Here is a 230,686-nt window from a genome sequence, read left to right on the forward strand (position 1 = left end):
ATTGTCGCGGCGTCCGGTCTCCAATGATTGGAACTCCGGCCAAACTTGGCTAGTGATCAAATTTCTCGGATTGCCTGTGGCTTTCTGTTCGCAGATGACGACGGACAGTACAGTGCCGTTGCTGGTGTCGAGCCTCAGCTGTACGCCATCAAAACCTTTGTGGGCATGAATCATATGCGGCGCGGCTTTCAGTGTATCGGGGCTGTGCAAATGGGCAGCAATCCACGCTAGAACCTGAAAGAGCCAGCCGTCTCGATGCCATGGCTTCTTCGGATCAGCAGCCGTCAATAGGCGAATCGCGCCATCTACCGCTGACGGCGATGGTGCATAATCAATACAGTCAGTTTCCTGAAGTATCTTTACTACGTGACGCGCTTGTCCGAGCGCCACTTTCGCCACCAGCTTGGCAAGCTGTTCTTCATCAGTGATCGTCCAATCATCACCTGCCCAATGTTTATTATTTGAAATCGGCTTAAACGTTATCATTGGAAGACGGGTGCTCCGATATTTGAAACAAGATTGGTACCCTACTTGGGGCCTAAGGTTTTTGGCTACCAGATTTTTTGGTTTAATACGCTTTCAAGACCGTGAAGCTATGTCGCTTTTTTGGGGAGATGTCCCTAATGGGTGGTCCGAGCCAGGTGTTATTGCATAACCACTTGCCAATACCCGCCAGTCCGCTCCCGGCCCCAATCCGGTCATTCAAAACTAAGTGCGGATAGGATGCACGCCCGGCAATTTTTGAGCAGTGTCGTCGGAACACGAGATTCAGGCGTATAGCTTACGACTGCAGACTCCTATTCGGCAACTATACGCGCCGAATACCTGTAAGCAGTGGCTCCGAAATCTAGGTTAAGTGTAGTCCAGGTGTCTTTTTAGCTGACTCCTGTGGCTTGGTGGCGTCAACCAAACGATATCTGGAACAGTGGTTTAGCAGAAATTCGATCCAAGCTGCTTGACAGTATGATAGCTGTGGATAGATTAGTGGTAAGACCACGGTTTGGACACGCGATGACAGAAAAGAAATCAATCCGACGCGAAACGCAGGAAGCTGGTGCACATAACCGTGTCTCTGCATTCCTTCGCGACCAGTTGCTGTCTGGGGAATTGAAGGCTGGCGATTGCCTTTTGCCTGAGCGAGAACTCGCAGCCATGCTTAACGTCAGCCGGCCTGTGCTCAGGGAAGCCCTTCGCGCGCTTTCCATGATCGGCGCCGTTGAGATCAGGCATGGCGTCGGCACGATTGTTAAAAGGCCGGACGCATCGGCACTGGGCGATGTATTTAGCTTCATGCTCGCACATGGCTCGGATATCACGAGTGACATCATGGAGGCCAGAAAGGCCATCGAGCACCACGCCGTCCGTCTGGCGTGTCAGCGAGCGACAGAACAGGATTTTGCGAATATCGCAATTGCGTTGCGGCAAATCATCGAGACGATAGAGAATCCGGATGCGGGCGGCACTGCAGACTTCAAATTCCACGAGGCAATCGTCACTGCGTCACACTCGCCGACGCTGGTCACGATCTATGCCTCGATATCGCAGCTCATGATGCGCTCGCACCTGGAACGCCGCGAGAAGATAATTCAAGTCGAAGGAATCGAGGAGTTCCTGATTGATCATCATCGATTGATCCTCGAGGCCCTTGCCGCCCGCGATCGCGTTCAGGCCGATGATCTGCTGCATCAGCACTTCGAAATCGGAGCCGATTTTCGGCGCCGGGCGAGTCTGTACGAACTGGCAAAGGGAACCAGTGTTTCAGACTAGTTCATTCATTCATCAGGGAGGATATTCATGAATATTGTCGTTGGAAGCGACCATGCGGGCTTTCCGTTGAAAGCTGACGTGATTGAGGTTCTCAAAGAGCTCGGTCATCAGGTGGAAGACATTGGTAGCTTCACGCCGGATCCTGTCGATTTCCCTGACATAGCAGGCCTGCTCTGCAAGAAGGTGCGGGATGGTTCTGCCGAACGTGGCGTTCTTGTTTGCGGGACTGGCGTTGGCGCCGCCATCGCGGCAAACAAGATCAACGGCATCCGCGCAGCCGTCTGCCACGACGTCCATTCCGCGCACCAGAGCGTGGAGCATGATGACGTGAATGTCATGTGCATCGGCGCAAAAATCGTCGGGTCATGGCTCGCTCGCGACTTGGTCGTGTCCTATCTGAACGCTCGGTTCGACCGCAACGAAGATTTCGTCCGCCGTGTCGAAAAACTTTCCGCGTTGGAAAATGCGCATTCAGTCGCGTGACCGAAAGACTGGAGAGCAGACATGGGGACTAGCAACTTTCCAAAGATCGCGTTCATCGGGCTCGGCGTGATGGGTCGGGAGATGGTCCGTCATCTCATCACGGCTGGTTATCCGGTGAAAATCTATGACATTTCGTCAGATGCTGTCTCAGCACTTGCAAAGCAGGGGGGCATTGCTTCGGATAGTGTCGCCACCGCGGTATGCGATGCACAGATCGTAATCTCGATGCTTCCCAACACGCCTCAGGTTGAAGAAGTCGTATATCGGGACGGCATAATCGATCACATGCCTGGTGGGGGAATTTACATCGACATGAGTACGATTTCACCGGAGGCTACACGGGCCATGGCTTCGGCTTTGGCTGCCAAATCCATCTTCATGCTCGACGGCCCGGTTTCGGGGGGGCCGATTGGTGCAAAGAACGCTGCATTATCGATCATGGTCGGAGGCGAGCGGGCTGCTTTCGAACGCGCCGAAAAGGTGTTCAAAGTCATGGGTGCGACCGTGACGCATGTCGGGGCCCCGGGCGCTGGCCAGACCGTGAAGCTTTGCAACCAGCTCGTCTGCGCGGTCAACATCCAGGCAGTCTGCGAGGCTCTTGCTCTCGGTCGTGCCAGCGGCGTCGATCTTGATCAGATGCGAGATGTCCTGCTCGGCGGGTCAGCTTCCTCCTGGATGCTCGACAAGCTCGGTCCGGCGATGATCGCTGGAGATGCCAGCGCTGGGTTCCGCATCGACCTGATGCTCAAAGACCTCCGACTTGTCCTGGAAATGGCGGGACAGAAGGATGTTCCGCTTCCTGCTACGTCGCTTGTCACCTCGCAATATGTCGAGGCGAGGGCGCATGGCGAAGGATCGAACGGCAACCAAGCGCTTTTCAGGGTCTATGACCGGATGACGGGACAGAACCTGCCGCGACACATGGCAGTCAGACCATGACCTTCGATTTCTCAGTCGTCCTCCTCCGCTGGCAAATGCTGGTCGATGGCATGGCGCTGACGGCGCAATTGGCCCTGATCACGACAGTGACCGGCTTCATTATTGGGACAGCATGTGCGATAGCGCGCCGATCCGGCGGACCGGTGTTGCGCAGGTTTGCCACCACATATGTCGAAAGCATTCGTAATACGCCGTTCCTCGTCCAGATATTTGTGATCTATTTCGGCCTGTCCAGCCTTGGGTATTCGTTCGGCGCAATTTTCGTGGCCGTCGTAGCTCTGACAGTCAATGTCGGAGCCTATACCGCCGAGATCATGCGCGCAGGGTTTGATTCTATCCAGAAGGGGCAATGGGAAGCGGGGGAGTGTCTGGGCCTGTCTTCAACGCAGCTTTACTGGCATGTGGGGCTTCGTCCTGCGATGGAGCGGGTTTATCCAGCCCTCACAAGTCAGTTCATCCTGCTGATGCTTGCTTCCTCGGTGACCTCCCAGATTTCTGCCGAAGAACTCACCGCTGCCGGCAACTTCATCCAGTCGGAAACCTACCGACCGTTTGAAACCTATCTCGTCATCGCAGTCATCTACCTCTTCCTTTCCCTCGGGATGCGAGCGCTTTTCTGGGGGCTGGGCATGGCATTGTTCCCGCGCCGCCGCAGGCTCGGGACGCCGTTGTAAGGGAGGCGAGCAGTGACCACCGCATTCAACCACAACCATCTGATGTTCCTTCTCGAAGGCGCTCTTTGGACCGTCATCCTTACCGGAATGGCATTTATCGGAGGAGGAATTGTTGGCTTCATCGTTGCGCTCGGTCGTATCACGCCATCGCGTGCACTCCGCCTCATTGCGGCGACCTATGTCCAGCTCATCCAGGGCACGCCGCTCTTGGTCATCATGTTCATCATCTACTTCGGACTGCCGACACTTGGGTTGTCGATCACGCCATTGTTTGCAGCCGGCATCTCACTGACAATCTATGTCAGCGCCTACCTTGGAGAGATTTGGCGGGGTTGCTTGGAATCAGTACCAAAGGCGCAGTGGGAGGGGGCTGAGTGCCTTGCGCTTTCTCGAACACAGCGCATGTTCAAAGTGATCCTTCCACAGGCGGTTCGGATCGCAACCCCACCAACCGTTGGCTTCAGTGTTCAGATCGTCAAGAACACGTCGCTCGCATCGGTCGTCGGTTTCGTTGAACTGACGAGAGCGGGGCAGCTTATCAACAACTCGATTTTTGAGCCCTTTCTCATCTATCTTATCGTTGCCGCCCTCTATTTCTGCCTTTGCTTCCCTCTGTCAGCATTCAGCCAACGGCTTGAGAACATGGGGCCGAGACGGCGCATTCGAAAAGAGCCGGAAGCACAGGGTACAGCAATCCAGGGAGGGTGATCATGGTCATGATCGCACTAAATCAAGTCAAGAAGAGCTTCGGCGCGGTTCCCGTCCTTCAGGGAGTAAGTTTTTCCGTAGAGAAGGGGCAGGTCGCGGCACTGATCGGTGCAAGCGGCTCCGGAAAGAGTACCGCGCTGCGATGCGTCGATCGTCTCGAAGTGATCGATAGCGGTGAGATCATCGTGGCCAACCACAAGGTTCATGACCCAAAGCTTGATCTCCACAAACTCCGCCTTGACGTCGGCATCGTGTTTCAAAGCTACAACCTTTTCCCACATCTCACGATCGAAGAGAACGTCATGCTTGCGCCGCGCTCGGTGAAGAAAATCCCGAAGGATGAGGCGCGCGAAATGGCGCGGGCTGCGCTCGAACGCGTCGGGCTCGATGAGAAGGCTAACCACTATCCCGAGCAATTATCGGGCGGACAGCAGCAGCGAGGCGCTATCGCGCGATCGCTCGCGATGGAACCGAAAGTGATGCTATTCGATGAGGTCACTTCCGCCCTCGACCCAAAACTGACCGGAGAGGTGCTACGAGTGATCGAAAAACTCGCAGAAAGCGGGATGACGATGATCATGGTTACCCACGAAATGAACTTCGCACGCAAGGTCGCCGATCGTGTGATCTTCATGCACCGCGGGCTCGTTCACGAGGAGGGGGACGCATCGATCTTGAATGCACCCATGACATTGGAGCTCGAGGACTTCTTGAGCCACGATCTATGAGATAAAACAAAATGGAGGAGAATGTAATGTTGAAGAGGTTTCTCGTATTAGGCATCGTAGGGGCGATGCTGACTGCTCAAGGCGTTCCGGCCATGGCCGATACATACGCCGACATCATCGCAGCAAAGAAAATTCGGGTGTCGACGGACTTGGCAATTCCTCCGTCCGGCATGCTTGATGCCAATCTCAAACCCGTGGGTTCCGATGTTGAAACCGCGCAGCTTCTCGCAAAGGACTGGGGTGTTGAGCTGGAGTTCATTCAGACAACGGGCGCCACGCGTATTCCGAACCTCCAAACGAACAAGGCTGACATCGTCATCTCAACGCTGTCGGTAACCCCGGAGCGAGCACAGGTCATAGATTTTTCGAAGCCATATGCGGGACTGGTCTCGGTAATTGCCGCCCCGGCAGCATCTCCGATCAAGGATTGGGCAGATCTGAAGGGACAATCAGTAACCGTAACACGTGGTACGACACAGGATAGTGAACTGACGAAGCTCGCAGGCGAGCATGGTTTTACTGTCACCCGCTACGACGATGACGCGACGATGGTTACGGCAGCTGTGTCAGGTCAGGCCAAGGCGATTGCGACATCAGCCACGCTCGTGAAACAGATTCACGACAAGAATCCAACATTGGCTTTCGAGCCGAAGATAACGATCCGCGTTTTGAACCTTGCAATTGGTGTGAATAAGAATGAACCTGAATTGCTCGCCAAACTTGACGAATGGATTGTGGCAAACCTCCAAAATGGCAAGTTAAACGAGATCTACCAAAAGTATCATGGTACACCGCTTCCAAAAGAAATCGTGGACGCGAAATAAGGCACGTTTGGTGGCCGCGCCGGGTACTCTTATCCGGCGCTTCACATACATATGATGCTTAATGATGCCTTCGCATCCGTAGGCCGCGCAGTTGCATTATCAGCGGTTGGCCATTTGGCGGATTCTGACTGGCAATCAAAGCCGCGATTGCCTGCTTAGCACCTTCATGCCGGTCGCTCGGGTGCTGTGGGTGAAAATCCGAAAAGGGGCGTCCAGTAGGGTCGTGTCACTATACAAGTTGGAAGAGATATCGGATTTAGACCGTTCGTTTACTTGACTGAATTAACGGTTAGAGCGGAATTTATTTCGATGGAGTACAGGTTGCTACCGAAGTGGGATATGCTGCACGACAATCCCCTGTTGTTATTCAGGGGGTTGTCGGATTTTGCAGATGTTTGGTATTGATTACTTGTAAGCGGAAACCACAATCTCTATCAGCGTATCACCACCCAGATCGGCAACGCCAACAGTTGCACGGGTTGGCAGCAGCGAAGGATCAATCCATTCCTTCCAGACCTTATCCATTTCAGGCTTCTTGTTGAGATCCGTTACGAAGATGGTTGCTGCCAGAAGCTTGGTCTTGTCCGTGCCTGCCTGCGCCAGATAGCTGTCGAGCTTGGCGAGGATTTCGCTGGTCTGACCGGCCATATCCAGGCTTTCGTCATCACAGGTGGTTCCACCGACATAGACAATGCCATTGTGTTCGACGACGCGATGCATAATCGGCGTCTGAATGAAACGCTCAGCCATAGTTCAATCCTTTCAGATGGTTGGGGAGTTATCCGGTTGTTCGCCGGTGACGGCGAAAACAGCATCGGGGGTTTGAGGCAGTGCTGCGATTTCGCAGAGCGGCACCGGTTTCACCGGAGCGCGCAGACGATAGAAACCGACCGTTTGAGGTGCACGGTTTTGCACCTCGGCCAATATTTCCGTGACGGTGGAACTGCACATGCGACCCTGACAGGGACCCATACCGCAGCGCAACATGGTTTTAAGCTGGTTGGGACCAGCAATACCGCAGGCGGCTGCATCGCGGATTGCGCCTGTAGTCACTTCTTCGCAACGACAGACAATCGTGTCCCGATTCAAAGGTGCGCGAAATGCTTGTGCAGGCAGATAAAGCGCGTCGATAAAGGATCGCCCGCGTTCGACGCGTCGCGCTTGCGCCTGCAGCTTTACGATTTTTGACGCCAACGCTGTTGCCAGCGCTGGAAAGATATCCTGACAAGCCGCGAGCGCAGCGATACGCCCGCTCTGCTCGGCAACCAATGCACCGCCAATGCCGCTGCCGTCACCAGCAATATAGATGGCCGGTATGGACGAACGCCCGTTGCCGTCGTGTTGCGGCTGAAAGCATTTCTGGCCATCGTTCCAAATCAGAGCGCAGCCCGAAGCATTGGCGAGATTGTTGTTGGGGATCACACCCTGATGCAGGAAGACGCTTTCGACAGCAAGCTTGTGCGTTTTGCCTTTGGCCGAAAAGCAGATCGCTTCAGCTTCGTCTTTTCCCTCAATGGCGATATCGGTGACACCGGAATAAACCGGTACCGACTTGCGCACCTTCAAAAGCAGGGAAAGCCCCTTCAAGGCATAGGTGGAGAAAAGGAATGAGAGCAGGTTCGGCACAGCTTTCGCGTAATTTGCGCCGGGCGTCGTATCGAGCAGTGCGGTAACCTTGCCGCCCGCCTGCAACAGCTGCGCGGCGAACATGTAGAGCAGCGGGCCGGTTCCCGCCAGAACCACATTTCCGTTGGGCAGGAGGCCGGAAGCCTTCAACGCAATCTGTGCTGCGCCGATGGTCATAACACCCGGCAATGTCCAGCCCCTGACAGGCATCGGGCGCTCCATCGCACCGGTCGCGAAGATCACGCGGCGCGCTGAAACAATCCCGCTCTTGCCGCTTACCGATACGCGCAGATCAACGCCGTTGTTGTCGCCATCCTGTGGTTCCACACTCCAGACGAGGGCCTGCGGCACATAGGTGGCATTGCTGGCGATAAACGCTTTCAGGACTTCTTTGCCCCGCCAGTAGTCGGTGCCGAGAAACGGCCTGCGGGCAGTCGTATTGTGTTCGATGCCACGGTAAATCTGGCCGCCGGCGGCAGGGTTCTCATCGAACAGAACCACATTAGCGCCAGCGGCGCTTGCCTCTGCGGCTGCCGACATGCCTGCTGGTCCCGCGCCGATAATGGCGAGGTCATAAAACGCATTGAGCGCATGAATACTGGAAACTCTCTTGAGCATTGTCGTCATGGTTCCACCCGACGCGCACCGGTCTGGGAAGAAATGATCATTCCATTGGCCACAAGCGTCATGCAAGCCTGGCGGTTCTGAACGCTATCAATGGTGACCAGACATTCAAAGCAGATGCCCATCAGGCAATAGGGCGCTCGCGGTTGATCACCAACGACGCTGTTTCTGAGCCGGTTGATACCCTCTCCAAGCAGCGCTGCGGCGACAGTTACATTGGCAGGTACCGTCAAGGTACGCGCATCGAATGTGATCGTCACGGTTTCCTCTGGTGTCTCAGTTTTAAGGAACATTTTAGGAGACATGAAACCTCCGGCCTGAGAACGCCTCACCAGCAAGTTGTTTGGCATCGGCTGCTATTTCCTGCGCCACGATCAGGGCATGGTTGGCTGCAAGCGTGACGCCGGAATGGCACATGACGGCGTAAGCGCCCGGGTGGCTTTCGGATTGTTCGTAGATCGGCAGGCCGTCCGGTGTCTTGACCCGAAACCCGGCCCAACTGCGAATGACATTGACCTCGGCCAGATGTGGGAATGTCCGCACTGCTCTGTTGGCCAGAACCGCGCTGATGTCCTGATTGGTGGCGATCCGGTCCGTGTGGGTTTCCTGACTGTCGCCGATCATGACGCCGCCTTCATCCGCTTGCCGCAGCGTGGCCGCTGTATAGGGGAAGAAGGGCGCGCATTTCTCCGTTACAAGAATTTGGCCTTTGCTGCGCACAACCGGCGTATCAAGACCGACACTCTTGGCAAGCTCTGCATTGCCGTTGCCCGCAGCAAGAATGACGCGCTCGGTGAAGACCTCACCCCATGCGCCACTTAGGAGAAAGCCGCCGTTTTGCGGGGTGATGGACGAGACTTCGCAATGCGGTTCGTAGGCAGCGCCGAGTTTGATCATGCCCGTATGCAATGCGCGAAACAGGCGTAGCGAATTCACGTCGCCGTCCATCGGCGAATAGATCGAGCCGATCACATCCCGACCGATGGAGGGAACCATTTTGGCCGTTTCCTGATGGTCGAGCACGACATGTTCGGGGGCGTCATCGCCAAGTTCCCGCGCCACTGTCGCGACGTCTTCGGCAAACATTTGAAGCTCGCGCTCGTCGAGGCAGAAGGTAAAGGCACCCGTCTGCTTCAACGCCACATCAAGTCCGGTGATATCCCGCAATTCATCTGCAAAAGCGGGCCACAGGCGTGCAGATTGCATTGTCCAACGGGCATAGTGCGGTGCGCCTACGCCTTTGCCCTGTACCCAGATGAGCGCGAAGTTGGCACGGGATGCGCGCAGGGATAGGTCTTCTCCATCGAGAAGCATTGGACGCAGACCGGATCGGGCGAGACCCCAGGCGATGGCAGAGCCAACCAGTCCCGCTCCGATAATGACTATGTTCTGATCCGGCAATCTGCGCATTCGTAAGTTCAATCTGTTGTCACAGCGTTGTCAGGGGTGGGCCAGATGAGGGTCTGGCCCGATTGTGTTGGCTCAGTTTTGCGGGCTAACGTCCACCTTGAACCACTTCTGGGAAAGCTTCTTCACCGTGCCGTCGGCAATCGCGGCCTGAATGGCTGTATCGAAGCGACCCTTCAGGGTGGTATCTTCCTTGCGCAGACCGACGCCGATCATGCCGAAGACCTTGCCCGAAAACAGTGGGCCAGCCAGCTTCGCGCCCTTCATGTCGTCCTTTTCCAGCGCAGCAGCGAGAACCGTGGCATTGGCGACGACCGCATCCACACGACCGCTGGTCAGGTCGAAATTGTGTTCCTCCGCGGTTTTATACTCGCGTACGTCCGCGCCATCCTTGAAGTACTGTTCCATGAAGGCGGAAGCGGTTGTGGAACCCTGAACGCCGACGGTCTTGCCGTTGATTTTCGCGGCGATTTCCTCGAGCACCGGCTTGGCCGCATCGGAATCGACATTCAGCGGCTTGCCGCTTTCCGGCAAATCGGCGAGGTCGCTGTCATCCATGACTGCGAAGGAGTTGATGGCTGCCGCATAAGGCGACGAAAACGCGATCACTTCCTCACGCTTCGGCGTGATGCTCATGCCCGCCATGATGGCATCATACTTGCCAGCGGTCAGCGATGGAATGATGCCGTCCCAGTTCTGAGCGGTGATTTCGCATTTCGCTTTCAGGCGCTCGCAAAGGTCTTTGGCGAGATCGATCTCGAAGCCTTCCAGCACACCGTTCGGGCCGGAGAAATTCCACGGCGCATAAGCACCTTCGGTCGCGATGCGCACAACATCTTCGGCCTGCGCGGTCGGTGCGACGGCGAGAACGCCGAGGACGGAAAGGACGATTTTCAGTTTCATATGTTCACCTCTATTAGAAAACCGATTGATCGGTTCATGCGTTTTGTTTGGAAATGAATTGCCGGAACCGTTCGCTTTTGGGGTTGCCAAAAACCTCGTCGGGCGTGCCTTCTTCTTCAATCACGCCCTGACGCAGAAACACGACGCGGCTGGAAACATCGCGGGCGAAGCCCATCTCATGGGTCACGACCAGCATGGTACGCCCCTCTGCCGCCAGATCGCGCATGACCTTCAGCACCTCGGCTACCAGTTCGGGGTCGAGCGCGGAGGTCGGTTCGTCGAACAGCATGATCTTCGGACGCATCGCTAGCGCGCGGGCAATCGCCGCGCGTTGCTGCTGGCCGCCGGAAAGATGCGCTGGATAGAAATTGCGCTTATCGGCTATGCCAACCCGCTCCAGCAGTGCTTCGGCTTCGGCAATGCACTCTGACCGGTTTCGCTTCTGTACATACACAGGCGCTTCGATCAGATTTTCCAGGATAGTCAGATGGGACCAAAGGTTGAACGACTGAAACACCATCGTCGCCTGGCCGCGCAGCCGCTGAACCTGTTTCGCATCGGCTGGACGAGGCGCGCGTCCGGACTGTTGGTCGAGCTTGTATGCCTCGCCGTGAATAGCCACGCTGCCTGCATCCGGCACTTCCAGCATATTGATGCAGCGCAGCAGAGTGGATTTGCCTGAACCTGACGCGCCCAGAATGGAGATGACTTCACCGTGGTGGGCCTGCAAGGAAACTGAATGCAGAACCTTGTGCGCGCCGTAACATTTCTCGAGGTTCTTGATCTCGACCGCAGGCGTTTCGAAACGTTGCATTATGAGTTTCCTCCGGCGGCATGCACGATGACAGGCTGACGCTGGGCCGCCGACAGGCGGTATTCCAGCAGTTTGAAGATTCTGGTGACCACGAAGTTCAAGATGAGATAAATCGCGCCTGCACAGATGAAGATTTCGACAGGGCGATAGGTGGCGGAAATCAGCTTGGCCGCCAGCCCCGTTACCTCCATCATGGTGATGGTTGATGCCAGCGCCGTGGACTTCACCATCAAGATGACTTCGTTCGAATAGGCGGGCAGCATCTGTCGCAACGCTTGCGGGGCCAGAATGCGACGGACGAGGGTGAAGCCGCTCATGCCATAAGCGCGCGCCGCTTCGATCTGCCCGGTCGCAACCGACAGAACGCCGCCACGAATGATTTCGGCGCTATAGGCAGCCGTATTGAGTGCAAGAGCCAGCACCGCGCACCAATAGGGCTCTCGCAGAAACGGCCAGAGAAAGCTCCTGCGCAGTTCTGGAAACTGGCTGAGGCCGTAATAGATAATGTAGAGTTGCACGAGCAGCGGGGTGCCGCGCAGCACGAAGATATAACCTCGTGCAATGAGGCCCAGTATCAGATTGCCCGACAGACGCATCGTAGCCAGTATGGTGGCCAGCACGGCTCCGCTGATAACTGATAGCGCCATCAGTTGCAGCGTCAGAGGAATACCGCGACAAAGCTGAAAGAAACTGTCGAACATGAACGGCAGGTCGAGAAAGTTCATACCGCCCTCCGGATGCCGCGCATGGCGCGCTTTTCGGCGTTCTTGAACAGCAAGCCCGATATGAATGTGATGAGGAGATAAAGTAGCCCCGCGGTCAGAAAGAAGGTGAACGGCTTGCGGGTCGATCCAGCGCCGATTTGCGCCTGACGCATCAGTTCAACCAGTCCAACGACTGAAATCAGTGCGGATTCTTTCAAAACGAGCTGCCAGACATTACCGATGCCCGGAATGGCGAAGCGTGCCGCCTGCGGAACCATGATGCGGCGAAACAGCAGACGTGGTGGCATGCCATAGGCTTTGGCAGCTTCGATTTCGCCTTTGGGGAGCGCAAGCACTGCACCGCGATAGACTTCGGCCTGATAAGCGCCCGAAACCACACCGATGGCCAGTGCACCGGTGATGAAGATTGGCGCGCTGACGAAACCTTGCGCGCCGAACAAGGCGCCAATCTGGCCCAACACCGCACTGCTGCCGAAATAGAACAGGTAGATGACCAGAAGATCGGGGATGCCGCGAAGCACTGTCGAATAGCCGTCAGCCGCAATTCTGAGAATGCGCTGTGACGAAAATGACGCGGCAGCGGCAATCATGCCGAACACTGCGCCCGCCGCAAAACCGCAAAAGGCTACCGCGAGTGTTATGCCGGTGGCCCGGAGCATATCATAGCCCCAGCCGTCTTCGGCAAAACCCATTAAGTCCAGATATGCGCTGACCCCACCCAACTGCCTAGTTCCCTTTTTTATATCCGGTGCTTTCGTCGCGCCGATACGTTTATGGGTGTGGTTTGACAGCGGGGCTCAATACAGTCAAATTAGAAATGAAGCCTAGAGCATAACCAAATATTATGGTGAAGCATGAACCTGCGTCAGGTCGAAGCGTTCCGAACTGTCATGCTGACCGGAAAAATGACGGCTGCAGCGGAACTAATGTCGATCACTCAGCCAGCGGTGAGCCGCCTGATCCGCGATTTTGAGATCGACACGAAACTCAAGCTCTTCAACCGGCGGGGAAACCAGCTGATCCCTACACAGGCGGCGATGACACTGTTGCAGGAAGTCGAGCGGGCCTATGTCGGGCTCAATCGCATCCGGAGTTTCGCCGACGAGATCAGCCGTCAGAATGCGGGCATGTTGCGGATCGCTGCCATGCCTGCGCTTGCAAACGGGATCATGCCGCGCTTTCTCGCTCGTTTTCTCAAGGAACGGCCCAATATCCATGCCTCTCTCAATGGCATTCCCTCTGCATTGGTGGTGGAAGCCGTCGCATCTGGTCAGGTCGATCTCGGTTTTGCTGATGGTCCGCTCGACAGACCCGGTTTCGATATCGAAACGAGAGCGATACCGGCCGTCGTTGCGGTTCCATTGGGACACCGTCTTGCAGATTATTCGGAAGTTTCCCCGGAGGATCTCGCCAATGAACGCATGATCACGCTGGAGCCGGGTTCGCTGTTTGCCATGCGTGTAGAGGTTGCGCTTGCACGCATTCCGCGGTCGGCCACCATTGAGACCCGCCTTTCGCACACAGCGCTGACACTCGTCGCTGAAGGTGTCGGCATAACAATCATTGATCCGTCCTCAGCAACGGATTTTCGCGGACGTGGAGTGGCGATCCGACCTTTTACGACCTTTGTCGATGCTGGCTTTCTGGTCATCCGCCGGAGCAACGGCCCTGACAACAGCCTGGCTGAACGTTTTATAGATGAGTTCTGGGCCTATCATGAGACGTTGCTGGCCGATGAATGAGGGGCACGCGTGGCCGCTGTATCAGCGCAGGGGAGGCTTGTATCCTTGCAACAGCGTGCATGCGTTGAATTTGGCAGAACAAACTGAGATTGCGCGGGTGCACCAGCCGCACGAGGCGGCGGGCAAGATCAGGGCGATCAATCGTGGTATTGAAGAAGAATCTCAGCGCCGATACTACACTGTTCATCGTCGGCACCGGGACGTCCTCGCTTTGCTGCCATATCTGGAACCGGCGCAAATCATCCACGGACGCGGTATCGGGAGGCCTCGCGAGAAAGCTGGCAAGTCGTCCGATGTCGCGCAGATAGTTGCGTTGAGTCTCGTGCCCGAAGTGGCGCAGGTTCATGTCGTCGATCAGGCGTTGACGAAGCGGGCTGATCGCGGGCGAATTCGGTTGGTTGTGCATGGTCAGGCTCCTTGTTGAAAAAACCCGTCATTCTCTGCTCGCTCCGAGCGGCACTCAATGCAGAGCGCGATGGTCGCTCTGTGCCTTCTACCTTAGTCGCACGCGCCTTCCCGCGAAGCGGGTTCGTTCCGACCTCGTTCAGGTCATTCAAAAGTTAGGTGAGGATGGACGGGGCGTCCAGCTAGGTTCGAGGGTGCCGCTGGGCACGCGCGTTTCAGTCGCACTGCCCATGACAATACTGAGAGGCTAATACTTGAACATCGTGTATCTATGGGGGCTTCGATGCGTAAGGCCATCGTATTGGGCGGATACGGGCTCATCGGCAGAGCGTGCATGGGAGCTTTGGAGAATGCAGGATTTGAAGTTGTCGGCGTAGGACGGTCGCGTCATGCGGCGCTTGCCGCTGATGCAAACGCGACATGGTTGATCCGTGACATACCAACCATCTCGGTCCACGAATGGCGATTGCTGCTGGGCAATGTCGATGTCGTAGTAAACGCTGCCGGAGCACTGCAAGACGGCGCGCGTGACGGTCTTGAAACCATCCACGTCGCGACGGTAGCTCGTCTGGTTGAGGCAACGAAGGACATTCCCTTACGGATTGTCCAGATTTCGGCGGCTGGCGTTGGAGCTGAAGCATCAACGGAGTTCTTTCGGTCAAAAGCGCGCGGCGACGAAATACTGGTGAGGAGCGGACGAGATTGCGTGATCCTGCGTCCAACGCTTGTTTTGTCGCCAGATGCCTACGGTGGCACAGCGCTTTTACGTGGCGTTGCTGGTTTACCGTTAGTTTTGCCGCGTGTTTTGCCTCATGCTCAGGTGCAAACTGTTCATATCGATGATGTAACAGAGGCAGTAGTGGCAGCGGCGAGGAGAAAACTGCCATCCGGGCTTATTGCCGATCTCACCGAACCCGAAGTTCAAAGTTTTTCCGAACTCGTTGACCGCTTCAGGCAATGGCAGGGATTTTCGTCTCCGTGGTTGCGCCCGAAAGTGCCCGCACCGGTGCTGAAATCAGTGGGGAAGTGCGCTGATCTGCTCGGCTGGCTGGGGTGGCGATCACCGATGCGCAGCACTGCGTTACAGGCGCTTGCCGATGGGATACGAGGCGATCCGAGCGCGTGGCTTGAGGCGGGCGGTTACCCCTGTCGTTCGCTAGTTTCGACACTGAGAAGTCTGCCGTCCACGCGACAGGAACGGCTTTTCGCCCGGATGTATTTCATGCTGCCACTGGCCATCGCCACGCTTGCGCTGTTTTGGTGCGTGTCGGGCCTATTCGCTTTATTATCTCCGATGCGTGCTGTGGCAGTTCTCGAAGGACATGACGTCCCGGCATGGGTGGCAAGCATCACAGTGTATGGCGGCGCATTTGCAGATATCGGATTGGGCCTGGGAATCCTTTGGCGTTCGGCAACGCGCATTGCGGCAGTCGGAATGATAGTGCTTTCGGCCTGCTATCTCTTCGGTGGTCTGGTGGTTGCGCCAGATCTGTGGCTTGATCCACTTGGACCGATGGTCAAAGTGGTTCCAGCTATTGTTTTGGCAGCTATCGTTGCGATGATGCTGGAGGCGCGATGACCTATGATATTCTCCGTTTTCTGCATGTGATCGGTGCAACGGTCCTGCTTGGCACCGGCGCGGGTATCGCGTTTTTCATGGTCATCTCCAATCGCTCAGGAGACCCGCGGTCGATTGCCCATGTCGGTGGCATCGTCGTGTTGGCTGATACGGTTTTCACTGCAACTGCTGCCATTTTCCAGCCAGTCACCGGCTATTTGCTTGCACGTGAAGCAGGATGGCCTGTCCTGTCCGGTTGGGTTGGGCTTTCGTTGGCGCTCTACATCTTTGTTGGTGCATTCTGGCTGCCAGTTGTCTGGATGCAGATCCGGCTACGGAACATAGCGCGTCAGGCTGTTGTTGAAGGAAAACCGCTGCCGTCGGCCTATCACCGTCTCTATCGCTGGTGGATTGCTTTTGGTTTTCCGGCATTTGCAGCAGTATTGGCCATTATATGGCTGATGCTGACCAAGCCTTCAATTTAAAGACCGGCATCCCGATAGAGATGCAACGGGCTCTGCCATCTCGCCAGTCATCAAGGTCTGCGCCAATCCGGAAACCTGTCGCAAGCTAGCGGGAGACATGGATGTCGACGCTGGCAGAATCCTGGAGGGTCGAGCCACCCTAGACGAGGTCGGTAACGAAAGACTAGATCTCATAAAGAACGTGGCGCGCGGTGTAACAACCAAGTCGGAGCATCTGGGCCACCACGAGTTTATCCTGACCTACAAGATCTTTGAGCCGGTAGGCCCTGCTTGCCTGCCTACGATGCGGCAAGGATGTAAGAGTGGCGGCTGAACCTCTCAAAAAGCGCCTAATTGTGGATTGAATCTCATGAGACTTGGCACAAGCCATAGAAACATCACACTCAATTTGCATGGTTTGCTACAAAAGCCTGCGGGCGGGACCGACCTGCTGCGCTCTTAGATGCCATCGTGTTCCTGATCGTGGGGCTGTGTTATGAAGACATTCGACGCCATATTCATCGGCGCAGGCCAAGCGGGGCCTTTTCTTGCTGCTCGCATGGCAGCTCAGGGTCGCAAGGTCGCACTTATCGAACGAAAATACCTCGGTGGCACCTGCGTCAATGCCGGATGCATGCCGACCAAGACGCTGGTCGCGAGCGCTAGAGCCGCGCATGTCGCCAGCCGAGCAGCGGAATTCGGTGTGACAATCGTCGGACCCGTCGGCATTGATATGAAAACCGTTCAGGCAAGAGCCGAGAAAGTCATATTGAACGCGCGCAACAATCTCAAAACGTGGTTCGACGGACTCGATACGTTGACTGTCATACAAGGACAGGCACGGTTCGAAAACGCAACTACGGTATGCGTCAATGGCGAGAGGATGACAGCGCCCGAGATATTCCTCAATGTCGGAGCGCGCCCCGTCATCCCCGATTATCCGGGCATTGATAAAGTGCCCTATCTGACTAGCACGTCGATCATCGAGCTTGATAGGCTACCATATCATCTCGTGGTCATTGGCGGTAGTTATATAGGGCTTGAATTTGCGCAGATGTATCGCCGATTTGGCGCCCAAGTCACCATTATCGAGCGCGGTCCCCGCCTTGCCCCGCGCGAGGATGATGACGTGTCAGAAGCTATCGCAAATGTTCTCCAAAACGAGGGCATCACTGTGTACACGAATACCAACATCGTTTCATTTGCCAACAAAGGGTCGGAAATTGAAGTGACCACGGATCATGACGTGGTTCTTAGCAGTGACGTCCTGATCGCGACTGGAAGAAAGCCCAATACCGATGATCTTGGCCTGGACACCACAGGCGTGGAGATGGACAAACGCGGCTTCATCGTTACAGACGATACGCTGTCGACCAACGTCGATGGTATCTGGGCACTGGGCGACTGCAACGGACGGGGCGCGTTCACACACACTTCCTATAATGATTTCGAAATCGTGGCGGCAAACCTGTTGGATGGAGCGGAAAGAAAGGTGAGCGACCGCATTCCCGCCTATGCGCTCTATATTGACCCACCGCTCGGCCGGGTCGGCATGACCGAGCGAGATGCACGCGCATCCGGCAAAGACATTCTGGTTTCCGTACGGCCAATGAGCCGGGTCGGTCGGGCAATCGAACGTGCTGAAACGCAAGGTTTCATGAAACTTGTTGCAGATGCCGCGACAGGCCAGATACTTGGTGCTTCAATTCTAGGTATCGAGGGTGACGAAGCTATTCATGGTATCATCGACGCCATGAACGCACGCGTTTCCTATAGAGACTTAAAATGGGCCGTGCCCATACATCCAACTGTTTCGGAACTGATCCCGACATTAATCGACGGTCTCAAGTAGGATGGAACACGAAGCCGTTCCCGCATTTACTTGAGGTCATTAGGGTGCCAGACAGTGGCACTTCCGACGACGCAAACCCTTTCTGTTTACGGTAGATATCCGGCGCAGGCGCTGCGATTTCATGGCAGCTCTTTTGAGCTCTATCTCGACCGGCTCTTCAAAATAACCGACTTACGATGTGTTGTGGCAGGAAATTTTCCAGTTCCAATCAATACCGCCCAAGTTCGATTGATTGACATGACGAGCTGCTTTCGCAAGTATTATAAGGGGTAATTTCTAATTGAAAATAAAAATTCGTCCGGGTGTTTCAGTAGTAATTTTCTTGATTCCCGCCAGTGAATATTTTCCAAGGTAATCTCTAAACATACATAGTATGACAGGATCGTTCTAATGCCGTATAGATCGACTATCGTCTGAGCCGAAATGAAAATTGAAATACCATTTTTTTCCTGTTTGAAGATGATTTCTCCGTCGGCAATGAGAAAAAACGTAGACCCACGTCTAACAGAAACCGAGTGACAGAAAGGTTTAATTTTGTCTTCTATTCGCTTGGAGACCGCAATTGGTTCCGCCGAACGGATAAAAGTCTCTGCATTCAGTTCGTACATTGCCAATCCTTTTCCTTAACTGGATCGCGGCCCAAATACGCTTATAATCCCAGCTCCACTGCCTTGATTTGCGCCTTTTTTCCGAGCGAGCAAACAGCGTTGAAGGTGCCGACATCAACGATTCTCTGCACTGAGGCCAGCAGCCCTAAAAAACTCCGGAAACCCACCTCATCTTCGAGAGGGACGATTATTCCCATCGTGAAACGAAATTGTCTGAGAAACTCCAAAAGACACTGACTTCGTCCATCTCTGTAGCGATCGTAGGTGCTGTCCCAGACAAATGGACGATCGCAGCCGATCAATTGAGCGAGAAGCACATCGTTCTCGATGAGATTCATGCGCTTATACTCACGCATGACGTTTAAAGGTATCGAACAGTAGGTCGGATCTAGCAACAGCGCCTCCCTGGTCGATTTATGGCAAGAGAGGATAAGAGCGTCGAAACCAAGAACAGTACACGTCTGATCGAGTGCTGTGAAAAATTCCCCCACATCCCCTGCGGCGTCGAGCAAAACATCAATATTCGGAAGACGAGCAGATTGATCGGGCGACATCCGCAAACCATCACTCGCGGCCAAATTGCATGTTATATCGAAAGCAACCGGTTCATCATGAATGAAATGGGATATCGGGCGCCTTCCCTTGAAGAGCGGAATTTGCGATTGGCGAATGGCTTCGACAATTGCATGCGTCTTGTTCGTTGCCCGCAGCTTGATGCGGGAATTTTTCAAGTGGGTGATTACGGTCGTTTCGCTGATGCCCAGTATAGCTCCCACCTCCCAATGGGTCTTTCCTTCCGCCGTCCAGTAAAGAACATTTTTCTCTTGGGCAGTTAACAGTATTCGATTGCTATGTCCGTATGTTCCATCTATCTGCAACTGCTGAACCTCCGGTTGGGGCTTAACAGAACCGTCTGGCTGCAGTGAGTTGGTTTCCTCTCTCTGATTGCCGCATGAGCGCAACCGGCTCGTTCGATTCCGGCAGGGAAGTTTGTTAATTCAGCTACTAGCACTATCGCGCCAGGCAATGCCAGTTCAAGAGCATGAAGCGCTTTTGATTACTATAGTAGGTGGCCAAATACGCTGTAATCAGGATTGTTATAGATTATGAGACTTACTGCCATTTTTGCGAGAAATCTGCGGCTTTGTCGCCAGGAAGCCAACCTTACCCAGGAACGTCTGGCCGAGTTTGCCGGACTTGATCGTAATTTCATTGGCAAACTCGAACGGGAGGAAAACTCGCCTACCCTCGAGACAGTCGAAGCGCTAGCTGTAGCGCTGCAAATTCCCCCTGAGCGACTTATTGATCGCGATCCGCTAACGCGAAAAGAATAAACGGCTCAGGCAGAACTTATCTTTGTCTATCAATCTTTTGATTTCTGCGTAGCAGTTCGTCGAGCTCGACGTCGAGCGCCTCTGACAAAGCCATCAACGTTAGAATTGTCGGATTTCTTTTCCCTGCTTCCAGCCCACTTATATAGGCGCGTGTCTTTGATGCACGGAAACCCAGTTCTTCCTGCGATATGCGGCGTTCGCGCCGGATTTTCTGTACGTTAAGACCAATTACCGAACGTATATCCATATAACAACGGTTGCAGGGACGTACATTATATGACGACACACTTTAGTGAACATTTGACTTGACATCGAAGTTACGAAAGGACTTTAATGTGCATTATATGGAACAGCGTTCTGATAATAGGAACAATAAATGAGCAGCAATCTCTCACTGGAAAAAGGTCTTCTGATCCTCAATCTGCTCAAAGAAGCACGAGAGGCGCTCGGGGTGCGAGAAATTGGTCGGCGGCTTGACCTGACACCTTCGGTTGCTCAGAGGCTGCTGAATAGCCTTGCGTCTCAGGGGTACGTCGAACAGGAAAGCAATCGTCGCTATCAGATTGGCTACGCTGTGCTTGGACTCGCCCAGCATGTATTTCAACGCGGCAGACTGCTGGCACTTGCCGAAGAAGAGCTCAAGAAACTGGCGGCCGGCGGGTGTTTTAATGGTTTCCTTGGCATTCGACGGGGATCAGTCGGTGTATATGTCCTTGCTGTTCAATCAGATAGCCCGGTCGTCATCCGGGCTCAGCCGGGTGAAACGATGGCACTTCACTCCACGGCCTTGGGCAAGGCACTGCTATTGGATATGGGCGATACAGGTGTCAGGACGCTATTAGGAGACAAGCCGCTCCAGCGCCTGACAGAAAGGACGGTCATTGAGCTGGACAGGCTGGCCGATCAGCTGCATCTGGGGCGCTCACTCGGCTATACGACTGCAATTTCTGAAAACTTGGAAGGTGTTATTTCGGTCGGCGCACCGATTTACGACGCCTCAGGTTCGATCACAGCGGCAATTAGCGTCGCATTCCCGCGTGCCGTTTACCCAAAAGTCAAGATCGGGGACGTCGCACAGGGCATCCTCGCCGCCGCCTGTCGAATCTCCAGGGGACTGGGCTTTGAACGACAACGAATTTCTGAGGAGGACGAAACCGTTGATGTTGCTACATGAAGAGCGTCTTCGCGCTGCGATGAGAAAACATGACCTGGCTGCGACAGTGGCCACGTCACCGGAAAATGTTCTTTACACAAGTGGTTTCTGGTGTCTGCCGCAATGGATCAGGCGTGGGCCGCAGGCATTTGTGTTGTTGACAGAAGAGCTTGCAACTGCGACTTCCGTGGTAATAACAGGAACGTCGACGCTTGATCTGCTTGCCGACCAGGGCGTCAAGGCTAATGTTCGCCGCTTTGGTTCGTTCACTGTCGATAATCCGGGGTTGATTGACCTTGATGCGGTAAGTTCCAGGCAGGAAAAACTCTTCAATCTCCCGGACGATGGCAACGCTGTTGATGCCCTCATCGCAGAAGTCAAATTGCAGAAGTTGACAAAAGCTCGCATTGGCATTGACGAAGCGGGTCTGTTGCCCGGCGATATGGAAAAGTTGCGAAGTGAATTGCCTGACGTTACATGGATTACCGCTGCATCGCTGTTTCGATGGGTCAGGGCAGTCAAAACCGCCGAAGAAGTCGAAAGACTTGCTTCGGTCGGTACGATCACTGAAAATTCCATTGCAGCTGCGCTGGATGCGGCAGCAGCTGGTGCATCAGAACGTGATCTTGCACGAGCATTTCATGGCAAGACGGTTGAGGAAGATGGCTTTCCGGTTTTGGGATGCATCGGATTTGGAGAACGCAGTGCACTAATGAATGTCCAACCATCGAACCGGGCTTTAAAAGCGGGGGACATGATCCGGTTTGATGTGGGTGGGCACTTCAAGCATTATCGTGCGGACATTGCCCGGAATGTGAGCTTTGGAGAGCCACCGCGGGAAACCCGAATAAAATACAATGCGCTTAATCGTGGCGTTCAGCGCGGTATCGAGAAAATACGCCCGGGCATTCCTGCTGCAGAAATCTTCCAGGTTGTTGTCGATACTGTCCGTAAGGAAGGCATTCCTCATTACAGTCGCAGCCATGTCGGCCATGGTATCGGACTGGACGGTTATGATCTCCCACTTCTTGCTGCGAGCAGTTCAGACGTGCTGGAGGAGGGAATGGTAGTCTGTATCGAGACCCCCTATTACGAACTGGGACGTATTGGTTTACAGGTCGAAGACATGTTGGTTGTGCGCTCAAGCGGCGCGGAAATGCTGACTAATAACGGCGACAGCCTCGTGGTGCTGCAATGATGCGCCGGATCGCAGCATATTCCTGTTATCGATGTGGACGTGAGTTTCCGACGAGCCTGACGATTGACTCACGCGGATGTCCTTCCTGTCAGGAAACCGCCCCATCGAATCTGCGACTTGTTTATTGCACGAACGGGTTACCAGGAGCCAGCGCAGAAAATGCACCCGAACTGCCCTCGCTCTGGCGTTACGCCAGAAGGCTTCCTTTCGAGGCGCGTAATGCGATCTCGATGGGAGAGGGATTGACCCCGCTCCTTCGTTCAGAACGGGTCGGCAATGAAATAGGAGTTCCAGATCTTTTCATCAAGAATGAGAGTTATAATCCAACCTGGTCACACAAGGACCGTTTCTCGACCGTCGCGGTAACTGCCGCGGTCGATGCCGACGCGCAGGTGGTTGCAACAAGTTCAAGTGGAAACGCTGGGGCATCGCTTGCAGCATATGCAGCGCGCGCAGGTCTGCAATGTGTGGTGGCAACCATAGCCGGTTCAGCAGGACCGATGCTCTCACAAATCCAAAAATATGGCGCGAGAGTGGTTGCCTTTGAAAACAAGCATGATCGTTGGCCGTTTCTCGCCAATGGCGTCGAACGTTACGGCTGGTTTGCGACGTCGCCATATAGGCAGCCGGTGGTTGGAAGCCATCCAATCGGTATCGAGGGGTATAAAACCCTTGCCTTTGAGATCATTGAACAGTCCAACGGGACCGTGCCGGACTGGTGTGCTTTTCCTGTTTGTTATGGAGATGCCCTGGTGGGCACATGGCTCGGCTTTTGCGAGTTGATGGCAGACGGTTCGATTAGCCGTATGCCCCGTCTCCTTGCCGCTGAAGCGCATGGTTCGCTGGCGCTGGCTCTTGAAACCGGAAGCGATCAAATATCAGACATGACAGCTTCATTTAGCGCATTGGCAGTTTCAGTTGGTGCGACAAGGAGTACTTATCAAGCGCTAAAAGCGCTTCGTGCTTCCAGCGGAGCCGCCGTTACGGTCGCGAATGATGGTCTAATTTCCCTTCAGGACCAGATTGCGGCGAAAGAAGGCACGTTCTTGGAGCTTTCTTCCGTGATGGCGCTTGCTGGAATAGCGAAAGCAAGGTGTCAAAACATAATCCAGCGAGATGAAAGCGTCGTTGCGGTGGTCACGGCGTCAGGACTGAAGGATGTCGACAAATCCATTTCGGGCCACAGGCTCCCGTGCTTCGACAATATCGAGGAGGCTCTTGAACATTGCGCCAGCTAGCCAGGAAGTATCGATACGAATGCCATTTCCATAGTCAATAGAAGGGGAAGCAAAATGAAACGACGGGAATTTCTGGCTGCCACGGCCTTTTTGATTGGGTCTGGTCATCGTTTGGCATGGTCGGCCCCCCAACCATATCCAGCAGGCAACCCTACGCTGCTTGTCGGCTTCGCCGCTGGCGGAGCGGGCGACATTGCCTCGCGCGTGGTCACGAACTATGTCAGGCAGGAACGTGGTCTGGTTGCGATGCCGGATTTCCGGCCCGGCGCAGGCGGCACTATTGCAGCTGATCAGGTACGTAGAGCGCCATCGGATGGCTCGATCCTGTCTTTATATTCGGTCAGTCCAATACTGGTTGCACCTCATTTACAGAATGTACCATATGATGTCTCCAGAGACTTCACGTATATTGCAAGTTATGCTGGAATTTCCGTTCCGTGTTTCGTCCGTAAAAACAGCCCCTTTGAGACCTGGGATCAACTTCTGGACCATTGCCGCAAGAACCCCTCGAAGCTGAAATGGGCGACTGCGGCGCCACGGGGACTTGCTCATATAGCTACTGAAGCTGCGTTTCGTAAAGAGAAAGCCAAGGCTACATTCATACCTTTTCGCGGCGGCGCCGATGCTGTGACTGCACTTCTTGGCGAGCATATCGATATGGTCGTCTCATCAGATTTCGGCCCCCATCTCGCCGCCGGATCCGTGCGTCTTCTGGCCGAGACCAGCCCGAACCCGCGAGCCAGTCGATCGGGTGTCGTGAGTTTTGCGGAACGCGGATACCCGATAGCAATTCCCGCTTCATATGGCCTTTTCGGCCCGGCGGGAATGCCATCCGAAATCATTTCCTGGTGGGAAAGTGCCATAACCGAAATGGCGGCGAGTCCCATGTATACAGACTTCCTGAAACTCATTAACGGTTATCCGCTGTTCCATAAAAGTGAAGAATTCACGCATATAGTCAAACAAGGGTACGCGAGTATCGGACGTCAGATTCAAACGATGGGGGTGCATCTGTGAACCCTGCTCAATTTGTCCCTTACGCATTGTCCGCAATTGGACTTGGAGCTTCGGCAAGCGGCCTTCAAATGCGCCTCTGGGAGCATGGTGAGCCTGCAGCTGGTCTGTTTCCTTTTATTGCCGCCTTGTTGCTGATTTTCACAAGCTTGCTTTGTACGGTGCGGTCTGTTCCTATCGACGAGCCGGTTGAACTCCCTCGTATCCTCGCTTATTGCGCTGCACTCGCGTTTTTCTGCGCAATGCTGGAAATGCTGGGGTTTGCCGTCGCAACGTTCCTGTTTCTTGTTGGTGTTCTCAGGTTTGTCGAGAAATTGAGATGGCTTGCCGCAGGATTGTTGGCGACTGGCGTTGCAGTATCGACGTGGATTTTGTTTGAAGTCCTTCTCTCCGTTCCGCTGCCACATGGCGTTTGGAGGCTCTAGTGCTGGATTCTCTTTCCCAACTTATTATGGGGCTCGGCATTGCCCTCGAACCGACCAATATTGCAGTTGCTCTTCTCGGGGCGATACTCGGCACTGCTGTCGGAGTTCTTCCTGGTCTGGGACCATCGGCGACGGTCAGCCTCTTGTTGCCAATTACAATGGTTCTCGATCAGACAAGTGCCATCATTCTGCTTGCAGGCATCTACTATGGATCCCAATATGGCGGGTCCATAACTTCTGTACTCATGCGGGTTCCAGGCGAGGCATCCAGCGTGATGACTTGTTTCGATGGCTATCCAATGGCCAAACAGGGCAGAGCCGGTGCTGCGCTCGGAATCAGCGCATTTGGAAGCTTTATCGCGGGTATTTCGGCAACGCTGGCGATTGCTGTTGTAGGGCCCGCTTTTACCAAAGTGGCTCTTGCATTCGGGCCAGTCGAGAAATCGGCAATCGTCTTGTTGGGGCTCGCACTTGCCGCCAGCGTAGGTGAAGGACCGCGTATCCGGGCTTGGACAATGGTCGCACTGGGCTTGCTTCTTTCAACGGTTGGTGTTGACCTGATATCCGGACAGGAACGGTTTACGTTTGAAATCAGCTTCCTGCGAGACGGGTTCGATATAGCCGTTCTCGCGATGGGGCTGTTCGGCATGAGTGAGGTACTGATGCTTATTCAACGGAAAGAAACGAACGAGGCAACTATTATGCCGTCGTATCGGTTGCGCGAACTACTCCCGAGCCGATCAGAATGGAAAGCGTCAGGGGGGCCGATTGCCCGCGGAACGGTTCTAGGCTTTTTCCTCGGACTCCTTCCAGGAGGGGGAGCACTTGTAGCCGGCTTCGCAAGCTATCTCATGGAAAAGAAGCTTTCTCATTCGCCTGAACGCTTCGGCAAAGGGGCAATTGAAGGAGTTGCAGGTCCGGAGAGTGCCAATAATGCGGCCGCTCAGGCGAGTTTCATTCCGATGTTATGCCTTGGTATCCCCGCCAATGCCGTGATCGGTATCATTATGGGGGCGCTCCTGATGCAAAACGTCGTTCCTGGGCCGCAGATCATCTCGGAACATCCGCAGCTCTTTTGGGGGATTGTCGCAAGCATGCTAATCGGCAATGCAATGCTCGTTGTACTCAATGTGCCCCTCATACGAATTTTTGTCCTTCTACTGAAGGTTCCGCAATCCATCCTGGCACCGCTGATCGTCCTGTTTTGTGTCATCGGTGCATTCAGCCTCAGTAACAGCATGTTTGATGTCGGTGTGGTGATCGGGTGCGGTTTGTTCGCCTATGGATTGCGCAAGGCTGGCTTCGATATGGCGCCGCTTCTACTCGCTTTTCTGTTAGGCTCCTTGCTGGAGGAAAACCTGAGACAAAGTCTTATACTCGGTGAGGGACATCCCACGGTTTTCCTGGAGAGCCCAATCAGTGTTTGCCTAATTCTGTTTACACTGGCTATCCTGATTGTGCCCTTGGTAAAATCCATCGGAAAGCGGCTCGCCCGTGGAGCGGCATAGCAAATCAGATACGAAAGCAAATGAGCTGTCGTATTCGAACCGATCTTTTTAAATTCGACCTTGGCATGCTGATGAGACGTCAACGCTGATAGCCCATCATCTGCGATAGAAACGTGAGAGACGGACATGCAGAACGAACACCTTAAAACGATTGAACAAAGGCTCTTGTGGCTTTCACATTGGATGATCCACCATGCCAACCACGTGCGACCTAAAGAAGACGGGATTAAAGTCGGTGGTCATCAGGCTTCATCCGCCTCTCTCGTGTCAATCATGACTGCCCTTTATTTCTCAGCATTGCGTCCCCAGGATCGCATCGCAGTCAAACCACACGCCTCACCAGTCTTTCACGCAATCCAGTATCTCGCGGGCAATCAAACGCGGGAAAAGATGAAGAATTTTCGAGGCTTCCATGGGGTGCAGAGTTATCCCAGCCGGACGAAGGACGTGGACGACGTCGACTTCTCGACCGGTTCAGTTGGCCTTGGTGTTGCGATCACCTCTTTTGCCTCGTTGGTCCAGGACTATATCACTTCGAAGAACTGGGGCACGGACGAGGTTCTCGGCCGAATGATCGCGCTGGCCGGCGACGCCGAACTTGATGAGGGTAATATTTACGAGTGTCTGCAGGAAGGCTGGAAACATGGCTTGCGCAACACATGGTGGATTATCGATTATAATCGACAATCGCTGGATGGGATCGTCCACGAAGGGCTGTTTCGCCGGATTGAGGACATTTTCAATGCATTCGGCTGGGATGTAATAAGGATCAAATATGGTGCGTCGCAGCGTGCAGCATTTGAAGAGCCAGGTGGTGAGCGTCTTCGGGATTGGATCGACAACTGTCCGAACCAGCTATACTCCGCGCTGACGTTCATGGGTGGCGCTGTTTGGCGCAAGCGACTAATGGATGACCTCGGCGATCAGGGAGACGTCACCGCTTTGATCGAAAGCCGCAACGATGTTGAACTTGCAGAGCTGATGGAGAATCTTGGCGGCAACTGTGTAATCACCATGGCCGAGACGTTCGCCGCAATTGACCATGACAGACCGGTCTGCTTCCTCGCTTACACCATTAAGGGTTGGGGTACACCGATTGCCGGGCATAAAGACAACCATGGCGGTCTCATGACCAAGGCGCAGATGTCGGCATGGCAAACACACATGGGCGTTCCAGAAGGAGAGGAATGGGAGAAATGGGCAACGGTGGCCGATCCAAAAGAGCTTCAGTCTTTTCTCGATACCGTACCATTCTTCGCAACTGGTAAACGCCGCTATCATGATACCCATATTCCGGTGCCTTCGATAGTGGCAGGCGAGGAACGGGAAGTTTCGACCCAGATGGCGTTTGGCAAGATTCTCGACGAGTTGTCGAAGTCCGATACGGAACTTGCAGCACGCATTCTGACCACCTCGCCCGACGTTACGGGAACCACCAATCTTGGGCCCTGGGTCAACAGGCGAAAACTGTTTGCTCGTGACAAACGGTCTGACACATTTATCGATCAGAAAATCCCTTCAACCGCGAAATGGGAATTTACACCGGATGGCCAGCACATCGAACTAGGTATCGCAGAAATGAACCTCTTTCTGTTGTTGGGAGCAGCCGGACTTTCGCATTCACTCTTTGGAAAGCGCCTGATACCGATCGGGACAGTCTACGACCCATTTGTGGCACGTGGTCTTGATGCATTGAATTACGCTTGCTATCAGGATGCACGTTTTATGATCATAGGAACCCCATCGGGTGTAACATTGGCTCCTGAAGGTGGTGCCCACCAATCGATCGGTTCTCCCTTGATCGGGATCTCACAGGATGGACTCGCGGCTTTTGAACCGGCTTTTGCCGATGAACTGGCCGTAATCATGGAGTGGGCATTTGACTATATACAGCGGGATGGAAGCGGTGATCCGGATGAGCGAACCTGGCTAAGGGATGAAACTGGCGGTTCTATCTATTTACGGCTTTCAACGAACCCCATCGAACAACCGGTGAAGAGGTTAGACGATGGCTTTCGACTGGGTACCATTGATGGCGCTTACTGGCTGCGTGAACCCGGACCAAACTGTGAAGTGATCATAGCCTATCAAGGAGTGATCGCTCCGGAGGCCATTAAGGCTGCTGGTATGATTGGCGAGGGGCGGCGCGATATAGGCGTACTAGCGATAACATCTGCCGACCGTCTGCATGCAGGATGGACGGCGGCTCAGCGCGCTCGTGCCCGAGGTTTTGCGCAGGCAGAGTGCCATGTTGAGAAGCTTTTAAAGAACGTTCCTTCGCACTGTCGGCTTGTGACCGTTATTGATGGACATCCAGCGACCTTGTCTTGGCTCGGCTCGGTCACCGGCCACCGAACCGTTCCGCTCGGTGTTGAACATTTTGGGCAGACCGGCACAATCGGCGATCTTTACCGACATTTTGGCATAGACGCTCGAGGGATAGTTGAAAAGGTGAATGGACTGACCGTTGGTAAACCGGTCCTGGACTTCGTTTCCTGACGGAAGCCGTTACAATCCTAGTTTTCAGTTTTGGGGCGTATTGCTAGCTGATGCGCTCCAATTCTATTTTCCCAACACTACACGCCTTGTTTTATGCTCACTTCACGGTAGAGCCATCATTGGCTGAGCTGAAGTTGCGGTTCAGAAACAACCTCTACGATATTGCATGAGCGAATAAAGCCCCCAAAGTCGTTTCCATGCATCCCGTTGAAAAGTTCCACGAGCGCTCTTCGAGATACGGGTTTGGTACAAAGCTGCACGATTTTCATGTCTCGCAATGGTTGTTCTCTATTTCCATCCCTGATCAAAGAGTTGCGGAAGGAGACGAGGTCCTCGCGTGCCTCCTCCAGCGATTCATAAAACTGCCGCGCAGACTGTGCCGGATCATCGCCATACGTGTAGGTGTAAAAAGTGAAGCCATGCTCGGCTTCCTGTTCGGTTATAGCCATTTTTCACGGTTCCGATTGCAGCATTCGCGGTACGCCCCCGCTCCAATGCTCATTGACCCCTTGGTGATCGGGGAGTTGCAAACCGTGTTAGACGGCCCTGTGGCCTTTAACCGGAGGCCTGTTGCATACGCCACAGGCTCCCCGACCATAAGGTCAAGGAGTGCGGTGTTGTAACGGCCAACACCAACCGCTAACAGGGGTTTGCACGCCCCAAGGCAGCGCGTCACTGCCTTATGTTCACTCTAGTGTACTGAAGTCGCATTGTCGTTCTCTTTCTGCGAACATTTGCACGCGTCAACAGAAATCGATCCAACATTTGATCAGAGAATGAGATGCGTAGACTCCAGATGCATGTTTCAATCGATGGATGAAGTGAGTAGAATTTTCAAGAGATCATCGCCTTCACGGTTCTCTTCCAGTATCTCAAAGGCTGCTCCATTCGAAATAAGCTCGACCTTTGAATCAGCGGAACCTAGAAACTGTACGTATGCGTGCTGATGGTCCGAGATTAATCTCTCGAGGACCTTATCAGTTACATCACGGTTTGAAGGCAGTTTGCGTTCACTGGACATTCTAACTTATGTTTTCAATATTATACTTTCTAGAAAGGTAAGTTTTGATTACAGCAGCACAATGTCGCGCAGCAAGAGGCCTACTAGATTGGACGCAAGCTGAATTAGCGCGGCGTCTGTCTATGAGCGTCGTCACGGTTCGTGCCTTCGAAAAAGGTGGTGAAATGCGTGCATCGAATTTGAAACTTCTTAAGCTAATCTTCGAGGAGGCTGGGGTGATTTTCATCCATGCTAATGAGGCTGGCGATGGCGTACGGTGGGCTAAACCGCAGCCATCTGAATAAAGCGCTGCGTCGGTTCAAGGGGTTAGTCGTCGCCGGGCCCAGTTCAGGCAGGTCCAGTCGTTTTCACCCGCTGCCGAAATATCTCGCAGCCGTGTCGGTTCGTGCTTTTCAATCGCTGGCCATTCAGACGAAATACTGCTTAGCCAATTATCACAATAAACAGTTGATTGATAACGATATCCTTCGTCGGCCATTATGGCGACGACAATTTTGTTTGGAGCTTTTCGTGCATGCCAGCTTCCTACAAGGGCAGCGGCTCCGCTAGTAGGGCCAACAAATATAGCACTGTCTCGAAACAAATTACGCGTTTTAGAGAAGGCTCGCAGAGCTCCGATCCAATGTACTTCATCAATCAGGCAATGATTGAGATTTTTCGGTAGAATGCTGTTCCCAAGCCCGCGTAAAAGTCGTGGACCCGCTTGTTGTCCAAACAATACGCTATTGTTTGTGTCCACCGCGATTGCACACATTTCGGGATAGATTTCCCTTAAGTAACGTGTTGTTCCACAGAGTGAACCGCCTGACCCAACGCATCCGACTAAACAATCGATCCGACCCAGTTCATCAACAATCGTTTCCGCGAGCCGCGAATAAGCCGCCGGGTTGTCAGGGTTGTCATACTGTCTCGGCCAGAATGCATCTGGTTCTTCATTGAGCACGCGATGTAATTCGGCAAGACGGCCGTCCTGATTTCCCGTTCGGCAAGGGTCTTCCACAAGCTTCGTGGTGCAACCCAGCTGCTCGAGTTGGCTCTTGAACGAGTGATCGATAAGGCTCGTAGCGCTGACAATCGTAAGTCGGTAACCTCGGGTAGCTGACAACATGGCTAGTGCGAGTGCAAATGTTCCGGAACTCGTTTCAACTATATGACCGCCGGGCCGCAACAAGCCGTTCTGTTCTGCCCTGTCGAGCATGTAACGGGCCGGAAGAAGTTTCATCAGCCGAAACTGTGCAGCAAAAAAGTTTGGAGCCAGCTCGATAATTCTGGGTGTCTCGTAACTGTGGAGGAAGGACTTGGTTTTCACAATTGCCCCTTCAAACCACGGACATCGACGTTAACAGCGAATTGGTGGATATTAATGAAACCTTGCGTGGCAGCCGCTTTCGCGGCTACATCACTCTGGTTCGAGGCATCGGGATGGCGAGCGTCGATCAAGAGACCCATTCGATTTCCACTGTGGGCAATTTGTACACCAAGCGCCCCGCAGTTGTCGGCAAGTGCTAAAAGTTCGGCGAGGTTTTCTTTGGGAAGGTAGCGTTGGTTTATCCGGGCACTCGCTGTTGCAACACGACCCAGCAAACCTGCATCCTGTTCTAGTATCGCTTTCCGAGCAAGGCCGCGCAGGACCCGAAAGCTCTCGATCTCGGAGCGATCATATCGAGCGGGCCTAAATGTGAGCGTATCGACGGATGCATCGTTGGTCGATACGAAGCCGACGATCAGCAAAGGCGGATATTCGCCGGGGAGGTATTCTATGACGTGCCCTTCCCGTTGCGCGAATAGAACCGCCTGTGGACCAAATACTATTGAGTCACTGGCAGTTTCTGCGGCTACGGCCAGGCGGCAAATTGTAGCTCGGCTTAATTCGACGCGCATAGCAGCAGATATCGCGCGTATTGCTGCAACAACATCTGCGGTCGAGGAACCGTAACCAAGACTCATCGGTATGTTTGATTCAATGGTAAGACTGCCTCCTGCATCAGGTTGCCCTAACATCTCCAATGTCAACTGAGCTGCACGAGCAGCCTTCAGCATACCTACCGGTCGGGTACGGATATTGTTTCTATCGTCAGGCCAGAATGTGGCAACGGCTTCGAAAGCAGGGCAGGGTAAAGTAATCAGTCCTCTGTGTAACCGTTCGCCTTTATCACAGAACACACCTTGGAGAATCTCTCCGTGATGAGCCATCGCTCTACCAGTTCCCACGATCAGTCGTTCCGGTTGTTGGCGGATCCCGAAAAAACTTAAGTCATCTGCAAGTGAACGGGAAAAATCCATCAACTTTCCTCCCACAATTCATTGACTGAGCAGTATGAGAAGAAAATATACTTGCGTCTCTCCTCATTTTTGAGGAGAAAAATTAACTTGACTGGCTCGTTACTGGATAAAATTTATCTCGCTGAGGACGAAATTCAATTTGCATCTCGAGAGCCTTGCAAGCAAATTTCGAAGGGCAAAGGTTGGCCTAAAAATGAAGAAACGTGGTGTTGTGGGAATGCTTAGACGATGGTTCTTTTATGAGCCGTCCTAAAGATTTTCGAGCGATCATGACAGAGGCGGGCATCTGGCAAGTGTTGTATGACGGAGCACTCGTTCCACGATTAAGTGCACCAAAAGGACGCCGACCGATCAAACTGGCTGGTCGCGGATTCCTATATGAACTTAAAATTATCATAAGTTAAATCACTCTGCGCCCGTGGAGCGGATCTGCTCAAACACGTTGCGTGCGAATTCAAACTGCCGCGCCGTTCCCCGACCCATCGAATTGCGTCCAAGAGTTTCGGTGAGGATGCCACGTTGCACCAACTGTTCAACTGTTTCGATGACGCCGCCACGAGTTAAACCAGTAATTTTCATGATAGATGAAAGAGTTAGAGGCTCATGAGCCTGATGCATCATGTACAGTACATTCAGCATCCCGATCTGTTTGATACGTGATTGCGGCGATTCATCGTCAATCGGTTTTTCCAGAATTTCCCGAAGGCCAAAAAGAGCCAGCGCCTGGTTTTGCCATCGTTCGCTTAAATTGCTTGCCATTTTTTTAACTATATATTATTTGCATAGTAATGGAGTTGAGGCGCAACGAGTTCTGACAACGTGCCCAGCAACAAATCGGAGGATAGGAGGCATGAGCAACTTTCTCTTTCGTGGCGCCATCGCGGCTTTCGGGTTCGGTGCATTGTATCCCGGTTCCAGCCAAAATGCTCGCGCTGATGACTGGGGTTGTAAGGTTATCCTGTGCTTATCCAATCCCGGTGGACCTACGCAATATGCACAATGCCGTCCACCGGTGCAAAAGCTATGGCGGTGGCTTGCCAGAGGCAAGTCGTTTCCGACCTGCAGCAGCGCAGGGTTTCAGAGCTCACGTCCTCGCTACGAACCGTATTATTGTAATGACGGTTATCGCCTTACCGTTTCTTACGCTGATCGCAGACGCGTAGTATCTTGCGTCTCCACTTCGGCGCAGGCTGTAAACAGCATCCTATGCAAACATCGCAGCGAGCAGCTTCGCAATGACGATGGCCTGTTCGTTGATGCCAAATGGCACTACGAAAAAGGCTACCGTCAGTGCATGGGCCATAAAACTGCTCGACCTCTTGTTCGCGAAAAACCTAACTACATTGATGTAACGATCGACGGTGTCGGCAAGCAGAGGGTGTGGTTCTAGTCATGCCCGTATCGTTTGTCGATCTTGCCCACAACTGCGCGCCGTCCGTTGCTACCGAAACGCTTGCCGGTATTGTCAGCCTCGAAAGCCGTTTCGAACCATTTAACATCCGCATCAATAGCGGCCCTCCTTTAAAGCCACAGCCGGCCTCAAAAGCCGAGGCGATAGAAGTCGCTGTTGCGTTGGCCACCGGGCATCAGGACATTCAGCTTGGTCTCGCGGGATTAGGTCTTGATGACCTCAGTAGGCTCAACCTCACGATCACCGAAGCTTTCGATCCGTGTCTCAATCTGAAAGCGACTGCGACGCTGCTTGACAGCACCTATCGTCGCGCGATCCGGGCCGGTGCCGATGAAACCGAGGCTGGGGAGATCATGCTTCAGTCATTCTACGGGGGCGGAGATATCTCTGCTGGTTCATCTGCCGAGTATGACAATCAGATTCAACGCGAGATCGAACGGTTGAAATCGACGAACGCGACTTTGACTGTCCACGGTCACCAAGATGGACAGCGTGCAAAAGGGTCCGCTGCCACTTCCGATGCCATCGTAGATGTTGTTGCCAAGAATTCCGGCCGGAAGGCCACCTCCGACGCCACCGCGCCTTCCTGGGATGTCTTCAAGTCCAGGCGTCAGTCGTCGGTCCTCGTTTTCCAGAACCAGCGTGGAGGAGAATAAAATGACCTATGGTTACCGAATGCGCTCGATTTCAACGTCCGCCATTATGACGACCGCAATTTTCGCAGCTCTGGTCGAACCGGCCTTCGCCCAGGCCGCAGGCATCGAGTCCATCCTTCAGAACATCGTCGATCTCCTCACAGGCAATATCTTCAAGTTGATCGCGACCATTGCGGTCATACTGATCGCAGTCGCCTGGATGTTCGGTTACATGGACCTCCGTCGGGCTGGCTACTGGATCATCGGAATCGGCGTGATTGCCGGTTCTTCCGAGCTTGTCAGCACGATTGTCGGGAGTTGAGGCAATGTCGATCTCAGGGCCAGCGCTTGAGGAAGACACCCTGTTCATTGCCTGCACCCGACCGGCCATGTTCGCAGGTGTCACCATGGAAGCCATGGGCATGAATGTCATCGCAACCACGATTTTCTATCTCGCAGCCGGTTCCGTCGCCTATGCGCTCGTAGGTGTGGTTTTTCATTGCATCTTCCGCGCGCTCGTCAGGCACGATTACAACATGTTTCGTATCGCCGTAGCCTGGGTCGAGACGCGTGGCCGGTCGCGAAACACCTCCCTGTGGGGTGGCAGCTCGATCACTCCGCTCAGTCTCTACCGCCGGTTTGACGAAAGGGATCTTGGTCTTGCCTGATATCGCAATCTTCAAATCCCGGGAGCCTGGTCCTGAAACCTTCATTCCTTACGTGCGTCACGTCGATGAAACGACAATCGCCTTGAACTCGCGTTCGCTCATGGCGATGATTGCACTTGAAGGCGTTTCGTTCGAAACCGCAGATGTTCTGGATATCAATGCTCTGCACCGCGATATCAACACGCTGTACAGGAACATTTCCGACGAGCGACTCGCACTATGGACCCATCTGATCCGTCGGCGTGACAAGACCTATCCCGACGGAAGGTTTAAAGCGAAATTCTCCGCTCAACTCAACGAAAATTATCGCCAGCGCATGGTGAGCGAAGATCTTTTTCGAAACGATCTATATCTGACGATCGTCTGGTCACCGCTGCGCGATCCTGCCGAAAAAGCAGCAAACCTGCTTTCGCGTCTCGTCCGTGCGCGCAACGGCGATATCGAATTCGACCACGAGGCACTGAAACAACTCCGCGACAAGGTGGTCGACATAACAGCAGGATTGAAACGCTTCGAGCCACGAGTGTTATCGCTGTACGATGCCGACGGCCTGCTTTTTTCCGAACCGTGCGAGGTCTTGCATCAACTCGTCGGCGGACGAAGTGAGCCGGTCCCGCTCACAGAGGGACGCATTGCCTCGGCGATCTATTCTGATCGTGTTATTTTCGGTCGGGAGACAATCGAAATCCGGCACGAGGCTGAAAGCCGCTTTACCGGGATGCTGAGCGTCAAGGAATATCCCGCTACCACGAAGCCGGGCATGTTGGATGCTGTCCTGATTAGCCCCTTCGAACTGGTTTTGTCGCAATCCTTTTCCTTCGTCTCCAAGGCCGACGCCCGTACAATTATGGGGCGCAAGCAAAACCAGATGCTCAGCAGCGGCGACAAGGCTGCTTCACAGATCGAAGAGCTCGACGACGCCATGGACGATCTGGAATCCAACCGTTTTGTTCTCGGCGAGCATCATCTGACTCTGGCAGCGTTTGCCTCTTCAGTAAAAGAACTGAGCGACCACCTCGCAAAAGCGCGCGCGAGCCTCACCAATGGCGGTGCTGTTGTTGCGCGCGAAGACCTTGGTCTTGAAGCTGCGTGGTGGGCTCAACTCCCCGGCAATTTCAGATATCGCGCGCGCTCCGGTGCAATCAGCTCGCGGAATTTCGCAGCATTGTCGCCGTTCCATTCCTATCCAGGCGGCCAAAAGGACGACAACGAATGGGGCGCTGCCGTCGCGCTCCTCAAAACTGCATCCGGTTCGCCATACTATTTCAATTTCCATTACGGTGATCTTGGCAACGCTTTCATTTGCGGGCCATCGGGCGCGGGCAAGACCGTGTTGCTCAATTTCATGCTGTCCCAGCTTGAAAAGCACGATCCGCACGTGATCTTTTTCGACAAGGACCGCGGCGCCGATCTCTACATCCGAGCTGCTGGTGGCACCTATCATCCGCTTAAAAACGGCAAGCCTACCGGTTGTGCGCCACTTAAGGCACTCGACCTGACGCCAGAAAACAAGATCTTCCTCGCAGACTGGATTGGAAAGCTGGTGGGGTCGTTGTCGGGGCAGTTGTCTGTCACCGAACTGCGCGACATTGCCACCGCCATCGATGGGCTTGCGGATCTTCCGGTGGAACAACGCACGATCGGTGCGCTCCGGACTTTCCTCGACAATACGAACCCCGAAGGCATCGCCGCCCGGTTGCGCCGATGGGAGAGCGGAGGGCCGCTTGGCTGGGTCTTCGACAATGCCAATGAGGAAATCGGTTTCGGAAAATTCGGCTCAGGTGGAAAGTTGGTCGGGTACGATATGACCGACTTCCTCGATAATGAGGAAATCCGCTCGCCCTTGATGGCTTATCTTTTCTACCGCGTGGAGCAACTCATCGACGGTAGGCGCATTGTCATCGTCATTGACGAGTTCTGGAAGGCTTTACAGGATGACGCATTCCTCGACCTTGCACAGAACAAGCTCAAGACGATCCGCAAGCAAAATGGTCTCATGCTGTTTGCGACGCAAAGTCCTCGGGACGCGATCAACTCATTGATCGCCCACACCATCATAGAGCAGTGCCCAACGCAAATTTTTCTTCCGAACGCACGCGGAAGCCATTCCGACTATGTCGACGGTTTCAAACTGACAGAACGTGAATACGAGCTGATCGCACGCGAACTCAGCGTCGAAAGCCGCCGCTTCGTTCTCAAGCAAGGTCATAACAGCGTCGTCGCCGAATTGAACCTCAACGGCTTTGACGATGAACTCGCCATTCTTTCCGGTCGGACTGCCAATGTCGAACTTGCAGATGCAATTCGAAGTGAAGTCGGCGACGGGCTTGAAAACTGGATACCCCTTTTCCAGGAACGAAGGAGTGCAAGCTGATGAATGCGGATAAAATTCGGTGTGTGGCCATTGTTGCGGCACTGATCTTCTCAGCCGGGACTGCGAGTGGTGAAGGAATTCCTGTCATCGACAGGACATCAATCCTCAAGCACATGGAGAGCATCGCCCAGTTGAAATCGCAGCTCGATGCGCTCCATCAGCAGATCGAGCAGGCGCAGCAACTTTATGGTTCGCTCAACAAACTGACCGACATGGCCGATGTTGCCAGCGTTCTGAACGATCCGGCCATTCGCAAGGCGCTGCCTCCGGATTTCGCGGCCATTGAAAGCTTGTTCAAGGGCGATGGATCAGGCTCGATCGGACAATCTGCTTCAAAATTTCTCGAAGGCAATTCCCGCTATCGGACCGACGCCGACGATTACTACGCAAAGGAGTTATCGCGTGCCCAGAATAATAATGCCGGACAGATGAGCATCGGCCAGCAGATCTACGATGTAGCTACCAAACGCATCGACGGGATCGATGAGTTGCGAGAGAAAATATCTTCCGCCAGCGATGCCAAGGAGATCGCTGACCTCCAGGCCAGACTACTGGCAGAACAGGCATTCCTCCAGACAGATGTCTTGCGAATGGAGGGCTTGCAAATGCTTCAGCGCACACAAACCCGGGTCGACGAACAACGCAAGGCCGAAGACTGGCGCAAACGCATGGATTCGATGAAAGCGGTATTGCAATGAAACGGCTTGTTTCGATTGCTGTCCTTGTCTGTGTGACTGGCTGCTCTGAAGAAAAGAACCCAACCCTTCCCGTTGAGGTGCTGATGGCGGACGAGACGCTGCTCAACCGCATCCTTGCCGAATGCCGTAATGATCCGGGCCATCTGCGCGGTACGCCAGGGTGTGTGAACGCTGAAGCGGCGGACGGAAAACGAAGGTTGCGCAAGATGCGCGAAACGTTGGGGAATTGATGCGATGTATCAGGTGTTCGACTTCATCGATGGGCAGTTCAAACAACCACTGGAAACGTTTGTTTCGGATGGAACGTTGAACATCGCACAATGGATAACAGGCCCGTTGACCGCTGCCGTCACCCTATACATCGTGCTTTATGGTTATCTGGTACTGCGCGGCTCGGTTAGCGAGCCAATCCTCGAATTCGTGTTCCGGGCGATCAAGCTCGCGATTATCGTAACGCTGGTCAAGAACGCCGGCGATTACCAGACCTACGTCACGAACGTTTTCTTCAATGTGCTCCCGCATGAAATTGCCGGGGCACTCAACTCTGGTCCGGCTCCAGGTGCCAGCACTTTTGACAGTCTTCTGGACAAGGGACAGGCGTCCGCTACCGACATCTGGTCGCGCGCTTCCTGGCCCATCGATATTGTTACAGGCGTTGCGGGAATTCTGGTGATCGCGGTGAGCTTTCTGGTTGCCGGCATTGGCTATGTCGTCTCGCTTTATGCGCGTCTGGCATTGGCAATCATACTGGCGGTCGGGCCCATCTTCGTTGCACTGGCTCTGTTTCAGTCCACAAGGCGTTTCACCGAGGCCTGGATCGGACAACTCGTCAATTTCGTCATTCTGCAAGTCCTCGTCGTTGCGGTGGGATCGTTGCTGATCTCGTGTATCGATTCCACCTTTACTGCCATCGATGCCTATTCCGACGTCCTCATGCGTCCGATTGCCCTTTGCGCAATCGGGATCGCCGCACTCTACGTTTTTTATCAACTCCCACATATTGCTTCGGCGCTCGCTGCCGGAGGCGCATCGCTTGCCTATGGTTACAGCACAGCGCGTGATGCTCATGAGGGTATGCTTGCGCGAAGCACCAGAAGCACCGGGCGCGCCCTTAAACGCACTGTTCGTCTCGTGGGGCGAACGGTTGGCCCCAGAGGCGCGAACACATGACGTTATCGAAAAGAAGAGGTTTTTCCCGATGAACAGATTTTTCTGGTCCGTTGCGCTGGCCACATTGCTTGGCGGCTGCGCATCGTTGAACAATCCCTTGCCGAAGTGCGATGGCCAGGCCCGTCGTCCGCTCAATCGCGCGATGTGGCAATGGGACGAGAACCGAAATCTGAAATCCCACCGACCCGATACAAGATCACCGATGTCAGCATTGCCTTACGTTGAGCAGAGCAACGAACCCGCGGCGTTTTCCCATCTGAACTTGGTTTTGTCGCATCGTTCTTGCGCGGGGTGAGGAGATGGTTACGACTGAAAGCCTCAAATCCTACTTCGAAAAAGCGCGCCGTTTTGACCAGGAGCGGATGATCCAGATAGAGCGATCGAACCGATTGGCGTGGTCTATCGCGTTGGCAGCAAGTCTGGTTGCGGTCGTCTCGATCCTGGCAGTTGCTGCGTTGACACCATTGAAGACGGTGGAGCCCTTTGTTGTTCGTGTCGACAATTCGACCGGTATCGTCGATGTGGTTTCGGCGCTGACGTCAACCGCCGGGACTTACGATGAAGCGGTGACAAAATATTTTGCAGCGAGATATGTTCGTGCCCGCGAAGGTTATGTCTGGAGTGAGGCACAGACAAATTTCAGGACGGTCGCGCTCCTCTCTACGCAAGCGGAGCAGGATCGCTTTGCGAGCCACTATCGCGGTAGCAATCCAGGTTCGCCGCAAGTCATCTATGGGCGTGCGGCGACGACCAAAATCAGGATCGCTTCAATCTCGCTTATAAATCAGAACGTAGCGTCCGTGCGTTATATGCGCACCGTCACTCGAGGTGATGAAGTCCGGACGACACACTGGATCGCAAGCCTGACCTATGCCTACGCCAATGCACCCATGTCCTCCACGGATCGTCTTGTGAACCCGCTTGGCTTTGCGGTTAGCGAATATCGTTCGGATCCGGAGGCGATCAATTGATAAGACAGACACTCCTTTTATCTGCACTGTGTTCAGGTGCCGCCTTTCCGGGGCATGCCCTCGAAATTCCGCACAGTGCCTCGCAGGATAGCCGCGTCCGCTTCGTCAATTATCAGCCCTTCAACATCACCAGGATCGTTGGTTCGTTAAGATCTTCTGTCCAGGTTGAGTTTGCTGCAGACGAAGAGATCGCCCATGTCGCGCTTGGCAACAGCGTTGCCTGGGAAGTTGCACCAGCCGGCAATATTCTGTTTCTAAAGCCGCGCGAAAAACAGCCGGTCACCAATATTTCCGTAGTAACGACCAGACGTGACGGTTCCACGCGCAGCTACCAGATGGAATTGACTGCGCGAGACGGAACCGTTGAGGTAGGCCAGAGTACCTTCTTCTATGTGAAATTCCGGTATCCTGCAGATGAAGCAGACGCGCGACGACAGCAAGCTGCGGCACGTGCACGCGCTGCCAAGGCCAGGGAAGCTGACGATGTGCTGGCCCTCCATGAAGCCTATGGGCCTCGCAACTGGCGCTATTCGGCGCAGGGGCCCCAGTCGCTCGAACCGCAAACCGTCTACGATAACGGCAAGATCACGACTTTCGCTTTCGTGGGCAATCAGGAAATGCCGGCAATCTATATCGAAAACCCGGATGGCTCAGAAAGCCTGGTGTCGAAATCTGTCGACGGCAACCTAGTCTTGGTTCACGCGATCAGCAGTAAGTTCATCCTGCGCCGCGGCAAGGACGTTTTGTGTGTTTTCAACGAAGCCTACAGCCGCGTCGGCATCAATCCGGATACCAACACCACGTCACCCTCCGTAGAACGTGTCACGAGATCCGATCCCGCGGAACAATAAAGGGGGAAAACATGGCAGACGAAGAAGAAGCCCGTATCCCCGGTGAGCGCACCGAGACGATCACCGATCAGCGCATCGACAGCAATCCGGTTGTCAAACGCGGCGCGATTGCACTCGCAGTAGTGGCGTTTATCGGCTTTGCCATCTGGTCTACTTCCGGAAAGGACAACAAGGATCAACGTACCGACCCTGAGCGTGTGATCATTCGCCAAACCAACGCTTTTGAGCCAGCAAAGGAGAAGGTGGAGCCAGTTGCGCCTGTGCCTGCGCCAAAGACGGTGCTTCCAACACCCACATTGGAGCCAGTTCCGGAAATAGAAGACAAGCTGCTCGATTCCGCACGTCGGGCACCCGTTCTGGCCTATAGCCGGGAACAGGGTAAGTCACCGGTACGGCAAGCCGGTGACAATCCGGCACAATCGATAGATGGCAACTTCTTGCCGCTCGATAGCAACGCGATGAGCCAGGGCCAGGTGAGCAACGATGAGCAACGGTTCGATAGTCTATTGCGACCGACACGTCTTGAAGGCGCACGCGCAGGAACGCTTGGCAATCGTAATTTCATCGTCGCGATGGGAAACTCCATTCCTTGCGTGCTCGAGACCGCACTCGCTTCCGATCAACCAGGTTTCACGAGTTGCGTCATTGATAGAGACGTACTTTCCGACAATGGCAGGGTGGTATTGATGAAGAAAGGGACGCAGGTCGTTGGAGAGTACCGCGGAGGGCTTCAGCGTGGCCAGAAACGATTGCTCGTTTTGTGGAATAGAGCGAAGACGCCCGAAGGAGTGATCATCACGCTGGCATCTCCCGCGACCGACGCGCTTGGACGCTCTGGCTTCGATGGCCACATCGATAGGCATTGGTGGGAACGCTTTGGAAGCGCGTTGCTTTTGTCGATTGTGGGCGACGCAACCAGCTATGCCAACAGTCGTCTGCAGAATAGCGGTGTCGAAGCGCAAGACACCATGAGTGCCGGTCAGCAAGCAGCGGCAATCGCAGTCGAGAAGTCGATCGATATTCCCCCAACGCTAAACAAGCACCAGGGCGAGATCGTCGCCATCTTCGTGGCTCGTGATCTCGATTTTTCGGATGTTTATCGCCTTCGCGTTACCGAACCTAAGAAGCGCATCTTCGATCGGGCTGTGTTGGGTGATTTCAAGCCGGAAGCGAAAGTGGTGACGAAGTAAAGGTAGTAAAGGATGGATAGCACGAATGCGGCAGTCGTTCGCGAACTGTTGTCACCAATTGCAATCTTTCTCCAGGACAGGTCGCTTTATGAAGTGATTATCAATAAGCCTGGGCAGGTACTGACAGAAGGACCCGATGGATGGTGCTCCCATGATGCACCGGGTCTGACCTTCGAAAGGCTCATGCGTCTTGCAAGGGCCGTTGCTACATTCTCGAACCAGTCTATCGATGAAAAGCGGCCAATTCTTTCGGCGACGCTTCCAGACGATGAACGCATTCAAATCGTCATACCGCCTGCTACCACGAATGCCACGGTCAGCATCACGATCCGCAAGCCATCATCGGTGGACCTCGCGCTTGAGGACCTGGAAGCTAATGGCTTCTTTTCCGAAGCGAGAAGCACAGGCGCAGCCTGTTCAAGATCGGAAACCAAACTGGCGGAGTTATACCGCAACGGCGAATATAAGTTGTTTCTGCAGCACGCCGTCATTGCCCGCAAGAATGTCGTAATTTCTGGCGCTACGGGTTCTGCCAAAACAACCCTTGCAAAGGCTCTGATCAAACACATCCCCCAGCACGAACGAGTGATTTCGATCGAGGACACACCAGAGCTGGTTATTCCTCAGCCCAATCATGTGCGTCTGTTCTATTCGAAGGGCGGGCAGGGGCTATCCGGGGTCGGTCCCCGCGAACTTCTGGAATCCTGTCTTCGCATGCGACCGGACCGTATTCTTCTGCAGGAATTGAGGGATGGCACTGCATTTTATTATATCCGAAACGTGAACTCGGGACATCCCGGCTCGATCACCACCGTTCATGCCGGATCGACACAACTCGCATTCGAGCAACTCGCCACCCTCGTCAAAGAATCGGAGGCGGGACGTGCTCTTGAGCGCGTTGAAGTGCTTTCGTCACTTAAGATTGCCATTGATATCGTGGTTCAGTGCAGGCGAATTGACGGTTCTTTCAGGGCTACGGAGATTTACTTTCGCGACGAGTTGGAAAGCTAAGCCGGAAATTAATGGGTGTCGTCCTTCTTGCTCCAGCCACGATCAGCGCTCAATCACCGATTGACCAAGGAAGTCCAGAAATGCGGCAATGCTTCGCGGAAGGTTTCGTCCCTGCATGGTTACGATTTGCAGCACACTGGCCTTCATGGTCTCGTCAACTACAGGAATGGCAACAATGTTTTCCGGAAGGGTATTGTCCTTACTACCGGCTGAGCTGGAAAACATAATCGTTTCCGCGGCGAAGGCGAATACCTTCAGGGTTGCCATCGAGTTGGTGGAGAAAACGGGATCCATTGCCAGTCCCTTGGTGGCCAGAGCGGCGTCGATGAGCTGACGCTGGGTTCGGCCCTTGTCGGGCATGGCCATCGGTTCTTTTGACAAATCGGCAAGTGTAACCTGTTTCCGACCGGACAGCGGATGGGAACGTGGAATCAGGGCGTACATCGGCCTTCTGACAATACGCTCGATCTTCACCCCGGCAGGTGCGGAATAACTGTAGGTAATGCCGATATCAGCATTGCCTTCATTGACGCGTTCGCAAATTTCTGACGAGTTTCCCACCCACACATGAAAAAGAACGCCCGGAAACTGCGCACGAAAATCAGCAATGATACGCGCCAGGCGATCGACCGCGAAGCCCTCGTAAGTTGCGACACGCACTAGCCCGCGCTGCGGACCGCGCATTTCCCGCACGTCAGCCAAAGCGCGTTCGGTATCCAGTGCGATACGCCTGACATGCTTGACCAGCAGTTCGCCTGCTGGGCTTAAAACCATACCGCGCGGTCTGCGTTCGAACAGTTCCACAGCGAGTTCGGTTTCCAGTCGTGATATCTGGCGGCTGATCGCTGAGCCCGAGACGTTCAACTGTGCGGAGGCCTCGGTTATCGAGCCTGTTCGGGCTACTTCCAGAAAATAGCGCAAGGCAATGTGCTGCATAACGGCCTTTCTGCTTTGCCAAAAACGCAACGATATGAACTAATTTATGAAATTGTGGCATGTCTATCCGCTTGATATCAAGCCTGAACTGAGGATCGAGGGGCCTTAACGTCCCGATATTTCGCTTTTAGGGAGGTTTTAATGTCTGTTTTCACCAGTGAGGCGATTGCCGATGCAACGGCTATTCGCCAACAATTGCACAGCAATCCCGAGCTCAAGTATGAGGAACATGCAACGAGCCATCTGGTCGCTGAATTCCTCAAACAGCGCGGCTATGAGGTCAAAACCGGGCTCGCCCAGACGGGGGTACTTGCCATCCTTGATACAGGGCGCCCCGGCTCCTCAATCGGCTTTCGTGCCGATATGGACGCATTGCCTATCCAGGAAGAAACAGGTTTGACTTACGCTTCGAAGACACCCGGCAAAATGCATGCATGCGGCCACGACGGACATACCGCTTCGCTGTTGTTGGCGGCGGACAGATTTGCGCGGCATCATGAGCATCTTTCTGGGCGGATTACGCTGTTGTTTCAGCCAGCAGAAGAAGGCGGCCTCGGGGCCGCACGCATGATCGAAGAAGGTGCACTGGACCGGGTCGAGACCATTTATGGATATCATAACCGGCCCGGTTACCCCTTAGGGCGGGTCTTTGCCAAGGCTGGACCTGCTATGGGTGGAAGTTCCCTTTATGAGGTCACCATAACGGGTAAGGGTGGTCATGCTTCCCGTCCGGACCTGGCCATCGATCCGGTATTTATCGGAGCAGGAGTTATTCAATCGTTGCAAAGTGTCATTGCTCGACGCGTGTCACCGTTGGAATCAGGTGTCGTTACCGTCACCCAGTTCCATGGCGGCAACAGCCACAACGTCATTCCAGGCCAGGCAACAATGATGATCAACACGCGCGATGGCTCGCCTGAAGCCGCAGCGACAATCGATAGGGAACTTCGCCGGGTCGTTACGCAGACTTGCGAGGCCTATGGTGCAAGCGTCAGACTGGAACAGACAATGCGGATTCCGCCCGTCGTCAATGACAGCGATGAGACGGACTTTACAATAAGGGTTGCCGTCGAGACCGTCGGCGCTGAAAACGCCGGTTTCATGTATCAATTGCCCACGATGGGTGCGGAAGATTTTGCATTCTATCTGGAAAAGATTCCCGGTTGCTTCTTCTTTGTCGGTAACGGTGAAGATAGCGCCTACCTCCACCATCCGCATTACAACTATCGCGACGAGATATTGCCGGTGGCAGCGGGCATGTTCGTCGCAATCGCTGAACAGCGCCTCAAAACAAATCCTTGAAAAGCCGGCTTCAGGTCGCGGTTTAACCCCTCTGCTTGAAGCTATTCATCATGATGCCGACCCTGCGCCGTCGGGAGGAACCGCATTACAAGGTGGGGATCGGACAGTACAGGGCCTGGAAGGGAAGAATTAATATGCAACGTTTTTTCAATGCGATCGAACGGGCGGGCAATAAACTGCCGCATCCCGTCATCCTTTTCGCATCTCTTTGTGTTGTCGTCGCGCTTTTATCATGGGTTCTGGCAATCTACGGCGTATCAGGAGTAAATCCGAAAACCGGCGCAAGCGTCACCGTCAAAAGCCTCGTGTCTGGCGAAGGACTGGTATTTGCTCTGACCACCGTGGCCAAGAATTTTGTGATGTTTCCACCACTCGGTGTGGTGCTCGTTATTATGCTTGCCATCGGAGTTGCGGACAAGACAGGTCTTATTGCTGCACTGATGCAGGTCAGCGTGATGAAAGCCCCCCGCTATCTGACTACATTCGTCATTTTTCTGGTTGGCATGTGCAGCCACGTTGCGTCTGATGCGGCCTATATTATCCTCATCCCGCTTTCAGCGATGATTTTCCAGGCAATGGGCCGGAATCCTCTGGTGGGTGCAGTGACAGGATATGTAGCTGTCGGAGCTGGCTATGATGCGAGCCTGCTGATCACGCCAGCAGACGTTATACTTTCAGGCATTACAACAAGTGCTGCACACACTGTCGATGCAAACGCATACGTATCGCCTATCGACAACTACTATTTCATTGCGTCCTCAGCGATCATACTTTCAATTGTTGGCGCATTCATCATCGAGCGAATTGTTGAACCTATGGCTGGTACCTATCGTGGTAGTGTGGTGCTCGATGTTCATCCTGTCAGTGAACTGGAGCTGAAAGGGTTGAAGCGCGTTGGTTGGGCAACCCTGGCACTCATAGCCATTATAGTCGCAGCCGTAGTGCCAGCCGGATCTCCGCTTCGCAATGAAAATGGTGGACTGGTACCTTCACCATTCCTGGAAAGCGCAGTGGCTATTTTTGCCATATTCTTCCTCTTCCTCGGCTGGATCTATGGCCGGACTGTCGGTAAAATCAAAACTTCACAAGACGGCATAAACTTCATGGCAGAAGCAGTGAAGGAGCTTGCACCGACATTGGTTCTGTTCTTTGCCATTTCGCAGTTCCTTGCCTGGTTCAAGTGGACAAACCTGGGGGAGTGGATCGCCGTAGGTGGCTCTCACATGCTCGATGCCAGCGGATTTGGCGGCATTCCGCTTCTGGTATCGTTTGTCGTACTGGCTACCGTCATGAACCTGTTTATCACGTCGGGGTCTGCACAATGGTCCTTGATGGCACCGATTTTCGTGCCGATGATGATGCTGGTTGGTTTCGAACCGGCACTGATCCAGGCAGCTTTCCGCATTGCTGACTCCTCCACCAATATCGTGACGCCGATGAGCCCCTATTTCGCGGTCTGCCTCGCATTCTTGCAGAGGTATCAAAAGGATGCGGGTATCGGAACGCTTGCGTCGATGACAATCCCCGTCGCACTTGGTTTTCTTGTCTCGTGGTTGTTGTTCCTTATCCTCTGGATGGAACTCGGTCTGCCGATCGCACCGGGCGTGGGGTTGTTTATCCAGTAGCAAGTTGCCGGGCGTTCATCTGTAATGCCACTAAATTGTCTGAATCAGAGCTCCCTGGCAACCGTCAGGGAGCCGTTGGGCATATACGCGGAATTTCAGGCCCGTATGACTCTAGTAATCAGCTCTGGAGGAGCTGTTTACAATTTCTATCAGGTCGCGCCACGCCGCTATCGTCGGAAGCATAATGTTTTTTTCCGTCACAAAACGGGTGAAGCAGGAGTACGCGACCGACACCAATAATTATGCTGCTTTATCCTCTACAAGACGGTCTCTTCCCCGCTGCTTGGCTTTATAAAGATTCGTATCTGCACGCGTGATTGCAGAGTTGAACGGTTCGCCTTGTTCCACCGTTGTTAAGCCAAAACTTGCGGTCAGATGGAGATGCGCAGATATATGAGGCCATTTTCGTGAAGCGAACTCCAGCCGCAATGCCTCAATTAGCGTGACTCCAATGTGCATGGAGGTTCCAGGTAACAAAATTGCAAATTCTTCACCACCCAAACGGGCCACGCAGCTTCCACGCCCTGCCCATTTTTGTAACAGTTGAGCGAAATCAACTATAATCATATCGCCGGCGTGATGGCCAAATCGATCGTTCACCATCTTGAAGTGATCAATGTCTGCCAGGACAATTGTCATTGGTTCGCGCGCTCCTTGGTCAAGGTGAACCGAACTTATAAATGCCTGCATACCTCTTCGGTTACGCACCTGGGTTAGTGGGTCGGTGTGAGCCAATTCACGATAATGATGAATTGCATCCACGCCAGCTGCGATGACAATCGCAAAGGTCGTCAAGACGCCGCCAAAAAGACCTGTATACTGAACCATGACCCCTGGGAATGAGTTGCTCCACGAGCCAATCGGGCCCTCAATGTCGTTCGATGATAAGTAGAATATACATTGGAATATAATTGAAGAAGCAATGATAATGAATGCTGCTATAAATATCTTGTCAGAAGCCGTCTTCTTCAGCGACTTTACACGCCAAAGAGAAATTAATATCAGCGATGCTGTGCCTACAAGTATCGATAAAGTCTCTAGCCGTACGCTTTGGTAAAGTATTAGTGATAGGGCGGCTGTGCAGAGGAATAAGCCTGCAACGAGCCAATCCAGAGCTTGAACGTTACCAGGTTTGAAGCGTTCTGTAAGTGCTCGACAGCAAATGAGGACGCCAGTCAGGATCAGCGCGTCTTCCCACAGCGGTTTAATCGCCGAGAATGTTTCGGTACGGATAAGCATGAAGCCATAGCCGGTTCCAAGCAGGCAAAGTCCGACACCCCAACGGGTGGTCTGAACTCCAAACCGGCCTGCAACAATCAGACCAGTACCGCAAAAAAGGATCAATAATGGAACGGACCATTCCAACGAGGAATTGATCATTTAATGTGGCCTTCTTAGGATGCAGTCAGATAGTATTGGCAGCGAAAAAAGAACGTATGGTCAAGAACTATGCATTGTTACGCTTCATCAGTTGATCTGCCGGCTCCGCTTTCCCAAAACACCGGCGAGCGGAAGAGCTCTCGCAGACGGATTGAAAGGCCATTTCTACTGGCAGTAAGGTGGCTTCTTGTCACCGACCATGCTGCAACCACGCTTGATTTCATCCCTGATCATGTCGCACGAATTGCTTGCATTACACGGCGGGTGCGTTGCAGGTGAGATCTCCTTGCATTGATTAACAAGAACGTTTGCTGCCTTCGCACCGATCTCCTGTCTGCATTCTGTCGAGGATTCGGTGTCAGCCTCGTCGGCCTTCTTTTTCAGCCAGCCTAGTTGGTGGTTAAGGAGATCAGCTCTTTGGCGTGTTAGATTTTCCTTGCAATCTGCTTCTGAAACCATGATCGCATAGTTTACTTGCTGATATCGGCACTCACTGTCGCGATACTTGATCCAGTTGCGTTGGCTCTCCTTGAGCTGCATTTGATTTGAGGCCGGCAGAGAGTTGATTACCTGGCTATAGAGATCATTCAGTCTGCGGTCTGCCGCTTTCAGGTCGGCGTATGCGACCGACGACTGCATTATTGCGAGGATAAGGAAACCCGCAGTCGCTAAACGTTTCATGTCCTGTTCCAACCTCTTGTTGTCATGCATTCTTCAGTCCAGACGGTACCAATGTCCGTTGCCACAACTACTTGGTCGTGTAGCCCCCATTGACCAGAATGGTCTGACCGGTCATCCACCAGCCTTCAGAGACCAGAAGGCGTACCCAGGGAACTATGTCCTCAATATCTGTTAGTCCTGTTTTCGAGAAATTCGACAATGCAGCAGCTGTCTTGTGATAGGCAACCGCGTCCTCGCCTTCAGCAGGATAGAAAAACGGCGTATCCATCGGGCCAGGTCCGATAGCGGTCACTGAAATGCCGCGTTCTCCGAATTCCTTTGAAGCTGCCCGCGTGAAATGTTCGACCGGAGCTTTTGTGCCGGCATAGCTGGAGTAGAATGGCGTGTAGGCGCCGAGCAAGGAGGTAACGAGCGTACAGATCTTGCCATTGTCATTGATTTGTGTGCCGGCTTCCTTGATGAAGAAAAAAGCGGCTTTGGCGTTCACCGCAGACATTTCGTCGTATTCGGCTTCCGAAATCTCGGCCATTGGCTTCTTCAAAACCTTGCCGACGGTATTAATAGCAATATCTGGCTTGCCAATTGCCGCAATAGTGTCGGCAAACAACTTCTCGGTCGCCCCTGCTGTGACGAGGTTTGCCTGAAAGGCGACTGCTTGTGCACCCAATGCCTTCACTGCGGCTACCGTAGCGTCGGCATCGGCCTTACTCGTCGCGCTGTTGTAGTGAATCGCAATTGCCCTGGCGCCGTGTTTGGCGAGATCCCGCGCAATGAGTCCGCCAAGATTTTTCGCGCCGCCAGCTATAAGAACGGTTTTATCTTTGATGGAATGATCAACCATTAACGCGACCCCTTCAATTTTTTATCTACAGGCAACCCGGAGGCTGTTTCCGGCTACGCTGTCTTGAATAAATCGGGAGACCGCTGTCAGTTAAAAGAGGGCGGACTGACAGCGGTCTGTCACGATGGCTGATGTTGAATACGTTCGGGCGTCAACATCAGCCACCGCTGACTATTTTACCATTTCATACGAAAGCCGACTGTTCCCTTGACAGAATAGCTGTCGCCGAAGTTGTTGAGACTGGTGTTGACAAGGCCCTCGCCATAGATCGAATACTTGTCATCATCCCAGTTATAGGTACCGCCAATCCCAAGACCGCCCCAAACGCGGTCATTGCGGCTGGCAAAGCTCACTCCCTGAACATCGACCTTAGTTCCTTCAAGGAACTCATAGTAGAGATTGGCGATGCCGTAGACGTGGGTCCGGTCAAGCAAGCCCTTGTCATTTTGCCATGAGTTCTCATGATCAAGTGTAAGGCCGAGACGGCCCTGCAGGCTCTCGCCGCGATCAACGCTGACACGTGAACCGAAAACGTCGGTAAATGCGTCAAAATCGACGTTCGAATAGACCAGCTGTGCTTGTGGGGTGAGGGACCATGCCGGGTCAATGGCAATCCGCTTGCCACCTTCCAGCGAGAGGGTATAGCCGAAGCCGTCATTGCCATCCGTCAGGTTTGTGTTGGCAAGAAGGGAATTCAGATCGCTCGTGTACCACGTCACCTGTCCCTGACCGTCGAGATAGAAGCCGTTTTCGCCATACCACGTCAGTGTACCGCCAAAACCGTAACCGTCCGTACGGATCTCGCCATCGCCGTAAACGGAGTTTATGTCGGTTTTGCCATGGGCGTAATGGATTGTTACTCCACCAATCAGCTTGCCGTTTTCGGTTTCAGTCAGCAGTCCATCAATACCGGCCTGGAGTTTGAAGACATTCTGGTCGTAATCGGTAGCCGACGTCGAGAAACGCGGTTCGATGCTGTTATGGGCGCCTTCGATACGGCCCCATACACCGTTGCCTTCAATTGCAACGCCAGCTTCTTCCGGAGCGGCATAAGGCGTTCCAACCGGGTCAGCGCCCTGCGCAACAACCTTGTTACCATTGCCGGCCCAAAAGCGATTGCCAACGCGCTGCTGCAACGTAGGCACGCCATTCAGGCCAAGCAATGCCTGCGGGTAGGCTTCATAAGTAGGCACACCAGCCTGATAAAGTGGAGCCGTCGGCGTTGTTGGATTGGTCGGCGTCGTTGACGGATTTGATGGATCTGTCAATTGGGAACGCAAATACCAGTTGCCATCAGTCGGGGTTGAAGTGCCGCCCTGATAGAGTTGATAGGCGTAAGCGCCTGCAACCACTGCCTGCTTGCCACCGACCGTGTAATCACCAATGAGCGAAAACGATCCATTGGACGCACCGTTCACTTCAATGATTCGGATACCTTCATTGGTCTTCGCACCGGTTCCACCGACATTGTTGACGCCAACATTTGTCGTGCCCGATGTATCGCCATTGACGATGATCATATCTGTCTTGGAGCTGTCGTCGCCGAGCGCAACATCGAACAGCATCTGTCCGCCATTGCCGTTGTAGTTGCCACCGACTATCACAACATCGCCGACGGCATCATCGACCGTGGTGATGGTTCCGGCATTGGTTACATCGCCGCTAAACGAGTAAACTCCGGCTCCGTCGCCGGTACCGACAAAAGTGGAGGTCGAAGCAATCGTCATATTGCCGTCGAAGTCGAGCGACGCCATGCCGTCGAGTGTAGAACCGATATTCAGGAACACACCGGTCGTTCCTTCATCCGGTTCGCCGACATGCCATGCTCCGTCATCGATCGACAAATTGGCCCCGTCCAGCTTGACGACTTCCCAATTGGCAATCTTGCCGCCATTCGTGGTCGCGGTCACGCCCTTGAGCGTAAGTGTATCGATCATGCCGTCGGCAACAGAGGTGTCATCGCCGCCGTCCAGCACCTGCGAACCATCATAGGTCGATGCACTCACAGTTGCGGTATCGGAACCATCCTGGCCGTAGAAGCCGCCAGCGAACTTGCCGCCTGTCCAGTTGAATGTGTCATTGCCTTCATGGTTGGCGATACCGTCGTTGCTCTGAGGGTCGTCCCTGTCATCGCCATAAATATTACCGGTATAGCTTCCACCAGCCAGATTAAAGGTGTCATTGCCGAGACCGAGTATCGCGTCGCCGGTTACAGTGCCAGCGCTGTTGACTGTGACATTGCCGCCGACCGTATCTGATGCAACCGGATTACCCGCAACACCTCCATCACGAATGGCAATCCCGGATGATGCGTTCAGGGCCGCCGAAGCCGCAATGTCGATTGTTGCGCCATTCGCTGCAATTGTCTGGATGCCCGAACCGGCCCCACCACTAACTTTGCCAACGACGTTGACCAATGATACGCCCGTACCCCTGTTCCAGGCTAGGATACCGGTTTTACCCGCAATGGAGCCCGCCGTCTGTTTTACACTCAGATCGGTGGCGCTGCTGCTGTTCCGTGCAAAGACCCCGTAGTCACCGGAAGCAGTCACGTCGCCGGACAACGTAACTGCAGTCGAACCCGTTCCCGCATTGTCTGCGAAAACACCATAGGTACCGCCTTTGACCGATCCGGACGTTTGCTGGATGACCAAGTCCTTCGCTGTGCTGGCGTTAAAGGCATAAAGGCCGGCTCGGACGGTTGCTGTTACGTTTCCGGAACTGACGATCGTCGTTGTTCCGGTACCGCGGTTATTGGCGTACATGCCAAACCAGTTGCCGGAGACCGATCCTCCCGTCTGGATAAGGCTAATATCCGTCGCTGAAACATCATTGTAGGCGTAAACACCGTAGGTGTCGTTATTGGTCGCGCCGGTCTGGGTCTGGTTTACAATTCCGGCCGTCGTGATCGTCACGGCGCCGGTACCCCAGTTATCGGCGCGAATGCCATGCGTGTAACCGGTTATGGTGCTATCCGCATCCTGTGTAATGGTAATGTTCGTTGCGCTGGATGAGTTTAGCGCCCACACACCATTGTCGCCTGCTCCATTCACTTCACCGGCGACACCGATTACAGTCGCGCCGACGCCACCATGGACCGTGTGAATTCCGTTGTCCGCACCAGAGATGGTCCCACCAGTCTGACTGACGATCAAATCTGTCGCGTTAACTTCGTTGCTTGCGTAGATAGCGTCACCGGATGTCCCCGTCACCGTGCCTGATGATGTGACTGTAGTTGAGCCGGTACCGTAATTGGTGACGTAAATGCCTTCTGTTCCGGTTGTGCGGCCATTCGAGGTGATGGCAACCGAGCCGGTTCCATCGTTGATCGCTAAAATGCCCTGACCACCAGAGGACGTGATGGATGAAGCATTTCCATCAGTCAGAGTTATTCCGCCGATTGCGTCGACCCTGATCGCTTCTCCAACAGTTGATACACCGAAGCCTGGCTGCGTGATAACTGTTGCCTGTGTAGGGGAAGAAATACTCACCGGAGCATCGCCACCGGTGCTCGAGGCGGCACCCGAACAGCTCCAGGTATCAGAACCCGACGGAACGCAGTCACCTGCCATTGATGGCGATGACCAGCCGAACATTGATGCAAATGCTGCCGCGGACAGCACTGAAACGCCGGTGAGTGACTGAATAAATCCTGTTTCACAAGGCGCTATACCACCAACTATTCCCTTGTACTTGCCGACGCGGCCTCCACGAAGCCAGCTCACTTCATGCTGATCATTATTTCCACTTTTTTGTCGCCCTGGTTTCAACGATGTCCCCTTCCACATCTAACTTGCTTCCTGACGCAGGCAATTCGCGCCGACAAAATAATATCCGGCGTTGATGGCCGTCGATTTCTGGAAATCTATGAATAAATCATTCCCATACCTGGATACTGTTCTTAAAATTTTCGAAAGTGCCGTGCCCGTATCCTGAACAAGACAGAGAATATTGGTATTGCTCAATGCAAAGTCACCGTCGTTCATGGGATACTTGTAATCGGTATGTCTAACAGCATGTACTCATAAGGCAATTGCAGAAACTGTCACAAACTGTCATTTCCTGTCGTTGCGGCGCCATTTCTTGTTCTGGCATGAGCATGTGCGTCACGGCTGGTTCCGAAGCCGGGCATCCTGAGCGGCGGCGTGGCAATTCCGGTAAATGAGGTTCGGATGATCGGTCTAACAAGGGTCGTTATTCCGCTTTGGATATGGGACTTGCCCCAAACCCTGCCTCGATGGGCAGCGAGAGGCAAAAGGTTGATCCCGTGGTATCGCTGGCCGCCAGTGTGACATCGCCCCCATTCTGTCGGGCGATCTCGCGTGATATATAAAGTCCCAGGCCAAAACCTGTTGTGGTTTGGCCTGACGATCTAAAGTATTTCATGAATATCAGTTCGCGCTCATCGGGTTCAACGCCTTTACCTTGGTCAGTTACACTAATAAAAGCCATGTCCTTATCAGATGACAGATGAATTTTTACAGAGTACTTAAAGTGGGAGTATTTCAGCGCATTTTGAATCAGGTTGTGTAGCGCGATCTCTATAAGAACGCGGTCACATTTAACCGGCGTTCTACCACTATTCACAAAAGCAATGCGATCAGCGGTAACCTCATCAAATCCCATCCGGGCCGTGTGTATAATCTCGTTGAGATCAAATACTTCCGCTTGCCCGGACTGTGATTGTCCCGCATCTATCCGGTCGCCAGCCAGCACGTTTTCGATTAGCAATACCATCCGTTTAACGGTGCGACTTATTTTGCCGATGCGCAATTTTATGCTGTCTGTGCCATCAGCCAGTGAAATGAGCAGATTGTCTGCAGCAGCTGCAATCACGGCCAGCGGGCCCCGGAACTCGTGGGACACCACGGCTACAAAGTCCCGTTGTTGTGCGAGAGCATCGTTAACCGAGTCGAGAGACTGCTGGAGCTTTGTCTCAAGCAGCCGGCGGCGTTCCACCTCGGCCTCAAGCGACGCATTACTCTCCGCAAGTTGCGCCGTTCTTTCCCGTACCTTGACCGTCAGTTCGCGTTCAGCTGCCTGCGAGATGGCCAGAATGCGATCCTGCTCTGCTCGTTGACGACGTTCGGTACGCTGCTCAGCCACGCGGCCAGCAAGCACAATCAGCACAAGGCCAAAGGCTGCAATGGCTCCGGCGACCACGAAATGTTGCCGTTGCATGGTGCCCAGATGATCGATCGACGCCAGGGTAAGCAACTGGTACTGCGCGTTGACCAGCGGTTGGCGCCGTACCAGATAGGGGTGGCCGTCGATCATCCACTGGTCGCCTCCTTCCACGTCCGCGATCTGGTGCGCGGCCATCGCCTCTCCCGGGCCCTCGTCGCTGTTCGAGGGCTGCAGGGTTTCCGGCGGCAGAACCGCCGCTACATTGCGTAACATGAACGTCGCAGAAGACGCCGTCGTTATTCGTCCCTGGCGGTTCACGATCAATGCGATGTGTCGACCTGTCAGATAGTGTGCCATTACCGGTGCATCAAAACGCACCGTTACCGAGCCCAATGCCTGGTCGTCAGCGTCCTCAATCCGACTGGTCACAAAATACGATGGCATCTGGTTCAAGCGAGCTATACCAAACAATTGTCCGCTACCCTCGCGTAATGCATCAACCAGATATGCCCGGCCGGTATAAATCTGGCCAACTATGTTAAAGGAATCCGCCCACTGGCTGGATGTCAGCGTATCGTGTGACAAATTGTTCATATAGATACGGGCATACCGGAGATCGTCGGATAGCCGCGTCATGAAATCGCCGACCAGGCGAACGAGCGGATCGCTTGTAAGTATAGCTGCCCGCTCCTCACGGGTTAGTTCCGGGAACCCCGGGGGATCAACCCGATAGCGAGAGGCAAGCTCAATTACCCGGTTCTGCTTCGCAACCATGTTAGCGACGCTGTTCATCTCCGTGAACAGCCGATCCACGACACGCGCTGTTGTCTGTGCCTCATACTCGGCACTCGCAGCCAGCCCCCTGGTCTCGGTTGCAACTGCAAGGTGGGAAATCCACCAGCCAAGGCAAGCCACTATAGCCAGCCACGCTATGGATACGCCCAATGTCATAGGCGATAGAATTTGACGCAGCGGCGGCCTGATTTTGACCTTTTCCCGGGTCAAACAGCTTTTAGACATAAGCGGCGATACCGTTCAGATTTCTAGTTGTTACTGTCAGCCGGATTATCTGGATTATCGACCTCACATCCGACGCCATGGCAGCCGACGTAATTCCCTTGTGTATCAAAGTTTGGATTGCCGTCCTTGTCGAACTGAGGCCTGGCATCGATCTGTCGTTCCTCGCGGCGGCGCGTTCCCTTTTGCGCTCACGGTCGCGCTGTTCTTGAGCATAAATGCGATCTTGAGCGCGTTGTTCATCCTCATCGTGGCGTGCGCTCTGTTCCATCATGCAGTTTGCGAAAGCGTCAGTGCCGGGCCTGAAACCGAAGGAGGTACAGGTTTCCTGGTATACTTCATCTGCGGTAACGCAACCGGCAATCGCCAAGGGTGCAAGCGCAAGCAGTAAATGTCTGGGTTTCAGGCCTGTCATTCAATTCTCCCATTGGACGGTAGGAAAAGTATAAAATGATTCAACGCATTCGAATGTTTTCCATGCCGGAGCGCCAGTTTCGGGAAATATCAAAATGTTATAGTGATACGAAGTCTATCCACGAACATGAAAATTCGTCGTGGATCATGTAATATTTGCAGAACGGCTGGCTGCACGGTTCTTGCTAATCTGGACTATCAACCAGACAGCCAACTCCGTGGCAGCCGATGTAATTGCCGTGAGTGTCGTAGTTTGGTTCCCCGCTTCTGTCGAACTGGGGCGTCGTATCGATCTCACCAGAGTTTTCCGGTCGGTCGACATTGCATCCAATGCCGTGACAACCGTTATAGTCGTCCGTATCACGGTGGTTGCTTGTCGTGTGATGGTGCTTCTTCGGATGATCGGTCAGCATTCCTTCAACAATAGCACCCAACACCGCGCCTGCCACGACCCCGCCGACATCATGGCCTCGATGATCGTACTGGCGGGCCCCCGGATCAAACCCGTCGCCACGACCGTGATGATAGCCACCCACATCTGCAAACACACCCGCACACCCTTGAGCGACCCATATATAGCGGCTTTTCGGGTTATATCCCCATGTGCGGTTTAATATGCAAGAGGCACTCGATGTTTGATGAATGAGTTGGGGTCTCGACAGGGGGCCAGCATAGCATTCATCATATTTATAGTCTCTGGATCGGCACTCTACTGTCGTTTGAGCCGGGGCTTCGAAAACGACGGGCGGTGTGAATGTCGCACCAGCCAAAACAATTGCAGCTATTGTCCATCTAGACATCATCAACCTCCAGATACGGGGAAATTTCTGAGCAACTGGCTCGCGGATTCTCATTCCTTTAGAAGAACACATTATTTTATATATTGATATCCCATCAATAGACTGTTTTGTAGAATGCTGAAAATTAATATTAATGTAAATAATATTAGATAATACTGATATAACGTGGTGCAGTCCGTCGCAAATGCAATTGAACAGGCAGGATGACGAACTGCCTCTAGCTCGGGCGATTTTTGAGCTGCGGAATTAGCACAGAAACGCTATCGGCGCCCTCAATCGGCACGAGACGTGTGTCTTAGTAGATCCAGGATTGAGTTTGGGAACGAAGCATTATGCATGGCAAAACGTGTGTTAACGGCTCGCTGATAGACACCTCGACTCGCAGTTGGATCGAAGGATAAGGCGGCAAATGTCGAAAAAAAAGAATGGCAGCGAGGCTAAATCCGGTCAGGACGTTATTGTTTCAACTGATTTTGTCGAGGAGCGCCTCAGGAATGATTTCTGGCGAGAGGCTTCTCGGCCCTTTTATGAAACGACACCGATCCCAGGAAACGGAAATAATCGACTGGAGGGGGCGATAAGGTCTCGCGAGATAGCCGGGTTCACTTTTGCGTCTGTTACATTCAACTCCCAACGATATAATCGCGACCGACGTATAATTGCATGGAGCGGTCTGGATCAATTCCTCGTTGCGGTTGTGAAGGGAGGAGAAATCCGGGGCAACGTCGCGAACAACAGCCTGATGGCACGAGCCGGGGATATCTGTATCCTTGATCTAACGCAAGTTCTTCAGAGCGACGTGAGCGCAGGCGGCACCCTGTCTGCACTTATACCGCGCGGAATTCTGGCGAAGGCGACAGGGCATGCAAATCTGCATGGTGTTGTACTGCAAGCCCATCTTCCGATGACGCAATTGATAACTGCTTACCTCGAGGGGTTGAATGGCCTGAGCGAACATCTATCGAATGACGAAATTGTCGCTGTCCAGGAATCGTTGGTTACGATTCTGGGCGCTGCCTTGCGAGGTTTGCGCACAGTTAAAGATGAAGAACTCCGCCCCTTAAGTATTGCATTGCGCCAGCGGGTTCTGGATTTTGTTGACCGGAATCTCAATAATCCCGAACTTAGCCTGGACTTGATCATTCGCCGTTTCAATGTCTCACGCGCGCATCTCTATCGTGCGTTTGCGGAAGACGGCGGCATTGCGGGCGTGATCAGGGACCGCCGCCTCGATGCAGCTTTTCTTGAGATAACGCAAACAGACATAATTCCGCGATCTATTGCCAAAATCGCATTTGAACACGGATTTTCGAGTACTGGCCATTTCTCACGCTGTTTCCGTATACGTTTCGGTTTGATGCCCGGTGAAGCGCGGCGCGAGCGGTTGTCTGAGCCGCTTGTTCCGGAACTTCGCGCACATTTGTTAAGATTCGGAATTGGCGTTGAGAGAATACCCCCGATGAGACCACCGGGCTATAAAAGTGAGACATCTAGATGATGCACCGTAGGCTTTATTGCTATAGGAGGTGTGGACCGGGAGGCATTTGCTTTCAAGGAGCAATTTAGCTCCCCTTCAACTTGTTCTCACGGATCTGTATGCCAGAAAGCAACCGATGCCGGTAACGTCGTGAATACTTGAGATTGACAATGTCAGATATCTTACGAAATCGCCCAAATTTTGACGAGAGACGTGGAAAAGACGAAGCCGCCAGTATCCCACTCGTATATCTGGTCGATGATGACGACGACTTCCGCGAGGAAATGGTCTTTGGTCTAGCGAGCCTCGGCTTTGGCACTCATGGATTTGAGTCCGCTGCAGCTCTTTATCGAGCATATGCAGCAAAGCCGGCAGACATCGTTATTCTCGACGTCGGATTGAAAGGGGAAAACGGGCTATCTGCGGCCGCGCATTTGAGATCATCCCAATCAGTCGGAATTATTATGGTGACAGCTCGCGGTTCTATTGATGATCGTATTAATGGCCTTGAATCAGGTGCAGACGCATATCTAGTCAAACCCGTGGATATACGGGAACTCGCGGCAACTGTAATGGCTGTCTATAACCGTCTGGAGAGGTCCGTAGCTGTTACTTCGCCGTGTCTATCTCCTGAATGGGTGTTGGTGGAAAGCGGCTGGGTCATTACCGATGGCCGGGGGCATCGTCTGCGGCTCACGACATCCGAACAACGGATCTTGAGCCGTTTGCTGGATGAGCGCGGTGCAATAGTTAAGCGGCACGATCTGATTGTTGCGCTCGGAGAAGATATTTATGAGTTCAACTATGCTCACCTGGATACCATTGTGAGCCGCCTCAGACGGCGGGCCAAAAATGCCGGTATCGTGCTCCCTTTGCATGCAATTCGCGGGAAGGGCTTTACCTTCGCCGATTGAAAGCGGTGCTGTAGTTCGATGGTAAAGTCGAAACACGCTTAGAGCCGGACGACCTGACCTCCATGGGCATCGGGCCCGCCCGGTCAGGCGCTCGAAAATGTACGGCGGCGGGTGCGGGGCTGGCCGAAATCGGATTCGTCCTGGGGGTACAGCGGGGAAACCTCCGCGATTAGTTTGGACGTGAATTCAAACCGACTTCCTTTCGCTTCTTCTTTTCCACGGAATACGCGACCCCATCCCCTCAAATCATCCGGCGTCGAACTCACATGACCGGGGACTAACGGCAGCTTGCCAATACCTTGTTGAATTATCTTTTGCTGGACTTCACGAACCGGTTTGCCGCTGCGGTCGTGTCCATTTCCTTGCGACGAAAGTAAATTGCCCGACCGCAGCGGATCGGGCGGTGCCCCTGTACAATAATGATCTGTTCATCCTTGCGCATTGACTGAGTAACCTCATGCGGCATTATAAGCGGTCGACGCTGGAGATTGATGCATTCAGATGTTCGAGAAATTTGGCTCTTGTCCCATCCTGTGGCGCGTGATCTGTTCTTCACTTCTACCGTCATCTCCCCGCATTGCGCCGACACATTCCGCGCGGTATCGAGCGCCTTGATCGCAGCGTAGCTTACGAATGCGCATCCATCGATCCATGAAACTGCACCATCTTTGCCAAAATGGCGTTCCAACTGGCCAACGGACTGGTACATCAGCATTAAGCTGATCCCGTATTTGCGTCCCCGATCACGTGCCTCTTCCATTATGCGCATGTAGCCAAGCAGATCGACTTCATCGAGCATGAACAAAACGCGTCGCCGGAATGCGCCGTCCGCCTCGATCATTGCATTGATTAAAGAGCCGATGATTACTCTTCCGATTGCCGGGTAGGAGCGAAGGATCGATGCAGGGATATTGAGAAATACGTCTTTTTCGCCTTCAGCTATCTGTGCTGGTTTAAAACTGTCTCCGCAGACAAGGGACGCGTAATTTGCGAGGGATAGCCACTGGGTGTCCTTCGATGCCGTAGAGTAAACGCCTGAAAATGTCTGCTCAGTCATGTTGACGAAAACGCCAAGCGTCTCGCGAATAAATGTCGAGACGGAATTTTCCTGAACGTCACGCAGCATGGCAAGAACCGACGTCTCCGGTTCGGAAACAATTTGACGCAGGCTGTGCAGATTGCGCCGCCCGGAAAATTCTGGCGATAGCATTACATGCGCCAGGAGTCCTGTTAGCAAATTGTGTGCCTGACTCTGGAAAAAAGACCCCGTTGAACTTTCAAGGCGAGCGCTTTCCGACAGCAGCATATGTGCGAAGCTGACGATGTCTTCTTCTTTTTTTATCGACGTTTCGATCCCGTCAAGAACATTGAAACCGTTAACCGGGTTGGCGGGGTCGAGCACCACGACGTCTCGCCCGAGCCTTTTGCGGCGATGTTCGATTACCATCGATGCAACCTCGGATGACGGATCCAGGCAAACGATCGGACCACTATAGACAAGTGCTGTAGGCACGACATTACTTGTCGTTTTAAATCCACCTGATCCCGCAAAAAACAGCATATGGGTTGAATCGAAATTCTGATTGTAAGTCAGGAGTGGAGCTTGTCCGCCGCGCCCCCAGGTAGACGGATCGACTGGATCGAAAGGCAGTTCATGGATGAGTTCCTTGTCGACACGATAGCGCTCGCCAACAACGATTTCGCCGTCCGCAGGAAAGAGCCGTGCCGCCGCCGACATCGGTAACCAGTCTGCATCTCCAAAGATTCCGCGACGTGCGCGCTTCACCGTTTCGGGCACAACGCTTGAGATGCGCACGGATACCGCTGAAACAACAAAACCAATTGAGACGCTAACCAGGGTAACCATATCGAGGAATGATAGAGCCTGATCCCATTGCAGGACTCCGCTTTCTACGAAAGGGGAGATGCGGGTGATCTCGCGCCGCGCGTAGAAACCCACAATAAGCAGAAAGCAAAACAGGCTGACCATGGCGACCGGTCGGCGCCGGTGCAGCGGAAGCAAGCAAACCGTCAGCAGTGCCCCAAGTGGCCCCGATAGAAGCACGAGTGCAGGCGCAGCACGGATAAACCAGTACTGGAGCTTTCCTGACAAGCCTGCGGCCAGTTCGGTCCAAAACCAATGCGCGACATAAAAGGTAAAGCCAGAAAGAACGACTGGCACCAGAGCGACAAGCAGACCCGCGAGCGGTATTGCTCTAACCATCAAATGCGGTCTCCCTGGTTTGAGTCTGGATTTTCTTCTGGCACTTCAGACCTGAAGGCAATTTCGCCAATTTTGCGCAAACGGCAATATTCGGGTGTTCCGGGTGAAAGTTTGGCCAGTTCCAGCAGTCCTCCTAACAGGAATGCCCGGTCGACCATCGACAAGCCAGCCCGCACGACAATTGCCCCCAGCAGGCGTTTGCTCCGCGCTTCTGTCTTCCGATCAATTGTCTTGCTGGACATATGCCGTTGCTCCAGTGTCGCCATTCTGGCTCTTCAGAGGATAAAAAGCCTTGCTGTAAGGGGTTGCTCTTGTGGGTCTTGCAAGGAGACGCGCCGTTCGTTCAAACATCCTTTCCGTCTGGACAACGGGATCACCTGGCCAGTCGTCGTGCGGGCCGTTTAATACGGTGAGCTAGTTTTAATGTTCATAGTTTTTTATGTTCATGCGACATTCTTCAATTTCGCGTCTATCATTCTGTCAGGAAAATCAATGCGCATTTGTGGACCTCTCTGTTCGAGGCGGTAGAGATTGTAAATTTGACTGATTTAAAAAAGATAGTTAAATATGTTTTCACATTCAAGCCCCCTGGATGAAACGGTGCAACTCGTGAAGGGAGGCGGAGAAGTGCCGAGTCAGCTGCCCGGGTAATCATGGGCTTTCACACGTATTGACTGACGGTCAGGAGAACATTGTGGCAATCATGTTCGTGCGAGCGCAGATGATCAGCAGGGGAGCGGGACGCAACATCATCTCTGCTGCCTCTTATCGTCATCGCACCCGGATGAGAGACGAACAGACCGGAACCTTGTTTAACTATCGCGGCGGCGACGATGATTTGGTCCATGAAGAACTGGTGTTGCCGGAAGATATTCCAGCGTGGCTGAGGTCGGCAATCGAAGACAAGACTGTCGCTGAAGCAAGTGAGGTGCTGTGGAATGCTGTCGATGCATTTGAGACGCGGGTGGATGCACAACTTGCCCGTGAGTTGATTATTGCTCTGCCGGAGGAACTGACACGGGCGGAGAATATCGGTTTGGTTCAGGAGTTCGTCCGGGACAATCTGACTTCGAAGGGTATGATCGCTGACTGGGTCTATCACGACAAGGGCGGCAATCCACATATTCACCTGATGACCGCATTGAGGCCGCTGACCGAAGAAGGGTTTGGTCCCAAATATATGCCGGTTCGCCGACCCGATGGGAAACCACTACGTGAGGTAAAATCAAATCGCCATAACGGGGATATTGTTTATACGTGTTGGGCGGGTAACAGGGAGACGATGAAGGCATGGAAGATCGCCTGGGCGCAGACAGCCAGCCGGTATCTGGCACTGGCTGGCCGTGACATCCGCCTTGACGGTCGTTCCCATGCCGAACAGGGACTTGAGGGGATTGCCCAGCGGCATCTGGGACCCGGAAAGTCGGCGATGATGCGCAAGGGCGCCGAGATGTATTTTGCACCCGCCGACTTGGCGCGTCGGCAGAAAATGACCGCCCGGCTGCTTGCCGATCCGGGGCCTCTCCTCAGGCAGCTTGGCAATGAGCGCTCCACTTTTGACGAGCAGGATATCGCAAGGGTCATCCACCGCTATGTCGATGATCCGGTAGACTTTGCCAATATCCGTGCACGGCTGATGGCCTCTCCTGATCTGGTGCTGCTCAAGCCGCAGCAGGCCGGCCCGCTGACTGATCCGATGACTGGTCGTGTGAATGGCCGGGTGGCTGGCGAGGCAAGGGAACCGGCAATCTTCACCACCCGCCAGATCCTGCGCACCGAACATGACATGATGCGTTCAGCCGATACCCTGTCGAGGAGGAAGGGGTTCGGGATTTCGGACGCAGGACGCGCAGGCGCAGTGCGTTTCGTCGAAGGGGACAATCCGCTGAAGCCGTTCAGGCTGGATCCCGGGCAGATTGAAGCCATTCGGCATGTGACGGACGACAGCGGCATCGCTGCCGTCGTCGGTCTTGCCGGTACGGGCAAGTCGACATTGCTTGCAGCTGCGCGCTTTGCCTGGGAGAGCGGGCATCATCGTGTCCTGGGTGCGGCCCTTTCCGGCAAGGCTGCCGAGGGGCTGGAGGAGAGTTCCGGTATCAGGTCGCGAACGCTTGCTGCGTGGGAGCATGCCTGGAATAACGGGCGCGACCGGCTGATGCGCAGTGACGTCCTCGTCATTGACGAGGCAGGCATGGTCTCCTCGTTGCAAATGGCACGTATGCTGGATGCTGCAGAAAAGGCTGGCGCAAAGGTTGTTCTGGTCGGCGATGCCATGCAGCTTCAGCCGATCGGGGCCGGTGCGGCTTTCCGGGCAATAGCGGAACGGATCGGTTCCGCCGAACTTGCCGGTGTGCGCCGGCAACAGGACCAATGGGCACGCGATGCTTCAAAACTCTTTGCTCGCGGGAGGACCGGGGCGGGGCTGGAAATTTACGCCAGACGCGGGCATCTGGTCGAGGCGGAAACCCGGGATGAACTGGTCAGCCGTCTGGTCAGTGACTGGGCCGATGCGCGGCGGAAAATGATCATGCCATCACAGCCGGGACGGGGCGTGCGGCCAGGGATGGGGCGTACGGAAGCAGAAGGCAGCGGCCAACTGCGGGGTGATGCGTTGCTGGTGCTGGCGCACACCAACAGGGATGTCCACAGGCTGAATGAAGCCTTGCGCAGGGTGATGCGAGAGGAGGGAGCGCTCGGTGCCGCGCGCAGCTTCCGGACAGAGCGGGGCATGCGGGAGTTTGCTGCTGGCGACCGGATCATCTTTCTTGAGAACGCCCGTTTCCTTGAACCGCGTGCAGGGGGAAACAATCCGCAATACGTCAGGAACGGCATGTTCGGCACGGTGGTCTCGACCGGCAACGCATTCCGCGCGCCGCTGCTTTCTGTCCGGCTCGACAGCGGCAGCGAGATTGTTCTGAGTGAGGACAGCTACCGCAACATCGATCACGGCTATGCGGTGACAATCCACAAGTCGCAGGGCGCGACTGTCGACCGGACCTTTGTGCTTGCCAGCGGCATGATGGACAGGCACCTGACCTATGTGTCCATGACCCGTCATCGTCACAGGGCTGATCTTTATGCTGCGCGCGAGGACTTCAGGCCCGGGCCCGGACGGGAGGACAGGGCCCCTGTTGACCACGCGAAGGGGATCATCGGCGAACTGGTCGAAACCGGGGTGACAAAATTCCGGCCCGGGGATGAGGATACGAATGACACGCCCTATGCTGATGTGAAGGTTGAGGGCGGGAAGGTCCATCGCCTCTGGGGTGCCGGTCTGCCGGCGGCCCTGTCGGCTGCGGGAGCTTCCAGAGGGGATATGGTTACGCTTCGCAAGGATGGCGTCGAGACCGTGAAGGTAAAAATTGCAGTTCCTGATGCGCAAGGCGGTGAAAGGCGCTTTGAGGAGCGCACGGTCGAACGCAATGTCTGGACGGCCAAGCTGCATGAAACCATAGATGTCCGCCGCAAAAGGGTTGCAAGCGAAAGCCACACACCGGAATTGTTCCAGCAACTGGCCAGGCGCCTCGGGCGTTCGGGCGCCAAAACCACGACGCTGGATTTTGCTGGTGAGGCTGGCTACCAGGCACATGTCCGGGACTTTGCCCGCAGGCGTGGCATCGACGCACTTGCCGAAGTGATGGCCGAAACAGGGGCAGGGGCAAGACGCCAGATGGCGTGGCTGGCACAAAAGCGCCAGCAGGTCGCAAATCTCCGGGAGAGGGCAAGTGCGGCGCACGGTTTGGCAATCGATCGGGAACGCAGGATTTCTTATCATGAGAGGCAATCCGCAAGATTCCCCATACAGAATCCGACAGCCCGGATGTCCGTGGATCGAAATTCTCCGGGTTCGTCCCGGACCCGGCCGACTGGCAATATCGGGCAGGACCCGGAAGCCCGTTCCATACCGCCGCTGCTTTCTGCCGTGACAGGGTTTACAACCCCGGTGGAGGTTGAGGCGCGCGAGAGGGCATCCGCGGCAGCCCACTACCGCCATAACCGAACAGCACTTGCCAAAACGGCCTCTCATCTCTGGCGGGAACCCGCCAGTGCTGTCGATACGATCGAGGCACTGATCCGGAAAGGCATTGCGGGCGGGCGGATTGCGGCAGCCATTGCCAATGATCCAGCGGCCTATGGCGCCCTGCGCGGCTCCAGTCGGCTGAGGGACAGGCTTCTGGCCGTTGGCCGCGAGCGAAAGACAGCACTGGAAGCCGTGCCGGATGTGCAGGCAAGTGTCCGCTCGCTGGGGTCGAGCTGGGCGTCAGCCCTGAAGGCTGCAACAACCGCAATCGCCGCAGAGCGTCAGCAGATGGCAACCGCCATTCCAGGATTGTCAGAAGAGGCTGGCGAACAACTCCGTCGCATCACAACTGCGATGCAAAAGAAGCACGCGCGGCTTGATGCCCTCGCCGGTTCACTCGAACCGCATATTCGTCGGGAGTTTACAAGCGTCAGCCGCGCCCTTGATCTCAGGTTCGGGCGCAACGCAATCCTGCGCGGCGACCGTGACAACGTCAGTCGCGTGCCTCCCGCACAACATTCCGTCTTCGAGGGGCTTCAGGACAAGTTGAAGATTTTGCAGCAAACAGTTTCGACCGCCAGGGCCCAGGAAATTGCAGCGATACGTCAGAGCCAGAAACTCGACCGCGGTCAAGACTTCCGGCACTAACCTGTTTGCGAAGTCCAGAGCCGATCCATTTCGTGCCGTTTGCCCCGGACTGTTGCAACATATGAACTGTGTCGACGGGATCGGGTTCTGCATGAGGTAAAATTCGACCGTGTGACAAATCTCTTCACTTTGATCTATCTTGACATTCAACCTACTGGAAGGTAGGTACTGAGTATGAGCAATTTGTCCACCACTTCCGATGATATTCTCGCTTGCGCCAAAACCTTGATCATGTCGGGTGGGTATAATGGATTCAGCTACGCGGATATCGCCAGCGTCGTAGGCATTCGCAAGGCCAGTATCCATCATCACTTCCCGAGCAAGGTCGATCTGGTAAAGGCACTAATCGTGCGGCATCGTGAAGATACAGAAGCAGGTTTTGCCAATCTCGAGAGCAAAGTCGATGATCCGCTGGAGCAACTGCAGGCTTATACTCAATACTGGAGTGCGTGTATCACAGACGGGAGTGCGCCATTCTGTGTAGGGGCGCTTCTGGCAAGCGAAATTCCTGTATTGCCACAGGAACTTGCTTCTGAGATTCAAAACTATTTCAGATCGTTATCGAGATGGTTGACATCAGTCCTCACACGCGGCGCAAGACAGGGCCGCATTCGCTTGATCGACTCCCCTGACATCGAGGCAGAAGCCTTTGCTGCTACCGTTCACGGAGGGATGTTGTCAGCGAGAGCCCACAGCGATCCGAAGATGTTTTCGCTTATAGTTGAACCAATGCTTCGCAGACTGGCTGCGGCACAGTGATTTCGATCAAAGCCTGATCATGCTCGGTAGTCAGGCTATCAATTGGCAGGGAGGTGAATGCGGCGACCCCGTTATCCAGCTTGCAGCCATCACCGCATTGATATTTCGAAACATGCCGGGCGCAGGCAATGCCTGGAATGAATATCGAAATGTTGCGTGCCTGTTTCTGGAATGTCGCTGTCACGACGGTGCTTCTCGTCGGCCAGTTGTCGGAACGCCGAGCGAATTTTGGGAAGGATGACAGTGGTGAATGTGGATGGATGCAATCAGTATGGCTGGAATGGTTAATCGACCGTCCTAATCAATGAACGGGTTTACCCTCAAACCTATCTACTAGTAGGTTGTTATCTTTACAGGAGCTTTGGTTATGTTTGGAATTTCCCCGCTCGGCTGGGTGCACACGATCGGCAGTTTGCCTGCCATTCCCCTGGCCATCTACATGTTCGTCCGCTACGGGCGCATTTTGCCCCGGTCAAAATCCGGCGGCCTTTATTTTGTCTCGATGCTTATAGGTGCTGGCACAACATTTCTCGTTGCACGCCAGCAGGTCAGCTATGTTATCGGTGCTGCGACGATGGTTCTGCTGATCGCCGGCTATGCAATCGGTTACAGTTCAGTCTTCGGTCGTGCGACCCGCTATCTGGAAACAGTCTTTCTAAGCTTGACTGCCTTCCTGCTAATGGTGCCGGCGGTAAGCGAGGTATTGCGGCGCGTACCAGATGGTCATCCATTTGTGACCGATCTCAAATCCCCGTTGTTGCTGGGCGCGCAGGGCAGTCTTTTGATCATCCTCATCACAGGACTGACAGCTCAGCTTATCTATCTGAAAAAACAAAACAATCGGTGATCGCGTGGATGGCATGTTTCTCCTATCCACGGAATGAGGTTCAAAGACCACGCGGAATAATGAGCTCTGTCGGTATCATTTCGGGTGGGTTGTTCGTTTGAACGGACTCGTCCAGAAGTTCAAAGGCGCGTTCGATCATTGCCTGAACATTTTGCCGGACCATCACAACCGGGAAGTGGAGAACTTCGATGAAGGGGTCCCAGTCGAAACATCCGATGGAGCACTCCCGGACCTCGTCAACCGGCAGCGTCTTGAGAAAACTGACGACGCCCTCAAAAGGGCTCGTCGAGTTGACGAACAGTGCCTCTGGCAATCCATTCAATTTTTTATAAATATCGCGGATGGTTCTCGCGGCGGCATCGGGACCATAACCATTCGTGATTATGGCGTCGGAGTGAACGGGGAAGTTCAGCGCAGCCAGTTCATCCTTATACCCGCGCACACGTGCGCGGGTGTTGTGGTCACTATCCACGCCACCGATGAAGTAGAAGCTGTTTTCCGTTCGATGAGACCTGCGGCTGGCAATCTGATGCGTCAGTACGCGGGCACCGTCATAGTTGTCACTGATTACGGATGCGCCATGCTTTCCGGGAAGATCCACGTTTATATGTTTCAGATGAGCCTTTTCGCAGAGTTCGGCGACACTGTCCGGATCGGTTGCGCCCGCGATCAACAAGGCGTCGACATTGTGGGCAATCAATGTTTCCACGGTGCTGCGTTCCTGCTGCGGGTCGCGTAATGTGCTGGCTACAACGGGGATAAGATTGCGTGAGCGCGCCACCGTCTCAAACGATGCGGCCATGGAGCTGAAGTATCGGTTGTCCAGCATAGGCAAGATCATGCCGATCATGCCGGAATTGGATATGCGCAACCCGCGTGCCTGAAGGTTGGTGGTATAACCGAGTTCGCTCGCTATTACTCGAATTCTGTCGGCTGTTGCTTTGGTAATTCTTCGATTTTCCCATGAACCATTCATAACCGAAGCAACGGTCGACGCGGATACACCAGCGCGCTCCGATATATCGTAAATGGTTACTTTCCGGGGGATGCTCATCAGGCCTGCTTTGCGTCTGGGTCGGGTCCCGATCTTAGCGGTGCGATAGCGTTTGCTGCAAGTAGGGGAAGGCGTAATCCAATCTATTCCTCTGTCATTTTCCTCTTGACCAGATGCAGGATGTTGAGCGATGGTTATGTTGCACTATCGATGGTGCAACATGATTGTATGCCGAGAGGAGCGGTGCACACATGCCGAAGCCAGGAACGGCTTCCCATCATGCGTCACAAGCCCCGTCAGCATTGCTCGATTTGATTGGTGCGCCGCAAAGCAATGCGGCGCCAAAATGCCGGAACTCCAGGGAACTGGAGGTCGCTATAGGGAGAACATATGGGGTGGAGTAGCGATATAAAGTTTGTCTGCAAGATTGTGTAAAATACAAAATTGAAAACCCAATGGGAGTGAGACATGAAAAATATGTTTGGTAAGGCAGCCTTTGCTGCGGTGGTGCTATCGTCGTTCGCTGGCAATGCTCAGGCGGAAGTGAAGGACGCAGTGGTCGGCTTTTTAATGCCAGACCAGGCATCGACGCGCTATGAGGAGCGCGATTATCCGGGCTTCGCTGCCGAGATGAAGAAAATCTGTGAAAGCTGCAAGGTGCTTTATCTCAATGCCGATGGTGATGCGAGCAAGCAGCAGCAGCAGTTCAACTCGGTCATATCGCAAGGTGCAAAAGTGATAGTGCTCGACGCGGTCGATACGGCAGCGGCAGCCTCGCTGGTCAAGCTCGCCCAGTCGCAGGATATCAAGGTCATTGCCTATGACCGTCCGATCCCGGATGCGACGTCTGATTTCTACGTGTCGTTCGACAATGAAGCCATCGGCAAGTCGATTGCGGAATCGCTGGTAAAGCACCTGAAGGACAAGGGTGTCGCGGGTGACAAGGGCGGCGTTCTGCAGATCAACGGTTCGCCAACCGATGCCGCTGCCGGTCTCATCAAGAACGGTATTCACGCCGGTCTGAAGGACAGCGGTTACAAGACGCTCGCCGAATATGACACGCCTGAATGGGCGCCGAGCAAGGCTCAGCAGTGGGCTAGTGGCCAGATCACCCGCTTCAATGACCAGATCGTCGGCGTTGTCGCTGCCAATGACGGCACTGCAGGCGGTGCGATCGCAGCCATGAAGGCGGCAGGCATCGATCCGCTACCACCGGTTACCGGCAACGATGCGACGATTGCAGCACTTCAGCTGATCATTTCGGGCGATCAGTACAACACGATCAACAAGCCATCTGAAATTGTTGCCGCAGAAGCCGCGCGCGTCGCGGGTCAGCTTCTGAACGGCGAAACTCCGAAGGCCGAAGCCACGCTTTATAACACTCCGTCGAAGCTTTTCGTTCCAGTGGTGGTGACCGCCGAAAACCTCAAGGCTGAAATTATCGACAAGAACATCGTTTCCGCAGAAACGCTTTGCGTCGACCGTTATGCTGACGGCTGCAAGAAGCTTGGCATCACCAACTGACCAACGACGCGCCCGGCCGGTTATCCGGTCGGGCAGTTTGATGTGCAATGGCATATCCTGCAATATGCCAGGGAAAGTGAGATCATGTCCCAAGATCACGAAGCCGCTGCGTCGTCGCGGCAGCCAGTGCTGCGTCTAAGCGGCATATCCAAGAATTTCGGTGCCGTTTCAGCGCTGACAGATATCGATCTGGAAGTCTTTCCGGGCGAAGTTGTCGCTCTTGTCGGTGATAACGGAGCAGGAAAGTCCACCCTGATCAAGACACTGGCAGGTGTCCATCAACCGACATCCGGCAGTATCGAATTTAATGGTGAGAAGGTTGTGCTTTCGTCGCCGGGCGTTGCGCTCGATCTCGGCATTGCGACAGTCTTTCAGGATCTGGCGCTGTGCGAGAATCTCGACGTGGTCGCCAATATTTTCCTTGGCCGCGAAATGAGCCCCTATCGGCTTGATGAAGTGTCCATGGAGATCAAGGCGTGGAAGCTTCTGAACGAGCTTTCCGCCCGCATCCCGAGTGTACGCGAGCCGGTCGCCTCCCTTTCTGGTGGCCAGCGCCAGACGGTTGCGATCTCGCGCTCGCTGTTGCTTGATCCCAAGCTCATTATGCTCGACGAACCGACGGCAGCCCTTGGCGTTGCGCAGACTGCTGAGGTTCTCGATCTTATCGAGCGCGTCCGTGACCGTGGGCTCGGTGTCTTGATGATCAGCCACAATATGGAAGACGTTCGTGCTGTCGCGGACCGCATCGTCGTGCTGCGGCTTGGCCGAAACAATGGTGTTTTTTACCCGGATTCCTCAAACGAGGAGCTGGTCGCAGCCATCACCGGCGCAAGCAGCAATTCCGTTTCCCGCCGTGCCGAACGGCGTCAGGCGCAGCATGAAACCGGTCAGGCCCATGATCGGGGAGAAGCATAATGAACCAGGCAACCGGAAATACCCCTCTCGATCGCCAGGACACCCGCGTGCGCCATGATGAAGGCGTTTCGGGCGCGCTGCGCAATTTCTTCGACCGTGTCCGGTCGGGCGATCTTGGATCGCTGCCGGTCATCATCGGTCTCGTCATCATCTGGACCGTTTTCCAGACGTTGAACCCGGTTTTTCTGTCGAGCAACAATCTCGTAAACTTGCTGTTCGACTGTTCGACTATCGGCGTGATTTCGCTGGGTATCGTCTGCATTTTGATGCTGGGTGAAATCGACCTTTCGGTCGGTTCGGTTAGCGGACTTGCGTCAGCCATTGTCGGCGTGCTTTGGGTCAATCATGGCTGGCCTGTTGGCGTTGCAATGCTGGCGGCGCTGTGCACCGGCGCGTTGATCGGCCTGCTTTACGCGTTCCTCTATAATCGCTTCAGCATGCCAAGCTTTGTTTCCACACTGGCCGGTCTGTTGGCGGCGCTTGGCCTTCAGCTTTATCTGCTGGGCAATACCGGCTCGATCAACCTGCCTTATGGTTCCTGGCTCGTGAGTTTCGGCCAGCTTCTGGTTATGCCGCGTCCGCTGTCCTATGCGTTGGTGCTGATTGCCGGACTTGCGATCTTCTTCACCGGGTTCCGCTCTGCGCAGCGCCGCCGTGAAGCCGGTCTGTCAGCGCCGTCGTCGCTCGGCATAGCGCTCAAGGCCATCGTCATCACAGTCATAGTCGGCGGTGCTGTGTTTTATCTCAACCAGTCGCGTGGTGTGCCATGGATGTTCGGCCTGTTCGTGGCGCTGGTCATCGCGATGAATTACGCACTCACGCGTACCCAGTGGGGGCGCGCGATGCAGGCAGTCGGCGGCAACCGCGAAGCCGCACGCCGTGCTGGTATCAATGTGAAATTTATCTATATGTCGGCTTTCATGACCTGTTCGGTTCTGGCTGCAGCAGGCGGCATTCTGGCCGCAGCTCGCCTTGCTTCTTCCAGCCAGCAGGCAGGCACTGGCGACGTCAACTTGAACGCGATTGCAGCAGCGGTCATCGGCGGCACTAGCCTCTTTGGCGGACGTGGTAGCGCCTGGTCGGCTCTACTTGGCATTATCGTCATCCAGTCGATTGCCAGCGGTTTGACGCTGCTCGATCTGTCATCGTCGCTTCGCTACATGATTACTGGCGCTGTGCTCGCCATCGCCGTGATTGTCGACTCCCTCGCCCGCCGCTCGCGCCAGTCGCACGGTCGCGCCTAAAACTTTAAGGACTGAAAAATGGCTCAGGATCTCAATGGAAAAATCGGCGCCGTTACCGGTGCTGCCTCTGGCATCGGCTTCGAATGTGCAAAGCACATGTTAGAAGCGGGAATGACGGTGTTTCTCGTCGACCGTGACGAGAAGGCGCTTAATGCAAAATGCGCCGAGCTTGGCGATAAAGCCAGACCGCTGGTCATTGATCTGCTCAATCCGGCATCAGTCGCCACCATGATGCCGCAAATACTCGACCAAGCGGGCAAACTCGACGTATTTCACGCCAATGCGGGTGCCTATATTGGCGGACCTCTTTGGGAAGGTGACCCGGATGCATGGGACCGCATGCTGAACCTCAACATCAACGCGGCTTTCCGCACCATTCATGCGGTTCTGCCACATATGATGGAACGAAAGACCGGGGATATCATCATGACAAGCTCTGTCGCAGGTGTCGTGCCGGTCATCTGGGAGCCAATCTATACCGCATCCAAACATGCCGTTCAGGCTTTCGTTCATACGGTTCGCCGTCAGGTTGCGCCGCACGGTATCCGCGTTGGTGGCGTTCTGCCTGGTCCGGTGGTTACCGCACTTATTAGCGACTGGCCGAAGGCAAAGCTGGATGAAGCGCTGGCTAATGGCAGTCTGATGGAACCGAAGGAAGTCGCGGAATCGGTGATGTTCATGCTGACCCGCCCGCGCAACATTACCATTCGCGATCTGGTCATCCTTCCACAAAGCCTCGATCTGTAAATGGGAGCGACCATGACCAGCTATTATCTGGGCGTCGATGTCGGCACCGGCAGCGCTCGCGCCGGTCTTTTCGACGCTAGCGGTACCATGCTTGCTTCGGCCAAGCGCGATATCACCATCTGGCGTGAGGCGGGCAGCATTGTCGAGCAGTCGAGCGTCAATATCTGGCAGGCTGTTTGCGAAAGCGTGCGCGAAGCCGTCAAGACTGCCGATATTGATCCGACGGACATTGCCGGTATCGGCTATGACGCGACATGTTCGCTGGTTGTGCTGGGCGAGGGTGGCAAGTCGCTTGCAGTCGGTCCGTCCAACGATCCAGCGCGCGATATTATTGTGTGGATGGATCATCGCGCCGTTGGCCAGGCAGAACGCATTAATGCGACCAAAGCCAAGGTTCTCGACTACGTTGGCAGCACCATTTCCCCCGAGATGGAAACGCCGAAGCTGTTGTGGCTCAAGGAAAACAAGCCGGAAACCTTCGCTGCTGCATGGCAGTTTTTCGATCTTACCGATTTTCTCACATGGAAATCTTGCGGCAGCCTTGCCCGTTCGGCCTGCACGGTCACCTGCAAATGGACCTATCTCAGTCACGAAAAGCGCTGGGATGAGACCTTTTTCCGTGAAGTAGGCCTTGGCGAACTGGCGGACGAAAATTTTGTCCGCATCGGCACGGACGTTCGACCCGGTGGCGAGAGTCTTGGCGGCTTGAGCGAACAGGCCGCGGCAGAACTCGGTCTTATGCCGGGCACAGCTATTGCCGCTGGCCTGATCGACGCTCATGCGGGCGGGATCGGTACGGTCGGAGCACGCGGTCCGGAGGGCCGGATATTGTCGCGCATGGCCTATGTGTTTGGCACGTCGGCCTGCACCATGACGACCACCGAACAGCCGGTTTTCGTGGATGGTGTATGGGGTCCTTATTATTCGGCGATGGTTCCGGGCCTGTGGCTTAACGAGGGAGGACAATCGGCAGCGGGTGCCGCTATCGATCATCTGATCCACATGCATCCTTTCGCGAAGGAAGCGGAGAAGCAGGCAACCGCCCAAGGCAAGGGATTGGTCGACATTCTTGCTGCAGAAGTCGATGCGAGGGGAGGCCCTGAAGAGGCAGCTGCCATCATTGGCGACATTCATGTCGTGCCGGAGTTCCTCGGTAATCGTGCACCGTTCGCGGACCCTGATGCGCGCGCAATCATTGCCGGGCTAGATCTCGATGCCGGGATCGACAGCCTTACTGCACTTTATTTGGCCGGGCTGTGCGGCCTTGGCTATGGTGCGCGGCAGATCGTGGAGGCCCAGAAAGCAAAGGGTATCGCGACCGATACTATCGTCGTCTCGGGTGGGGCTGCACGGTCGCACCTGGTGCGACAGGTGCTTGCCGACACGACCGGTCTTGTCATCGCCGCCTCGACTTCGCCCGAACCTGTTCTGCTCGGCTCTGCAATGCTGGGTGCGGTCGCGTCGGGGGCTTACCCTGATCTTGCATCGGCCATGGACGCCATGTCGGAACTTGGAGAAGTTAACAGGCCGGATGCCGGGCTGGCCAGGTGGCACGACCAGCGTTTCGAGGCTTTCACACTTTTGCAGGCAACCGCTCGCAAAATCCGCGTGGTTCAACTGAGCTAGATTGTTCCCGGCACGTAGGCAGTTCCGGTTGCATGATCTGCGGTCGGGTCTGACAGCCCCGACGACAGCGAACATTGAAGACTGTACACGCAGAAATGGATGCTTCTTCACGTTCAGGGCTTCGACAGCAGGCTGTCTGTCTTGCGGGGCTGCTTATGCAACTCAGGTCGCTTCTCAATGATCTTGGCTATGCCAGGCGCATTGCCAAGGGACTGAACAATCTTCTTGAGATACGAAAGCGTTTCAAGGATGACTCGCTGCGAAGCCTCTTGGAGATGTTTGACGAGGATACTGCGCTGGTGGCCATCTAAGGCAGGACGGAAATGCCGATTTCAGTTCGAGCCATGGCTGGATTTCAACCATCGCCAATTTCCCAGACTGCAGCACCGGCAATCATTCCAGCACCGGCGGCCGAAAGAAGCAGCCGTTCGCCTGACTGAAAAGGCTGCGATTTCGATGCCAGTGATAGCGATAGCGGGATTGTCGCCGCCGACGAGTTGCCGAACAAAGCAATCGATCTGGCGGTAATGGAGGCAGGCAGGTGCAACTGGTCGCAGACCGTGTCGGTGATCCGCGCATTGGCCTGATGGGGAAAGAACCTGTTCACATCGGTGGCACTAAGCGCTGCCCGTTCAAGCGCGTCGGTTGCGCAACGCGACATCATACGAACGGCCTGCGTAAAGACGGCCTTGCCGTCTCGCATGGTCATTCTTGTCTCGGCAGCGGGAATGGAAATCAGCCCGTAATTTCCGCCATCGGACATGAGCGCCGATCCACGCAGTCCAGCATGTGGATCGTTCGATGGTGCAAGCAGGACTGAACCAGCGGCATCGGCAAAGAGAATTGCTGTGTTGCGCTCCTCCATACTGATCCGGCGGCTCAATATATTGGCTGCCACGACCAGAACCGGCTTGCGGAAGTTTTTGACAAAGCCGTCTGCCAGAACAAGCGCATAAAGGAACCCGGAGCAAGCGCCTGCAAGATCGATCCCGCCGCAGTTTTCCAGCCCCAGCTTGTGAGCGAGAAGCGGCGCGGAAGGTGGCAGGAGATGATCGGGCGTTGATGTCGCGAGAATGACAAGCGCCACCGAATTGTGCGGAACACCGGCATCCTGGAGAGCCATTTGTCCCGCCTTCATCGCCATGTCCGTAAGAGTTTCATCCGGTGCCGCCCAACGCCGTTCGCGAATGCCGGTGCGCCTTTCGATCCAGCCAGTATCCAGTCCGAGACGCTGCTCCAGTTCATCATTTGCAACTCGGCGGTCTGGCACGTAATGGCCGAAACCCGCCATACGGCTCGAAATACTCATCGCGCTGCCGTCTCGATCATATCAGCCGCCGCATGAATCGCGTCATAGGCAAGGTCCAGATCAAGTGGCGTTACGCAATAGGGGGGCATCAGATAGATCACGTTGCCGAGCGGACGCAGAAGCACACCCCGTTTTCGGAAGAAGGATTTCAATTGCGGCCCAGCATCGGAAAGGTAGCCGGTTTTTTCGACCGCGAGGTCAAGGGCGGCGATGGTTCCTTGCTGGCGAACATTGGTGAAACGAGGATCATCCTGAAAACGCGATAGCCTTTCCGAGTGCAATTGCCCCAATGTCCTGATGCGATCCGCGACGGGTTCCGTTTGCCAGACTTCTATATTTGCACGTGCTGCCGCGCAGGCAATCGGATTGGCCGTGTAGGAACTGGAATGAAAGAATGTGCGGCTGCGATCATTCGAAAAATGCGCATCGAAGATTTCAGCCGTGCTGAGCGTTGCGGCCAGCGGAAGAGCGCCGCCGGTAATGCCTTTGGAAAGGCAAAGAATATCCGGTGAGGTGGATGCCTGTTCGCAGGCGAACATGGTGCCCGTGCGTCCCCATCCTGTCATCACTTCATCGGCGATCAGCAGTGTTCCGTATTGTTGCGTGATCCGCCGGAACTCGGCGAGCAGGCGAGGAGGATAGATTTTCATTCCGCCTGCACCCAGAACAAGCGGTTCCAAGAGCAGAGCGGCAACCTTGCCACTCCGGCAGAAGTGCTCCAGCGCATCGAGTGCTTCCTGCTCCCGCCCCACCGATGGAAACGGAATGGTGTCGACCTGAAACAGCAGGGGGGCATAGGCGGAGTTGAACACACCGCGCGCACCGGTGGACATGGTGCCAATCGTATCGCCGTGATAGCTATGCTCCAACACTGCGATGCGTGAACGCGGTTTGTTTCTATTGTGATAGAAGCCGAGCGCCATCTTGATAGCGACTTCGACTGCTGTGGAACCGCTGTCGGAATAGAACACATGGGCGAGGCCTTGCGGGGTGAGTTTGACCAGTTCTTGCGCCAGCTTTTCTGCCGGTTCGTGAGTGAATTCGGCAAAGATGATCTGATCGAACTGGTCCAATGCGTCCCGGATCGCCGCCATGATCTTTGGGTGACGGTGCCCATGTGTAATCACCCACCATGACGATATGGCATCGAGCACCGAACGACCGGTTTCATCCTGCAAATAGGCACCGTCAGTTTTGACGATCCTGCGGAAAACCGGTTCTGTGGCATGCTGGGTGAAGGGATGCCAGACAGGAGACGAACGTCCGTTCATTCGGAAGCCTCGTAAAAAGCGCTCATATTGAAATGCTCGCGAAACGCATGGCGGAGCGTGTCCGGGTCAAGTTTCGCAAGGTGGGGCAGTCGCCCCAGTCTGCGAACGCCGCTCAGTTCCGGGATGATCTGCTCGGTATCCGGTTGAGGATCGCCGATGAAGGCAATACCGAGCACGGGAATATTGCGCCGGTTCAATGCTTCAAGCGAAAGCAGTGTATGATTGATGGTTCCGAGGCTGGTTCTTGCACAAAGGATGATCGGCTTTTGCCAGCGTGCAAAGACATCAATGAATGTCGTGCGGCGTGTCAACGGTACATGCAATCCGCCTGCGCCTTCGATTACGAGAGGTGCATGGACCGATGGAACATCCAAGGCGTCCGCATCAATTTCCACTCCGTCGATCTGTGCTGCAAGATGCGGCGAAGCGGGCGTATTCAAGCGCCAGCACTCCGGAATGATGTTCTGGCGTGAGAGCCCGGTAAGCTGGACAACCGTTTCGCTATCGGTTGTTTCTTCCAGCCCCGACTGAACCGGTTTCCAGTAATAAGCACTGAACGCATCTGCGAGAGCTGCGGAAAAGACGGTCTTGCCGATACCCGTATCGGTGCCGGTAACGATCAAAGTGCAGTTCATATCAATTTCTCCGCCATGATCGTGGCAAGGTATTCGAACATGCGCGTTATCGTGGGTTCATCGACATTGAGCGTGATGGTGATGCGCAGGCGCGCCGTGCCGACAGCCACTGTTGGCGGGCGTATGGCGCGTATGTCGAAGCCCTTGGCTTGCATGCGATGTGCGATACGCAAGGTGCGGTCGGCATCGCTAATGACGAGCGGCAATATCTGCGTTCCGCTGCCGGCTTTGCCAAAGTGATCGGCGAATTGCGCATTGGCAAATGCGATAAGCCGGTGCAATTCACGCCGACGATATTGTTCGGCGATCATGGTTTTCAGCGCAATCCGTGTTGCGGATACTTGCAAGGGCGAAGGCGCAGTCGAATAGATGAATGGCCGTGCGCGATTGACGAGAAAATCGCGAAGGACCGGATGTGCTCCAACCAGCCCGCCGGAGCTGGCCATTGCCTTGCCGCAGGTATGCAGCGTGATAATGTTCTGTCGGCCTTCCAGTCCGGTAGCAAAACCGCGTCCATCTGGCCCGTGCACGCCCGTCGCGTGGGCTTCGTCGATGAAAAGAAAAGCGCCGTGGTGGTCTGCTATCTCGATGAGATCGGAAAGCGGCGCGATGTCACCATCCATAGAATAGAGGCTTTCCACCACAATCCACGGCGTGCCGCGTCCGCCCTTTTTGCGCCATGTGCAGATTGCTCTATCGAATGCATCCGCATTGTTATGCGGGATGGAAACGGTTTCGGCCTTTCCGGCCCGCATGCCTTCACGTGCGCTGGCATGGATCAGTTCGTCATAGGCAATCAGATCGCCGCGTAACGGCAAAGTCGAGAGAACTGCTAGATTTGCCGTATAACCGTTATTGAAATACAGCATTGAAGGTGCACGAAAACAGAAAGCAGCTTCAGCCTCCAGAAGTTCGTGTTCCGGGTGATTGCCGCGCAACAGCCGGGAGCCGCCAGCCCCGGTGGCAAGGCCGTTTTCCAGCTCGGCTATCAATGCATTACGGATCGACGGCGATGCGGCAAGACCCAGATAGTCATTCGAGCTGAAATCCGCACCTCTGTTATCGGCAAGTGCGCGCAGATGCTGCCGCCGCTGTAAGTTTTTCAACTTCGCAGCGTAACGGGCCAACGGGTTGGTGCTCATGCATGGGCATCCAGTGCATCGGCGGTCAGGCCAAGCCGTCGCATGAGGCTTGTGTCGCGATCTTCGCCCGGATTGGCGGCGGTCAGCAGCATGTCGCCAATAAAGATCGAATTTGCGCCTGCGAAAAAGCAGAGTGCCTGCATTTCATCGCTCATCGAACTGCGCCCCGCTGTCAGCCGGACATGCGATTGCGGCATCATCATGCGGGCAAGGGCGATGATGCGGACAAAGGCGATAGGATCGACGGGCGATGCTTTCTCCAGCCGTGAACCGGGCATCGGGATCAGCATATTGATTGGCACGCTTTCCGGTGGGATGGGCAAATTTGCCAGCGTCACCAGCATTTCGATGCGATCGTCTTCGGTTTCTCCAAGGCCGAGAATGCCGCCGCTGCAAACCTTGATCCCTGCTTCCCGGACATGGGTGAGCGTTTCCAGTCGATCATCGAAACTGCGCGTCGTGATGACCTGCGGATAAAACCGCTCCGACGTATCGATATTGTGGTTGTAATAATCGAGCCCAGCCTCCGCAAAGGTCTGCGCCTGATCCGGGTTCAACATGCCCAGTGTCATGCAGGTTTCCAGACCAAGCGCTTTCACCTGTTTGACCATCTCGACAATCGCGGGCTCATCCCGCGTCTTCGGGCTGCGCCAGGCCGCACCCATGCAATAGCGGGTTGCGCCGCTATCCTTTGCCTTTTTCGCTTCCTCGAGGACTGTATCCAGACTCATCAATCTGGAAGCTTTGAGACCCGAAGCGTGATGTGCCGACTGGCTGCAGTAGCCACAATCTTCCGGGCAGCCGCCCGTCTTGATGTTGAGCAGTTTGCTGAGCTGAACGCGGTTCGGATCGAAATTGGCACGATGAACGCTTTGTGCCTCCAAAAGGAGATCGTTGAACGGAAGTTCATAGAGCAGACGCGCGCTTGCGAGCGTCCATGCATCCTGTTCCGATTTGGACGCCGTTTTCTCAGCGCCCTCCGGGTTCGATTGCACCGTATTGAGCATGCTTTCTCCATTTTATCTATAAAAATAGAAAGAATCTATGAAATATAGATTATCTGCATGAGTATCGGTGACTCAAGCTAAAATATTATAGATAATTATGGATTGCGCATAATGATGCACTGCGTTGTGACTGTGCCAGAACGCAAAACGCCGCGATCATTGGATCGCGGCGCTATGAAATCAGCGGGTTGGAGAAGTCTGCAAAAGCCTGTTGCGGCACAGCCGGTTATCCGTCTGAAGGCGCAAGCTGCGTTTCAAGGTGCTCATCACGGAGGCGATGACGCCCCAAAGGCAGCATGATCGGTCGACCGGAAGTTGGATCGGTCATGATACGGCTTTCGAGATGAAATACCTCACGAACATTTTGTTCTGTCAGCACGTCGTCCGGCGTTCCGGTTGCGTATAGTCGTCCGTTAGCCATTGCGACCAGAAAATCCGCATAGCGGGCGGCAAGATTGAGATCGTGCAAAACCATGACGACTGTGGTTCCGCGCTTCTGGTTGAGATCTGTGAGCAGATCCAGAACTTCAATCTGGTGACTGATGTCGAGAAAGGTTGTCGGTTCATCCAGCAGGAGAATATCGGTCTGCTGCGCCAGTGCCATCGCAATCCATACGCGCTGGCGCTGGCCACCTGAAAGTTCATCCACTGGCCTGTCGGCCAGTTCGGTCGTCTTGGTTGCTTCAAGTGCCGTTGCGATTGCTTCGTCATCTGCCCGCGTCCATTGCGAGAATACGCCGTGATAGGGGTTTCGACCTCGACTGACCAGATCGGCAACCAGTATGCCCTCCGGCGCTGTCGGCGATTGGGGCAGCAGGCCGAGCGTTTGTGCCAGTTGCCGGGAGGGAAGCGTGTGGATCGACTTGCCGTCAAGCAGTACTTCCCCGTGTCGTGGTGCCAGAAGTCGCGACATAGTGCGCAGCAAGGTAGATTTCCCGCAGGCATTCGCTCCAACGATTGCTGTTACCTTGCCGGAAGGCACCTCAAGATCGAGACTATCCAGCACAAGCCTGTCACCATAGCCAGTGGTCAGCTCACGCGCGATGAGGGTGTGATCGGTCATAGGGATGCCCCGCTGCGGTTGGCGCGTATGATGAGGTAGATGAGATAAGGAGCGCCCAGAACTCCGGTGACGACGCCGACCGGATAGCGGCCGGGGAGCAGGAATTGTCCGCAATAATCGCCGGCGAGGACTAGTATGGCTCCGATCAGGGCAGACGGGACGAGCAGGGAACCGTTATTACCGATGATGCGTGCCGCAATGGGGCCGGACAGAAAGGCAACGAAAGCAATGGGGCCGGAAACGGCCGTGGCAAAAGCTATCATGCCGACGGCGGCAATGATTATGACAATCCGGGTTCGCCCGACATTGGTTCCCAATGCTGCGGCGCTGTCGTCGCCCAGCCGCAATGCTTCGAGATCGCGCGACCGGCTCAAAAGCAAACTGCCGAAAACGACCAGCGCGACCAGAAGAGGAAACATCTGGTCCAGCCTTGCGCCGTTGACGCTGCCGGTAAGCCAGCGCATGGCTTCCTGCAGGCTCCAGGCGGGCGCGTTTGAAAGAATATAGGCAATGACACTTTCGAGCATCGCCGAAACACCGATGCCAACGAGGATAAGACGGGTTCCGGCGACCCCGTTCCTGAAGGAAAGACCATAGACGGCAAGTGCTACGACGAGCCCGGCCACAACGGCAAAGATTGAAACAACGGGGCCGCTTAGCGAGAGCACAACGATTGCAAAAACAGCCGCAGCACTTGCACCGGAACTGATTCCGATAATGTCAGGGCTTGCGAGCGAATTGCGCAGCATAAGCTGGAATGCGACACCGCCGAGGCCGAAGCTCAGCCCTGAAAGCACGGACAGGACGGCGCGCGGCAGGCGCAACTTCCCGACCGTGAAACTTGCACCCTGAACGTTTTCGCCCAGGAGTACGCGGACGACATCTTTTGGCGGCGTGAACGATTGGCCCAGCATCAAAGTGAGGAGGAAGAGGGCGACGAGAATGACCAGAAGAAGACCGATGACAAGATTGCGCTTGCGGGTGCGACTGCGACGGTTCCAGGCGATAAGATCGGCGGTGGAATGCAGCATGATCACAACTCGCGAACCCGTTGGCGCCTGACAATCCAGATGAAGAACGGCGCACCGATCAGGGCGGTGACGATCCCGACATCGAGTTCGGCAGGGCGGGCAACGAGGCGTCCGGCAATATCGGCAGCAAGCAGCAGGCAGGCTCCGCTGAGGGCCGAGAATGGCAATAGCCAGCGGTGATCGACCCCGACCAGGAGGCGGCATACATGCGGCACAACCAAGCCCACGAATCCGATGGGGCCGCAGATGGCGGTGGTTGCACCACACAGCAGAATTGCGCCGAGCGCCGCAACAGCACGTGCAATGGCGACCTTTTCTCCGAGCCCGGCGGCAAGTTCATCGCCGAGTGCCAGGGAGTTCAGTTTGCGCGCCGATAGAAGGCTGACAATGAAACCGACACCGAGAAATGGCAGCACATAAGCGAGCCGGTCGAAAGTCGCACCTCCAACGCCGCCGATCTGCCAGGCGCGAATGCCGCCGGCAATATCGTTGCGGGGCAGCACGATGGCGATAACCAGTGAGGAAAATGCTACCGACGTGGCTGCACCGGCCAGCGCGAGCTTGAGCGGTGTCGCGCCACCACGGCCAAGCGATCCGACCATATAGACGAAGACGGCGGCGCAACCGGCACCGAATATGGCTGCCCAGATATAAGCTGGTGCGGAAACGATGTTGAACCACGCAACGCCGATGACGACGGCAAGCGATGCACCCATATTGACGCCCAGAATGCCGGGGTCTGCCAGCGGATTGCGGGTAATGCCCTGCATAATGGCACCTGCCAGCCCGAGCGCTGCTCCGGCGAGAAGCGCGAGCAAGGTGCGCGGAATGCGCATGGCGACGGCGGCCTGTCCGACGGTGTCCATATGACCACGCAGCGCCGCAACAATGTCAGGCCATGGCACTTCACGCGTGCCGAGCGACACGGACAGAACACAAAGGGTCGCGAGGAGAAAGACGACCGCGCCGAGCCAGCCGGTCTTCGCTCTGTTGGACCGATATATGGTGATTGGCTGGCTTGAACGCCGGATGCGGGCGACGATCATTTTGCTTTATCGGCTGCGCCGGCAAGAAGGGCGACATAGTCCTTCAACACCCAGGAAATGGAAAGTGGTGTGGGATTGGCCGCTGTCCCGAGAGGGTTTCTGCCCAGCATGACCACTGCATTGTTTTCGACCACTGGCATGCTGGCGAGAAGTGGATTGCGCTTCAAGGCATCCAGCAATTCCTGACTGCCATAGGTTACGACCATGTCCACGTCATCGAACATGTCGACACGCTCGGCGCTGATGGAGCCGGAGAACTGGCCCGGTTTGGAGGCGTCGACCACACTTTTGGGTGAGTTCAGGCCAAGGTCCGTGAAGAATCTCACCCGCGTGTCGTTAGTAGTGTAGAAATTGACCGTGCTCAGGTCCGTCGTATCGAGATGCGTGACGAACATAGCCGACTTGTCTTTGAGATGCGGATACTGGCTGACCGTCTCGGCAATCTCGCCTTCGATCTTTGCAATCAGCGCTTCACCTTCTTCCGCCATGCCCATGCCGACGCTGTTGAGACGGATCATGTCGCGCCAGTCGGTGGACCAGGGCGCTTCGGGATAGGCAACGACGGGGGCGATCTGGCTGAGTGTATCGTAGTCGGACTGGCTCAGGCCGGAATAGGATGCGAGGATGACGTCGGGCTGCGTTTCCGCCACCGCCTCGAAATCGATCCCGTCCCCTTCATCGAAAAGCACAGGCGTATCGGCGCCGAGTTCCTTCAACTTTGCGGCTACCCATGGCAAGAGACCATCATTGTCGTCATCGCCGAAATTGGCTCGCGCAAACCCAACCGGAACCACGCCGAGTGCAAGGGGAACCTCATGGTTTGCCCAGGCAACGGTGACTATCCGTTCCGGCTTTTTTTCTATCGTTGTCGTTCCAAAAGCATGTTTTATAACAATCGGATAGGTTGTTTTTTCACCAGCTAGAACCGCTTGCGGCGCAATCATCGCCAGGCAGCACAGGGCAGCGAAAACGAGAGAGCGAATGGACCAAGTCATCCGGCGCATTCTCCTTGTGTATAAAGTGGCCTTTCACTCTCAAGTTAAACCCACCGCGTCAAGGCCGAAGCTCACACCTTGATAAAGGTGTTGCGAATTAACCGTGATTTCCTACAAAAAAGCAGTTTTCTACAATACTGGACAAAGGTTCTCAAGTTAGTGGCGATCCGGGGACCATTTCAGTTTCTTGATTGCTTCGATGATCGGGCTCATCCGGTCGTTGATCGTAAGGCTGTCGATGTCTCCACGATTTGAAACCGTCGCTAAAAGCGATCGCCGCAAACTGCTTATCGGACCTGACCATGGACATTGAAGAGACCGCTGAGATGAAGAAAACCACCCGGGTTCGCTACCGCAGGGCAATTCTTCTGGGGTGCACGGCGCTTGTCGTATCCATGCCGGATCTGACTTTGGCGCAGCAGGCGACAACAACGGAAGAGCCGACAGTGCTCAAGACCATTACGGTTGATGGGTCTGGTGGACGCGACGACGATTCCAGGTCGATTGTCGCGACGAGAACCACCGGCGGCGGCAAGATGGCGACGGACATCATGGATACGGCAGCCTCCGTATCGGTGATCACCGCCAAGGAAATACAGGAGCGCAACGCCCAGACCGTCGAGCAGGTGCTGCAATATACTGCAGGTGTTTCCACCAATTTTTACGGGTCGGATGACCGGTTTGACTTTTTCCAGATCCGCGGGTTCGATGCCAACACCTATCGCGACGGGCTGTCCCTTGGCCGTCCCTTTGGCGGTATACGCGAGGAACCCTATGCATTTGAACGGATTGAAGTTCTGAAAGGCGCGAGTTCCACGGCTTTCGGCGTCTCCGATCCAGGTGGTATGGTCAATTACGTGACGAAGCGGCCGAAGCGCGAACGCTTTGGCGAAGCCTATGTCACGGGCGGTTCGTTCAACCACAAGGAAGTCGGCTTCGATTTCGGTGATAATCTGACCGGCGACGAAACGCTGTCCTATCGCCTCACCGGCAAGTTCAAGGATTCCGACGCCGAATATGACTATTCGCGCGACGACGAAAAGTTCATCATGGGCGGGCTGACGTGGCGCCCGAGCGATGCGACCAATTTGACGGTGATCTTCGATCATCTTCACCGCAATGGCGTGCCCGGAAGCGGCGGCCATCCGGTCGGCACCGATTTCAACCGAAGCCGCTTTTTCGGAGAGCCGGATTTCAACTATCGCGGCACTGACAGAAATACTGTCAGCGCCATGTTCGATCATGATTTTGGCAATGGTTTGAGCATGAGCGCCAACGGGCGTTACAGCAAGCAGGACACCGATTTCGGCTATGCCTATATTTCGGCCACACCGACCGATGGCTCCACGATTGCCAAGCGCGACTTCTTCGGCAATGAAGCCTCAGCCGAGAATTTCGTGGGTGATGTGAACCTGAAATATGAGACGAGTTTTGACCGGTTCGAAAGCCGGACGATGGCGGGCGTCGAATACAATAACTATTCGGCCACCAACAAGACACTCTGGGGCCCGGCACCGGGCATCGACTGGACCAATCCGGTCTTTACCGGTGCTCCGGTCAATCTGCCTCTTATCGGCAGCACATCTACCAGGCAGAAAACCAAGGCGATTTATTTCCAGCAGGATCTGACATTCGCGGAAAAGCTGATTGCCAGTGTGGGCCTGCGCAATGATTGGCTCGACCTGTCGCAGACGAACAATCTCAGCAACAAGACGACAGATGGTGATCTGAGCGAGTTCACCAGCCGCTTCGGCCTCACCTATCGGGTGACTGATGAATGGGCGGTTTATACGAGCTATGCTGAATCGGTCGCCCCCCCGGCCATCGGCGTCGATCCTGAGCGGGGTGAACAGATCGAAGTCGGCGTGAAATACCAGCCGACCGCATTTCCGGCCCTGTTCACCGCTTCTGTTTACGACCTGACCAAGAACAATATTTCAGTCAACGATCCCATTACGCTTCAGCCATCCACGATTGGCGAGGTTCGCGTTCGCGGTATTGATCTGGAAGCCAAGGCCGAACTGACGAACAATCTCAACCTGATCGCGGCCTATTCCTATATGGACCCGGAGATCGTCGAGAACGGCACGGGCGGCAATGAGGGCAACCGTCCGCAGTTTGTTTCCAGGCACCTCGCTTCGCTTTGGGCAAACTACAAGATCGAGGGCAGCGGTCGCCGCGGTGACATGACAATCGGTGTCGGCGGTCGTTATATCGGTTCATATTACTTCACGCCGGCCAATACGTCGGGCACCAGCGGCAATGTGGTGTTTGATGCGGCATTCACCTACGAGTTCCTGGACAACTCGGCGCTTCAGGTCAATGTCAGCAATCTGTTCGATAAAAAATACGTCGCCTATGGCGGTTTCGGAGCGGATTTCTACAATCCCGGTCGCGAGATCACGGCAACGCTTCGCCGCACATGGTAGGATGAGCCGCTCCGCCGGAAACAGGAGGCGGAGCACGTAATCCGAAATTGGTCAGCGGTTTGACTGGAAACGTCGCCATGCGGCTGGCGTTTCACCCACCACCTGACGAAAAGCCTTGGTCAGGTGTGCCTGATCGGTGAAACCGAGCTGTGCTGCGATGCCGGCGACGGTCAGGTCGCTATCAGCAAGCAGTCGTTGTGCCAGATCGATGCGCTTCGCCATTTGCCATTGTAGCGGGGTCTTTCCGGTTGTCTGCTTGAAGACATTGGCGAACCAGCTTTCCGACAGGCCCACCGCTGCCGCCATTTCGGCGACACTCAACCGACGATCACCACAGCTGTCGAACCGTGCGTTCAGCTTGTTCATCTGCGCCATAGTGAGGCGGCCATATCCCTGCTTGTTGTCCTCACCCGGTAAATCGAGAAGCCCGGTCAGAATGCTGCCGATGAGGTTTTCCGCATAAAGCGCGTGTTTCATCGGACTGGCTGTTTCATCCACGATCAGGCGGGCAAGCGTTTCTATGGCGCCAAGGTCCTGAATTTCTACCGGACTGCGCATGGCGGCCACGGCCATGGAAGTGCCGAGTGTCGGGCTTAGATATCTGAGCAGCCGATCCTTGTGAAAATGCAGGTTCAGGTGCGAAAACCGGTGGAGCGAAACTGTATTCGTCCACATTGGTACGCCGGCGGGTATATAGATTGCACGCGTCATCGGGCGGTGATGCTGAGTAAGGACGCCGCTATCGTTCGATATGCGAATATTGGACGATACATCCTGGAAAAAGATCATGATACGGGGATCATGCGACAGGAAATAGCCATTGGCCCCCGTCTGGCTTTCAGCCTCCCAGTAGACACTGACCAGCCCGTCCAGCACGCGCCATTGAACCGGCGCAACCACCCGGATGCCTTCGGCTTGCCAGATCATCGAATGCCAGAAGCCCAAAACGTTCCGATCCGTATGTGACAGCGTTTCATTGAAATTCCGGCTTCATTGCCAGGAATGTTTCGTAAGAAATGCGTCGGGATATCGTCGCATTAATATGACTAAAATTATCATCTTTGAGCGTTAAGACAAGACAATTCTGTAAAATGCAGGGGGGCACGCATTGTGCCCCGTTTCACTCGAGGTCTTCCTGCTCAAAATGCCGGGTAACGTGAATATCGGTTGTTTCCAGACGCCCAGGGCCCAGATTGATGAACTTGTGTGGTATGTTTGCCGGACCGAAGACAACCTGTCCCTCCGTCACCTCGATCTGTTCATCGCCAACAATGAACAGGGCATTTCCCTGACGGACGATGAAAATCTCGTCATAAGGGTGCCGGTGCAGTTTGGGACCATGCCCTACAATATCGGTCGAGAAGAATATGATCGACGCATCGGTATCAAATCTCTTGCCTTCGACGCGCCCAGACCAGGCATCATCACGTCTCGCCCATTCTTCTCTTTTCAAGACAACGGCTTGTTTCGTCAAAACGGTTCTCCCGGCTTTTCAAGGCACTGGAATTTCGACCCTGCTGTTGGCATTTCCCGATCGGGAACGGAAGGTCAAATTCTAACGAGACCTGAGCGCTTCAACAACCCCATCAGGACCAGGGGCAAAAGCGTGGTGATGAGAATGGCGATGAATGCCATGGCCATGCCGAGGCCGACCGAGCCTTGCTCGAACTGACGCCAGATGAAGATCGAGATGGTTTGCATTCCAACCGGAGCCACCAATATCGATGCGACGAGTTCACGTGTGGCCACTGCAAAAACAAGTAACATCGCCGTTATCAGGCTGGGGGCGATCAGCGGTAGCATGACGCGCCGGAAAGCGGTGAAGCTGTTTGCGCCGCAAACACGTGCCGCAGCTTCCAGATTGTCGCCGATCTGGTGGAAGGCAGCCGATGCATAGCGGATCGGCTGCGGTAGAAGAATGCAACAATAAGCAAGCAGAAGGATCAGCGGCGTATTGTAGGGCGAGATGGGTAGCGAGGGCTGGTTCCATGCCAGAATGAGGCCGACCGCGACGACAACGCCGGGCAAGGCATTTGGCAGGACGGTCAGTATGTCGAGCCAGAAGCGCCCGTGAAAGCGCATCTTCACCACGGCATAAGCGGCAATCGCGCCAAGCAGTCCCGTGAGGAGAGCGCTTGCAACGCCGAGCGACAGGCTGTTGATCAGCGCGCGCATGCCGCCTGCGCTGTTTTCGGCAATTGCAGCAAAATTGTCGAAGCTGAGGTTCGATGGCGTCAACCCGCCAGACACGGTTTTGGACAGAGCGGTCGCCAGAATGGCCAGCAGGGGAATACCGGTCGCCGCAAAGGCGATGACAGCGAACAGAACCACGACGGGAATTGTGAGGGCTCCAAGTGGGCGCTTGTCCTTTGCCTGTGGTTTGCCGCCAGTCGTCACATAGGAACGACGCGTCAATATCCAGCGTTGGACCAGAAAAGCGGCGAGCGACAGGCAGACAAGCGCCAGCGAAAAGACGGCAGCACCCGCAAGGTCGATGGGCCAGTCGGAGATGCGGAGATCAATTTCCGTTACCAGAACTTCAAAGCCGGAACGGCGTCCAAGGGCTGCGGGCGTACCATATTCCTCGATGGCTGCCGCGAAAACGAGCAGAAGGCTTGCCGCGAGGCCAGGCGTCGCCAGCGGCAGGGTAATACGGAAGAAGGAGCGCCATGGGGAAGCCCCGAATACGCGTCCGACATCTGAATAGCGAGCGCCAACTGCTTCAATCGTGCGCGACACCGCAAAATAGACAAGCGGAAACGTGTTCAGCGCCATGACAAAGCTCATGCCGGCGACCGAGAACAGGAAGGGAGCCAGATTGAATCCGACAAGCTGTTCGAGATAGCCGCGTGGCTGCAAGGTCATGATCCAGCCGAGCGTTGCAATATAGGGCGGGATCATGAAGGGCACGAGCATCAGCACATCCCACAGCACGGCGAACGGCACTTTGTAGAGTGCCCGGAAAACCGCTAGCGGCACGGCAATGAATGCGGAAAGAGCTACCACGGAAAGACCGAGCAGAACGGTATTGCCGCTCATGCGCAAAAGCTTCGGGTCTTCAAACAGGGCCGAGAGATGCAGGAAAGGCTCGGCCAGCGAGCCTCTCCCCAGTTGTGGAAAGATTGCTTGAAGGACGATGAAGACAAACGGCACTGCGACGATGAATGTGAGCCCGGCGACTGCAACGAACCCGAGCGGATTGCCAGCCGCCGCACTGCCTGTCTTCATCTCTGTCTGTCCCTCAGATATTAGTTGCTGGCTGCGAAAGCGGCGCCGAATTCCTTCAGCGTTTCGTTGCGCTTGCCATAGACTTCCCTGGCGTCGATCGGCAGGATTTTCAGATCGCCGATCAACGGGCGATTGGCCGGAATGTCGGTGCGCGACGGCATCAGATAGGTGTCGGCAACCATTTTCTGACCTTCGTCGGACAGCATATAATCGATGAACTGCTTGGCCTCGTCCTGGTTCTTCGACCATTTGAGGATCATGGCGGGGCGTGGCGCAATCACGGTGCCGGATGTCGGGAAAATAACGTCGATGGATTCGCCCTTGGCCTTGCCCGCGAGCGAGATGTAATCGACGGCACCGAACACGGCGGCCTTGGCACCCTGAAGAACCGGGTTCAACGCTTCTGCATTGGCACCGGCGACAGTTGCGCCATTTTCGTGCAGGTTCCGGAACAGATCCCAACCCTGCTGCGCCTGAAGGGCGGCAACGAGTTCGAAGGTCGCGCCCGACTGTGCCGGGTCCGGCAGATTGACAAGGTCCTTGTATGCAGGCTTGGCGAGATCCGCCCATTCGGCGGGCTTGGGCGTCTTGCTGGCAGGGTTCCACGCGATGCCGAGCGCGGAGACGCCTTGCGCAACCGCCGTTTCATTCTTGAGGAAATCCGGCACTTTTTCGGCGTTCGGGCTGGTGTAGGCGACAAGCCAGTCACGCTTGGCAAAATCGGTTGCCGTATCCCACGAGGCCGAGATCAGAACGTCGACAACCGGATTGGCGGCTTCCGCTTCGATGCGGGCCATGACCTTGCCGGTCGTTGCCTGAAAGACATTGACTTTCGCACCGGTCTTGGCGGTGAAGCCTGTCGCAAGCTTTTCGATCAGGCTGCCCGGGCCGGCCGAATAAACCGTGATGTCTGCATAGGCTGCCGTGCTGGCCAGCAAAGCGGTGACAAGCGCAAGCCCCGCGCCGAGAATGGATTTCTTCATGTTTGCCTCCTGAGATATTGCCTGATGAAATGGTCTTATTTTGAGAACCAGCGCAGTTGGCTGGCATCGATTGAGATGCCGACAGGAACGCCGGGTGAAAGGCGGATGCTGTCGAGATATGTCAGTTCGTGGCCGTCCTGCTGCGAGCCGATGCGCACTGTGGTCAGATGACCGTCGCCGCGAAACTGTGAGCGCAGGACCGTTGCTGGAATCGCTGCTTCGCTTGCGGGCACGCTGCGAACCGAACGCGACGGCAACAAGACGTGTGTTGCCTGCTCAGCGGTGGACCCATGGGCGATGTGGATTTCGGTGAACGCAATCCTGTAGGCGTTGTCACGCTGCTCCACCGGGACGACACAGCCGAGCCTCAGAAAATCTGCGACTTCCGGTGTCATCGGTTCTGCGACAAGTGCTTCGGGTGCAGCCAACTGTTCGATCACACCGGCGCGCATGACGGCTACCTGATCGGCAAGCGAGAAAGCTTCGCTCTGGTCATGGGTGACATAGATCGCGGTCAGGCCGAGATTGGCGACAAGCTGCCCGATCTCGGTGACCATGTTTTCGCGCAGTTCGCGGTCAAGATTGGAAAGCGGCTCGTCGAACAGTACCAGTCCCGGCTCGGCAACGATGGCGCGGGCAATGGCGACACGCTGCTGCTGGCCGCCTGACATATCGCTGATCGCGCGCTCGCCGAAGCCCGACAGGCCGACGCGATCGAGTGCCGAGACAACGCGCTTTTCGCGCTCCGCACGACCGAGGCCACGCATTTCGAGCGGAAAGGACACGTTGCCGAAAACGGTCATATGCGGCCAGAGCGCATAATCCTGAAACACCATGCCGAGATGGCGCTTCTCAGGCGGAATGAACGACCCTGTCGAGGCATCTGCAACGGTGACGTCGTTGATTGTGATTGAACCCTTCGTTGGGGCGAGAAGGCCAGCCACGAGACGGAGCAGCGTTGTCTTGCCGCAACCGGATGGCCCGAGCAAAGCGAGCGTCTGTCCCTTCGGCAGTGAAAGATCGATATTCTTCAATATAGTGGCAGGGCCATAGGCCAGATTCAGCCCATCGGCCCGAACGGCGATATCCGCTTTAATATTCGAGGAATGCAACATTTTCCCACAATCCAAATAGATTGGGAGCTTCTATTCCGATTGCATGACAGTGGCATGACGCTGGGGAAGCCTGCGTCCTTCAGGGTTCGGAACCAATTGTCATCACATCGGTTTGTCCCTTCATGCGATAAAGGAAGGGAAGACGATGAGATTTGGAAAACTTGCTCTTGGTCTGACGGGATTGGCGGTGGGATATGCGCTGACGCGGGTAAGTTCGCCACAGATTCCAAAGGGTATCGTGCCGGTAAAACCCTTCGATCTCACGCGTTATATCGGCAAGTGGTACGAGATCGGGCGGCTTGAAAACCGCTTCGAGCGCGGTTTGACGCGGACGACGGCGGAATATTCACTGAACCCCGATCAAACTGTCAAAGTGGTCAATCGCGGCTTCGATCCATGGAAAGCGCGTTGGACACAAGCCACAGGAACCGCCAGTTTTGTGCGATCCGCCGACGAAGGCGCGTTGAAAGTTTCATTCTTCGGACCCTTCTACGGGGGCTATAATATCGTGGATATCGATGAAGACGATTACCAGTGGTCGATCATTGTCGGTTCGACGCGGAGCTATTTCTGGATACTTTCGCGCGAGCCCGAGGCAAGCGGAGATCTAAAGGCGCGAGCAGTCGCACAGGCACTGCTGTTGGGGATCAATCCAGATACTATTTTGTGGGTTCCGCAATAAGCGCGAAAACCCTGCATCAAAAGGCCCGCCGAAGCGGGCCTTTTGGTTCTGATCTATGCCCCGTATGGCACCCAGATGTTTTTCACCTGAATGGCACGGCGCAGATAATCCCGGCCCTGTCCTTCGGTTTTGTTGAACCAGTTCGGCAAGCGGCCATTGCTGACCCACGTGGCCTTGAGATTGCCTGCTGACGCCTTTTCGGCCATTGCGCTGCCTTCGCGTGAACCAAAATACCACAGCGCTGCAACGTCATCATGTTCGGCAAGTGTCTTCGTCAGAAGATCGCGTTCACCGGTGACGATATTGACCACGCCGCCCGGCACGTCGGATGTGTCGAGCACCTGATAGAAATCACTTGCGATCAGCGGGTGACGGCTTGAAGGCACCACCACCGTGCGGTTGCCCATGGCGATTGCAGGCAAGACCAGAGACACAAGCGAAAGAAGCGGCGTTTCATCGGGGCAGACGATGCCCATCACGCCCCACGGTTCATTCATCGCCAGTGTCACATAACGCGACTTGGTGGAATGAACCGCCCCGTCAAACTTGTCGGCCTGTGCGGCATAATAGAAAATGCGGCGCAGTGAGGTTTCAAATTCCTCTTCAGCCTTTTTCTCGCTGACGCCCGTGCTTTCGATCAGCCGTGCCACGAAATCCGTGCGGCGTGCATCGAGGTTTTCGCCAAGATAATAGAGCACCTGAGCCCGGTTATGCGCCGTGGCTGCGCCCCAGCTTCCGGCCTTGCTTGCAGCTTCCACGGCATTACGGATGTCCTTCCGGTTGCCGATGCCAGCCTGGCCAATGACCGCACCGCCCTTGCCAGTGATCGAATAGCTGTAGCCGCCATCCGGGCGGGACTGCTTGCCGCCAATATAGTTCTTCATCGTGCGGTCGATGCCGTCGATGGTGATCTTGTCATCGTCAGAAGGCGAAGCCGATGGCACGAAGGCATCCGCAACCCTGGTCGGGGGGAGTGCTTTCTCCCAATCGGAGACGAGATATTCGTACATGCCTTCGCGCGCGCCCTCGCGACCGAACCCGCTTTCGCGATAGCCGCCAAAACCTGCGCCCGCATCCAGCATGTTGGTGCAGTTGATCCAGACGACACCGGCCTTCACCCGCGCGGCGAGATCAAGCGCGATATTGATGTTTTCAGACCAGATCGACGCGGCGAGCCCGTAGCGCGTATTGTTGGCGAGCGAGACGGCTTCATCCGGCGTGCGGAAGGTTGTTGCTGCCGCAATCGGCCCAAAAATTTCCACCTGACAAACGGTTGAAGCCTGATCCACATCGGTGAAGAAGCCGGGGGCGATATAATTGCCTTTTGCGGGCAGCGGGTTCGGTGTCTGCCAAAGCTCGCCGCCTTCCTCGATGCCTTTCCGGATGAGATCGGAAATGCGTTTCACCTGACCGGATGAAACAATGGCGCCGACATCGGTGGATTTGTCGAGCGGATCGCCGACGCGCAAGTTTTCAAGGCGCTTTCTGAGCTTGGCATAGAAGCGGTCGGCAATGCCTTCCTGCACGAGCAGGCGCGACCCGGCGCAACAGACTTCGCCCTGATTGAACCAGATGGCATCGACCACGCCTTCAACTGCGGCGTCGAGGTCGGCATCTTCAAAGACGATGAACGGCGATTTTCCGCCCAATTCCAGTGACAGCTTCTTGCCTGATCCGGCAATCTGCTCGCGGATGATGCGGCCAACCTGCGTCGAACCGGTGAAGGCCACCTTGTTCACGCCGTCATGACCGCAGATTTCCGCGCCAGTGGTGCCATCGCCCTGCACGATGTTGACGACACCGGCGGGCAGGCCGACTTCATGGCAGATTTCGGCAAAGGCAATGGCGGAAAGTGGCGTCAGATCGGCGGGCTTCAGCACGACGGTGTTACCGGCTGCCAAAGCTGGTGCGATCTTCCATGCAAGCATGAGAAGCGGGAAATTCCACGGAATGACCTGACCGCAGACGCCAACGGGCGAAAAGCCCTTGAACTCATCTTCCACCATCTCGGCCCAGCCTGCATGGTGATAGAAGTGACGGGCGACGAGCGGAATGTCGATGTCACGGGTTTCGCGGATCGGCTTGCCGTTATCCATGCTTTCCAGCACGGCCAGAAAACGCTCGCGCTTCTGAATATGGCGCGCGATGGCATAGAGATATTTGGCGCGCTCATAGCCCGAAAGTTTGGACCATTTGCCGAAAGCGGTGCGGGCGGCATTCACCGCCTGATCGACATCTTCCGCATTGCCGCAGATGATTTCAGCGAGCTTGTCACCATTGGCCGGATTGGCAACCGCAATTGCCTTGCGGTCTTCCGGTTTGACAAAGGTCCCGTTGATATAGTGGCCGAAAGAACGGCCATGTTGTTCCAGCCACAGGTTCACATCACCGTTTGCTTCGGGGGAAGGTCCATATTCCATGGTCTTCAGGATGTCCTTGATGGGTCGCATTTCAATTTTCCTTACGCAGCAGCGTGACGGTTGGCGGCGGAGTAGCGCCCGGTCACGAAGTGCTCCAGTTGCCGTTCGATATCGCCAAGCATCGACGATGCGCCGATGCGGAACAGATCGGGCTCCAGCCAGCGATTGCCGAGTTCTTCCTTCATCAGCGTGAGCCAGGCGAGCGCGTCCTTCGCTGTCTTGAGGCCGCCCGCGGGTTTGAAGCCGACGCTCTGACCGGAAAGCTCGCCATAATCGCGCAGCGCCCGCACCATGGTCAGGCTCACGGGCAAGGTCGCGTTCACATCTTCCTTGCCCGTCGAGGTCTTGATGAAATCGGAGCCTGCCTGCATCGCCACCATCGAGGCGCGATAAACATTGGTCAGCGTATTGAGATCGCCGGTGGCAAGGATTGCTTTCATATGTGCATCCCCGCAGACTTCGCGCATGGCAGCAATCTCATCGTAGAGGGCCGACCAGTTCTGTGTCAGCACATGCTCGCGCGTAATCACGATGTCGATTTCATGCGCGCCCTGTTCGACGGCATAGGTGATTTCAGCAAGACGGAGCGGCAGCGGCACCAGCCCGGCGGGAAAGCCCGTCGCCACCGAGGCAACCGGAATGCCGGAACCTTCAAGCGCCTTCACGGCATGGGGCACCATGGTGGGATAAACGCAGACCGCGCCTGTGGTGATGCCCGCATCTGCAAGGCCGAGCGCTTCCAGAATATCCTCGCGCACCGGGCGGCGCGCCTTGGCGCAGAGCCTGCGCACGCGGCCTGCCGTGTCGTCGCCTGCAAGTGTCGTCAGGTCTATGCACTGAATGGCGCGGATGAGCCACGCCGCCTGATATTCCTTTTTCACCGAACGGCGGGCGCTGATCGTAGCAGCGCGGCGCTCGGAAGCACTGCGATTGACGGATACATCCTCAAACCATTCCGGCTTGAGCGGTGTCCCGTTATTGCGGGGGAGGGCTTCGGTCATTTCATTGTCCGTTCGTGGGTTCAATTACGTTCAAGTGCGATCAGGCGCGTTCGGTCGAAGGGGCGTGATCGCGGCAGAACGTTTCGAATTCTTCCTGGCTGGCATAGGCTTTCTGCGTGCCCGGCCGGGTGATGGAATGGGCCGCATAAAGAGCGGCCTTGCGAAGCGAGGCTTCCACATCGCCGGTCCCGGCGTAGAAGCGGGCAAAGGAGCCGATAAAGGCATCGCCTGCGCCGGTGGTATCTTTCGGCGTGACCTTGATCGGTGGAATATTGACGATTTCGCTTGCCGTAATCATGCGCGCACCGCGTCCGCCGAGCGTGACGATGACGGTGCGGATGCCGCGCGCGATGAGTGAACGCGCTGCGGTGACGATTTCATCGTCCGTGCCGGTCGGCAGGCCGGAGAGGATCGCCAACTCGCTCTCGTTCGGCACGAGAAAGGTCACCTGCCGGATCAACTCGGGATCAAGATCTGCGGCGGCAGGCGCAGGGTTCAAAATGGTTTCGATGCCGTTTTCCGCGGCGAAAGCGATGGTGTGGTAGACTGTCTCGACCGGAACTTCCATCTGCATCAGGATGAGGCTGCACGCTTTCAGATCGTCTGCAGCCTTGTCGACTTCGGCAGGCAGAAGGTCGGCATTGGCGCCCTTGACGATCAGGATCGAGTTTTCACCCGATGGCTCGACGAAGATGGGTGCTACGCCGCTCGACTTGCCGGGAACCTTGCACACATGGCGCGTATCGACGCCGAACTCGTTCAGGTTGCGGATGGTATTGTCGGCAAAAATATCGTCGCCTACACGGGTGACCATCATCACATCTGCGCCAAGGCGTGCAGCAGCGACGGCCTGATTGGCGCCTTTGCCACCACAGCCGATTTCAAATGTCGGGGCTTCCAGCGTTTCGCCAGGGCCGGGCATACGGTTCACATAGGTGATGAGATCCACCATGTTGGAGCCGACTACTCCGATCTTTCTGGTCATGAGATGTTCCTTTGAAATTTCAGAGTGCCTTCATCGTGGCTTCAAACTGTTCGGCGGCGGCTGTATCGAGATAGCCGACACGCACGGGGAAAACGGCGCGCTCACCTGATGCCAGCACCTGAATATTGTTCTTGGCCTTTTCCGCCAGATAGCCTTCCGGCTCGCAGGTCGAGGGCAGGGCAAAGGCTGCAACCTGTGCATCCCCGTTCACGAGGATCCAGCGCACGGTTTTTGGGAAGATTTCGGTCGGGTAGGAAATGCCAAACGCGTCGCCCTCGGGAAGCTGCATCATCAGATGCGTGTTGCCTTCGGCATCTTTCGGCAGTCCGCGAATATAGAAGACCTGCTCGGGATCGTAGCGCTCCGGCTCGTCCAGCACTTCCATCGCGGCTGGATCGGTGGACAGCTCGTCGATCAGCGACAGGTAGTCATCATTGGGCGTAACGTGGCCGGGAACGGCTGTTCGCACCTGCACGTGATCCGGCGTATAGGGCACCGGCTGGAGGATCCGCGCGCCTTCTGCATAAGCGAAATTGACGTGGCACATATACATTAGCTCCATTGGAGCGGATGAAAGGTTCTCGACATCCATGGTGATGTCGAACAGTGTTTCATCGGCATGAAGCCGCACGCTTGGCCGTGCCAGATAATGCGCGCCGAAGCCCATCACATATTCATATTCACCGGTGATTTCGACAAAGGCGCCGCGCTCGTCATGGCCGAAGAGAAGACCGGCCTTGTCCATCTTCGCGCAGGCCATTTCGCCATGCAGAAGATGATTGTCCTGAGGCGAAGGACAGCCATTGCGCAGGATGCCGCTATGGAACGCAAAGCAGCCATAGGTCTCGACGATGGTGGTTGCCGGACGCGGCATGGAGAAGCTGTTGCCCATGGTCAGATCAACGCCGTCAAACTCCGCGCCCCAGATCATCTGCCCCATGAACGGGAGAACAATGATGTTGCCGCGTTCATTCTCGACCAGCAGTGCCTCGATGCCACTTGGATAGCGAAAGGCGGTGACGCTGAGGCCATAGGTATTGGCGATGACATGCGGCTGTTGGACAAAATCCTGACGGCGAAGATGAAATTCGATGTCCTGCATATGGGATCACCTGCCCTGATTGCGCGACGCGTTGATCGCGATGACGAGAATAAGGAAAGCGCCCCAGATGAAATCGATGAGGTGGTTGGAGAACCGCATCATCTGGAAGCCGGAGGAAAGCAGCATCAGAGCAATCAGCGCGATGGCGACGCCCAGAACACGCCCCTTTCCACCCGCCGGATTGGTGCCGCCGAGAACGGCGATCAGTACCGCCTGCAGCAGATAGGATGCGCCATAGTCCGACTTGGCGGCATTGGTGCGGCCCGAAAGGATGATCCCGGCTATGGAAGCAAGTACGCCGGTGAGCATGTAGGAATAGAGGACCATGCGATCCTTGCGGATACCGGCAAAGACCGCAGCACGCGGATTGGTGCCGATCAGCATGAGATTGATACCGAGCGTCGTGCGTGTCAGGAGAATTGCCACGACAATGCACACCGCGATGAAGAGCAGGAAAGGCGTGGCGACGCCGAACAGCTTGCCGTTGCCGACCCAGTTCCATGCGTCGGGAAAACCGACGATGGCCGGGCCGCCTGTCAGAACCAGAGCAAGCCCCATCAACACCTGTCCGGTGCCGAGTGTTGCCAGGATTGGCGTGATGCGGAGCTTGGCTATCAGCAGGCCGTTGACCAGTCCCGATACCAGCCCGATCAGCACTGCCAGCAATATGCCAATGATGGTGTAGAACAGCATGCCGGAACCGGACGTCTGCGCTGCCTGCACCATGGAAGAATGGAAATAGACGCCAGCGATGATGCCCGCCAGGTTGGCGATACCAAGAACCGAAAGGTCAATGCCTCCCGTCAGCATGGCAATCATCATAGCTACGGAGAGGATGCCCAGCTCCGGCATGATGTAGCTGATGGATTCAAAGTTGTAATAGCGCAGGAACTTGTCCGGATTCATCCAGGTCATCAACGCGAAAACAAGCACCGTGATCACAATGAGCTGGATGATGTTGTTGTCTCCGCCAAGGATGCGGCGCATGTCAAAGGACTGTTTCATGTCGCGTTCTCCCCTCAGGCGATGCTTTTGCGGTCACGCCATGCGGTGATGGCTGTGGCGATGATGATGATGAGGCCGACAACGACGCGCTGCCATGTGGTGTCCACCTTCATGATGATGAGCGAGTTCTTGACCATGACGAGCATGAAGACGCCCATCAGCGTTCCAAGAACCGTGCCGCGTCCGCCGAAGATCGACGCGCCACCCAGAACCACGGCTGCGATCACGTCCAGTTCAAGCCCGACGAAATCGCGTGGATTGGCAAGCCAGATCATCGAAGAATGCAGAAGGCCCGCGAAACCTGCGAGCGCTCCGGCCACGCAATAGACGAAGAAGATCGTGCGGCGTGTGTTGAAGCCGACGCGCTTTGCCGCTTCCGGCGAGCCGCCATAGGCGTAAACACTGCGCCCGATCATCGTATAATTGAGGATCAGGTGGATCAGCAGCGCCAGCGCCAGATAGACGAGGAACATCGCGGTCAGGCTAAAGGCGGTTCCGGCAGCATTGGTCAGCGAAACAACATCTGTCTTGCCAAACTCGATCAGTTCCTTCGGCATCTTGTTGATGTTGACGGTGCTTGTACCCACCAGACCAAGCACCAGCCCGCGTACGATGGAACCGGTGCCGAGCGTCACGATCAGCGGGATCATCTTGAAGCGATGGATGATGAAGCCATTGAACGCGCCGAGCAGCAGGCCGATCAGTGTCGCCGCCACGAACGGAATGAACACGCCGTCATAGCCGAGATAGACCATGGCGCGAACGGTCAGATACATGGCCGCGATGGCGAAAGCAGTAAACGATACGTCGATGCCCCCGGAAATCATCACCAGCAGAACGCCAAGCGCCATGATGCCGATGACGACATTGGAGCGCAGAAGGCCGAAGATATTGTCCAGCGACCAGAAAGCCGGATTGATGAGGCCGATAATGACCATCGCCGCGAATAACACACAGGCAATGATGAATTCGGTACTGCGAAAAAACTTCATGTGCCGGTTCCTCAATTCAGCGTCTTGAGCCGGTCATTGACGGCATCTTCGGTCATGCTTTCACCGGAAAGTTCGTCGACGAAACGTCCGCGATGCATCACCAGCACACGATTGCAGTTCTGCACCAGCTCGGGCACATCGTCGGAAATCATCAGGACGGCGAGACCTTCATCACGGGCAAGCTTGCGGATGATATTGTGGATCTGCGCCTTGGAGCCGACATCGACACCGACAGTCGGCCCGTTGAGGATCAGCACTTTCGCGCCTGTCAAAAGCCAGCGTGCCAGCACCACACGCTGGGCATTGCCGCCTGACAGGTGATTGACCGGCGTATGCGGACCGGGGGCAACGATATGCATCGCCGAAAACATGTCGCGTGTCGTGGTGTCAGCTTTCTTGCGGTCGATGAAGAGGCCACGCACGAATTTCTCAATCGATGTGACGATGATGTTGCGCTCGATCGATTGCGTCAGGAACAGGCCTTCCGTCAGGCGGTCTTCCGGCACATAGGCGACGCCGCAGGCAATCCCTTCCTGAACTGTTTTCGGATGGACGTGCTTCCCATCGATACGAACAGTGCCGGTAAAATCCGGCTTCATGCCGAAGAGTGCCAGTGCCAGTTCTGTACGGCCTGAGCCGATCAGCCCGGATATACCGACGATCTCGCCCGCATTGAGAGTGAGGCTGGCATTTTCCACCGAGCCTGGAACAGAAAGGTTCGTGATTTCGAGGGTCGGTTTGACCGAAGCGCCTTCACGCGGGGTCCAGTGATAATGGCCCGATGTGAGTTCCTGACCGGTCATCGCCCGGGTGATCGACGGTTCATCGAAATCGGAAATCGGGCCTTCAGCAACCTTCTTGCCATTGCGGAAGACAGTCAGCCTTTCGCTGATTTCCAGCATCTCGCGCATCTTGTGGCTGACGAAAAGCACGGCGATGCCCTGTGCCTGGATATCGCGCACGATCTTGAACAACGCATCGACTTCATGCCGCGTCAGCGCGGTGGTCGGTTCATCCATGATGATGAGGCGGGCGTCAGCCATGACGGCGCGCGCAATCGCCACGATCTGCTTGCCCGATGTTGGCAGGCTGTCCACATCTGCATCGAGGTCGATGCTGACGCCGAGCCGTTCCAGCGCCTTTTGCGCCAGTTCGCGCACGCGCTTCCAGTCGACGCCTTTGCGGCCTTCGATGAGAAAGGTATTGATTGCCAGATTTTCGGCAACGGTCAGGTTTCCGAACAGCGAGAAGTCCTGATAGATCACCTGAATGCCGTGATGAACCGACTTGACGGGGTCGAGCTTGCCGACTGATTTTCCGTCGATCACTATCTCACCATCTTCCGGCGTATAGACGCCCGACATGACCTTGATGATAGTGGATTTGCCGGAGCCGTTTTCGCCCGCGAGGCAGTGGATTTCGCCGGGCTTTATGGCAAAGGAAACGTCGTCCAGTGCCCTGACACCACCGAAGCGTTTTCCGATATGGCGCAGTTCAATCAGGTTTTCACTCATGAGGGGCCTCGTGCAAGGCTGGAATGCAATTTGCCGGATGGGAGGGGCGTGAAGCTCCTCCCATCGAACATCCATGGATATTAGAAGTCGTACTTATCCATGTTTTCCTTGGTCACACCGACCCAGCCTGCACCATAGAGCAGGTTTGGCTTGGCAGCGTCCGGTGCCAACAGGCTTTCATAGCCCGGCAGACCGAGATTGAGACCGGCCTTGATCTGGTCGTTCTTCTTCTCAAGCGCTGCGACGGCCAGCATGTTCATGGCATAGCCTGCAACGGCTGGGTCCCAGAACTGGATGTACTGGACGTCGTCGTTCTTCAGATATTCACCAGCCACCGAAACGAGACCCGTACCTGCGAAGAAGACCTTGCCCTTGAGGCCGCCTTCGGCGATCAGGCGTCCGGCACCGGCAGAGGTAGGCATTGGCGCACCAAGAATGCCCTTGATGTCCGGATAGGCGGTCATCGCCTCCTTGAGCTTGTTATAGTCGGTGTTGGCATCGTCATAGGTTTCGAGACGGCCAGTTGCTTCTGACATTTCCGGGAAGTTGGCCTTCTGGTATTCGACGGCACCGTCGATCCATTCCATCTGCGACTTCGAGGTCAGGCTGCCGACGGTCGTGACATACTTCCCCTTGCCGCCCATCGACTTGCCGAGTTCCTTCATGAGGTTGGCGCCATAGGCCTTGTTGTCGAAGGCTTCAATGTCGTAATCGACGTTCTGGATGTTGGATGCTTCGTGGCTGATGACCACGATGCCACGTTCACGTGCCTTCTTCAGAACCGGTTCAACGGCTTCGACCGAGAACGGCACGATGGCGATGGCGTCAACGCCCTGCGCGATCAGGTTCTCGACGATCTGGACCTGTGCCGCGGCATCCGCCTGGCTTGGACCGACCATCCAGACGTCATTGCCGGTATCTGCCTTGAACTGGTCGACGCCGTCACGCATACGGTCGAACCAGGCAATGCCATCGACCTTCACGACGGTCGCAATGGTGTACTTCTTGTCATTGGCAGTGGTGATCAGTTCCTTGTTGATCTTCGACGTATCAACGACGCCTTCTGCAAAAGCGTGCGGAATGGCCACGGACATGGCAATCGCCACGGATGCTAGAAATTTTTTCACCGGTGTTTCCTCCCTGGGAATTCTTTGGTCGCCTGCCCTTGATGGTTCAGACAACACAATTGTTGCTACGCTGACGCATCTCAGGAACGGTGAGTGCGTCGGCGTTTTCCTCCATGCCCGGCTTCCCGGCCGGGCGAAAATTCAATCTGGTTTCCCGCCTGTCTGACGTCCTCGAAGAATGGAATTCTGTTCGAGGCGTGCAATACCCTGTTGTCATATCCTCCCAACAATGCGAATTATAATGTTACAATTCTATCATTATGTTTGGATCGTTTCACATTTATGTTCAGCCTGTCAAGATCGGATGATCGCGTTGCGTGAAATGTGACGGACGTATAAACGGGGTGATCGGACCGGAAGAATGGGGACAGCGTGAGCAGAATCAGCCGTAAAGAAGAGCGGATTGCCGAGCTGGCGGCGTTGGTCGATGAAGCTGGTGTGCTTCGCCTGCGCGATGCGGCAGCGCGTCTTGGCGTTTCTGAAATGACGATCCGCCGAGATATCGGCAGTGACGGCGGGATGCTGAATTGTTTGGGTGGTTACATTATTCCCACACAGGACGGTATGAATGGCGATTATGTCTTTGATTTTGAAAAAGACAGCCACGCCAATGCCAAAGCACAGGCTTGTGCCGCAGCCGCAGCGTTGATCGAACCCTATGATACGGTTTTCATCGATTGCGGCACGACGATGCCACACCTTGCTCACCGCATCCCGCAGAACCAGCACATTACGGTTGTCTGCTACGCTCTCAATATAGCGGAAATCCTGTCGCAGCGCAGCGATGTGCGGCTTATCGTTCTCGGTGGGCTCTATCACCCGGAAGCGGCGTCATTTTCAGGAGATGAGGGGATCGACGTCCTGAAGCGCGTCAACATCAACAAGGCATTTCTGTCGGCTGGCGGTGTCGATGAGCAGCACGGTATCACCTGCTCGCACTTTCATGAAGTGCCAATCAAGCAGATGGCCATGCAGCGCGCTGTTGAAAAACATCTGGTCGTCGACAAGAGTAAATATGGCAAGGTCCGTGCCGCGCGCTTCGCGGGCATGTCCGACTTTACGTCGATTGTGTCGGGCTGAGACCAGCCCGCTGAACCAGAGTGCAAACGTAATGAAAGGGCGGCATATGCCGCCCTTTCATCTTCACGACCTCTGGACCAGATCGCATAGCCCCCGCGCAACTTGATATTGGGCAATATCAGCCGAACGCGCCGCGCCGACCGGAAGAGATGGATGGCAAAAAATAGCGGTTGGGGCCTACGGCCAGACGCATGGAACCTGCATGATCCTGCGAGGCTGCCGGTTGGCTTTCGGTTTTGCTGGTGGTCGGCGTCGCAGCAAAAGCTCCTGTTACGAGCATTGCAAACGCTGCCGCAGAAATCAAAGTCGTCTTCATATCGTCCTCCAAATGCGTGGGCTGGTATGCGCCCACATGGTCACCACGAACGTTAGTTGGAGGACTGCCGCACAAACAATACGGCAGACGTCGTATTTCGAAAGGTGCTATTCCACCGGCAGGCCGAGGCGAACCGCATAGGCGGTCAGTTCGGCACTGTTGTGCTTCCCAAGCTTGCGCATCAGGTTCTCACGGTGTTTTCTCGCAGTGGGAACGCTGATGCCCAGCCGCTCCGCAATCTCCCTTGTCGTGCTGCCACGCGGAATCAGCGCCAGAAACTGCATTTCTCTGCGGGTCAGGGCGATAGACATCGGCAGTTCGACGGCGGGAAGCGGATTACCTGCAGGGTGTTTCTCTGGGTGATGGGAAATCGTGGCTGGGACACCGTCCAGTTTTGCATTGCGTAACGAGCGGACTGCAGCTACCAGTTCGTCGGGATTGCCGTTCTTGGTGAGGTACAGATCCGCTCCGGCTTCGAGTGCCTTTTCGATGGACTGCCGGTCGGAACTGGCTGACAATATGATGATGTTTAATCGGGGGTAAGCCGTTCGGATTTCTTCGATGAATGCATAGCCCAGAAATCCTGGCATTCCGAGGTCCAGAACAAGTAGATCGCAAGGGCATCGCTTCAGCTCAAGTAACAGTGTGCCGTAATCCCTTGCTTCTCCCACGATTGAAGTGTCTTCTATCGTTAATAAAAGCATCTTCAGACCTTCCCGGACAACACTATGGTCATCGGCAAGTACGACTCTGTAAGTTCCGGACATGAACTTCCCCCGCGGCAACAATCCGGCTTCAATATCACATGACGATCCATCCCGCACAAATAAATAGCTCCGTCGATACGCCGCGGAAACTCGATGAAACCAGAATCCGTGAGGAACTGACCGGCATGCTCTACAAGCATTCAGCGGGTGTCCTCCTGACAAACCTGTTGGTGCCGGTGCCCGCATTCATCGTTTTCTGGGGCAAAGTTCCAGACTGGTGGCTTTGGACCTGGGCAGCTTCGGTCTACCTTCTGTCCATTATCCGGGTATTCGTGACGCGGGCCTTCTTTCGTCGGAAACAACCGATCCTCAATTCCGACCGATGGGCCTGGCTGGCTGCAGGTTTTTCCTGGTTGTCCGGGCTGAACTGGGGCATGCTCGGCTGGATCGGCTTCATGTCCGGCGAACCACATCTCCTCGCTTTCTCGATCATTGTCATGACCGGGCTTGCCTGTGGCTCGGTTCCTACGGGCTCGGCTTTCCCGCCCTCCGTGATTGGCTCACTGTTCACCACAGTGCTGCCGGTAACGATCTTCTGCCTGCAGGCGGGTGGTGGTGTTTATAATGCCTATCTCTTTCTCATCGTGTGTCTGGTGGCGATCAATCTCCAGCACTGTCGGGTGACCTATCGCGATCTCTGGGAAACCATTCGTCTGCGTTTCGAAAACTCGGCGCTTGTGGACGAACTGAGAAGCGAAAGAGACAGGGCTTCGGCGGCCGATCAGGCGAAGACGCGATTTCTCGCTGCGGCAAGCCATGATTTGCGCCAGCCGGTCCATGCGCTGGGGCTGTTTAACTCCACACTTGCCGCACTTGCGTCCAGGGAGACGGTTGCCGCAACTGCAGCGCGACAGATTTCGGATAATATCAAGCGCGTCGTGGGCAGCCTGAGCGATCTCCTCAATGCGCTGCTCGATGTTTCACGACTGGATGCACAGCTCGTCGTGCCCAACAGGCAGGCGGTTTCGATCAACCGGATTTTTGAAGAAGTGCAGCATGAATTCGCAAGTGAAGCGGCTGAAAAGAAGCTCCACCTTCGTATCGTGCCGACTTCGCTTTCCTGTGACAGCGATCCCACGCTTTTGAAGCAGATTCTCGCCAATCTCCTTTCCAACGCAATCAAATATACCGATCAGGGGCGCATCCTGGTCGGCTGTCGGCACCGGGGCCGTGAAATCGAAATTCAGGTGCTCGACACAGGCATCGGAATTCCACAAGAAAAGCATGGTCTCATTTTCGAGGAATTCGTGCAGCTCGATAATTTCGAGCGCAATCGCGACAAGGGACTAGGGCTTGGACTGTCGATCATCAAACGAACGGCGGCACTTTTGCGCCATCCAATCCGGCTTGTCTCAGGGTTCGGGAAGGGATCGTTGTTTTCTGTAACGGTGCCCCGCGCCGAAAAGGTGGGAGAGCGGACAACATCGTCAACTGCGCAGGGAGGTATCCGCAATATCATAGTCATCGATGACGAGCCTGCCGTTCTGGATGCGCTTTGCGGGTTGCTTTCGGTGCTTGGACATAGGGTTCATGCCGGGCCGACTGCGGCGGCGGCCTATCGATCCTATCAGACATCTGAAGTGGCTGGGGAGCCAGATCTGTTGATCGTGGATTATCGGTTGCAAGGCCAGACGATCGGAACAGAAGCTGCGGGCGAAATATTCGCTCTGCTGAAGCGGGCCTTGCCGGTGATCATCCTGACAGGCGATACCTCGCCGGAAAGACTTCGCGAGGCATCTGCCAGCGGCTATCTGCTGCTGCACAAGCCGATTGACCCCGAAAGACTGGTTGCAGCTATTCGCGAAAGGGTCAGGGACTGACTTTCACTTTTCCTGCCGGATCAGCAGACCTTCCAGAAACGTCCGGAACGCCTTGACCGCCCTCTTCGATGTGGTTTCCGGATCGTCTGAATTGGCAATCCATTGTGCCGCAGCACTGCTCGCCGCATTGATCAGCCGCGCGGCGGCTTCCGGGTCAATATCAACAATGACACCATCTTTTCGTAGGGCGTCGAGACCTGTGGTGATCGTGCGGATACAGCCGTTGGCACTCGGCCAACTGGACGGATCGCCGAAAACCGCCGGCCCGTCGCGAAACATGATCCGCTGGATTTCCGGTTCGAGCGCCATCTCGATATAAGCCGTATTCTCTTCGACAAACCCCTGCCAGCGGTCGGGCGCTTTGGCAGAAATCATGCACAATCTCGCGGCCATCTCGCAATCAATTTCGTTGATCACGGCCTGCAGAAGGCCCTTCTTGTCACCGAAATGATGATAGAGCGCGCCGCGTGTCAATCCGGCGGAGGCGGTAAAATCATCCATCGAAGCTTCGGCATAACCAACGTTTCCAAAAGCCTTGCGGCCCGCAGCCAACAGCTTCGTCCTCGTTTCAGCAATCATTTCGCTTCGCGGTTTACGCATCATAGTTCCTTTTATTTGCATACGCGGCGTATATTAGTTGACATACGCCGCGTATCAATTATTTAATTAACATACGGACCGTATGCAAGTGTAGTAATTCCCCCTTTCAAGGACCCACTCCGATGTCCAATCCATATAGAGAAATTTTCAGCGCTCCAGGCGCTATAGGCTTTTCGGCGGCGGCCTTCTTCGCCCGTCTTCCCATTGCGATGGCCCCTGTTGGCATCGTGGCCATGCTTGCGCAGACGCACGGCGAATATTGGCTGGCTGGCGCCGTGTCTGCCACCTTCGCGCTCACGAATGCATTCATATCGCCGCAGATTTCACGCCTTGTCGACCGTTACGGACAAAGCCGCATCGTCATGCCTGCCACGGTCGTTTCGGTGATAGCCTTCGCCTTTCTGCTCGTAGCGACAAATCAGGGCTGGGCAAACTGGACATTGTTCGTTTCGGCATTTTTTGCCGGTGCCATGCCCAGCATCCCGGCCATGGTAAGGGCAAGATGGACGGAAATTTTCCGCAACCGCCCCGAACTGAACACCGCTTTCGCGTTCGAGTCGGCGGCGGATGAACTGGTCTATATTTCAGGCGCGTCCCTTTCCGTGGCGCTGGCGGTGTCCCTGTTTCCCGAAGCGGGGATGCTGATCAGCACGGCTTTTCTGGCCGTGGGCACGATCGCCTTCCTCCTGCAGCGTTCCAGTGAACCGCCGGTTCGTGCGCTCGATCAAGACAGCCCGCAACGTTCCGCTATCTGGTCGCGTCCCGTTCAGATCATCACGCTGGCACTTATCTTCGTCGGCTCGACCTTTGCGACAGCCGAAGTCAGTGCTGTAGCGATCACAAGCGAGCTTGGTCAGCCCGGTGCGGCCAGCCTTGTGATCGGTGTCTATGCCATCGGTTCGTTTCTTGTGGGGATAACGCTCGGTGCATTGTCGCTTCGTATGCCCCTGCAGCGCCAGTTGATGATTGCCGTCAGCGTGCTGGCACTGACTGCCTTGCCATTACCCTTCGCGGGCACATCGACCACGCTTCTTGCCGTGGCGGTGTTCGTCAGCGGCGTTGCGATTTCTCCGACATTCATCACGGCCTTCGGCCTTATCGAACGCCGCGTGCCTGAGACGATGCTGACGGAAGGCATTACCTGGGTCATGACCGGCATCGGCATCGGAATGGCGTTTGGTGCGTTCGTTTCCGGTTGGGTGGTCGACAATTTCGGTGCAGCAAACGGCTTCTGGGTTTCTGTTGTCGCCAGCCTGAGCGCGGTTGCAACCGTCGCGCTTGGTCAAGTCAGCCTGTCCGGCACGCGGGAAGCAGCCGAATGCGACGCGCTGTGCGCAGCAGAAGCGGCAGAGTAGCTAGATAGGGACGAGCGGGTAAGGCCCGCTCGTCAATCTCCGTAAATACGGTTTTCCAGCGGTGTGGAAGCGATCAATCCCTTCAATCCGGCCAGCATGGCTTTCTCGGCCTTGTTGAGATTGGTTTCCGGATTGTGGATCAGGAAAACATCGATGGCGGGCGGGTTGTCGTAAGGCGGCAAACGCCAGAGAAGGCCGTCATCAATCTCGCGTCGCGCCACGTGCAGCGGAAGCGGACCGATGCCAAGGCCGGTAATGATCATCCGGCGCACTTCTTCAAGGCTCGACGAGGTGCCGACGACATCCGGTGAAAGCCGCGCCTCACTGCGCAGCAGAGCTACCGGGCGCAGCGCGTCAGCAATGTGGTCGGTCTGGAATGAAACCGACGGTTCTCCCTTCAGATCGGCAAGCGTCAGTCCGGACTGGCCGAACATCCGGTGCCGGGGCCCGCAGAAAAAGCCGAAGAATTCACGATAGACCATGGTGTAGTCGAGCGCCGGATCACGATTGCTCACCAGCCCAAGACCGAAAGAAGCGCGCTTCTCTCGAACCAGTCGAGCAACTTCGGTGCTGGCGGAAACATTGATTGTCAGCGTCGCTCGCGGATGCTGTTCATGAAAAAGCTCAAGTGCCCGGTCGAAGATCGGCGAAACAATGTGACTGGCCACCGATATGGTGACATGGCCGGTGACATCGTCACCGACCCCACGCACAAGCTGCGGCAGTTGCGAAATAGCGCCGAAGACTTCGATGCTCTGTTCATAGAGCAGTTTACCGACTTCGGTCAGCTCGAAATGGGTGGCGTCACGCTCCACCAGTCGCTGGCCGATGCGGTCTTCCAGCCGGCGCAGCGCATTGCTCACACTTGGTTGCTTGAGATTGAGCCGTTCCGCAGCGCGGGTGATGCTTTTCACTTCAGCAATCACCACAAAACTGCGCAGAAGGTTCCAGTCCAGATCCCAGACAAGGCGCTCGGGGCGGTGCAGCGACATGGCTTTATCCATTCATGAAATCTATGCAATCCATTCCGATTATCTATTTGCGAAATGCATCCATAAAAGCAATCATGAAAATTGGGAGGCATCAAATAGCCTCAAGAAAAACAAACAAGAGGAAGTCGGGAACAGCATGTTTAACAAATTCACGGGTTTCATTGCCGCTGCTGCGATTGCCGCCACCGCAGTTTTTGCGGTTGCACCCGCACAGGCGGATGATCTTGAAAAGATCAAGGCATCAGGCGAACTGAAGATCGCCATGAGCGGCCAGTACCCGCCGTTCAATTTCGTCAATGAGAAGAACGAAGTCGTGGGTTTCGATGCCTCCATCGGTTCGGCGATTGCCGAGCGCATGCAGCTGAAGCCGCAGCTCATCACCACGGCCTGGGACGGTATCGTTGCCGGTCTTCGGGCGGGCAAGTTCGATACGGTGGTCGGCTCCATGACGATCACGCCGGAACGCGAGAAGGCAGTGGACTTCGTGGGACCATATTATCACGCGGGCCGCGCGGTTTTCGTGAAGGAAGATTCCGCTGTTCAGAAGCTCGATGATCTCAAGGGCAAGACACTGGGCGTGACGCTTGGTGAAACCCATGAGAAGTGGGCGCGTGAACAGGGTGGCTGGACCATTCGCACCTATAAGGGTCTGCCGGAACTGATGCTTGAACTGAATTCGGGTCGTGTCGACGCCATTGTCGTCGACAACATCCCGGTCATGGTGGCGATCAAGGAAACCGGACAGAAAGTCCGCAAGCTCGATACGCCGGACATTGAAGGCGGCAGCGTTGCAATCGGTATCGCCATTCGCAAGAACAATCCCGAGCTGAAGGCAGCGATGCAGAAAGCTCTCGACGAGATCATGGCCGATGGCACCTATGAGAAGATCTCGATGCAATGGGTCGGCAGCGACATTCGCTGATATGTCGTCATCCCGGCCCGGCACATGTCCGGGCCGGTTGAGAACCGATTGACCGGAGTTTTCCGATGGATTTTGCGTTGATGCAGCGCGTCCTCCCGTTCTTTCTGGAGGCGGCATGGGTAACTGTGCAAATTTCCGCGCTGGCCCTGATCCTGGGCCTTGCGGTGGCTGCAATACTCGTGGCGGGCCGCCTGTCCCGCTCCCCTATTTTGCGGGGACTTGCAGCTGCCTATGTCAGTGTCTTTCGCGGCACGCCTTGCCTTGTGCAGCTCTTCATTCTCTATTTCGGCGGTCCGCAGATCGGCATCAATCTGGAACCGTTTGCTGCTGGCGTTATCGGGCTTGGGCTGAACATCGGCGCCTATATGTCGGAATCGATCCGTGGAGCGATCCAGAGCGTCGATCGCGGCCAGAGCGAAGCCGCGCGCTCCATCGGCTTCGGGCGTGGCCAGACCATGCGGTTCGTCGTGCTGCCGCAGGCCGCTCGCCTCATGATCCGTCCGCTGGGCGTCAACGCTATTGCCCTTTTGAAGGGTTCGGCGCTGGTCTCGACCATTTCGGTGGTTGAGCTGACCTATACGGCGCAGCGTTTTATCGGTTCGACCTACAAACCGTTCGAGATTTTCGGCGTTGCAGCCGTTCTCTACATGATCATCATCTATATCGTGGCGCGCGGGGTCGATCTCCTCGACAAGCGCTTCGCGGCGCAGTGAGGGAGGACTGGATGCAAGCTCTCGATTTCAGCATCGTCACTCCCTATACGGATCTGCTTCTGACCGGCCTTTGGTGGACGCTGGTTCTGACCGTCGCCTCCGCATCCTTAAGCTTCGTGCTCGGGATCGCATTTGCGCTGGTGGTGCTTTATGCGCCTGCCATTCTTGCATGGCCGGTACGGTTCTTCATGTGGCTGTTCATGGGAACGCCGCTTCTGCTGCAACTGTTCCTGATCTATTTCGGACTGGTTCAGATCGGCATCAATATTCCCGCCCTCGGCGCCGGCATTATCGGCCTTAGCCTGCATTTCGCGGTCTATAATGCCGACATCATCCGGGCAGGCATTGTGGCTGTTGATCCCGGTCAGATGGAAGGCGCCCGTTCCATCGGTTTCAGCCACGCTCAGGCTTTGCGCTATATCGTCATTCCGCAGGCGATCCGCAACACGATCCCGCCCATTGGCAACAACATGATCGTTCTTCTGAAGGACACGTCGCTGGTTTCGATCATCGGCATTGCGGAACTGGTGCACAGCGCCCAGCTTGCCATCAGCGAAACCTTCAGCCCGTTTGAATTCTATATCACCGTCGCGGCCATCTATTATGTGGTCAATCTCGTCCTTGAGGCTGGCCTGCGGCGCATTGAAAGAAAAGTGGAGGTCACGCGATGAGCAGCTCCAAATCGGCAAAACCGATGGTCGAAGTGAAGGATGCCCGCAAGGCTTACGGCGCGCTGGAAGTCCTGAAAGGTATCGACCTTTCAGTGGCGCGCGGTCAGATCGTGGCGATCATCGGCCCCAGCGGTTCCGGCAAAAGCACGCTTCTGCGCTCGATCAATCATCTGGAAACGCTGAATGGCGGTGAAGTCTGGCTCGACGGCGTACAGGTCAACCAGCCGCTTGCAGGACAGGCATTTGAAAAGCACATCAATGCGGTGCGCCAGCAGATGGGCATGGTGTTCCAGCACTTCAATCTGTTCCCGCATCTGACGGTGCTGGAAAACATCACGCTCGGTCCGATCAAGCTGAAAGGCATGGGCAAGGACGCGGCCCGCACACTGGCGCTGGAGCTTTTGTCGAAGGTGGGGCTTGCCGACAAGATCGATGTCTATCCTTCGCGCCTGTCGGGCGGTCAGAAGCAGCGCGTGGCCATTGCGCGTGCGCTCGCTATGCAGCCGAAGGTGATGCTGTTCGACGAGGCTACTTCGGCGCTCGATCCCGAGCTGGTGGACGAAGTCAATGCCGTCATGAAGCAGCTTGCCGCTGAACATATGACGATGCTGATCGTCACGCACGAGATGCGTTTTGCGGGTGAGGTTGCCGACCGCATTCTGTTCATGGATGGCGGCGTGGTGGTGGAAGAGGGACCGCCGGATCAGATTTTGAGCAATCCGGTGCAGGAGCGTACCCGCTCCTTCCTCAAGAAATATCTGGCTGCCTGAGGTATCAGAATGAGCGAGAGACACCTCAACGAATTTCCCGATTTCGGGCTGACCCCGGCGCAGCGGCGTGAAGCCGTGCTTGGCCATTATTACGAATATCCTGGCATGGATGGGCCTCGCGGCGAAATCTGGTGCTATACCGATGCCTATTCCTATCTTCCGGGTGCGACGGTTCATCTACAGGTGAGCGCAACTGCCTCGCGTTTCGATATCGAGATTGTGCGGGACGGGGCGGTGGAAACGCCGGTCTTCTCCAAACGCGGGATCGACTGCAAATGGCAGGAAACACCAGCGCAATGTTCGGTTGTCGGTTGCGGCTGGGAAACGACATTTGCCTTCAAGACGGATGAGAACTGGCCTTCCGGCGCTTATCGCATCACGTTGAAGGCGCATGGCAATGACGGGCAGCCGATCCATTGCCATCACCTGTTCATTCTACGACCCGCAGCGGGCCGTAAGCCGGGTCGTATCCTGCAGGTGGCTGCAACCGGCACATGGACGGCCTATAATACCTGGGGCGGCTCCAACCATTATCAGGGCATCACCGGGCCGAATGGCGATCAATATGCGACGACGGTGAGCATCGAGCGTCCGTTCTGCCGTGGCTTTGTTGTGCTGCCGTCCGATGCGCCTCGTGTTCCGCTGGAAATTGTGACGCCGCCTGCCGCGCCGCCGCGCTATCCGCATATGGAATGGGCCTATGCCAACGGCTATTCCAAGAAATATACCTCTTCCGGCTGGGCAAGCTATGACAGCCTGTTCTTCCGCTGGGCTGAGCGGGAAGGCTATGCGGTCGATCTTGCCAGCCAGCATGAGCTGCATTTCTCGCCGGAAATCCTCGAGGGTTATGACTGCGTTGCCTTTGTCGGTCACGACGAATACTGGACGTGGGAAATGCGTGATGCCGTCGATAATTATGTCGATGGCGGTGGTCGTGCGGCCCGTTTTGCGGGCAATTTCATGTGGCAGACACGGCTTGAGGACAATGGCAAGCGCCAGACCTGCTATAAATATCGCGCCCGCGCCGAAGACCCGGTCTATCGCTCCGCTGATCCGCGTCGCACCAGCGGGTGCTGGGAAGCGACTGAAACCGGACGGCCTGCTGCCGAAACTTTCGGCCTCAATGCGTTGCGCGGGCTTTATGTCGGCTGGGGTGGTTGCGCCCCGCGCGGCGTGCGCGGTTTCCCGGTCTATCGCCCAGAGCATTGGGCCTTTGCGGGAACCGGCATCTATTACGGCGATCTCCTGGGCTCGGAAGGCCATGCCTTCGGCTATGAGGTTGACGGGCTCGACTATGTGATCCGGGGAGGATTGCCGGAGCCGGAGGAGGGCAGTGGCGCTCCCGATGGATTGCAGATTCTGGCGCTCGGCATGTCGTCTCTCAAGGAGGAGAGTGCGGATATTCCAGCCGACGACCAGTTCCTCTCCGATGCCGATGCCAAATTCGTGGCCGATACGCTGATCGGCGACAATGGTGATGCAGCTGTCGAACGCATCAAGCGCGGCTGCGGCATGATCGTCAATTTCCCACGCGGCAAGGGCGAGGTCTTCCACGCCGGAAGCTGCGAGTGGGTAGCGGCTCTCAAACGCGGCGACCGCATGGTCGAGCGTGTGACCGCCAATGTTCTCAACCAATATCTCAAGCGCTGACAGAGTAACGCCATGCTCAACACAAATGCACAGAACGAACGCCCGGCATCGCATCTTTTCTACCAGTCGCGCCTGCGCAGGCCGCTGGTGGATCGGGCCGAAGGCATCTATATCTGGGATCAGGACGGACGCCGCGTCATCGACGGGTCGAGCGGCGCGATGGTGGTCAATATCGGCCATGGCAATCGCAATGTGCTCGATGCCATGAAAGAGCAGATGGATCGCGTGACCTTCGCCTATCGCCTGCACTTTGAAAACGAACCGGCGGAAGATCTGGCACGCATGGCCGCCGAGCGAATGCCGGAGGGGCTGGACAAGATCTTCTTCGTTTCCGGCGGTTCGGAAGCCGTCGAATCCTGCATCAAGCTCGCCCGCCAATGGGCGGTCGCAACCGGGCAGGGCAAGCGCTGGAAAGTGATTTCGCGCTTTCCGTCCTATCACGGGGGCACGCTTGGCGCGCTGGCCGTCACCGGCTATGCGGCACTGAGCGAGCCCTTCGCGCCCATCATGCGCGAAATGCCGAAAGTCCCGGCGCCGACCGCCTATCTCGACCGCGATAATCTCACGATGGAACAACGCGGCCAGAAATATGCCGACATGCTGGAGGAGAAGATTCAGGAAGAAGGCCCCGAAAGCGTGCTTGCCTTCATCATGGAGCCGATCGGTGGGGCATCCACCGGCGCGCTGGTTGCGCCCGACAGCTATTATCCACGCATCCGCGAAATCTGCGACCGTTATGGCATCCTTCTGATCCACGACGAGGTGATGAGCGGTGCCGGGCGCACCGGCAAGTTTCTCGGCGGCGATCACTGGAACTGCAAACCCGACCTTATAGCGCTTTCCAAGGGCTTTGCCTCCGGCTATTGCCCGCTTGGCGCCATGGCGGCGCCGGCCCGCATCGTCCAGCCGGTTCTGGATGCAGGTGGCTTCCTGCACGGCTTCACCTATGCCGGCAATCCATTGGCCTGTGCGGCGGGCAAGGCCGTATTGCAGGAGATTGATCGTCTTGATCTGGTCGGCAATGCCGCCTGTATGGGCGATGCGCTGAAGGGCGAACTGGAAGGGCTTGCGAAACGCTTCCCTTTCATCGGCGATGTGCGCGGCAAGGGCCTGCTGCTCGCAGCCGAATTCGTTTCTGACCCCGAAACCATGAAGCCGCTGCAGAAGGAACTGAACGCCCATCAGCGCATGGTCGATCTCGCCTATGAACGCGGGCTCATCATCTATTCGCGTCGCACGCGCGGCGGTGTCGAGGGCGACCATTTCCTCGTTTGCCCGCCGATGATCGTGAGCCGCGAACAGGTCGGCGAGATCACCGCCATTCTCGGTGACACGCTGGAGGTTCTGGCGCGTGAACTCAAACTGCCTGTGAATGCGTAAGGAAACCGGATCATGACCGACAAGAAGAAGACGCGTCGCAAGGTGATCATCACCTGCGCGGTGACAGGCTCCGTCCATACGCCCTCCATGTCGCCGCATCTGCCGGTGACGCCCGACGAGATTGCGAGCGAAGCCATTGCGGCGGCGGAAGCGGGCGCATCCATCCTGCATCTTCACGCCCGCGATCCACGCGACGGCAGGCCGTCCGCCAACCCGGACCTGTTCATGCAGTTCCTGCCGCGCATCAAGCAATCGACCGCGGCGGTGGTGAATATTTCTACCGGCGGCTCGTCGCTGATGACACTGGAAGACCGGCTGGCGGCGCCGCTTAAGGCGCAACCGGAAATGTGCTCGCTCAACATGGGCTCAATGAATTTCGCGCTGTTTCCGGCGCTCGACAAGCCGCGTGAATGGAAACACGCGTGGGAACCGGAATTGCTGGAGGCTACCCGTCATTCGATCTTCAAGAATACTTTTGCGGATATGGAAGGCATTCTGACCAGCCTCGGGCAAGGCTGCGGCACGCGCTTCGAGTTTGAATGCTATGATGTCGGCCATCTCTATTCGCTGGCGCATTTCCGCGACCGAGGGCTGGTGTCCGGCCATCTGTTCATCCAGTTCGTCTTCGGTGTTCTGGGTGGTATCGGAGCCGATCCGGACAATCTCATGCATATGAAGCGCATCGCCGACAAGCTGTTCGGGGACGACTATTCCTTCTCCGTGCTGGCGGCAGGACGGCACCAGATTCCGATGATTACCATGGCAGCGGCGATGGGCGGCAATGTTCGCGTCGGGCTGGAAGACAGCCTTTATGACGGGCGCGGCCAGCTGGCCAAGAGCAATGCTGATCAGGTTCGTCGCATCCGCAGCATCCTCGACGGCCTGTCGCTGGACGTTGCAACGCCTGACGAGGCGCGTGAATATCTGGGTCTCAAAGGTGGAGACAGGGTGGCGTTCTAGAGCATGTCTCCCGAAAGTGGGAACCGGTTTCGGGATAAAGACATGCGTAAAAGCAAAAGGATCGAGAGTTTCCAATGATTCAATCAAAACAGGAAATGCTCTGATGCCGAAGATCGTGTTGGACAGTAAAACCGGCGTCGTGGTTCGGCTTGGCGAACTTGCCGATGCCGAACAGATTCACGCAGCAATCTGCACGATGGGCGCAGGACTTGGCGCTGCGGGAAAAATCTCCAGCACGGTTGAGGATTTCCGCTGTTATGGTTTTGGTCCCTATGCGGCTTTCACCAGTCTGATCGCCGAGGTGGACGATAGGTTTGCCGGTCTTGCCCTGTTCTTCCCGATCTTCTCGACATGGTTGGGCAAGCCCGGCGTCTACGTGCAGGACCTCTATGTCGACGAAACCTTTCGCGGCAATGGGATCGGCGAGGTGCTTTTGCGTCATGTCGCCTCCTGGTCGATGGCGCGCGGCGGTGTCTATCTGCGGCTGGCCGTGGACCGGGACAATGTCGCAGCGCAAAGATTTTATGACCGGCTGGGTATCGGCTGGATTGAAGCCGACCGCGATCACGGTGCCTATGGCGATGATTTTGCCCGTCTGGCGCGCATCAATAAGACGAAGGAGTAATCATGAAAGCCTTTTACGCCGTCGAGCAGAAGCGTCACGACCCGAAAGCCTTTCTTTCCAGCGGTGCGCCGCAGCCTAACCCCGAACAGCCGGAGCGTGTTGAGCGCCTGCTCGCCGGTGCGAAGGCCGCAGGCTACGAAATCATCCGTCCGCAAAATCATGGTCTGGGCCCGATTGCAGCCGTGCATACGCCGGAGTATCTTGAATTCCTGCAGCACATTTATGCCCGTTGGCGGCGCATCGAGGAGGCTTCGGAAGAGGTTATCCCGAACATCCACCCGCTGGCGCGTGACGGTCGCTATCCGGCGTCTGCCGTGGGGCAGGTCGGCTATCACATGGCTGATACGGCGTGCCCGATTGCTGAACATACTTGGGAAAGCGTGTGCTGGAGCGCATGGAGCGCGGTCGATGCCGCTGATGCGGTGCTTGCGGGCGAGGTCGCGGCCTATGCGCTCTGCCGTCCGCCGGGGCATCATGCCTTCGCCGATGTGGCAGGCGGTTTCTGCTTCGTCAACAATTCAGCGGTCGCAGCCCAGCGCCTGCGCTCGAAAGCGGAGCGCGTGGCAATCCTCGACGTCGATCTGCATCATGGCAACGGGACGCAGGGGATATTCTATGCCCGTCCCGACGTACTGACCGTCTCGATCCATGCCGATCCGGTGCGCTTCTATCCATTTTTCTGGGGCCATGCCGATGAGCGCGGCGAGGGTGCGGGGCTTGGTTACAATCTCAACCTGCCACTACCGCGCAAATCCGGCGATGCCGAATTCCTTGCGTCACTCGACACGGCCTTCCGCCGTATCGAAGCCTTTGCGCCGGATGTGCTGGTGGTGGCGCTTGGCCTTGATCCGTTTGAAGGCGACCCGTTCGGCGGATTGTCGGTCACCACTGGCGGTTTTGGCCGGATTGCCGAAGCAATCGCGAAGCTTCGGTTGCCAACCGTTATCGTGCAGGAAGGTGGCTATCTTTGCGATGCGCTGGGCGATAACCTCACGGCGTTCCTCGGTAGCTATCAATCGGTGGCGCGATGAGTGGTCTTGTTACCTTTGTCGGCGTCGCGCATCCGTGGATGTGCGATGTCATGGGACACATGAATGTCCGGCATTATGCCGGGATGTTCGATGATGCGAGCTTTCAGCTTTTGGGCCATATCGCCGGGAAAATTCCCGATGACAGCTTTGGCTGGGCAGATGTGCGCGCAACAACCGAATACAAGCAGGAAGCGCCAGCCGGAGACCTTCTGACGGTCCGTTCGCATGTGTTGAAAGTCGGTCGCTCGTCGATCACCTTTCGCCAGATGATGGTGGGTTCGCTGGACGGCGAACTGCGCGCGGTCAACGAGACGACTACGGTCTGTTTCGACAAGATTGCGCGACGTTCGACCGAGCTCGGATCGGACATGCGTGTCAGAGCCGAAAAGCTGCTTGCGGATTATCCCGCTGGCTGACACGAAAAACGCAGCACGCTTTTCGTGCAATCGCATTCGAGGTCGCGCAACAGGCCATCCTTGAGGCCGTAAATCCAGCCATGCACGACGATATCCTTGTTCTGTTTCCAGGCCGATTGCAGAACCGGCGTGCGCGACAGGCTTTCCACCTGCGAGGCGACGGTCAGCTCGCAAAGCCGGTTCAGACGTTCTTCGGGATCGGCAAAACCGCCCAGCTCCTGCTCGTTTGCCTGCGCAATATCGCGAACCGGCTGGAGCCAGTTGTCGATGATGCCGTGGCCATATCCGGCCATGGCAGCACGCACGCCACCGCATCCGTAATGGCCGCAGACGATGATGTGCTTGATCTCCAACACCTCGACGGCAAACTCAAGCACCGACAGAAGGTTCAGATCGGCGCGATGGACGAGGTTGGCGACATTGCGGTGTACGAAGACTTCGCCCGGCTGCAATCCGGTGACGACATTGGCCGGAACACGGCTGTCCGAACATCCGATCCAGAGATATTCCGGACGCTGCATCGATGACAGCCGGCTGAAATATTCAGGGTCTTCCTGGCGCTTTTCCGCTGCCCATTGCCGGTTATGTTCGAAAAGGTCTGATAACATGAGCCCGTCTCATCCGGGTGATCTTCGTTCACAGACATAGACGAATATAAAAATACAGTAATTGATGTCGATCAAGTATGAGCTGCTTCAGCATGGAAGGAGCGGGACAAGCGCCCGCTCCCCTTTGTCTTATGCGGCAGGCTTCTCGCTGCGACCAATGCCGAGCAGCTGGTAGAAGACCAAGGCTGCAAGCGTTGAGGTGGCAATACCGCCAAGAGCGAAATCGCCGATCTTCAGCGTGAAGTCGCCAGCGCCGAAAATCAGCGCCACGCCAGCGGTGAAGAGGTTGCGGGAATCCGCGAAGTCCACCTTATTGACGATCCAGATGCGGGCCATTGCCGAGGCGATCAGGCCGAACACTGAAACGGCAAGACCCGCCAGAACCGGGGCAGGGATCGTTTGCAATATAGCGCCGAATTTCGGCGACATGCCGAGGATCAGTGCCATGACGGCCGCAATGACGAAGATCAGTGTCGAATAAACTTTGGTCATCGCCATGACGCCGATATTTTCGGCATAGGTGGTGACGCCGGTGCCGCCGCCCGAGCCGGAAATCATGGTCGCGATGCCATCACCGAGGAAGCCGCGACCGATGTAGCGATCCATGTTCTGGCCGGTGATGGAGCCGAGTGCTTTGATATGACCGAGATTTTCAGCCACCAGAACGACGGCGACCGGCGCGATGAGGGTGATCGCCTGCCAGTTGAATTCCGGCGTGGTGAAATGCGGCAGGCCGAACCAGGCTGCATTGCTGACGGCGGTGAAATCGATGCCGGGCACGATGCCGAGACCGTTGCCGAGGATCAGGACCAGAAGATAGCCGAACAGCAGTGCGAAGAGCACCGACAGGCGCTTGGTTCCACGCGGTCCATAGGCGGCGATCATCGCCATGCAGAGAACAGTGAGCAGCGCGATGGTTATATGCGTGCCGCTTCCCTTCAACTGGCCGACGGCGACCGGCGCAAGGTTAAGGCCGATGGAAACGCCGATGGCGCCGGTGACGACTGGAGGCATCAGTCGTTCGACCCAGCCTGTGCCGATGGCCATGACTACAAGGCCGATAAGGGCATAGAGCGCGCCGCAGGCAATGATGCCGCCGAGCGCGATGGCGATATTGGGATTGGGGCCGGAACCGCTATAGCCGGTTGCGGCGATCACGACCGCGATGAATGCGAAGGACGAGCCGAGGTAGCTTGGCACACGACCTGCCGTCAGCACGAAGAACAGAAGCGTGCCGATACCGGAGAAGAAGACGGCCACATTGGGATCGAAACCCATCAGCAGTGGGGCGACGATGGTCGAGCCCGACATTGCGAGAAGATGCTGTACGCCCATCGGTATGGCGGCGGCGGCTGGCAGGCGCTCGTCAGGAAGCACGACGGCGTTTGATGTCAAACGCCAACTTGGAAAATAGCCCATGATGTCCCTCTGGAAAATATTATCCTGTTGCCTTTATCGCCTCATGGCGGCGATTTCCAGAGAAGAAAGGCCCAAACGGCAAGCGAGCTGTTGATGAGCCGACTCAATAATTCCTATCCTGTCACCGTCACGCGGCCTGCATCGTCTGTCACCTTTCCGACGATGCAGGCAGATGGATAACCGCAGCAGCAGATTCTGTTCAAAAGCCTTTCGGTATCCTCCGGTGCGCAGGATATCAGAAGCCCGCCGGAGGTCTGCGGGTCGGTCAGCAATTGCTGTTTCCAGAGCGGATAATCGTCCGGCAACTGCACATCATGGCCGTAGCTTGCCCAATTGCGGGTGGAGGCTCCGGTCACGAAACCGCCTTGCGTCAACTTTTCGGCCTGTTTGAGAAAGGGCAGCGCAGCATAGTCGAGGCTGATACCTGCATTCGAACCGCGCGCCATTTCGAGTGCATGTCCGAGAATGCCAAAGCCGGTGACGTCGGTGACAGCGTGGACGGCACTATCCTTGCCTAGCTCGGCGCCAACCCGGTTCAGCAAGGTGACTGATGCCATCATTTCATCGTAACCGGCGCTGTCGAGTTCCTGTTTCTTGAAGGCAGCGGAATAAATACCGACGCCGATTGCCTTGGTCAGGATCAACGTGTCTCCGGGACGTGCGCCGCTGTTCTTGCGCAGGCTGGAAAGCTTGCAGGTGCCGATGACGGCCAATCCGTAGATCGGCTCCGGCGCGTCGATGGAATGTCCGCCCGCGACCGGAATGCCAGCTTCAGCGCAGATGCTGGAGCCGCCTTTCAGGATTTCGCGGATCATTTCGGCGGGCATCTTGTTCACTGGCATGCCGAGGATCGCCAGCGCCATGATCGGTGTTCCGCCCATGGCATAAACGTCGGATATCGCGTTGGTGGCTGCGATGCGTCCGAAATCGAACGGATCGTCCACCATCGGCATGAAGAAGTCGGTGGTGGCGATCACGCAGTTTTCGTCATCCAGTTGCCAGACCGCGGCATCGTCGCCGGTTTCCGTTCCGACGAGAAGCTGGCTGAAAGGCTGCATGGTCGGTTGGTCAGCCAGCAGATCCTGCAGGACGGCGGGAGCAAGCTTGCAGCCACAGCCGCCGCCATGGGCAAGCGTGCTGAGACGAATAGGCGATGCGATATCCATGCTATTTCCTCAAGCTAAATTGTTATTTCGCGCGCGGTCATCGTGTAGCGGAAAGCATCCGCATCGAGACAATCCAGACGGGCGCTGGCAACTTCGGCCTGCGGATACATCAGGAAACCGAGTTCCGGGCCATGAGCAGAAGGCAAGGCGATATCGCTGCCATCATTGAAGGCGATCCAGTTGCCTTCCCATGAACCGAAAAGCTTTTGCCGCACGGCTGCGACACGTGGATCGTCGGCGGTCAACCCGTCCTTTTCTTCTTCCAGCATCACCTTGCGCACATCCGCCGGATCGGTTGCGACCCAGCCAATGCCGTCAAGATAGATTTCGGCGCGACAGTGCTGGGCCTTGGTGATGACTTCGTTCTTCGCGCCAAGGCTCTTGTAGCCGAAGGCGGAAGGCGCAACGCGCACGCCATAAAGGTCGCGGGTCGGAATTCCCGCCGCCCTGACCAGAGCGACGAACAGCGGATTGAGGTCGGCGCATTTGCCGCCGAGATCGCCGCTGTCGAGCATGGCGACGATATTGCCGTCGCCACAGCCTCGTGTCGAGGCGCGCCGGTAGGTGTTGGCGACGACCCAGTCATAGATGAGGCGCGCCTTTTCCTGATCGGTGGCGGCACCCGCAATGATCTTGTCGGAGGTCTGTTTGACGATACCATCAACGGGTGCAAGGCGCGTCCCGGCCAGATAGCGTTCGCGTTCGGCACGGGTCAGCGGCACGGCCTTTGCTGACGCATCGAGATTGCTTGCACGGTCTCGGGTGGAGATGAGGCTGATGACTTCGGCTTGCGGTTTCGCTTCGTTTGCGTCCCATTCGAGGTAAAGCAAGCCGGTGCCGCTGGCCGGATCGCGATCGAGCCGCGCGACCTTGGCGTTTGTCGTCCAGCGATTGCCTTCGGGACGGTTCCAGTCATTGCCATTGAACCCGGCCATCGGAACCCAGACACGAATGACTTCCCCCGAAGCGGCGGGCGTGATGCTGGTGGTAATCTCGAAGCTGCGCCAGCCCGACGGTTGCGGTGCGAAAGTGTTACCGGCTGCAGATGCAAAATTCGGCAGCATGCTGAAAGCGGCGCAGGCCGCACCGGATTTAAGAACTTCCCGACGGTTCATGACGATCCCCTTTTTGCTTTGAATTGTTGTTGTTGCGATTGCGCGAGAAACATCGTTCCGCCGCCTTCGGTTCGGAAAGCGGCAGGTATGCAGCGATTGCAGGAAATCTGGATGCAGCTTTGCTCGATTGAAGAGAGCCTGAGCTGAGGGCCGCACAACACCGTCGCACCGGGTCAAAGAAGCCGACGCGAGGCAAGAGCCACTCAAAATTCAGGCCCCGAAACTCGGGAGCAACAAAAGAAGCCACGACATCAGTCTGGCGTTTTTACACAGGGACGTCAATCAGTCAGCGCGTTTTCAAGTCATTCTCGTAATGAAGTCCATGTATTAATACATGACAATTAAAGTCATGTTATTGATAAATGCACCTTATTGTTAATTTTTTTAGCCTGCTGTTCGGTTGACAACTTGGTTTTATTGCGGTGAACTGATGTCAGGCAAGTCCAATTTAAAGAAGAATATGCTTCGGCGTTTTTCTTCTGACGATCAGGGAGGTGCAGCGCAATGAATGTGGAGCTCTCACGCCGCCAGTTTCTGGGCGGAACGGGGGCGGTAGTGGCGGCTTCGGCGCTTGGGTCCTTCGGTTTTGGTGCAGTGGAAAGCGCCTATGCCGAATCCATTCGCCCATTCAAGTTGACCAACACGGCCGAAACCCGAAATACCTGCCCTTACTGCTCGGTCGCCTGCGGTATTATTCTTTATTCCAAGGGTGATGTCAGGAAAGGCGAAAAGGCCGAGCTGATCCACGTTGAAGGTGACACGGATCACCCGACCAATCGCGGCACGCTTTGCCCCAAGGGCGCGGCACTGAAGGATTTCGTCAAGGCGAAGACCCGCCTGCAATATCCGCAGGTACGCGAACCGGGTTCGTCCGAGTTCAAACAGATTGCCTGGGAAGATGCGCTTGACCGCATCGCGCGGCATCTGAAAGACGACCGCGACGCCAACTTCATCGCGAAGAACGCGGCGGGCACAACGGTCAACCGCTGGACCTCGACAGGCTTCCTTGCGGCTTCTGCAACCACCAACGAAACGGCGTTTCTCACCTACAAGGTGGTGCGCAGCACAGGCATAGTTGCATTCGATAACCAGGCACGCGTCTGACACGGCCCGACGGTGGCGAGTCTCGCCCCAACATTTGGCCGCGGAGCAATGACCAACTCCTGGACCGATATCAAGAACACCGATCTCGTCGTCGTCATGGGCGGCAATGCGGCGGAAGCGCATCCTTGCGGCTTCAAATGGGTGACGGAGGCCAAGGCCAACCGCGGTGCCCGGCTGATCGTCGTCGATCCGCGATTCACGCGCACGGCTTCCGTGGCGGATTTCTACGCGCCTATCCGGCAGGGCTCGGATATCGCCTTCCTGCTCGGCGTCATCAATTACTGCATCCAGAATGACAAGGTGCAGTGGGATTATGTGAAGCATTTCACCAATGCCAGCTACATCATCAAGGATGGCTTCGAATATAAGGACGGGCTGTTTACCGGCTATGACGAGGAAAAGCGGGATTATGACCGCTCGAGCTGGGACTATGTGATCGGCGATGACGGCTATGCGGTCGTCGACGATACGCTGCAGAACCCCCGTTGTGTGTGGAATCTGCTGAAGCAGCATGTTTCGATCTTCACGCCGGAAATGGTGGAACGCATCTGCGGCACGCCGAAGGAGAAATTCCTGAAAGTGGCCGAGATGATGTCCGAATGCTCGGCGCCCGACAAGACGATGACGTCGATGTATGCGCTCGGCTGGACGCAGCATTCCAAGGGGTCGCAGAATATTCGCTGCATGGCGATGCTGCAGCTGATCCTCGGCAATATCGGCGTGCGTGGCGGCGGCATGAATGCGCTGCGCGGTCACTCCAACATTCAGGGGCTGACCGATATAGGTCTGATGTCCAATCTTCTGCCGGGCTATATGAATATCCCGGTTGAAAAGGAAACCGATCTCGAAATCTATATGTCGACACGCGGTTTCAAGCCGCTGCGCCCGAACCAGACGAGCTACTGGCAGAACTATCGCAAGTTCTTTGTCAGTTTCCAGAAGGCGATGTGGGGCAGTGCCGCAACTGTCGAAAACGACTTCGTCTATGACTGGCTGCCGAAGCTGGACGTGCCGAATTACGACATGCTTCGTATCTTCGACATGATGTATGAAGGCAAGGTCAACGGCTATGTCTGTCAGGGCTTCAATCCGCTGATGGCGGTGCCGAACCGCAAGAAGCTGACCGATGCTTTGTCGAAGCTGAAATTCCTCGTGACGATGGACCCGCTGGAAACGGAAACCTCCCGTTTCTGGGAAAACCACGGTGAATTCAACGATGTGGATTCGGCTTCCATCCAGACGGAAGTGTTCCAGCTGCCCTCCACCTGCTTTGCAGAGGATGAGGGTTCGCTCACCAATTCCGGACGCTGGCTGCAATGGCACTGGCCTGGTGCTACGCCGCCCGGCGACGCGAAGACCGACAACTGGATCATGGCGCAGATATATCTGCGGCTGAAGGAGCTTTATCGTAAGGAAGGCGGTGCTTTCCCCGATCCGATCCTCAATCTCGTGTGGGATTACAAGGATGAGGGCGAACCGACGGCTGAAGAACTGGCCAAGGAACTGAATGGTCGTGCGATTGGCACGGTGACCGATCCAACCGATCCGACCAAGGTGGTTGCCGAGGCTGGCAAACTTCTGTCCGGCTTTGCGGCATTGCGCGACGACGGTTCGACGGCATCGGGCTGCTGGATTTATTCCGGCTGCTTCACCGAGGCTGGCAACAATATGGCCCGCCGCGACAACCATGATCCGGACGAGACAGGTGCCTATCTCAACTGGTCTTGGTCGTGGCCTGCAAACCGCCGCATTCTCTATAACCGCGCCTCCGCCGACCTCAACGGCAAGCCGTGGGACCCGAGCCGCAAGCTCATCGAATGGGATGGTTCGAAATGGACGGGCTATGACGTGCCGGACATCGCGCCGACCGCCAAGCCGAACGAGGTCGGTCCGTTCATCATGAATGCGGAAGGCTCTTCGCGCCTGTTCAGCCGCGGCATGATGCGTGACGGTCCGTTCCCGGCCCATTACGAGCCGTTTGAATCGCCTGTCGCCAATGTGATCGCGCCGAAGGTTCGGGGCAATCCGGTGGCACGCGTCTTCAACGACGACTTCAAGCAGTTCGCGGAAACGGCCTCGGAGGAATTCCCCTATGCGGCGACTTCCTACCGCCTGACCGAGCATTTCCACTACTGGACGAAGCACGTCACAGTGAATGCCGTTCTGCAGCCGGAATTCTTCGTGGAAATCTCGGAAGAGCTGGCGAAGGAAAAGGGCATTGCCAAGGGCGACTGGGTGCGGGTGTGGTCGAAGCGCGGCTCGGTCAAGGCCAAGGCCGTGGTGACCAAGCGCATCAAGCCGCTCATCTGCGACGGCAAGACGGTGCATGTGGTCGGCATCCCGCTCCATTGGGGCTTCATGGGGGCTGCCCGTAAGGGCTTCGGTCCGAACTCGCTGACACCTTTCGTCGGCGACGCGAACATCGAAACGCCGGAGTTCAAGGCGTTTCTGGTCAATATCGAGCGCTCAAGCGCGCCTGTAGCTTAGGAGGGACTAGAGATGTTTCCACCCGTTCCCAATCCTAGCGTCCAGCCGCAACAGCCGCGTTTCGGTGACAAGGACCTGATCAGGCGGTCGGCGTCGAATGTGACGCCGCCTGCCGAGCGCCAGACTGAGGTGGCAAAGCTCATCGACGTGTCGAAATGCATCGGCTGCAAGGCCTGCCAGTCGGCCTGCGCCGAATGGAACGACACGCATGAGGAGGTTGGCATCAATGTGGGTGTCTATGACAATCCGCACGATCTGACGCCGAACACCTTCACCTTGATGCGCTTTACCGAGTGGGACAATCCCGACACCGGCAATCTGGAGTGGCTGATCCGCAAGGACGGCTGCATGCATTGCGAAGACCCCGGCTGCCTCAAGGCATGTCCGGCGCCAGGCGCAATCGTGCAATATTCCAACGGTATCGTCGATTTCATCCACGATAACTGTATCGGCTGCGGCTATTGCATCAAGGGGTGCCCGTTCAACATTCCGCGTGTTTCGGAAGTAACCCACAAGGCTTATAAGTGCACGCTCTGCTCCGACCGCATTGCGGTGGGACAGGGACCGGCCTGTGCCAAGGCCTGCCCGACACAGGCCATCGTCTATGGTACCAAGGACGAGATGAAGGAATGGGCCGATGGCCGCATCAAGGATCTGAAATCGCGCGGCTTCGAAAATGCCGGGCTCTACGATCCGCCGGGCGTTGGCGGCACGCATGTCATGTATGTGCTGCAACACGCCGATAAGCCGGAAATCTACGCCAACCTGCCGAACAATCCGCGCATCAGCCCGGTTGTCGAAGCGTGGAAGGGTGTGTCCAAATATGCAGGCATGGCCGCAATGGGGCTGGCTGCGGCAGCAGGTCTGCTGCATTATATCTTCAAGGGTCCGAACGTCGTGACAGAGCATGACGAGGAACAGGCCGAAAAGCTCACGGGAGAAAAAAGCTCATGAGCAAGACCGACTTTGACGATGTTGAACGCGGTGACGGGATAGAACTCGGTAAGCCCGTCAAGGTGCATCGCTATTCCGGTGGCGCACGCATCAATCACTGGATCACCGCCATCAGTCTCGTGCTGCTGGCCCTGTCCGGCCTTGCGATGTTCCACCCATCGCTGTTTTTTCTGTCGGGCCTGTTCGGCGGCGGACAATGGACACGCGCCATCCATCCATGGATTGGCGTGGTGCTGTTCTTCAGCTTTCTGGGGCTTTTCGTGCGTTTCTGGAGCGCCAATCTGTGGAAGCGCGAAGACAGCCAATGGCTCGCACATGCCAATGACGTGATTTCCGGCAATGAGGAAAAGCTGCCTGAAGTAGGCAAATATAATGCCGGTCAGAAGCTCGTTTTCTGGTCCATGTCCTTGCTGATCATCATCCTGATTGTTTCCGGCGTGATGATATGGAACGAATATTTTGGATCCTATACGAGCATCAATCAGCAGCGTTGGGCCCTGCTTGTCCATTCCATGGCGGCGGTGGCGGCGATCTGTGTCTGGATCGTGCACGTCTATGCCGCGATCTGGGTCAAGGGCACGATCAATGCGATGACACGCGGCACGGTTACCGGTGGCTGGGCTTGGCGACATCACCGCAAGTGGTTGCGCGAACTGACATCGAAGCAGAAAGTGAAGCAAGGCGGCAGCAAGCCTGCCGCCTGAACTTACTCGGCGTCCTAGAGGGTAATAATATTCCGTGGTTTACGTGACCCGTTGGGTTCGTGAGGAGTGACATGGCAGGCAAGAAAGATCTGGTGCCGGACCCGACGGTCATCGGCGAAATATCGGCCCCACCCTTCGTGCAATTGCCGGACCCCGGCGCGCTTTTTGCCAGAAGAGCAGAGCGTCTGCGTTTTCTGGGTTCGGTCAGCCCGCTGAAACCTTATCTGGAGTTCATTGCCGACCTGAGCGAGGCACAGTCTGAAATAGCGGCTGGTCTCGGTCCTGTCGCCGCGCGACACGGCGACGACCGGGGACGGGAATTCGGCATGCCAGCGATCGATCGTGCGGATGCCATATCGGAATCAGCACTCGGGACTGTCTTCGACCGGCTGTTCGAGCACGCCCGCACGATCGCCAAACCGCAAGATGCCGCCGATGCGCTGGAACGTGTGGCGAACAGCGATGCGGGTGCGCGTTGCCGAATGATCGAGGCAGTTTTCGCCGGTATTCTGCCGCCGGAAGCAATTGCTGAACATATCTATGTCTGGGCAGGCTTGCAGCTCCATTTCACGCGGCTTGCAGCGGCGCTTGACCCGAAGTCGCTGAAACCCGTTGCCGATGGCGTCTGCCCGACTTGCGGCAGCATTCCGTCAAGCTCGATGGTCGTGGGCTGGCACGGTGCGCATGGCGCGCGTTTCTGCTCCTGTTCCGTCTGCAACACGCTCTGGCACTATGTCCGGGTCAAATGTGTGTGCTGCGGCTCGACAAAGGGTATCGGCTACAAGGAAGTCGAGGAAGGTGGCGGCATTATCAAGGCTGAAACCTGCGACGAATGCCAGCGCTGGGTCAAGATCATCTATCAGCAGCTATCGGCGGATGCCGATCCTATGACCGACGATGTTGCGAGCCTCGGCCTTGATATATTGATGCGTGAGACGCCTTACAGGCGAGGCGGCTTCTCGCCGCTTCTTGCCGGACTGTGAGGAAGCATGGACCAGATCAAGTCTTCGCTGCGCCACCTGCCGTCCGTGGATGCCATCCTGCAAATGGCGGAGCTTTCCGGGGCATTGGAGAGTTTTGGCCGTGCGTCGGTGACTGAGGCTATTCGCAAGGTTTTGAGCGACGAGCGCGAGGCGGTGAAATCCGGCGCCTCGCTCTCCATTAACACGCATTTGGCTGAGCGGGTTCTCCACTTGCTTAAAGCGTCAGGGCAATCGAGCCTGCGTCCGCTGTTCAATCTGACCGGAACTGTCCTGCACACCAATCTGGGGCGCGCCATTCTTGCCGAAGCAGCTGTCGAGGCTGCCACACAAGCCATGCGGCAGGCGGTTTCGCTCGAATTTGACCTGTCATCGGGCGGGCGTGGCGAGCGCGATGATCATCTGCGGGCGCTTGTCTGTGAGCTGACGGGAGCGGAAGATGCCACCGTCGTCAACAACAATGCCGCCGCCGTGCTGCTGGCGCTGAACAGCCTTGCCTTGGGCAAGGAAGCCATTGTTTCACGCGGCGAACTGATCGAGATCGGCGGCGCGTTTCGCATGCCGGACATCATGACCCGCGCCGGGACACGACTTGTCGAAGTGGGCACCACCAACCGCACCCATCCGCGTGACTACGAGAATGCAATCAACCCCGATACAGGGCTGGTACTGAAGGTCCACACGTCAAACTATCGGATTGAAGGTTTTACGCGGGAAGTCTCAGCGGCGGAACTGGCCGCCATTGCGCAGGTCAAGGGCGTCCCGCTGGTCAATGACCTTGGCTCCGGCACACTTGCCGATCTGACTTCCTTCGGTCTCGCACACGAGCCGACAGTGCGCGAAGCGGTCGCCGAAGGTGCAGATATCGTCACCTTTTCCGGCGATAAGCTTCTCGGTGGACCACAGGCGGGCTTCATTGTCGGGCGACGCGATCTGATCGCCCGTATTAACAAGAACCCGATGAAGCGTGCTTTGCGGGTGGACAAAATCAGGCTCGCAGCACTTGAAGCGACGTTGAAACTTTATCGTAATCCGGAACGACTTTCTGAAAGGCTGCCGACTATTCGCTATCTGGCGCGTCCGCAGACCGAAATTGCCGCGCAGGCGGCACGGCTCAAGCCGGAGCTGGAGAGAATACTCGGCCCGGCTTTCGTTGTGGCGATGACAGATTGCGCCAGCCAGATCGGCTCCGGCGCATTGCCGCTCTCGACCGTTCCAAGCGCCGGATTGTCGATTGTGCCGAAAGACGGTAGCGGCTCCGCGCTGACAGCGCTCGGCGGTTCATTGCGCGCACTGCCTCTGCCGGTCATCGGGCGGATCGAAAAGGGCGCACTCGTGCTCGATCTGCGCTGCCTTGATGACGAGACCAGTTTCGTTCGGAACCTGTCATCCTATGCGGCTCGCTGATCTTTTCACCCGCAAGCCCAAGCCGGATACGACAGCTCAAGCGCTGGAAAAGGCGCTTGTCGTTGCAAAGGCGGGTGATTACGCAGCGGCGCTTTCCATCTGGGAGCCGCTGGCGCGTGCAGGCAATGCGCGCGCGCAGAACAATATCGGTGCCTGCTTTGCGGGCGGCATGGGCGTTGAGAAAAATGTCGTCCTTGCGCAACGCTGGCTGACCCTGTCTGCCGCGGCCGGCGATGCTTCTGGCCAACGCAATCTGGCTTCGCTGCTGTTCAAGGGCGAAGATATCGAAGCCGACTATCCGGAAGCTGCAAGGCTGTACCGGCTTGCCGCAGAACAGGGGGACCCGCAGGCACAGGACATGCTGAGCTGGATGCTCATGGAAGGGGAGGAAATGACCGCCGACCCGGTTGAGGCGCGCGAATGGGCGTTGAAGGCGGCGGAAGGCGGCATAGCCGCAGCCATGACGCGGCTAGGCATGATTTATCATAATGCTCTCGGGGTGCCGCGCGATCCCTCTCAGGCCGTTTACTGGTGGCGGAATGCGTCCGCTGCGGGCGATCCGGATGGCGAAGCCATGCTCGGCGCGGCGCTGCATCTTGGCATGGGTATGGAACGCGATCCTTCGTCGGCTTACGAACATCTGCTGCGCGCTGAGGCGGGCGGCAGCACGCTTGCCGCTCCTTTCATCGAGGCAGCGCGCAATGCGCTGAACGAAAAGCCATGATCGTCGGAACGACGGGGCATATCGATCATGGAAAGACCTCGCTGGTGCGCGCCCTTACACAGGTCGACACGGACCGGCTGAAGGAGGAAAAGGCGCGGGGCATTTCCATCGATCTCGGCTTTGCCTATCTGCCCTTGTCCGGCGACGAAAAGGACATACTCGGCTTTGTTGACGTGCCGGGGCATGAAAAATTCGTGCATACGATGCTTGCCGGTGCGGCGAGCATCGATTTCGTCATGCTGGTTGTCGCTGCCGATGACGGGATCATGCCGCAAACGCGCGAACATCTGGCAATCGTCAACCTGCTCGGTATCCGGCGTGGCATCGCCGTCATCACCAAATCCGATCTTGTCGAACCTGACCGTCTTGTTGAAGTTGAAACCGCTATCAGCAATGAACTGGCGCTGACGGGACTTGCCGACATTCCCGTGCTGGCGGTCTCCACCGTGTCGGGTGCCGGGATCGACGATCTGAAGGCGCTGCTGGAAGTGCAAGCGCATGCATTCGGTGAGCGGCGGACAAACGGACGCTTTCGTCTTGCGGTGGACCGCTCCTTCACGCTCAAGGGCGCTGGCACAGTGGTCACGGGCACGGTGCTGTCCGGCAAGGCCGCCATTGGCGATCATCTGGTCATCAGCCCGTCTGGCAAGGAGGCGCGTATCCGCACCATTCGTGCGCAGAACCAGCCAAGCGAAATAGCGCAGGCGGGTGATCGCTGCGCGCTCAATCTGGCAGGTGACGGCATATCGAAAGAGGCGATACATCGCGGCGATATGCTGGTGCTCCCAAGCCTTCATCGTCCGACGGACCGCATCGATGCATTATTGCAAATCCTCTCCTCGGAAAAAAAGCCGATCGGTCAGTGGTTCCCGGTTCGCTTGCATCATGCCTCGACGGAAGTCGGTGCCCGCATCGTGCTTTTGCGGGATGAAGAGCTCCAGCCGGGCACCGAAGATCGGGTGCAACTGGTGCTGGATCGTCCTGTCTCGGCTGCAGCCGGAGACCGCTTCGTCATCCGCGATGTGTCCGCACAACGCACCATTGGCGGCGGACGTTTTCTCGATCTGCGCCCGCCGCAACGCAAGCGCCGCAGTCCGGAGCGCATGGCACAGCTTGACGCCCATTCCATTGACGACCCGGTAGAATCGGCACGCGCACTGCTGACTGCTGAACCTTACTATCTTGATGCGACGGCATTCCTGCGCGACCGCGCGCTGGCGGACGACCCGCAAGGTTTGGCGCACGCGCTCGATGCCGTAATGCTCCCGCAGGCAAATTCCGTGCTGTTGTTATTGCCGGAACGATGGGACGCTCTGCGTGACGATATTCTGGCGCTACTGGCCACCTTCCATGACGAAAATCCAGACCTGATCGGCATGGGTGTCGAACGGCTGCGGTTGTTGTTGAAACCGCGCCTGCCAGCGCCCGCCTTTCGCGCTGCCATTGCTGCGCTGGTCGAGGCGGACCTGCTGAGACTGGACGGCGCCTGGCTTCGCCTGCGCGACCATGAAGTCACGATGAGCGATGCCGACGAGGCGCTCTGGCAGCGTATAGCACCGTTGCTTGGCGGTGAGGCTCGTTTTCGTCCGCCGCGCGTGCGCGATATTACAGGTCTGCTTGATGAACGGGAGGAAGATATTCGCCGCCTGCTCAAGCTTTCCGGGCGTATGGGCCGGGTGCATGAAGTGGCGCAAGACCATTTTTTCCTGCGGGGAACGATTGCTGAAATGATCGGCATCCTGTCGGATATGGATGCGGCATTTGATAGTGGCTGGTTCATCGCGGCGCGATTTCGCGACCGGGTGGATAGTGGTCGCAAGGTGGCGATCCAGATACTGGAATTCTTCGATCGCAACAGTGTCACGATAAGACGCGGAGACATACGTCGCCTGAACCGCCGCAAGCTGGACTTGTTCGGCGATCTCGCGCAAGGGGAAGCACCACAGACCGGAGGAACAAAATGAAATCTCTGTCGACTACAATCTGCTTGTTGCTCGTTCTAGCCGCCGTTGGTGGCTGCGCCAACCGGCAGTGCAGCGACTGGCCGGGAACCTGCATCATCCAGTGACGGGCAAGATTAATAGAGAACAAAGCTCGTTACTATCAAAACGCTTCTCTCAGCGAACTATCCGCTTGTTTGGCGCATCAGAAATTCCAGCGACTCCACGGTGTCCGCTCCATTCTCGCAGCTAACACTAACGGCTTGGCGCACGACGGTTCCTGCATTCTTGCTGAGTACGATCTGTTTGCATCACGCGGAACAAAATTTTGGCTAGCGCCATCTCGCATGCTGCATTGATATCACTTCGCGCCAGACACATCGACAGCCGCGCGCAGCCTTGCAGGCTTGACTTGCCGATCTGGAAGCTTGCCCAGTACGTATGCCAAGCGCCGCGCTGATATTCGCTAGGTGCGTCAGGCCATTGTTTGTTGGGATTACCCACGGACAGGGGATCATGAAAAGCTCAGAAGTTGAGAATGCCATTCGGCATCTCAAATTGCGCGAGCCGTTCAATGGTGAAAACACTTCAACGCGCTTTGCAGAATATGGATGTCACAAAATCGCTGTTCGACTTCAAAAGCACACAGTTAAGTTCAACAGGGCTTACAAACCCACCTACATCCAAGTCATGAGAAGCTTCTACGGGTTGAATGAACGTTGAACGTTAGGTCTTTACAAGCTCGAACTTCTTGAGGTGCCGATGACATATGACTTCCGACCCCGTGCGATCACGCTGAGGGGCTCTTTTTTAACAACTCACCAAGGAATACCGTCGAGATTTCCAACATGCAAAGTTAACAGACCAGCCCTAGACTGCTTCTCGCATCAAGGGGGATTGAGGGGGCGAGCGATGAATAGAATAATGAAACGTTGGGATGACGTAGAGAAATACGTTTCTGAAGATCATGTAATTGCATTTCAAGATACTCTCAGATCAGCTCTCGAGGAGCGAGGCATGTCACATTCAGATCTTGCAAATATGCTCGGTGTGTCGCGATCACGCGTAAGTCAGCTTTTTATGGAAGGCGTAAACCCTTCCCTTCGATATTGCGCTCTGGTTCTCTATCGTCTTGGCTACACTATTGAATTCAAGAAAGTTGAACCTAGCGGACTACCCAACGAATGACTGCTATATTTTCTTGTCCTGCGCCCGCACAGCCAATACGCGATCAAGCCACTTGTCGCTTCTTTCAGGCCCTCGTGCTCCCATCTATATTAGATAGCCATGCAGAGGGCATACAGGCCAATGCTGCTGCACTGATTGACGGCATGATCAGTAATGCGCTAGCAAAGATGAAAAATGGAAATGGTAGAAATTGGGCGGCTAAACGCCACTCAAAGCCGTTGCCGTGAAAGAAACTATATAATGAACTCAATATTTGGAAGGGATGCATGCCCGGTGGCATGTCCGGACTTCAAATCCGGGAGGGGCCGATAGACGGTCTTTGGTGGGTTCGACTCCCATTCTCTTCCGCCAAACGGCTTTTGAAGTCATCTTGATCGTACGATGCTCAGCACATTGCGAACCACCTCGTCTTGAAGCGGGCGCTGCTTTTCGATGTTGAAATGGCCGATATCCTTCATGCCTGAGAAGTCGCGATTGTTGAGGTTGCCCTTGAAACGGGGACCGGCGGCGAGCGGCAGACCCCAGCCATGCTGCTTGAAATAGAAGTTCACGACACGCTTTATATTACCGGGCAGCGGGGCAGGCGCGGTGGCCGCAAAGGTGGCCATATAAGTGACCTGAATGCCCTTCTTTTCAAGCGCGGTTGCAATGTCGATGACGGCATTGGCACCGAGCGAATGGCCGATCAGTACCACGGGTGCGCGTGGGTTCTTTCGCTGATCGGCGAGTATCTGGTTCAGCACGAAACGCCAGGCCTGATGCCCCTCGACATGCGCATCCACTCCGTTGGCCTGCAACTGCTTGCCGATCTCATCGATGCCAGTGGAGAAGACGTCCCCGAAACCGCGCAGAAGATAGACATCGGCTTCCGGCGAGATTCTGGAAGACGTTTTCGGCGCTGCCTGTGCCGGGCTGCCGTAGAGCGCAAATGCAGCCCCCGCAAACAGCAGGCCGCGACGGGTCAAGGATTTCGGACGGAAATTGTTCGGCTTTGAAGTCATCTTCGATTACTCGTTGGAGCACGTTCGAGAACGATGAAACGACTTTGAACGCGATATACTGGAACAGGTATCTAGAGCGCCGATCCGTTTCAGCCAAATCACTAGAACTTGATTTTTGGAATGACACGGCCTGTCCGGCTTGCATATTCGTCATAGGATGTGCCGAATGCCGCGCGCATCATCGCCTCCTCGTGATCGACCCGATAGAAATAGAGGATAGCGACGCCGCCAAGGCCGGCCAGACCGGCAAACCAGTTCGGCAGCAGGCAGAATTGGGCAATCGCCCACAGCCAGAATGACAGATACATCGGATGACGGACATATTTGTAAAGCCCGTCCGTCACCAGCTTGTGCTCGCGGCGGATTTCAAGCGAGACGGACCAATTCTTGCCCAACTGGCGATGGCTTGCATAGAAAAGCCAGAGGAATGCGATCTCGACAATCAGACCGATCCAGGCCAGCCATGGCTGGAAAGCATAGTTAGCAAAGGCGGGAAAGCCGGTTGCGACATAGGCAATCGGGACCAGCGACAGGCCGACGCTCGCCGCACCCAGCGCCAGCCGATCGGCCAGCGTTTTTGCATTGTTCGCAACCTTGATCTTGCGCGCGCGCCGCTGGTGCGGAATGCGGATAACGACCCAGGCGACAAGCCCGATAGCCCAGACGATTGCGGCCAGTGTCGGTGTCATTCGGCAATAGTTTCCTTCTTTGGCAGGGCGCCGATTATTCGGTCATCCGTCCGGTCTCTAAGCGAGGTCGGACCACAGCAAATCTGAAAGAAATCATACCAATACGGTTTTGTATTTCCGAATACATATTGATAGTGCACGCGAAAAAGGTTTCGCTTCAAACGCTTGTAGATTTCCGGCTGCAGCATTTCCTTCATCCGCACGGTCTTTGTGACAGGGAAGGGCCGTTGCGGCTCCCGCTTCAGGCCCATCTCGGCCACAGGATCGGTCTTGTAGAAGTTGATCGCGTCGGTCAGGCACTGGATTTCCACCCAGTCGATCTTGCCATCGTCCACGAGCCGTTGCACGCCTTCGCGAAAATGTCCGCCTGCAGGGTGATAGCCTGCCTTGAGCGCGGTTGAACCAAGCGTGAGGACCGTCACTTTGGGCGCGCGGCTGCTGAACTCCGGATCGATGGCAAGGCAGCGCGCGGCAACGTCCAGCATCAGCATGCCGCCGGTGCTGTGACCGATCAGAATGACTTCGTCGTAATGTTTTGCGGTGATGCGCTCCACGATACCGGCTGCAAAGCGCTGCATCAGGGATTCGGCGTCCTGCCGCCGCCCCCGAATGAAATTGAGCGAAAACGACCATAGGTCCATCAGATGGTTGGTTGACCACCGCTTGCCGAGAACGGCGAGCGCTGCGGAAAAAACCATCAGACCGAGGAGCCAGCTGACGGCGCTCAGCCATTGCACAGTCCATCGCGCCACGGCAAAGCCTGCTGCTGCAAATAAGGCGGCGGCGAGAAACGGATAGAGGAAATAGAGCCCGAAGCGCCAGGCTTTCGCAAAGAAGCGAAAGGCTGTGCCGGTTACGACGAAATCGCCGAAAGCGACAAGATATTTGGCCAGTCTGACAGGCAGGGGGCGGTCGAAATCCGCCAGCACTATTTTGTCCAGTACAAGAAAATTGAAGTCTGTTTCGGTGTTCCAATCGTCATCGGCAGGAACCGTTTTGATCGATACGAAGCCGAACTCGCAATCAGGCGAGATGCTAACATTCGAAACATCGGAACGAACGCCCCAGAGTGTCTCGAACCGCTTGATTTCTCTATTCAATCGTCCAAAAAACGCCTCGGGCGTTTTTGGGTCATAGCCGCCAATGAAGAAGACAGCACGTCGTCGAACCCGTTGCTCCATGATCAAACCGTAATTTGGGGCTTTCTGATTGTCGAGATCATTACCGGCCATACCCAAACAAATATGTTTGAACTTGTTCACTTATCTCATGTCAACCAGACCGCGCCTTATGGCTTCACGGGTTGCTTCGGCGCGAGAAGAAACGCTCAGCTTTTGATAGATGGCTTTCACATAGTCGCTGACTGTATGTTCCGATAGTCCAAGTTTGCGGGCGATTTCACCATTTTTGTGCCCGTCCCCGATCTCCTTCAGCACTTCGGTTTCCCGGCGCGAAAGATGGATGAACTCGCCTTCCAGTTCCATTGCCGCCGGATGGGCGGATATGGCTTTCACCCGAGCGACCAGATTGAGCCTCGCGCGGATTGTGAGGATGAGAACGTCGAAATCTATTGGCTTGGTCAGATAATCGTCAGCGCCGGCCTCCCTGCCGGTCAGCTCGTGGCTGCGGTCAGCGAGCGCAGTCAGAAACAGGAATGGCGTTCCCGCAAGGTCAGAACGGGCGCCGCGAATCTGTTCCAGAAACTGCAGGCCATTGGTGCCGGGCATCAATATATCGCAGATGATGATGTCGGGCGTCGTCGTGTCCAGCATGCGCAACGCTTCGCCTGCATTGGCCGCGCCGATAGCGTTGAAACCCGAAGTGCTCAGTTCATCGATCAGTTCTTCCAGAATATGGGCTTCATCCTCGATGCAGAGGACGGTCGGCAAGGGGAGGGTTTCAGGTAGTCGCATGCGGGGCCACCTTTGGTAGGGTCAGAATGAACACCGTACCTTGTCCTTCAACCGAAGTGAAGACAAGCGTTCCGCCGTGTAATTCGGCCAAAGCGCGCGACAGGCTGAGACCAAGGCCGGTGCCTGCCATATGCGATGCATTGCTGGCGCGAAAAAAGCGCGTGAATATGCGGTTGGTATCCTCTGCCGGTATGCCGATACCGTAATCGCGGACGATGCATCTGAACCCGTTTTCGTCTTCTTCGGTGGTCACCTCGATGGGCTTGTCGGCAGGGGAATATTTGGTGGCATTGCCAAGCAGGTTGACCAGAATCTGCTCGACCAGAATGCCGTCGCAATAACAGAAGGTCTCGCTGTCCTGAATGTTTGTGACCAGCTCCAGCTCCGGATGCAATTCCTGATGATAGGTGCAGGTATTGCGAACCAGTTCCGAAAAATCGACTGGTTGCCGGTTGATCTGAAATCCGTTCTCATCAAGACGCTCCGCATTGGCGGTACTCTCCAGAAGCAGGATCAGGCGGCGGCTGGCGTTCCGCATCCGCTTTGCCTTGTCGACGATGATTTCGGGCGTGAACTCGTCGGCGCGACGGATGAAACGTTGGGCGATGATGTCGATGATCGATACGGGTGTGCGGAACTGGTGAGACACCGTGGTGATGAAACTCTTGTAGAGTTCTTTGGCCTTGCGTTCACTCTCCAGTGCCTCGCGCAGGGCGGCGGTGCGGTCAGCGACGGTGTGTTCCAGTTGCTGCTTGTATTCCTGCAGCGCCTTGTGGGCGCGTTCGGCCTTGCGCATGTTGGAAAATACCTGCCATGACAGAATGGCGCCGGTGGCCATGATGCCCAGTACCGCGAACATGATCAGATAGATCGACTGCAATTGCTGGTCGCGCTGCGCGCCGCCGCGGTCACGCTCCAGTATCATCGCATCATTGGCAACTTTGGTCAGTTCCTCGCGCATGGGAACCAGCGCTTCATAGATGGCAATCGGATCGAATTTGTCAGGCTCCGCATCGATCATCGCCTCGATCTCGGGAAGCCGGTCCGCATTGCGCTGGATGGTTTGGGCGCCGCCCGGAATGCGGGCGAAATATTTCTTCTGCGGGGCATCGGCCAGCAGCGCAAAACGGCTGTAGAGAACGTCGAGACGGAGTGAGAGATCGGCGGTGTTTGTGTTGCCGCTTGGCAGGGTCAGTGCGGTTTCGCCGAGACGCCCGGCGTCACGTTCGGTCTGGGTGATGGCCCAGACCATGTTTTCGCCGACATAGGTAGCGAGCGATTTCTGGATGACGAGAAGCTGAATGAAAGCATAAGCGAGGAGGGCAGCAAACCCCACCATGACTAGGCCGGAAAGAATGTAGCCCCGCTTTAATCTCATTTCACCTCGATCTGCTTCAGCTGCCATGCCCAGCGGTGATCATAGCGCGAATCGTTCAGTTCCTCATGCTGGTCGCGCGGGTAGACGATCCAGTATGGCCCCTTGTCTCGCCGGTTCAACTCCTTGCCGTTCATCTTGTGCGCGACAAGGACGTCGTATTTATAGGCGTCTTCCAGCGGAATGCTGATGCTGTAATCGTTGAGCGCAAGCACCGTAATCGAGTGGCTGCTTGCTTCTGTTCCGTCGACACCTACCGTCGCCAGCACATCGCGCAGCAATACGCCGTCGAAGTTCTGCGGCCCTTCGGTCCATGCGGTGTTGGTTTGCAAGCTGTTCTGCGGCAGTTTCGTGAAATCATCGCTGCTCAGCACGCGCGTCGTTCCATTCGGGGCGACAATAGTCAGCGTGATGGTTGCCGCAGCGGGTGGTGCGGCATCAGCCGGGCCAGTGAAATGGATGACTTGGCAGATGGCGAAAAGCGCGATCAGTGCTCTGAACGCCAGAAGACGCTGGAAAGCGAACATCCAGTTTGCACATGACACGTGAGGCATCTCCAGAAGCGAAAAATTGCGAATGTATCCAAGCTTAAACGGGAGGACGCGCGCAATTTCAAGATTCTCTTGAGTTTGCCGAGCGAAATTTCCCTTCAAAAGCGATAATTCACACATAACACTAAAAAATTTTGATCCAATTCCAAATAAATATCAAACTGATTCACGAATTTTTTTAATCTCTACCGGCGGTTACACGTCAGTTTTGGATAAAATGGTTGGTTTTTCTTTGTGAACTATCCCCCTGAATAGGGGAATTGTTTTTCGCTACTAGAGCGTTCACTAAATGATCGCCGGCCTGTTGGGGCTTAGGAGGCTGGCGCAAAAATTGGGCGGGGGCTGCTTATCGGCCGCGGGGAGTCGGGGTCGATAAGCAGCCAACCAGTCCGGATAGCGCAGAAGCGGTGATAATGGTTACTCTCGAAACGAAGAGTTTCGAGCTACGAATAAAAACTAATCACCCAGACATTGATGCTTTCCGGGAAAGAATGGCCGACTGGCATCTGGTCGAGCCTTGTGAACCTGCCGTTCGGGTTCCTCGATCAGAGCGAGCTTGCACCTCTTTCGCGTCCTTCATCTGGAGGGCGCGCTTTTTTTTGCACTTTTGCCAAAGCGGATAATTTTCCGATCACCTTTTCAAGATTCTCGCGATTTCCCGACGTTGCGCCGTTCCCACCGTTAGTTAGGTGTGTAAAAGGAGTACCTCCGAAAACTAATACACTTCACGTGAATGGCGCAGCGGAGCCGGAATGGCTTCAACACTTCGTTCAACGTGAAGTTCTAGCTCATAAAATTTGTGACGATGGTTGCTTATGGCCACGATCGTCACAAATGAAAATATGGCAGTTCAGCTTCAAACATTCCGGCAGCTATTTCTGTTCCGATGCCGTTGTCTGAATGCTTGCAGTTGTCTGAGGCTTCTCCATCTTCGTGGAGGATTGAGCATTATGATAAGTGCAGTCTGCCATCGCAGCTGTAACCGACAGAGCGAGGACAGCTGTAGTCACGAATACGACTTTCATGTCTGTCTCCCTTCAGTTTGGGTGTGGCATTGCAACGGCAAGTTTAGCAGAGCGGGACCGCCCTGTCGCATCACATTGTCCCGGAACATCATTTGCCATAGTTTGGGCATGTTTTAGTCGGGCATTCGCCGTAATTTCCGTCTGGAAAACGCAACGCTTCTGCTCGTAAAAACGCATCTGGCGCGAAAATCGCGCCAGATCATGGTTATGCCTTAATGTGATTTAGCGGCGGTCAGGAGGCGCAGCGGCTCACCACTGCCCGCTTGCCACCCATGGACAGGAACGAGATATGCAGCGACTGGCCGACAGGTGAAATAGTGATGTTTTCGTTCGACTGTTGACCGTTGGCGGTGCAGGACATGGCCACGGTAAACGTGCCTTCGTAATTGTTTATCCGTGTTACGGAGCATTGGCTGTCACGGCTGTCAAAACGCTCGCCGGAAATGGAGAACCGCTGGCCGTCGGAGCTGCACCAGTTGCCGGTGATGGGTGTCGGATCGACAGGCGGTTTTGCAGGAGCGGCACTTGCCGACGGGCCGGGCGTTGTTTCGGAACACGCTGTTAGCGCAGTGACAACAAGGGCGAGGGCAAGCAAACCGGTCTTTTGCAACAATCTTCTCCTTCATGCATCGAATAAGCTCCCTCTTAAGAAACAGATTCGGGCGATATCGCGACGCGAAGAAAATAAATCCGCTGATTACATGAAAAGAGCCGGATTGCTCCGGCCCTTCTGGTCAGGTCTTGAGGTGATGCCGGGGTCATTCTCCCGGCGCCAGATGCGGGGCTTCGATCTTTGCGCCTGCATGTTTCAACGGACGTTCACCTGAGAGCTTGCGGATCAGCACATAGAACACCGGCGTCATGAAGATGCCGAAGGCCGTCACGCCGATCATGCCTGCAAAGACTGCGACACCCATGGCTGAGCGCATTTCCGCGCCAGCACCTGTCGACATTACCAGAGGCACCACGCCCATGATGAAGGCCATCGAGGTCATCAGGATCGGGCGCAGACGCAACCGGCTTGCCTCGACCGCCGCCTGCACGACACTTCGTCCGGACAGCTCCAGCTCGCGGGCGAATTCCACGATCAGGATCGCGTTCTTTGCCGACAGCCCTACAAGGACTATCAAGCCGATCTGGGTGAAGACGTTGTTGTCACCTCCTGTCAGCCAGACGCCGGTGAGTGCGGCCATGATCCCCATTGGCACGATCATGATGATCGACAGCGGCAGGGCAAGGCTTTCATATTGCGCGGCCAGAACCAGATAGACGAGCAGCAACGCCAGCGGGAAGACGAGGAAACCTGAATTACCGGCGAGAATCTGCTGGTAGGTCAGATCGGTCCACTCGTAAGCGATGCCCGGAGGCAGGGTTTCTTCCGCGATCCGTTCGATGGCAGCCTGTGCCTGCCCGGACGAGAAGCCGGGAGCCGGGTTGCCGTTGATATCTGCGGAAAGGAAGCCGTTATAACGGATGGCGCGTTCCGCACCTACGGTCTGCTCGACTTTCAGAAGAGCCGACAGCGGGATCATCTCGCCCGACTGCGAACGAACCTTCAGCTTGCCGATATCTTCGGCATGGCTTCTGTAATTCGCGTCGGCCTGAATGCGCACGCTATAGGTACGTCCAAAGGCATTGAAGTCGTTGACATAGAGCGAACCCAGATAAATCTGCAGGGTTTCGAACACATCGGTCACCGCCACGCCCAGCTGCCGTGCTTTCGTGCGATCAAGATCGGCATAAAGCTGCGGCACATTGATCTGGTAGCTCGAATAGAGACCAGCCAGCTCGGGTGTCTGATAGGCCTTGGCCAGAAACGCTTTGGTCGCATCGTCCAGCGCCTTGAAGCCAAGCCCGTTGCGATCCTCAAGCTGGAGCTTGAAGCCGCCTGTCGTGCCGAGACCCTGAACGGGCGGTGGCGGGAACATGGCGATGAAAGCATCCTGAATGGCGCCGAACTGCTGGTTCAGTTCTCCGGTGATGGCATTGGCCGAAAGTTCCGGGGTTTTACGCTCCTCGAACGGCTTCAGCGTCACGAAAACGATGCCGGAGTTCGACGAGTTGGTGAAACCATTGATCGACAGACCGGGGAAGGCAATGGCATTGGCCACGCCCGGATGCTTGAGGGCAATGTCGCTCATGCGGCGGATCACATCTTCCGAACGGTCGAGCGTTGCCGCATCCGGCAATTGCGCGAAGCCGATCAAATATTGCTTGTCCTGCGCCGGAACGAAGCCGCCGGGCACTGCACGGAACAGCACGAAGGTGACGCCGAGCAGCACGACATAGAGGCCCATCACCAGCGACTTGCGCGAGAGAATGCTGCCAACGCCGCGGCCATAGGCGTTTGAACTTGCACCAAAGAAACGGTTGAAGCCACGGAAGAACCAGCCGAACAGCCTGTCCATGATCCGGGTCAGCCGATCCTTCGGCGCATCGTGACCGCGCAGCAGCAGAGCTGCCAGAGCAGGCGAAAGCGTCAGCGAGTTGAAGGCGGAGATCACCGTCGAGATCGCGATGGTGAGAGCGAACTGGCGGTAGAACTGACCGGTCAGACCGGTGATGAAGGCAAGCGGCACGAAGACCGCAACCAGCACCAGTGCGATGGCGATGATCGGCCCGGACACTTCCTGCATGGCGCGATAGGTTGCCTCGACCGGCGACAGGCCCTGCTCGATGTTACGCTCGACATTTTCCACTACCACGATGGCGTCATCGACCACGATGCCGATGGCAAGCACGAGGCCGAAGAGGCTGAGCGCATTGATGGAGAAGCCGAACACATACATCACCGCAAACGTGCCGACGATGGAGACGGGAACGGCAACCAGTGGGATGATGGAGGCGCGCCATGTCTGCAGGAACATGATAACGACGATCACCACCAGCACGATGGCTTCAAGCAGGGTATGAATGACCGACTCAATCGATGCTTTCACAAACGCCGTCGTGTCATAGACGATGTCGAAATCCACGCCTTCCGGCATAGTTTTCTTCAGGTCGGCCATGGCGGCATGGACGTTTTCGGAAATTTCAAGCGCATTGGAGCCGGGTGCCTGAAACACACCCATGCCAACCGCTGACTTGTTGTCGAGGAGCGAGCGCAGGGAATAATCAGCTGCGCCCATTTCGACACGCGCAACATCGCCCAGCCGGGTGATTTCACCTTCGCTGCCCGATTTTACGACGATGTTCGCGAACTCTTCCGGTGATTGGAGACGGCCTTGCGCATTGACGGATAGCTGAAGGTCGAGGCCCGAAACGGACGGCGATGCGCCGATGACACCGGCAGCAGCCTGAACGTTCTGCTGGCGGATGGCAGTGGCGATATCGCTTGCAGAAAGTCCGCGTTCGGCTGCCTTCTGCGGGTCAATCCAGACGCGCATCGAATAATCACCGCCGCCGAATATCTGCACCTGACCGACGCCCGGAATACGGGCGATACGATCCTTGACGTTCAAAACGGCATAGTTGCGCAGATAGTTCACGTCATACCGGCCATCGGGCGAGATGAGGTGAACCACCAGCGTCAGGTCGGGCGAGCTTTTGGCAGTTGTGACGCCAAGGGTGCGCACTTCTTCCGGCAGGCGCGGTTCGGCCTGCGAAATACGGTTCTGCACCAGCTGCTGGGCCTGATCGGGATCGGTGCCGAGCGCAAATGTGACGGTCAGCGTCATGACGCCGTCGGCGGTCGCCTGGCTCTGCATATAAAGCATGCCTTCGACGCCGTTGATCTGTTCTTCAAGCGGCGTGGCGACGGTTTCGGAAATAACGGCCGGGTTGGCGCCCGGATATTGCGCGCGAACTACGATTTGTGGCGGCACGACTTCCGGATATTCCGAGATCGGCAGACCTGTCATGCCGATCAGACCGGCAACGAAGATCAGGACCGACAGAACGCCAGCGAAGACCGGGCGGTCGACGAAAAAGCGTGAAAAGTTCATCTGTTTATCCCCCTTAAGCGGGAAGGCAAAGACTCTCCCGGCCCGCGGGAACAAGTGTTCTCGCGGGTTGTTTAGGCTGAGTGTTTGCGTTTATGCGCGCTTCAGGCGCGCACTGTTTCAATGAGCATTTCCAGCAAAAGTGCGAAGCGGTTTTGCGTGAGGTAAATGCGTACAAGCAAAGAGATAGAGCGGTTCCACGATTCCGTTCAAACTGGAACCGCTCTAGTTCTGGGCAAGTGTTTCGGTTACCGGTTGCGGTGCGACGACCACGCCCGGACGAATGCGCTGCAGGCCGTTCACGACGATATTCTCGCCGGGCTTCAACCCGCTTTCGATAATGCGCAGGCCGTCATAATTGCGACCAAGAACTACCTGCCGGTATTCAACCTTGTTATCCGTGCCGACCACGAAGACGAACTTCTTGTCCTGATCGGAAGAAATCGCCCGGTCGCTCACCACCAGTTTTTCATCCGGTTCCGGCTCACCGAAACGAATGCGGACAAACTGGCCCGGAATGAGCCTTCCGTCCGGATTGTCGATTGCCGCACGAACCCGAATTGTGCCGGTTGTGGCATCGACTTCATTGTTGATGAGCTGAATATGGCCGGAAATCGGGGTGCCTTCATCGGAAGCAGTGCCGATCTGGACAGGAATGCGCTCGATGGCGTTTCCGCCAGGCGAGGCTGCAAGCTTGGCAAGCGCCTTGGTGACGACTTCCTCATTGGCGCTGAAGCTTGCATAGATCGGATCGACCGAAACAAGCGTGGCCAGGACCGGCGAGGCGGAACTTGCCGCAACGAGATTGCCTGCCGTGACTTCCAGCCGCCCGACGCGACCGGAAATCGGTGCGCGCACTTCGGTATATTGAAGATCGAGCTCGGCGGAACGCAGGGCTGCCTTGGCGGAACGTAAGCTTGCCTGCGTCTCATCATAGGCGCTGGAGCGCTGGTCGAGGCCGCTTTGGGCGATCGTACGGGTGGTCACGAGCTGGCGCCCGCGTTCCAGTTCGGTCTTGGCGAGTGCGACGCGGGCTTCTTCAGCGGAAACCTGCGCTTTTGCCTTTTCGACCGCCGCCGCATAGGGCTCGGGATCGATGGTGACGAGCAGGTCACCCTGTTTCACCAGAGCGCCTTCGCGGAAATGGGCTTTCAGGATGGCGCCGCCGACACGCGGCCGAATTTCTACCCGGTCAATCGCTTCCAGACGGCCGGAAAACTCTTCCCAGCTTACGATGCGTCGCGATTCTGCCTTGGCGACCGAAACCGGCACGGCGGGCGGTGGAGCGGAAATATCGGTTGCAGCATCGGCCTTGAGGTGAGGCGCGCCAAAGAGAATGGCGCCGCCGCCGGCTGCAGACAATAGGATACTCAGGCCGGCGCCCCATAGGGCCCGGCGGGCTGTGATCGATGTCATTGTTGTATCTCCTAACCGGTGGGGGCCGGCTTCAATGTGAGCACCAGATCAAAGCTTGGGAGGACTTTAAAACTGATGTTATGCTGCGATTGACTTTGCTCCTGCCTGCCGGAAGAAATCGGAAAACAGGTCGATAAGTTTATGTTCCTGTGGCGACCAGTCGGTGCCCGCCACCTTGTTTTCGGCTATCCAGCCAGCTTTCCCGGGTAGGACATGCGATTGTACCTTCACGCCCGCCTGACGGAGACGCTCGGCATAGGCCTGCGTTTCATCGCGCATCGGGCACTGGGCGCTGGTGACAAGCAAGGTGGGTGCCAGACCAGCAAGACGCGTACACAGGGCAGGCGCGGCGTAGGGGTGGGTGAAACCCGCACACTCGCCCAGATAATGCTGCCAGCCATCCGACATCGTCTGGACGGCGCTTTCCGGGCAATACTTGCGGAAAGACGCCGTGGCGAGGCAGGGGTCGAGCATGGGCGAAAGCAGTATCTGACCCTTGAGTTCGGTCAGATATTGATCGCGCGCCATGAGGGCTACGCCGGCAGCAATATTGCCGCCCGCCTCTTCACCGGCGACGAACAGCATCGACTTCTTGTGCGCTAATTCAGGGCAACGCGCGCGCATCGAAGACAAAATGGAGTAGGCTATCTCAAGCGCCGCCGGGAACGGGTTGAGGCAGGCCGACGAATATTCTGGCGACACGACCACCGCACCTGCCTCGGCAAGTGTTTCGGCAACACGCTCGCAGTCACCAAGGCAGTTGACCGAGAAAGCACCGCCGTGAAGGTGCAACACCACAGGCGGCGGAGAGAGCAACTTGGCGCCCTTATAAATGCGCGCCGTGCAGTTGGTGTTACCCGCCTGCATTGTCTCAACCGTAAACTTCTCGCACATCTTTCTTGGCCTTCATGTATAGCGGCAAACCGCCATGGTTAGATATTAGCATTGTCTATAGGCTGGAATAGTCCCCTATAATTGGTTACACTGTCCAGAATCTCGAACAATGACGGCTTTTTGATAATGGACCAGCTCTCGGCCATGCGCGCTTTTCTCCGGGTTGTTGAAACCGGGAACTTCACGCGCGCCTCCGCCTCGCTCAATATGCCCAAGGCAACGATCAGCAATCTTATCCAAGGATTGGAAGCCCATCTTCGTACAAAACTCCTCAATCGTACGACCCGCCGTGTTCTCGTAACACCGGATGGCGCACTTTACTATGAGCGCGCTGCACGATTGCTGGCCGATCTTGCGGAACTTGACGGCAGCTTGTCGAGCGCCCAGACCTTGCCCAAAGGTCGCCTGCGCGTGGAAATGGCGAGCGCGGTCGCCAATCTCATCATTATTCCGGCGCTGATCGAGTTTCATCAGCGTTATCCCGATATCCAGATCGATCTTGGCGTATCGGACCGGCCTGTCGATTATGTGGCGGAGAACGTCGATTGCGCCATCCGCATTGGCGAGCTGGCCGACCAGTCGCTGATTGCGCGGCGCATTGGCGACATGCATTTCATCGCCTGCGCTTCCGCCGAATATCTCGACCGTTGTTCCACGCCGCTGCATCCGTCCGATCTCGGCAGGAACTGCACGGTGGTCGGTTATTTCCGGCCATCGACCGGCCAGCAGATGCCGTTCCGTTTCAAAAAAGGGACGGAGGAAATCGAGGTCAACGGACGCTATGTGGTGGCAGCGAACGAATCGACCACCTATCTCGCAGCCGCGCGCGCAGGGCTTGGTGTGGTGCAGGCACCCTTGTTCATGGTGAAGGATGACATAGAAAACGGCACGTTGCGCCCTGTCCTGCAGGAATGGGAAATCGAGCCGATGCCGATCTATCTGGTCTATCCACCCAACCGCCACCTCAGCAACCGCCTTCGTGTCTTTGCCGACTGGGTCGTCAAGACCGTTGCAAAGTCACAGCTTAATGGGAGTTAGAACGGTCCTGTTATAGCAGGACTGTTCTAACGAATTGGTTTGCCGCACTATCCTAGGCAAAACCGCTTCGCGCTTTTGCTGGAAATGCTCTAGCGCGCACACCGCCGCTTGTTGAGCCGGACCTTGATCTTGTCGGGAGAAGTGCTTTTCGCCTTGTGACCCGACGAGATGATATGCGCTCGCACGGTGCAGTCGCCTGCGAGAACCTCGAAATTATTGGAGCGGATATACATCACCGTATTGATCGGCTGGTCGGGCATTTTCTGCGCGACGGCGTTGACGACAGCGGTGACTTCCTTCGCCCTTTGTTTCGAACTGCCATTGCTGGCAGCCAGCGCCGGGCTGAGCGCGGATGAAAATGCGAATATGCCCGCAAACAGAAAAGCAGTCTTAGCTTTCTTCATTGGCATGGCCTCCGATTGAGCTGGAATTGAATGGACCAACATAGGCCCCAATTGCGTCAATACCAGTACCGGAAAGCCGTTTTACCCGCTCTTTGCTTCGTTTATGCCGTTTGTGATGCGCTTGACCGTGGTCGCGACCAGAAGCAGGCATAGGAGCGGCTGCAGCCAGAAAATCCATTGTGGCAGAATGCCATCAATGGAAATCCATGCGCCGAGCACGCCAAAGACCACAGCGCGGTCACTTTTGCCCATCGGGCCGTCATAGCGGCGGCTCGCACCCACGGACGCACCGGCAACGCCTGCAAATTCCGTAAGGGTGGCCAGAAAGATAATCGCGAATAGCCATGGGCCGGTGAACGGCGCGATGATCGCGAAGGGCGCATAAAGGGCAGCATCGGAAACAACGTCTCCAATCTCGTTGAGATAGGCACCCAGTGTCGATTTCTGTCCGTGTTCGCGCGCCAGCATTCCGTCGACGGCGTTCAGCGCCATGCGCAGGAAAAGCCAGATCGGGACGAGTGCAAACCATGCCGCGTTACCGCTCAACGCCAGAAAAGCGCCAAGTATGATCGAGACGAGCGCGGCAGCGACTGTAACCTGATTGGCCGTTACACCGCCTGCAGCAAGTCGCACGACAAGAGGTCTCAGTAAATTCTGGAAATGCGACTTGAGTTGATAAACCGACATCAAGAATCTCTTGGGAAACGAAGAATAAGTATTGAACAGCTATTTGCGGTTCGCTCCAGCTCGTTTATTCAAACATTTTGTTTCACTCAATAGAAATTGCGGGCAATTGTCCCATGAGGAAACAGGTGGAGAGGGGATGGCATGAACGAGCACGCTACAAATCGGCATCGCGCGGCGCAGGAAAGCCAGTTCGTCACCCATGACGGCACGTCGCTGTTCTACCGTTTCTGGCCGGCAATTTCCGGCAGGCCGAAAGGCGTGATTGTCCTCCTGCATCGTGGCCATGAGCACAGCGGACGCGTCGCACACCTCGTTGATGAGCTGGGGCTGGATGACTACGCCTTCTACGCCTGGGATGCACGCGGCCACGGCCAGTCGCCGGGCGTGCGCGGCTTCTCGCCGTCCTTCGGCGCGTCGATCCGTGACCTCGACAGTTTTGTCGCCCATATCCGTCAGGAAACTGGCACCGCCATCGAGGATGTGGCAATTATCGCGCAGAGTGTCGGCGCGGTTCTGGCTGCGGCCTGGGTGCATGACTATGCGCCGAATATTCGGGCGCTGGTGCTGGCTTCGCCCGCTTTCGACATCAAGCTCTATGTGCCATTCGCCAAGGAAGGCATCGGCCTGTGGCAGAAGCTGAAAGGCACCTTCTACGTCAATTCATACGTCAAGCCGCAATTCCTGACCCATGATCCGGAACGCATCGAATCCTATCGTACCGATCCGCTGATTACGCGCCCCATCGCCTCGCACATCCTGCTGCAACTCTATGAGACGGCGAAGCGCGTGGTGGATGATGCGCGGGCGATCACCGTTCCGACGCAACTGCTCATTTCCGGCAGCGATTTTGTCGTGCGTCCTGCGCCGCAACATAGCTTCTTTGAAAATCTCGGCAGCCGCATCAAGGAGCGGCATGTTTTGAAAGGGTTCTATCACGACACGCTCGGCGAACGGGATCGCAAACCCGCAATCGAACTCATCCACGATTTCATCGAGGTCCGTTTTGCCGAAAAGCCGCAGCGCGCCGATCTGACGGATGCGCATATTGCCGGCCACACGCGCGACGAGGCCGACCGGTTGTCCAGCCCGCTGCCGCTTCTGACCGCGCACGGGCTTTACTGGGCGTCGACACGCGCTTCGATAGCCTTCGGTGCGTTGTTTTCGGAAGGGTTGAAAGTCGGCAAGCGCACGGGGTTCGATTCCGGTTCCACGCTCGATTATGTCTATGAGAATGAAGCACGGGGCCTCGGGCCGGGTGGCAAGCTCATCGACAAGCAGTTTCTGGAAGCGATCGGCTGGCGGGGTATCCGCCAGCGCAAGGTGCATCTGGAAGAACTGATCGGTGCGGCGATCAAACGGCTCAAAAGCGAGGGCCGCTCGACCAATATTCTCGACATTGCCTGCGGCCATGGCCGCTATGTCATCGATGCGGTGGTGCGTGCCGACGCCATGCCGGACAGCATTCACCTGCGCGATTATTCGCCGATCAATGTGCTGGCGGGCAACAAGCTCATCCGGGATCGCGGGCTGGAGGCGATTGCCCATATGGAAGAGGGTGACGCATTTAACGAGGAAAGCCTTGCAGCGGTCACGCCGCAGCCGGACCTCGCCATCGTGTCCGGTCTTTACGAGCTTTTCCCGGACAATGCGCTCATTAACCGGTCGCTTTCGGGCCTCGCCCGTGTGCAGAAACCCGGCTCACTGCTCATTTACACCAACCAGCCATGGCATCCGCAGCTTGAAATGATCGCGCGTGCGCTCACGTCACATCGCGGCGGCGAGGCATGGGTGATGCGCCGTCGCACGCAGGGCGAAATGGATCAGCTTGTCGAGAAGGCCGGTTATCGCAAGATCGAACAGCGCGTCGATCAGTGGGGCATTTTCACCGTCTCGATTGCGGAGCGCGTGGGAGACGGCCAAGCGTGAAAGTGCATTTGACGCAACTTGACGGATCTTCGCGGCGGCCTGTGATCCGTCGCGCGATCCTTTGGCTTCTGTTTCTAGCGCCCTTTTTCTACCTGACCTACGGTACGGCCAACTGGCTCGCATCGCAGCAAGGTCATGTGCCTAACCTTGCTTTCGGATGGGAAAGCCAAGTTCCGTTTATCGCGTGGAGCATCGTTCCCTATTGGTCGGTCAATCTGTTTTATGCGATTGCGCTGTTCGTCAATGACAGCCCCGAACAGGTCGACCGGCTGGCAAAACGCTATCTGACGGCACAGATCATCGCTGTTCTCTGCTTCGTCGCTTTTCCGTTGACCGCAACTTTTGTAAAACCGGCAACGGCAGGTCTTCCGGGTTTTATGTTCGATGTGCTTGGCGGCTTCGACAAACCCTTTAATCAGGCGCCCTCGCTGCATATCGCGCTCTTGATCATCATCTGGGATCAGATGCGCCGCGTGATGGGCGATACCATACGCATGGTCTGGCATGTCTGGTGTCTGCTGATCGGTCTGTCGGTGCTGACCACCTATCAGCATCACGCGGTCGATATTCCGGCAGGCGCTTTGCTTGGCCTGTTTGCCTTGTGGCTTTTTCCGCGCAGCGGTCCTTCGCCGCTGGCAGAGTTTCGGTTCACATCAGACCCCAAAGCCAGAAGGATCGGGTTTTACTATCTGGCAGGCGCAATCCTGTTTCTGGTGCTCGCCATCCATGGCCTGACCGTCACCGGCTATGCAGTTTTCTGGCTCTGGCCTGCAACGGCACTGGCCATTGTAACGCTTGGCTATTTCGGTGTAGGTGCTGGCATTTTCCAGAAGCAGACAGATGGATCGGTCAGTCTCGCAAGCCGTTGGCTGCTTTGGCCTTACCGGTTTTTTGCCCGGCTGAATGTGCGGTTCTGGACACGCAAGCTGCCGCCGCATGTCGAGTTGGCCGACGGAGTGTTTCTCGGGCGTTTTCCAAAAGCCGCAGAACCCTCATCCTTTGCTGCCGTCATTGATCTTGCCGCTGAAATGATGCCGCCACCCCATTCTATAGAATGGAAAAGTTTCGGCACGATTGATCTGGTCGCACCGTCATCGGAAAAAGTGCAACTGGCCGCCGATGCCGTTGAAGCAGCACGCCATCACGGCCCGGTTCTTGTCTGTTGCGCGCTTGGTTTTCAGCGCAGCGCAACAGTTGCGGTCGCATGGCTCATCTCTACTGGCCGTGTCGCCAATGCGCGGGAAGCCGAAGCGCTGATCCGTGCCAGGGGCTGGCCGGTGCATCTGCATTTGGCGGAGGAGCTGACATGAATTCTCCGGCAGCGTCCATAGCAATTGTTCTGCGCCGCAATGCCTTTCTCGGCATCATTGTCGCCATGGCTTTGCTTGCGGTCGCTCCCTTCATGCGCCCGGTGCATGATCTGGCCTTCTGGCTGATCTGGCCGCTTTTGTTGGTAAGCTCGTTGATCGTGCTGGGTATCGCTGCGCATCTCCTGTTCGATGTCGCGCTTTTCAAGCTGATCGCCGGTTCCGGTGAAACGGGCTTGGGTGAGGTAGACAGCATTCTTGAGCGCATGGGTTTGCGCTCCAATGACGGCACGGTCCGTCCACTCGCGAAAAGGATAGAAGGCTCGCGACGCATCATGGGGCGTCTGCGGTTCTTCTTGGGGCTGGGTATCGTACTTTTCATTCTGCTGGCCACGGTGCCATTGGGTCAGGGGCTGTAACATGCGGGAACTGATCCGCCATCAGGTGCAATCGACGTTTGGTTCGTTTCTGGCAATCCTGTCGCGCGGGATTACCGGTGTGCGGCCAATCTGGAGCGGCACCGGTCCGTCGCGCAATCAGCGCATCTATTTTGCCAACCATACAAGCCACGGCGATTTCATCCTGCTTTCCTCCTGTCTCGATCAGGAAGAGCGCGCACGCACCCGTGCAGTTGCTGGTGCTGACTACTGGCGGGGCAACCGCGTGCGCCAGTTCATGGCAGAAGTTCTGTTGCGCACCGTGCTTGTCGAGCGCAACTGGGTGGAACGCACGCAAGACCCGATGGAAGTGATGCTGAAAGCGCTGGCCGATGGTCATTCGCTCATCATCTTCCCCGAAGGCACACGCAACATGACCGACGAGGCGCTGCTGCGCTTTCGTTCCGGCATCTATAATCTGGCGCTGGCACGCCCCGATGTCGAGCTGGTGCCATGCTGGATCGAAAACATGTCGCGCGTGCTGCCCAAGGGCGCCATGCTGCCGGTGCCGCTTCTTTGCCGTGTCATTTTCGGTGCGCCGGTGCAGCTTGGCGAGGGTGAGGACCGCAAGGAATTTCTCGCCCGCGCCCGTCAGAGCCTTCTCGATATTCAGCCTCAGAATGGTAATCACTCATGAGTGAAACGACCCGATTATTCCTTGGCCTCATGGGCGTTCTGATAACGGCAAGCGCCGTTGCCGGTGTTCTTTCATGGCGCGCGCCGAAGCCGCTTTCATCCACGCTGGTCAATCTCAATGCCCGCATCAAGGCGTGGTGGATCATGGTCGGGGCCATGTGCATCGCCTTCCTGTTCGGCAAGGGCGGCGTGATCGTGCTGTTCGCGCTGATCTCGTTTGCCGCCTTGCGCGAATATGCGACGCTGACGCAAACCCGACGCGCCGACCATCGCGTGCTGCTCGGCATGTTCCTGCTGGTCATTCCGGTGCAATACTATCTGATCTGGATCTACTGGTACGGGCTCTATTCCATCTTCATCCCGGTCTATTGCTTCCTCGCCATGCCGGTTCTGACTGCACTTTCCGGGGACACGTCGCGCTTTCTGGAGCGTATCAGCGAGCAGCAATGGGGCATCATGCTGTCGGTCTATTGCATAAGCCATGTGCCCGCGCTGATGACACTGGATATTCCCGGTTTTGACGGCAAGAAACTGCTTCTGATCGCGTTTCTGGTGGCCACCGTGCAGGGCAGCGATGTGCTGCAGTATATTTTCGGAAAGCTGTTTGGAAAACATCGCATCGCGCCCAGCATATCGCCGTCCAAAACCTGGGAAGGTTTTTTGGGTGGTGTCGCGAGCGCCTCTCTTCTGGGAGCCGGTCTTGCATGGCTCACACCGTTTTCGCCTGTGCAGGCGGGTGCCCTTGCGGCCACATCATGCATCATGGGTTTCTTCGGTGGGCTTGTTGCTTCCGCTATCAAGCGCGATCGCGGCGTGAAGGACTGGGGCCACATGATCGAAGGACATGGCGGGATGCTCGACCGGGCCGACAGTCTCGTCTTTTCGGCTCCGGTCTTCTTCCATATCGTGCGCTATTTCTGGACCTGAGCTCTGAATATTTGTTTCGTCGCATTATGCTACGCAAAACCGCTTCGCACTTTTGCTGGAAATTCTCGGGTCGGTCAGGGCAGCTTCAAAGCAATGAACTGTGAAACCTGACCGTGGTTGAAATTGTTATCCGAGGCAAGGATCAGCGTTCTCTTGCCGTCAATCATCGGCCCGAAGGTGATGGCCTCTATATTGTCGATGTCGAGGCCGAAATCACCTTCGTTCAGCTGGAGGAAAAGTTTCTTGCTGAGCGATGTCACAGACTGATTGGCCAGTGAGGGCACATCCTTTACATTGCTGGCACCGTCGAAAGATGCGCGGTAGAGCGTAATACGATTGCCCACACCCATGGCGAAGGAGCGCTCGACGGTGAGGAGATCGTTTCCATCGGAAACGAATTCCGACAGACCGTTATCGTTCCAGAAGGGCGGCAGCGTCGCCTTGGTGAAGATCGGGTCGGTGTCATAGGCATATTCTGCCGTCACATTGCCTGAGGCGAGGTCAAAGGCGATGATGCGTGAACGGCTGCCATGGTCGAGTGTCGCCTTGTCTCCATCCTGTGTCAGGGCGTTTTCCGTTCCCGCCAGAAGCGTCTTGCCGTCCGGTGTGATGGTCAGGCTTTCAAAAGACAGATTGTTGCGGACGCCGCGTGTCTTGCCTTCGTCGGGAATGTAGGCTTCCGGCAAAGCAAATTCGCGAATGAAACTGCCATCGGTCTTTGCTTCGCCGATAAAAGGCCTGCCGTTCTTATCGCCTTCGCTTGACCAGTAGATCGTGCCGGTCGCCACGTTGAAACGGATGCTTTCAGGGTCCACATCCTTCAGCGCAAATGATTTGCCGGCCTTATCCAGAAGCTTGACTGTTTCCAGAACATCAAGGCTTTGCACGCCGGAACCGTCGATGGCGAGCTTGAGCTTGTAAAAGCGCGCAGGTGCGTTTTCCGAACGATCGTCGGATATGGCGTAATAGATATTTTCACGTGGGTCGTAGTCGAGGCCGGAAATTCCGCCGAATTCAATGCCGCCGATTTTCAGGCCGGTCGGTAGCATGATAGCGCCGATGAGTTCCGGCTTTTGCATTTCCTGTGCCGCAGCGCTGGTGGCAAGGGCAAGAAACAGTGCAACAAAAGGTGCTTTCATGGCGGATATCCGTTCGATCAGGAAAGTCACCGGATAGTCGTTCTGTTTGACAGGAAGATGAAAGCCGGTCTCAAACCCTGTCGGCCGTGCGCGCCGGTTCTTCCCTGTCGATCAGATGGGAAGGTGCCGCAAACTGCAGCAGCTTGTTCTTGTTCGTGATCTTGATTGCAGAGGCCTGCACACTGACACCGTGGGACCCGAGCGTTGCAAAACTGCGCGACAGGTTTTCCGGTGTCATGCCGAGATAGGCGGCAAGTGTCCGTTTTTCATAAGGGATCATTACGACATCTGCGCCGTTGTTAAAGAGCGATTCCTTGACGATCCAGTTGGCGAGGCGCTGCACACTGCTTCTAAGCTTCTGCGCCTTCAGCTCTTTGACCAGGCGACGATAGGCGCGTGCCGTTTCAAAGACGACGGCGCGCATGAAACCGACGTCCTCGCTCATCAAGTCCCGAACCAGACTTGAAGGCACCATCAGCACACGGGTTGGCGTGAGGGTCTGTGCAGTTTGCAGGCACACATCGTCATTGAGCACGGCTGCGAGAATGAAAATATCGGCGGCGCGCAATATTTCCAGCGCGGTTTCGCCGTCGTCCGATTTCGCGGACATCAACACGAGGCCGTCCAGGATTGCGAACAGGAAGTCCGCAGGCTCGTCTTCCTTGATAAGGGTCGTGCGTGGCGGAAACGACTGCACGAAGCTAGGGCGCATGATCCGCTCGAAAGTGGCATCTGCCATATCCATGAAGAGCGGCAAATTCTTCAGCGCGTCGATGTCTTCTTTCCGCATTAAACCTCACTTTTGGGGTCAAGTTTTCATCAGTCTATTATGCTTGATAAATATCAATTACGCAATGCGCATAAATCAATACTTTGAACTAACTAGGTCTATTTTGGTCGTTAAGCCACGAATATCTAAAATTCAACTTGAATAGTCTAAAGATATTGATCTTAATCAATGTATTCATCTGAAAGTCGACGCATAAGTGCATACGAAACCTCCAATGGTATTCAATTCGGAGTACGCCTATGCAACATGTCGCAGGGGAAAATCCCAGGGCGCAGACCACGGCGCTAGCGATGAGTACGACCGCTTTCACAGTGTGTTTTGCGGTCTGGACCATCTTTGCAATCATCGGCATTGAAATTCGATCCGAGCTGGGCTTAAGCGAAACCCAGTTCGGCTTGCTCGTCGGTACGCCGATCCTTACGGGATCGCTGATCCGCGTCATTCTGGGCATCTGGGCGGATCGCTATGGCGGTCGGGCCATCTTCACGCTCACAATGCTGGTCTCGGCGGTTGCCACCTATCTTCTGACCTACGCCACCACCTATCCGCAAATGCTGATTGCAGCGCTTGGCGTGGGCGTGGCGGGCGGGTCGTTCTCGGTTGGCGTTGCCTATGTCTCGCGCTGGTATCCGCCGGAAAAGCAGGGCGTTGCGCTTGGCATTTTCGGCGCGGGCAATGTTGGAGCGGCGGTGACGAAGTTCTTCGCACCGATGGTCATGGTTGCATTCGGCTGGCATACGGTCGCCGAAGTCTGGGCGGCCGCGATGGTCGTCATGGCGCTGATTTTCTATTTCACCACGAGCGACGATCCGGTCCTGGTCGAGCGTCGGCGCAAGGGCGAAAAACCCGCCAGCACCTTGATGGAGCTGGAGCCGCTGAAGAATATTCAGGTCTGGCGTTTCTCGCTTTACTATTTCTTCGTCTTCGGCGCCTTCGTGGCTCTCGCGCTGTGGCTGCCGCAATATCTGATCCATGTCTATGGCGTCGATATTCGCCTCGCAGGCATCATCGCGGCATTCTTCTCCGTCCCGGCAAGTCTTTTCCGCGCCTATGGCGGACATCTTTCGGATGTCTATGGCGCGCGCCGGGTCATGTACTGGACCTTCGCCGTCTCGCTGGTCGCGACATTCATACTGTCTTATCCGCCGACGGACTATGTCATCCAGAGCGATAATGGTCCGCTGGCCTTCCATGCCGAAATGGGCGTGATCGGCTTCACCATCACCGTTTTCATCCTCGGCTTCTTCATGGCTTTGGGCAAGGCGGCCGTCTTCAAGCACATTCCGGTCTATTATCCGGGCAATGTCGGCTCCGTCGGTGGTCTGGTGGGTATGATCGGCGGTCTCGGCGGCTTCATCCTGCCGATCCTGTTCGGTGTACTTCTGGACCAGACCGGCCTCTGGACGAGCTGCTTCATGCTGCTCTTTGTCATCGTCGCGGTTTCCTTTGCGTGGATGCACGTCTCGATCCGCCAGATGGAGCGCGCAGCCGAGGGCAAGACGACGGAAGAGCTTCCGGCCTTTGCTGAATTGCAGGGCTTGAAGAAAGCCGATGTCAAGCCGGCAAAGGGCGATTCCGTCCTGACCGACTGGCGCCCGGACGATCCGACCTTCTGGGAAGAGAAGGGAAGGAGGATCGCCAAGCGCAACCTGTGGCTTTCGATCCCGGCACTGCTTCTGTCCTTCGCCATCTGGCAGGTCTGGTCCGTGGTGGTGGCAAAGCTGCCGCTGGTGGGTTACCAGTTCACGACCGATCAGCTGTTCTGGCTGGCGGCGCTCCCCGGCATTTCGGGCGCGACCTTCCGCATCTTCTATTCCTTCATGGTGCCGATCTTCGGCGGTCGCCTGTGGACCACACTGACCACCTGGTCGCTGGTCATTCCGGCCATCGGTATCGGCTATGCCGTGCAGAACCCGAATACGCCTTACTTCATCTTCCTGCTGCTGGCGCTCTGCTGCGGCTTCGGCGGCGGTAACTTCGCCTCCTCCATGTCCAACATCTCCTTCTTCTTCCCGAAGAAAGAGAAGGGCAATGCGGCAGCGCTCAATGCAGGACTCGGCAATCTCGGCGTCAGCGTCGTGCAGTTCGTGGTTCCGCTGGTCATCACCGCCGGTATCTTCGGCAAGCTTGGCGGCGATCCGTCAATGGTTGCGACCGAAGCGGGCAGCACGCCGCTCTGGCTGCAGAATGCCGGCTTCTTCTTCGTGCCGTTCATCATCGTCACGGCTTTCGCCAACTGGTTCGGCATGAACGATATCGCGTCGGCCAAGGCTTCGTTTGCCGATCAGGCCGTCATTTTCCGCCGCAAGCACAACTGGATCATGTGCTGGCTCTATACCGGCACGTTCGGCTCGTTCATCGGTTATTCGGCTGGCTTCCCGCTTCTGACCAATATCCTGTTCCCTGAGGTCAATGCGCTTCAGTTCGCCTTCCTCGGGCCTCTCGTCGGCGCGCTGTCGCGGTCGGGTTCGGGCTGGCTTGCCGATAAATATGGCGGCGGACGCGTCACCATCTGGGCATTCGTCCTGATGATGATCGGCGTGGTGGGCGTGCTGTACTTCGTCGGCATCAAGGATCAGCCGAATGCGTTCTGGGGCTTCTTTGCTTCCTTCATCCTGCTGTTCTTCGCAACGGGCATCGGCAATGCCTCCACCTTCCAGATGATCCCGGCGATCATGTCGAAAGAGATGGACAGGCTTATGCCCAATGCCACCCCGGAAGAACGCCGTCACGAAGCAGACAAGGAATCTGCGGCCATCACCGGCTTCACCTCGGCCATTGCTGCCTTCGGCGCCTTCTTCATCCCGAAGGGTTACGGCACCTCGATCAGCATGACCGGCGGACCGGAAGCCGCACTCTGGGCCTTCCTGATCTTCTACGTGACCTGCCTCGTCATCACCTGGGGCGTCTACACCCGAAAAGGCGGTCTGCTCTACGACGTGGAGCACCGCAGCAAACCAGCCGCTGCTGCTGCCTGAAGAAATAAAGTGAGGATATAATCATGAGTCTACTCCTCGATCGCCTGAACTTTCTTGCGCGCAAGAATGTCGGCACCTTCTCGGAAGGCCATGGCGTCACGACCAATGAGAACCGCGACTGGGAAGACGCCTATCGCAAGCGCTGGCAGCACGACAAGATTGTCCGCTCCACCCATGGCGTGAACTGCACCGGCTCCTGCTCGTGGAAAGTCTACGTCAAGGGCGGCATCATCACCTGGGAAACCCAGCAGACGGATTATCCGCGCACCCGGGCCGACCTGCCGAACCATGAGCCGCGCGGCTGTTCGCGCGGGGCAAGCTATAGCTGGTATGTCTATTCTGCCAACCGGGTGAAATATCCGCTGATCCGCTCCCGTCTCCTGAAGCTGTGGCGCAAGGAACGCACGCTGAAAACGCCTGTCGCGGCCTGGGCCGCGATCCAGCAGGACCCCGCCAAGCGTGCCGACTATATGAAGGTGCGTGGTCTCGGCGGCTTCGTTCGCGCAACGTGGGAAGAAGTCAACGAGATCATCGCCGCCGCCAATGCCTATACGGCCAAGACTTATGGACCGGACCGCGTGATCGGCTTCTCGCCGATCCCGGCCATGTCGATGGTGTCCTATGCGGCGGGCTCGCGTTACCTGTCGCTGCTCGGCGGCGTCTGCATGTCATTCTATGACTGGTATTGCGATCTGCCGCCCGCTTCGCCGATGACATGGGGCGAACAGACTGACGTGCCGGAATCGGCTGACTGGTACAATGCCGGCTTCCTGATGCTCTGGGGTTCCAACGTGCCGCAGACCCGCACGCCGGATGCGCATTTCTATACGGAAGTGCGTTACAAGGGCACCAAGTCGGTCGTGGTCTCGCCCGACTATTCGGAAGCAGCGAAGTTTTCCGATCTGTGGCTGCATCCCAAGCAGGGCACCGATGCCGCGCTTGCCATGGCGCTTGGCCATGTGATCCTGCGCGAATATCACCTTGACCGGCAGGTTCCCTATTTCGAGAATTACTGCCGTAAATATTCCGACTTCCCGATGCTGGTCATGCTCTCGAAGAAGGACGGACGTTATGTGCCGGACCGCTTCCTGCGCGCTTCCGACTTCAAGGGCGATCTCGGCGAAGGCAATAATCCAGACTGGAAGACGGTCGCCTTCGACACGAAGTCGGGCGCCTATGTTGCGCCGCAGGGCTCCATCGGCTTCCGCTGGGGTGACGATGGCCAGTGGAACCTCGAAGAAAAGGACGGCAAGGGCAAGGATGTGGAACTTGCCAAGAGCTTCATCGACAAGGACAGCCATGATGCCGTCGCCGATGTGGCTTTCCCATATTTCGGCAACCGCGAGCACGATTATTTTGAAGGCACGGACCATGACAGCGTGCTGGTGCGCAAGGTTCCGGCCCGCAAGCTGAAGATCAAGGGTGGCGACGTCATGGTCGCGACGGTGTTCGACCTGTTTGCCGCCAATTACGGTCTTGATCGCGGGCTTGGCGACGAGAATTCCGCCAAGTCCTATGACGAGGGCCTGCCATATACCCCGGCCTGGGCAGAGAAGATTACGGGTGTCCCGCGCGACCAGATCATTGCTGTCGCCCGCGAATTTGCAACCAATGCCGAAAAGACCAATGGTCGTTCCATGGTCATCCTCGGTGCCGGTCTCAACCACTGGTACCACATGGACATGAACTATCGCGGCATCATCAACATGCTGGTGATGTGTGGCTGTATCGGCCAGTCCGGCGGCGGCTGGAGCCATTATGTGGGGCAGGAAAAGCTGCGCCCGCAGACCGGCTGGACAGCGCTTGCCTTCGCGCTCGACTGGAACCGTCCGCCGCGTCACATGAACTCCACCTCGTTCTTCTATGCGCATACTGATCAGTGGCGCTACGAGACCGTGAAGGTGCAGGACATCCTTTCGCCCACCGCGCCTGAGGGCGCGTGGGACGGCACGATGATAGACTACAACATCCGCGCCGAGCGCATGGGCTGGCTGCCTTCCGCGCCGCAGCTTCAGACCAACCCGCTGGAGCTTGCCAAAGAGGCAGCCGCATCAGGCAAGGAGCCTAAAGACTTCATCGCGAATGCTTTGAAGAACGGCACTGTCACCATGTCCTGCGAGGACCCCGACCACGAGGCCAACTGGCCGCGCAACATGTTCGTCTGGCGCTCGAACCTGCTTGGTTCGTCGGGCAAGGGGCATGAGTATTTCCTGAAGCACCTGCTCGGCACGTCGAACGGCCTGCTTGGCAAGGATCTGGGTCAGGAAGGCGCGCAGGAAAGCCGTGAGGCCGTGTGGCATGAGAATGCTCCGGAAGGAAAGCTCGACCTTCTGGTCACGCTCGATTTCCGCATGTCCACAACTTGCGTCTATTCCGATATCGTTCTGCCGACTGCCACCTGGTACGAGAAGAACGACCTCAATACTTCCGACATGCACCCTTTCATCCATCCGCTGTCAAGCGCAGCCGACCCGGCTTGGGAAGCACGCAGCGACTGGGAAATCTTCAAGGGTATCGCGAAGAAGTTCTCGGAAGTGGCGCCGGAAGTGCTGGGTGTCGAGAAGGACATTGTTCTCGTGCCGACCCTGCATGACACTGCAGGCGAACTGGCGCAGCCGAAAGATGTTCTCGACTGGAAGAAGGGCGAAGTCGAGCCGATCCCCGGCAAGACCATGCCATCGGTTGTGGTTGTGGAGCGCGATTATCCGAACCTCTACAAGCGCTATACCTCCGTTGGACCGCTTCTCGACAAGCTGGGCAATGGCGGCAAGGGCATTTCGTGGAATACCGAACACGAGGTCGAACTGCTCGGCAATCTGAACGGCAAGGTTCATGAGCCGGGGGCAAGCGAGGGACGTCCGCGCATCTATACCGACGTCGACGCAACCGAGGTCATTCTGTCGCTCGCGCCGGAAACCAACGGTGAGGTGGCGGTCAAGGCATGGGAAGCGCTGTCGAAGTTCACAGGTCGCGACCATTCGCATCTGGCCATTCCCAAGGAAGACGAGAAGATCCGCTATCGCGATATTGTTGCGCAGCCGCGCAAGATCATCTCCTCGCCAACCTGGTCGGGCATTGAATCCGAAACCGTCTGCTACAATGCAGGCTATACCAACGTGCACGAGCTGATCCCGTGGCGCACGCTGACCGGCCGTCAGCAGCTCTATCAGGATCACCTGTGGATGCGCGCTTTCGGCGAAGGCTTCTGCGTCTATCGCCCGCCGATCGATACCAAGACGGTCAATCCGGCAATCCGTGAAAAGGCGGACGGCCAGCCGCATCTGGTGCTGAACTTCATCACGCCGCACCAGAAATGGGGCATCCACTCCACCTATACGGACAATCTGTTGATGCTGACGCTCAATCGCGGCGGGCCGGTTGTCTGGATTTCGGAGCCGGATGCCGCAAAGGCTGGCATCGTCGATAATGACTGGGTGGAAGTCTACAACGCCAACGGCGCCATTGTGGCCCGTGCGGTCGTCTCCCAGCGCATGAAGGACGGAACCGTCTTCATGTATCACGCACAGGAGAAGATTGTGAATACGCCCGGCTCGCCGCTCACCGGCCAGCGCGGCGGCATTCACAACTCTGTCACCCGCATCATCACCAAGCCGACGCACATGATCGGCGGCTACGCCCACCAGTCCTATGGTTTCAACTATTACGGAACCGTCGGCTCAAACCGCGACGAGTTCGTGGTCGTGCGCAAGCTTGAGAAAGTGGACTGGATGGAAGGTCCGCTTGAAGAAGGCAACCAGAACTCCGCAGCGAAGGAGGCAGCAGAATGAAAATCCGTGCGCAAATTGGAATGGTGCTCAATCTCGACAAGTGCATCGGCTGCCACACCTGCTCCGTGACGTGCAAGAACGTCTGGACCAATCGTGAAGGCGTGGAATATGCTTGGTTCAACAATGTCGAGACCAAGCCCGGCATCGGTTTCCCGAAGGAATGGGAAAACCAGAAAAAGTGGAACGGCGGCTGGGTTCGCAAGAAGAACGGCAAGATCGAGCCGAAGATGGGCTCCAAGTGGCGCATCCTCGCCAAGATTTTTGCCAATCCGGACCTGCCGGAAATCGACGACTATTATGAGCCGTTCGACTTCGATTATGGCCATCTCCAGACGGCAGGCGAAAGCAAGACCATGCCGACCGCCCGTCCGCGCTCGCTGATTTCCGGCGAGCGGATGGAAAAGATCGAATGGGGTCCGAACTGGGAAGAAATTCTCGGTGGTGAATTTGCCAAGCGTTCGAAGGATTACAATTTCGAAGGCGTGGAAAAGGAAATCTACGGCCAGTTCGAAAACACCTTCATGATGTATCTGCCGCGCCTGTGCGAGCACTGCCTCAATCCTACCTGCGTTGCGGCCTGCCCGTCAGGGGCGATCTACAAGCGCGAGGATGACGGCATTGTCCTGATCGATCAGGAAAAGTGCCGCGGCTGGCGCATGTGCGTCTCCGGCTGCCCCTACAAGAAAATTTACTACAACTGGAGCTCCGGCAAGTCCGAAAAGTGTATCTTCTGTTATCCGCGCATCGAAGCTGGCCAGCCGACCGTATGTTCGGAAACCTGCGTCGGTCGCATCCGCTATCTGGGTGTGATGCTCTATGATGCCGACCGTATTTCGGAGGCCGCTTCCACGGCCAACGAACAGGATCTCTATGAGGAACAGCTCAATATCTTCCTCGATCCGAACGATCCTGCCGTGATCGAACAGGCGCGCAAGGACGGTGTGCCGGAAGCCTGGCTGGAATCCGCCAAGCATTCGCCGGTCTACAAGATGGCGATGGACTGGAAGATTGCCTTCCCGCTCCATCCTGAATACCGCACCCTGCCGATGGTCTGGTACGTACCGCCGCTCTCGCCGCTCCAGTCGGCTGCCGCTGCGGGCAAGCTTGGCATGGATGGTCCGCTGCCGGATGTTCGTTCCATGCGCATTCCGGTCCGCTACCTTGCCAATCTTCTGACCGCAGGCAAGGAAGAGCCGGTCATCTCGGCGCTGGAACGTATGCTCGCCATGCGTGCCTATATGCGCGCCAAGACCGTCGATGGTGTTATCGATGAGGCGATTGCCGACCGCGTCGGCATGAGCAGCGCGATGATCGAGGAAATGTACCACATCATGGCGATTGCCAATTACGAAGACCGCTTCGTCATCCCGACCACGCATCGTGAAATTACCGAGGATGCCTATGACGTGCGCGGCTCCTGCGGCTTCACTTTCGGCAATGGCTGTTCGGGTGGAACGTCGACCGAAGACCTGTTCGGCTCCAAGCGCCAGAAAGTCGTCCAGACACCAACGGATATTTTCCGGGAGCAGGTGTAATGAACAAGACCCTGAAAATCATTTCGCTGCTGCTTTCCTATCCGACCGCAGAGCTGCAACTCGGCGGCGAGGAACTGAAAAAAGCACTGGCCGGGGAAAAGCTTTCCCCCGGCATCCACAGGCTACTCGACAGCCTTGTCGATTATGTCTGCGACTGCGATCTCTACGAGGCGCAGGAACGTTACGTGCATCTTTTTGACCGCACGCGCTCGCTGTCGCTGCATCTTTTCGAGCATGTGCATGGTGAAAGCCGCGACCGCGGCCAGGCCATGGTCGATCTCATGAAGATGTATGACGACAACGGCTTTGTCGTCGATGCCAAGGAACTGCCGGACTATCTGCCGCTGTTCCTCGAATTCCTGTCGACACGCTCGCCAGAGGAAATCCACGATCTCCTCACCCAGACAGGCCATATCACGGCGGCCATCGGCGAGCGTCTGCGCAAGCGCCAGTCGCCTTATGCCAACGCCTTTGCGGCGCTGCTGCATGTCGCCAATGCCAAGCCGGACAAGAACCTCGTCGGAGAATTGCTTCGGCAAGAGGAAGACGACCCGAACGATCTCGCCGCGCTCGACCGCATCTGGGAAGAAGAAGCGGTAACGTTTGGCGGCAATGCGGGCGACAATTCCTGCGGCCCGGACCGGTTGCGGACGCAGATGCGTGCAGCACAGCGCAAGCCCGGCAACCCGTCCAACCCCTCACATATATAGGAGACGGAAAATGGCTTATCTCCATACGTTTCTTTTCGGCATCTATCCCTACATCGCACTGAGCGTGCTCGTGCTCGGTTCGATCTTCCGTTACGACCGCGAGCCCTATACGTGGCGTTCGGGCTCAAGCCAGCTCTTGCGGCGCAAGCAGCTCATGTGGGGCTCGGTTCTGTTCCACCTTGGCGTGCTGTTCATCTTCGCCGGTCATTTCGTCGGCCTGCTGACGCCGATCTGGGTCTTCGACATGCTCGGCGTCAGCCATGAGGCAAAGCAGATTCTCGCTGTCGTGGCGGGTGGCATCGCCGGTGTGATGGCAATCGTCGGCGCCAGCATGCTTGTGCATCGCCGTGTGTTCGACCCGCGTGTTCGTGCGTCCTCGCGGCCATCTGACACGCTGATCATCATTCTGTTGTGGTTGCAGCTTCTGCTCGGTCTCAGCACCATTCCGATCTCGCTGCAGCATCTGGACGGCGGCGAAATGGTGACATTCATGAACTGGGCGCAAGGCATCTTCACCTTCAATCCGGCTGCATCAAGCTACATCACCAATGCGTCGATCATCTTCAAGATGCATATCTTCCTGGGGCTTACCATCTTCCTGCTGTTCCCGTTCACGCGTCTTGTGCATATGCTGAGCGCGCCAGTGCGCTACATCTGGCGTCCGGGCTATCAGGTCGTGCGTGAGCGCAACCATACGGCTCAGCCCTCGCATATGCGTATTCCTGCGGAGTAAGGCTCATGGTGACACTTTTTGACCGGAAGCAGCCAACTGAACAGCCAGCTGAACATTCGCACGGAGCGCATGCTCATAATACGGGCTACACGACCTATCAGGAGCCGGATACGCGCGTGCCGCCGAAGCCGCGCCCGGTCTTTGATGCGGTGTCCGTCAATGGCGTGGCGATCAACGAAACCGACATTCTGACGGAGGCACAAAACCATCCGTCAGAAAATCCCGGCGCGGCACTGCTTGCCGCCGCGCGGGCGCTGGCGATCCGTGAGCTTCTTCTGCAGCGTGCGAGGGAAACCGGCATCGTGCCCGAGCACGAGAAGGATGCAGAAGGGCGCAGCGAGACCGACGAGGATGCGCTGGTGCGCATGGTGATCGAACGGGAGGTGGAAGTGCCTTCCGCCACACGCGAGGAAGCCTTGCGCTTTTACGAAAACAACCGCCACCGCTTCACCAGTGCGCCTATTCTGGAGGCGAGCCATATCTTGATCGCTGCCGATCCTGCTGACAGCCAAGCCCGTGAGAAGGCCCGCACGACCGCATCCCATCTGGCATCCTCGGTGATTGCCGCGCCTGCCACATTCGCCTCGGTTGCGCATGAATATTCGTCCTGCCCTTCGGGCGCGCAAGGCGGCAATCTGGGTCAGCTCACACGCGGCAGCACGGTGCCTGAATTCGAGCGGGCGCTGGAACGCCTGACACCTGGTGAAATAACGCCAGCCCCGATTGAAAGCCGTTTCGGCTTTCATATCGTACGGCTTGACCGCCGTATCGAGGGCGAAGAATTGCCCTTCGACTATGTTGCCGACAGGATTGCCGGCTGGCTTGAAGCCTCCACCTGGTCGAAGGCCGTGTCGCAATATATCGCGATCCTCGCAGCCGATGCCGACATTACCGGCATCGATCTGCTGTCGAACGAGGGAGCCGAGGCATGAGCCATGAACCGACACTTGCAGCCATCCTGGCCGCAAAGGATGTGCCGGTGGACCAGCTTCTGGCTGGCGTAGCGCATCGGGCGAAGCAGGCAGGGCTGCGCGTGGCGGGCTTTCTCCAGCACCGCGAGAGCAATACGGATGAATGCTGCCGCGATATCGAGATCGAGCATATTGGCACCGGCGTGACGCAGATTATCTCGCAGTCGCTCGGTTCGGGGTCGAAGGGGTGTCGTCTCGATCCAGCGGCCCTTGCCGATGTGGCAGGTTCGCTTCTGGCGGAACTCGATAGCGGCGCCGATATGCTGATCCTCAACCGTTTCGGCAAGGGCGAGACGGAAGGGCATGGTTTCCGCTCCATCATCGAAATCGCCTATGCGCGCCAGATTCCGGTGCTGACTGTGGTGCGGGAAACCTATGTCGAAGGCTGGAACGACTTTGCCGGTAATTGCGGCGTTCTTCTGGCTCCTGATAGCCAGGCAGCGCTTGGATGGTTCGACCGGGTGACGGAACCCCGGCAGCTGTCGGAAGCCGTTTGACGGCGGTCTTTCTGCCGGAATTGCTGCTCTATAAATCGAGCTGGTCGCGACGGTCTTCCGCAATCAGCTTGCGGATCTGATAGACGATCTGGTCTCCATGGGCCTTGCCAAGCAGATCGGCGGTATCCACGTCCCGTTCTTCGATGGCGCGGATCATGTCTTCATGCTCGGTGACGTAGCGCTCGGGCAGGCGATCGGCGAAAGACTGGTAATAGAGGCGCAACAGCCTGCGCCCTTCATCGAGAAGCCTCGAAAAGAAGGTGGTGTAGAAGGGATTGCGACCCGCTTCAGCAATAGCGGCGTGAAAATCGCGGTTGGTCGCGATCATTTCCAGCGCATTTTGTGAACGGACTGCGCGGGCAAAAGCTTCCTGATGCGCACGGATGTTCTCAAGATCCTTGTCGGTCCGGTTGCGGGCGGCAAGCCGCGTGGTCACGCGGTACATCAGCGTTACTGCGTCGAAAAATGCGGGCAGGCTCAAAAAGTCGATATTGGACACAACGGTCGAGCGATTGGGAAGCGTGGTTACGAAACCGTCGCTTGCCAGCCGCACCAATGCTTCGCGTATAGGCGTGCGTGACATGGAAAAGCGTTCGGCCAGCTGGTTTTCATCAATGGGGCTACCCGGCGCGAGCGAAAGATCGATGATCTCGTCGCGCAGCACGTCGTAAACCAGCTTGACACCTGAACCCTTTTTCCGGTCGGCTGTCTGGTTTGCGTCGTCTTTGTCCATGATCTTGTCTGTCCTCTGTCGGTGTATTTGCCGCAGCACAACTGCATTCTAACACCAGTTTAAATCTCATCGGTCAAGCAATCCTATCCCGAAATAAAATTTTGGTCGACAAGAAAAATACAAAGTGTATATTTGACTTCAATACAAGGTTCGGCAGACCGATTGTAGATCCAGCCCGCGTGAAGAACGCTCAAGGAAAAACGTCCAAGGAACGACGCTATGACCTCTAATATTTTCTCCGGTTGCATTCCGGCCCTCATGACCCCCTGCAAGCCCGACCGCACGCCGGATTTCGATGCGCTGGTCCGCAAAGGCAAGGAACTGATCGCGAAGGGCATGTCTGCGGTTGTCTATTGCGGTTCCATGGGCGACTGGCCGCTTCTCTCGGATGAGGAACGCATGGCTGGCGTTGAAGCGCTTGCCAAGGCAGGCGTGCCCGTCGTCGTCGGCACCGGCGCTGTCAACACGAAGATCGCTGCCGCCCACGCAGCCCATGCGCAGAAAGTTGGCGCGAAGGGCCTGATGGTCATTCCGCGTGTTCTCTCGCGTGGTTCGTCGATCTCGGCGCAGAAGGCCCATTTCAAGGCGATCCTTGCGGCAGCTCCCGATCTGCCAGCCGTTATCTACAACAGCCCGTATTACGGCTTTGCGACCCGCGCCGACCTGTTCTTCGCACTGCGTGCGGAACATCCGAACCTCATCGGCTTCAAGGAGTTCGGCGGTGCGGAAGCCATGCGTTATGCAGCCGAAAACATCACGAGCGCCGATGACAATGTAACCCTGATGGTCGGCGTCGATACCGGCGTTTTCCACGGCTTCGTCAATTGCGGTGCAACTGGTGCGATCACCGGCATCGGCAATGTGCTGCCGAAGGAAGTCCAGCATCTGGTGGCACTGTCGAAGGCCGCCGCCAAAGGCGATGTCGAGGCACGCAAGCTGGCGCTGGAACTGGAAGCCGCACTGGACGTGCTGTCATCCTTCGATGAAGGCCCTGACCTCGTTCTCTTCTACAAGCACATGATGGTTCTGACCGGCAATCCGGAATATGAGCTGCATTTCAATGAGACGGACAAGCTGTCCGATAGCCAGCGCGGCTATTGCGAAACCCAGCTTAAGCTGTTCCAGACCTGGTATGCCGACTGGCTCAAGCAGGGCAGTGCGGCGGCGAAATACGCTGCCTGAAACGCATACAGATAAAAGAAAAAGGCGCCGAATTCCGGCGCCTTTTTTGTGTCTGGTCAGGATATGGCGTCCAGACCCTTATCCTTCAGTTTTTCCAGAAGCGCCATTTCGGCAGCGGTAAGCATGATGCCTTTGGCCAATGAATCGCGACGGGCGGCAAAGCGGCGCTGCGACGGCAGGCGCGCGCCCTGTCCGGCTATCGCTTCGATCAGGATTTCGCCGCGCTCCTGCGGATTGCCGCGACCACCTGCCATGCGGGCAGGGTCGAAGGCAATGATGAGTTCGCCATGGCGTGGCGCCAGCGTCGTCGTGCCAAGGAAATCGAGCGCTTCGGGGCTGGTGAAATCACCGATCATTACACCGGCCAAAAGTTCGATCATCGTGGAAATGGCCGATCCCTTGTGCCCGCCAAATGGCAGCATCGCGCCTGCAAGGGCGGCTTCCGGATCGGTCGTCGGATTGCCGTCTGCATCGACGGCCCAGCCTTCCGGCAGCTGCTTTCCGGCGCGACGGTAGAGTTCCAGTTCGCCACGTGCGGCAACGCTGGTCGCAAAGTCGAACACATAAGGATAATCACCGGAGCGAGGCCAGCCGAAGGCAAAGGGGTTGGTGCCGAGAAGCGGCTTCGTTCCGCCAGCGGGCGCAACGGTGGCATAGCTTGGGCACATGGCCATTGCCGCAAGTCCCTGTTCGGCGAGTGCTTCGACTTCCGGCCACAAGGCCGCGAAATGGGTGCAGTCGTTGATCGCCAGCGCCGCGACGCCGAGCTTGCGCGCCTTCTCGACGAGGGCAGGCGTACCGCGCTCGAACGCCAGATTGGCAAAACCGCCCTTGGCATCGACGCGAACGACGGCGCTGTCATCGGTCGTGACGACCGGATCGGCATCGGCAACGACCTTGCCGCTCTTCAGCGTGCGCAGGCAGCCTTCGATACGGTAGACACCATGCGATTTGCAGCCGTCGCGCTCACCCGCCACAATCGTCTTGGCAATGGCTGTGGCATGATCGGCGCTGAAACCTGCCTTGTGCAGGATTTCTCGCACAAGCCTGGCGAGTTCTTCTGTCGAAATCGAAATGGTGTCGCTCATTCTGTCATTCCTTGCCAATTCTCGGGGGCCGTTCTTAAGGGGGCAGTGCTGGGCTGTAATAGGCGTGAAGGCGAGTATCGTTCGTTGAATGCATACAAGATGCATGCAGGCTTGTCATGTCGCGCAGGCTGGCCGGAGGCTGCGGCAAAAGGGCTGGCGGGCACATCAAATGGTGCGATGGTGGAATGCAGAAAATCAATCAGTTTTATTCTGAGCGTCATTATCATGAATAACTTCACCTGTTTGATCCAGATCAAAGAGGTTGGCAGGCGACGGGTCTAAACCCCATTACGTGGCGTGTTGAGGCCGAGACGGCAGGTGCGCCAATCGTTGGAGATCAGGACAAAATGCGTAACATCGCGATCAAATTTGCTGCCGCAGGCATCCTCGCCATGCTGGCTGCCCCCGCTCTTGCCGAAAATATCGAAGTTCATATGCTCAACAAGGGCGCCGAGGGCGCCATGGTTTTCGAGCCTGCCTATATCAAGGCCAATCCCGGCGACACGGTCACCTTTATTCCGGTGGACAAAGGACATAATGTCGAATCCATCAAGGACATGATCCCTGAAGGTGCGGAAAAGTTCAAAAGCAAGATCAACGAGAACTATGTGCTGACGGTTACCCAGCCCGGCGCATATCTGGTAAAGTGCACACCGCATTATGCCATGGGTATGATCGCGCTCATCGCTGTCGGTGACAGCCCGGCCAATCTCGACCAGATCGTTTCGGCCAAGAAGCCGAAGATTGTTCAGGAGCGGCTGGAAAAGGTCATCGCCAGCGCCAAATAAGAGCGCCAAATAAGATTGACCGAAAACTCTCGATGAGCCGAACTTGAACCGGCTTCATGACGAGGACATCATGACCAGACAGCCAGGCCTGCAGGCAGTACCTGCTGCGATGCCATCCGATCAAAAAGGTATGCCGCGCGGACTGAAAATGACCGGTCCCGTCCTCCTCAGCTATGGCTTCCGCCCATTCTTTCTGGGCGGAGCCATATGGGCCGTTCTGGCCATGCTCTTCTGGATATTGTCACTGACACTCGGAATGCCGCTCGGCGGCTCCTATGGCGGGTTGAACTGGCACGCCCATGAAATGGTGTTCGGTTTCTCCTCTGCCGTTCTGGCAGGCTTTCTGCTGACAGCCATTCCGAACTGGACGGGAGGCTTGCCGGTATCTGGCACACCGCTCGCCATTCTCTGTGGGGTATGGCTTGCCGGACGGCTGGTCTTTCTGGAGCCTGACCTGATCGATGTGCACTTTGCAGTCGTTGTCGAAAGCCTGTTTCTGCCCTTGCTGCTTTTCATCTGTGCGCGGGAAATCATTGCCGGGCGCCAATGGAAAAACCTGAAGGTACTGGTTGGCGTGACGACGGTGATGGTTGCCAATCTTGTCTTCCATTATCTGATCCTGACCGACGGCGACGTGGCATTGGCTAACCGCATCGGGGTCAGCGCCTATGTCCTGCTGGTCATGGTGATTGGCGGGCGCATTGTGCCAAGTTTCACCCGCAACTGGCTCAACAAGATGGGGCGGACACGCTTTCCGGTGTCTTTCAACCGCTATGACGGTTTCAGCATTCTTGTCGGGGTGGCTGCCTGCATCGGCTGGATCGCCGCTCCTGATCAGACGATAACGGCGGTGCTGGCGTGGATCGCAGCCCTGTTTCACATCGTGCGGCTTTACCGCTGGCGGGGATGGTCTGTGGCGCGGGAAAAGCTGCTGCTGGTTCTTCATGTCGCCTATGCGTTCATCCCGCTCGGTTTCATCGCCATCGGTCTTTCCGCCATTGATCGCCTCAACCCCTATTCCGCCTTGCATGTCGTGACTGTCGGCGCAATCGGCTGCATGATGCTGGCGGTCATGACGCGGGCCACCCGCGGCCATACCGGGCGCGAACTGACTGCCTCGCCCGTCACACAGGTCGCTTATCTTTGCCTTGTCGCGGCAGCGCTGATCCGTCCGCTGGCGGAAGTCATGCCGAATTTCTTCCATACCATCCTCGCAGCATCGGCTTTGCTCTGGATGGGTGCTTTCGGGCTTTATGTCCTGGAATACGGTCCGATGCTGTTGCGTGAGAGACGCCAGCGCATGGCCGGGGCGTAATCCGCCTCATTTCGATACCATTATAAAGCGCAGTCCGTGGTGATCTACGGGCTGCTTTTTTGTGTTTCGAGAGGTGAGTCGCGACGCCAGAGCTGCGATTCGGCCCGTCCGAAGGGCCTGAAACAGGGGTGCGGAAAGAAAAATCACACTCAAGATCACATTTAAATCGTTATAATGTTATGGCCGTATTGTTATGCTTTTGAAACGGTGTTACCGGAATTGGTGCCTGAGAGGCTGGCCTTAAAAGGACTGCGAAATCTCAGGCAGCACGAGCGCGATGCGCTCTGGCTTAGTTGTTTTACGCATATCGGCACCGAACCGGGTTTCGTCTGCCGGACATGCTCAAGGCTTTGCTTTTGGCAAGGAGGTTGCCGCCGATGAATTTCGCCCCGCCCGTATCAGATATGCTGCAACTCGCCAACTGCATTCGCGCTCTTTCGATCGATGCCGTCGATGCCGCCAATTCCGGCCATCCGGGAATGCCGCTCGGCATGGCTGACGCCGCAGCCGTTCTGTTCTCGAAGCATCTGAAATTCGACGCATCGGCTCCCAACTGGGCGGACCGCGACCGTTTCGTGCTCTCCAACGGTCATGGCTCGATGCTGCTTTACAGCGCGCTCTATCTGGCGGGCTACAAGGATGTGTCCATCGATGAGCTGAAGAACTTCCGCCAGTGGGGTTCGAAGACCGCCGGTCATCCGGAATATGGTCATACAGAAGGCGTTGAGCTGACCACCGGCCCGCTCGGTCAGGGTCTCGCCAGCTCTGTCGGCATGGCAATCGCCGAACGCGCGCTCGCCGACCAGTTCGGCAAGGATATTGTCGATCACCGCACTTATGTGTTCTGCGGCGACGGCTGCCTCATGGAAGGCGTGGGACAGGAAGCGATCTCGCTTGCCGGTCACCTTCGCCTCGGCAAGCTGATCCTGCTTTATGATGATAACGGCATCACCATCGACGGCAGCACGGAAATCGCCTTCACCGACGATATTCCCGCCAAGTTCAAGGCTTGCGGCTGGAATGTCGAAAAGGTCGACGGTCACGATCACGACGCCATCGATGCGGCGCTGACGCGCGCCAAGGCTCAAGCCGACCGCCCGACGCTGATCGCGCTCAAGACTGTCATCGGCTATGGTTCGCCAAATCGCGCCGGTACGAGTGGCGTGCATGGCGCGCCGCTGGGTGCCGCGGAAAACGCCGCCACCAAGGCAGCGCTCGGCTGGACGGCGGAAGCTTTCGAAATCCCTGCACCGTTGCTCAATGCCTGGCGTGAAGCCGGTGCGCGTGGCGTTTCGGAACGTGAAGCATGGCAGAAGCGCGTTGATACGCTGCCTGCAACCGAACGCGCCGAATTCGACCGTCGTATTGCCGGCGTTCTGCCGGAAGGCTTTGCGGCAGTTGTCCACGACGCCAAGCAGCGCCTCCTCGACAAGCCGCTGAATGTTGCGACCCGCAAGGCAAGCCAGATCGCGCTTGAAAGCCTGACGGCAGCCCTGCCGGAAATGATCGGCGGTTCGGCTGACCTTACCCATTCGAACCTCACCCGCGTTCCTGCCGTCGACAGCGATTTCACGCCGGAAAAGAGCGGTCGCTATGTCAGCTACGGTGTGCGTGAATTTGCAATGGGCGCGGCTATGAACGGTATAGCGGTTCATGGCGGTTTCATCCCTTACGGCGGCACCTTCATGGTGTTCTCCGATTACGCCCGTAACGCCATCCGCCTTTCGGCGCTGATGGGCGTGCGTGTCATTCATGTGCTGACACACGACTCTATCGGTCTCGGCGAAGACGGCCCGACCCACCAGCCGGTCGAACATCTGGCCAGCCTGCGCGCCATGCCGAACCTTCATGTCTTCCGTCCGGCAGACACGATTGAAACGCTGGAATGCTGGGCTGTGGCGGTTTCTGATCCGCATACGCCTTCGGTTCTGGCCCTGTCGCGCCAGAACGTGCCGCAGCTGCGCACCGATAATGGCGAGAACCTTTCCGCACGCGGCGCCTATGTGCTGCGTGAGGCGAAGGGCGAACGCCAGATCACGCTGCTTGCCACGGGCACGGAAGTCTCGCTCGCAGTGAAGGCCGCCGAAAAGCTCGCAGAAGAAGGCATCGCAACGGCGGTTGTCTCCATGCCGAGCTGGGATCTGTTTGAAAAGCAGGGCAAGGATTACCGCAAGGGTGTTCTGGGCGATGCGCCGCGCATCGCCGTCGAGGCCGCAGGCAAGTTCGGCTGGACACGTTATGTCGACAGCGAAGACGACGTGATCGGTATGGATGGCTTCGGCGCTTCTGCACCTGCTGAAGTGCTCTATGAAAAATTCGGCATCACGGCCGAGGCGATTATCGCCCGCGCCAAATTCTTGCTGGAGCAGGGCAAATGACGATGGCTGGCAATTTTTCTCCACTGGTTCTGGTGGGCGATAGCGATCGCGTGGAAGCAGAAGCGGTCGGCGCCTATCTCGACAACTGGGCTGGCAAGGACGGCTTGCGTCTTGCGACCGCCGACGCCATCAAGGCTATTCTTGCTGGCGCAACGCGGCTCGCCGGTCGCATTGCACGCGGTTCGCTTCCCGGCGATCCGGGCAAGCTTGTCGGCGTCAACAGCGATCAGGACCAGCAGAAGTGCATTGATGTCGGTTCGCACAATCTGTTCGTCGAGCTGCTGATTGCGGCGGGTGCAGCCTCCATTCTTTCGGAAGAAGCGGACCTCCCCGTAGCAGGCAAGGCCGATGGGCTGATTGCCGTTGCCATCGATCCGCTTGACGGTTCGGGCAATGTGGGTCTCGGTGCACCGCTTGGCACGATTTTCTCGGTTTTCCCGGCAGATACGGCTGAGCCGTTTTTGCAGCCCGGCAACCGCCAGATTGCAGCCGGTTATGTTTCCTACGGCAATTCGGTCGATCTCGGCTTTTCGGTCGGCGAGGGCGTGATCTTCGCGACCTTCGATCCGGCAAGCGGGATTTTCCATATCACGCGCCGCAATGTGACACTGCCGGAACGCACGTCCGATCTGGCGTTCAACGCATCCGTCCAGCGGCATTTGTCCGCTGGTATGCAGGCCTATGTCAACGACGCATTCCTTGGAAAGGATGGTCCGCGCGGGCGTAACTTCAACATGCGCTGGCTCGGTGCTGCGGTGGGCGACATGCACCGCATCATGCAGCGTGGCGGTTTGTTCTTTTACGTGAATGACAGCCGCCCCGGCTACGAAAAGGGCCGCTTGCGGCTCGTCTACGAAGCCAATCCAATTGCTTTCCTCGCCCGTGAGGCGGGTGGCAAGGCGACCGACGGTTCGAGATCCATTCTCGATATCGTCCCGCAATCCTATCACGAGCGCAGTGCGCTGGTGTTCGGCGTGGCCGAAGAGGTGGATATCCTTGGCGAATACTTCGCGAAATAACCTGATCTGACATCGTCTGGAGCATTGGAAATGCTCCATCCATTTGTTTTTACGCGCATCTTGTTCCGAAAACCGTTTCACACTTTTCGGGATGCGCTCTAGGAGGCTAGAAATGGCGCGCATTACGCTGCGGCAATTGCTCGATCACGCCGCTGAAAAGGGTTACGGCGTCCCGGCATTCAACATCAACAACATGGAACAGGCGCTTGCCATTATGGAAGCGGCGGATGCCGCCGATGCGCCGGTGATCCTGCAGGCTTCGCGCGGCGCGCGTTCCTATGCAAACGACATCATGCTCCGTCATATGATGGATGCGGTGACGGAAATTTATCCGCATATTCCGGTTTGCGTGCATCTGGACCACGGCAACGAAGCCGCCACCTGCATGACCGCCATCCAGGCAGGCTTTACCTCCGTCATGATGGACGGTTCGCTCAAGGCTGACGGCAAGACGCCTGCCGACTGGGACTACAATGTTTCAGTCACGCGTCAGGTCAGCGAGATGTCGCATCTCGGCGGCATCTCGGTGGAAGGGGAACTCGGCGTTCTGGGTTCGCTCGAAACCGGCATGGGCGATGCAGAAGACGGCCACGGCGCGGAAGGCGTGCTGTCGCACGACCAGCTTCTGACCGATCCGGACGAAGCCGTGAAATTCGTGCGCGAAACCAAGGTCGATGCACTGGCAATCGCCATGGGCACGTCGCATGGCGCTTACAAGTTCAGCCGCAAGCCGGACGGTTCCGTGCTCGCCATGAATGTGATCGAGGAAATCCATCGCAAGCTGCCGAACACGCATCTTGTCATGCATGGTTCGTCTTCTGTGCCGGAAGAGCTGCAGGAAATCATCAACAAGTACGGCGGCAAGATGAAGCCGACCTGGGGCGTTCCGGTTGAGGAAATCCAGCGCGGCATCAAGCATGGCGTGCGCAAGATCAACATCGACACGGACAACCGCATGGCCCTGACCGGCCAGATCCGCCGCGTCCTGCAGGAAGATCCGAGCGAATTCGATCCGCGCAAATACCTGAAGCCTGCAATGGCTGCCATGACCAAGCTCTGCAAGGAGCGCTTCGAGCAGTTCGGCACTGCCGGTCATGCTGCCTCGATCCGTCCGATCCCGCTTTCCGAAATGGCAAAGCGCTATCGCGATGGTTCTCTGGACCCGAAGTTCAGCTAAATTCTGCTGTTAAAACCAAGTCTCGCTGAGACTTGGTTAAGCCCGTGCGGCGATTGAGCATCTTCAGGGCGTGATGCGTTAGCATCTTAGCGCCCTGCTATAAGCCAAAAGAAAAGCGGCCTGATGGCCGCTTTTTTTGTTTTCAAGAAACTGAATAATCAGCCCTTGTTGTACTTCGCGTCAACTTCGTTGATCGCGTTGACATTGCCAGCCGAACGGCCGTTTTCGTCAAAGGTCTCAGCAAGGAAGGCGTCGGCAATGGTCTTGGCTACTTCCGAGCCGATGACGCGGGCGCCCATGGTGATGATCTGGGCATTGTTGGAAAGCGCTGCGCGCTCTGCCGAATAGGTGTCGTGCGTCAGCGCGGCGCGGATGCCCGGAACCTTATTGGCTGCAATGCATACGCCGATGCCGGTGCCGCAAACGAGGATGGCGCGGTCATAGGTGCCGTCGAGAACGGCGGAAGCCACGCGGTCGGAGAGGTTGGCGTAGAATGTATCTGCGCCAGCGTCTGTACGCGAGATTTCCGAAACCTCGAAGCGATCCTTGAGGTGATCGGCGAGAACCTTGGCCAGACCTTCGCCGGCGCTGTCGCCTGCTACTGCTACTTTCATCATATTGCTCCTTAATTAGCTCGAGTCTTGGCGGCACACTTGGCCAGAATGTCGAGATAACCTTCGACGTTCCATGCCGAGCGACCGATGAAAAGCCCGTCAATGTGCGGGCAAGCGATCAGCTCTTCGCAATTGCCCGGATTGACCGAGCCGCCATAGAGGCAAGGCACACGACGACCGAGTACGCTTTCTGCAACCGCGATGATTTCCGCCTGGCGCGCATCGGCATATTCCGCCGATGCCGGGATACCATTTTCGCCGATGGCCCAGACCGGCTCATAGGCAAACAGGATTTCCGCCTGCTTCTGGTCACCGGAAAGCTTGGAAAGTGCACCGCGCACTTCTTCCTCAAGAACTTCCGCGGCGCGTCCGCTTTCGCGGTCTTCCAGCGTCTCACCGATGCAGATGAGTGGGATCAGGCCGTGGCGCACCGCAGCTTCGACCTTGAGGCCGACCGTTTCGTTGGTTTCACCGAAATGTTCACGGCGCTCGGAATGACCGAGTTCGACGATATCGAGATTGCAGTCCTTGAGCATCAGCGGCGAAATCTCGCCGGTCCATGCTCCCTGATCGGCCCAATGCATGTTCTGCGCGCCGACCTTGACGGAGGTGCCGAACAGGATTTCCTTCACTTCGCGCACGGCGGTAAAGGGCGGGATGACGAAACGCTGAATGTCGGTCGAGCGGCTTGCATCGGCAGCTTTCAAGGCTTCGGCGAAAATGCGGGCCTCGGCCAGCGTCTTGTTCATCTTCCAGCTGGTGCCAATCCAGAATTTTGTCATGCTCGATTTTCGTCCTCTAGGTTTATGCGCAGTCGTCAGCGATGGTCAGTGCAATGCCCGCCTGTTCAAGATCGGCCAGTACGGTCGCGTCGGGGGAGGCATCGGTTATGATCGCGTCGAAATCGGAAAGATCAGCCATGACATGCAGGGCAGGGCGTCCGAACCGCTGGTGATTGACCAGAAGGCAGGTGCGGGCGGCGGATGCCGTCATCGCGCGCTTGGTGCGAACAACATTCTCATCCATGTGATAGACGAGCTTGCCATTGACTGCAGGCGAGGAAATGAAGGCGATGTCGGCGCTCAGATGCGACAGGGCCCCTTCCGTCAGGATGCCGAAAAACGCATTGAACTTGGCTGAATAGGTTCCGCCGAGCGCAATCAGATTGATCCCGTTCTCGCCCTTCAGTTCATCGATGATGACGGCATTGTTGGTGATGACTGTCAGCGGGCGCTTTTCCAGAAGCATGCCGCCAAGGACAGCCGCCATGGAGCCGTCATTAATCATCACCGTCATGCCGGGTTCAACAAGCTCAAGCGCGGCGCGGGCCATTTTCTGCTTCGCTTCGCCGTCCTGCCGTTCGCGGAAGCGGAAATCGCTTTCAAATTGTGTGCCGGTATCGATTGTCGCGCCGCCGCGTACTTTGCGCAGCACGCCGGTATGTTCCAGCGAATCCAGATCGCGATGGATCGTCATTTTTGATACGGCAAACCGATCCGCCAGATCGTCGAGGTCGACGGCCTGATTTTCGATCAGAAGGTTTATAATCGCCTGTCTTCTGTCGTCGCGCTTCACGCTCTCGTCCGATCTCATTGGCGGAACATTTTCTGCGCGAAGTTAGATCACAAAATCACAAAATAATCCATTGCAAAAATGTTATTATGTTATTTTCCGTTCGGCTGCTCAACGAGCGTCTTTGCCGTGCGTTCATCGGTGATGAGACCGTAAAGACGACCGCTTTTCAGCACAGCGCGGATGGCTTCCGCCTTGGAAATTCCACCGGCAAGGCCCACGATTCGGCTCATATCCGCGTTTTCGACTGATGCAGCGATGGTGCGGGCGGTCAGCGCGGTTTCAAGGCGCTGGCCATTGGCGTCAAAGAAATGGCCGAGCATTTCGCCAACACCGCCGAGGCTGGCGATCTCTTCGACCTCGGCCAGTTCTATCATGCCGGATGTGACAAGCTGCGCCTGCGCATCGACAGTGCCGATGCCGACGATCTTCAGTTCGGCTTGGCAACCCATGTCGAAAACGGTGGTGACGCCGCGCTGTGCGAGCAGCACTTCGCGGTCTTCCGCCGTGTTGGCGAAGAAGGGCACCGGCATCACATAAGCAGGCATACCGGTCTTTTCGGCGATACGGTGCATAACGTCATGGGGGTTGGCGGCGAAATTGCGCGTCAGGCCGCCGAGCAGCGACACGAAGCGCAGATCATTGGCGACGACGCGCGGCATATAGTTGACTGCAGCCGAAAGCGTGCGGCCATGGCCGATGCCGATGACTTCATGGTCGCCATGCTCGATCTCGCGGCGCAGAAAATCTGCACCCGCATGGCCAAGCGCCATGAGCGGCAGACCTTCCTCACCGATGTCGGGAACGACTTCGCAATAGTCGAGGCCGTACATATCGGCGAGACGATTTTCGAGGTCGATACATTCGGTAATGTCGCCGTCGATACTGACCTTCACCGCACCGTCCGCGACGGCTTTGGCAATAAGGCGATGCGCTTTCACGGAGGGCAGACCAAGGCGCTTCGCAACGGCTGACTGGGTCATGCCCGCCACGAAGTGAAGCCATGCGGCGCGCAGCGCCAGTGAATCGTCAGCATCTGCCATTGAAAGCGGTCCGGTTCCTGAAATCGTTTATATCTTCAAGTCCTTAGCGCCGGTGTCAATGTGCGGAGCCCAGAAAGCCACACTTTCCGCAATCTGCGGAATGACTTCACGGTCATTCGGCTCGCGCTCCTTGAACGACAGTTCGAGGCAGATTTCATTGTCCACAGCGCCGCCTTCGGCAAAGGCTTTCAGAAGCGGTTCCGGCTGGATGCGTCCCTTGGCATTGAACGCGGCTGTGAAAGGACGATGTCCGCCCTTGTCCATCAGGCTCTGCTTGATGTGAATGATCGGCGAGACTTTCGGCACGGCGCGTGCCCAGGCGTAGGGATCGAAATCGTCCGGATTGGCGGAAGTCACATCGCCGTGGTCGATATCGGCCATCATCCACATCGGAATAGCCATGTCGGCGGCGGTCAGGCGATCCTGAAGCTTCATGCATTCGGCAATCGTCTCGCCAAATTCACGCCCGATGCTCATCGGTTCCCAGAACACATAGTCGAGACCGGCACGGCTCGCATGTTCGGCGACTTCCGCCCAGCAATCGATGGCGATCTTGATCAGATCTTCGCGGCGCGCAGCGTCATCGAAATCCTTATAGGTGAAGATCGCAAACTGCGTGCCGACCGACTTGCCGCCAAGATCGCCGATAATGTCGGCGAAGGTCTTGAACCAGTCGACATAGTAACGGCGCACTTCTGCGTCCGGATGGCCGAAATGGTTGAGGCGGCCATAGGGGCCGGTCATGCCCGAAGTGACGCGAACACCGGTACGCTGCAAGGCCTTGTCCATGTCGCGCGTCAGGCGGCGGATGGTTGGAGCCTGCCAGCTTGGATTGATGAACTCGTGTGTGAGCTGGAGATCGCGCAGGCGCAGATCGCGCGCAACCGTTTCAATCAGGTCATCCGGTTCGGCAAAGCGGTTCACAAGTGGATTGGTGTTCAGAGAAAGCGTAAGGGCCATAGTGTCCTCAAGAGACCATTTTAGCGTTGTCGAACCATTCCACGAAAGCGGCGCGTTCGGCTTCGGTCAGGTGCAGATAGTGCTTGGTGCGGCGATAGAGAATGTCTTCCGCCGTCATTGCCCATTCCCTGGCCACCAGATAGCGCACTTCCGCCTCATGGAAATTGCCGCCGAAATGACGGCCGAGCCCTTCGAGGTTCTGTGCGCCTGCAACAACGTCTTTCGTGCGTGCGCCGTAGAGACGACCGTAGTGCTGGACGAGCGCGCGCGGCATCCACGGATAGGTGTCGCGCAAGGAGTTGGCGAAGGTTTCATAATCGGCATTGGCGATTTCGCCGCCCGGAAGCGGTGCGCCATGAGTCCAGTCGCCGCCCATCTTCGGGAAAATGTGCTTGAGGCGATGCATGCCGCGCTCGGCCAGCTCGCGGAAGGTGGTGATCTTGCCGCCAAAGACGTTGAGCAGCGGCGCGTCGTTGGTTTCATCGAGGTCGAAGACATAGTCGCGGGTGACGGCGGAAGGGTTGCCCTTGCCGTCGTCGAACAGCGGACGCACACCGGAGAAGGAATGCAGCACGTCTTCACGCCTGAGCTTTTCCTTGAAATAGCGGTTCACTGCAGTCAGCAGATATTCGATTTCCTTCTCATCTGCTGCAACATCTTCGGCACGGCCTTCATAGGCGATGTCGGTGGTGCCGATCAGCGCCTTGTCGCCCTCGTAGGGATTGATAAAGATAACGCGCTTGTCGTGGTTCTGGACGAGATAGGCATTTGCGCCCGACCAGAATTTCGGAACGATGATGTGGCTGCCCTTGACGAGACGCACATTGCGCGACGAGTTGGAGCCGGCGACATTGTGGATGACATCCGTGACCCATGGTCCGGCGCAATTGACGATGCAGCGCGCGCGGAATGTGCGGGTTTCGCCCGTGTCGCGGTTTTTCGTTTCCACGATCCAGCCGCCTTTTTCGCGACGAGCGGAGACGACAGGCGTGCGGGTCAGAATGGTCGCGCCTTTTTCAGCAGCGCCAACCGCATTCAATGCAACGAGACGGGCATCATCGACCCAACAGTCGGAATATTCGAAGCCCTTGGTATATTGGTCGAGGATCGGCGTGCCTTCCGGATCGCGCCGCAGGTCGAGCGTGCGTGTGCCGGGAAGCTTCTTGCGGCCGCCGAGGTGGTCATAGAGAAACAGGCCAAGCCGCACCAGCCAGGCGGGACGGTCCTGCGGGCTGTGCGGCAGAACGAAACGCATTGGCCAGATGATATGGGGAGCGGCGTTCAACAGCACTTCGCGCTCGATCAGCGCTTCGCGCACAAGGCGAAACTCATAATATTCGAGATAACGCAGACCACCATGTACCAGCTTGCCGGAGCGTGACGAAGTTCCCTGCGCCAGATCGTCTTTTTCCGCCAGCACCACCTTGAGGCCGCGCCCGGCGGCGTCACGGGCCACGCCCGCGCCGTTGATACCACCGCCGATGACAAAGAGATCGCAGGTTTCCGGTTCAGCCATTTCATGCTCCTTCGGATGCAATTGCATCCCATAGTCTATATGTGCCGGAAGGAAGGTCCGGCCTTATTCGTTTTGTTCACCGCATTTCCGAACGCAAAACCGCTTCACGCTTTTGCTGGAAATGCTCTATCGGAAGCCAACTTGTCCCAGACGGGCGTCAGTGCCAGCCGGGCTTCCTGATAGGCAACGAAGAGTTCTTCATAGTGCTTTGCGCGCGGACCATCCGGGGCCTCGCAAGGGCCAAGCAGCGGCTCGACCCATTCCGCAATACATGCATCCATGCTTGGATAAGCGCCAATGGCCACCGCAGCCATCATGGCAGCACCTGCGGCTCCCGCCTCTTCACGCGAGGAAACGCGCACGGGCGCATTCACCGCTGCGGCAAGGGTGCTGCGCAATGCTTTTGAACGCGCTGCACCGCCGGTGATGCGCAATTCTGCGGGCATTTCACCCATGGCCGTGTAGCAATCGCGCGTCGCCATTCCGAGGCCCTCGACAACCGAGCGCACCATTTCCGGGAAACGGTCGCGGCTGGAAAGACCGACGAAACCGGCCCGGGCATAGGCATTGACGAAGGGACCGCGTTCGCCCGCTTCCGAAATATACGGATGATAGAGGATTGCACCCGGACGGCTGGCATTAAACCAGTCATCAAGGCGGGGAATGAGGTCACTGAGCGAAACAGGCTTGTCTGGCGTCGACATGAGATCGGCAGCAACCTGCAATATCCAGTCGATGTTGATCGTTGCCCCCATATTGGTCTGCACCTGGGTGACGATGCCGGGAATGGGCAGCGCGATGACGTAACCGGTGCCTTCCTTGTTCAGGTGGATATCGGCAACCGGCTTGGCGCGCATATGGACGCCTGTCGAACCAATGGTCGAGCACCCGGCGCCTGCTGTGCCGCCGCGCACGCCCGCACCAAGTGCTGTCATGGCCATATCGACATAGGCGAGACTCACCGGCGTCCCTGCCCGCAAACCCGTTGCAGCTGCCGCTTCGGGGGATAGCGGATGCTGCACTTCGGTGCCGTCGATGATTTCCGGCAGCAATCCACGCCGTTTCCTCAGACCGAGCGCGTCGATGACGACATCGTCATACTGGCGATTGCGGAAATTGCCGAAGGTGAAGCTTGCTTCCGAAGGGTCGGTGGCGCGAACGCCGGTGAGATTGAGATAGAGCCAGTCTTTGCAGTGGAGCGCGACTTCGGCATTGTCCAGCAGCTCGGGCGCGATGCTGTCCATATGCGCCATCTGCGAGCCTTGCTGGCAGGTGTTCAACCCAGTGCCGGTCGCTTCAAAGCGCGCGCGGTTCATGGGGCCAGCGGCGAGGCGCGTCACCGTCGTTGCCGCGCGGGCATCGAGCCACAGCCAGGCATCGCCGACCGGCTGGTTGTCGCGGCCAACAAGCCAGGTTCCGTCACCCTGACCGGTAACGGCGATTGCCGCAGTGCGTTCGGCAAGGCCGGGCATCTTTGCACCGAGGTCGCGCAAGGCGCGCGCGCAGTCCTGCCACGTCTGGGAAAGCGATTGTGTGACAGCGCCATGTTCGCCGGTATCGTATTTATTGCGAACGGCAGCAGATTCGATCTGGCGTCCGCTAAGGTCGAAAGCGACTGCCTTGAGCACAGACGTGCCCGCGTCGATCCCGATGATGATGTCACCTTTCTCACGCATGGCGGCTATGTGCTTTCATTGACATTTGGATTCCTCCCGCGACTGAAAATACGTCGCTCGCAGCCCTGTTTATAATGAAATCGGGCGATGGCGTATGCTGGAGATAACATAACGCTATCACGTTGTCTGTAAAATTTTCTAGATGGCGCATTTTTTTTCACCAAAGAGTGAATGCAGGGGAAATCTCCGCGCCTTCGAGTGCGGTTTTCCCACTGTTTTCCATCAATAGCTTAATGTTTCTTCGGTTTTAAATATGTTTAATTCATTGAAAATAAAAGAAAATATAGAAGTTTGTGAGTATCTTTGTGGCTGGCTTTGCGAGAAAAGACGGTGCTGTGAATAGTGCGATTGATAACGAATTATGTAGTGGATTTCTCTAGATCGTGATCGAGATTCGGCGCGAAATTGTGCTATTTCACCAGTGTTTCGAAAACATCCGATTGACAGCTTTCGAGCTTTATAACATCATTATTGGAGTTAATAACACGCCGCTATCATAGGTTTTGATTGCGGCGCATCTGTTTCCAGGATGCACGGAGGAGCGGGGCCCTGGAATTCATGTGGAGGCTATCATGATCTCGTCTGTCGCGTCCTGCACCGCTTTGGCGGAGGCTTTTGCCTATCCGGTAAGCGTGATGACAATGGTCGAGGGTAATCTCCGGGCGGTCTAATTCAGCCGCATCATCCGTTTCCATAACGACAATACGGCAGAATTGCTGAAGGCGTTTGATAATGAGTGCACAAACCAGTCAAGTTTCACAAAAACCCGCCAAGCTGAGCCGCGCCGTCGTCTGGAGCGTGATCGCTGCGATCGTGGTTGTCGGTGCGATTGCCTTCGACACGAAGGTCGTGAAGATCGGGTCTGATTCCGATGTGCGCCAGCAGGCTTTCTCCCCCGATGCCTACGGTGCTTCCGAATTCCCCAAGGTGAAGGCGAGCGTTGAGCAGCGCGCCGTGGATGCAGTGGAAGTTGGAACGGCTCTCGCCGCCGACAAGGCCGCCGCCGGAAAGAAATATGGCGTCGGCGACGTCAATCCGGTTGTCCCGGTCAAGTTTACAGGCACCGTTGAGGAGCGCAAATCCAACTACAATGTCGTGAAGGTCGACGGCCTGCCGGAAGGCGTTGCCATCCGCGTTCAGACCGGCCCTGCCGTCAACGGCACCGATCTGCGCGATGCGACCGGTGAAATCCAGTTCGGCCAGTTCAAGAACCAGATCGAATATCAAAATGCCGGTTCTGCCCTGAACAACGAGATGAAGAAGCAAGTGCTTTCCGGCGTCGATGTCGAGAATCTCGTCGGCAAGACCGTGACGGTGGTTGGCGTGTTCAAGGTCGTCAATCCGAAGAACTGGCTCGTCACGCCTGTGGGGCTCGAAGTGAAATGAGCACCGCTTCGAAAATCGAAGGCAAAAACGGTGATGTCGTTCTTGCCGCAAACAACGTTGCCAAATCCTATGGTCGCATTCATGCCCTGAAGGGCGTGAATTTCGAGATTCGCCGTGGTCAGGTCACGACGCTTTTCGGCGAAAACGGCGCTGGCAAATCAACGTTGATGAAAGTGCTTTCGGGCGTCATCCAGCCGACTTCGGGCACGATCATTCTCGATGGCGAACCTGTGACGTTCAATTCGTCCACCGAAGCGCGCGACCTCGGCATCTCGATCATCCATCAGGAATTGAGCCTCGCGCCCAACATGAACGTGCGCGACAACATCTTCATGGGGCGCGAAATCCGCACCGCCACCGGCGTTGATTTTGCCGAGGAAGAACGCCTGACGCGCGCGCTTCTGAAGGAACTGGAAGAAGACATCGACCCGCTGACGCCGGTCGAGGAACTTCGTCTCGGCCAGCAGCAGGTCGTTGAAATCGCCCGCGCCCTTTCGGTCAATTCGCGCATTCTCATCATGGATGAGCCGACTTCGGCGCTCAGCGCCTCGGAAGTGGAAGTCCTGTTCAAGGTCATTCGCGACCTGACGGCGCGCGGTGTCGCCATCGTCTACATTTCGCATCATCTGGAAGAAGCGTTGCAGATCACCAATCATGCGGTGGTGCTGCGCGACGGAACCATGACGGCCTATGCGCCGCGTGAGGAAATTGATCTGGAATGGATCGTGCGCAACATGGTCGGCGAGAACTTCGATCTCGGCTCGCCTCCAACCGGATATGACTGGGGCGATGTGGCGCTCTCTGTTGAGAACCTGACCGTTCCCGACCCGGGTGGCGCGGGCTTCTCGCTGGTCGACCGCATGTCGCTCAATGTACGCGCCGGTGAAATCGTCTGCATTTATGGTCTTATGGGCGCCGGTCGCACAGAACTGCTGGAAACCGTTGCCGGTCGTCTCAAGGCAAGCGGCGGACGTGTTCTCCTCAAAGGGCAGGACGTTTCCGGCCTCACCATCGCACAACGTATCGAGAAGGGTCTTGTGCTGGTGCCGGAAGATCGCCAGCGCGACGGTCTCGTCCAGACGATGACGGTCGGCAAGAACCTGTCGCTCGCCAGCATCGCCGAAATGACCAAGGGTCTGTTCACATCGCGCAAGCGTGAAAAGCAGATTGTCGATCAGTCGATCAAGAATGTGCACATCAAGACGGATGGCGGCGAAGCAGCAATCGGTTCGCTTTCCGGTGGTAACCAGCAGAAGGTCGTGATCGGCAAGATGCTGGCGACCGAACCGGAAGTCATCCTGCTTGATGAGCCGAGCCGCGGGATCGACATCGGGGCGAAGGCGGAAGTGTTCAAGCTTCTGGCTGAAAAGGCGAAGCAGGGTCTGGCTGTCGTCTACACGACTTCGGAAGTCGGCGAATGCCTCAGCATCGCTCATCGTATCATCGTCATGCACCGTGGACGCATCTCTGCCGAATTCGGATCGGACGTGTCCAAGGAGAAGATCATGGCCGCCTCGGGCGAAGCCATGGTCGGTCACTAAAACATAATCCCGAAAAGTTGCAGACTTTTCGGACAAGATTATGCGTTAAAAACAAAAGGATAGAGCATAAGACCCGACAAAGTCGGGTTGTTAAATGCTCTGGTTATGGAGCACTGATAGAATGTCAGTCACGAGCACCAACAAAGAAACAGCGGCTCCGAACGGCGCGAAGCGGAAACCCGGCATCGTGCATCTGCTGCTCGAAGGTCGTGCATTTTTTGCACTGATCGCGATCATTGCAGTTTTCTCGTTCCTTTCGCCTTATTATTTCTCGGTCGATAACTTCCTCATCATGTCGTCGCACGTGGCCATTTTCGGCCTGCTTGCCATCGGCATGCTGCTCGTCATCCTCAATGGCGGCATCGATCTTTCCGTTGGCTCCACATTGGGGCTGGCCGGTGTGGTCGCCGGGTTCCTGATGCAGGGCGTGACGCTGCAGGAATTCGGCATCATTCTCTATTTCCCGGTCTGGGCCGTGGTTCTCATCACCTGTGCGCTCGGCGCATTCGTCGGCGCGGTCAATGGTGTGCTCATCGCCTATCTGCGCGTTCCGGCCTTCGTTGCGACGCTCGGCGTTCTTTATTGCGCGCGTGGCGTGGCGCTTCTGATGACCAATGGCCTGACCTACAACAATCTCGGCGGACGTCCGGAGCTTGGCAATACAGGCTTTGACTGGCTCGGTTTCAACAAGCTGTTCGGCGTGCCGATCGGCGTTCTGGTTCTGGCGGTTCTCGCCATCATCTGCGCCATCGTTCTCAACCGCACCGCATTTGGTCGCTGGCTCTATGCGTCGGGTGGCAACGAACGTGCGGCTGAACTGTCCGGCGTTCCGGTCAAGCGCGTCAAGGTGTCGGTCTATGTCATTTCCGGCATCTGCGCTGCCATTGCAGGTCTGGTTCTTTCTTCGCAGCTGACGTCGGCCGGTCCGACGGCAGGCACCACCTACGAACTGACGGCAATCGCTGCCGTGGTTATCGGTGGCGCTGCGCTCACTGGGGGGCGCGGTACTATCCAGGGCACACTTCTCGGCGCTTTCGTGATCGGTTTCCTTTCCGACGGCCTCGTGATTATCGGCGTGTCCTCCTACTGGCAGACCGTCTTTACCGGCGCGGTAATCGTGCTCGCGGTTCTGCTCAACAGCATTCAATACTCCCGGCGATGATCGATAGCGGCTCTGTCCACCGTTCCGGACGGAGCCGCGAAAATAACCGGGCGTATCGAAAGACTTCCAAAAAGGCACAAGATCTCGAAAACGGCCTGATGGAAATGAGTACCGCCGGGGAACCGGCATAACACAAACGAAAAATGTTAAGGGAGTGAGACCATGTTCAAGAAGGGAATGCGCGTTCTGTTCGCCGCTGCGGCAGCGTTGCCTCTCATCGCCAGCACGGCCTGGGCCGAAGGACTGATGACGATCATCGTCAACGATCCATCCAACCCGTACTGGTACACCGAAGGTGAAATCGCCAAGAAGACCGCTGAAGGTCTCGGCTACAAGGCTGTTGTCGGTGGCCACAAGGGCGACACCAACACCGAAAGCAACCTGATCGACACGGCTATCACCAACAAGTCGGTTGCCATCATTCTCGATCCGGCCAATGCGGACGGTTCGGTCGGTGCGGTCAAGCGTGCAATCGCCGCCAACATCCCGGTTTTCCTCGTCAATGCGGAAATCAACCAGGAAGGTCTGGCCAAGGCACAGCTCGTTTCCAACAACGCACAGGGTGCCGCTCTCGGTGCGACCCAGTGGGTCGAAAGCGTTGGCGACAAGGGCAAGTATGTCGAGCTGTTCGGTTCGCCATCGGACAACAACGCCGCAACGCGCTCGAACGGCTATGAAACCGTTCTGTCGCAGTATCCGGATCTGGTGAAGGCCGGTCAGGACGTCGCCAACTGGGACCGTACCCAGGGGCACGACAAGATGCAGGCTCTGCTTCAGGCCAATCCGGACATCATCGGCGTTATCTCCGGTAATGACGAAATGGCTCTGGGCGCAATTGCCGCTCTGAAGAAGGCTGGCAAGCTGGATCAGGTGAAGGTCGGTGGTTTCGACGGTTCGCCGGATGCGGTTGCAGCCATCAAGGCGGGTGAACTGCAGTATACCGTTCTGCAGCCGGTTGCCGTGTTCTCGGAAGCTGCCGTCAAGCAGGCCGACAACTTCATCAAGACCGGCAAGACTGGTGTGGATCATGAAAAGCAGCTCTTCGACTGCATCCTGATCACCAAGGACAATGTCGACAAGTACACCTCGCCGTTCGTTCTCGAACAGTAAGGTTTGAAAAGGCGCATCCCGACAGCAGAAAGCTTTCGGGATGCGCATTCTGGAAGTCCCTCTCCGCAAGAAAGTCCCATGCAACCACTCGCTGGATTTTGGGGCTGAAGACCGCGCAATATGAAGCCTATCAGGCGATTTCGAGGCTTTCGAAACGCGCAAGCAAGGGGACAAGTGACAGGCATGGCAGTGAGCAACAAAGCAAGCATTGACAAGCTGATGGCGGAGCAAGTGCCGAACGACAGCCGGCATGCGCGTCAGCTCGTCCGGCGCCAGCAGATTGCGGAAACTGTAATGGCCGAAGGCTCGATGCGTATCGAGGACCTCACCGAACGGTTCGGCATCAGCCTGATGACAGCGCATCGCGACGTCGATGAACTGGTAAGCCGTGGCCTGTTTCGCAAGTCGCGCGGCATCGTGTCGGCTGCGCCCACAAGCCTGATCGAGGCAAGCGATCTTTATCGCGTTACCCGCCAGTCGGAAGAAAAGAAACTGATCGCCGAAGCTGCAATGCAGTTCGTTGAACCGGGACAGGCCATTTTCTTCGACGATTCCACCACTGTTCTGCAAATGGTGCCGCATCTTCCCGGCAAGGGACCGCTCACCGTCATCACCAATTCGCTGATCCTGATGAACGAGGTGCGTGACATCAAGGATGTGACGCTGCTCGGCCTTGGCGGTCAGCTCTATAACTGGTGCAACGCATTCGTCGGCGGCATGACGATCCACGAAATTCGTCGTCTTCGCGCCGATGTAGCTTTCATTTCGATTGCAGCGATCACCGACGACCTTCTGTTCCATCAGTCGCCGGAAATGGTGGAAACCAAGCGTGCCATGCTGGACTGCGCCGCCAAGCGCATTCTTCTGGCTGATCACACAAAATTCGAGCGCCGCGCTTTGCACAATTTCGGGGCACTCAGCGACTTTGATGTCGTCATCGTGGATGAAGATACGCCTTTCGCGCATATCGAGCGCATGGAGGCGCAAGGCATCAACGTGGTGGTTGCCCGCGACAATGCCCGGACAGGCGGCAAGCAAGAATAGCCCGCGCATATTTATCAGGAATACGATACATGCCCTCTCTGCTCGGAATCGACAGCGGACTGACCGTCACCAAAGCCGTATTGTTCGATATTGACGGAACCACCCTTGCCGTTGCGCGCCGTCGCGTGGCGCAATCCTTTCCGCGCGCCCGTCATGTCGAACGCGACATGGATGAATTCTGGAATGCAACAGCGGATGCGATTGCCGAAGCTATAGCCAAAAGCGGGCGGCCTGCTTCGGACATTCTGGCCATCGCCACCACAGCGCATGGTGATGGCATCTACATGCTCGACAAGGACCGCCGTCCGCTTGGCGCAGGGATATTGTCGCTCGACAGCCGCGCTGTCGATGTTGCGGAGCGTTGGGTCAATAGTCCCGTTGCAGAGCAGGCCATCACTACCACGGGTCAGCTTCCCCATGCATCGGCTCCATCCGCCATTCTGGCATGGGTGAAGGATAACGAACCGGAACGCTTTGGCCGCATCGCGCATGTGATCGCCTGCAAGGACTGGCTGCGCTTTTGCCTGACCGGCGATGTGGGCACGGATCGCACTGAAGCCTCGACCTCCTTCACCGATGTCAACACGCAGGAATATTCGAAAGAAGCACTCGCCCTTTTCGGGCTGGATGCGCTTTGGGATGCGCTGCCACCCATGTCGCGTTCCGATGAAATTGTGGGTAGCGTCTCGGGCGAATGCGCGGAACGCACCGGCCTCGTTGCCGGAACACCGGTTGTCGGTGGCTTGCACGATGTCACCGCTTCAGCACTTGGCGTCGGCGGGCTTGGCATCGGGACCGTTGCCGTGGTTGCCGGGACCTATTCCATCAACGAAACGCTGTCTTCCGAACCGCGTGTCGACAAAAGCTGGTTCTGCCGCAATGGCATTGCGCCGGGCGAATGGAACAATATGTCGATCTCGCCCGCATCGACGGCCAATTATGACTGGTTTCTCGACAAGCTCTGCCCGGCAGAACGGCGCGAGGCAGAGGAAACAGGGCGTTCCATCCACGACATGCTGCGCCCGGAAATCGATGCGGCACTGGCAAAGCCTTCGACGGCAATGTTCCATCCCTACCTCTTCGGTTCGCCCTATGGAGCGATGGCGAGCGGTGCGTTTTTCGGTCTGCGCGGCTGGCAGGATCGGGGCGACATGCTGCGCGCGATATGGGAAGGCATTGCCTTCAATCATCGTATCCATGTCGATCACCTGAAAGACGGGTTTGCAATCTCCGTCGCGCGCCTCACTGGTGGCGTGTCGCGCAGCCCGGCTTTCGCGCAGATGTTCGCCAATGTTCTCGGCATGCCCGTTACCGTCACGGATACGGACGAGGCCGCTGCCTGGGGCGCTGCCCTTTGCGCTGGCAAGGGCGCTGGTGTCTTTGCCGATGTTTACAGCGATCCGCGCGATCTCGATGCCATAGGCCGCACCTATGAGCCGGATGCAGCGCGAAGCGCGCTTTATGAAAAGCGCTATCAGCTTTTCAGGGAGATTGCATCGGCGCTTGGGCCGGTCTGGCCGAAGATCGAAGCGCTCACGGATTGAAATAAACGGCGTGTCCCGCGCCTCAGAGCTTGTCTCCCGAAAGTCGGAACCGGTTTCGGGATAAAGACATGCGTAAAAACAAAGAGATAGAGCATTTCCGATGACACGAGAAAAGCAGGAAATGCTCTAGAGAGACAGTAAGATGAATGACTTTGTAGGCAATGCCGGAATGAAAAGCCGCATCGGACAACTCGAGACCGAGGGCGTGGATGTGCTCATCCTTGGCGCGGGGGTTAACGGAGCAGGCCTTTATCGCGATCTTTGCGAGCAGGGCGTTAGCTGTCTCATTGTCGACAAGGCGGATTTTGGTTCAGGGACAAGTGCTGCGCCGTCGCGGCTTATCCATGGCGGCCTCAAATATCTGGAAACGGGCGAGTTCGGGCTTGTGGCCCAGTCCACGCTCGAACGCAACCTGCTTCTGAAGAATGCGCCGCACAATGTCGAGCCGCTGCCGACTTTCATACCCGTTTTCTCATGGACTAAGGGCATCACGGCGGCGCTGCGCACCCTGTTCGGCTCGACGACCGCGCCGCGCAGCCGTGGCGCCGTGCTGATCAAGATCGGTCTGGCACTTTACGATTATTTTGGTGCGCGCGAGCGCGTCATGCCACGTCACCGTTTTCTGTTGAAGGAGATGGCGACGAAGGAAATGCCCTATATCACGCCCGCAATCGTGGCGGGCGGCATCTATCACGATGCGAAGGTCAGCCAGCCGGAACGTCTGGTCTATGAACTCGTCAGCGACGGGCTGCGCGCCAATCCGAAAAGCGCTGCCGCCAATTTCACGACGCTGGTTTCCGCCGAGAACGGCCTTATCGGCTTTGAAGGGCCGGATGGCGTAAAATTCGCGGTGAGGCCGAAGCTGGTCATCAACGCGGCTGGCCCATGGATCGACCGGGTCAATGCTGCACTCGGCAAGCCGACCAAGATGATCGGTGGCACCAAGGGTTCGCATATTCTTGTCGATCACCCCGAACTGGTGAAGAGCCTCAACGGACGAATGATCTATTTCGAGGCGGATGACGGGCGCATCTGTCTCGTCTACGACTATCACGGTCTGGCGCTGGTGGGTTCCACCGATATTCCATCGGACGATCCGGACAATGTGCGTTGCGACGATCATGAAACCGACTATTTCATCGACAGCCTGCGTTCGCTGCTGCCGAAGCTCAAATTCGACCGCAGCCAGATTGTCTACACTTATAGCGGCATCCGCCCGCTTCCAGCGTCCAGTGCTTCCGAACCGGGTTTGATCAGTCGCGATCATTCCGCGCCTGTCATCGAGCCGGATAACCAACGGCCATTCGCGGTCATTTCGCTGGTCGGCGGTAAATGGACCACATTCCGCGGCTTTGCCGAGGAAGTGGCCGACAAGGTTCTGGGCCGGTTCGACAAGACGCGGCAAGTGTCAACGCGCAACCTCCCCATAGGGGGCGGCAGGGACTATCCGTCCGACGATCGCGCCCGCAAGGCTTGGGTGACGAAATACGCCACCGAAACAAGGTTGCCCGCCGCACGGGTTGAGACCCTGTTGAAGCGCTATGGCAGCACGGCCTTGCCGATCCTCCGCGAGGAAGCCGGGGTAACGGTTGCGATGCTGCCTGAAACCGACACGGTCAGCGCGACGGAAATTGCATGGATCGCACGCAACGAGCTTGTCGTGCATCTGGCGGATGTCGTTTTGCGGCGCACCACACTTGCAATCGATGGGGCGCTGACGACCGGAAATCTTGCTGCAATCGCCGATATTCTGGCGCGGGAGCTTAGCTGGGACGATCCGCGCAAGGCGCAGGAAATCGAAGCGGTCAACACAGAACTTGCGAAACGGCATAACGTGATTTTGCAGCGGAACCCGGCCAAAAGGCGCTGAACAGTCCGTGAAGTTGATCTATGTTGCGTTGTGAACAGGAAAGGAAACGCCTCATGGATATCAAGCGAAACGGAACCGATCCTTCGGGAAAAGGCCCAGCCGACTGGTTTACGGGCAATGTCCGTATCGATCCGCTGTTTTCTCCCAATAATGCCCGGCGGGCTGCGGCTGCGACCGTAACCTTTGAGCCCGGCGCCCGCACTGCCTGGCACACGCATCCGCTTGGCCAGACCCTGATCGTGACTACGGGGCTTGGCCTCGTGCAACGCGAAGGCGGACCGATTGAAGAAATCCGGCCCGGCGATGTGGTCTGGTTTGAGCCGGGCGAGAAACACTGGCACGGCGCATCCGCGAGCAATGCCATGACTCATATAGCCATTCAGGAACAGCTCGACGGCAAAGTCGTTGACTGGATGGAGCATGTCAGCGACGTGCAATATGGCGGTGGGAAATAAATTTCGCCCCGGTTTTGCGCAGCTTTCAGAAATCGGCCCGACCGATCAATGGTCAAAGGTTGCGCAAAACGCAAAGATGATTGCGCATATTGCGAACAGGCGTTTCCTGTTTCCCCTATCATGTTGTTCTCAATAAAAACAAAGGGGAGAAGATAATGAAACGCCTATTTCTTTTGCTTGCAGCAAGCGTCGCCAGCCTTGCCAGCGTGCAGGCGCATGCCGCTGAAGGCGCAAACTGCAAGGCACCCAAATTCTCCGATGTCGGCTGGACCGACATTACTGCAACGACGGCGCTCGCTTCTCTGCTGCTTGAAAAAGCCGGATACGAGCCGCAGACAACCATCCTTTCCGTGCCGGTCACCTTCCAGTCGCTGGAAAATGGACAGATCGATATTTTCCTCGGCAACTGGATGCCGCTTCAGGAAGAAGCGCGCAAACCCTATCTTGAAGGCAAGAAGATCGAGCAGGCTGGCGTCAATCTCGAAGGCGCAAAGATCGGTCTTGCTGCGACGGGCAAGGATCTTGGCATCAAGAATTATGCCGATATCGCAAAATTCAAGGACCAGCTTGGCGGCAAGATTTACGGCATTGAGGCTGGCAGCAGCGCCAACGCCACGATCCAGTCGATGGTCGAGCAGGACAAGTTCGGCCTGAAGGATTTCCAGCTCGCGGAATCGAGCGAGCAGGCCATGCTCTCGCAGGTTCAAAATGCGGTGCGCAAGGATGAGCCCGTTGTGTTCTTTGCCTGGACACCGCATCCGATGAACATTCGCTACAAGCTCACCTATCTGGAAAATGGTGAAAACCTGTTCGGACCGGATGATGGCGCGGCAACCGTCGAAACACTGACCCGCAAGGGCTATGCAACCGACTGCCCCAACGTCTCGCGCTTTGTGTCGAACCTGAAGTTCAACACGGATATGGAAAGCACGATGATGAACATGATCCTGAACGATGGCATGGAAGCCAAGGATGCCGTCACGAAATGGATCAAGGAGAACCCGGCGCAGCTTGATGCGTGGCTTGACGGCGTGACCACTTTCGACGGCAAACCAGCACTTGCTGAGGTGAAGTCGGGGCTGGGCCTTTAAGTAAGGGTGCCTTTACTGCCGCAGCTTGCTCGGCGACTGACCGAAATGCCGCTTGAAGGCGCGTGACAGTGAACTGATCGACGAAAAGCCGGTCTGTTCCGCTGTATCCGCCATGGAAAGATGTGTATCGAGGATCAGGCGCCGGGCTGCTTTCAGCCGGAGCGACAGGTAGTAATTGCCCGGTGACTGCCCGATCACATTGGCGAACAGCAATTCAAGGCTGCGTGTGGAAAGGCCAAGTCTTCGGGCGATGCTCGACACCGGGATCGGGCGGTCGATATGGGTTTCCATGATTTTTATGGCATCTGCCAGTCGCGGTTCGCGGTTAAGCAAACGGCCAAGGGATACCAGCGGCTGTGCGTCGGAAGCCTGTTTCACCTCATCGTAGATGTAGAGGCTCGCCACATCCAGCGCGATGGAATAGCCGTGGCGGGCGCGAATGAGTGCCAGCATCATGTCGAGCGCCGGGGCAGCGCCTCCGGTTGTCAGAAAAGCTCCATCCCGCACCCAACGATCCGATTGCATTTCGACGTCTGGAAAACGCTGCGAAAATGCTTCCATGTCTTCCCAGTGCGTCGTTGCCTTGCGTCCATTGAGCAATCCCGCCTTTGCCAGCACCCATGATCCGGCCTCCACACCCACGACGAGTTTCGATTGCTTGGCCGCCTGGCGCAGCATGGCGAGAAGCTTCGGCGTCGCATGTTCCAGCGCATGAAAGGCGCTGACGATAATGAGAATGTCCTGCGCGCCGACCTCGAAACGGCCATTAGCCGCAACTTTGAGGCCACTGGATGTGACGGGATCGCTGCCATCCGGTGACACCACCCGCCAGCGATAAAGCGAGCGGCCCGTCACGCGGTTGGCACCGCGCATTGGGTCCAGCGTCGCGGCCAGCGACATCAGCGAACAATCCGGCAGGACCAGCAGGGTAACGCTCAGTTCTTCGTCGGAGGGTTCAAAGATCATGCGTTTCGCTCTTCGCCAAATAGATTTCGTAAAATGATAATCCCGGCATTTCGCGACCTGTCAAGCTCGGCGAAAATTGAGGGAAACGATCATGCCTTTAAAGCCCGCCCGCGAAATATTCATCACTGCTGCCGTCACCGGTGCCGGAGCCACCACGCACCGCTCAAACAAGGTGCCGATCACGCCGCGCCAGATTGCGGATGCGGCCATTGAAAGTGCGGAAGCAGGTGCCGCCGTTGCGCATATTCATGTGCGCGATCCGGAAACGGGTGAACCATCGCGCAAGCTGGAGCTTTTCCGCGAGGTTGTGGACCACATCCGGGCGTCCGGTGTCGATATCGTGCTGAACCTGACTGCAGGCGTTGGCGGTGATCTGGTCTTTGGGTCGCCAGAAGCTCCACTGCCACCCGATGCCGCCAAGACCGATATGGCGGGCGCAACGGAACGGCTTGCCCATGTTGCTGAACTCTTGCCGGAAATCTGCACGCTGGATTGCGGCACGATGAATTTCGGCGAGGGCGATTATGTGATGACCAACACGCCCGCCATGCTCAGGGAAATGGCGGGGCAGATACAGCGGCTTGGCGTGCGCCCGGAGATCGAGATTTTCGATACCGGCCATCTGCCGCTCGCCCAATGGCTGCAACAGCAGGGTCTGCTTGATGACCCGGTTCTGGTGCAGCTGTGCATGGGTATTCCTTGGGGCGCGCCGGACGATCTGGCGACGTTGGTTTCCATCGTCCACAACCTGCCGGACAACTGGATTTTCTCGGCGTTTTCCATTGGCCGCAATCAGTTGCCTTATGCGGCCCTTGCCGTGCTGGCGGGTGGCAATATCCGTGTGGGGCTCGAAGACAATATCTGGCTCGATAAGGGCGTTCTGGCGTCGAATGGCGATCTGGTCGAACGGGCCAAAGCCATCGCCGTCAATATGGGAACGAAAGTTCTGACGCCTGCTGAAGTCCGCGAAAAACTCAAGCTTACAAAGCGCTGGTGATATCCATGAACAGCCATCCTCCCAAGATTGCCTGCATCGGCAGCGGTGTCATCGGCAGCGGCTGGGCCGCACGCTTTCTGCTGAACGGTTTCGACGTTGCCGTTTACGATCCGTCGCCCGATGCAAAGGCGACGACCGAACACATTCTCGATAATGCACGCAAAGCGCTGGCGGCGCTGACCACCGCGCGCCTTCCGCAGGAGGGGCAACTGTCCTTTTCCGCTTCGCTGGCAGAGGCGGTTGCGGACGCGGCGCTTATACAGGAAAGCGTTCCCGAACGCCTTGACCTGAAACTTGCCGTGCTGGCGGAGATTGAAGCCGCTTGTGCAGACGATGCGCTGATCGCGTCGTCCACCTCCGGCTTTCTTCCAAGCAAGTTGCAGGCTGGGTTGCGGCATCCGGAGCGCCTCTTGATCGCGCATCCCTATAATCCCGTTTACCTGTTGCCGCTGGTTGAACTGGTGCCGGGAGGCAAGACTTCCGTATCGACAATTGAAAGTGCGTCCGCTCTCTACCGCCAGACCGGAATGGAGCCGGTCGTGCTCGAAAAGGAAATCGACGCTTTTGTTGGCGACAGGCTTCTGGAAGCGCTGTGGCGAGAGGCCTTGTGGCTCGTGCGCGACGGCATCGCCACGGTCGAGCAGATTGACGACATCATCCGCTATTCGTTCGGGCTTCGCTGGGCACAGATGGGGCTGTTCCAGACCTATCGCATTGCCGGCGGTCCGGCAGGTATGCGACACTTCCTCGCCCAGTTCGGGCCTGCGCTACAATGGCCATGGACGAAGCTGACAGATGTGCCCGATCTTGATGGCAGCCTGATCAGCCGCATCGCGGATCAGTCGGACGAGCAGAATGAAGGGCTTTCAATCCACGATCTGGAACGGATTCGTGACGAAAATCTGGTTGCGATCATTCGCGCTCTCGCGCATCAGCAAAACGGCAAGGGTTGGGGTGCGGGCGCGCTTCTCAATGCCTATACCGCACGGCTCGATGGGGCGGGCTCTTCCAAGGCAGGTTCCGGCCCGTTGCGTCTTCTGGATGCGCGCGTGATCCCGGAGTGGATCGACTATAACGGGCATATGACCGAGCATCGTTATCTCGATGTATTCGGCCAGACGACGGACAGGTTTCTGGCACATATCGGTGTGGACGAAGCCTATCTGAAATCCGGTCACAGCTACTACACGGTCGAAACCCATATCATGCATCGCGGCGAGGCCAAGATAGGCGATGCGCTACATGTGGAAACGCAGTTGCTCTCCTTTGACGAGAAGCGCGTGCATGTCTTTCACAGCCTCCGGCGGGGCGATACGGAAATCGCCAGCGCCGAGCAGATGCTGCTGCATGTCGATAGCACAGCGGGCAAGGCGGTCGCTGCGAAGGCCGGAATTCTGGCCGCATTGGAGGGGCTTGCTCATGCACACCGTGAGATGCCGACACCGATCGCCGTCGGGCGGCATGTTGGAAGACGGGGCTGAACGACGTCTATAATTTTCAGTGAAATCAAGGTGCTGATCCAAGATCGGCGCTTTGGTTTTTGTCGTGCTTGACATTTAATCAATCGATTGATTAAATCATGATATGAGCAAAGCGAAACATACAAGGCAAGAGCCTCCGTCACCTTCGGTCGATCAGACGCGAGCGGCGCTGATCCATGCAGCCTTGCAACTCTTCGGTTCGAAGGGTTTCGATGCCACATCGACGCGTGAGATCGCCGGTCTGGCCAAGGCGAATATCGGTTCCATCGCGTATCATTTCGGCGGCAAGGAAGGGCTGCGACTGGCGGCGGCAGACTATATTGTCGAAACGATACAAGGCATAGCCGGGCAGGCGCTTGGACGTCACGGTGTGATCAGTGCACCTGCCGAAACGAAGGAAACGGCCCGCCAGCAGCTCGGTCTGGCGCTGGAGCGGATGACGCATTTCATCGTCGCGCAACCACAGTCCGGCGAGATCGTTCAGTTTCTCTTGCGCGAACTGGCGCATCCGACCGCAGCACTCGATCGCATCTATTCCGGTGTTTTCGAGCCGACGCACAAAAGGCTTTGCGCCATCTGGGAAGTCGCGACGGGCGAACCTGCCGAGAGCGAGGCCACACGGCTTCTCATCTTCACCCTGCTTGGGCAGATCGTTTATTTCCGCATTGGCCGGGAAGCTGTGAAACGGCGCATGGGCTGGTCCACGATGGGCGCGGAAGAGGCGGCGGCTGTCGCGGCAATTGCACGCCAGAATTTGATGGCCATTCTCGCAGCGAAGGACGCCATCAAAGACGGCGAGGTGAAAGCATGAGTATTCTCTGTATTGTTCCTTTCGCCTCTTATCTTTTCGCCGCATGCAGCGCGCAGCCCCTTGCTGTTGGTTACGTTGAGGGGGAATTCGTGCAGCTTGCGCCGCTGGAAGTGGCGCAGGTTCAGTCCGTTGCCGTCAGGCGTGGGGATCATGTCGAGCCGGGCAAGCCCATAGCAATGACGGAGGACGCGGACGCAAAGATTGCCGTCGCGCAGGCCGAGGCAGCATTGGCGCAGGCACGCGCGCAACTGGCGGATTTGCAGGTTGGCAAGCGTCCCGATGAAATTGCAGTTCTGGAAGCGGCGGTCAGGACGGCCAAAGCACAGGCAGACGATGCCCAGCGAACGCTTTTGCGCACGCAAGACCTGACGAAACGCGGAGTGATGACACAGGCGCAGCTTGACGACGCGGCCACCAAGGTTGAAGTGGCTGAGGCCTCGATCAATCAGGCCACAGCCAATCTGGCGGTCGGTCGCTTGCCCGCGCGCCCGGAAGAGATCAAGGCGGCGGAAAATGCCGTCAAGAGTGCCGAAGCGCAGCTTGATTCCGCGCGCTGGCATCTGACAAAACGAACGATTGAAGCGCCCGCTCCGGGCCGGATCACCGATGTCATCCGCAATCCAGGCGATATTGCCGGTCCGTCTGCGCCGGTGCTGACCATGCTGCCCGATGGTGCGATCAAGCTGAAGGTCTACATACCGGAAGACAAGTTCTCGGCCGTGCGGGTGGGCGATACGTTGTCTGTGCGCTGCGATGGTTGCGCGCCCGGCCTGCAAGCCCGTGTGAGCTATGTTTCGCCCGATCCGGAATTCACGCCGCCCGTCATCTACTCGCTCGAAACGCGCCAGAAGCTTGTCTATCTTGTCGAGGCGCATCCTGTCGATCCCGCATCGCCTTTGCAGCCCGGCCAGATCGTGGATGTCGATCTGGCTGCCCGATAGGCGGAGGCGGCAATGGCGAACGCTATCGATGTCAAAGGTCTCGTCAAGCGGTTCGGTGACGCTACGGTCGTTGATCATGTGAGCATGTCGGTGGCCGAAGGTGAGATTGTCGGCTTTCTGGGGCCGAACGGTTCGGGCAAGACGACCACCATCCGCATAATGTGCGGGCTGCTGACGCCCGACGAGGGTGAAGGCAAGGTGCTTGGTTTCGATCTTCGTACCGAAGGGCTGAAGATCAAGCGTGAAGTCGGCTACATGACGCAGCGCTTTTCATTCTATGAAGACCTGACAATTGCCGAGAACCTTGAATTCGTTGCGCGTCTCTACCGGTTGAAGCCAGTGAAGGAGCATGTGGCACGGACACTTGAGGAACTGGGCCTGACATCACGTGGAGACCAACTGGCGGGCACGCTTTCCGGCGGCTGGAAACAGCGGCTGGCACTGGCAGCCTGTATCATGCACAAGCCAAAGCTTCTGCTGCTGGATGAACCAACTGCCGGGGTTGATCCGAAGGCGCGGCGCGACTTCTGGGACGAGATACATCGCCTCGCCGATGGCGGGCTGACTGTGCTCGTTTCGACCCATTACATGGATGAAGCCGAACGCTGCCACCGCATCAGCTATATTTCCTACGGCAAGCTATTGGCGACGGGAACCGTCCGGGACGTTATCGATAAGGCAGGGCTGACAACCTTCATCGTCAACGGTCCGAGGCTCGGCGAAGTGGCGCGCGAACTGGAGGGCGAACCGGGTGTCGAGCAGGTTGCACCTTTTGGTGCGACGCTCCATGTCGTGGGGTCCGACAGGGTGAAGCTTGAGGCGGCTCTGGAAAAGATCAGGCATCGTGAAGGAATTACCGTCGAGGCTGGTGAAACCAGCCTAGAGGATGTGTTCATCCAGTTCATGGCCAATGCGCAGGACAATATGTCGAAGGGCAGAAATTCCGGGAGCGATAAGCAATGAGCGGCTGGTTCTCGTTTGAGCGTCTTGGCGCGATGCTGGTGAAGGAATTCATCCAGATGCGGCGTGACCGTATCACCTTCGCCATGATGCTGGTCGTGCCGTTGATGCAGCTGCTGCTCTTCGGCTTTGCCATCAACAATGATCCGAAGAGCCTGCCGAGCGCACTGGTCGTGACCAGCCAGGATCACTATACGCGCGCCATGATTTCTGCGCTGGAAACCACGGGCTATTACCGTTTCGACCATGTCGTGCAAAGTGCGGCAGAAGCCGAGGCGTTGATTGCCGATGGCACGGTTTCCTTCGTGGTGACAATCCCGTCGGATTTCGCAAGGCGTGTCGATGCCGGCGAACAGCCGCAAATTCTGATCGAGGCCGACGCGACCGATCCGTCAGTGGCAAGCGGTGCCATTTCCACGCTTGGAACCGTCGCAGGTCAGGCGCTCCTGCGTGAACAGGGCAAGCAGGCCGAAGCCGCAGAAGCCGCGCGAAGCCAGCTACAGGTCGTCGTGCATCGGCGTTACAACCCGGAAGGCGTGTCGCAATATAATATAGTTCCCGGTCTGCTGGGTGTCATTCTGCAAATGACGATGGTGATGATGACGGCCATGGCACTGACCCGTGAGACCGAACGCGGCACGATGGAAAACCTGCTTGCCATGCCCGCCACACCTGCCGAAATCATGCTGGGCAAGGTTCTGCCATTTCTGGTCGTCGGCGGCGTGCAGGTTGTGGTCGTGCTGGTCGCGGCAAAGCTTCTGTTCGGCGTACCCTTTGTGGGATCGCTGGCACTTCTCCTGACCTGCGTGCTGATCTTCGTCCTGTCGCTGGTCCTGCTCGGCTACACGATCTCGACGGCATCGCGCACACAGATGCAGGCCATGCAGCTTACCTTCTTTTTCTTTCTGCCATCGCTGATGCTGTCTGGCTTCATGTTCCCGTTTCGGGGTATGCCCGATTGGGCGCAGGCGTTGGGCGAAATTTTTCCGCTGACGCATTTTCTGCGGATCGTCCGCGCAGTCATGCTTAAGGGCGCCCACCTTTCCGACATTGCCGGAGAGGTGAACGCCCTCATATTTTTCGTGTTCCTGTTTGCGTCGCTGGCGCTTTTGCGCTTCAGGAGAACGTTGGATTAGCAGGCCGATGGCGCCAGCGCTGTTTTCGGGCGGCGGGACAGTGTGAACAACAGTCCTGCCGCTGCCAGAAGACCGCCTGCGACGGGAATGGCTGCATAGCCATAGCCTGCGCTGATGACGCCGCCGCCAAGGGCCGCGCCCACCGCATTGCCGAGGTTGAACGCACCGATATTGATCGACGATGCCAGCCCCGGTGCTTCCGATGCAGCCTGCATCACGCGGGTCTGAACTGGAGGAACGATTGCGAAGGCCGCCGCACCCCAGGCGAGCAGGCCGATTGCTGCGCCGATATGGCTTCCCAGCAGGAACGGCAGTGCCAGACTGATGATGGCAAGTGCTGCAAGAAATATCCGTGTCGCGCCATTGAGCGACCAGTCAGCGAGGCGTCCGCCGAGCGCGTTGCCGATAGTGAAGCCCACGCCGATAAGAATGAGCGCCAGCGTCACGAAGCCTTCCGAAGCGCCGGTAAGGTCGGTCAGTACAGGTGCTACATAGGTGTAGAGCGTGAACATGGCGCCAGCACCCATGACGGTTGTTGCGAGCGACATCAGCACGGTCGGGCGCATCAGGACGCCAAGCTCGCGCCGGATGTCGGGCATCTTGCCTGCCTCGCCGCGCGGCAGTGAAAGCCAGAGCGCCGAGATGGCGAGCAGACCCAGAACAGCAGTACCGGCAAATGACATGCGCCAGCCGATCTGCTGGCCGATCCAGGTCGCAGCCGGGACGCCGCCGATATTGGCAATTGTCAGACCCATGAACATGGTGGCAACCGCGCTTGCCCGCTTTTCAGGAGGCACGACGCTGGCTGCAACAATGGAACCGAGGCCGAAAAATGCACCGTGATTGAGGCTTGTTACCAAGCGTGCTGCAAGCAGCGTCCAGTAGTCCGGTGCGAGAGCCGACAGGATGTTGCCAAGCGTGAAGATACCCATCAGCAGCATCAGGGCCGTGCGTTTGCCGAACCGCCCGAAGGCAAGCGTCATGATCGGTGCGCCGACCATCACGCCGATGGCATAGGCGCTGACCAGAAGCCCGGCTGTCGGGATGGAAACGTCAACGCCGTCGGCAATGACCGGCAGCAGACCCATAGGTGCAAATTCAGTGGTGCCAATACCGAAGGCACCAATTGCAAGCGCCAGAAGCGGCCAGTTGAAACCGGCCGTCTTCGTCGCGCTGTCGTGAGACGTCATCGTGCTCATCATAGTCTCCGTTATTTGTCCCAGACTGGAGCCAGACCTTCGGGGTTGACCAGTCGTCCATCGGGGCGGGCGAGTTTGGAAATCGCCGTCATGTCTTCAGCACTGAGCTCAAAGTCGAATATGTCGAAATTTTCAGCGACACGCTCGGGCTTGGCCGTCTTGGAGAGGGCGATGAAGCCGCGTTCAATCAGCCAGCGCAGACCGACCTGAGCTGCAGTCTTGCCGTATCGGGCGCCAATGGCCTGCAAGATGGGGTCGCGCGGCACTGCGCCATCAGCCATACCGTAATAGGCGGTGATAGCGACGCCTGCTGCCTTTGCGGCCTCGGCTACAGCATTCTGGTCGAGATAGGGATGGACCTCGATCTGGTTGGTGACGATGGGCGCGGCACTGCGAAGGATAGACTCTTTCATTTGCGCGACATTCTGATTGCTCACGCCAATGAAGCGCGTCTTGCCTGCCGTTTGCACTGTGTTCAGCATGTCAATCTGGTCGGCAATAGCCACCTTGTCGGCAGGCCAGTGCAGAAGCAGAAGGTCGACCTGATCCACTTTCAGCTTGTCGAGGCTTTCGTCGACGGATGTACTGAATTTGTCAGGACTGTAATTATCGACCCAGACTTTCGTGGTGAGGAACAGGTCCTCGCGTCGTGCGCCGGCCTTTTCCAGTGCGCGCCCGAGAGCAGCCTCGTTCTGGTAGATCTGCGCCGTGTCGAAATGGCGGAAGCCAGCTTCCAGCGCTGCTGGAACAACGTTTTCCACTTCCGCATCCGTCATGCGGAAAACACCGAAGCCGAGCGCGGGTATGGCCGCGCCGTGTGCGTTCACGATTTTCATATTATCTCCTGTTGACTGGCCTTCGGCGTTTCGCGTGAAGAGCGCGAGCTTGGGAGGCTCATGCTTCGGGCCGTCATTTTGTTGATCCTGTACCAAGCAGCTTTCGGTCAGGTTTGATTTCGTGAAGCAGAAATAGGATAATCGCGCGGGCTTGAAAATGCGCTCGGAATCCACATTATCTGTGAAACGGTTTCATAGATGGAGCGGGCGATGGATAATCGCGTTGGTGAAATGCAGGTCTTTCTGCGGGTGGTGGAAACAGGCAGTTTCTCCGAAGCGGCCCGTCTTCTGCGCATGAACCCTTCGACCATCAGCAAGCTCATATCCCGTATCGAAGCAAGGCTCGGCGTGCGGCTTTTGGAACGCTCGTCCCGCCGCCTGTCGCTGACGACCGAGGGGCAGATTTATTATGAGCGTAGTCAGGGGCTGCTGCGCGATTTCGAGGAAGTCGAACGCGAACTTTCGCAAGGTTCTGCAAGCACGGGCGGTACGGTCCGCGTCAATGCATCGGTTGCATTGGGCACGCTGGCGCTGGAGCCTTTGTTGCCAGAATTTCTGTCAGCCTATCCGAATATCGTGATCGACCTGTCCCTGTCGGACGAGCTGGTTGATCTTTATCTTGATCGCACCGATGTGGCTTTCCGTATCGGCACCTTGCCCAATTCCAGCATGATGGCGCGCAAGCTTGGCACGGCTCGGCGCAAGATCGTGGCGGCTCCCGCCTATCTGGAACGCTGCGGGATGCCGTTGACCATAGATGATCTCATTGATCACAATTGCATCGGTTTCAATTTCCGCCGTGCGGCACCTGTATGGCCGCTGAAGGAAAGCGGTCGCATCGTGGATCGCGCGGTCTACGGTTCGCTGCTGGCCAATAATGGGGAGACGGTCCGGCGCATGGCGGTCGCAGGGCTGGGGCTCGCTCGTATCGGCGATTATCACGCGCGGAACGACCTCGCGTCTGGCGCATTGGTGGAGGTTCTGGCCGAGGCGGTGGAGAATGACATAGAGGAAGTACACGCCGTATTTCTTGGCGGCGCGCGACTGCCGCAACGGGTCCGTGTCTTCCTCGATTTTGTAGTGCCGCGTCTGCAGGCTTATCTCGCAGCTCAGTAGAGTCTTTTTGCTCGAATCATTGGCAATGATCCCCGGAAACGTCGAATTTCCGGTGTAAAACGTGCGCTTCATCCAAAATAATTAGCTTTCCGATAGCCCAACGATTTCAGCTTGTTGCTGATGCGAACCCCTATGATCACGGGTTAGTGCTCCGCTTTTGTGTTGACTATTAACACTCCGTTAACCACAGTTTGTTGCAATATGTTACAAAGCGTTATCACTCAGTTGTCAAAACGAGGTGTGGATTGAGCAAAAACCGGCAGACCAGACAGCAATCCTTGCAGGCAAGGGGGAGGTCTGCCGTGGCTGACATGACGTCGTTCTGGGGGCTGATGCGCGCCTATTGGGTTTCCGACCGCTGGAAGGAAGCCTGGGTTCTCACCATCGCAATCTTCCTGATGACGGCCTTTGTGAGCAAGACCACCGTATGGGTGGCCGAGGCCTCGGGCCTGCTCATGAATTCCATTGTTAACGTCAACACTGCGCCTGTTCAGCATCCTCTCATGACCATTGCCGCCAATGCGGGCATTCTTGTTCTGCTGATGCTGGCAAAGGATGTGATGCTGGTCGGTTCCCGCCATTTCCTGTCCACGACGCTGCACCGTAAATGGCGCAAATGGCTGAACGACCAGTTCTCCACTGCGCTTTTGAACGGCAAGCATACACATTTCCATCTGCAACAGGGCAGGGGCAAGGATCAGCCCGACAATATCGATCAGCGTCTGCAGGAATCGATCAAGGGCATGACCGGCGGGGCCATCGGCCTCGTCATGGGCATTGTCGGTGTGTTCCTGTCTGCTTTCTTCATCGGCCAGAAGCTGATCGAAATGTCCACCCACGTGGAGGGGCTGGATTTCCTCGGCAGTTATGGCAGCGCCGTTTTGGCCTTTGCTGCGATCGTGATCTACGTCCCGCTCGGAACGCTGGTCGCGATCAAGATCGGCAAGCGTCTGGAGCGCCTCAATCTCGGCATCCAAAAGGCCGAAGGTTCCTATCGTGGCGAGTGGACAACGCTGCTGCGTCGCAGTTTCCAGATTTCGGCATCCGGCGGTGAGGCCGTCCAGCGGTCGGTCAACGACCGTCTCTACAAGGATGTCGATGGCACCTGGAACCGGCTCAATCGTTTCGATGCTGCCTATCTCGCCTTCTCGCAAGCCTATGGCTTTCTGTCGAACCGTATCGTTGCCTATATTCCGGGCCTTCTGCCCTATATGAGCGGTTCCGTCAGTTTCCGGAACTATGTAACGGGCGCGGAACTCGTCGCAGCAATGATCAACGATTGCTCGTGGTTCATTCAGGTGATGCCGGCGATTGCCAATCTGCGCGCCAATGCGGGCCGCGTGATCGGCCTCGCGCAGGCTATCGAGAATGTTCAGGACCCGACCGATTTCTACAGCCGCTCCGGTATCAATCGCTTCGCTTTTGCTGAACAGCATCCGCGTTTCGGCCTGTCGGTACGCAATCTCACCCTCATGCAGGGACCGGATAGCGAAGCACCGTTCCTGCGCTCTGGCGTGATCAATATTCGTTCAGGCGACTGGGTCTATATGCGCGGTGAATCCGGTTCGGGCAAAACTTCCTTCGTAAAGGCGCTGAACGGCCTGTGGCCATATGGTACCGGCGATATCATTTATCCGCAGAATGCCACCTCGTTTTATGCGACCCAGGAGGCCAAGTTCCCCTCCGTCTCATTGAAGCAGCTTGTCAGCCTGCCCGCCGATGAGAGCCTGTTCAGCGATCTCGCTGTTGCTGCCGTCCTGCATGAGGCGGGGCTGGGTGAATTCATCGAGCGTATGAATGACGCCGATGCCGATGGCACGCCTTGGGATATGGTTCTTTCCGGCGGCCAGAAGCAGAAGATCGTGCTGGCGCGCATTCTCCTGCACAAGCCGTCGATTATCTTCCTCGACGAGGCAACCGGTGCCCTCGATCCGGCTTCCAAGATGCGGTTCCATGAGGCGCTGAAGACGCGCTGCCCGCAAGCCATCGTCATCAGCATCATGCATGAGGACAAGCTGCCGCGGCTCGAAAACGGCCAGAACGTCTATTCGCATGTGCTGGATATCCGCAACGGCTATGTCTCGCTGCTTCCGGTCCATTTCGATACAATGCCGGATGTGGTTGCCGAAACGCCCCTTATCGCCGCCGAATAAAGCCTGTCTCATCGCTCGAAACACCGTAGAGTTGCAAAAGTCCAAATTTGGACTATATTCTGATCTGGACGATCGGAGGCAATTATGGCCAGAAGCAATACGGTGTTGAAGACAATGATAGGCAAGGGGCCTGATGTTCTCGACGCGGCTCGTTTTTCTCCTCATTCGCGCAAGCGATTGAGCGGGCCGAGCCTGCGTACATTTCTGACCATTGCCGATCTGTGGGGGCTGGACGAGCAGCAACGGCTGATGGTGCTGGGTCTGCCTTCCAGATCAACCTATTACAACTGGGTGAAGGCGGTGCGCGAGCATCGCGATATCACGCTGGATGTGGATGTGCTGATGCGCTTGTCCGCCGTGCTTGGCATTCATCAGGCGCTGGGCGTACTTTATCCAGATGGGAAAGCTGGTATCCGCTGGCTGCACACGCCCAATCAGTCCGGTGTCTTCGGCGGTCATCCGCCGTTGAGCCTGATAACAAGCGGTCTGCAGGATGGCTTGCTGACAGCTCGCCGGTTTCTGGATGCGGCGCGCGGCGGCCTTTATATGGAACCGAACGAACTGGATCGCGAGTTCCGACCTTATCGCGATGAAGACGTGGTGTTCTCGTGAAGCGCAATCCCGCGCCACAGCCAAGCTATCGCCTAATCCCGTCGCGTTTCCCGCCGATTGGTCTTTTTGACACGGTTGCCACTGCTGCCGATCTGGAAGCGGTGATGGAACTGGCTGGCTGGACGAATGACCGTCTTCTCAGTGAACGATTGCAGCGCCTTCCCCATGAGGAGTGGGTGTTCGGCAGGCCCAATTCCAGCATCGTCATGGCGACGTTTCTGCATGTCGCGCCGGGCGGCATGCGCTTCAATGGTCCTGAGCTTGGCGCCTGGTATGCGGCGGCGCGGCTGACCACGTCCGTCGTCGAGGTTGCGCACCACATGCGTCGCGAAACCGTTGCGATACAGCAGGACAGTCTGGCTCGCACCTTTCGGGTCTATACGGCGAAGCTGGAAGAGGATTTCATCGATATATGCGGCGAACAGGCGACACTACCTGCTGTTTATGATCCGGCAGATTACGCTGCGTCACAGAAGTTCGGCGAGGAGATGCGCGAGAGTGGCGAGTTCGGAATTCTGTTCGACAGTTTGCGCCACGATGGCGGTATCAATGCCGTAGCATTTCGTCCGAGCCGGATCGCTGAGGTAACGCAGGGCGACCATTATGAAATCACGGTCGAAAGAGCATCGCCGCGCATTCAGGCGAAGAAGCTTAGTGCCTGAAAAGGTAGGCGTTGCCGCCTGCCTCAGCTGACCCGATTATGACCACCCATATTCCTCATCGAGATCCTGAAATTTCTTCAGATCAACGATGTCGCAATATTGCTGATAGGTGATCATATCGCCGGAGCGGGCCTTCGGCGTACCGTCGCGCTTGAGGACTGACAGCGTGTCGCTCACCGCCTTCACCGCCGAGAAAAGCGTTGAAAGTGCATAGAATACGACGTTGAAGCCCATCTGTTCGAGGTCGGTGGCCGTCAGAGCCACGGTTTCGTTGCCGTCGACAATGCTGACGACCTTCGGCCCGTCGACGTGGCGGGCGACAGCTTCGACTTCCGCGATGGTCTTGATGCCGTCGACGAAAACAAGATCGACACCCGTATCCTGATACATTTTCGCGCGACGGATGGCTTCTTCCGCACCGGCCGCAGGCATGGCGTCGGTGCGGGCGATCAGGAGCAGGTCCTTGTCGGCGCGCGCCGCAATCGCGCATTTGAGGCGGCGCACATTTTCTTCTGCGGGGATCAGCCGGATACCGGCAAGCTGGCCACAGCGTTTCGGCGCCATCTGGTCTTCCAGATGAATGGCGGCAACACCGGACTGGATATATTCCTCCACCGTACGAACGATATTGGCCGGGCCGCCGTAACCAGTATCGGCATCAGCGATGACCGGAATATCCACCACGCGGGTCATATCCCGCGCATGGGTTGTCATTTCGGTCTGTGTGAGAAGACCCAGATCGGGCGTGCCGAGGCGGCTTGCCGTCGCGCCGAACCCGGTCATGTAAATGGCCGGAAACCCTGCCTGCTGCACGAGACGAGCGGTCAACGGATCGGGTGCGCCCGGCGCCTGAATGATGCGACCGGTTTCGATGAGGCTTTTCAGGGTCTTTGCCTGCGTCATCATTGTCTCCTTATCGCCCGCCCGAAACGTCAAGCACAACACCGGTAATATAGGCCGCTCCCGGCGACAGCAGCCAGATGGCTGCGTCTGCAACTTCGTCGGCAGTTCCAAGCCGCTTCAACGGAATGAGGTCGGCCATTTTCGCGATACTGGCGGGATCGGCAAAGACGTCCTTCTGGATTTCAGTGTCGATCACGCCGGGCGCCAGTGCATTGACGCGGATTTCCGGCGCAAGCTCCTTGGCGAGTGCGTAGGTGTAGGAAGCGATTGCTCCCTTGGTCGTCGCATAGGCGATATTGCCGACCATGCCGCCGGTACGGCCGGCGATGGAAGACAGGCCAACAATCGATTTACTCGGCTTGATGCCCGGATTGTTGAGGAAAGCACTGGAAACGTAGAATACACTTTTCAGATTGACGGCCAGCACCCGATCCAGTTCGTCCGCATCGAAGTCCTTCACGGTCATGCGCTGACCGATGATGCCTGCGTTGTTGACGAGATGATCGATGCCACCCCATTTGGCGGCGATATCATGCGCTGCGCGATCAACTGCGGCCTTGTCAGAGACATCCACAATGGCCGTCAGAACCTGCTCGCCATGTTTGTCCGCCATTTCCTGCAGGCGCGCGCCGTTCACATCCCAAAGCACTATCTTGGCCTTGAGCGCGATGAGTTTTTCAGCAACGGCCTTGCCAATGCCCGATGCACCGCCGGTGACAAGCACCACCCGGTCTGCAAAAAAATCGACTAGAAACGCTGTTGAACTTGTCGTCATGAAATACTCCTCCTCGAAGATGGACGCTGTTGCGCGCCCATAGGTCACCGAAGAGAATCTGCAGACTCAACCATTCGGCGACAGTGGCTTTAAAAGCCATGTGCGGACACTTCTGTCAATCTAAGGTACAAGATTTTGTATGCTACTTGTAAAGTAGTTGTTTGCACGCTAATCATTGCAGTGGGAGTGAGACGATAACGGCCGGATCAGTGCTCGTGGCCTGTCCGTGATCGGGATTGCCTATCTGTTGGAAGTGAGCCGGATTGGCCTCGGTTCCATTTCCGCTGATGAAGCTCTGAACGGGAGCGCGCATTAACGTGTGACAGCTCCCGCAAAGATTATTGCATGCCGCTCATGCTGGAACGTGAGCGGAGACCTGGGAGGACATCGTGGTCAATTCCACTCTGAGTGCGGTCGGCGCAACGCCCGACCTGCGCGACAGCACCATTCGCAAGCTCAATCTGCGGATCGTTCTGTTCTGCTTTATCTGCTTTATCGTCAACTATCTCGACCGTGTGAATATCGGCTACGCCGCGCTTCACATGAACAATGATATCGGCCTGACACCCTATATGTTCGGCATCGGTGCGGGTATTTTCTTCATTGGCTATATGCTGTTCGAAGTGCCGAGCAACATGATGCTGCACAAGCTCGGCTCGCGCGTCTGGATTGCGCGCATCATGGTCACGTGGGGGATCGTGTCCTGCGCCATGGCTTTCGTGCAGGGCCCGGTTTCGTTCTATGTTCTGCGCTTCCTGCTTGGCGTGGCAGAAGCCGGTTTTGCGCCGGGCGTTCTGCTTTATCTGACCTACTGGTTCCCGGCCAAGGAACGTGGTCGCGCAACGGCCCTGTTCATGACTGCAACCGTGCTTTCCATCGTCGTGGGCGCACCGTTCTCCGGCTGGCTGATGGATGCGGGCGAGGGGCTTTTCGGTTTGCATGGCTGGCAGGCGATGTTCATTCTTGAAGGGCTTCCCGCCGTGATCCTCGGTGTCGTGACCTTCTTCTATCTGGTCGACAGTCCGGAAAAGGACAAGCGTTGGCTGACCGCCGACGAACGCGCATGGCTGATGGCCGAACTTGCCAAGGAAAATGCAGGCAAGCAGGCCGATACCCGTCACTCGCTGAAAGAAGTGTTCAGCGATTACCGCGTCTGGCTTCTGACGCTGGTTTATATGTTCAACGGTATCGCTGTTTACGGCGTGATCATGTGGTTGCCGCAGATCGTAAAGAGCCTTGGCGATTATACCGCAGCGCAGACCGGGCTCATTTCGGCCATTCCGTTCGTGTTTGCCGCGATCGGACTTGTCGTGATTTCGCGCAGTTCGGATCGTACCGGCGAGCGCAAGATCCACACGGCAATTGCCGGCCTGTTCGGCGGTGTCTTTCTTGCCGCCAGCGCGCTGGCTCCGTCGCCGATCCTGAGCCTCGTGCTCCTGTCGGTCTGCGCGTTCTTCCTGTGGTCCTATCTCGGCGTGTTCTGGACGCTGCCGACGCAATTCCTGTCCGGCGCCGCTGCTGCTGGTGGACTTGCGGCCATCAATGGCTTTGCGCAGCTTGGCGGGTTCACAGGGCCCTATCTGGTCGGCTGGGTCAAATCCACGACTGACAGCTTCTCGCTGTCGCTGCTGGCTTTGTCCATCTTCCCGATCCTTGGCTTCTTCCTCTGCATGAGCCTGAAAGCCAAACGGGACTAATCAGATTGACGGGTCCGGTTTTCGGCCGGGCCCGTCATCGTTGATGGGTGTAATTTGAATGCGGTTTCAACCGCTCTATACGTCGCAATAAGGCGTCTGTAAGATTCGGACATGAGAGAGATTCGAGGCAAGAGCAAGAAGTCGCTGGCAAGCAGCATCGCCGAACGTATTCGCGGTGCCATTGTCGATGCAGAGTTTCAATTCGGAGAGAACCTCTCCGAAGACATGCTCGCTGCGGCTTTCGATGTCAGTCGCACGCCGGTGCGCGAGGCACTCAACATTCTGCAGATGCAAGAACTGGTTCACATCGTTCCGAAGTCCGGCACCTATGTTTTCACGCCGACGCAGGAAGATATAGCCGAGCTTTGCGATTTCCGCGTCGGGCTGGAAGATCAGGCCATGCGGTTGGCGCTAATCGGCAATCGCAAGAAGCTCGTCTCTCAATTGAAAAAGCAGTACGATCTTATGCGTGCGGCAATAGATGAGGACGATCTGCGCGCTTACGGGCGTTGCGACACCGAATTCCATCTGGCCTTTTTCCGCGTCTGCGGTAATCGCTATCTCGCCCGTGCCTATGACAGCATTCTGGGGCGCGTCGCAGCCTTGCGGACACATCTTGCCATCGGTGCCGAAGGCGAGCCTGCGCGATCCTTCGCCGACCATGCCACCATCATCGAGCTGGCCGATGCCGACAAGCCCGAGGAATTGCGGGAAATACTGGAGGCGCACATCATGCGCACCAAGACCAATTATTTGAATGCTTTCAATCGGCTGCCTCGTCAGCCGGGGGACAGCCGCACGATGCGGCTGCGCCGACAGTTGTCGCTGACGAACGAGTAACAACCATTCAGGTCAGACGGCCCACTCCACATCCGTCGTAAATGCGATGGTCAACCACCGGTCCGGTCCCTCACCGCCGAGTGCATCACCGATTTCGTCGCGTAACGCATCCCACTCCTCGAGCTTTCGTGGCGGAAGATCGGACGGAACGATGAAATAGAGTTCGATCTGCTTGCCGCGACCGACCTTGGCGACATAAGCGCGGTATGACAGAAAGCCGTTGCGTTTGACGAACTCTTCCGCAACCGCATCGACATGCTGCTTAAGGTCGACAGGCGTAACAAGAAATATGTCAGCCAATGCCTGTCTGATCGTGCCGACTGGCATGGGGATGATGACAAGACAAACAACCGCGAGAACTGCCGGATCGATATAGGGCGTCAGCCAGCCGAGTTCTGTTCCTTCAATGGCATAGCCGACCGAAAAAGCGATCAGAAGTGCCGCGGTTATGCCGCCGGACATGATCCAGGCTTTGGCATCGAGTGCGACGAAATCTGATTTTAGGGTTCGGTTTGCACGCATTTCCAGGAGTGCCATACCGAGGCAGGCAATCAGGGCAACGACAGCATAGAAAATCGCGTAGCTGAATTCGAGATCGCGTCCGCCATCCATCAGGCTGCCGACTGCGTTGATGAGCGCGTAGATCGCAACGCCGGTGAGCATCATACCGTTAAGGCCAAGCACCATCGGTTCGAGATGCCAGAAGCCCATTGTGAAGCGATCGCGCAATTTTCCGCGTGGCTGTTCCGGCAAGGCAGAAAGGGCGATGAGGCGTGAGACGAGGAGAGCTAATCCGCTCATCGCAGCATCAGCCAGCATGTAAACACCATCGAAAACGATAGAAAATGAGCCGGATAACAGGCCGAAAACGACACCGAAACCAGCAACCAGAATAGTAACCGCTATGGAAATTTGAAGAATAGATTGTTCACTACGCAATTTTTACTCCGATATAAACCGCATGCAACGCGGTTTGGTTTCAGATGCGTATTTCTACGTGCTGAACCAATTCCGCGTTGCACGACAAATCTACACCAGCGGCCTGAATCTGACAAATCGCGTCAAATCTTGAATATTACTAGGCCCATTCCGGCACGCGGGTTGCTGATTCTCGCAGGATCAGTTCGACCGGCCATAATTCATGGATGTCGGTTGCCGCGCGTCCGTCGAGTATGTCCATCAGGAGATCGGCACAACGTTTTCCAGCAGCGCGCATCGACGAGCGGGTTGCGGTCAGGGACGGCACCATATTGTCGGCGCTCAGGAACGAGATGACATCGTCATGGGCGATGACGGAAATATCCTTGCCGATAGTCAGGCCGAAAGAGCGCGCGGCCCGGTATATGCCAAGCGCAGTCATCATAGAGCCGGCAACAAACGCGGTCGGGCGCGGATCGCGCTCCAGAAGTTTGCGCGCGAGACGATAACCGATCTCGTCCGTGAAGTCGCCGTGCTCGACAAGTTCCGGATCGAAGGCGATGCCTCTGCTTTCGAGAGCGTTCCGGTAGCCTTCGTCGCGATGAAGCGAAAAGGTGAAGCCGTAGCGACCGTTTATCATCGCAATGCGACGGTGGCCGAGGTCGAGCAGATGGGCAGTCGAACGGTAAACCGCGCCTTCATTGTCGATGTCGAGCCATGCATGCGGAATATCGGTTTCAGACCGTCCGTGCACGAGGAATGGCATGCCCAGTTCGTGCAGCATGCGGATGCGCTCATCATTGGGCTTTGGAGATGTCACGATGATGGCATCGACGCGATGGCTGGTGGCCAGACGTCGGCAAAGCTGCACTTCGTCGTCGGTGCCGTTGTTTGCAATCGGGCTGACGAGAATATCGACTTCATCCTGACTGAGCCGTTCTGCCATGCCGCGCATGAACTCGGCGAAATGAAACTCGCTGTTGCGGCCCATCACGACGCCGATTGCACCGGCACGCCCGGTAACCAGTCTGACCGCGTTGACGTTAGGCCGGTAACCGAGACGTACAGCCTCGTCCATGACCCGCTTGCGCGTGCTTTCCGCCACTTCGGGATAGCCGCTCAACGCCCGGCTGACGGTCGTGGCTGAGAGGCCGAGATGTTTGGCGAATTCACGGAGCTTCATTTGGCTTTCGAATTATTCAGGCAGGCAAGGCAGCGGATTATAGCCGCTTCCTTGCGATTAACAATTGGTCGGTTGAGTTCTTTGAACTGCTGCAACATATAGGGTGCACGAAAACCAAACCGATTTCAAGTTTGTTTCAGTTTTCGCTTTGTGATGTTTGGGAAGCTAAGGTTCCAGACCGACAATCAACAATGAAACGGAACGGTAAGATATTGAAGTATCGCTGTTTCATGGTTGGTGTTGGATGAAGTGAAGCATGGTGCAGAATCTGCGGCTTGACAGAAATGCGGTCCTCTGCAACCTTTTCGTCATCCAAACCGTTTTCGATTTTATCAAACCGCTTACAGAATGGATGGGAGGAGGGAACAATGAAGGCTTTTCAGGGTGTGCTCGCGGCCTGCGTGGCATTTGGTATGGCGACAGTGAGCGCTCATGCGGTGGAGATTTCCATCGCAGCCAATTCAACGGGCAATAACATCAAGTTTCTGCAGGAGCAGATCGTCAAGTTCGAGAAGGATACCGGCAACAAGGTCAACATCGTCTCGATGCCATCGTCAAGCAGCGAGCAGTTCAGCCAGTATCGTCTGTGGCTTGCAGCCGGTAACGCCGATATCGACGTTTACCAGACGGATGTAGTCTGGGCGCCGCAGCTGTCCGAACAGTTTGTTGATCTGACGGAAGCCACCAAGGATGTCACGGGCGCGCATTTCCCGTCCATTATCGCGTCGCAGACCGTGAATGGAAAGCTGGTTGCGTTGCCATTCTATACTGATGCTCCGGCACTTTTCTATCGCAAGGATCTCCTCGAAAAATACAACAAGCAGGTTCCCAAGACCTGGGACGAGATGACGGCGACTGCCAAGGAAATCATGGACAAGGAGCGGGCCGAGGGAAAGTCCGATCTCTGGGGTTTCGTGTTTCAGGGCAATGCCTATGAGGGCCTGACCTGTAATGCGCTTGAATGGGTAAAGTCGTCGGGTGGCGGCCAGATCGTCGAAGCCGACGGTACGATTTCCATCAACAATGAAAAGGCTGCGGCAGCGATCGATCGCGCCAAGGGCTGGATCGGTTCGATATCGCCGCAGGGCGCACTCGCCTATCAGGAAGAGGAATCGCGTGGCGTCTGGCAGACCGGCAATGCCGTCTTCATGCGCAACTGGCCTTATGCCTATGCGCTTGGCAACAGTGCCGATAGCGGCGTGAAAGGCAAGTTCGACGTTGCGCCATTGCCTGCCGGTGCGGAGGGTGACGCGCCATCCTCGACGCTTGGCGGCTGGAATCTTGCCGTTTCCAAATATTCCACCAAGCAGGATGCTGCCATCGCGCTGGTGAAATATCTGGCTTCGCCGGAAGTGCAGAAGGTGCAGGCGGTCCAGATTTCGCGCCTGCCAACCATTGAAGCGCTTTACGACGACAAGGATATCATTGCAGCGCAGCCTTTCATGGCAAACTGGAAGCCGATCTTCCAGAATGCAGTGCCGCGCCCGTCGGCTGCGACAAAGGTGAAATACAACGAAGTGTCGTCGAAATTCTGGACTGCTGTGCACAAGACGCTCTCGGGCAACGGTACGGCTGCGGAGAATCTCGAAATGCTTGAGGTCGAGCTGACTGAGCTGGAAGGCTCCGGCTGGTAGGGACCGATCAAGCCGCGTCCGGGTTGTCCTCCCAAGCCCCCGAAAAGGGCAGCCCGGACGCTCCAGTTTCTCTGAGCAGGACCAAGAGTGGGATCATGACGGAGACTTCTCTCGATATCTCGGGGAGCTCGGCAACAACAAGCCGGGTTCACTCCGATCTGCGCGCGCAACGTATCCGGTCGGCATGGGTGTTTCTCGCACCAACACTGATCGTGCTGGCGCTGGTGGCTGGCTGGCCGCTGCTGCGGACCATCTGTTTCAGTTTCACCAATGCATCGCTGACGAGCCTCGGTACGGCGGAATTCGTTGGCTTTAACAATTATCTGTCCTGGGTGACGCTCAAGAGCGGTCGTACCGTTTATCGCGGTCTTCTGGCTGATCCCGCCTGGTGGGGTGCGGTCTGGAACACGATCCGGTTCACTATTCTGTCAGTCAGCCTTGAAACGATTTTTGGATTGATCGTCGCTCTGGTGCTGAATGCGAATTTCCGGGGGCGTGGGCTCGTGCGCGCCGCAATCCTGATCCCGTGGGCAATCCCGACGATTGTTTCAGCCAAGATGTGGGGCTGGATGCTCAACGACCAGTTCGGCATCCTCAATCATATCCTGCTCAATCTGGGCCTCATCAGCCAGAAGATCGCCTGGACGGCCAATCCCGACACCGCGATGGTCGCGATCCTGATTGTTGATGTCTGGAAGACGACGCCCTTCATGGCGCTGCTTATTCTGGCCGGTTTGCAAATGGTGCCATCCGACATTTACGAAGCGGCCAAGATCGATGGCGTGCATCCGGTCAAGGTGTTCTGGCGGGTAACGCTGCCGCTGATCCGTCCGGCGCTGATGGTGGCGATCATCTTCCGTATGCTGGATGCCTTGCGCATCTTCGACCTGATCTATGTGCTGACGCCGAATAATGCGCAGACCAAGACCATGTCGGTTTTCGCCCGCGAAAATCTCTTCGATTTCGACAAATTCGCCTATGGTGCGGCAGCATCGACAATGTTGTTCCTCATCATTGCGGCTATCACCGTGCTCTACATGTTCTTCGGACGCGTCAATGTCGGCAGCAGGGGGGAATAGCATGATGCACTATGTGAAAACCCTCAGCTTCTATCTGCTGGTGGCGCTCATCATTTTGATCGCGGTGTTCCCGTTCTATTATGCGATCATCACCAGTCTCAAATCCGGGACGGCGCTGTTTCAGGTCGATTACTGGCCAAGCAGTTTCTCGCTCGACAATTATGCCGGTGTTCTCACGCAGGGCAGCTTCCTACGCAGTCTTGGTAATTCACTGCTGGTGGCGACCGTGGTGGTGGCAATCTCGCTGTTGCTGGCGGTGACGGCTGCCTACGCGCTGGCGCGTGTGAGTTTTCGCGGACGGGGCTTGTTACTGCTCACCATTCTTTCGGTGTCCATGTTTCCGCAGATCGCCGTTCTGGCGGGTCTGTTCGAGCTGATCCGCTTCCTCGGCATCTTCAATACGCCGCTGGCGCTGATCTTCTCCTATATGATCTTCACGCTGCCGTTTACGGTCTGGGTCCTCACCACCTTCATGCGTGACCTGCCAATCGAGATTGAGGAAGCGGCCATCGTGGATGGTGCATCGCCATGGGTCATCATCACGCGTGTTTTCATGCCGCTCATGTGGCCGGCGCTGGTGACAACCGGATTGCTCGCTTTCATCTCGGCATGGAACGAGTTCCTGTTTGCGCTCACCTTCACCTCTTCGGGCAGCCAGCGCACCGTTCCAGTGGCTATCGCGCTTCTGTCCGGCAGCAGTCAGTTTGAAATCCCCTGGGGCAACATCATGGCGGCTTCCGTCATCGTGACGGTTCCCCTCGTCATCCTCGTGCTCATCTTCCAGCGGCGGATCGTGTCCGGTCTGACGGCAGGCGGCGTAAAGGGTTAGGTACAACCATGGCAGAACTTCAGTTGCGCGATGTGCGCAAGTCTTTCGGTAACTTCGAGGTCATCAAGGGCGTGGATATGGATATCCGACCCGGTGAGTTCATGGTCTTCGTCGGTCCATCCGGTTGCGGAAAGTCCACGCTGTTGCGCCTCATTGCAGGTTTGGAGGAAATCTCATCGGGTGATCTGTCCATCGACGGAACGGTCGTCAACAGCTTCGCACCTTCGAAGCGCGGCATCGCCATGGTGTTCCAGTCCTATGCACTTTATCCGCATATGACAGTCTACGAGAACATGGCCTTCGGCATGCAGCTCGCGGGCAAGAGCAAGGATGAGTGCAAGAGCCGCATTCACAAGGCTGCGGAGATGCTGCAGCTGACGCCTTATCTCGAGCGCCTGCCACGCCAGCTTTCCGGTGGGCAGCGGCAGCGTGTCGCGATTGGTCGTGCCATCGTGCGCGATCCGAAAGTGTTCCTCTTCGATGAACCCTTGTCCAACCTCGATGCGGCACTACGTGTGGCTACAAGGCTTGAGATCGCCAGGCTCCATCAGAGCATGGAAGACACCACCATGATCTATGTGACGCACGATCAGGTGGAGGCGATGACACTGGCCGACCGCATCTGTGTGCTGCGCGACGGACGCGTGGAGCAGATCGGAACGCCGCTCGAGCTTTACGAAAAGCCAAATTCGCTTTTCGTCGCCGGGTTCATCGGATCACCGAAGATGAATTTCCTGACCGGCAGATATAGTGAGCCTTTTGGCGCGCATACGGTGGGTTTGCGTCCCGAACATCTCGCTATCGTGCACGAAAATGGTCATTGGACCGGTCAGGTAATCCATACCGAAATTCTCGGTTCCGATACCTATGTCTATATCGATCTCGGCCTGGAGGAACCGCTGGTGGTCCGCGAAAGCGGCGTGGCGGCGCGTAAATCAGGTGAGACGCTTTCGGTTTCCCCGATGGGTGAAAACATTCATCGTTTCGATGAAAAGGGTCGTGCCATCTGACGCTGACCTCCCAAGCATAATGACACATGAGACAAATGGGCTGTAATGCCCGCAGCAAGGAGAATACTCGTGCCTATTCGTACCATCGTCTGGGGTGAAAACATTCACGAGCAGATCAATGAAACAGTGCGTTTGGTTTATCCGGACGGCATGCACAACACTATCGCCAGGGCGCTGAGCGAGGATAGCGCCATCGAAGCGACGACTGCCACCTTGCAGGAACCGGAGCACGGCTTGACTGAAGAGCGTCTCGCCAAGACCGACGTGCTCGTTTGGTGGGGCCACAAGGATCATGGTGGCGTCAGTGACGAGGTTGTGGAACGCGTCGCGAAGCGCGTTTTCGAAGGCATGGGGCTGATCGTGCTCCATTCCGCACATTTCTCCAAAATATTCAAGCGTCTGATGGGAACGCCCTGTGCGCTCAAATGGCGTGAAGCGGGCGAGCGTGAGCGGCTCTGGGTGGTCAATCGCGGCCATCCGATCACACAGGGGCTGGACGAGAACTTTGTGCTTGAGAACGAGGAAATGTACGGTGAACAGTTTTCCGTGCCGGAACCGCTCGAAACCGTTTTCATCTCGTGGTTTGCGGGCGGTGAAGTCTTCCGCTCCGGCATGACATGGCGGCGCGGTGCGGGCAATGTGTTCTACTTCCGCCCCGGTCATGAAACCTATCCAACCTATCATGATGCGAATGTGCAGACAGTTCTGCGCAACTCGGTCAAATGGGCCTACAATCCGCAACCGGCATGGACGGGCATTCACACCGCGCCGAATGTTCCGGTCGAAAAGGCGTTGGAGCCGATTGTCGAGCGTGGGCCTAAACTGCACAAGCCGGGCGAAGCCGGTTATCGTTGAGGTGCATGATGCGTCTTCTTATTCTGGGAACAGGCGGCATGGCGAAAAACCATGCCGAAGCCTTCAAGGCCATCGAGGGCGTCGAGGTGGTTGCCGCATGTGACGTTTCGGCGGAGCGTGTCGATGGCTTCTCTGAAAATCACGACATCCACAACCGCTTCACCCGGCTTGAGGATGCGCTGGAGTGGGGCCGTTTCGATGCAGTTGCCAATGTCACGCCGGATGCCATTCATCATCCGACCACACTTGCGCTGGTGGGCGCGGGAAAGCATGTCTTCTGCGAAAAACCGCTTGCAGAAAGCTACGAAAAAGCCGCTGAAATGGCGGATGCTGCCGAGCAGGCAAATGTCATCAACATGGTCAACCTGACCTATCGCAATGTCGCGCCCCTGCAAAAGGCGCGCGAAATGGTGATGGCGGGTGAGATCGGCCAGGTGCGCCATTTCGAGGCGTCCTATCTGCAAAGCTGGCTAGTCTCGAAGACATGGGGCGACTGGAAAACTGAAAGCAAATGGCTCTGGCGCCTTTCGACCCGACACGGTTCGAACGGTGTTCTGGGCGATGTCGGCATCCATATTCTCGACTTTGCGAGCTATGCTATCGGCAGCGATGTGGAGCGGGCCTCGGCACGTCTCAAGACATTTGAAAAGGCGGATAACAACCATATCGGTGAGTATGTGCTCGATGCGAATGACAGCTTCGTCATGATGGCGGAATACACCAATGGCGCGCTGGGTGTCATTCACGCCAGCCGGTGGGCAACGGGGCACCTGAACGAGCTGCGGCTGCGGATCCATGGCGACAAGGGTGCGCTGGAAATCCTCCACACACCCACTGGCTCAAGCCTGCGTGGTTCCATCGGCGAGGACATTGAAACGCCGGTCTGGCGGGACATCGATGCGGGAACGGTAGAGACGAACTACCAGCGTTTTGCGCGTGCTGTGGCCGATGGTGCGGAACTGGAACCGAGTTTCCGTCACGCCGCCAATCTGCAACGGGTTCTCGATCATGCGATGACAGTGGATCGACCGTTGCCTGAAGTCGTGAGTGGATAAAAACCAGAAGCCCTCCCGGTGGGACCGGGAGGGCTATCGGTCAGTTGTCTTTGGTAAAAGTGTTGTCTACTTCACCACGGAAGAAGTCACGGCCATATATCAAAAGGCAGAGGACGACACCGGTCGCAAAAGCCCAGGCTGCACCGCGAGTGGCAAGAACCGCGCCGACCACGCCGGCAATGCCAAGATCGCGTTGGGAACGTGCTTCGAGAATGCCGACGCGAACCGAAACATATCCCTGAATAAGCAAGGTGAGGGCGAGTGCGACGCCAAGGATCGGCTGCACCAGAGTGACGATCGGCATCAGAAACAAGCCGGTATTGGTGCCCCAGCGAAATGAGCCTGCGCCACCAAAGATCGAATGCATGGCCTTCTTTCCTTGCGAAAAACGCTCGGTGATGACGACGTGCATGGCCGACCAGAGCGGGCCGCACATGCATACATCCGGTCCGAGAACACTCATTGCAGCATTGCGTCCACCAAAAATGAGATGTGCCCGGTCGGGGTTGTAGTCCACTTTTTCATCAGGACGCGCTTCATCGGCTTCCTTCAGAATGGCGCGGCTTTGCAGGACATCGCCGAACACGACGATATAGGCCGCAAGCATTGTCGGGATTGCGCTGAGGAACATCGAAAGCGGCGGCAAGCCGAGGCCGAAAACCGTATATTCGCGCCATAGCGTGGTGAAATCCGGACTTGTGATCGACCATTCAAGCTTCGGCCACTGTGCTTCACCGAAGAGGGGAGCGATAACGACAGCGAGCAGAATAATCGGGAACACACCAAGCTTTCCGACAATGGCAAGCACCGGATTACTGTTCTTGATACGCGCAAAATGGCGAGAGAAGATGACGTAGAAGCCGAGGCCAACAGCAATGGTGATCGTGAACGGGAACGTATCGAAACGCCCGCCCAGCTGGAAAACCGATATCACGGCGGCAAATCCCGCGCCGACAATGATACCCGCCTTGATGGCGGCGGGAATAAGCTGCACCACCCGATGCGCCATGCCCGTCGCGCCGATAAAGATCGAGAATATGCCGAGCATCATCTGGAATGCGACCAGAGCGTGAACGCGTTCGGGACCTTCGGGGAATGTGGAGCAATAGGCCATCAGAAGCGGGATGGCAGGCGTGATCCAGCCCGGAACGACGGGATCGCCCAGAAGATGATGCGCAAGATAGAACAAGCCGTTCAGCACGACCACAGCAAGGGCGACCTCAAAAGGCATCCCAAGAAGTTCAGTCATGAGCGGGATGGCGGACAGATCCACTGCGCACATCAGCAGACCTTGAAAATAATCAGGCCATTCGAATTTGTAGTGAACGAAAGGCAGGCGAATTTTGAATGGTCCGGCAGGCCAATAGGGCTGCTCCTGACCGTCGATACGTTCAGTGCTCAATTTATTCTCCAGAGACACAGAGACAAGCTGCGGAGAAGTGGCTGTCAGCTCGCTTCTCGGGTGTCCGGTCCGTCAGGTCGTTATGTTTGATCAGAAAGCTTCGCGATAAAGCGCCAGAGCGTCGGCCTCGGTCACATCGACCGGGTTGTTACCCAGAAGCCTTGTTTGCAGCATCGCGTCGCGCGCGAGCATTTCGAGGCTTTCTTCCGTCACGCCGACATCACGCAGGCGGCGCGGTGCGCCGGACTTGTTCATCAGCTCTTCCATATAGGTGACGAATGCCGCAGAACGCTCTTCCGTCGTGCCTTCGGATTTCTCCAGCAGCAGATCGCCAAGCTCTGCATAGAGCTTGGCCGCGCCCGCCATGTTGTAACGCAGCACAGGCCCCAGCATCAGCGCATTGGAAAGGCCATGCGGCACATGATAGTGACCGCCGAGCGGATAAGCCAACGCGTGAACAGCGCCGACGGGCGAGTTGGAGAAAGCCTGACCGGCATAATTCGCGCCGAGTAGCATGGCCTGACGGGCATGACGATCATTGCCGTTTTCGCAAGCGGCGATCAGATTGGCCGAAAGAAGCTTCAGCGCTTCGCGTGCAAATGCGTCGGACAGCGGGTTCTTCTTGATCCGGCTTGTATAGGCCTCGATTGCGTGGACCATGGCGTCGATGCCGGTTGCGGCTGTATGCAGGGCAGGCAGACCGCAGGTCAGTTCTGCGTCGAGAATAACGAAATCGGCGTAGAGCTGACGGGCAACGACGCCCATCTTCGTGGTTTCACCGGTCGTCAGAATGGTGATGTTCGTGACTTCAGATCCGGTTCCAGCTGTGGTCGGGATTTGGATCAGCGGAAGACGGCTGCCCTGCACCTTGCCGATACCATACAGTTCGGAAAGCTCCTGTTCGGAGACAAGCAGCACTGCTGCGAGCTTGGCGATATCCATGGACGAACCGCCGCCCAAACCGAGTACGATGTCGCAACCAGCGGTCTTTGCTTGCTCGACGCAGGCAAACAGCACGGATTCCGGCGGATCGGCCACCACGTCATCGAAAACGCTGATACCGAAACCAGCTTTCTCCAAAGAAGCCAGTGCACGGTCGAGAACGCCTGCCTTGTGCAGGCCTTTGTCCGTCACGATCAGAATATTGCGTTCGGAAAACCGTTCGCCGAGGATTTCGCCGAGGCGCTTCGCGGCGCTCCATTCGACGAGCATCGAACCGATGGTGTCGAACGAAAATGGCTTGATCTCTGTTGTCATCATTCCACCCTTATCACATTCACCAGCGCCGAGGTCTCTCATTTCCTCACCGGCACACAACGCTGGGCTTATCCCGGACCTGCTTCTGTCTTGGGAAGGAAGCGTATCCGTAATTCTCCGATGCAGCCGATGCACCGATGGCTTTGAAAGAAGGCCTTGGGAGAAACCTTCGATCGTTCAATATATTGAACGATGTTCAAAGCCTAAAGATCGATACATGATGGAAAGGCGGACTGTCAATTTCTCCCTTCGACTAAGACGCTGAAATCCATGTTGGAAAGCTCATCCGTGCACGCCTCGGAGCAATAAGCGATTGAAAATATTGTCGTTCTTGGCGAGTGTCATCAGGCTGTTCTGTGAATATTTCACTCGAAATAACTTGCGGGGCTTCGTCCGAGGCTGCGCTTGAACGTTGCGGCGAAAGCGCTTGCGCTTTGGTATCCGCAATCCAGCGCCACGGTCACGACAGGCACGCCTGCGGCAAGCGCAGGCAATGCAGCAAGCAAGCGGGCCTGCTGCCGCCAGCGACCGTAGGTCATGCCGGTTTCACGCTCGAAATGACGCATGAAACTGCGCCTGCTCATTCCCGCCCGCGAGGCGGCAGCATCGAGCGATAACTCCGTATCGGGTTCCGCTTGCAGCGTCTGGCAAAGGGTGCGGAGCCGGTGATCCGATGGCACGGAAAGACTGAGGGGTTCGGCGGGCAGAAAAGTGAGTTCCTCCAACAGCAATTCGCAGACACGTTGAGCGAAGGGAGTAGCTGGCCGGCCCTGCAATTCCACAAGACGCAGGATCAGTTCGCGCAGCAAGGAAGAAACTTCCACCACGCCGCAGGATGAGGGGAGGGATCGAGCGGCATCCGGGTGGATAAAGATCGTACGAAACTGAACAGGTCCGTGGCTGCGGGTTGCGTGCTCCACCATCGGTGGCACCCACACGGCGCGATTGGGAGGAACGACCCAGCTCCCGTTTTCGGTTGCAACGGTTACCACGCCGGACCGCGCATAGATCAATTGCGCATCGCGGTGACGGTGCGGCGGCCCTGTAAAGGATGCATCGTCCTGCGCGATGGCGGATATGGCGAGTGCAAGGGGCGCCGGATGATTCAGTGACATGGATTGACCCTTTTACGCTCAAGAATGGCCTTAAAGCGCAGGAATGCCAATATCCATTCACATATGATGGAGTGGAGAAGCCATTTTTAAGAGAGCCCCGCAGTGTCCGCTTGCGCCAGCCACAAGACACTTGTTTCAACGGATTTGAACGCTCCGGCTGGCGGCGCACGCCTGGCTTTTTCGCTTCTTCTCCTTCGACCTACCGGCGACCGTTGGGCCTGATGGCATCCCGGCGGTCGTAACCTGCCGTCAATCCCCTTTCCCCATTGTCGCAGCTGCTGCTCCGCAGCCGAAGGAACTATTGTCATGATGCAAAACCCGGATAGCAAATACCGTCCTTTCATATCTCCGATCGAATTGCCGGATCGCCAGTGGCCGAACCGACGGCTGACGCAGCCGCCGCGCTGGGTCTCGACGGACCTGCGCGACGGCAATCAGGCGCTCGCCGACCCGATGGACGGCGAGAAGAAAATGCGTTTCTATCGCATGCTTCTGGAAATCGGTTTCAAGGAAATCGAGGTTGCGTTTCCTTCCGCTTCGCAGACGGAGTTCAACTTTGTTCGTCGGCTGATCGAAGAGGAACTCATACCCGACGATGTGACCATTCAGGTGCTCACTCAGTCGCGCGCTGACCTCATCGCGCGCACTTTCGAATCCCTGCGCGGTGCCCGTCGGGCCATCGTTCATCTTTATAATGCAACCGCGCCACTGTTTCGTCGCGTGGTGTTCAATATGGAAAAGGAGGAGATCATCGATCTGGCTGTCAGTGGGGTAACTGCCATGCTGGAAGAAAGCCGGAAACAACCAGAGACACGCTGGACTTTCGAATATTCGCCGGAAACCTTCTGCTTTACCGAGCCTGATTTCGCGCTGGAAATCTGCGAACGTGTTCTGGATGTCTGGCAGCCAACGCCCGAAGATAAGGCGATCCTCAACCTGCCGGCTACGGTAGAAGTGGCAATGCCGAATGTCTATGCGGACCAGATCGAATGGTTCTGCCGCAACCTGTCGCGCCGCGACAGCGTCATTATAAGCGTGCATCCGCACAATGACCGGGGGACGGCAGTGGCTGCTACGGAACAGGCCTTGCTGGCAGGCGCTGATCGTGTCGAGGGTTGCCTGTTCGGCAATGGCGAGCGCACTGGCAATGTCGATCTCGTTACGCTGGCGCTCAATTTCTATACGCAGGGCATCGACCCAAAGCTTTATTTCCCGGAGATGCGCTCCGTCGTGCGAACGGTCGAACATTGCAATGACTTGCCGGTTCATCCGCGCCACCCCTATGTTGGCGAACTGGTCCATACAGCTTTTTCCGGCTCGCATCAGGATGCGATCCGCAAGGGTTTTGCCGCGCATCAAAGCCGCAATGACGGCATATGGGAAATGCCCTATCTGCCCATTGATCCGAAAGATATCGGTGAAAGCTATGAAGCCGTCATCCGCGTAAACAGCCAGTCCGGCAAGGGCGGCGTAGCATGGGTGCTGGAGCAGGACCGGGGGCTGAAACTGCCGCGCCCGCTGCAAATCGATTTCAGCCGTCGCGTGCAGGCATTCGCCGACGATACCGGCAAGGAAACGACCGCGGAAATGATCTGGTCGCTGTTCCACGATGTCTATCATCTGGAAGAGAATGCTGATTTTGAGCTGCTGAACTACAAGGAAAGCAGGCCCGCACGGAGCGGAGAGGCGCGTGTCTTCGCCGGGCGCATTCGGCATCGCGGGCAGGAAATCGCCATAACCGGGCACGGCAATGGTTTGATATCAAGTGCGGTCTCGGCATTGCAGGCCGGTTGCGATATCGATCTGGAAATCGTCGACTATCACGAACATTCATTGAAAAAGGGCACCTACGCGCAGGCTGCGGCTTATATCGAATGCCGTACGCATGATGGACGGAAAGTTTTCGGCGTCGGGATCGACGACGATATCGCAACCGCATCGATACGGGCTGTGTTGAGCGCTGCTGCGAATTTTTCCACGAGCGTTGTCTAAAAATGAGGAAGCAGACGAGATTTGCTCTTGACCTCAACCAAGGTTGAGGAACTAGAGAAGCATGGCCGATCATCTGGAGTATCGTCCATGCGCTTGTCGCTTCTTTTTGTTCCCCTTGCTTTTTCCAATGTCCTTCTTGTTTCGACAGCTGCCTCTGGTGAAGGGGCAGATGCTGCGGCGGGAGAAAAACTCTTCAAGCGATGCTCCGTCTGCCACACGGCGGATGCCGACGAAAGCAAACGCGGCCCATCACTGAAAGGCGTGGTGGGCCGCAAGGCCGCCTCCTATCCGGGCTATCCCTATTCGGATGCGATGCGCAAGGCGGCTGCTGAGGGGTTGGTCTGGAACGACGAGGAATTGAAGGCTTTTCTCAGGAAGCCGCAGGCCATGGTGAAAGGCACCTGGATGGCTTTTGCCGGACTGACCAGGGAGAAAGACCTCGAAAACATGATCGCCTATCTGAAACAGCATTCCGAATAGCTGTTTGGAAACGATATGGCCGAACGGACATCCCGACGTGAGGCCATGGCCGGTCGGAAGCGCTGCGGGGCGTTTCCGACCGGCGTTATCAGGGACAGAAGCCGAAGGTTGCCTGAGATGATGAACAGAAACGTGCTGCATATAGACCGCGACGCAATCGGCGCCGTTTCGAAGCGAGAGTTCGCGGATGCGATGTCGCGGATGGCCGCAACAGTGTCCGTGCTGACCTCATGCGATGCCGGTGAAGCCCACGGTCGCACGGTGACAGCGGTGTTGTCGCTTTCCGCCGAGCCGCCCATGGTTTTGGTTTCGGTGAAAAGCGACAGCGCGCTGGCAACGGCGATCCTTTCTGATGGCGGCTTCTCGCTCGCCATGCTCGCGGAAGGGCAGGAGATGATCGGCGATGCCTTCGCGGGAAAGGTTCCCCCCGCGCAGAGATTTCTCATTGGTGTGTGGGGCGAATGGCCGTCTGGGAGACCGCGTCTTTTCGGGGCTTCGGCTGCCATTGACTGCGAACTGGCGGGCAACGTTCCAATGGCGGATCACACGCTTTTTGCCGGGCTGGTAACGAATACCGATCTGCCGCTGCATTCGCGCCCGTTGCTATGGGCACGCCGCAATTATCGCGCGTTGAGACATGATGCGGATTTATGACGCGTCTTGCAATTGTGCGGGGCTGCGGCCTACACATTCGGCATGATCGAGTTT

At 56.5% G+C, this 230,686-nt stretch carries 207 protein-coding genes, 1 tRNA gene and 2 pseudogenes (1 of these 210 running past the window's edge); 120 read left to right on the forward strand and 90 right to left on the reverse strand.

Features of this window, described 5'->3' with window-relative positions; translation table 11 throughout:
* Window positions 1-486, reverse strand: the 5' portion of a protein-coding gene (locus AC1RHM_RS08330) for a hypothetical protein (protein ID WP_036589618.1). The gene continues 306 nt to the left of window position 1, outside the view; only the first 486 of its 792 coding nucleotides appear in the window; its start codon is at window positions 484-486; the stop codon falls past the left edge of the window.
* Window positions 487-1,011: 525 nt separating this feature from the next.
* Between AC1RHM_RS08330 and AC1RHM_RS08335 the strand changes: the two genes are divergently transcribed.
* Genes AC1RHM_RS08335 through AC1RHM_RS08365 form a run of 7 tightly spaced genes read left to right on the forward strand, consistent with a single transcriptional unit; the run spans window position 1,012 to window position 6,123 of the window.
* Window positions 1,012-1,767, forward strand: coding sequence for a FadR/GntR family transcriptional regulator (locus AC1RHM_RS08335; protein ID WP_094514975.1), 756 nt, complete (start codon window positions 1,012-1,014; stop codon window positions 1,765-1,767).
* Window positions 1,768-1,794: 27 nt separating this feature from the next.
* Window positions 1,795-2,250: a ribose 5-phosphate isomerase B gene (gene rpiB, locus AC1RHM_RS08340; protein WP_094514976.1), complete on the forward strand. Its 456-nt coding sequence runs from the start codon at window positions 1,795-1,797 to the stop codon at window positions 2,248-2,250.
* 21 nt (window positions 2,251-2,271) lie between these two features.
* Window positions 2,272-3,189: an NAD(P)-dependent oxidoreductase gene (locus AC1RHM_RS08345; protein WP_094514977.1), complete on the forward strand. Its 918-nt coding sequence runs from the start codon at window positions 2,272-2,274 to the stop codon at window positions 3,187-3,189.
* Window positions 3,186-3,863 (forward strand): amino acid ABC transporter permease, encoded by a 678-nt coding sequence (locus AC1RHM_RS08350; protein ID WP_151895770.1) that lies wholly within the window; start codon window positions 3,186-3,188, stop codon window positions 3,861-3,863. Before AC1RHM_RS08345 ends, AC1RHM_RS08350 begins: the two co-directional genes overlap by 4 nt.
* Window positions 3,864-3,875: 12 nt before the next feature.
* Window positions 3,876-4,571 (forward strand): amino acid ABC transporter permease, encoded by a 696-nt coding sequence (locus AC1RHM_RS08355; protein WP_029928371.1) that lies wholly within the window; start codon window positions 3,876-3,878, stop codon window positions 4,569-4,571.
* A gap of 2 nt (window positions 4,572-4,573) precedes the next feature.
* The gene (locus AC1RHM_RS08360) at window positions 4,574-5,299 is read left to right on the forward strand and encodes an amino acid ABC transporter ATP-binding protein (protein WP_094514980.1); all 726 of its coding nucleotides are present in this window, start codon (window positions 4,574-4,576) and stop codon (window positions 5,297-5,299) included.
* Between the two features lie 26 nt (window positions 5,300-5,325).
* Window positions 5,326-6,123, forward strand: a complete 798-nt coding sequence (locus tag AC1RHM_RS08365; RefSeq protein ID WP_151895771.1) for a transporter substrate-binding domain-containing protein — start codon at window positions 5,326-5,328, stop codon at window positions 6,121-6,123.
* Window positions 6,124-6,528: 405 nt separating this feature from the next.
* Here the strand turns inward: AC1RHM_RS08365 and AC1RHM_RS08370 are convergent, their stop codons facing one another.
* From AC1RHM_RS08370 to AC1RHM_RS08405, 8 genes are all read right to left on the reverse strand, one after another.
* Window positions 6,529-6,873: a RidA family protein gene (locus AC1RHM_RS08370; RefSeq protein ID WP_006468219.1), complete on the reverse strand. Its 345-nt coding sequence runs from the start codon at window positions 6,871-6,873 to the stop codon at window positions 6,529-6,531.
* A gap of 12 nt (window positions 6,874-6,885) precedes the next feature.
* Window positions 6,886-8,376, reverse strand: coding sequence for an FAD/NAD(P)-dependent oxidoreductase (locus tag AC1RHM_RS08375; RefSeq protein ID WP_151895772.1), 1,491 nt, complete (start codon window positions 8,374-8,376; stop codon window positions 6,886-6,888).
* A complete protein-coding gene (locus tag AC1RHM_RS08380; protein WP_010660306.1) occupies window positions 8,373-8,666 on the reverse strand; it encodes a (2Fe-2S)-binding protein in 294 nt (97 codons plus the stop codon). Before AC1RHM_RS08380 ends, AC1RHM_RS08375 begins: the two co-directional genes overlap by 4 nt.
* A gap of 1 nt (window position 8,667) precedes the next feature.
* A complete protein-coding gene (locus AC1RHM_RS08385; protein ID WP_010660305.1) occupies window positions 8,668-9,783 on the reverse strand; it encodes an NAD(P)/FAD-dependent oxidoreductase in 1,116 nt (371 codons plus the stop codon).
* A gap of 72 nt (window positions 9,784-9,855) precedes the next feature.
* Entirely contained in the window at window positions 9,856-10,683 is an 828-nt protein-coding gene (locus AC1RHM_RS08390; protein ID WP_025091614.1) for a lysine/arginine/ornithine ABC transporter substrate-binding protein, read from the reverse strand.
* 34 nt (window positions 10,684-10,717) lie between these two features.
* Entirely contained in the window at window positions 10,718-11,497 is a 780-nt protein-coding gene (locus AC1RHM_RS08395; protein WP_094514988.1) for an ABC transporter ATP-binding protein, read from the reverse strand.
* Window positions 11,497-12,222 (reverse strand): ABC transporter permease, encoded by a 726-nt coding sequence (locus AC1RHM_RS08400; protein ID WP_151895773.1) that lies wholly within the window; start codon window positions 12,220-12,222, stop codon window positions 11,497-11,499. The genes AC1RHM_RS08395 and AC1RHM_RS08400 overlap by 1 nt, the downstream gene beginning before the upstream one ends.
* Entirely contained in the window at window positions 12,219-12,914 is a 696-nt protein-coding gene (locus AC1RHM_RS08405) for an ABC transporter permease (RefSeq protein WP_010660301.1), read from the reverse strand. Before AC1RHM_RS08405 ends, AC1RHM_RS08400 begins: the two co-directional genes overlap by 4 nt.
* Window positions 12,915-13,076: 162 nt before the next feature.
* Between AC1RHM_RS08405 and AC1RHM_RS08410 the strand changes: the two genes are divergently transcribed.
* Window positions 13,077-13,964, forward strand: coding sequence for a LysR substrate-binding domain-containing protein (locus AC1RHM_RS08410; protein WP_010660300.1), 888 nt, complete (start codon window positions 13,077-13,079; stop codon window positions 13,962-13,964).
* Here AC1RHM_RS08410 and AC1RHM_RS08415 read toward each other — a convergent pair.
* Window positions 13,915-14,370, reverse strand: coding sequence for a phage integrase N-terminal SAM-like domain-containing protein (locus AC1RHM_RS08415; protein ID WP_080574595.1), 456 nt, complete (start codon window positions 14,368-14,370; stop codon window positions 13,915-13,917). The two genes, AC1RHM_RS08410 and AC1RHM_RS08415, sit on opposite strands and share 50 nt — an antisense overlap.
* Window positions 14,371-14,652: 282 nt before the next feature.
* On the opposite strand from AC1RHM_RS08415, the gene AC1RHM_RS08420 reads away from it, so the two are divergent.
* The 4 genes and pseudogenes from AC1RHM_RS08420 (at window position 14,653) to AC1RHM_RS08435 (ending at window position 18,243) form a co-directional block, all read left to right on the forward strand.
* On the forward strand, window positions 14,653-15,948 hold the full coding sequence (locus AC1RHM_RS08420) for an SDR family oxidoreductase (RefSeq protein WP_051129051.1): 1,296 nt from the start codon (window positions 14,653-14,655) through the stop codon (window positions 15,946-15,948).
* Window positions 15,945-16,412, forward strand: coding sequence for a DUF2269 family protein (locus tag AC1RHM_RS08425; RefSeq protein ID WP_492332508.1), 468 nt, complete (start codon window positions 15,945-15,947; stop codon window positions 16,410-16,412). The genes AC1RHM_RS08420 and AC1RHM_RS08425 overlap by 4 nt, the downstream gene beginning before the upstream one ends.
* Before the next feature lie 34 nt (window positions 16,413-16,446).
* Window positions 16,447-16,725: pseudogene (locus AC1RHM_RS08430) on the forward strand (hypothetical protein); the annotation flags it as partial.
* Between the two features lie 162 nt (window positions 16,726-16,887).
* Entirely contained in the window at window positions 16,888-18,243 is a 1,356-nt protein-coding gene (locus AC1RHM_RS08435; RefSeq protein WP_010660295.1) for an FAD-containing oxidoreductase, read from the forward strand.
* Between the two features lie 649 nt (window positions 18,244-18,892).
* Here AC1RHM_RS08435 and AC1RHM_RS08440 read toward each other — a convergent pair.
* Window positions 18,893-19,729: a LuxR C-terminal-related transcriptional regulator gene (locus AC1RHM_RS08440; RefSeq protein WP_010660293.1), complete on the reverse strand. Its 837-nt coding sequence runs from the start codon at window positions 19,727-19,729 to the stop codon at window positions 18,893-18,895.
* Between the two features lie 228 nt (window positions 19,730-19,957).
* Between AC1RHM_RS08440 and AC1RHM_RS08445 the strand changes: the two genes are divergently transcribed.
* Window positions 19,958-20,185, forward strand: coding sequence for a helix-turn-helix domain-containing protein (locus AC1RHM_RS08445; protein WP_010660292.1), 228 nt, complete (start codon window positions 19,958-19,960; stop codon window positions 20,183-20,185).
* Between the two features lie 16 nt (window positions 20,186-20,201).
* On the opposite strand, the gene AC1RHM_RS08450 is transcribed toward AC1RHM_RS08445, so the two are convergent.
* A complete protein-coding gene (locus tag AC1RHM_RS08450) occupies window positions 20,202-20,432 on the reverse strand; it encodes a helix-turn-helix domain-containing protein (RefSeq protein ID WP_010660291.1) in 231 nt (76 codons plus the stop codon).
* A 129-nt stretch (window positions 20,433-20,561) separates the two neighbouring features.
* On the opposite strand from AC1RHM_RS08450, the gene AC1RHM_RS08455 reads away from it, so the two are divergent.
* The 7 genes from AC1RHM_RS08455 to AC1RHM_RS08485 all read left to right on the forward strand — a co-directional run bounded on the left by AC1RHM_RS08455 (window position 20,562) and on the right by AC1RHM_RS08485 (window position 29,220).
* Complete coding sequence (locus tag AC1RHM_RS08455) at window positions 20,562-21,359, forward strand: IclR family transcriptional regulator (RefSeq protein WP_063620550.1); 798 nt, start codon at window positions 20,562-20,564, stop codon at window positions 21,357-21,359.
* Complete coding sequence (locus AC1RHM_RS08460; protein ID WP_151895876.1) at window positions 21,346-22,536, forward strand: M24 family metallopeptidase; 1,191 nt, start codon at window positions 21,346-21,348, stop codon at window positions 22,534-22,536. Before AC1RHM_RS08455 ends, AC1RHM_RS08460 begins: the two co-directional genes overlap by 14 nt.
* Window positions 22,533-23,774, forward strand: a complete 1,242-nt coding sequence (locus AC1RHM_RS08465; protein WP_151895774.1) for a pyridoxal-phosphate dependent enzyme — start codon at window positions 22,533-22,535, stop codon at window positions 23,772-23,774. The genes AC1RHM_RS08460 and AC1RHM_RS08465 overlap by 4 nt, the downstream gene beginning before the upstream one ends.
* Before the next feature lie 54 nt (window positions 23,775-23,828).
* Window positions 23,829-24,791 (forward strand): tripartite tricarboxylate transporter substrate binding protein, encoded by a 963-nt coding sequence (locus AC1RHM_RS08470; protein ID WP_010660287.1) that lies wholly within the window; start codon window positions 23,829-23,831, stop codon window positions 24,789-24,791.
* Entirely contained in the window at window positions 24,788-25,213 is a 426-nt protein-coding gene (locus AC1RHM_RS08475; RefSeq protein ID WP_192931040.1) for a tripartite tricarboxylate transporter TctB family protein, read from the forward strand. Before AC1RHM_RS08470 ends, AC1RHM_RS08475 begins: the two co-directional genes overlap by 4 nt.
* Complete coding sequence (locus AC1RHM_RS08480; protein ID WP_063620547.1) at window positions 25,213-26,721, forward strand: tripartite tricarboxylate transporter permease; 1,509 nt, start codon at window positions 25,213-25,215, stop codon at window positions 26,719-26,721. Before AC1RHM_RS08475 ends, AC1RHM_RS08480 begins: the two co-directional genes overlap by 1 nt.
* Before the next feature lie 126 nt (window positions 26,722-26,847).
* Window positions 26,848-29,220, forward strand: a complete 2,373-nt coding sequence (locus AC1RHM_RS08485; RefSeq protein ID WP_151895776.1) for a thiamine pyrophosphate-binding protein — start codon at window positions 26,848-26,850, stop codon at window positions 29,218-29,220.
* A 116-nt stretch (window positions 29,221-29,336) separates the two neighbouring features.
* Here the strand turns inward: AC1RHM_RS08485 and AC1RHM_RS08490 are convergent, their stop codons facing one another.
* Entirely contained in the window at window positions 29,337-29,669 is a 333-nt protein-coding gene (locus tag AC1RHM_RS08490; protein ID WP_010660283.1) for a hypothetical protein, read from the reverse strand.
* Between the two features lie 616 nt (window positions 29,670-30,285).
* On the opposite strand from AC1RHM_RS08490, the gene AC1RHM_RS08495 reads away from it, so the two are divergent.
* The gene (locus AC1RHM_RS08495; protein ID WP_063620545.1) at window positions 30,286-30,525 is read left to right on the forward strand and encodes a helix-turn-helix domain-containing protein; all 240 of its coding nucleotides are present in this window, start codon (window positions 30,286-30,288) and stop codon (window positions 30,523-30,525) included.
* A gap of 14 nt (window positions 30,526-30,539) precedes the next feature.
* Here the strand turns inward: AC1RHM_RS08495 and AC1RHM_RS08500 are convergent, their stop codons facing one another.
* The 3 genes from AC1RHM_RS08500 to AC1RHM_RS08510 form a co-directional block, all read right to left on the reverse strand.
* On the reverse strand, window positions 30,540-31,550 hold the full coding sequence (locus AC1RHM_RS08500; protein WP_166942695.1) for a PLP-dependent cysteine synthase family protein: 1,011 nt from the start codon (window positions 31,548-31,550) through the stop codon (window positions 30,540-30,542).
* Window positions 31,547-32,524, reverse strand: a complete 978-nt coding sequence (locus AC1RHM_RS08505) for a GHMP family kinase ATP-binding protein (protein ID WP_010660279.1) — start codon at window positions 32,522-32,524, stop codon at window positions 31,547-31,549. The genes AC1RHM_RS08500 and AC1RHM_RS08505 overlap by 4 nt, the downstream gene beginning before the upstream one ends.
* Window positions 32,525-32,929: 405 nt before the next feature.
* On the reverse strand, window positions 32,930-33,283 hold the full coding sequence (locus AC1RHM_RS08510) for a hypothetical protein (RefSeq protein ID WP_010660278.1): 354 nt from the start codon (window positions 33,281-33,283) through the stop codon (window positions 32,930-32,932).
* Window positions 33,284-33,374: 91 nt separating this feature from the next.
* Here AC1RHM_RS08510 and AC1RHM_RS08515 point away from each other — a divergent pair, with 91 nt between their 5' ends.
* From AC1RHM_RS08515 to virB11, 12 genes are all read left to right on the forward strand, one after another.
* A complete protein-coding gene (locus AC1RHM_RS08515; protein WP_191192566.1) occupies window positions 33,375-33,914 on the forward strand; it encodes a hypothetical protein in 540 nt (179 codons plus the stop codon).
* A gap of 2 nt (window positions 33,915-33,916) precedes the next feature.
* On the forward strand, window positions 33,917-34,591 hold the full coding sequence (locus tag AC1RHM_RS08520) for a lytic transglycosylase domain-containing protein (RefSeq protein ID WP_010660277.1): 675 nt from the start codon (window positions 33,917-33,919) through the stop codon (window positions 34,589-34,591).
* A gap of 19 nt (window positions 34,592-34,610) precedes the next feature.
* Window positions 34,611-34,892 carry a TrbC/VirB2 family protein gene (locus AC1RHM_RS08525; protein ID WP_404577594.1) on the forward strand — a complete coding sequence of 94 codons (282 nt, stop codon included), beginning with the start codon at window positions 34,611-34,613 and terminating at the stop codon, window positions 34,890-34,892.
* 4 nt (window positions 34,893-34,896) lie between these two features.
* Window positions 34,897-35,238, forward strand: a complete 342-nt coding sequence (locus AC1RHM_RS08530; protein ID WP_010660275.1) for a VirB3 family type IV secretion system protein — start codon at window positions 34,897-34,899, stop codon at window positions 35,236-35,238.
* A complete protein-coding gene (locus AC1RHM_RS08535) occupies window positions 35,231-37,612 on the forward strand; it encodes a VirB4 family type IV secretion/conjugal transfer ATPase (protein ID WP_479884635.1) in 2,382 nt (793 codons plus the stop codon). The genes AC1RHM_RS08530 and AC1RHM_RS08535 overlap by 8 nt, the downstream gene beginning before the upstream one ends.
* The gene (virB5, locus tag AC1RHM_RS08540) at window positions 37,612-38,310 is read left to right on the forward strand and encodes a P-type DNA transfer protein VirB5 (protein WP_151895778.1); all 699 of its coding nucleotides are present in this window, start codon (window positions 37,612-37,614) and stop codon (window positions 38,308-38,310) included. Before AC1RHM_RS08535 ends, virB5 begins: the two co-directional genes overlap by 1 nt.
* Complete coding sequence (locus tag AC1RHM_RS08545) at window positions 38,307-38,540, forward strand: EexN family lipoprotein (protein WP_025091596.1); 234 nt, start codon at window positions 38,307-38,309, stop codon at window positions 38,538-38,540. Before virB5 ends, AC1RHM_RS08545 begins: the two co-directional genes overlap by 4 nt.
* A 4-nt stretch (window positions 38,541-38,544) precedes the next feature.
* Complete coding sequence (locus AC1RHM_RS08550) at window positions 38,545-39,480, forward strand: TrbL/VirB6 family protein (protein WP_112672314.1); 936 nt, start codon at window positions 38,545-38,547, stop codon at window positions 39,478-39,480.
* A gap of 299 nt (window positions 39,481-39,779) precedes the next feature.
* A complete protein-coding gene (locus AC1RHM_RS08555; RefSeq protein ID WP_025091594.1) occupies window positions 39,780-40,451 on the forward strand; it encodes a VirB8 family type IV secretion system protein in 672 nt (223 codons plus the stop codon).
* Complete coding sequence (gene virB9 / locus AC1RHM_RS08560; RefSeq protein WP_439647226.1) at window positions 40,448-41,302, forward strand: P-type conjugative transfer protein VirB9; 855 nt, start codon at window positions 40,448-40,450, stop codon at window positions 41,300-41,302. Before AC1RHM_RS08555 ends, virB9 begins: the two co-directional genes overlap by 4 nt.
* Window positions 41,303-41,313: 11 nt before the next feature.
* Window positions 41,314-42,492, forward strand: coding sequence for a type IV secretion system protein VirB10 (gene virB10 / locus AC1RHM_RS08565; protein WP_151895780.1), 1,179 nt, complete (start codon window positions 41,314-41,316; stop codon window positions 42,490-42,492).
* Between the two features lie 12 nt (window positions 42,493-42,504).
* Window positions 42,505-43,503: a P-type DNA transfer ATPase VirB11 gene (gene virB11 / locus AC1RHM_RS08570; protein WP_025091591.1), complete on the forward strand. Its 999-nt coding sequence runs from the start codon at window positions 42,505-42,507 to the stop codon at window positions 43,501-43,503.
* Between the two features lie 42 nt (window positions 43,504-43,545).
* On the opposite strand, the gene AC1RHM_RS08575 is transcribed toward virB11, so the two are convergent.
* Window positions 43,546-44,439: a LysR family transcriptional regulator gene (locus AC1RHM_RS08575; protein ID WP_151895781.1), complete on the reverse strand. Its 894-nt coding sequence runs from the start codon at window positions 44,437-44,439 to the stop codon at window positions 43,546-43,548.
* 141 nt (window positions 44,440-44,580) lie between these two features.
* Between AC1RHM_RS08575 and AC1RHM_RS08580 the strand changes: the two genes are divergently transcribed.
* Both AC1RHM_RS08580 and AC1RHM_RS08585 read left to right on the forward strand, forming a co-directional pair.
* Window positions 44,581-45,741: a M20 metallopeptidase family protein gene (locus AC1RHM_RS08580; protein WP_151612675.1), complete on the forward strand. Its 1,161-nt coding sequence runs from the start codon at window positions 44,581-44,583 to the stop codon at window positions 45,739-45,741.
* Between the two features lie 50 nt (window positions 45,742-45,791).
* A complete protein-coding gene (locus AC1RHM_RS08585) occupies window positions 45,792-47,366 on the forward strand; it encodes an AbgT family transporter (protein ID WP_246683448.1) in 1,575 nt (524 codons plus the stop codon).
* A 240-nt stretch (window positions 47,367-47,606) separates the two neighbouring features.
* Here AC1RHM_RS08585 and AC1RHM_RS08590 read toward each other — a convergent pair whose 3' ends face one another.
* The 6 genes from AC1RHM_RS08590 to AC1RHM_RS08615 form a co-directional block, all read right to left on the reverse strand.
* On the reverse strand, window positions 47,607-48,746 hold the full coding sequence (locus AC1RHM_RS08590; RefSeq protein WP_151895782.1) for a GGDEF domain-containing protein: 1,140 nt from the start codon (window positions 48,744-48,746) through the stop codon (window positions 47,607-47,609).
* A gap of 165 nt (window positions 48,747-48,911) precedes the next feature.
* Complete coding sequence (locus AC1RHM_RS08595) at window positions 48,912-49,427, reverse strand: lysozyme inhibitor LprI family protein (protein ID WP_479884631.1); 516 nt, start codon at window positions 49,425-49,427, stop codon at window positions 48,912-48,914.
* Window positions 49,428-49,494: 67 nt separating this feature from the next.
* Window positions 49,495-50,268, reverse strand: coding sequence for an SDR family oxidoreductase (locus tag AC1RHM_RS08600; protein ID WP_151665415.1), 774 nt, complete (start codon window positions 50,266-50,268; stop codon window positions 49,495-49,497).
* Window positions 50,269-50,444: 176 nt separating this feature from the next.
* On the reverse strand, window positions 50,445-53,864 hold the full coding sequence (locus AC1RHM_RS08605) for an autotransporter outer membrane beta-barrel domain-containing protein (protein WP_492332517.1): 3,420 nt from the start codon (window positions 53,862-53,864) through the stop codon (window positions 50,445-50,447).
* A 598-nt stretch (window positions 53,865-54,462) separates the two neighbouring features.
* Window positions 54,463-56,187 carry a sensor histidine kinase gene (locus AC1RHM_RS08610; RefSeq protein ID WP_246683450.1) on the reverse strand — a complete coding sequence of 575 codons (1,725 nt, stop codon included), beginning with the start codon at window positions 56,185-56,187 and terminating at the stop codon, window positions 54,463-54,465.
* An 824-nt stretch (window positions 56,188-57,011) separates the two neighbouring features.
* A complete protein-coding gene (locus AC1RHM_RS08615) occupies window positions 57,012-57,698 on the reverse strand; it encodes a DUF3011 domain-containing protein (RefSeq protein ID WP_492332509.1) in 687 nt (228 codons plus the stop codon).
* Window positions 57,699-58,035: 337 nt separating this feature from the next.
* Here AC1RHM_RS08615 and AC1RHM_RS08620 point away from each other — a divergent pair, with 337 nt between their 5' ends.
* Complete coding sequence (locus AC1RHM_RS08620) at window positions 58,036-59,124, forward strand: helix-turn-helix domain-containing protein (protein WP_151895785.1); 1,089 nt, start codon at window positions 58,036-58,038, stop codon at window positions 59,122-59,124.
* 149 nt (window positions 59,125-59,273) lie between these two features.
* The gene (locus AC1RHM_RS08625; protein ID WP_151895786.1) at window positions 59,274-60,017 is read left to right on the forward strand and encodes a response regulator transcription factor; all 744 of its coding nucleotides are present in this window, start codon (window positions 59,274-59,276) and stop codon (window positions 60,015-60,017) included.
* A gap of 307 nt (window positions 60,018-60,324) precedes the next feature.
* On the opposite strand, the gene traG is transcribed toward AC1RHM_RS08625, so the two are convergent.
* Together traG and AC1RHM_RS08635 are read right to left on the reverse strand one after the other, a co-directional pair.
* A complete protein-coding gene (gene traG, locus AC1RHM_RS08630; RefSeq protein ID WP_151895880.1) occupies window positions 60,325-62,241 on the reverse strand; it encodes a Ti-type conjugative transfer system protein TraG in 1,917 nt (638 codons plus the stop codon).
* A complete protein-coding gene (locus AC1RHM_RS08635; RefSeq protein ID WP_010661827.1) occupies window positions 62,241-62,483 on the reverse strand; it encodes a conjugal transfer protein TraD in 243 nt (80 codons plus the stop codon). Before AC1RHM_RS08635 ends, traG begins: the two co-directional genes overlap by 1 nt.
* A gap of 452 nt (window positions 62,484-62,935) precedes the next feature.
* Between AC1RHM_RS08635 and traA the strand changes: the two genes are divergently transcribed.
* The 4 genes from traA to AC1RHM_RS08655 all read left to right on the forward strand — a co-directional run bounded on the left by traA (window position 62,936) and on the right by AC1RHM_RS08655 (window position 68,516).
* A complete protein-coding gene (gene traA, locus AC1RHM_RS08640; protein ID WP_151895787.1) occupies window positions 62,936-66,910 on the forward strand; it encodes a Ti-type conjugative transfer relaxase TraA in 3,975 nt (1,324 codons plus the stop codon).
* Between the two features lie 174 nt (window positions 66,911-67,084).
* On the forward strand, window positions 67,085-67,669 hold the full coding sequence (locus AC1RHM_RS08645; RefSeq protein WP_029928293.1) for a TetR/AcrR family transcriptional regulator: 585 nt from the start codon (window positions 67,085-67,087) through the stop codon (window positions 67,667-67,669).
* 137 nt (window positions 67,670-67,806) lie between these two features.
* A complete protein-coding gene (locus tag AC1RHM_RS08650) occupies window positions 67,807-67,977 on the forward strand; it encodes a hypothetical protein (protein WP_155243279.1) in 171 nt (56 codons plus the stop codon).
* 59 nt (window positions 67,978-68,036) lie between these two features.
* A complete protein-coding gene (locus AC1RHM_RS08655) occupies window positions 68,037-68,516 on the forward strand; it encodes a hypothetical protein (protein WP_029928289.1) in 480 nt (159 codons plus the stop codon).
* Window positions 68,517-68,556: 40 nt separating this feature from the next.
* Here AC1RHM_RS08655 and AC1RHM_RS08660 read toward each other — a convergent pair whose 3' ends face one another.
* Together AC1RHM_RS08660 and AC1RHM_RS08665 are read right to left on the reverse strand one after the other, a co-directional pair.
* Window positions 68,557-69,366, reverse strand: a complete 810-nt coding sequence (locus tag AC1RHM_RS08660) for a substrate-binding domain-containing protein (protein WP_235819941.1) — start codon at window positions 69,364-69,366, stop codon at window positions 68,557-68,559.
* Window positions 69,367-69,462: 96 nt separating this feature from the next.
* Window positions 69,463-69,570: pseudogene (locus tag AC1RHM_RS08665) on the reverse strand (transcriptional regulator); the annotation flags it as partial.
* A gap of 417 nt (window positions 69,571-69,987) precedes the next feature.
* On the opposite strand from AC1RHM_RS08665, the gene AC1RHM_RS08670 reads away from it, so the two are divergent.
* The 6 genes from AC1RHM_RS08670 (at window position 69,988) to AC1RHM_RS08695 (ending at window position 75,877) form a co-directional block, all read left to right on the forward strand.
* Window positions 69,988-71,034 carry an ABC transporter substrate-binding protein gene (locus tag AC1RHM_RS08670; RefSeq protein ID WP_235817422.1) on the forward strand — a complete coding sequence of 349 codons (1,047 nt, stop codon included), beginning with the start codon at window positions 69,988-69,990 and terminating at the stop codon, window positions 71,032-71,034.
* Between the two features lie 84 nt (window positions 71,035-71,118).
* Window positions 71,119-71,949, forward strand: coding sequence for an ATP-binding cassette domain-containing protein (locus AC1RHM_RS08675; RefSeq protein ID WP_029928283.1), 831 nt, complete (start codon window positions 71,119-71,121; stop codon window positions 71,947-71,949).
* Window positions 71,949-73,193: a sugar ABC transporter permease gene (locus tag AC1RHM_RS08680; RefSeq protein WP_036582542.1), complete on the forward strand. Its 1,245-nt coding sequence runs from the start codon at window positions 71,949-71,951 to the stop codon at window positions 73,191-73,193. Before AC1RHM_RS08675 ends, AC1RHM_RS08680 begins: the two co-directional genes overlap by 1 nt.
* Window positions 73,194-73,211: 18 nt before the next feature.
* Window positions 73,212-73,940 carry an SDR family oxidoreductase gene (locus AC1RHM_RS08685; RefSeq protein ID WP_151895788.1) on the forward strand — a complete coding sequence of 243 codons (729 nt, stop codon included), beginning with the start codon at window positions 73,212-73,214 and terminating at the stop codon, window positions 73,938-73,940.
* A gap of 12 nt (window positions 73,941-73,952) precedes the next feature.
* The gene (locus AC1RHM_RS08690) at window positions 73,953-75,566 is read left to right on the forward strand and encodes an FGGY-family carbohydrate kinase (protein ID WP_010660776.1); all 1,614 of its coding nucleotides are present in this window, start codon (window positions 73,953-73,955) and stop codon (window positions 75,564-75,566) included.
* A 155-nt stretch (window positions 75,567-75,721) separates the two neighbouring features.
* On the forward strand, window positions 75,722-75,877 hold the full coding sequence (locus AC1RHM_RS08695) for a hypothetical protein (protein ID WP_155243308.1): 156 nt from the start codon (window positions 75,722-75,724) through the stop codon (window positions 75,875-75,877).
* A 44-nt stretch (window positions 75,878-75,921) separates the two neighbouring features.
* Here the strand turns inward: AC1RHM_RS08695 and AC1RHM_RS08700 are convergent, their stop codons facing one another.
* The 9 genes from AC1RHM_RS08700 to AC1RHM_RS08740 all read right to left on the reverse strand — a co-directional run bounded on the left by AC1RHM_RS08700 (window position 75,922) and on the right by AC1RHM_RS08740 (window position 85,065).
* The gene (locus AC1RHM_RS08700) at window positions 75,922-76,875 is read right to left on the reverse strand and encodes a beta-ketoacyl-ACP synthase III (RefSeq protein WP_080641737.1); all 954 of its coding nucleotides are present in this window, start codon (window positions 76,873-76,875) and stop codon (window positions 75,922-75,924) included.
* On the reverse strand, window positions 76,872-78,146 hold the full coding sequence (locus AC1RHM_RS08705) for an adenosylmethionine--8-amino-7-oxononanoate transaminase (RefSeq protein ID WP_036582533.1): 1,275 nt from the start codon (window positions 78,144-78,146) through the stop codon (window positions 76,872-76,874). Before AC1RHM_RS08705 ends, AC1RHM_RS08700 begins: the two co-directional genes overlap by 4 nt.
* Entirely contained in the window at window positions 78,143-78,781 is a 639-nt protein-coding gene (bioD, locus tag AC1RHM_RS08710) for a dethiobiotin synthase (RefSeq protein WP_010660779.1), read from the reverse strand. The genes AC1RHM_RS08705 and bioD overlap by 4 nt, the downstream gene beginning before the upstream one ends.
* The gene (locus AC1RHM_RS08715; RefSeq protein WP_094514995.1) at window positions 78,778-79,923 is read right to left on the reverse strand and encodes an 8-amino-7-oxononanoate synthase; all 1,146 of its coding nucleotides are present in this window, start codon (window positions 79,921-79,923) and stop codon (window positions 78,778-78,780) included. Before AC1RHM_RS08715 ends, bioD begins: the two co-directional genes overlap by 4 nt.
* The gene (gene bioB, locus AC1RHM_RS08720) at window positions 79,920-80,930 is read right to left on the reverse strand and encodes a biotin synthase BioB (protein ID WP_010660781.1); all 1,011 of its coding nucleotides are present in this window, start codon (window positions 80,928-80,930) and stop codon (window positions 79,920-79,922) included. Before bioB ends, AC1RHM_RS08715 begins: the two co-directional genes overlap by 4 nt.
* A 226-nt stretch (window positions 80,931-81,156) precedes the next feature.
* The gene (locus AC1RHM_RS08725; protein ID WP_010660782.1) at window positions 81,157-81,993 is read right to left on the reverse strand and encodes an ABC transporter ATP-binding protein; all 837 of its coding nucleotides are present in this window, start codon (window positions 81,991-81,993) and stop codon (window positions 81,157-81,159) included.
* The gene (locus AC1RHM_RS08730) at window positions 81,990-83,024 is read right to left on the reverse strand and encodes a FecCD family ABC transporter permease (RefSeq protein ID WP_010660783.1); all 1,035 of its coding nucleotides are present in this window, start codon (window positions 83,022-83,024) and stop codon (window positions 81,990-81,992) included. Before AC1RHM_RS08730 ends, AC1RHM_RS08725 begins: the two co-directional genes overlap by 4 nt.
* Window positions 83,025-83,026: 2 nt before the next feature.
* Window positions 83,027-84,070: a FecCD family ABC transporter permease gene (locus AC1RHM_RS08735; protein ID WP_010660784.1), complete on the reverse strand. Its 1,044-nt coding sequence runs from the start codon at window positions 84,068-84,070 to the stop codon at window positions 83,027-83,029.
* The gene (locus tag AC1RHM_RS08740; protein ID WP_010660785.1) at window positions 84,067-85,065 is read right to left on the reverse strand and encodes an iron-siderophore ABC transporter substrate-binding protein; all 999 of its coding nucleotides are present in this window, start codon (window positions 85,063-85,065) and stop codon (window positions 84,067-84,069) included. Before AC1RHM_RS08740 ends, AC1RHM_RS08735 begins: the two co-directional genes overlap by 4 nt.
* A gap of 302 nt (window positions 85,066-85,367) precedes the next feature.
* Here AC1RHM_RS08740 and AC1RHM_RS08745 point away from each other — a divergent pair, with 302 nt between their 5' ends.
* Window positions 85,368-87,494, forward strand: coding sequence for a TonB-dependent siderophore receptor (locus tag AC1RHM_RS08745; RefSeq protein ID WP_094514997.1), 2,127 nt, complete (start codon window positions 85,368-85,370; stop codon window positions 87,492-87,494).
* Window positions 87,495-87,545: 51 nt separating this feature from the next.
* Here AC1RHM_RS08745 and AC1RHM_RS08750 read toward each other — a convergent pair whose 3' ends face one another.
* The 5 genes from AC1RHM_RS08750 to AC1RHM_RS08770 all read right to left on the reverse strand — a co-directional run bounded on the left by AC1RHM_RS08750 (window position 87,546) and on the right by AC1RHM_RS08770 (window position 92,820).
* Window positions 87,546-88,439 carry a helix-turn-helix domain-containing protein gene (locus AC1RHM_RS08750; protein ID WP_010660787.1) on the reverse strand — a complete coding sequence of 298 codons (894 nt, stop codon included), beginning with the start codon at window positions 88,437-88,439 and terminating at the stop codon, window positions 87,546-87,548.
* 175 nt (window positions 88,440-88,614) lie between these two features.
* A complete protein-coding gene (locus AC1RHM_RS08755) occupies window positions 88,615-88,968 on the reverse strand; it encodes a cupin domain-containing protein (RefSeq protein WP_010660788.1) in 354 nt (117 codons plus the stop codon).
* Between the two features lie 74 nt (window positions 88,969-89,042).
* Window positions 89,043-90,722, reverse strand: a complete 1,680-nt coding sequence (locus tag AC1RHM_RS08760; RefSeq protein WP_094514998.1) for an ABC transporter permease — start codon at window positions 90,720-90,722, stop codon at window positions 89,043-89,045.
* Between the two features lie 20 nt (window positions 90,723-90,742).
* Entirely contained in the window at window positions 90,743-91,705 is a 963-nt protein-coding gene (locus AC1RHM_RS08765; protein ID WP_151895789.1) for an ABC transporter substrate-binding protein, read from the reverse strand.
* 35 nt (window positions 91,706-91,740) lie between these two features.
* A complete protein-coding gene (locus AC1RHM_RS08770) occupies window positions 91,741-92,820 on the reverse strand; it encodes an ABC transporter ATP-binding protein (protein ID WP_010660791.1) in 1,080 nt (359 codons plus the stop codon).
* Between the two features lie 145 nt (window positions 92,821-92,965).
* Here AC1RHM_RS08770 and AC1RHM_RS08775 point away from each other — a divergent pair, with 145 nt between their 5' ends.
* Entirely contained in the window at window positions 92,966-93,502 is a 537-nt protein-coding gene (locus tag AC1RHM_RS08775) for a lipocalin family protein (protein WP_010660792.1), read from the forward strand.
* Between the two features lie 53 nt (window positions 93,503-93,555).
* Here the strand turns inward: AC1RHM_RS08775 and AC1RHM_RS08780 are convergent, their stop codons facing one another.
* The 8 genes from AC1RHM_RS08780 to AC1RHM_RS08815 form a co-directional block, all read right to left on the reverse strand.
* A complete protein-coding gene (locus AC1RHM_RS08780; RefSeq protein ID WP_192931041.1) occupies window positions 93,556-95,952 on the reverse strand; it encodes an aldehyde dehydrogenase family protein in 2,397 nt (798 codons plus the stop codon).
* Between the two features lie 11 nt (window positions 95,953-95,963).
* A complete protein-coding gene (gene deoC / locus AC1RHM_RS08785) occupies window positions 95,964-96,923 on the reverse strand; it encodes a deoxyribose-phosphate aldolase (RefSeq protein ID WP_010660794.1) in 960 nt (319 codons plus the stop codon).
* A 40-nt stretch (window positions 96,924-96,963) separates the two neighbouring features.
* Window positions 96,964-97,908 (reverse strand): ribokinase, encoded by a 945-nt coding sequence (rbsK, locus tag AC1RHM_RS08790; RefSeq protein ID WP_151895790.1) that lies wholly within the window; start codon window positions 97,906-97,908, stop codon window positions 96,964-96,966.
* A 19-nt stretch (window positions 97,909-97,927) separates the two neighbouring features.
* Window positions 97,928-99,010, reverse strand: a complete 1,083-nt coding sequence (locus AC1RHM_RS08795; RefSeq protein ID WP_010660796.1) for an aldose 1-epimerase family protein — start codon at window positions 99,008-99,010, stop codon at window positions 97,928-97,930.
* A gap of 6 nt (window positions 99,011-99,016) precedes the next feature.
* Entirely contained in the window at window positions 99,017-100,015 is a 999-nt protein-coding gene (locus tag AC1RHM_RS08800; RefSeq protein WP_151895791.1) for an ABC transporter permease, read from the reverse strand.
* Window positions 100,016-100,029: 14 nt separating this feature from the next.
* Entirely contained in the window at window positions 100,030-101,007 is a 978-nt protein-coding gene (locus AC1RHM_RS08805) for an ABC transporter permease (RefSeq protein WP_010660798.1), read from the reverse strand.
* A gap of 11 nt (window positions 101,008-101,018) precedes the next feature.
* Window positions 101,019-102,521, reverse strand: coding sequence for a sugar ABC transporter ATP-binding protein (locus tag AC1RHM_RS08810; protein WP_010660799.1), 1,503 nt, complete (start codon window positions 102,519-102,521; stop codon window positions 101,019-101,021).
* Between the two features lie 80 nt (window positions 102,522-102,601).
* The gene (locus AC1RHM_RS08815; RefSeq protein ID WP_010660800.1) at window positions 102,602-103,648 is read right to left on the reverse strand and encodes an autoinducer 2 ABC transporter substrate-binding protein; all 1,047 of its coding nucleotides are present in this window, start codon (window positions 103,646-103,648) and stop codon (window positions 102,602-102,604) included.
* A 372-nt stretch (window positions 103,649-104,020) separates the two neighbouring features.
* Here AC1RHM_RS08815 and AC1RHM_RS08820 point away from each other — a divergent pair, with 372 nt between their 5' ends.
* Entirely contained in the window at window positions 104,021-104,728 is a 708-nt protein-coding gene (locus tag AC1RHM_RS08820; protein ID WP_029376190.1) for a DeoR/GlpR family DNA-binding transcription regulator, read from the forward strand.
* A 118-nt stretch (window positions 104,729-104,846) separates the two neighbouring features.
* Here AC1RHM_RS08820 and AC1RHM_RS08825 read toward each other — a convergent pair whose 3' ends face one another.
* Together AC1RHM_RS08825 and AC1RHM_RS08830 are read right to left on the reverse strand one after the other, a co-directional pair.
* The gene (locus AC1RHM_RS08825; RefSeq protein WP_010660802.1) at window positions 104,847-105,044 is read right to left on the reverse strand and encodes a hypothetical protein; all 198 of its coding nucleotides are present in this window, start codon (window positions 105,042-105,044) and stop codon (window positions 104,847-104,849) included.
* A gap of 107 nt (window positions 105,045-105,151) precedes the next feature.
* On the reverse strand, window positions 105,152-105,811 hold the full coding sequence (locus AC1RHM_RS08830) for a response regulator (RefSeq protein WP_029376191.1): 660 nt from the start codon (window positions 105,809-105,811) through the stop codon (window positions 105,152-105,154).
* Between the two features lie 38 nt (window positions 105,812-105,849).
* Between AC1RHM_RS08830 and AC1RHM_RS08835 the strand changes: the two genes are divergently transcribed.
* Window positions 105,850-107,631 carry an ATP-binding response regulator gene (locus tag AC1RHM_RS08835; protein WP_151895792.1) on the forward strand — a complete coding sequence of 594 codons (1,782 nt, stop codon included), beginning with the start codon at window positions 105,850-105,852 and terminating at the stop codon, window positions 107,629-107,631.
* A gap of 3 nt (window positions 107,632-107,634) precedes the next feature.
* On the opposite strand, the gene AC1RHM_RS08840 is transcribed toward AC1RHM_RS08835, so the two are convergent.
* A complete protein-coding gene (locus AC1RHM_RS08840) occupies window positions 107,635-108,231 on the reverse strand; it encodes a TetR/AcrR family transcriptional regulator (protein WP_010660805.1) in 597 nt (198 codons plus the stop codon).
* A gap of 122 nt (window positions 108,232-108,353) precedes the next feature.
* Between AC1RHM_RS08840 and AC1RHM_RS08845 the strand changes: the two genes are divergently transcribed.
* A complete protein-coding gene (locus AC1RHM_RS08845; RefSeq protein WP_151895793.1) occupies window positions 108,354-109,586 on the forward strand; it encodes an MFS transporter in 1,233 nt (410 codons plus the stop codon).
* A gap of 32 nt (window positions 109,587-109,618) precedes the next feature.
* Here the strand turns inward: AC1RHM_RS08845 and AC1RHM_RS08850 are convergent, their stop codons facing one another.
* Window positions 109,619-110,578, reverse strand: a complete 960-nt coding sequence (locus tag AC1RHM_RS08850) for a LysR family transcriptional regulator (RefSeq protein ID WP_029928210.1) — start codon at window positions 110,576-110,578, stop codon at window positions 109,619-109,621.
* 136 nt (window positions 110,579-110,714) lie between these two features.
* Between AC1RHM_RS08850 and AC1RHM_RS08855 the strand changes: the two genes are divergently transcribed.
* From AC1RHM_RS08855 to AC1RHM_RS08900, 10 genes are all read left to right on the forward strand, one after another.
* A complete protein-coding gene (locus AC1RHM_RS08855; protein ID WP_029376193.1) occupies window positions 110,715-111,500 on the forward strand; it encodes an ABC transporter substrate-binding protein in 786 nt (261 codons plus the stop codon).
* Window positions 111,501-111,565: 65 nt separating this feature from the next.
* Complete coding sequence (locus AC1RHM_RS08860) at window positions 111,566-112,213, forward strand: amino acid ABC transporter permease (protein ID WP_010660809.1); 648 nt, start codon at window positions 111,566-111,568, stop codon at window positions 112,211-112,213.
* Window positions 112,214-112,224: 11 nt separating this feature from the next.
* Window positions 112,225-112,884, forward strand: a complete 660-nt coding sequence (locus AC1RHM_RS08865) for an amino acid ABC transporter permease (protein WP_010660810.1) — start codon at window positions 112,225-112,227, stop codon at window positions 112,882-112,884.
* 23 nt (window positions 112,885-112,907) lie between these two features.
* Window positions 112,908-113,654, forward strand: a complete 747-nt coding sequence (locus AC1RHM_RS08870) for an amino acid ABC transporter ATP-binding protein (protein WP_010660811.1) — start codon at window positions 112,908-112,910, stop codon at window positions 113,652-113,654.
* A 9-nt stretch (window positions 113,655-113,663) separates the two neighbouring features.
* A complete protein-coding gene (locus tag AC1RHM_RS08875; RefSeq protein ID WP_010660812.1) occupies window positions 113,664-115,304 on the forward strand; it encodes a N,N-dimethylformamidase beta subunit family domain-containing protein in 1,641 nt (546 codons plus the stop codon).
* A gap of 12 nt (window positions 115,305-115,316) precedes the next feature.
* Complete coding sequence (locus tag AC1RHM_RS08880; RefSeq protein ID WP_010660813.1) at window positions 115,317-116,684, forward strand: aminotransferase family protein; 1,368 nt, start codon at window positions 115,317-115,319, stop codon at window positions 116,682-116,684.
* Window positions 116,685-116,696: 12 nt separating this feature from the next.
* Entirely contained in the window at window positions 116,697-117,644 is a 948-nt protein-coding gene (gene kce / locus AC1RHM_RS08885; RefSeq protein WP_010660814.1) for a 3,5-dioxohexanoate:acetyl-CoA acetone transferase, read from the forward strand.
* 103 nt (window positions 117,645-117,747) lie between these two features.
* The gene (locus AC1RHM_RS08890; RefSeq protein WP_010660815.1) at window positions 117,748-118,269 is read left to right on the forward strand and encodes a GNAT family N-acetyltransferase; all 522 of its coding nucleotides are present in this window, start codon (window positions 117,748-117,750) and stop codon (window positions 118,267-118,269) included.
* Between the two features lie 2 nt (window positions 118,270-118,271).
* Complete coding sequence (locus AC1RHM_RS08895) at window positions 118,272-119,300, forward strand: histone deacetylase family protein (RefSeq protein WP_036582427.1); 1,029 nt, start codon at window positions 118,272-118,274, stop codon at window positions 119,298-119,300.
* Window positions 119,297-119,716: an acyl-CoA thioesterase gene (locus AC1RHM_RS08900; RefSeq protein WP_029376194.1), complete on the forward strand. Its 420-nt coding sequence runs from the start codon at window positions 119,297-119,299 to the stop codon at window positions 119,714-119,716. Before AC1RHM_RS08895 ends, AC1RHM_RS08900 begins: the two co-directional genes overlap by 4 nt.
* Here the strand turns inward: AC1RHM_RS08900 and can are convergent.
* From can to AC1RHM_RS08920, 4 genes are all read right to left on the reverse strand, one after another.
* The gene (gene can, locus AC1RHM_RS08905) at window positions 119,701-120,324 is read right to left on the reverse strand and encodes a carbonate dehydratase (RefSeq protein ID WP_010660818.1); all 624 of its coding nucleotides are present in this window, start codon (window positions 120,322-120,324) and stop codon (window positions 119,701-119,703) included. The genes AC1RHM_RS08900 and can overlap by 16 nt on opposite strands.
* 129 nt (window positions 120,325-120,453) lie before the next feature.
* On the reverse strand, window positions 120,454-121,743 hold the full coding sequence (locus AC1RHM_RS08910) for a solute carrier family 23 protein (RefSeq protein WP_010660819.1): 1,290 nt from the start codon (window positions 121,741-121,743) through the stop codon (window positions 120,454-120,456).
* Between the two features lie 113 nt (window positions 121,744-121,856).
* Window positions 121,857-122,909: a selenide, water dikinase SelD gene (gene selD, locus AC1RHM_RS08915; protein WP_151895794.1), complete on the reverse strand. Its 1,053-nt coding sequence runs from the start codon at window positions 122,907-122,909 to the stop codon at window positions 121,857-121,859.
* A 14-nt stretch (window positions 122,910-122,923) separates the two neighbouring features.
* Window positions 122,924-124,024, reverse strand: a complete 1,101-nt coding sequence (locus AC1RHM_RS08920) for a transglutaminase-like domain-containing protein (RefSeq protein ID WP_492332510.1) — start codon at window positions 124,022-124,024, stop codon at window positions 122,924-122,926.
* Window positions 124,025-124,528: 504 nt separating this feature from the next.
* Here AC1RHM_RS08920 and fdnG point away from each other — a divergent pair.
* The 9 genes from fdnG to AC1RHM_RS08965 all read left to right on the forward strand — a co-directional run bounded on the left by fdnG (window position 124,529) and on the right by AC1RHM_RS08965 (window position 135,863).
* Entirely contained in the window at window positions 124,529-127,615 is a 3,087-nt protein-coding gene (gene fdnG, locus AC1RHM_RS08925) for a formate dehydrogenase-N subunit alpha (protein WP_080728145.1), read from the forward strand.
* 12 nt (window positions 127,616-127,627) lie between these two features.
* Window positions 127,628-128,569, forward strand: coding sequence for a formate dehydrogenase subunit beta (fdxH, locus tag AC1RHM_RS08930; protein WP_010660824.1), 942 nt, complete (start codon window positions 127,628-127,630; stop codon window positions 128,567-128,569).
* Window positions 128,566-129,273 (forward strand): formate dehydrogenase subunit gamma, encoded by a 708-nt coding sequence (locus AC1RHM_RS08935; RefSeq protein WP_010660825.1) that lies wholly within the window; start codon window positions 128,566-128,568, stop codon window positions 129,271-129,273. Before fdxH ends, AC1RHM_RS08935 begins: the two co-directional genes overlap by 4 nt.
* A gap of 71 nt (window positions 129,274-129,344) precedes the next feature.
* Window positions 129,345-130,256 (forward strand): formate dehydrogenase accessory protein FdhE, encoded by a 912-nt coding sequence (gene fdhE / locus AC1RHM_RS08940; RefSeq protein WP_010660826.1) that lies wholly within the window; start codon window positions 129,345-129,347, stop codon window positions 130,254-130,256.
* 6 nt (window positions 130,257-130,262) lie between these two features.
* Window positions 130,263-131,660, forward strand: a complete 1,398-nt coding sequence (gene selA / locus AC1RHM_RS08945; RefSeq protein WP_105529334.1) for an L-seryl-tRNA(Sec) selenium transferase — start codon at window positions 130,263-130,265, stop codon at window positions 131,658-131,660.
* Entirely contained in the window at window positions 131,647-132,384 is a 738-nt protein-coding gene (locus AC1RHM_RS08950; RefSeq protein WP_036579060.1) for a tetratricopeptide repeat protein, read from the forward strand. Before selA ends, AC1RHM_RS08950 begins: the two co-directional genes overlap by 14 nt.
* Window positions 132,381-134,348, forward strand: coding sequence for a selenocysteine-specific translation elongation factor (gene selB / locus AC1RHM_RS08955; RefSeq protein ID WP_105529333.1), 1,968 nt, complete (start codon window positions 132,381-132,383; stop codon window positions 134,346-134,348). Before AC1RHM_RS08950 ends, selB begins: the two co-directional genes overlap by 4 nt.
* A gap of 900 nt (window positions 134,349-135,248) precedes the next feature.
* Window positions 135,249-135,512: a helix-turn-helix domain-containing protein gene (locus tag AC1RHM_RS08960; protein ID WP_166942908.1), complete on the forward strand. Its 264-nt coding sequence runs from the start codon at window positions 135,249-135,251 to the stop codon at window positions 135,510-135,512.
* 255 nt (window positions 135,513-135,767) lie between these two features.
* A tRNA-Sec gene (locus AC1RHM_RS08965) sits at window positions 135,768-135,863 on the forward strand.
* 14 nt (window positions 135,864-135,877) lie between these two features.
* Here the strand turns inward: AC1RHM_RS08965 and AC1RHM_RS08970 are convergent.
* The 10 genes from AC1RHM_RS08970 to AC1RHM_RS09015 form a co-directional block, all read right to left on the reverse strand.
* Window positions 135,878-136,513, reverse strand: a complete 636-nt coding sequence (locus AC1RHM_RS08970; RefSeq protein ID WP_080692071.1) for an alpha/beta hydrolase family protein — start codon at window positions 136,511-136,513, stop codon at window positions 135,878-135,880.
* Between the two features lie 101 nt (window positions 136,514-136,614).
* A complete protein-coding gene (locus AC1RHM_RS08975; protein WP_010660832.1) occupies window positions 136,615-137,202 on the reverse strand; it encodes a protein-S-isoprenylcysteine O-methyltransferase in 588 nt (195 codons plus the stop codon).
* Window positions 137,199-138,383 (reverse strand): lipase family protein, encoded by a 1,185-nt coding sequence (locus tag AC1RHM_RS08980; RefSeq protein ID WP_492332511.1) that lies wholly within the window; start codon window positions 138,381-138,383, stop codon window positions 137,199-137,201. The genes AC1RHM_RS08975 and AC1RHM_RS08980 overlap by 4 nt, the downstream gene beginning before the upstream one ends.
* Before the next feature lie 81 nt (window positions 138,384-138,464).
* On the reverse strand, window positions 138,465-139,115 hold the full coding sequence (locus AC1RHM_RS08985; RefSeq protein WP_029376197.1) for a response regulator transcription factor: 651 nt from the start codon (window positions 139,113-139,115) through the stop codon (window positions 138,465-138,467).
* Entirely contained in the window at window positions 139,102-140,493 is a 1,392-nt protein-coding gene (locus AC1RHM_RS08990; RefSeq protein ID WP_036579638.1) for a sensor histidine kinase, read from the reverse strand. The genes AC1RHM_RS08985 and AC1RHM_RS08990 overlap by 14 nt, the downstream gene beginning before the upstream one ends.
* Window positions 140,490-141,044 (reverse strand): putative pterin-binding protein, encoded by a 555-nt coding sequence (locus AC1RHM_RS08995; RefSeq protein ID WP_226622657.1) that lies wholly within the window; start codon window positions 141,042-141,044, stop codon window positions 140,490-140,492. Before AC1RHM_RS08995 ends, AC1RHM_RS08990 begins: the two co-directional genes overlap by 4 nt.
* 1,254 nt (window positions 141,045-142,298) lie before the next feature.
* Entirely contained in the window at window positions 142,299-142,676 is a 378-nt protein-coding gene (locus tag AC1RHM_RS09000; RefSeq protein ID WP_010660837.1) for a hypothetical protein, read from the reverse strand.
* A 148-nt stretch (window positions 142,677-142,824) separates the two neighbouring features.
* Window positions 142,825-146,010, reverse strand: a complete 3,186-nt coding sequence (locus tag AC1RHM_RS09005) for an efflux RND transporter permease subunit (protein WP_011982625.1) — start codon at window positions 146,008-146,010, stop codon at window positions 142,825-142,827.
* Between the two features lie 222 nt (window positions 146,011-146,232).
* The gene (locus tag AC1RHM_RS09010; RefSeq protein ID WP_151612732.1) at window positions 146,233-147,423 is read right to left on the reverse strand and encodes an efflux RND transporter periplasmic adaptor subunit; all 1,191 of its coding nucleotides are present in this window, start codon (window positions 147,421-147,423) and stop codon (window positions 146,233-146,235) included.
* 78 nt (window positions 147,424-147,501) lie between these two features.
* Complete coding sequence (locus AC1RHM_RS09015) at window positions 147,502-148,317, reverse strand: alpha/beta hydrolase (protein WP_105529331.1); 816 nt, start codon at window positions 148,315-148,317, stop codon at window positions 147,502-147,504.
* A 126-nt stretch (window positions 148,318-148,443) separates the two neighbouring features.
* Here AC1RHM_RS09015 and AC1RHM_RS09020 point away from each other — a divergent pair, with 126 nt between their 5' ends.
* The gene (locus AC1RHM_RS09020; RefSeq protein WP_010660841.1) at window positions 148,444-149,355 is read left to right on the forward strand and encodes a LysR family transcriptional regulator; all 912 of its coding nucleotides are present in this window, start codon (window positions 148,444-148,446) and stop codon (window positions 149,353-149,355) included.
* A gap of 89 nt (window positions 149,356-149,444) precedes the next feature.
* Here the strand turns inward: AC1RHM_RS09020 and AC1RHM_RS09025 are convergent, their stop codons facing one another.
* Together AC1RHM_RS09025 and AC1RHM_RS09030 are read right to left on the reverse strand one after the other, a co-directional pair.
* Window positions 149,445-149,759, reverse strand: coding sequence for a hypothetical protein (locus tag AC1RHM_RS09025; RefSeq protein WP_036579618.1), 315 nt, complete (start codon window positions 149,757-149,759; stop codon window positions 149,445-149,447).
* 81 nt (window positions 149,760-149,840) lie between these two features.
* Window positions 149,841-150,446: a CDP-alcohol phosphatidyltransferase family protein gene (locus AC1RHM_RS09030; RefSeq protein WP_010660843.1), complete on the reverse strand. Its 606-nt coding sequence runs from the start codon at window positions 150,444-150,446 to the stop codon at window positions 149,841-149,843.
* Between the two features lie 141 nt (window positions 150,447-150,587).
* On the opposite strand from AC1RHM_RS09030, the gene AC1RHM_RS09035 reads away from it, so the two are divergent.
* The 5 genes from AC1RHM_RS09035 to AC1RHM_RS09055 are packed head-to-tail and all read left to right on the forward strand — an operon-like array spanning window position 150,588 to window position 155,679.
* Window positions 150,588-152,372, forward strand: a complete 1,785-nt coding sequence (locus AC1RHM_RS09035) for a bifunctional alpha/beta hydrolase/class I SAM-dependent methyltransferase (RefSeq protein ID WP_182505917.1) — start codon at window positions 150,588-150,590, stop codon at window positions 152,370-152,372.
* Window positions 152,369-153,682: a phosphatase PAP2/dual specificity phosphatase family protein gene (locus tag AC1RHM_RS09040; RefSeq protein ID WP_151612736.1), complete on the forward strand. Its 1,314-nt coding sequence runs from the start codon at window positions 152,369-152,371 to the stop codon at window positions 153,680-153,682. Before AC1RHM_RS09035 ends, AC1RHM_RS09040 begins: the two co-directional genes overlap by 4 nt.
* Window positions 153,679-154,098 (forward strand): hypothetical protein, encoded by a 420-nt coding sequence (locus AC1RHM_RS09045; protein WP_151612738.1) that lies wholly within the window; start codon window positions 153,679-153,681, stop codon window positions 154,096-154,098. Before AC1RHM_RS09040 ends, AC1RHM_RS09045 begins: the two co-directional genes overlap by 4 nt.
* Before the next feature lies 1 nt (window position 154,099).
* The gene (locus tag AC1RHM_RS09050; protein ID WP_011982634.1) at window positions 154,100-154,753 is read left to right on the forward strand and encodes a lysophospholipid acyltransferase family protein; all 654 of its coding nucleotides are present in this window, start codon (window positions 154,100-154,102) and stop codon (window positions 154,751-154,753) included.
* Entirely contained in the window at window positions 154,750-155,679 is a 930-nt protein-coding gene (locus AC1RHM_RS09055) for a phosphatidate cytidylyltransferase (RefSeq protein ID WP_151612740.1), read from the forward strand. The genes AC1RHM_RS09050 and AC1RHM_RS09055 overlap by 4 nt, the downstream gene beginning before the upstream one ends.
* A gap of 74 nt (window positions 155,680-155,753) precedes the next feature.
* Here AC1RHM_RS09055 and AC1RHM_RS09060 read toward each other — a convergent pair whose 3' ends face one another.
* Together AC1RHM_RS09060 and AC1RHM_RS09065 are read right to left on the reverse strand one after the other, a co-directional pair.
* Complete coding sequence (locus AC1RHM_RS09060) at window positions 155,754-156,818, reverse strand: esterase-like activity of phytase family protein (protein ID WP_010660849.1); 1,065 nt, start codon at window positions 156,816-156,818, stop codon at window positions 155,754-155,756.
* 70 nt (window positions 156,819-156,888) lie between these two features.
* A complete protein-coding gene (locus AC1RHM_RS09065; protein ID WP_010660850.1) occupies window positions 156,889-157,608 on the reverse strand; it encodes a cyclic nucleotide-binding domain-containing protein in 720 nt (239 codons plus the stop codon).
* Between the two features lie 239 nt (window positions 157,609-157,847).
* Between AC1RHM_RS09065 and AC1RHM_RS09070 the strand changes: the two genes are divergently transcribed.
* Genes AC1RHM_RS09070 through AC1RHM_RS09100 form a run of 7 tightly spaced genes read left to right on the forward strand, consistent with a single transcriptional unit; the run spans window position 157,848 to window position 168,820 of the window.
* Window positions 157,848-160,586, forward strand: coding sequence for a nitrate/nitrite transporter (locus AC1RHM_RS09070; protein WP_029376201.1), 2,739 nt, complete (start codon window positions 157,848-157,850; stop codon window positions 160,584-160,586).
* 23 nt (window positions 160,587-160,609) lie between these two features.
* Complete coding sequence (locus AC1RHM_RS09075) at window positions 160,610-164,374, forward strand: nitrate reductase subunit alpha (RefSeq protein ID WP_151612742.1); 3,765 nt, start codon at window positions 160,610-160,612, stop codon at window positions 164,372-164,374.
* Complete coding sequence (narH, locus tag AC1RHM_RS09080; RefSeq protein WP_010660853.1) at window positions 164,371-165,909, forward strand: nitrate reductase subunit beta; 1,539 nt, start codon at window positions 164,371-164,373, stop codon at window positions 165,907-165,909. Before AC1RHM_RS09075 ends, narH begins: the two co-directional genes overlap by 4 nt.
* On the forward strand, window positions 165,909-166,619 hold the full coding sequence (narJ, locus tag AC1RHM_RS09085; RefSeq protein WP_010660854.1) for a nitrate reductase molybdenum cofactor assembly chaperone: 711 nt from the start codon (window positions 165,909-165,911) through the stop codon (window positions 166,617-166,619). Before narH ends, narJ begins: the two co-directional genes overlap by 1 nt.
* 10 nt (window positions 166,620-166,629) lie before the next feature.
* The gene (narI, locus tag AC1RHM_RS09090) at window positions 166,630-167,352 is read left to right on the forward strand and encodes a respiratory nitrate reductase subunit gamma (protein ID WP_010660855.1); all 723 of its coding nucleotides are present in this window, start codon (window positions 166,630-166,632) and stop codon (window positions 167,350-167,352) included.
* 5 nt (window positions 167,353-167,357) lie between these two features.
* The gene (locus AC1RHM_RS09095) at window positions 167,358-168,284 is read left to right on the forward strand and encodes a peptidylprolyl isomerase (RefSeq protein WP_010660856.1); all 927 of its coding nucleotides are present in this window, start codon (window positions 167,358-167,360) and stop codon (window positions 168,282-168,284) included.
* The gene (locus AC1RHM_RS09100) at window positions 168,281-168,820 is read left to right on the forward strand and encodes a DUF2478 domain-containing protein (protein ID WP_151612744.1); all 540 of its coding nucleotides are present in this window, start codon (window positions 168,281-168,283) and stop codon (window positions 168,818-168,820) included. The genes AC1RHM_RS09095 and AC1RHM_RS09100 overlap by 4 nt, the downstream gene beginning before the upstream one ends.
* A 28-nt stretch (window positions 168,821-168,848) precedes the next feature.
* On the opposite strand, the gene AC1RHM_RS09105 is transcribed toward AC1RHM_RS09100, so the two are convergent.
* On the reverse strand, window positions 168,849-169,553 hold the full coding sequence (locus AC1RHM_RS09105; protein WP_006468363.1) for a GntR family transcriptional regulator: 705 nt from the start codon (window positions 169,551-169,553) through the stop codon (window positions 168,849-168,851).
* A 219-nt stretch (window positions 169,554-169,772) separates the two neighbouring features.
* On the opposite strand from AC1RHM_RS09105, the gene AC1RHM_RS09110 reads away from it, so the two are divergent.
* Complete coding sequence (locus AC1RHM_RS09110; RefSeq protein WP_011982643.1) at window positions 169,773-170,735, forward strand: dihydrodipicolinate synthase family protein; 963 nt, start codon at window positions 169,773-169,775, stop codon at window positions 170,733-170,735.
* A gap of 56 nt (window positions 170,736-170,791) precedes the next feature.
* On the opposite strand, the gene AC1RHM_RS09115 is transcribed toward AC1RHM_RS09110, so the two are convergent.
* Entirely contained in the window at window positions 170,792-171,823 is a 1,032-nt protein-coding gene (locus tag AC1RHM_RS09115) for an Ldh family oxidoreductase (protein ID WP_029928127.1), read from the reverse strand.
* Window positions 171,824-172,170: 347 nt separating this feature from the next.
* On the opposite strand from AC1RHM_RS09115, the gene AC1RHM_RS09120 reads away from it, so the two are divergent.
* The 5 genes from AC1RHM_RS09120 (at window position 172,171) to fba (ending at window position 178,500) form a co-directional block, all read left to right on the forward strand.
* Window positions 172,171-172,611, forward strand: a complete 441-nt coding sequence (locus tag AC1RHM_RS09120; protein ID WP_010660860.1) for a pseudoazurin — start codon at window positions 172,171-172,173, stop codon at window positions 172,609-172,611.
* A 70-nt stretch (window positions 172,612-172,681) separates the two neighbouring features.
* On the forward strand, window positions 172,682-173,926 hold the full coding sequence (locus AC1RHM_RS09125) for an NnrS family protein (protein ID WP_029928125.1): 1,245 nt from the start codon (window positions 172,682-172,684) through the stop codon (window positions 173,924-173,926).
* Window positions 173,927-174,303: 377 nt separating this feature from the next.
* Window positions 174,304-176,304, forward strand: coding sequence for a transketolase (gene tkt / locus AC1RHM_RS09130; RefSeq protein ID WP_036587135.1), 2,001 nt, complete (start codon window positions 174,304-174,306; stop codon window positions 176,302-176,304).
* A complete protein-coding gene (locus tag AC1RHM_RS09135) occupies window positions 176,301-177,323 on the forward strand; it encodes a class 1 fructose-bisphosphatase (protein ID WP_151895801.1) in 1,023 nt (340 codons plus the stop codon). The genes tkt and AC1RHM_RS09135 overlap by 4 nt, the downstream gene beginning before the upstream one ends.
* Before the next feature lie 112 nt (window positions 177,324-177,435).
* Window positions 177,436-178,500 (forward strand): class II fructose-bisphosphate aldolase, encoded by a 1,065-nt coding sequence (fba, locus tag AC1RHM_RS09140; protein WP_010660864.1) that lies wholly within the window; start codon window positions 177,436-177,438, stop codon window positions 178,498-178,500.
* A gap of 158 nt (window positions 178,501-178,658) precedes the next feature.
* Here fba and derI read toward each other — a convergent pair whose 3' ends face one another.
* From derI to AC1RHM_RS09175, 7 genes are all read right to left on the reverse strand, one after another.
* Entirely contained in the window at window positions 178,659-179,114 is a 456-nt protein-coding gene (derI, locus tag AC1RHM_RS09145) for a D-erythrulose-4-phosphate isomerase (RefSeq protein WP_029928121.1), read from the reverse strand.
* Window positions 179,115-179,125: 11 nt separating this feature from the next.
* The gene (locus tag AC1RHM_RS09150) at window positions 179,126-179,896 is read right to left on the reverse strand and encodes a triose-phosphate isomerase (RefSeq protein ID WP_036587137.1); all 771 of its coding nucleotides are present in this window, start codon (window positions 179,894-179,896) and stop codon (window positions 179,126-179,128) included.
* Window positions 179,897-179,918: 22 nt separating this feature from the next.
* On the reverse strand, window positions 179,919-180,689 hold the full coding sequence (locus tag AC1RHM_RS09155; RefSeq protein WP_029928117.1) for a DeoR/GlpR family DNA-binding transcription regulator: 771 nt from the start codon (window positions 180,687-180,689) through the stop codon (window positions 179,919-179,921).
* A gap of 89 nt (window positions 180,690-180,778) precedes the next feature.
* The gene (locus AC1RHM_RS09160) at window positions 180,779-181,729 is read right to left on the reverse strand and encodes a sugar-binding transcriptional regulator (RefSeq protein WP_011982651.1); all 951 of its coding nucleotides are present in this window, start codon (window positions 181,727-181,729) and stop codon (window positions 180,779-180,781) included.
* Window positions 181,730-181,756: 27 nt separating this feature from the next.
* Window positions 181,757-182,689, reverse strand: a complete 933-nt coding sequence (locus AC1RHM_RS09165) for a TIM barrel protein (RefSeq protein ID WP_036587138.1) — start codon at window positions 182,687-182,689, stop codon at window positions 181,757-181,759.
* 7 nt (window positions 182,690-182,696) lie between these two features.
* Window positions 182,697-184,205 (reverse strand): glycerol-3-phosphate dehydrogenase, encoded by a 1,509-nt coding sequence (locus AC1RHM_RS09170; RefSeq protein WP_043061612.1) that lies wholly within the window; start codon window positions 184,203-184,205, stop codon window positions 182,697-182,699.
* Between the two features lie 104 nt (window positions 184,206-184,309).
* On the reverse strand, window positions 184,310-185,881 hold the full coding sequence (locus AC1RHM_RS09175) for an FGGY-family carbohydrate kinase (RefSeq protein ID WP_036587141.1): 1,572 nt from the start codon (window positions 185,879-185,881) through the stop codon (window positions 184,310-184,312).
* Window positions 185,882-186,613: 732 nt separating this feature from the next.
* Between AC1RHM_RS09175 and AC1RHM_RS09180 the strand changes: the two genes are divergently transcribed.
* The 9 genes from AC1RHM_RS09180 (at window position 186,614) to choX (ending at window position 197,084) form a co-directional block, all read left to right on the forward strand.
* Window positions 186,614-187,267, forward strand: coding sequence for a DUF2291 domain-containing protein (locus AC1RHM_RS09180; protein ID WP_011982655.1), 654 nt, complete (start codon window positions 186,614-186,616; stop codon window positions 187,265-187,267).
* On the forward strand, window positions 187,264-188,808 hold the full coding sequence (locus AC1RHM_RS09185) for a sugar ABC transporter ATP-binding protein (protein ID WP_036587143.1): 1,545 nt from the start codon (window positions 187,264-187,266) through the stop codon (window positions 188,806-188,808). The genes AC1RHM_RS09180 and AC1RHM_RS09185 overlap by 4 nt, the downstream gene beginning before the upstream one ends.
* A 121-nt stretch (window positions 188,809-188,929) precedes the next feature.
* Window positions 188,930-189,970, forward strand: coding sequence for an ABC transporter permease (locus AC1RHM_RS09190; RefSeq protein WP_010660874.1), 1,041 nt, complete (start codon window positions 188,930-188,932; stop codon window positions 189,968-189,970).
* Window positions 189,971-190,132: 162 nt separating this feature from the next.
* Window positions 190,133-191,080: a D-ribose ABC transporter substrate-binding protein gene (locus AC1RHM_RS09195; protein WP_010660875.1), complete on the forward strand. Its 948-nt coding sequence runs from the start codon at window positions 190,133-190,135 to the stop codon at window positions 191,078-191,080.
* 183 nt (window positions 191,081-191,263) lie between these two features.
* Entirely contained in the window at window positions 191,264-192,124 is an 861-nt protein-coding gene (locus AC1RHM_RS09200; RefSeq protein WP_036587145.1) for a DeoR/GlpR family DNA-binding transcription regulator, read from the forward strand.
* Between the two features lie 29 nt (window positions 192,125-192,153).
* Window positions 192,154-193,668, forward strand: coding sequence for an FGGY-family carbohydrate kinase (locus AC1RHM_RS09205; RefSeq protein WP_166942917.1), 1,515 nt, complete (start codon window positions 192,154-192,156; stop codon window positions 193,666-193,668).
* Window positions 193,669-193,810: 142 nt separating this feature from the next.
* The gene (locus AC1RHM_RS09210) at window positions 193,811-195,538 is read left to right on the forward strand and encodes a glycerol-3-phosphate dehydrogenase/oxidase (protein WP_151895803.1); all 1,728 of its coding nucleotides are present in this window, start codon (window positions 193,811-193,813) and stop codon (window positions 195,536-195,538) included.
* A 53-nt stretch (window positions 195,539-195,591) separates the two neighbouring features.
* A complete protein-coding gene (locus AC1RHM_RS09215) occupies window positions 195,592-195,993 on the forward strand; it encodes a (R)-mandelonitrile lyase (protein ID WP_492332512.1) in 402 nt (133 codons plus the stop codon).
* 155 nt (window positions 195,994-196,148) lie between these two features.
* Window positions 196,149-197,084, forward strand: a complete 936-nt coding sequence (gene choX, locus AC1RHM_RS09220) for a choline ABC transporter substrate-binding protein (protein ID WP_010660880.1) — start codon at window positions 196,149-196,151, stop codon at window positions 197,082-197,084.
* A 12-nt stretch (window positions 197,085-197,096) separates the two neighbouring features.
* On the opposite strand, the gene AC1RHM_RS09225 is transcribed toward choX, so the two are convergent.
* Entirely contained in the window at window positions 197,097-198,050 is a 954-nt protein-coding gene (locus tag AC1RHM_RS09225; RefSeq protein WP_105529309.1) for a GlxA family transcriptional regulator, read from the reverse strand.
* Window positions 198,051-198,141: 91 nt separating this feature from the next.
* Here AC1RHM_RS09225 and AC1RHM_RS09230 point away from each other — a divergent pair, with 91 nt between their 5' ends.
* The 6 genes from AC1RHM_RS09230 (at window position 198,142) to AC1RHM_RS09255 (ending at window position 204,376) form a co-directional block, all read left to right on the forward strand.
* Window positions 198,142-199,047 (forward strand): beta-keto acid cleavage family enzyme, encoded by a 906-nt coding sequence (locus AC1RHM_RS09230; protein WP_010660882.1) that lies wholly within the window; start codon window positions 198,142-198,144, stop codon window positions 199,045-199,047.
* A gap of 5 nt (window positions 199,048-199,052) precedes the next feature.
* Window positions 199,053-200,528: a carnitine 3-dehydrogenase gene (locus AC1RHM_RS09235; protein WP_492332513.1), complete on the forward strand. Its 1,476-nt coding sequence runs from the start codon at window positions 199,053-199,055 to the stop codon at window positions 200,526-200,528.
* Between the two features lie 103 nt (window positions 200,529-200,631).
* Window positions 200,632-201,339, forward strand: coding sequence for a DUF1956 domain-containing protein (locus AC1RHM_RS09240; RefSeq protein ID WP_036582955.1), 708 nt, complete (start codon window positions 200,632-200,634; stop codon window positions 201,337-201,339).
* Window positions 201,336-202,280: an HlyD family secretion protein gene (locus AC1RHM_RS09245; protein WP_151576708.1), complete on the forward strand. Its 945-nt coding sequence runs from the start codon at window positions 201,336-201,338 to the stop codon at window positions 202,278-202,280. The genes AC1RHM_RS09240 and AC1RHM_RS09245 overlap by 4 nt, the downstream gene beginning before the upstream one ends.
* Window positions 202,281-202,292: 12 nt before the next feature.
* Window positions 202,293-203,243, forward strand: a complete 951-nt coding sequence (locus AC1RHM_RS09250) for an ABC transporter ATP-binding protein (protein ID WP_151576709.1) — start codon at window positions 202,293-202,295, stop codon at window positions 203,241-203,243.
* The gene (locus AC1RHM_RS09255; protein ID WP_036582969.1) at window positions 203,240-204,376 is read left to right on the forward strand and encodes an ABC transporter permease; all 1,137 of its coding nucleotides are present in this window, start codon (window positions 203,240-203,242) and stop codon (window positions 204,374-204,376) included. The genes AC1RHM_RS09250 and AC1RHM_RS09255 overlap by 4 nt, the downstream gene beginning before the upstream one ends.
* On the opposite strand, the gene AC1RHM_RS09260 is transcribed toward AC1RHM_RS09255, so the two are convergent.
* Together AC1RHM_RS09260 and AC1RHM_RS09265 are read right to left on the reverse strand one after the other, a co-directional pair.
* Window positions 204,373-205,575 carry an MFS transporter gene (locus tag AC1RHM_RS09260; protein ID WP_029928091.1) on the reverse strand — a complete coding sequence of 401 codons (1,203 nt, stop codon included), beginning with the start codon at window positions 205,573-205,575 and terminating at the stop codon, window positions 204,373-204,375. The two genes, AC1RHM_RS09255 and AC1RHM_RS09260, sit on opposite strands and share 4 nt — an antisense overlap.
* An 11-nt stretch (window positions 205,576-205,586) precedes the next feature.
* Window positions 205,587-206,411 (reverse strand): aldo/keto reductase, encoded by an 825-nt coding sequence (locus AC1RHM_RS09265; protein ID WP_036579426.1) that lies wholly within the window; start codon window positions 206,409-206,411, stop codon window positions 205,587-205,589.
* A 210-nt stretch (window positions 206,412-206,621) separates the two neighbouring features.
* Here AC1RHM_RS09265 and AC1RHM_RS09270 point away from each other — a divergent pair, with 210 nt between their 5' ends.
* From AC1RHM_RS09270 to AC1RHM_RS09285, 4 genes are all read left to right on the forward strand, one after another.
* Window positions 206,622-207,527 carry a LysR family transcriptional regulator gene (locus AC1RHM_RS09270; protein ID WP_010660890.1) on the forward strand — a complete coding sequence of 302 codons (906 nt, stop codon included), beginning with the start codon at window positions 206,622-206,624 and terminating at the stop codon, window positions 207,525-207,527.
* A 302-nt stretch (window positions 207,528-207,829) separates the two neighbouring features.
* The gene (locus AC1RHM_RS09275; RefSeq protein WP_029376203.1) at window positions 207,830-209,680 is read left to right on the forward strand and encodes an ABC transporter ATP-binding protein/permease; all 1,851 of its coding nucleotides are present in this window, start codon (window positions 207,830-207,832) and stop codon (window positions 209,678-209,680) included.
* A gap of 84 nt (window positions 209,681-209,764) precedes the next feature.
* Window positions 209,765-210,292, forward strand: coding sequence for an MbcA/ParS/Xre antitoxin family protein (locus tag AC1RHM_RS09280; RefSeq protein WP_151895806.1), 528 nt, complete (start codon window positions 209,765-209,767; stop codon window positions 210,290-210,292).
* Window positions 210,289-210,954 carry an RES family NAD+ phosphorylase gene (locus AC1RHM_RS09285; RefSeq protein WP_010660893.1) on the forward strand — a complete coding sequence of 222 codons (666 nt, stop codon included), beginning with the start codon at window positions 210,289-210,291 and terminating at the stop codon, window positions 210,952-210,954. The genes AC1RHM_RS09280 and AC1RHM_RS09285 overlap by 4 nt, the downstream gene beginning before the upstream one ends.
* Before the next feature lie 36 nt (window positions 210,955-210,990).
* Here AC1RHM_RS09285 and AC1RHM_RS09290 read toward each other — a convergent pair whose 3' ends face one another.
* Together AC1RHM_RS09290 and AC1RHM_RS09295 are read right to left on the reverse strand one after the other, a co-directional pair.
* Complete coding sequence (locus tag AC1RHM_RS09290; protein WP_029928084.1) at window positions 210,991-211,857, reverse strand: isocitrate lyase/PEP mutase family protein; 867 nt, start codon at window positions 211,855-211,857, stop codon at window positions 210,991-210,993.
* 10 nt (window positions 211,858-211,867) lie between these two features.
* On the reverse strand, window positions 211,868-212,632 hold the full coding sequence (locus AC1RHM_RS09295) for an SDR family NAD(P)-dependent oxidoreductase (RefSeq protein WP_029928081.1): 765 nt from the start codon (window positions 212,630-212,632) through the stop codon (window positions 211,868-211,870).
* 389 nt (window positions 212,633-213,021) lie between these two features.
* On the opposite strand from AC1RHM_RS09295, the gene AC1RHM_RS09300 reads away from it, so the two are divergent.
* Both AC1RHM_RS09300 and AC1RHM_RS09305 read left to right on the forward strand, forming a co-directional pair.
* The gene (locus tag AC1RHM_RS09300; protein WP_010660896.1) at window positions 213,022-214,329 is read left to right on the forward strand and encodes an MFS transporter; all 1,308 of its coding nucleotides are present in this window, start codon (window positions 213,022-213,024) and stop codon (window positions 214,327-214,329) included.
* 111 nt (window positions 214,330-214,440) lie between these two features.
* Window positions 214,441-215,169 (forward strand): GntR family transcriptional regulator, encoded by a 729-nt coding sequence (locus tag AC1RHM_RS09305; protein ID WP_011982676.1) that lies wholly within the window; start codon window positions 214,441-214,443, stop codon window positions 215,167-215,169.
* Between the two features lie 12 nt (window positions 215,170-215,181).
* Here AC1RHM_RS09305 and AC1RHM_RS09310 read toward each other — a convergent pair whose 3' ends face one another.
* Window positions 215,182-216,108, reverse strand: a complete 927-nt coding sequence (locus tag AC1RHM_RS09310) for a cation diffusion facilitator family transporter (RefSeq protein ID WP_029928078.1) — start codon at window positions 216,106-216,108, stop codon at window positions 215,182-215,184.
* Between the two features lie 139 nt (window positions 216,109-216,247).
* Window positions 216,248-217,270, reverse strand: a complete 1,023-nt coding sequence (locus tag AC1RHM_RS09315; protein WP_029928076.1) for a substrate-binding domain-containing protein — start codon at window positions 217,268-217,270, stop codon at window positions 216,248-216,250.
* A 368-nt stretch (window positions 217,271-217,638) separates the two neighbouring features.
* Between AC1RHM_RS09315 and AC1RHM_RS09320 the strand changes: the two genes are divergently transcribed.
* From AC1RHM_RS09320 to AC1RHM_RS09345, 6 genes are all read left to right on the forward strand, one after another.
* Window positions 217,639-218,904, forward strand: coding sequence for an ABC transporter substrate-binding protein (locus tag AC1RHM_RS09320; protein ID WP_011982678.1), 1,266 nt, complete (start codon window positions 217,639-217,641; stop codon window positions 218,902-218,904).
* A 95-nt stretch (window positions 218,905-218,999) separates the two neighbouring features.
* A complete protein-coding gene (locus AC1RHM_RS09325; protein ID WP_151895807.1) occupies window positions 219,000-219,983 on the forward strand; it encodes a carbohydrate ABC transporter permease in 984 nt (327 codons plus the stop codon).
* A gap of 1 nt (window position 219,984) precedes the next feature.
* On the forward strand, window positions 219,985-220,812 hold the full coding sequence (locus tag AC1RHM_RS09330) for a carbohydrate ABC transporter permease (RefSeq protein ID WP_011982680.1): 828 nt from the start codon (window positions 219,985-219,987) through the stop codon (window positions 220,810-220,812).
* A gap of 8 nt (window positions 220,813-220,820) precedes the next feature.
* Complete coding sequence (locus AC1RHM_RS09335; protein ID WP_029928072.1) at window positions 220,821-221,822, forward strand: ABC transporter ATP-binding protein; 1,002 nt, start codon at window positions 220,821-220,823, stop codon at window positions 221,820-221,822.
* 69 nt (window positions 221,823-221,891) lie between these two features.
* On the forward strand, window positions 221,892-222,677 hold the full coding sequence (locus tag AC1RHM_RS09340) for a ThuA domain-containing protein (protein WP_029928070.1): 786 nt from the start codon (window positions 221,892-221,894) through the stop codon (window positions 222,675-222,677).
* A gap of 8 nt (window positions 222,678-222,685) precedes the next feature.
* The gene (locus AC1RHM_RS09345; RefSeq protein WP_010660905.1) at window positions 222,686-223,732 is read left to right on the forward strand and encodes a Gfo/Idh/MocA family protein; all 1,047 of its coding nucleotides are present in this window, start codon (window positions 222,686-222,688) and stop codon (window positions 223,730-223,732) included.
* 40 nt (window positions 223,733-223,772) lie between these two features.
* Here the strand turns inward: AC1RHM_RS09345 and AC1RHM_RS09350 are convergent, their stop codons facing one another.
* The 3 genes from AC1RHM_RS09350 to AC1RHM_RS09360 form a co-directional block, all read right to left on the reverse strand.
* Window positions 223,773-225,134 carry a hypothetical protein gene (locus AC1RHM_RS09350; protein ID WP_010660906.1) on the reverse strand — a complete coding sequence of 454 codons (1,362 nt, stop codon included), beginning with the start codon at window positions 225,132-225,134 and terminating at the stop codon, window positions 223,773-223,775.
* A 90-nt stretch (window positions 225,135-225,224) separates the two neighbouring features.
* Window positions 225,225-226,394 carry an iron-containing alcohol dehydrogenase gene (locus AC1RHM_RS09355; protein WP_036596217.1) on the reverse strand — a complete coding sequence of 390 codons (1,170 nt, stop codon included), beginning with the start codon at window positions 226,392-226,394 and terminating at the stop codon, window positions 225,225-225,227.
* A 362-nt stretch (window positions 226,395-226,756) separates the two neighbouring features.
* Window positions 226,757-227,506: an AraC family transcriptional regulator gene (locus AC1RHM_RS09360; RefSeq protein ID WP_010660908.1), complete on the reverse strand. Its 750-nt coding sequence runs from the start codon at window positions 227,504-227,506 to the stop codon at window positions 226,757-226,759.
* A 306-nt stretch (window positions 227,507-227,812) separates the two neighbouring features.
* Between AC1RHM_RS09360 and leuA the strand changes: the two genes are divergently transcribed.
* The 3 genes from leuA to AC1RHM_RS09375 all read left to right on the forward strand — a co-directional run bounded on the left by leuA (window position 227,813) and on the right by AC1RHM_RS09375 (window position 230,632).
* Window positions 227,813-229,498 carry a 2-isopropylmalate synthase gene (gene leuA, locus AC1RHM_RS09365; protein ID WP_029928064.1) on the forward strand — a complete coding sequence of 562 codons (1,686 nt, stop codon included), beginning with the start codon at window positions 227,813-227,815 and terminating at the stop codon, window positions 229,496-229,498.
* 87 nt (window positions 229,499-229,585) lie between these two features.
* On the forward strand, window positions 229,586-229,978 hold the full coding sequence (locus AC1RHM_RS09370; protein WP_151895808.1) for a c-type cytochrome: 393 nt from the start codon (window positions 229,586-229,588) through the stop codon (window positions 229,976-229,978).
* Between the two features lie 117 nt (window positions 229,979-230,095).
* Window positions 230,096-230,632, forward strand: a complete 537-nt coding sequence (locus AC1RHM_RS09375; protein WP_029928060.1) for a flavin reductase family protein — start codon at window positions 230,096-230,098, stop codon at window positions 230,630-230,632.
* Window positions 230,633-230,686: the final 54 nt, after the last annotated feature.

The organism is Brucella sp. GW823-FHT04E01 (assembly GCF_058796175.1).

Excerpts from the sequence above, each read along its gene's own strand:
- AC1RHM_RS09095 (WP_010660856.1), top strand. The coding sequence starts at position 167,358 with ATGGTGACACTTTTTGACCGGAAGCAGCCAACTGAACAGCCAGCTGAA.
- AC1RHM_RS09290 (WP_029928084.1), bottom strand. The coding sequence starts at position 211,857 with ATGACGCAGGCAAAGACCCTGAAAAGCCTCATCGAAACCGGTCGCATC.
- AC1RHM_RS08845 (WP_151895793.1), top strand. The coding sequence starts at position 108,354 with ATGTCCAATCCATATAGAGAAATTTTCAGCGCTCCAGGCGCTATAGGC.
- AC1RHM_RS08735 (WP_010660784.1), bottom strand. The coding sequence starts at position 84,070 with ATGATCGTCGCCCGCATCCGGCGTTCAAGCCAGCCAATCACCATATAT.
- AC1RHM_RS08400 (WP_151895773.1), bottom strand. The coding sequence starts at position 12,222 with ATGAACTTTCTCGACCTGCCGTTCATGTTCGACAGTTTCTTTCAGCTT.
- AC1RHM_RS08800 (WP_151895791.1), bottom strand. The coding sequence starts at position 100,015 with ATGAAACAGTCCTTTGACATGCGCCGCATCCTTGGCGGAGACAACAAC.
- AC1RHM_RS09070 (WP_029376201.1), top strand. The coding sequence starts at position 157,848 with ATGCAACATGTCGCAGGGGAAAATCCCAGGGCGCAGACCACGGCGCTA.
- AC1RHM_RS08695 (WP_155243308.1), top strand. The coding sequence starts at position 75,722 with ATGCAACTCAGGTCGCTTCTCAATGATCTTGGCTATGCCAGGCGCATT.
- rpiB (WP_094514976.1), top strand. The coding sequence starts at position 1,795 with ATGAATATTGTCGTTGGAAGCGACCATGCGGGCTTTCCGTTGAAAGCT.
- AC1RHM_RS09045 (WP_151612738.1), top strand. The coding sequence starts at position 153,679 with ATGAATTCTCCGGCAGCGTCCATAGCAATTGTTCTGCGCCGCAATGCC.
- AC1RHM_RS08730 (WP_010660783.1), bottom strand. The coding sequence starts at position 83,024 with ATGCTGCATTCCACCGCCGATCTTATCGCCTGGAACCGTCGCAGTCGC.
- AC1RHM_RS08505 (WP_010660279.1), bottom strand. The coding sequence starts at position 32,524 with ATGGATTTTTCCCGTTCACTTGCAGATGACTTAAGTTTTTTCGGGATC.
- AC1RHM_RS09250 (WP_151576709.1), top strand. The coding sequence starts at position 202,293 with ATGGCGAACGCTATCGATGTCAAAGGTCTCGTCAAGCGGTTCGGTGAC.
- AC1RHM_RS08470 (WP_010660287.1), top strand. The coding sequence starts at position 23,829 with ATGAAACGACGGGAATTTCTGGCTGCCACGGCCTTTTTGATTGGGTCT.
- AC1RHM_RS08980 (WP_492332511.1), bottom strand. The coding sequence starts at position 138,383 with ATGGAGCAACGGGTTCGACGACGTGCTGTCTTCTTCATTGGCGGCTAT.
- AC1RHM_RS09205 (WP_166942917.1), top strand. The coding sequence starts at position 192,154 with ATGCCCTCTCTGCTCGGAATCGACAGCGGACTGACCGTCACCAAAGCC.
- AC1RHM_RS09120 (WP_010660860.1), top strand. The coding sequence starts at position 172,171 with ATGCGTAACATCGCGATCAAATTTGCTGCCGCAGGCATCCTCGCCATG.
- AC1RHM_RS08370 (WP_006468219.1), bottom strand. The coding sequence starts at position 6,873 with ATGGCTGAGCGTTTCATTCAGACGCCGATTATGCATCGCGTCGTCGAA.
- narI (WP_010660855.1), top strand. The coding sequence starts at position 166,630 with ATGGCTTATCTCCATACGTTTCTTTTCGGCATCTATCCCTACATCGCA.
- AC1RHM_RS08765 (WP_151895789.1), bottom strand. The coding sequence starts at position 91,705 with ATGAAGAAATCCATTCTCGGCGCGGGGCTTGCGCTTGTCACCGCTTTG.
- AC1RHM_RS09180 (WP_011982655.1), top strand. The coding sequence starts at position 186,614 with ATGAGTGCACAAACCAGTCAAGTTTCACAAAAACCCGCCAAGCTGAGC.
- AC1RHM_RS09105 (WP_006468363.1), bottom strand. The coding sequence starts at position 169,553 with ATGGACAAAGACGACGCAAACCAGACAGCCGACCGGAAAAAGGGTTCA.
- traG (WP_151895880.1), bottom strand. The coding sequence starts at position 62,241 with ATGGTTAGAGCAATACCGCTCGCGGGTCTGCTTGTCGCTCTGGTGCCA.
- AC1RHM_RS09375 (WP_029928060.1), top strand. The coding sequence starts at position 230,096 with ATGATGAACAGAAACGTGCTGCATATAGACCGCGACGCAATCGGCGCC.
- AC1RHM_RS08550 (WP_112672314.1), top strand. The coding sequence starts at position 38,545 with ATGTATCAGGTGTTCGACTTCATCGATGGGCAGTTCAAACAACCACTG.
- fdxH (WP_010660824.1), top strand. The coding sequence starts at position 127,628 with ATGTTTCCACCCGTTCCCAATCCTAGCGTCCAGCCGCAACAGCCGCGT.
- AC1RHM_RS08725 (WP_010660782.1), bottom strand. The coding sequence starts at position 81,993 with ATGACCGATCACACCCTCATCGCGCGTGAGCTGACCACTGGCTATGGT.
- tkt (WP_036587135.1), top strand. The coding sequence starts at position 174,304 with ATGAATTTCGCCCCGCCCGTATCAGATATGCTGCAACTCGCCAACTGC.
- AC1RHM_RS09170 (WP_043061612.1), bottom strand. The coding sequence starts at position 184,205 with ATGGCTGAACCGGAAACCTGCGATCTCTTTGTCATCGGCGGTGGTATC.
- AC1RHM_RS08605 (WP_492332517.1), bottom strand. The coding sequence starts at position 53,864 with ATGTTCGGCTGGTCATCGCCATCAATGGCAGGTGACTGCGTTCCGTCG.
- AC1RHM_RS09075 (WP_151612742.1), top strand. The coding sequence starts at position 160,610 with ATGAGTCTACTCCTCGATCGCCTGAACTTTCTTGCGCGCAAGAATGTC.
- narH (WP_010660853.1), top strand. The coding sequence starts at position 164,371 with ATGAAAATCCGTGCGCAAATTGGAATGGTGCTCAATCTCGACAAGTGC.
- AC1RHM_RS08510 (WP_010660278.1), bottom strand. The coding sequence starts at position 33,283 with ATGGCAAGCAATTTAAGCGAACGATGGCAAAACCAGGCGCTGGCTCTT.
- AC1RHM_RS09050 (WP_011982634.1), top strand. The coding sequence starts at position 154,100 with ATGCGGGAACTGATCCGCCATCAGGTGCAATCGACGTTTGGTTCGTTT.
- AC1RHM_RS09115 (WP_029928127.1), bottom strand. The coding sequence starts at position 171,823 with ATGAGCGACACCATTTCGATTTCGACAGAAGAACTCGCCAGGCTTGTG.
- AC1RHM_RS08385 (WP_010660305.1), bottom strand. The coding sequence starts at position 9,783 with ATGCGCAGATTGCCGGATCAGAACATAGTCATTATCGGAGCGGGACTG.
- AC1RHM_RS08615 (WP_492332509.1), bottom strand. The coding sequence starts at position 57,698 with ATGTGTTCTTCTAAAGGAATGAGAATCCGCGAGCCAGTTGCTCAGAAA.
- AC1RHM_RS09370 (WP_151895808.1), top strand. The coding sequence starts at position 229,586 with ATGCGCTTGTCGCTTCTTTTTGTTCCCCTTGCTTTTTCCAATGTCCTT.
- AC1RHM_RS09270 (WP_010660890.1), top strand. The coding sequence starts at position 206,622 with ATGGATAATCGCGTTGGTGAAATGCAGGTCTTTCTGCGGGTGGTGGAA.
- AC1RHM_RS09165 (WP_036587138.1), bottom strand. The coding sequence starts at position 182,689 with ATGGCCCTTACGCTTTCTCTGAACACCAATCCACTTGTGAACCGCTTT.
- AC1RHM_RS09355 (WP_036596217.1), bottom strand. The coding sequence starts at position 226,394 with ATGATGACAACAGAGATCAAGCCATTTTCGTTCGACACCATCGGTTCG.
- leuA (WP_029928064.1), top strand. The coding sequence starts at position 227,813 with ATGATGCAAAACCCGGATAGCAAATACCGTCCTTTCATATCTCCGATC.
- AC1RHM_RS08515 (WP_191192566.1), top strand. The coding sequence starts at position 33,375 with ATGAGCAACTTTCTCTTTCGTGGCGCCATCGCGGCTTTCGGGTTCGGT.
- AC1RHM_RS08490 (WP_010660283.1), bottom strand. The coding sequence starts at position 29,669 with ATGGCTATAACCGAACAGGAAGCCGAGCATGGCTTCACTTTTTACACC.
- derI (WP_029928121.1), bottom strand. The coding sequence starts at position 179,114 with ATGAAAGTAGCAGTAGCAGGCGACAGCGCCGGCGAAGGTCTGGCCAAG.
- AC1RHM_RS08585 (WP_246683448.1), top strand. The coding sequence starts at position 45,792 with ATGATGCCGACCCTGCGCCGTCGGGAGGAACCGCATTACAAGGTGGGG.
- fba (WP_010660864.1), top strand. The coding sequence starts at position 177,436 with ATGGCGCGCATTACGCTGCGGCAATTGCTCGATCACGCCGCTGAAAAG.
- AC1RHM_RS09240 (WP_036582955.1), top strand. The coding sequence starts at position 200,632 with ATGAGCAAAGCGAAACATACAAGGCAAGAGCCTCCGTCACCTTCGGTC.
- AC1RHM_RS08465 (WP_151895774.1), top strand. The coding sequence starts at position 22,533 with ATGATGCGCCGGATCGCAGCATATTCCTGTTATCGATGTGGACGTGAG.
- AC1RHM_RS08365 (WP_151895771.1), top strand. The coding sequence starts at position 5,326 with ATGTTGAAGAGGTTTCTCGTATTAGGCATCGTAGGGGCGATGCTGACT.
- AC1RHM_RS08445 (WP_010660292.1), top strand. The coding sequence starts at position 19,958 with ATGAGACTTACTGCCATTTTTGCGAGAAATCTGCGGCTTTGTCGCCAG.
- AC1RHM_RS09020 (WP_010660841.1), top strand. The coding sequence starts at position 148,444 with ATGGACCAGCTCTCGGCCATGCGCGCTTTTCTCCGGGTTGTTGAAACC.
- selA (WP_105529334.1), top strand. The coding sequence starts at position 130,263 with ATGGACCAGATCAAGTCTTCGCTGCGCCACCTGCCGTCCGTGGATGCC.
- AC1RHM_RS08575 (WP_151895781.1), bottom strand. The coding sequence starts at position 44,439 with ATGCAGCACATTGCCTTGCGCTATTTTCTGGAAGTAGCCCGAACAGGC.
- AC1RHM_RS08590 (WP_151895782.1), bottom strand. The coding sequence starts at position 48,746 with ATGATCAATTCCTCGTTGGAATGGTCCGTTCCATTATTGATCCTTTTT.
- AC1RHM_RS08865 (WP_010660810.1), top strand. The coding sequence starts at position 112,225 with ATGCAAGCTCTCGATTTCAGCATCGTCACTCCCTATACGGATCTGCTT.
- AC1RHM_RS08415 (WP_080574595.1), bottom strand. The coding sequence starts at position 14,370 with ATGCACAACCAACCGAATTCGCCCGCGATCAGCCCGCTTCGTCAACGC.
- AC1RHM_RS08610 (WP_246683450.1), bottom strand. The coding sequence starts at position 56,187 with ATGAACAGCGTCGCTAACATGGTTGCGAAGCAGAACCGGGTAATTGAG.
- AC1RHM_RS09010 (WP_151612732.1), bottom strand. The coding sequence starts at position 147,423 with ATGACATCGATCACAGCCCGCCGGGCCCTATGGGGCGCCGGCCTGAGT.
- AC1RHM_RS09060 (WP_010660849.1), bottom strand. The coding sequence starts at position 156,818 with ATGAAAGCACCTTTTGTTGCACTGTTTCTTGCCCTTGCCACCAGCGCT.
- AC1RHM_RS08390 (WP_025091614.1), bottom strand. The coding sequence starts at position 10,683 with ATGAAACTGAAAATCGTCCTTTCCGTCCTCGGCGTTCTCGCCGTCGCA.
- AC1RHM_RS08555 (WP_025091594.1), top strand. The coding sequence starts at position 39,780 with ATGGTTACGACTGAAAGCCTCAAATCCTACTTCGAAAAAGCGCGCCGT.
- AC1RHM_RS09195 (WP_010660875.1), top strand. The coding sequence starts at position 190,133 with ATGTTCAAGAAGGGAATGCGCGTTCTGTTCGCCGCTGCGGCAGCGTTG.
- selD (WP_151895794.1), bottom strand. The coding sequence starts at position 122,909 with ATGGATATCGCATCGCCTATTCGTCTCAGCACGCTTGCCCATGGCGGC.
- AC1RHM_RS08875 (WP_010660812.1), top strand. The coding sequence starts at position 113,664 with ATGAGCGAGAGACACCTCAACGAATTTCCCGATTTCGGGCTGACCCCG.
- AC1RHM_RS08405 (WP_010660301.1), bottom strand. The coding sequence starts at position 12,914 with ATGGGTTTTGCCGAAGACGGCTGGGGCTATGATATGCTCCGGGCCACC.
- AC1RHM_RS08350 (WP_151895770.1), top strand. The coding sequence starts at position 3,186 with ATGACCTTCGATTTCTCAGTCGTCCTCCTCCGCTGGCAAATGCTGGTC.
- AC1RHM_RS09210 (WP_151895803.1), top strand. The coding sequence starts at position 193,811 with ATGAATGACTTTGTAGGCAATGCCGGAATGAAAAGCCGCATCGGACAA.
- AC1RHM_RS08375 (WP_151895772.1), bottom strand. The coding sequence starts at position 8,376 with ATGACGACAATGCTCAAGAGAGTTTCCAGTATTCATGCGCTCAATGCG.
- AC1RHM_RS08460 (WP_151895876.1), top strand. The coding sequence starts at position 21,346 with ATGTTGCTACATGAAGAGCGTCTTCGCGCTGCGATGAGAAAACATGAC.
- AC1RHM_RS08580 (WP_151612675.1), top strand. The coding sequence starts at position 44,581 with ATGTCTGTTTTCACCAGTGAGGCGATTGCCGATGCAACGGCTATTCGC.
- AC1RHM_RS09235 (WP_492332513.1), top strand. The coding sequence starts at position 199,053 with ATGAACAGCCATCCTCCCAAGATTGCCTGCATCGGCAGCGGTGTCATC.
- rbsK (WP_151895790.1), bottom strand. The coding sequence starts at position 97,908 with ATGACCAGAAAGATCGGAGTAGTCGGCTCCAACATGGTGGATCTCATC.
- AC1RHM_RS08600 (WP_151665415.1), bottom strand. The coding sequence starts at position 50,268 with ATGGTTGATCATTCCATCAAAGATAAAACCGTTCTTATAGCTGGCGGC.
- AC1RHM_RS08830 (WP_029376191.1), bottom strand. The coding sequence starts at position 105,811 with ATGTCCGGAACTTACAGAGTCGTACTTGCCGATGACCATAGTGTTGTC.
- AC1RHM_RS08855 (WP_029376193.1), top strand. The coding sequence starts at position 110,715 with ATGTTTAACAAATTCACGGGTTTCATTGCCGCTGCTGCGATTGCCGCC.
- AC1RHM_RS08530 (WP_010660275.1), top strand. The coding sequence starts at position 34,897 with ATGTCGATCTCAGGGCCAGCGCTTGAGGAAGACACCCTGTTCATTGCC.
- AC1RHM_RS08910 (WP_010660819.1), bottom strand. The coding sequence starts at position 121,743 with ATGGGCTATTTTCCAAGTTGGCGTTTGACATCAAACGCCGTCGTGCTT.
- AC1RHM_RS08410 (WP_010660300.1), top strand. The coding sequence starts at position 13,077 with ATGAACCTGCGTCAGGTCGAAGCGTTCCGAACTGTCATGCTGACCGGA.
- AC1RHM_RS08360 (WP_094514980.1), top strand. The coding sequence starts at position 4,574 with ATGGTCATGATCGCACTAAATCAAGTCAAGAAGAGCTTCGGCGCGGTT.
- AC1RHM_RS08435 (WP_010660295.1), top strand. The coding sequence starts at position 16,888 with ATGAAGACATTCGACGCCATATTCATCGGCGCAGGCCAAGCGGGGCCT.
- AC1RHM_RS09065 (WP_010660850.1), bottom strand. The coding sequence starts at position 157,608 with ATGCGGAAAGAAGACATCGACGCGCTGAAGAATTTGCCGCTCTTCATG.
- bioB (WP_010660781.1), bottom strand. The coding sequence starts at position 80,930 with ATGCTCAATACGGTGCAATCGAACCCGGAGGGCGCTGAGAAAACGGCG.
- AC1RHM_RS08890 (WP_010660815.1), top strand. The coding sequence starts at position 117,748 with ATGCCGAAGATCGTGTTGGACAGTAAAACCGGCGTCGTGGTTCGGCTT.
- AC1RHM_RS09360 (WP_010660908.1), bottom strand. The coding sequence starts at position 227,506 with ATGTCACTGAATCATCCGGCGCCCCTTGCACTCGCCATATCCGCCATC.
- AC1RHM_RS09255 (WP_036582969.1), top strand. The coding sequence starts at position 203,240 with ATGAGCGGCTGGTTCTCGTTTGAGCGTCTTGGCGCGATGCTGGTGAAG.
- virB10 (WP_151895780.1), top strand. The coding sequence starts at position 41,314 with ATGGCAGACGAAGAAGAAGCCCGTATCCCCGGTGAGCGCACCGAGACG.
- AC1RHM_RS09315 (WP_029928076.1), bottom strand. The coding sequence starts at position 217,270 with ATGAAGCTCCGTGAATTCGCCAAACATCTCGGCCTCTCAGCCACGACC.
- AC1RHM_RS09200 (WP_036587145.1), top strand. The coding sequence starts at position 191,264 with ATGGCAGTGAGCAACAAAGCAAGCATTGACAAGCTGATGGCGGAGCAA.
- AC1RHM_RS09265 (WP_036579426.1), bottom strand. The coding sequence starts at position 206,411 with ATGAAAATCGTGAACGCACACGGCGCGGCCATACCCGCGCTCGGCTTC.
- AC1RHM_RS08935 (WP_010660825.1), top strand. The coding sequence starts at position 128,566 with ATGAGCAAGACCGACTTTGACGATGTTGAACGCGGTGACGGGATAGAA.
- AC1RHM_RS08545 (WP_025091596.1), top strand. The coding sequence starts at position 38,307 with ATGAAACGGCTTGTTTCGATTGCTGTCCTTGTCTGTGTGACTGGCTGC.
- AC1RHM_RS08920 (WP_492332510.1), bottom strand. The coding sequence starts at position 124,024 with ATGAACCGTCGGGAAGTTCTTAAATCCGGTGCGGCCTGCGCCGCTTTC.
- AC1RHM_RS09230 (WP_010660882.1), top strand. The coding sequence starts at position 198,142 with ATGCCTTTAAAGCCCGCCCGCGAAATATTCATCACTGCTGCCGTCACC.
- choX (WP_010660880.1), top strand. The coding sequence starts at position 196,149 with ATGAAACGCCTATTTCTTTTGCTTGCAGCAAGCGTCGCCAGCCTTGCC.
- AC1RHM_RS08380 (WP_010660306.1), bottom strand. The coding sequence starts at position 8,666 with ATGTTCCTTAAAACTGAGACACCAGAGGAAACCGTGACGATCACATTC.
- AC1RHM_RS08620 (WP_151895785.1), top strand. The coding sequence starts at position 58,036 with ATGTCGAAAAAAAAGAATGGCAGCGAGGCTAAATCCGGTCAGGACGTT.
- AC1RHM_RS09150 (WP_036587137.1), bottom strand. The coding sequence starts at position 179,896 with ATGACAAAATTCTGGATTGGCACCAGCTGGAAGATGAACAAGACGCTG.
- deoC (WP_010660794.1), bottom strand. The coding sequence starts at position 96,923 with ATGACCGAAGCCCTCCCCCGCAATAACGGGACACCGCTCAAGCCGGAA.
- AC1RHM_RS09245 (WP_151576708.1), top strand. The coding sequence starts at position 201,336 with ATGAGTATTCTCTGTATTGTTCCTTTCGCCTCTTATCTTTTCGCCGCA.
- AC1RHM_RS08900 (WP_029376194.1), top strand. The coding sequence starts at position 119,297 with ATGAGTGGTCTTGTTACCTTTGTCGGCGTCGCGCATCCGTGGATGTGC.
- AC1RHM_RS08395 (WP_094514988.1), bottom strand. The coding sequence starts at position 11,497 with ATGCAACGTTTCGAAACGCCTGCGGTCGAGATCAAGAACCTCGAGAAA.
- AC1RHM_RS09295 (WP_029928081.1), bottom strand. The coding sequence starts at position 212,632 with ATGACGACAAGTTCAACAGCGTTTCTAGTCGATTTTTTTGCAGACCGG.
- AC1RHM_RS09325 (WP_151895807.1), top strand. The coding sequence starts at position 219,000 with ATGACGGAGACTTCTCTCGATATCTCGGGGAGCTCGGCAACAACAAGC.
- AC1RHM_RS09100 (WP_151612744.1), top strand. The coding sequence starts at position 168,281 with ATGAGCCATGAACCGACACTTGCAGCCATCCTGGCCGCAAAGGATGTG.
- AC1RHM_RS09015 (WP_105529331.1), bottom strand. The coding sequence starts at position 148,317 with ATGTGCGAGAAGTTTACGGTTGAGACAATGCAGGCGGGTAACACCAAC.
- AC1RHM_RS08625 (WP_151895786.1), top strand. The coding sequence starts at position 59,274 with ATGTCAGATATCTTACGAAATCGCCCAAATTTTGACGAGAGACGTGGA.
- AC1RHM_RS09345 (WP_010660905.1), top strand. The coding sequence starts at position 222,686 with ATGCGTCTTCTTATTCTGGGAACAGGCGGCATGGCGAAAAACCATGCC.
- virB5 (WP_151895778.1), top strand. The coding sequence starts at position 37,612 with ATGAATGCGGATAAAATTCGGTGTGTGGCCATTGTTGCGGCACTGATC.
- AC1RHM_RS09305 (WP_011982676.1), top strand. The coding sequence starts at position 214,441 with ATGAGAGAGATTCGAGGCAAGAGCAAGAAGTCGCTGGCAAGCAGCATC.
- AC1RHM_RS08685 (WP_151895788.1), top strand. The coding sequence starts at position 73,212 with ATGGCTCAGGATCTCAATGGAAAAATCGGCGCCGTTACCGGTGCTGCC.
- AC1RHM_RS08970 (WP_080692071.1), bottom strand. The coding sequence starts at position 136,513 with ATGACTTCAAAGCCGAACAATTTCCGTCCGAAATCCTTGACCCGTCGC.
- AC1RHM_RS08895 (WP_036582427.1), top strand. The coding sequence starts at position 118,272 with ATGAAAGCCTTTTACGCCGTCGAGCAGAAGCGTCACGACCCGAAAGCC.
- AC1RHM_RS08670 (WP_235817422.1), top strand. The coding sequence starts at position 69,988 with ATGTTTGGTAAGGCAGCCTTTGCTGCGGTGGTGCTATCGTCGTTCGCT.
- bioD (WP_010660779.1), bottom strand. The coding sequence starts at position 78,781 with ATGAACTGCACTTTGATCGTTACCGGCACCGATACGGGTATCGGCAAG.
- AC1RHM_RS08425 (WP_492332508.1), top strand. The coding sequence starts at position 15,945 with ATGACCTATGATATTCTCCGTTTTCTGCATGTGATCGGTGCAACGGTC.
- AC1RHM_RS09110 (WP_011982643.1), top strand. The coding sequence starts at position 169,773 with ATGACCTCTAATATTTTCTCCGGTTGCATTCCGGCCCTCATGACCCCC.
- AC1RHM_RS08675 (WP_029928283.1), top strand. The coding sequence starts at position 71,119 with ATGTCCCAAGATCACGAAGCCGCTGCGTCGTCGCGGCAGCCAGTGCTG.
- AC1RHM_RS09135 (WP_151895801.1), top strand. The coding sequence starts at position 176,301 with ATGACGATGGCTGGCAATTTTTCTCCACTGGTTCTGGTGGGCGATAGC.
- AC1RHM_RS08705 (WP_036582533.1), bottom strand. The coding sequence starts at position 78,146 with ATGAACGGACGTTCGTCTCCTGTCTGGCATCCCTTCACCCAGCATGCC.
- AC1RHM_RS08345 (WP_094514977.1), top strand. The coding sequence starts at position 2,272 with ATGGGGACTAGCAACTTTCCAAAGATCGCGTTCATCGGGCTCGGCGTG.
- AC1RHM_RS08740 (WP_010660785.1), bottom strand. The coding sequence starts at position 85,065 with ATGACTTGGTCCATTCGCTCTCTCGTTTTCGCTGCCCTGTGCTGCCTG.
- AC1RHM_RS08770 (WP_010660791.1), bottom strand. The coding sequence starts at position 92,820 with ATGTTGCATTCCTCGAATATTAAAGCGGATATCGCCGTTCGGGCCGAT.
- narJ (WP_010660854.1), top strand. The coding sequence starts at position 165,909 with ATGAACAAGACCCTGAAAATCATTTCGCTGCTGCTTTCCTATCCGACC.
- AC1RHM_RS08805 (WP_010660798.1), bottom strand. The coding sequence starts at position 101,007 with ATGAAGTTTTTTCGCAGTACCGAATTCATCATTGCCTGTGTGTTATTC.
- AC1RHM_RS09055 (WP_151612740.1), top strand. The coding sequence starts at position 154,750 with ATGAGTGAAACGACCCGATTATTCCTTGGCCTCATGGGCGTTCTGATA.
- AC1RHM_RS08880 (WP_010660813.1), top strand. The coding sequence starts at position 115,317 with ATGCTCAACACAAATGCACAGAACGAACGCCCGGCATCGCATCTTTTC.
- AC1RHM_RS08995 (WP_226622657.1), bottom strand. The coding sequence starts at position 141,044 with ATGCCTCACGTGTCATGTGCAAACTGGATGTTCGCTTTCCAGCGTCTT.
- AC1RHM_RS08525 (WP_404577594.1), top strand. The coding sequence starts at position 34,611 with ATGCGCTCGATTTCAACGTCCGCCATTATGACGACCGCAATTTTCGCA.
- selB (WP_105529333.1), top strand. The coding sequence starts at position 132,381 with ATGATCGTCGGAACGACGGGGCATATCGATCATGGAAAGACCTCGCTG.
- AC1RHM_RS09260 (WP_029928091.1), bottom strand. The coding sequence starts at position 205,575 with ATGAGCACGATGACGTCTCACGACAGCGCGACGAAGACGGCCGGTTTC.
- AC1RHM_RS09035 (WP_182505917.1), top strand. The coding sequence starts at position 150,588 with ATGAACGAGCACGCTACAAATCGGCATCGCGCGGCGCAGGAAAGCCAG.
- AC1RHM_RS08520 (WP_010660277.1), top strand. The coding sequence starts at position 33,917 with ATGCCCGTATCGTTTGTCGATCTTGCCCACAACTGCGCGCCGTCCGTT.
- AC1RHM_RS08870 (WP_010660811.1), top strand. The coding sequence starts at position 112,908 with ATGGTCGAAGTGAAGGATGCCCGCAAGGCTTACGGCGCGCTGGAAGTC.
- AC1RHM_RS08335 (WP_094514975.1), top strand. The coding sequence starts at position 1,012 with ATGACAGAAAAGAAATCAATCCGACGCGAAACGCAGGAAGCTGGTGCA.
- AC1RHM_RS08595 (WP_479884631.1), bottom strand. The coding sequence starts at position 49,427 with ATGAAACGTTTAGCGACTGCGGGTTTCCTTATCCTCGCAATAATGCAG.
- AC1RHM_RS08960 (WP_166942908.1), top strand. The coding sequence starts at position 135,249 with ATGAAACGTTGGGATGACGTAGAGAAATACGTTTCTGAAGATCATGTA.
- AC1RHM_RS09320 (WP_011982678.1), top strand. The coding sequence starts at position 217,639 with ATGAAGGCTTTTCAGGGTGTGCTCGCGGCCTGCGTGGCATTTGGTATG.
- AC1RHM_RS09280 (WP_151895806.1), top strand. The coding sequence starts at position 209,765 with ATGGCCAGAAGCAATACGGTGTTGAAGACAATGATAGGCAAGGGGCCT.
- AC1RHM_RS08485 (WP_151895776.1), top strand. The coding sequence starts at position 26,848 with ATGCAGAACGAACACCTTAAAACGATTGAACAAAGGCTCTTGTGGCTT.
- AC1RHM_RS09335 (WP_029928072.1), top strand. The coding sequence starts at position 220,821 with ATGGCAGAACTTCAGTTGCGCGATGTGCGCAAGTCTTTCGGTAACTTC.
- AC1RHM_RS08810 (WP_010660799.1), bottom strand. The coding sequence starts at position 102,521 with ATGAGTGAAAACCTGATTGAACTGCGCCATATCGGAAAACGCTTCGGT.
- AC1RHM_RS09175 (WP_036587141.1), bottom strand. The coding sequence starts at position 185,881 with ATGCGTGAGAAAGGTGACATCATCATCGGGATCGACGCGGGCACGTCT.
- AC1RHM_RS09125 (WP_029928125.1), top strand. The coding sequence starts at position 172,682 with ATGACCAGACAGCCAGGCCTGCAGGCAGTACCTGCTGCGATGCCATCC.
- AC1RHM_RS09160 (WP_011982651.1), bottom strand. The coding sequence starts at position 181,729 with ATGGCAGATGCTGACGATTCACTGGCGCTGCGCGCCGCATGGCTTCAC.
- AC1RHM_RS08715 (WP_094514995.1), bottom strand. The coding sequence starts at position 79,923 with ATGAGCACCAACCCGTTGGCCCGTTACGCTGCGAAGTTGAAAAACTTA.
- AC1RHM_RS08690 (WP_010660776.1), top strand. The coding sequence starts at position 73,953 with ATGACCAGCTATTATCTGGGCGTCGATGTCGGCACCGGCAGCGCTCGC.
- AC1RHM_RS09215 (WP_492332512.1), top strand. The coding sequence starts at position 195,592 with ATGGATATCAAGCGAAACGGAACCGATCCTTCGGGAAAAGGCCCAGCC.
- AC1RHM_RS08825 (WP_010660802.1), bottom strand. The coding sequence starts at position 105,044 with ATGAAGACGACTTTGATTTCTGCGGCAGCGTTTGCAATGCTCGTAACA.
- kce (WP_010660814.1), top strand. The coding sequence starts at position 116,697 with ATGACCGACAAGAAGAAGACGCGTCGCAAGGTGATCATCACCTGCGCG.
- fdhE (WP_010660826.1), top strand. The coding sequence starts at position 129,345 with ATGGCAGGCAAGAAAGATCTGGTGCCGGACCCGACGGTCATCGGCGAA.
- AC1RHM_RS08645 (WP_029928293.1), top strand. The coding sequence starts at position 67,085 with ATGAGCAATTTGTCCACCACTTCCGATGATATTCTCGCTTGCGCCAAA.
- AC1RHM_RS09025 (WP_036579618.1), bottom strand. The coding sequence starts at position 149,759 with ATGAAGAAAGCTAAGACTGCTTTTCTGTTTGCGGGCATATTCGCATTT.
- AC1RHM_RS09030 (WP_010660843.1), bottom strand. The coding sequence starts at position 150,446 with ATGTCGGTTTATCAACTCAAGTCGCATTTCCAGAATTTACTGAGACCT.
- AC1RHM_RS08680 (WP_036582542.1), top strand. The coding sequence starts at position 71,949 with ATGAACCAGGCAACCGGAAATACCCCTCTCGATCGCCAGGACACCCGC.
- AC1RHM_RS08775 (WP_010660792.1), top strand. The coding sequence starts at position 92,966 with ATGAGATTTGGAAAACTTGCTCTTGGTCTGACGGGATTGGCGGTGGGA.
- AC1RHM_RS08635 (WP_010661827.1), bottom strand. The coding sequence starts at position 62,483 with ATGTCCAGCAAGACAATTGATCGGAAGACAGAAGCGCGGAGCAAACGC.
- AC1RHM_RS08760 (WP_094514998.1), bottom strand. The coding sequence starts at position 90,722 with ATGAAGACAGGCAGTGCGGCGGCTGGCAATCCGCTCGGGTTCGTTGCA.
- AC1RHM_RS08420 (WP_051129051.1), top strand. The coding sequence starts at position 14,653 with ATGCGTAAGGCCATCGTATTGGGCGGATACGGGCTCATCGGCAGAGCG.
- AC1RHM_RS08795 (WP_010660796.1), bottom strand. The coding sequence starts at position 99,010 with ATGCAGGACATCGAATTTCATCTTCGCCGTCAGGATTTTGTCCAACAG.
- AC1RHM_RS08850 (WP_029928210.1), bottom strand. The coding sequence starts at position 110,578 with ATGTCGCTGCACCGCCCCGAGCGCCTTGTCTGGGATCTGGACTGGAAC.
- virB11 (WP_025091591.1), top strand. The coding sequence starts at position 42,505 with ATGGATAGCACGAATGCGGCAGTCGTTCGCGAACTGTTGTCACCAATT.
- AC1RHM_RS08745 (WP_094514997.1), top strand. The coding sequence starts at position 85,368 with ATGGACATTGAAGAGACCGCTGAGATGAAGAAAACCACCCGGGTTCGC.
- AC1RHM_RS08835 (WP_151895792.1), top strand. The coding sequence starts at position 105,850 with ATGACGATCCATCCCGCACAAATAAATAGCTCCGTCGATACGCCGCGG.
- can (WP_010660818.1), bottom strand. The coding sequence starts at position 120,324 with ATGTTATCAGACCTTTTCGAACATAACCGGCAATGGGCAGCGGAAAAG.
- AC1RHM_RS09330 (WP_011982680.1), top strand. The coding sequence starts at position 219,985 with ATGATGCACTATGTGAAAACCCTCAGCTTCTATCTGCTGGTGGCGCTC.
- AC1RHM_RS08975 (WP_010660832.1), bottom strand. The coding sequence starts at position 137,202 with ATGACACCGACACTGGCCGCAATCGTCTGGGCTATCGGGCTTGTCGCC.
- AC1RHM_RS08660 (WP_235819941.1), bottom strand. The coding sequence starts at position 69,366 with ATGATCGGCATGATCTTGCCTATGCTGGACAACCGATACTTCAGCTCC.
- AC1RHM_RS08990 (WP_036579638.1), bottom strand. The coding sequence starts at position 140,493 with ATGAGATTAAAGCGGGGCTACATTCTTTCCGGCCTAGTCATGGTGGGG.
- AC1RHM_RS08450 (WP_010660291.1), bottom strand. The coding sequence starts at position 20,432 with ATGGATATACGTTCGGTAATTGGTCTTAACGTACAGAAAATCCGGCGC.
- AC1RHM_RS08780 (WP_192931041.1), bottom strand. The coding sequence starts at position 95,952 with ATGCGACCCATCAAGGACATCCTGAAGACCATGGAATATGGACCTTCC.
- AC1RHM_RS09185 (WP_036587143.1), top strand. The coding sequence starts at position 187,264 with ATGAGCACCGCTTCGAAAATCGAAGGCAAAAACGGTGATGTCGTTCTT.
- AC1RHM_RS08700 (WP_080641737.1), bottom strand. The coding sequence starts at position 76,875 with ATGAGTATTTCGAGCCGTATGGCGGGTTTCGGCCATTACGTGCCAGAC.
- AC1RHM_RS09005 (WP_011982625.1), bottom strand. The coding sequence starts at position 146,010 with ATGAACTTTTCACGCTTTTTCGTCGACCGCCCGGTCTTCGCTGGCGTT.
- AC1RHM_RS08655 (WP_029928289.1), top strand. The coding sequence starts at position 68,037 with ATGTTTGGAATTTCCCCGCTCGGCTGGGTGCACACGATCGGCAGTTTG.
- AC1RHM_RS08650 (WP_155243279.1), top strand. The coding sequence starts at position 67,807 with ATGAATATCGAAATGTTGCGTGCCTGTTTCTGGAATGTCGCTGTCACG.
- AC1RHM_RS08455 (WP_063620550.1), top strand. The coding sequence starts at position 20,562 with ATGAGCAGCAATCTCTCACTGGAAAAAGGTCTTCTGATCCTCAATCTG.
- AC1RHM_RS09225 (WP_105529309.1), bottom strand. The coding sequence starts at position 198,050 with ATGATCTTTGAACCCTCCGACGAAGAACTGAGCGTTACCCTGCTGGTC.
- AC1RHM_RS08950 (WP_036579060.1), top strand. The coding sequence starts at position 131,647 with ATGCGGCTCGCTGATCTTTTCACCCGCAAGCCCAAGCCGGATACGACA.
- AC1RHM_RS08860 (WP_010660809.1), top strand. The coding sequence starts at position 111,566 with ATGGATTTTGCGTTGATGCAGCGCGTCCTCCCGTTCTTTCTGGAGGCG.
- AC1RHM_RS09190 (WP_010660874.1), top strand. The coding sequence starts at position 188,930 with ATGTCAGTCACGAGCACCAACAAAGAAACAGCGGCTCCGAACGGCGCG.
- AC1RHM_RS08985 (WP_029376197.1), bottom strand. The coding sequence starts at position 139,115 with ATGCGACTACCTGAAACCCTCCCCTTGCCGACCGTCCTCTGCATCGAG.
- AC1RHM_RS08840 (WP_010660805.1), bottom strand. The coding sequence starts at position 108,231 with ATGCGTAAACCGCGAAGCGAAATGATTGCTGAAACGAGGACGAAGCTG.